Annotated in this window: 192 protein-coding genes, 1 other RNA gene and 3 pseudogenes (2 of these 196 cut by a window edge); 81 read left to right on the top strand and 115 right to left on the bottom strand. The window is 72.8% G+C overall.

What is annotated here, in order from left to right; translation table 11 throughout:
- On the bottom strand, nt 1–710 hold the 5' portion of the coding sequence (locus HD601_RS16085; RefSeq protein ID WP_184823456.1) for a hemolysin family protein. 640 nt of this gene lie to the left of the window's left edge; 710 of the gene's 1,350 nt are visible here — the first part of the coding sequence; its start codon is at nt 708–710; its stop codon lies off the left edge, out of view.
- Between the two features lie 284 nt (nt 711–994).
- On the opposite strand from HD601_RS16085, the gene HD601_RS16080 reads away from it, so the two are divergent.
- Nucleotides 995–2,236: a phosphotransferase gene (locus tag HD601_RS16080; protein ID WP_221441032.1), complete on the top strand. Its 1,242-nt coding sequence runs from the start codon at nt 995–997 to the stop codon at nt 2,234–2,236.
- Here HD601_RS16080 and HD601_RS16075 read toward each other — a convergent pair.
- The 7 genes from HD601_RS16075 to HD601_RS16045 all read right to left on the bottom strand — a co-directional run bounded on the left by HD601_RS16075 (nt 2,220) and on the right by HD601_RS16045 (nt 9,272).
- Nucleotides 2,220–2,900 carry a hypothetical protein gene (locus HD601_RS16075; RefSeq protein WP_184823452.1) on the bottom strand — a complete coding sequence of 227 codons (681 nt, stop codon included), beginning with the start codon at nt 2,898–2,900 and terminating at the stop codon, nt 2,220–2,222. The two genes, HD601_RS16080 and HD601_RS16075, sit on opposite strands and share 17 nt — an antisense overlap.
- Nucleotides 2,901–2,997: 97 nt before the next feature.
- Entirely contained in the window at nt 2,998–3,696 is a 699-nt protein-coding gene (locus HD601_RS16070) for a response regulator transcription factor (protein WP_184823450.1), read from the bottom strand.
- The gene (locus tag HD601_RS35795; RefSeq protein ID WP_221441031.1) at nt 3,697–5,145 is read right to left on the bottom strand and encodes a sensor histidine kinase; all 1,449 of its coding nucleotides are present in this window, start codon (nt 5,143–5,145) and stop codon (nt 3,697–3,699) included. It abuts the gene before it with no gap.
- Between the two features lie 29 nt (nt 5,146–5,174).
- On the bottom strand, nt 5,175–5,660 hold the full coding sequence (locus HD601_RS16060) for a hypothetical protein (RefSeq protein WP_184823448.1): 486 nt from the start codon (nt 5,658–5,660) through the stop codon (nt 5,175–5,177).
- A 119-nt stretch (nt 5,661–5,779) separates the two neighbouring features.
- The gene (locus tag HD601_RS16055; protein WP_184823446.1) at nt 5,780–6,661 is read right to left on the bottom strand and encodes a transglutaminase N-terminal domain-containing protein; all 882 of its coding nucleotides are present in this window, start codon (nt 6,659–6,661) and stop codon (nt 5,780–5,782) included.
- Nucleotides 6,658–7,599 (bottom strand): alpha-E domain-containing protein, encoded by a 942-nt coding sequence (locus HD601_RS16050; RefSeq protein ID WP_184823444.1) that lies wholly within the window; start codon nt 7,597–7,599, stop codon nt 6,658–6,660. Before HD601_RS16050 ends, HD601_RS16055 begins: the two co-directional genes overlap by 4 nt.
- On the bottom strand, nt 7,593–9,272 hold the full coding sequence (locus HD601_RS16045; RefSeq protein ID WP_184823442.1) for a circularly permuted type 2 ATP-grasp protein: 1,680 nt from the start codon (nt 9,270–9,272) through the stop codon (nt 7,593–7,595). The genes HD601_RS16050 and HD601_RS16045 overlap by 7 nt, the downstream gene beginning before the upstream one ends.
- Before the next feature lie 245 nt (nt 9,273–9,517).
- On the opposite strand from HD601_RS16045, the gene HD601_RS16040 reads away from it, so the two are divergent.
- Nucleotides 9,518–10,482 (top strand): IS5 family transposase gene (locus HD601_RS16040; protein WP_425503412.1). Its coding sequence is split into 2 segments (ribosomal slippage): nt 9,518–9,919 and nt 9,922–10,482, totalling 963 coding nucleotides; the frame shifts between segments, so codons are not numbered across the junction.
- 206 nt (nt 10,483–10,688) lie between these two features.
- On the opposite strand, the gene HD601_RS16035 is transcribed toward HD601_RS16040, so the two are convergent.
- From HD601_RS16035 to HD601_RS16010, 6 genes are all read right to left on the bottom strand, one after another.
- Nucleotides 10,689–11,957, bottom strand: a complete 1,269-nt coding sequence (locus tag HD601_RS16035) for a Kelch repeat-containing protein (protein WP_184823440.1) — start codon at nt 11,955–11,957, stop codon at nt 10,689–10,691.
- Between the two features lie 23 nt (nt 11,958–11,980).
- Nucleotides 11,981–12,385: a DUF3052 family protein gene (locus HD601_RS16030; RefSeq protein ID WP_184823438.1), complete on the bottom strand. Its 405-nt coding sequence runs from the start codon at nt 12,383–12,385 to the stop codon at nt 11,981–11,983.
- Entirely contained in the window at nt 12,382–13,161 is a 780-nt protein-coding gene (locus HD601_RS35790; protein WP_425503486.1) for a CPBP family intramembrane glutamic endopeptidase, read from the bottom strand. The genes HD601_RS16030 and HD601_RS35790 overlap by 4 nt, the downstream gene beginning before the upstream one ends.
- A gap of 48 nt (nt 13,162–13,209) precedes the next feature.
- Entirely contained in the window at nt 13,210–14,949 is a 1,740-nt protein-coding gene (locus HD601_RS35785; RefSeq protein WP_184823436.1) for an ATP-binding protein, read from the bottom strand.
- A 161-nt stretch (nt 14,950–15,110) separates the two neighbouring features.
- The gene (locus HD601_RS16015; RefSeq protein ID WP_184823435.1) at nt 15,111–15,545 is read right to left on the bottom strand and encodes a hypothetical protein; all 435 of its coding nucleotides are present in this window, start codon (nt 15,543–15,545) and stop codon (nt 15,111–15,113) included.
- 106 nt (nt 15,546–15,651) lie between these two features.
- Nucleotides 15,652–16,974 (bottom strand): hypothetical protein, encoded by a 1,323-nt coding sequence (locus tag HD601_RS16010; RefSeq protein ID WP_184823433.1) that lies wholly within the window; start codon nt 16,972–16,974, stop codon nt 15,652–15,654.
- A gap of 109 nt (nt 16,975–17,083) precedes the next feature.
- On the opposite strand from HD601_RS16010, the gene HD601_RS16005 reads away from it, so the two are divergent.
- A complete protein-coding gene (locus tag HD601_RS16005; protein ID WP_184823431.1) occupies nt 17,084–18,382 on the top strand; it encodes a CehA/McbA family metallohydrolase in 1,299 nt (432 codons plus the stop codon).
- A gap of 2 nt (nt 18,383–18,384) precedes the next feature.
- Here the strand turns inward: HD601_RS16005 and HD601_RS16000 are convergent, their stop codons facing one another.
- The gene (locus HD601_RS16000; RefSeq protein ID WP_184823429.1) at nt 18,385–18,777 is read right to left on the bottom strand and encodes a MerR family transcriptional regulator; all 393 of its coding nucleotides are present in this window, start codon (nt 18,775–18,777) and stop codon (nt 18,385–18,387) included.
- Between the two features lie 50 nt (nt 18,778–18,827).
- On the opposite strand from HD601_RS16000, the gene HD601_RS15995 reads away from it, so the two are divergent.
- Entirely contained in the window at nt 18,828–19,709 is an 882-nt protein-coding gene (locus HD601_RS15995; protein ID WP_184823427.1) for an NAD(P)-dependent oxidoreductase, read from the top strand.
- Here HD601_RS15995 and HD601_RS15990 read toward each other — a convergent pair whose 3' ends face one another.
- The 4 genes from HD601_RS15990 to HD601_RS15975 are packed head-to-tail and all read right to left on the bottom strand — an operon-like array spanning nt 19,710 to nt 23,361.
- Nucleotides 19,710–20,315: a CbiQ family ECF transporter T component gene (locus HD601_RS15990; RefSeq protein WP_221441029.1), complete on the bottom strand. Its 606-nt coding sequence runs from the start codon at nt 20,313–20,315 to the stop codon at nt 19,710–19,712.
- The gene (locus tag HD601_RS15985; RefSeq protein ID WP_184823425.1) at nt 20,312–21,469 is read right to left on the bottom strand and encodes a thiolase family protein; all 1,158 of its coding nucleotides are present in this window, start codon (nt 21,467–21,469) and stop codon (nt 20,312–20,314) included. The genes HD601_RS15990 and HD601_RS15985 overlap by 4 nt, the downstream gene beginning before the upstream one ends.
- Nucleotides 21,466–22,749 carry an AMP-binding protein gene (locus HD601_RS15980; protein WP_184823423.1) on the bottom strand — a complete coding sequence of 428 codons (1,284 nt, stop codon included), beginning with the start codon at nt 22,747–22,749 and terminating at the stop codon, nt 21,466–21,468. The genes HD601_RS15985 and HD601_RS15980 overlap by 4 nt, the downstream gene beginning before the upstream one ends.
- A 12-nt stretch (nt 22,750–22,761) precedes the next feature.
- Complete coding sequence (locus tag HD601_RS15975) at nt 22,762–23,361, bottom strand: biotin transporter BioY (protein WP_184823421.1); 600 nt, start codon at nt 23,359–23,361, stop codon at nt 22,762–22,764.
- 201 nt (nt 23,362–23,562) lie between these two features.
- Here HD601_RS15975 and HD601_RS15970 point away from each other — a divergent pair, with 201 nt between their 5' ends.
- On the top strand, nt 23,563–24,102 hold the full coding sequence (locus HD601_RS15970) for a methylated-DNA--[protein]-cysteine S-methyltransferase (RefSeq protein ID WP_184823419.1): 540 nt from the start codon (nt 23,563–23,565) through the stop codon (nt 24,100–24,102).
- Between the two features lie 8 nt (nt 24,103–24,110).
- Here HD601_RS15970 and HD601_RS15965 read toward each other — a convergent pair whose 3' ends face one another.
- Nucleotides 24,111–24,512, bottom strand: a complete 402-nt coding sequence (locus tag HD601_RS15965; RefSeq protein ID WP_184823417.1) for a PIN domain-containing protein — start codon at nt 24,510–24,512, stop codon at nt 24,111–24,113.
- Entirely contained in the window at nt 24,509–24,805 is a 297-nt protein-coding gene (locus tag HD601_RS15960; RefSeq protein WP_184823416.1) for a type II toxin-antitoxin system Phd/YefM family antitoxin, read from the bottom strand. The genes HD601_RS15965 and HD601_RS15960 overlap by 4 nt, the downstream gene beginning before the upstream one ends.
- Before the next feature lie 55 nt (nt 24,806–24,860).
- On the opposite strand from HD601_RS15960, the gene HD601_RS15955 reads away from it, so the two are divergent.
- Nucleotides 24,861–25,076, top strand: coding sequence for a hypothetical protein (locus HD601_RS15955; protein ID WP_184823415.1), 216 nt, complete (start codon nt 24,861–24,863; stop codon nt 25,074–25,076).
- Between the two features lie 299 nt (nt 25,077–25,375).
- Here the strand turns inward: HD601_RS15955 and HD601_RS15950 are convergent, their stop codons facing one another.
- Complete coding sequence (locus HD601_RS15950) at nt 25,376–26,248, bottom strand: MmyB family transcriptional regulator (protein ID WP_184823414.1); 873 nt, start codon at nt 26,246–26,248, stop codon at nt 25,376–25,378.
- Nucleotides 26,249–26,371: 123 nt separating this feature from the next.
- Here HD601_RS15950 and HD601_RS15945 point away from each other — a divergent pair, with 123 nt between their 5' ends.
- Nucleotides 26,372–26,809 carry a PPOX class F420-dependent oxidoreductase gene (locus HD601_RS15945; RefSeq protein WP_184823413.1) on the top strand — a complete coding sequence of 146 codons (438 nt, stop codon included), beginning with the start codon at nt 26,372–26,374 and terminating at the stop codon, nt 26,807–26,809.
- A gap of 130 nt (nt 26,810–26,939) precedes the next feature.
- On the opposite strand, the gene HD601_RS15940 is transcribed toward HD601_RS15945, so the two are convergent.
- The gene (locus HD601_RS15940; RefSeq protein WP_184823412.1) at nt 26,940–27,434 is read right to left on the bottom strand and encodes a hypothetical protein; all 495 of its coding nucleotides are present in this window, start codon (nt 27,432–27,434) and stop codon (nt 26,940–26,942) included.
- Nucleotides 27,435–27,727: 293 nt separating this feature from the next.
- On the opposite strand from HD601_RS15940, the gene HD601_RS15935 reads away from it, so the two are divergent.
- Nucleotides 27,728–29,839 carry an OmpL47-type beta-barrel domain-containing protein gene (locus HD601_RS15935; protein ID WP_184823411.1) on the top strand — a complete coding sequence of 704 codons (2,112 nt, stop codon included), beginning with the start codon at nt 27,728–27,730 and terminating at the stop codon, nt 29,837–29,839.
- A gap of 208 nt (nt 29,840–30,047) precedes the next feature.
- A complete protein-coding gene (locus HD601_RS15930; RefSeq protein WP_184823410.1) occupies nt 30,048–32,342 on the top strand; it encodes a M6 family metalloprotease domain-containing protein in 2,295 nt (764 codons plus the stop codon).
- 75 nt (nt 32,343–32,417) lie between these two features.
- Here HD601_RS15930 and HD601_RS15925 read toward each other — a convergent pair whose 3' ends face one another.
- From HD601_RS15925 to HD601_RS15895, 7 genes are all read right to left on the bottom strand, one after another.
- Nucleotides 32,418–33,044, bottom strand: coding sequence for a hypothetical protein (locus HD601_RS15925; protein WP_184823408.1), 627 nt, complete (start codon nt 33,042–33,044; stop codon nt 32,418–32,420).
- Between the two features lie 38 nt (nt 33,045–33,082).
- A complete protein-coding gene (locus tag HD601_RS35780) occupies nt 33,083–34,429 on the bottom strand; it encodes a helix-turn-helix domain-containing protein (protein WP_184823406.1) in 1,347 nt (448 codons plus the stop codon).
- A gap of 92 nt (nt 34,430–34,521) precedes the next feature.
- A complete protein-coding gene (locus HD601_RS15915; RefSeq protein WP_184823404.1) occupies nt 34,522–35,061 on the bottom strand; it encodes a redoxin domain-containing protein in 540 nt (179 codons plus the stop codon).
- Between the two features lie 20 nt (nt 35,062–35,081).
- A complete protein-coding gene (locus HD601_RS15910) occupies nt 35,082–35,549 on the bottom strand; it encodes a hypothetical protein (protein WP_184823402.1) in 468 nt (155 codons plus the stop codon).
- 74 nt (nt 35,550–35,623) lie between these two features.
- On the bottom strand, nt 35,624–37,744 hold the full coding sequence (locus HD601_RS15905; protein ID WP_221441028.1) for a metallopeptidase domain-containing protein: 2,121 nt from the start codon (nt 37,742–37,744) through the stop codon (nt 35,624–35,626).
- Nucleotides 37,745–37,878: 134 nt separating this feature from the next.
- Nucleotides 37,879–40,002, bottom strand: coding sequence for a metallopeptidase domain-containing protein (locus HD601_RS15900; RefSeq protein WP_184823401.1), 2,124 nt, complete (start codon nt 40,000–40,002; stop codon nt 37,879–37,881).
- Between the two features lie 240 nt (nt 40,003–40,242).
- A complete protein-coding gene (locus tag HD601_RS15895) occupies nt 40,243–42,324 on the bottom strand; it encodes a M6 family metalloprotease domain-containing protein (protein ID WP_184823399.1) in 2,082 nt (693 codons plus the stop codon).
- A 430-nt stretch (nt 42,325–42,754) separates the two neighbouring features.
- On the opposite strand from HD601_RS15895, the gene HD601_RS15890 reads away from it, so the two are divergent.
- The 13 genes from HD601_RS15890 (at nt 42,755) to HD601_RS15835 (ending at nt 59,240) form a co-directional block, all read left to right on the top strand.
- A complete protein-coding gene (locus HD601_RS15890) occupies nt 42,755–44,446 on the top strand; it encodes an ABC transporter substrate-binding protein (protein WP_221441027.1) in 1,692 nt (563 codons plus the stop codon).
- A gap of 7 nt (nt 44,447–44,453) precedes the next feature.
- Complete coding sequence (locus HD601_RS15885; RefSeq protein WP_184823397.1) at nt 44,454–45,458, top strand: ABC transporter permease subunit; 1,005 nt, start codon at nt 44,454–44,456, stop codon at nt 45,456–45,458.
- On the top strand, nt 45,455–46,393 hold the full coding sequence (locus HD601_RS15880; RefSeq protein ID WP_184823395.1) for an ABC transporter permease: 939 nt from the start codon (nt 45,455–45,457) through the stop codon (nt 46,391–46,393). Before HD601_RS15885 ends, HD601_RS15880 begins: the two co-directional genes overlap by 4 nt.
- A 7-nt stretch (nt 46,394–46,400) precedes the next feature.
- On the top strand, nt 46,401–47,417 hold the full coding sequence (locus tag HD601_RS15875; RefSeq protein ID WP_184823393.1) for an ABC transporter ATP-binding protein: 1,017 nt from the start codon (nt 46,401–46,403) through the stop codon (nt 47,415–47,417).
- Nucleotides 47,414–48,550, top strand: a complete 1,137-nt coding sequence (locus tag HD601_RS15870) for an oligopeptide/dipeptide ABC transporter ATP-binding protein (RefSeq protein ID WP_184823391.1) — start codon at nt 47,414–47,416, stop codon at nt 48,548–48,550. The genes HD601_RS15875 and HD601_RS15870 overlap by 4 nt, the downstream gene beginning before the upstream one ends.
- Entirely contained in the window at nt 48,540–49,694 is a 1,155-nt protein-coding gene (locus HD601_RS15865) for an FAD-dependent oxidoreductase (RefSeq protein WP_184830333.1), read from the top strand. Before HD601_RS15870 ends, HD601_RS15865 begins: the two co-directional genes overlap by 11 nt.
- Nucleotides 49,691–49,975 carry a (2Fe-2S)-binding protein gene (locus HD601_RS33120; protein ID WP_221441026.1) on the top strand — a complete coding sequence of 95 codons (285 nt, stop codon included), beginning with the start codon at nt 49,691–49,693 and terminating at the stop codon, nt 49,973–49,975. The genes HD601_RS15865 and HD601_RS33120 overlap by 4 nt, the downstream gene beginning before the upstream one ends.
- Nucleotides 49,956–51,374: an FAD-dependent oxidoreductase gene (locus HD601_RS35775; protein ID WP_221441025.1), complete on the top strand. Its 1,419-nt coding sequence runs from the start codon at nt 49,956–49,958 to the stop codon at nt 51,372–51,374. Before HD601_RS33120 ends, HD601_RS35775 begins: the two co-directional genes overlap by 20 nt.
- A 117-nt stretch (nt 51,375–51,491) precedes the next feature.
- Nucleotides 51,492–52,928, top strand: a complete 1,437-nt coding sequence (locus HD601_RS15855) for an aldehyde dehydrogenase (NADP(+)) (protein WP_184823387.1) — start codon at nt 51,492–51,494, stop codon at nt 52,926–52,928.
- Nucleotides 52,929–53,005: 77 nt separating this feature from the next.
- Nucleotides 53,006–53,914 (top strand): dihydrodipicolinate synthase family protein, encoded by a 909-nt coding sequence (locus HD601_RS15850; protein ID WP_184823386.1) that lies wholly within the window; start codon nt 53,006–53,008, stop codon nt 53,912–53,914.
- Nucleotides 53,915–53,948: 34 nt separating this feature from the next.
- On the top strand, nt 53,949–54,950 hold the full coding sequence (locus HD601_RS15845; RefSeq protein ID WP_184823384.1) for a proline racemase family protein: 1,002 nt from the start codon (nt 53,949–53,951) through the stop codon (nt 54,948–54,950).
- An 80-nt stretch (nt 54,951–55,030) separates the two neighbouring features.
- Nucleotides 55,031–55,705 carry a GntR family transcriptional regulator gene (locus HD601_RS15840; RefSeq protein ID WP_184823382.1) on the top strand — a complete coding sequence of 225 codons (675 nt, stop codon included), beginning with the start codon at nt 55,031–55,033 and terminating at the stop codon, nt 55,703–55,705.
- 517 nt (nt 55,706–56,222) lie between these two features.
- Nucleotides 56,223–59,240, top strand: coding sequence for a beta-L-arabinofuranosidase domain-containing protein (locus HD601_RS15835; protein ID WP_184823380.1), 3,018 nt, complete (start codon nt 56,223–56,225; stop codon nt 59,238–59,240).
- Nucleotides 59,241–59,324: 84 nt separating this feature from the next.
- Here HD601_RS15835 and HD601_RS15830 read toward each other — a convergent pair whose 3' ends face one another.
- The gene (locus HD601_RS15830; protein ID WP_184823378.1) at nt 59,325–59,954 is read right to left on the bottom strand and encodes a TetR/AcrR family transcriptional regulator; all 630 of its coding nucleotides are present in this window, start codon (nt 59,952–59,954) and stop codon (nt 59,325–59,327) included.
- Between the two features lie 117 nt (nt 59,955–60,071).
- Between HD601_RS15830 and HD601_RS15825 the strand changes: the two genes are divergently transcribed.
- From HD601_RS15825 to HD601_RS15815, 3 genes are read left to right on the top strand one after another with little or no spacing between them, the layout of a single operon-like run.
- Nucleotides 60,072–60,878, top strand: coding sequence for an alpha/beta fold hydrolase (locus HD601_RS15825; RefSeq protein ID WP_184823376.1), 807 nt, complete (start codon nt 60,072–60,074; stop codon nt 60,876–60,878).
- Between the two features lie 2 nt (nt 60,879–60,880).
- Nucleotides 60,881–61,447, top strand: a complete 567-nt coding sequence (locus HD601_RS15820) for a dihydrofolate reductase family protein (protein ID WP_184823374.1) — start codon at nt 60,881–60,883, stop codon at nt 61,445–61,447.
- A 9-nt stretch (nt 61,448–61,456) separates the two neighbouring features.
- Nucleotides 61,457–61,651, top strand: a complete 195-nt coding sequence (locus HD601_RS15815) for a hypothetical protein (RefSeq protein WP_184823372.1) — start codon at nt 61,457–61,459, stop codon at nt 61,649–61,651.
- 47 nt (nt 61,652–61,698) lie between these two features.
- Here the strand turns inward: HD601_RS15815 and HD601_RS15810 are convergent, their stop codons facing one another.
- The 5 genes from HD601_RS15810 to HD601_RS15790 form a co-directional block, all read right to left on the bottom strand.
- Nucleotides 61,699–62,445 carry a nucleotidyltransferase domain-containing protein gene (locus tag HD601_RS15810; protein ID WP_184823370.1) on the bottom strand — a complete coding sequence of 249 codons (747 nt, stop codon included), beginning with the start codon at nt 62,443–62,445 and terminating at the stop codon, nt 61,699–61,701.
- Between the two features lie 16 nt (nt 62,446–62,461).
- Entirely contained in the window at nt 62,462–63,235 is a 774-nt protein-coding gene (locus HD601_RS15805) for an SDR family NAD(P)-dependent oxidoreductase (protein WP_184823368.1), read from the bottom strand.
- Between the two features lie 226 nt (nt 63,236–63,461).
- Nucleotides 63,462–63,923, bottom strand: a complete 462-nt coding sequence (locus HD601_RS15800) for an SMI1/KNR4 family protein (RefSeq protein WP_184823366.1) — start codon at nt 63,921–63,923, stop codon at nt 63,462–63,464.
- Between the two features lie 9 nt (nt 63,924–63,932).
- Nucleotides 63,933–65,300 carry an aminotransferase class V-fold PLP-dependent enzyme gene (locus HD601_RS15795; RefSeq protein WP_184823364.1) on the bottom strand — a complete coding sequence of 456 codons (1,368 nt, stop codon included), beginning with the start codon at nt 65,298–65,300 and terminating at the stop codon, nt 63,933–63,935.
- A 39-nt stretch (nt 65,301–65,339) separates the two neighbouring features.
- Nucleotides 65,340–65,711 (bottom strand): YbhB/YbcL family Raf kinase inhibitor-like protein, encoded by a 372-nt coding sequence (locus HD601_RS15790; RefSeq protein ID WP_221441024.1) that lies wholly within the window; start codon nt 65,709–65,711, stop codon nt 65,340–65,342.
- An 18-nt stretch (nt 65,712–65,729) separates the two neighbouring features.
- On the opposite strand from HD601_RS15790, the gene HD601_RS15785 reads away from it, so the two are divergent.
- Nucleotides 65,730–66,737 carry a hypothetical protein gene (locus HD601_RS15785; RefSeq protein WP_221441023.1) on the top strand — a complete coding sequence of 336 codons (1,008 nt, stop codon included), beginning with the start codon at nt 65,730–65,732 and terminating at the stop codon, nt 66,735–66,737.
- A 29-nt stretch (nt 66,738–66,766) separates the two neighbouring features.
- Here the strand turns inward: HD601_RS15785 and HD601_RS15780 are convergent, their stop codons facing one another.
- Nucleotides 66,767–67,915: an aminotransferase class V-fold PLP-dependent enzyme gene (locus HD601_RS15780; protein ID WP_221441022.1), complete on the bottom strand. Its 1,149-nt coding sequence runs from the start codon at nt 67,913–67,915 to the stop codon at nt 66,767–66,769.
- 27 nt (nt 67,916–67,942) lie between these two features.
- Here HD601_RS15780 and HD601_RS15775 point away from each other — a divergent pair, with 27 nt between their 5' ends.
- Nucleotides 67,943–68,293 carry an L-rhamnose mutarotase gene (locus HD601_RS15775; protein WP_184823358.1) on the top strand — a complete coding sequence of 117 codons (351 nt, stop codon included), beginning with the start codon at nt 67,943–67,945 and terminating at the stop codon, nt 68,291–68,293.
- Between the two features lie 6 nt (nt 68,294–68,299).
- On the opposite strand, the gene HD601_RS15770 is transcribed toward HD601_RS15775, so the two are convergent.
- Both HD601_RS15770 and HD601_RS15765 read right to left on the bottom strand, forming a co-directional pair.
- Nucleotides 68,300–68,977: a GntR family transcriptional regulator gene (locus tag HD601_RS15770; RefSeq protein WP_184823356.1), complete on the bottom strand. Its 678-nt coding sequence runs from the start codon at nt 68,975–68,977 to the stop codon at nt 68,300–68,302.
- Between the two features lie 111 nt (nt 68,978–69,088).
- The gene (locus tag HD601_RS15765) at nt 69,089–69,793 is read right to left on the bottom strand and encodes a GntR family transcriptional regulator (protein WP_184823355.1); all 705 of its coding nucleotides are present in this window, start codon (nt 69,791–69,793) and stop codon (nt 69,089–69,091) included.
- Between the two features lie 152 nt (nt 69,794–69,945).
- Here HD601_RS15765 and HD601_RS15760 point away from each other — a divergent pair, with 152 nt between their 5' ends.
- The 7 genes from HD601_RS15760 to HD601_RS15730 are packed head-to-tail and all read left to right on the top strand — an operon-like array spanning nt 69,946 to nt 79,108.
- Nucleotides 69,946–71,853: a dipeptide ABC transporter ATP-binding protein gene (locus HD601_RS15760; RefSeq protein ID WP_184823353.1), complete on the top strand. Its 1,908-nt coding sequence runs from the start codon at nt 69,946–69,948 to the stop codon at nt 71,851–71,853.
- 10 nt (nt 71,854–71,863) lie between these two features.
- Nucleotides 71,864–73,402 carry an ABC transporter substrate-binding protein gene (locus HD601_RS15755; protein WP_184823350.1) on the top strand — a complete coding sequence of 513 codons (1,539 nt, stop codon included), beginning with the start codon at nt 71,864–71,866 and terminating at the stop codon, nt 73,400–73,402.
- Between the two features lie 7 nt (nt 73,403–73,409).
- A complete protein-coding gene (locus tag HD601_RS15750; protein ID WP_184823348.1) occupies nt 73,410–74,327 on the top strand; it encodes an ABC transporter permease in 918 nt (305 codons plus the stop codon).
- Nucleotides 74,324–75,193: an ABC transporter permease gene (locus HD601_RS15745; RefSeq protein ID WP_184823346.1), complete on the top strand. Its 870-nt coding sequence runs from the start codon at nt 74,324–74,326 to the stop codon at nt 75,191–75,193. The genes HD601_RS15750 and HD601_RS15745 overlap by 4 nt, the downstream gene beginning before the upstream one ends.
- 23 nt (nt 75,194–75,216) lie before the next feature.
- On the top strand, nt 75,217–76,566 hold the full coding sequence (locus HD601_RS15740; protein ID WP_184823344.1) for an amidohydrolase family protein: 1,350 nt from the start codon (nt 75,217–75,219) through the stop codon (nt 76,564–76,566).
- Nucleotides 76,563–77,891: an MmgE/PrpD family protein gene (locus tag HD601_RS15735; protein WP_184823341.1), complete on the top strand. Its 1,329-nt coding sequence runs from the start codon at nt 76,563–76,565 to the stop codon at nt 77,889–77,891. The genes HD601_RS15740 and HD601_RS15735 overlap by 4 nt, the downstream gene beginning before the upstream one ends.
- 59 nt (nt 77,892–77,950) lie before the next feature.
- The gene (locus HD601_RS15730) at nt 77,951–79,108 is read left to right on the top strand and encodes an NAD(P)/FAD-dependent oxidoreductase (RefSeq protein WP_184823339.1); all 1,158 of its coding nucleotides are present in this window, start codon (nt 77,951–77,953) and stop codon (nt 79,106–79,108) included.
- 3 nt (nt 79,109–79,111) lie between these two features.
- Here the strand turns inward: HD601_RS15730 and HD601_RS15725 are convergent, their stop codons facing one another.
- From HD601_RS15725 to HD601_RS34840, 8 genes are all read right to left on the bottom strand, one after another.
- A complete protein-coding gene (locus HD601_RS15725; RefSeq protein ID WP_184823337.1) occupies nt 79,112–79,927 on the bottom strand; it encodes a M23 family metallopeptidase in 816 nt (271 codons plus the stop codon).
- Nucleotides 79,928–79,994: 67 nt separating this feature from the next.
- Complete coding sequence (locus HD601_RS35770) at nt 79,995–81,032, bottom strand: Gfo/Idh/MocA family oxidoreductase (protein ID WP_184823335.1); 1,038 nt, start codon at nt 81,030–81,032, stop codon at nt 79,995–79,997.
- A gap of 57 nt (nt 81,033–81,089) precedes the next feature.
- On the bottom strand, nt 81,090–81,917 hold the full coding sequence (locus HD601_RS15715; RefSeq protein ID WP_184823333.1) for a carbohydrate ABC transporter permease: 828 nt from the start codon (nt 81,915–81,917) through the stop codon (nt 81,090–81,092).
- Nucleotides 81,910–82,872: a carbohydrate ABC transporter permease gene (locus HD601_RS15710; protein WP_184823331.1), complete on the bottom strand. Its 963-nt coding sequence runs from the start codon at nt 82,870–82,872 to the stop codon at nt 81,910–81,912. Before HD601_RS15710 ends, HD601_RS15715 begins: the two co-directional genes overlap by 8 nt.
- Before the next feature lie 9 nt (nt 82,873–82,881).
- Nucleotides 82,882–84,195, bottom strand: a complete 1,314-nt coding sequence (locus tag HD601_RS15705) for an ABC transporter substrate-binding protein (protein ID WP_184823329.1) — start codon at nt 84,193–84,195, stop codon at nt 82,882–82,884.
- Nucleotides 84,196–84,222: 27 nt separating this feature from the next.
- On the bottom strand, nt 84,223–85,401 hold the full coding sequence (locus HD601_RS15700; RefSeq protein WP_184823327.1) for a GntR family transcriptional regulator: 1,179 nt from the start codon (nt 85,399–85,401) through the stop codon (nt 84,223–84,225).
- A 2-nt stretch (nt 85,402–85,403) separates the two neighbouring features.
- On the bottom strand, nt 85,404–86,051 hold the full coding sequence (locus tag HD601_RS15695; protein ID WP_184823325.1) for a hypothetical protein: 648 nt from the start codon (nt 86,049–86,051) through the stop codon (nt 85,404–85,406).
- A gap of 23 nt (nt 86,052–86,074) precedes the next feature.
- Complete coding sequence (locus HD601_RS34840) at nt 86,075–88,480, bottom strand: heparinase II/III domain-containing protein (RefSeq protein ID WP_184823324.1); 2,406 nt, start codon at nt 88,478–88,480, stop codon at nt 86,075–86,077.
- 324 nt (nt 88,481–88,804) lie between these two features.
- On the opposite strand from HD601_RS34840, the gene HD601_RS15685 reads away from it, so the two are divergent.
- The 5 genes from HD601_RS15685 to HD601_RS15665 all read left to right on the top strand — a co-directional run bounded on the left by HD601_RS15685 (nt 88,805) and on the right by HD601_RS15665 (nt 94,756).
- Nucleotides 88,805–89,827, top strand: coding sequence for a LacI family DNA-binding transcriptional regulator (locus HD601_RS15685; protein WP_184823322.1), 1,023 nt, complete (start codon nt 88,805–88,807; stop codon nt 89,825–89,827).
- A 132-nt stretch (nt 89,828–89,959) separates the two neighbouring features.
- Nucleotides 89,960–90,979 (top strand): ABC transporter substrate-binding protein, encoded by a 1,020-nt coding sequence (locus HD601_RS15680; protein WP_184823320.1) that lies wholly within the window; start codon nt 89,960–89,962, stop codon nt 90,977–90,979.
- Nucleotides 90,980–91,098: 119 nt separating this feature from the next.
- Nucleotides 91,099–92,643 carry a sugar ABC transporter ATP-binding protein gene (locus tag HD601_RS15675; RefSeq protein ID WP_184823318.1) on the top strand — a complete coding sequence of 515 codons (1,545 nt, stop codon included), beginning with the start codon at nt 91,099–91,101 and terminating at the stop codon, nt 92,641–92,643.
- Entirely contained in the window at nt 92,640–93,704 is a 1,065-nt protein-coding gene (locus tag HD601_RS15670; protein ID WP_184823316.1) for an ABC transporter permease, read from the top strand. Before HD601_RS15675 ends, HD601_RS15670 begins: the two co-directional genes overlap by 4 nt.
- Nucleotides 93,701–94,756, top strand: coding sequence for an ABC transporter permease (locus tag HD601_RS15665; RefSeq protein WP_184823314.1), 1,056 nt, complete (start codon nt 93,701–93,703; stop codon nt 94,754–94,756). The genes HD601_RS15670 and HD601_RS15665 overlap by 4 nt, the downstream gene beginning before the upstream one ends.
- Nucleotides 94,757–95,086: 330 nt before the next feature.
- Here the strand turns inward: HD601_RS15665 and HD601_RS15660 are convergent, their stop codons facing one another.
- From HD601_RS15660 to HD601_RS15650, 3 genes are read right to left on the bottom strand one after another with little or no spacing between them, the layout of a single operon-like run.
- Nucleotides 95,087–95,734 carry a response regulator gene (locus HD601_RS15660; RefSeq protein ID WP_184829918.1) on the bottom strand — a complete coding sequence of 216 codons (648 nt, stop codon included), beginning with the start codon at nt 95,732–95,734 and terminating at the stop codon, nt 95,087–95,089.
- Nucleotides 95,731–96,933, bottom strand: coding sequence for a histidine kinase (locus HD601_RS35765; protein WP_184823313.1), 1,203 nt, complete (start codon nt 96,931–96,933; stop codon nt 95,731–95,733). The genes HD601_RS15660 and HD601_RS35765 overlap by 4 nt, the downstream gene beginning before the upstream one ends.
- A 32-nt stretch (nt 96,934–96,965) precedes the next feature.
- Entirely contained in the window at nt 96,966–97,406 is a 441-nt protein-coding gene (locus HD601_RS15650) for a hypothetical protein (protein ID WP_184823311.1), read from the bottom strand.
- 207 nt (nt 97,407–97,613) lie between these two features.
- On the opposite strand from HD601_RS15650, the gene HD601_RS15645 reads away from it, so the two are divergent.
- From HD601_RS15645 to HD601_RS15630, 4 genes are all read left to right on the top strand, one after another.
- Entirely contained in the window at nt 97,614–98,363 is a 750-nt protein-coding gene (locus tag HD601_RS15645) for an ABC transporter ATP-binding protein (protein ID WP_221441021.1), read from the top strand.
- Nucleotides 98,360–99,805: an FtsX-like permease family protein gene (locus tag HD601_RS15640; RefSeq protein ID WP_184823308.1), complete on the top strand. Its 1,446-nt coding sequence runs from the start codon at nt 98,360–98,362 to the stop codon at nt 99,803–99,805. The genes HD601_RS15645 and HD601_RS15640 overlap by 4 nt, the downstream gene beginning before the upstream one ends.
- Nucleotides 99,806–99,846: 41 nt before the next feature.
- Nucleotides 99,847–101,883, top strand: coding sequence for a TPM domain-containing protein (locus HD601_RS15635; protein WP_184823305.1), 2,037 nt, complete (start codon nt 99,847–99,849; stop codon nt 101,881–101,883).
- Nucleotides 101,884–101,952: 69 nt separating this feature from the next.
- Nucleotides 101,953–102,690: a PspA/IM30 family protein gene (locus HD601_RS15630; protein WP_184823303.1), complete on the top strand. Its 738-nt coding sequence runs from the start codon at nt 101,953–101,955 to the stop codon at nt 102,688–102,690.
- Between the two features lie 105 nt (nt 102,691–102,795).
- On the opposite strand, the gene HD601_RS15625 is transcribed toward HD601_RS15630, so the two are convergent.
- The 9 genes and pseudogenes from HD601_RS15625 to HD601_RS15590 all read right to left on the bottom strand — a co-directional run bounded on the left by HD601_RS15625 (nt 102,796) and on the right by HD601_RS15590 (nt 110,455).
- Nucleotides 102,796–104,664, bottom strand: coding sequence for a CocE/NonD family hydrolase (locus HD601_RS15625; RefSeq protein ID WP_184823301.1), 1,869 nt, complete (start codon nt 104,662–104,664; stop codon nt 102,796–102,798).
- A 145-nt stretch (nt 104,665–104,809) separates the two neighbouring features.
- Nucleotides 104,810–105,670, bottom strand: coding sequence for a cytochrome c biogenesis CcdA family protein (locus tag HD601_RS15620; protein WP_184823299.1), 861 nt, complete (start codon nt 105,668–105,670; stop codon nt 104,810–104,812).
- Nucleotides 105,671–105,672: 2 nt separating this feature from the next.
- Nucleotides 105,673–106,158 carry a redoxin domain-containing protein gene (locus tag HD601_RS36270; RefSeq protein WP_425503485.1) on the bottom strand — a complete coding sequence of 162 codons (486 nt, stop codon included), beginning with the start codon at nt 106,156–106,158 and terminating at the stop codon, nt 105,673–105,675.
- Nucleotides 106,159–106,167: 9 nt separating this feature from the next.
- A pseudogene (locus HD601_RS36265) lies at nt 106,168–106,977 on the bottom strand (S-methyl-5'-thioadenosine phosphorylase); the annotation flags it as partial.
- Nucleotides 106,974–107,639 (bottom strand): glycosyltransferase, encoded by a 666-nt coding sequence (locus HD601_RS15610; RefSeq protein ID WP_184829916.1) that lies wholly within the window; start codon nt 107,637–107,639, stop codon nt 106,974–106,976. The pseudogene HD601_RS36265 and the gene HD601_RS15610, both read right to left, overlap by 4 nt.
- Entirely contained in the window at nt 107,639–108,229 is a 591-nt protein-coding gene (locus tag HD601_RS15605) for a methyltransferase domain-containing protein (RefSeq protein ID WP_184823295.1), read from the bottom strand. Before HD601_RS15605 ends, HD601_RS15610 begins: the two co-directional genes overlap by 1 nt.
- Nucleotides 108,226–108,657: a hypothetical protein gene (locus HD601_RS15600; protein WP_184823293.1), complete on the bottom strand. Its 432-nt coding sequence runs from the start codon at nt 108,655–108,657 to the stop codon at nt 108,226–108,228. Before HD601_RS15600 ends, HD601_RS15605 begins: the two co-directional genes overlap by 4 nt.
- On the bottom strand, nt 108,654–109,814 hold the full coding sequence (locus tag HD601_RS15595; RefSeq protein ID WP_221441018.1) for a molybdopterin-dependent oxidoreductase: 1,161 nt from the start codon (nt 109,812–109,814) through the stop codon (nt 108,654–108,656). Before HD601_RS15595 ends, HD601_RS15600 begins: the two co-directional genes overlap by 4 nt.
- A complete protein-coding gene (locus HD601_RS15590; RefSeq protein ID WP_184823290.1) occupies nt 109,811–110,455 on the bottom strand; it encodes a DUF2064 domain-containing protein in 645 nt (214 codons plus the stop codon). Before HD601_RS15590 ends, HD601_RS15595 begins: the two co-directional genes overlap by 4 nt.
- Nucleotides 110,456–110,568: 113 nt before the next feature.
- On the opposite strand from HD601_RS15590, the gene HD601_RS15585 reads away from it, so the two are divergent.
- From HD601_RS15585 to HD601_RS15570, 4 genes are read left to right on the top strand one after another with little or no spacing between them, the layout of a single operon-like run.
- Nucleotides 110,569–111,270, top strand: coding sequence for a response regulator transcription factor (locus HD601_RS15585; protein ID WP_184823288.1), 702 nt, complete (start codon nt 110,569–110,571; stop codon nt 111,268–111,270).
- Nucleotides 111,267–112,463: a sensor histidine kinase gene (locus tag HD601_RS15580; protein ID WP_184823286.1), complete on the top strand. Its 1,197-nt coding sequence runs from the start codon at nt 111,267–111,269 to the stop codon at nt 112,461–112,463. The genes HD601_RS15585 and HD601_RS15580 overlap by 4 nt, the downstream gene beginning before the upstream one ends.
- Nucleotides 112,460–113,740: a hypothetical protein gene (locus HD601_RS15575; protein WP_184823284.1), complete on the top strand. Its 1,281-nt coding sequence runs from the start codon at nt 112,460–112,462 to the stop codon at nt 113,738–113,740. Before HD601_RS15580 ends, HD601_RS15575 begins: the two co-directional genes overlap by 4 nt.
- 13 nt (nt 113,741–113,753) lie before the next feature.
- On the top strand, nt 113,754–114,791 hold the full coding sequence (locus HD601_RS15570) for an NAD-dependent epimerase/dehydratase family protein (protein ID WP_184823281.1): 1,038 nt from the start codon (nt 113,754–113,756) through the stop codon (nt 114,789–114,791).
- A 7-nt stretch (nt 114,792–114,798) separates the two neighbouring features.
- Here the strand turns inward: HD601_RS15570 and HD601_RS15565 are convergent, their stop codons facing one another.
- Nucleotides 114,799–117,597 (bottom strand): AAA family ATPase, encoded by a 2,799-nt coding sequence (locus tag HD601_RS15565; protein ID WP_221441017.1) that lies wholly within the window; start codon nt 117,595–117,597, stop codon nt 114,799–114,801.
- Nucleotides 117,598–117,759: 162 nt separating this feature from the next.
- On the opposite strand from HD601_RS15565, the gene HD601_RS15560 reads away from it, so the two are divergent.
- Together HD601_RS15560 and HD601_RS15555 are read left to right on the top strand one after the other, a co-directional pair.
- Entirely contained in the window at nt 117,760–119,511 is a 1,752-nt protein-coding gene (locus HD601_RS15560) for an MOSC domain-containing protein (protein ID WP_184823279.1), read from the top strand.
- A 24-nt stretch (nt 119,512–119,535) separates the two neighbouring features.
- Complete coding sequence (locus tag HD601_RS15555; protein ID WP_184823277.1) at nt 119,536–119,997, top strand: VOC family protein; 462 nt, start codon at nt 119,536–119,538, stop codon at nt 119,995–119,997.
- 22 nt (nt 119,998–120,019) lie between these two features.
- Here the strand turns inward: HD601_RS15555 and HD601_RS15550 are convergent, their stop codons facing one another.
- Nucleotides 120,020–120,589, bottom strand: coding sequence for a CGNR zinc finger domain-containing protein (locus HD601_RS15550; protein ID WP_343076505.1), 570 nt, complete (start codon nt 120,587–120,589; stop codon nt 120,020–120,022).
- A gap of 177 nt (nt 120,590–120,766) precedes the next feature.
- On the opposite strand from HD601_RS15550, the gene HD601_RS15545 reads away from it, so the two are divergent.
- Genes HD601_RS15545 through HD601_RS33115 form a run of 9 tightly spaced genes read left to right on the top strand, consistent with a single transcriptional unit; the run spans nt 120,767 to nt 126,392 of the window.
- A complete protein-coding gene (locus HD601_RS15545; protein WP_184823275.1) occupies nt 120,767–121,642 on the top strand; it encodes a DUF427 domain-containing protein in 876 nt (291 codons plus the stop codon).
- A gap of 31 nt (nt 121,643–121,673) precedes the next feature.
- Complete coding sequence (gene gcvH / locus HD601_RS15540; RefSeq protein ID WP_184823274.1) at nt 121,674–122,069, top strand: glycine cleavage system protein GcvH; 396 nt, start codon at nt 121,674–121,676, stop codon at nt 122,067–122,069.
- Nucleotides 122,070–122,080: 11 nt separating this feature from the next.
- Nucleotides 122,081–122,329: a hypothetical protein gene (locus HD601_RS15535; protein WP_184823273.1), complete on the top strand. Its 249-nt coding sequence runs from the start codon at nt 122,081–122,083 to the stop codon at nt 122,327–122,329.
- Nucleotides 122,326–123,213, top strand: coding sequence for an ATP-binding cassette domain-containing protein (locus HD601_RS15530; RefSeq protein ID WP_184823271.1), 888 nt, complete (start codon nt 122,326–122,328; stop codon nt 123,211–123,213). Before HD601_RS15535 ends, HD601_RS15530 begins: the two co-directional genes overlap by 4 nt.
- Nucleotides 123,213–123,866, top strand: coding sequence for an ABC transporter permease (locus tag HD601_RS15525; protein ID WP_184823269.1), 654 nt, complete (start codon nt 123,213–123,215; stop codon nt 123,864–123,866). The genes HD601_RS15530 and HD601_RS15525 overlap by 1 nt, the downstream gene beginning before the upstream one ends.
- Entirely contained in the window at nt 123,863–124,555 is a 693-nt protein-coding gene (locus tag HD601_RS15520; RefSeq protein WP_184823268.1) for an ABC transporter permease, read from the top strand. The genes HD601_RS15525 and HD601_RS15520 overlap by 4 nt, the downstream gene beginning before the upstream one ends.
- A gap of 6 nt (nt 124,556–124,561) precedes the next feature.
- Nucleotides 124,562–125,491, top strand: a complete 930-nt coding sequence (locus HD601_RS15515) for an ABC transporter substrate-binding protein (RefSeq protein ID WP_184823266.1) — start codon at nt 124,562–124,564, stop codon at nt 125,489–125,491.
- 33 nt (nt 125,492–125,524) lie between these two features.
- Complete coding sequence (locus HD601_RS15510; RefSeq protein WP_221441015.1) at nt 125,525–126,199, top strand: alpha/beta fold hydrolase; 675 nt, start codon at nt 125,525–125,527, stop codon at nt 126,197–126,199.
- 7 nt (nt 126,200–126,206) lie between these two features.
- Complete coding sequence (locus HD601_RS33115) at nt 126,207–126,392, top strand: alpha/beta fold hydrolase (protein ID WP_221441014.1); 186 nt, start codon at nt 126,207–126,209, stop codon at nt 126,390–126,392.
- A gap of 185 nt (nt 126,393–126,577) precedes the next feature.
- Here the strand turns inward: HD601_RS33115 and HD601_RS15505 are convergent, their stop codons facing one another.
- Nucleotides 126,578–127,492, bottom strand: coding sequence for an AraC family transcriptional regulator (locus tag HD601_RS15505; RefSeq protein ID WP_184823264.1), 915 nt, complete (start codon nt 127,490–127,492; stop codon nt 126,578–126,580).
- Nucleotides 127,493–127,568: 76 nt separating this feature from the next.
- On the opposite strand from HD601_RS15505, the gene HD601_RS15500 reads away from it, so the two are divergent.
- Complete coding sequence (locus tag HD601_RS15500) at nt 127,569–128,963, top strand: dihydrolipoyl dehydrogenase family protein (protein WP_184823262.1); 1,395 nt, start codon at nt 127,569–127,571, stop codon at nt 128,961–128,963.
- Here HD601_RS15500 and HD601_RS15495 read toward each other — a convergent pair.
- Genes HD601_RS15495 through HD601_RS15450 form a run of 10 tightly spaced genes read right to left on the bottom strand, consistent with a single transcriptional unit; the run spans nt 128,955 to nt 139,859 of the window.
- Nucleotides 128,955–129,767: a bifunctional allantoicase/(S)-ureidoglycine aminohydrolase gene (locus HD601_RS15495; RefSeq protein ID WP_184823260.1), complete on the bottom strand. Its 813-nt coding sequence runs from the start codon at nt 129,765–129,767 to the stop codon at nt 128,955–128,957. The two genes, HD601_RS15500 and HD601_RS15495, sit on opposite strands and share 9 nt — an antisense overlap.
- Nucleotides 129,764–131,098 (bottom strand): allantoinase AllB, encoded by a 1,335-nt coding sequence (allB, locus tag HD601_RS15490; RefSeq protein ID WP_184823258.1) that lies wholly within the window; start codon nt 131,096–131,098, stop codon nt 129,764–129,766. The genes HD601_RS15495 and allB overlap by 4 nt, the downstream gene beginning before the upstream one ends.
- The gene (uraH, locus tag HD601_RS15485) at nt 131,088–131,390 is read right to left on the bottom strand and encodes a hydroxyisourate hydrolase (protein ID WP_184823256.1); all 303 of its coding nucleotides are present in this window, start codon (nt 131,388–131,390) and stop codon (nt 131,088–131,090) included. Before uraH ends, allB begins: the two co-directional genes overlap by 11 nt.
- Nucleotides 131,387–131,830, bottom strand: coding sequence for a 2-oxo-4-hydroxy-4-carboxy-5-ureidoimidazoline decarboxylase (uraD, locus tag HD601_RS15480; RefSeq protein WP_221441013.1), 444 nt, complete (start codon nt 131,828–131,830; stop codon nt 131,387–131,389). The genes uraH and uraD overlap by 4 nt, the downstream gene beginning before the upstream one ends.
- A gap of 8 nt (nt 131,831–131,838) precedes the next feature.
- Entirely contained in the window at nt 131,839–132,726 is an 888-nt protein-coding gene (gene pucL / locus HD601_RS15475; RefSeq protein WP_184823252.1) for a factor-independent urate hydroxylase, read from the bottom strand.
- A 3-nt stretch (nt 132,727–132,729) separates the two neighbouring features.
- Nucleotides 132,730–133,992, bottom strand: coding sequence for a DUF6986 family protein (locus tag HD601_RS15470; protein ID WP_184823250.1), 1,263 nt, complete (start codon nt 133,990–133,992; stop codon nt 132,730–132,732).
- Nucleotides 133,979–134,800, bottom strand: coding sequence for a xanthine dehydrogenase accessory protein XdhC (gene xdhC / locus HD601_RS15465; protein WP_184823248.1), 822 nt, complete (start codon nt 134,798–134,800; stop codon nt 133,979–133,981). The genes HD601_RS15470 and xdhC overlap by 14 nt, the downstream gene beginning before the upstream one ends.
- A complete protein-coding gene (locus tag HD601_RS15460) occupies nt 134,797–137,097 on the bottom strand; it encodes a xanthine dehydrogenase molybdopterin binding subunit (protein WP_184823246.1) in 2,301 nt (766 codons plus the stop codon). Before HD601_RS15460 ends, xdhC begins: the two co-directional genes overlap by 4 nt.
- Complete coding sequence (locus HD601_RS15455) at nt 137,094–138,524, bottom strand: xanthine dehydrogenase small subunit (RefSeq protein WP_184823244.1); 1,431 nt, start codon at nt 138,522–138,524, stop codon at nt 137,094–137,096. The genes HD601_RS15460 and HD601_RS15455 overlap by 4 nt, the downstream gene beginning before the upstream one ends.
- 27 nt (nt 138,525–138,551) lie before the next feature.
- The gene (locus HD601_RS15450) at nt 138,552–139,859 is read right to left on the bottom strand and encodes a guanine deaminase (protein WP_184823242.1); all 1,308 of its coding nucleotides are present in this window, start codon (nt 139,857–139,859) and stop codon (nt 138,552–138,554) included.
- Nucleotides 139,860–140,105: 246 nt separating this feature from the next.
- On the opposite strand from HD601_RS15450, the gene HD601_RS15445 reads away from it, so the two are divergent.
- A complete protein-coding gene (locus tag HD601_RS15445; protein ID WP_184823240.1) occupies nt 140,106–141,065 on the top strand; it encodes an aldo/keto reductase in 960 nt (319 codons plus the stop codon).
- An 84-nt stretch (nt 141,066–141,149) separates the two neighbouring features.
- Here HD601_RS15445 and HD601_RS33845 read toward each other — a convergent pair whose 3' ends face one another.
- Both HD601_RS33845 and ssrA read right to left on the bottom strand, forming a co-directional pair.
- Nucleotides 141,150–142,490 (bottom strand): Fic family protein, encoded by a 1,341-nt coding sequence (locus HD601_RS33845; protein ID WP_221441012.1) that lies wholly within the window; start codon nt 142,488–142,490, stop codon nt 141,150–141,152.
- Between the two features lie 211 nt (nt 142,491–142,701).
- Nucleotides 142,702–143,072, bottom strand: a transfer-messenger RNA (tmRNA) gene (ssrA, locus tag HD601_RS15435).
- A 219-nt stretch (nt 143,073–143,291) separates the two neighbouring features.
- On the opposite strand from ssrA, the gene HD601_RS15430 reads away from it, so the two are divergent.
- Nucleotides 143,292–145,217 (top strand): acyl-CoA dehydrogenase family protein, encoded by a 1,926-nt coding sequence (locus tag HD601_RS15430; RefSeq protein ID WP_184823238.1) that lies wholly within the window; start codon nt 143,292–143,294, stop codon nt 145,215–145,217.
- On the opposite strand, the gene HD601_RS15425 is transcribed toward HD601_RS15430, so the two are convergent.
- From HD601_RS15425 to prfB, 8 genes are all read right to left on the bottom strand, one after another.
- Nucleotides 145,214–146,593 carry an MFS transporter gene (locus HD601_RS15425; RefSeq protein ID WP_343076504.1) on the bottom strand — a complete coding sequence of 460 codons (1,380 nt, stop codon included), beginning with the start codon at nt 146,591–146,593 and terminating at the stop codon, nt 145,214–145,216. The two genes, HD601_RS15430 and HD601_RS15425, sit on opposite strands and share 4 nt — an antisense overlap.
- Nucleotides 146,590–147,087, bottom strand: a complete 498-nt coding sequence (locus HD601_RS15420) for a tetratricopeptide repeat protein (RefSeq protein WP_184823236.1) — start codon at nt 147,085–147,087, stop codon at nt 146,590–146,592. Before HD601_RS15420 ends, HD601_RS15425 begins: the two co-directional genes overlap by 4 nt.
- Nucleotides 147,088–147,117: 30 nt before the next feature.
- Nucleotides 147,118–148,137 carry a DUF3048 domain-containing protein gene (locus HD601_RS15415; protein WP_184823234.1) on the bottom strand — a complete coding sequence of 340 codons (1,020 nt, stop codon included), beginning with the start codon at nt 148,135–148,137 and terminating at the stop codon, nt 147,118–147,120.
- 8 nt (nt 148,138–148,145) lie between these two features.
- Nucleotides 148,146–148,619 (bottom strand): SsrA-binding protein SmpB, encoded by a 474-nt coding sequence (smpB, locus tag HD601_RS15410; protein WP_184823232.1) that lies wholly within the window; start codon nt 148,617–148,619, stop codon nt 148,146–148,148.
- Nucleotides 148,620–148,661: 42 nt separating this feature from the next.
- Nucleotides 148,662–150,059 (bottom strand): peptidoglycan DD-metalloendopeptidase family protein, encoded by a 1,398-nt coding sequence (locus tag HD601_RS35760; protein ID WP_184823230.1) that lies wholly within the window; start codon nt 150,057–150,059, stop codon nt 148,662–148,664.
- Between the two features lie 388 nt (nt 150,060–150,447).
- Nucleotides 150,448–151,353, bottom strand: coding sequence for a permease-like cell division protein FtsX (gene ftsX, locus HD601_RS15400; protein WP_184823228.1), 906 nt, complete (start codon nt 151,351–151,353; stop codon nt 150,448–150,450).
- Nucleotides 151,354–151,392: 39 nt separating this feature from the next.
- Nucleotides 151,393–152,082, bottom strand: a complete 690-nt coding sequence (gene ftsE / locus HD601_RS15395; RefSeq protein WP_131987948.1) for a cell division ATP-binding protein FtsE — start codon at nt 152,080–152,082, stop codon at nt 151,393–151,395.
- Between the two features lie 148 nt (nt 152,083–152,230).
- On the bottom strand, nt 152,231–153,334 hold the full coding sequence (prfB, locus tag HD601_RS15390; protein ID WP_184829904.1) for a peptide chain release factor 2: 1,104 nt from the start codon (nt 153,332–153,334) through the stop codon (nt 152,231–152,233).
- Nucleotides 153,335–153,552: 218 nt separating this feature from the next.
- Between prfB and HD601_RS15385 the strand changes: the two genes are divergently transcribed.
- From HD601_RS15385 to HD601_RS15370, 4 genes are read left to right on the top strand one after another with little or no spacing between them, the layout of a single operon-like run.
- On the top strand, nt 153,553–154,536 hold the full coding sequence (locus HD601_RS15385) for an NAD(P)-dependent oxidoreductase (protein WP_184823226.1): 984 nt from the start codon (nt 153,553–153,555) through the stop codon (nt 154,534–154,536).
- A 22-nt stretch (nt 154,537–154,558) separates the two neighbouring features.
- The gene (locus tag HD601_RS35755) at nt 154,559–155,770 is read left to right on the top strand and encodes a cytochrome P450 (RefSeq protein WP_221441009.1); all 1,212 of its coding nucleotides are present in this window, start codon (nt 154,559–154,561) and stop codon (nt 155,768–155,770) included.
- Nucleotides 155,767–155,958 carry a ferredoxin gene (locus HD601_RS15375; RefSeq protein ID WP_184823224.1) on the top strand — a complete coding sequence of 64 codons (192 nt, stop codon included), beginning with the start codon at nt 155,767–155,769 and terminating at the stop codon, nt 155,956–155,958. The genes HD601_RS35755 and HD601_RS15375 overlap by 4 nt, the downstream gene beginning before the upstream one ends.
- On the top strand, nt 155,955–157,172 hold the full coding sequence (locus tag HD601_RS15370; protein ID WP_184823223.1) for an NAD(P)/FAD-dependent oxidoreductase: 1,218 nt from the start codon (nt 155,955–155,957) through the stop codon (nt 157,170–157,172). The genes HD601_RS15375 and HD601_RS15370 overlap by 4 nt, the downstream gene beginning before the upstream one ends.
- A gap of 72 nt (nt 157,173–157,244) precedes the next feature.
- On the opposite strand, the gene HD601_RS15365 is transcribed toward HD601_RS15370, so the two are convergent.
- Complete coding sequence (locus HD601_RS15365; RefSeq protein ID WP_184823221.1) at nt 157,245–158,018, bottom strand: TetR/AcrR family transcriptional regulator; 774 nt, start codon at nt 158,016–158,018, stop codon at nt 157,245–157,247.
- Nucleotides 158,019–158,168: 150 nt separating this feature from the next.
- On the opposite strand from HD601_RS15365, the gene HD601_RS15360 reads away from it, so the two are divergent.
- Nucleotides 158,169–160,436 carry an MMPL family transporter gene (locus HD601_RS15360; protein WP_184823219.1) on the top strand — a complete coding sequence of 756 codons (2,268 nt, stop codon included), beginning with the start codon at nt 158,169–158,171 and terminating at the stop codon, nt 160,434–160,436.
- Between the two features lie 233 nt (nt 160,437–160,669).
- On the opposite strand, the gene HD601_RS15355 is transcribed toward HD601_RS15360, so the two are convergent.
- Together HD601_RS15355 and HD601_RS15350 are read right to left on the bottom strand one after the other, a co-directional pair.
- Entirely contained in the window at nt 160,670–165,538 is a 4,869-nt protein-coding gene (locus HD601_RS15355) for an NAD-glutamate dehydrogenase (protein WP_184823217.1), read from the bottom strand.
- Nucleotides 165,539–165,667: 129 nt separating this feature from the next.
- A complete protein-coding gene (locus HD601_RS15350) occupies nt 165,668–166,471 on the bottom strand; it encodes a tryptophan 2,3-dioxygenase family protein (RefSeq protein WP_221441008.1) in 804 nt (267 codons plus the stop codon).
- A 31-nt stretch (nt 166,472–166,502) separates the two neighbouring features.
- On the opposite strand from HD601_RS15350, the gene HD601_RS15345 reads away from it, so the two are divergent.
- Nucleotides 166,503–166,997 carry a DUF2505 domain-containing protein gene (locus HD601_RS15345; RefSeq protein WP_184823213.1) on the top strand — a complete coding sequence of 165 codons (495 nt, stop codon included), beginning with the start codon at nt 166,503–166,505 and terminating at the stop codon, nt 166,995–166,997.
- A 48-nt stretch (nt 166,998–167,045) separates the two neighbouring features.
- Here HD601_RS15345 and HD601_RS15340 read toward each other — a convergent pair whose 3' ends face one another.
- From HD601_RS15340 to HD601_RS15325, 5 genes and pseudogenes are all read right to left on the bottom strand, one after another.
- Nucleotides 167,046–168,137 carry an IS630 family transposase gene (locus HD601_RS15340; RefSeq protein ID WP_184821872.1) on the bottom strand — a complete coding sequence of 364 codons (1,092 nt, stop codon included), beginning with the start codon at nt 168,135–168,137 and terminating at the stop codon, nt 167,046–167,048.
- A 58-nt stretch (nt 168,138–168,195) separates the two neighbouring features.
- Nucleotides 168,196–169,132, bottom strand: a pseudogene (locus tag HD601_RS15335) (IS5 family transposase).
- 70 nt (nt 169,133–169,202) lie between these two features.
- Nucleotides 169,203–169,784 carry a hypothetical protein gene (locus tag HD601_RS15330; protein ID WP_184823211.1) on the bottom strand — a complete coding sequence of 194 codons (582 nt, stop codon included), beginning with the start codon at nt 169,782–169,784 and terminating at the stop codon, nt 169,203–169,205.
- A pseudogene (locus HD601_RS35750) lies at nt 169,774–169,990 on the bottom strand (hypothetical protein); the annotation flags it as partial. The pseudogene HD601_RS35750 and the gene HD601_RS15330, both read right to left, overlap by 11 nt.
- A gap of 5 nt (nt 169,991–169,995) precedes the next feature.
- Entirely contained in the window at nt 169,996–170,979 is a 984-nt protein-coding gene (locus HD601_RS15325) for a patatin-like phospholipase family protein (RefSeq protein ID WP_184823209.1), read from the bottom strand.
- 230 nt (nt 170,980–171,209) lie between these two features.
- Between HD601_RS15325 and HD601_RS15320 the strand changes: the two genes are divergently transcribed.
- Nucleotides 171,210–171,923, top strand: a complete 714-nt coding sequence (locus HD601_RS15320) for an Rv3235 family protein (RefSeq protein WP_184823207.1) — start codon at nt 171,210–171,212, stop codon at nt 171,921–171,923.
- Here HD601_RS15320 and HD601_RS15315 read toward each other — a convergent pair.
- Together HD601_RS15315 and secA are read right to left on the bottom strand one after the other, a co-directional pair.
- The gene (locus HD601_RS15315) at nt 171,884–172,864 is read right to left on the bottom strand and encodes an SGNH/GDSL hydrolase family protein (RefSeq protein ID WP_184823205.1); all 981 of its coding nucleotides are present in this window, start codon (nt 172,862–172,864) and stop codon (nt 171,884–171,886) included. The genes HD601_RS15320 and HD601_RS15315 overlap by 40 nt on opposite strands.
- 197 nt (nt 172,865–173,061) lie before the next feature.
- On the bottom strand, nt 173,062–175,938 hold the full coding sequence (secA, locus tag HD601_RS15310) for a preprotein translocase subunit SecA (RefSeq protein ID WP_184823203.1): 2,877 nt from the start codon (nt 175,936–175,938) through the stop codon (nt 173,062–173,064).
- Nucleotides 175,939–176,087: 149 nt separating this feature from the next.
- On the opposite strand from secA, the gene HD601_RS15305 reads away from it, so the two are divergent.
- Entirely contained in the window at nt 176,088–177,209 is a 1,122-nt protein-coding gene (locus HD601_RS15305; protein ID WP_221441007.1) for a GNAT family N-acetyltransferase, read from the top strand.
- Between the two features lie 781 nt (nt 177,210–177,990).
- On the opposite strand, the gene HD601_RS15300 is transcribed toward HD601_RS15305, so the two are convergent.
- The 6 genes from HD601_RS15300 to mtrA all read right to left on the bottom strand — a co-directional run bounded on the left by HD601_RS15300 (nt 177,991) and on the right by mtrA (nt 185,205).
- On the bottom strand, nt 177,991–179,208 hold the full coding sequence (locus tag HD601_RS15300; RefSeq protein WP_184823199.1) for a winged helix-turn-helix domain-containing protein: 1,218 nt from the start codon (nt 179,206–179,208) through the stop codon (nt 177,991–177,993).
- A 109-nt stretch (nt 179,209–179,317) separates the two neighbouring features.
- Nucleotides 179,318–179,962: a ribosome hibernation-promoting factor, HPF/YfiA family gene (gene hpf, locus HD601_RS35745; protein ID WP_184823197.1), complete on the bottom strand. Its 645-nt coding sequence runs from the start codon at nt 179,960–179,962 to the stop codon at nt 179,318–179,320.
- A 185-nt stretch (nt 179,963–180,147) separates the two neighbouring features.
- Complete coding sequence (locus HD601_RS15290) at nt 180,148–180,891, bottom strand: ComF family protein (RefSeq protein WP_184823195.1); 744 nt, start codon at nt 180,889–180,891, stop codon at nt 180,148–180,150.
- 31 nt (nt 180,892–180,922) lie between these two features.
- Nucleotides 180,923–182,689, bottom strand: a complete 1,767-nt coding sequence (locus HD601_RS15285) for an LpqB family beta-propeller domain-containing protein (protein WP_184823193.1) — start codon at nt 182,687–182,689, stop codon at nt 180,923–180,925.
- Nucleotides 182,682–184,523, bottom strand: coding sequence for an MtrAB system histidine kinase MtrB (mtrB, locus tag HD601_RS15280; protein ID WP_184823192.1), 1,842 nt, complete (start codon nt 184,521–184,523; stop codon nt 182,682–182,684). The genes HD601_RS15285 and mtrB overlap by 8 nt, the downstream gene beginning before the upstream one ends.
- A gap of 4 nt (nt 184,524–184,527) precedes the next feature.
- On the bottom strand, nt 184,528–185,205 hold the full coding sequence (mtrA, locus tag HD601_RS15275; protein ID WP_046769651.1) for an MtrAB system response regulator MtrA: 678 nt from the start codon (nt 185,203–185,205) through the stop codon (nt 184,528–184,530).
- Between the two features lie 193 nt (nt 185,206–185,398).
- On the opposite strand from mtrA, the gene HD601_RS15270 reads away from it, so the two are divergent.
- Genes HD601_RS15270 through HD601_RS15250 form a run of 5 tightly spaced genes read left to right on the top strand, consistent with a single transcriptional unit; the run spans nt 185,399 to nt 191,140 of the window.
- Nucleotides 185,399–186,889, top strand: a complete 1,491-nt coding sequence (locus tag HD601_RS15270) for a DUF7847 domain-containing protein (RefSeq protein WP_184823191.1) — start codon at nt 185,399–185,401, stop codon at nt 186,887–186,889.
- Between the two features lie 5 nt (nt 186,890–186,894).
- On the top strand, nt 186,895–187,578 hold the full coding sequence (locus HD601_RS15265; protein ID WP_184823190.1) for a DUF4129 domain-containing protein: 684 nt from the start codon (nt 186,895–186,897) through the stop codon (nt 187,576–187,578).
- Entirely contained in the window at nt 187,575–188,810 is a 1,236-nt protein-coding gene (locus HD601_RS33820; protein WP_184823189.1) for a DUF4350 domain-containing protein, read from the top strand. The genes HD601_RS15265 and HD601_RS33820 overlap by 4 nt, the downstream gene beginning before the upstream one ends.
- Nucleotides 188,807–189,823: an AAA family ATPase gene (locus tag HD601_RS35740; RefSeq protein WP_184823188.1), complete on the top strand. Its 1,017-nt coding sequence runs from the start codon at nt 188,807–188,809 to the stop codon at nt 189,821–189,823. Before HD601_RS33820 ends, HD601_RS35740 begins: the two co-directional genes overlap by 4 nt.
- Before the next feature lie 21 nt (nt 189,824–189,844).
- Nucleotides 189,845–191,140 carry a DUF58 domain-containing protein gene (locus HD601_RS15250; RefSeq protein ID WP_184823186.1) on the top strand — a complete coding sequence of 432 codons (1,296 nt, stop codon included), beginning with the start codon at nt 189,845–189,847 and terminating at the stop codon, nt 191,138–191,140.
- Nucleotides 191,141–191,158: 18 nt separating this feature from the next.
- On the opposite strand, the gene HD601_RS15245 is transcribed toward HD601_RS15250, so the two are convergent.
- Nucleotides 191,159–192,160 carry a stage II sporulation protein M gene (locus HD601_RS15245; RefSeq protein ID WP_184823185.1) on the bottom strand — a complete coding sequence of 334 codons (1,002 nt, stop codon included), beginning with the start codon at nt 192,158–192,160 and terminating at the stop codon, nt 191,159–191,161.
- Between the two features lie 50 nt (nt 192,161–192,210).
- Here HD601_RS15245 and HD601_RS34835 point away from each other — a divergent pair, with 50 nt between their 5' ends.
- Entirely contained in the window at nt 192,211–193,143 is a 933-nt protein-coding gene (locus HD601_RS34835; protein WP_184823182.1) for an RDD family protein, read from the top strand.
- Nucleotides 193,140–194,018 (top strand): GNAT family N-acetyltransferase, encoded by an 879-nt coding sequence (locus HD601_RS35735; protein ID WP_184823180.1) that lies wholly within the window; start codon nt 193,140–193,142, stop codon nt 194,016–194,018. Before HD601_RS34835 ends, HD601_RS35735 begins: the two co-directional genes overlap by 4 nt.
- A gap of 19 nt (nt 194,019–194,037) precedes the next feature.
- Here HD601_RS35735 and ahcY read toward each other — a convergent pair whose 3' ends face one another.
- From ahcY to HD601_RS15185, 10 genes are all read right to left on the bottom strand, one after another.
- On the bottom strand, nt 194,038–195,474 hold the full coding sequence (gene ahcY / locus HD601_RS15230) for an adenosylhomocysteinase (RefSeq protein ID WP_184823178.1): 1,437 nt from the start codon (nt 195,472–195,474) through the stop codon (nt 194,038–194,040).
- A 165-nt stretch (nt 195,475–195,639) separates the two neighbouring features.
- Nucleotides 195,640–196,590: a cation diffusion facilitator family transporter gene (locus HD601_RS15225; protein ID WP_184823176.1), complete on the bottom strand. Its 951-nt coding sequence runs from the start codon at nt 196,588–196,590 to the stop codon at nt 195,640–195,642.
- Nucleotides 196,591–196,633: 43 nt separating this feature from the next.
- Nucleotides 196,634–197,797 carry a mannose-6-phosphate isomerase, class I gene (gene manA / locus HD601_RS15220; RefSeq protein ID WP_221441006.1) on the bottom strand — a complete coding sequence of 388 codons (1,164 nt, stop codon included), beginning with the start codon at nt 197,795–197,797 and terminating at the stop codon, nt 196,634–196,636.
- A gap of 187 nt (nt 197,798–197,984) precedes the next feature.
- The gene (locus tag HD601_RS35730; protein WP_184823174.1) at nt 197,985–199,001 is read right to left on the bottom strand and encodes an SIS domain-containing protein; all 1,017 of its coding nucleotides are present in this window, start codon (nt 198,999–199,001) and stop codon (nt 197,985–197,987) included.
- Between the two features lie 22 nt (nt 199,002–199,023).
- Nucleotides 199,024–199,194, bottom strand: coding sequence for a Trm112 family protein (locus HD601_RS15210; RefSeq protein WP_184823172.1), 171 nt, complete (start codon nt 199,192–199,194; stop codon nt 199,024–199,026).
- A complete protein-coding gene (locus HD601_RS15205; RefSeq protein WP_184823170.1) occupies nt 199,191–200,576 on the bottom strand; it encodes a phosphomannomutase/phosphoglucomutase in 1,386 nt (461 codons plus the stop codon). Before HD601_RS15205 ends, HD601_RS15210 begins: the two co-directional genes overlap by 4 nt.
- A gap of 737 nt (nt 200,577–201,313) precedes the next feature.
- Nucleotides 201,314–213,577 carry a right-handed parallel beta-helix repeat-containing protein gene (locus HD601_RS15200; protein WP_184823168.1) on the bottom strand — a complete coding sequence of 4,088 codons (12,264 nt, stop codon included), beginning with the start codon at nt 213,575–213,577 and terminating at the stop codon, nt 201,314–201,316.
- A gap of 303 nt (nt 213,578–213,880) precedes the next feature.
- Nucleotides 213,881–214,543, bottom strand: a complete 663-nt coding sequence (locus HD601_RS15195) for a response regulator (protein ID WP_184823166.1) — start codon at nt 214,541–214,543, stop codon at nt 213,881–213,883.
- On the bottom strand, nt 214,540–216,054 hold the full coding sequence (locus HD601_RS35725; protein WP_184823164.1) for an ATP-binding protein: 1,515 nt from the start codon (nt 216,052–216,054) through the stop codon (nt 214,540–214,542). The genes HD601_RS15195 and HD601_RS35725 overlap by 4 nt, the downstream gene beginning before the upstream one ends.
- A 184-nt stretch (nt 216,055–216,238) precedes the next feature.
- The gene (locus HD601_RS15185) at nt 216,239–216,601 is read right to left on the bottom strand and encodes a DUF3499 family protein (protein WP_184823163.1); all 363 of its coding nucleotides are present in this window, start codon (nt 216,599–216,601) and stop codon (nt 216,239–216,241) included.
- Nucleotides 216,602–216,670: 69 nt separating this feature from the next.
- Here HD601_RS15185 and HD601_RS15180 point away from each other — a divergent pair, with 69 nt between their 5' ends.
- Complete coding sequence (locus HD601_RS15180; RefSeq protein WP_184823161.1) at nt 216,671–217,132, top strand: metallopeptidase family protein; 462 nt, start codon at nt 216,671–216,673, stop codon at nt 217,130–217,132.
- Nucleotides 217,133–217,357: 225 nt separating this feature from the next.
- Here the strand turns inward: HD601_RS15180 and HD601_RS15175 are convergent, their stop codons facing one another.
- The 3 genes from HD601_RS15175 to HD601_RS15165 all read right to left on the bottom strand — a co-directional run bounded on the left by HD601_RS15175 (nt 217,358) and on the right by HD601_RS15165 (nt 223,469).
- Nucleotides 217,358–218,893 (bottom strand): DUF5719 family protein, encoded by a 1,536-nt coding sequence (locus HD601_RS15175; protein WP_184823159.1) that lies wholly within the window; start codon nt 218,891–218,893, stop codon nt 217,358–217,360.
- Nucleotides 218,890–222,978 (bottom strand): glycosyltransferase, encoded by a 4,089-nt coding sequence (locus HD601_RS15170; RefSeq protein WP_184823157.1) that lies wholly within the window; start codon nt 222,976–222,978, stop codon nt 218,890–218,892. The genes HD601_RS15175 and HD601_RS15170 overlap by 4 nt, the downstream gene beginning before the upstream one ends.
- 221 nt (nt 222,979–223,199) lie before the next feature.
- Nucleotides 223,200–223,469: a WhiB family transcriptional regulator gene (locus HD601_RS15165; RefSeq protein WP_053208237.1), complete on the bottom strand. Its 270-nt coding sequence runs from the start codon at nt 223,467–223,469 to the stop codon at nt 223,200–223,202.
- 405 nt (nt 223,470–223,874) lie between these two features.
- On the opposite strand from HD601_RS15165, the gene cofD reads away from it, so the two are divergent.
- Entirely contained in the window at nt 223,875–224,852 is a 978-nt protein-coding gene (gene cofD / locus HD601_RS15160) for a 2-phospho-L-lactate transferase (protein WP_184829898.1), read from the top strand.
- A complete protein-coding gene (locus tag HD601_RS15155) occupies nt 224,849–226,069 on the top strand; it encodes a coenzyme F420-0:L-glutamate ligase (protein WP_184823155.1) in 1,221 nt (406 codons plus the stop codon). The genes cofD and HD601_RS15155 overlap by 4 nt, the downstream gene beginning before the upstream one ends.
- 330 nt (nt 226,070–226,399) lie before the next feature.
- Here HD601_RS15155 and HD601_RS15150 read toward each other — a convergent pair whose 3' ends face one another.
- Entirely contained in the window at nt 226,400–227,308 is a 909-nt protein-coding gene (locus HD601_RS15150; protein ID WP_184823153.1) for a DNA-3-methyladenine glycosylase family protein, read from the bottom strand.
- A 45-nt stretch (nt 227,309–227,353) separates the two neighbouring features.
- Here HD601_RS15150 and HD601_RS15145 point away from each other — a divergent pair, with 45 nt between their 5' ends.
- Nucleotides 227,354–228,184 (top strand): hypothetical protein, encoded by an 831-nt coding sequence (locus tag HD601_RS15145; RefSeq protein WP_221441004.1) that lies wholly within the window; start codon nt 227,354–227,356, stop codon nt 228,182–228,184.
- Nucleotides 228,185–228,250: 66 nt separating this feature from the next.
- On the top strand, nt 228,251–229,021 hold the full coding sequence (locus HD601_RS15140) for a TIGR03089 family protein (protein WP_425503484.1): 771 nt from the start codon (nt 228,251–228,253) through the stop codon (nt 229,019–229,021).
- A gap of 34 nt (nt 229,022–229,055) precedes the next feature.
- Here the strand turns inward: HD601_RS15140 and HD601_RS15135 are convergent, their stop codons facing one another.
- On the bottom strand, nt 229,056–229,832 hold the full coding sequence (locus HD601_RS15135) for a hypothetical protein (protein WP_184823149.1): 777 nt from the start codon (nt 229,830–229,832) through the stop codon (nt 229,056–229,058).
- Nucleotides 229,833–229,959: 127 nt separating this feature from the next.
- Nucleotides 229,960–230,686, bottom strand: partial view of a substrate-binding domain-containing protein gene (locus HD601_RS35720; RefSeq protein ID WP_184823147.1) — the 3' portion only. 275 nt of this gene lie beyond the right edge of the window; only the last 727 of its 1,002 coding nucleotides appear in the window; the start codon falls outside the window, past its right edge; the stop codon is at nt 229,960–229,962.

Genomic DNA, 230,686 nt, shown 5'->3' with positions numbered 1-230,686 from the left:
GCCGCGGTGTCCTCGGAGCTGACGCTCCGGACGTCGGGCCGCGGCACCATGGCCTCGCCGGCGGTGTGCTCGGAGAAGCTCAGCGCGCGGCCGAGGATGCCGGAGAGCTGCGACGACAGCGAGCCGCCCGCCTCGGACTCGCCGATGACGTGGCCCAGCTCCTCGAGCGTGGCGCCGTGGTGCAGCTCCTCGACCGGCTCGATGCCTACCCGGCGCAGCAGCCAGGCGGCGGAGTTGTCGAACAGCCGCACCACCGGGCCGCTGAACGCGAGGTAGACGTGCGTCGACGGCGCCAGCAGCACGGCCAGCCGCTCGGGCGTGGCCAGGGCGAGGTTCTTCGGGAACAGCTCGCCGAGAACCATCTGGATGATGGTCGCCAGCGCGAAGCCGACGGCGACCGAGACGCCCGGCACCGCACTCTCAGGCAGCCCGACGGCGTCCAGGATCGGCCTGATGACCTGTGAGAACGCCGGTTCGGCGATGAGGCCGACGATGAGACCGGTGACGGTGATGCCGACCTGCGCGGCCGACAGCATGAAGGACAGGCGCTCCATGACCCGGATGGCCGAGGCGGCCCGCTTGTCGCCGGCGCCGGCCCGACGGGCGAGCTCGACCCGGTCGGCGGAGACGTAGGCGAACTCCTGCGCGACGAAATAGGCGGTCCCGAACGTCAGGACGAAGACCGCGAGAATCGCCACCGCGGCGGTCATCGGCCGGCTCCCGGCCCGGCGTCACGGTGGCGGCGAGATGGGCGTACGCGACTTGACGCGTCCGTCGGCACGGCGGACACAGCTCCCTTCGGGGTGGGGCACGCGCCGATGGACGCGGCCCCGATACGAACGTGAAGCACCAGCTTAGCGGCGGGTGGGTGACAACGCGCGGCGGCGGTCGGGCCGTTCTGCTCGGGCGGCGTGTCGCGGTGGCGCCGGCGCGGATGAGAACGGTCTCATCCGCGCCTCATCGGCGGCTCATCGCTCTGGGGAAGCGTGGCGGCGTGCCCGGACCGACTGCCGACCCCGACCTCGCGCTCCTCACCGGCCCCTCCGTCCCCGACATCCTCGGCGCCGCGCTGACCCCGGCCGGCGGGACGCTGCGCGGCTGGTCGCTGCGCGACGTCGACCACCGTCCCGGCGACCGCACGACGGCGTCCTACGTGGTCCGCGTCGCGTGGGCCGACGAGGAACGCGAGGAGACGTTCGCGGCGACGGTGTCCCGCCGGCGCCCCGAGGACGGGCTCGTCGTCACCGACGGCGACCGCTTCATCCAGGTGTGGCGCTTCCCGTTCGACCCCGAGCTGCCGGGCCTCGCGGCCGCCTGCTTCCCGTCGTCCGTCGCCGACGTGCTGCGCGGACTGGGCCTGCCGCCCGACGGCGTCCAGCTGCGGGTGGTCTCGTACCGGCCGCGCAAGCGCGCCGTCGTCGAGGTCGTCACCGAGCGCCAGCGGCTGTTCATCAAGATCCTCCGCCCGACGCAGGTCCGCGACGTCGACAGCCGCCACCGCGTGCTGACGGCGGCCGGCGTAGCCGTGCCGCGCAGCCTCGGCTGGAGCGACGACGGCATCATCGTGCTCGCGCCGCTGCGCGGGACACCACTGCGGACGGCCCTGGAGTCCGGCACGACGGCGCTGCACGACCCCGCCGAGCTGGTGACCCTGCTGGACCGGCTGCCGCCCGAGCTGGCGGAGCTGCCCCGGCGGCGGCCGTGGTCGGCGCACGCGGAGCACTACGCGGGGGTCGTCGCCGCGGCGGCGCCGTCGCTCGGGGTCAGGGCGCGGGCCCTGGCCGGCGACATCGCCGCCGAGCTCGCGCGTTACGAGGGCTCCGGCGACGAGCCCACGCACGGTGACTTCTACGACGCCCAGCTCTTGGTCGAGCACGGCGCCGTCAGCGGGCTCCTCGACATCGACACCATGGGCCCGGGCCGGCGCGCCGACGACCTCGGCTGCCTGCTCGCGCACCTCTCCGTCCTCGCCACCGGCGGCTTCCCCGCGGCCGCGGGGGCGCACGCCGCGCTGACCGACTGGCTGCCCGTCCTGGACCGCCGCGTCGACCCGGCCGAGCTACGGCTGCGAGCCGCCGGCGTCGCGTTGTCGCTGGCTACCGGGCCCTACCGAGCCCAGGACCCGGGCTGGGAGAAGGCCACCACCGACCGCGTCGACCTGGTCGAACGCTGGCTCGAGGCCGCCGCCTCGGCCGGCGCCGGGCGCGCTGAGAGCCCTCTCATCCGGCTCTCCTGATGGATTCACGAGGCTTGGCGAATCTAGAGGAGTCAGCACGACGCCGGGAGGTCCCGGCGTCTGGTTCCCAGGAGGAAACGATGAAGCTCCAGAAGAAGACGTGGCTCGCAGTCGGGACGATGGCGGCACTGGGCATCGGCGTCGGCACCGCCGTGGCCGCTCCCGTCCTCAACGGGGCGCAGTCGCCGGCCGGAGTGGTCGACGCGCCGTCGGACTCCTCGAAGCCGGCCCCGGCCGACTCCGCCAACTCGGCTCGGTCGGCGGTCTCCGCCAACTCGGCGGACTCGGCCAGCTCCCCGGCCGGCGGCCCGGCCTCGGCGAACTCCCCCGCGAGCCCGGCCTCGGCCACCACCGCGGCGTCGCCGGCGACCGCGAGCTCACCCGCCAGCCCGGCCAGCCCCGTGACCGCCGCCAGCCCGGCGAGCCCGGCCTCGGCCAACTCGACGAACAGCGCCAGCTCCCCCGCCGAGCCGGCTCCGGCGCCCGCGCCGGCCGCCCCCGCCCCGGCCGACTCCGGCAACTCGGCGAGCTCGGGCAACTCCGCGAACTCCCCGGCCGCCCCCGCCTCTGCGGCTAGCGCTGTCAGCCCCGCCAGCCCCGCGTCGGCCGCCAGCGCCACCAGCGCCTCGTCGGGCGGCAGCGCCTCGTCCGCCGACTGACGCAAGGACCGCTCCGTCCCCACCCCGAGACCGGTGGGCGCTCCCCCTCCCCCCAGGAGCGCCCGCCGGTCTCTTTGCGCACCCGGACGGGGGCCGCCGGCCTCAGGGGGCGGCGGTGGGGGCGACGTCGTCGGCGGTGTCCGGGCCGACGAGGCGGTAGCCGATGCCGCGCACCGTCATGAACCTCTCGTTGCCGAGCTTGCGCCGCAGGTAGCGGACGTAGACGTCGACGACGTTGGAGCCGGGGTCGAAGTCGTAGCCCCAGACCCGGCTCAGCAGCTGCTCGCGGCTGAGCACCTGGCCGGGGTGGCGCAGGAACGTCTCGGCGAGGGAGAACTCGCGCGCCGACAGCTCCACCGTCCGCCCGTCGACCGTGGCCCGCCGGGTGCGCAGGTCCAGCGAGAGCCCGCCGTGGTGCAGGACCATGGCCTCCGGCGCGCGGTCCTCGCGCAGCCGCAGCCGGATCCGGGCGAGCAACTCCTCGAACCGGAACGGCTTGGCCATGTAGTCGTCGGCGCCGCCCTCGAGCCCGGCGACGGTGTCGGTGATGGAGTCGCGCGCGGTCAGGATGATCACCGGCAGCTCGTTGCGGGCCTCGCGCAGCTGCCGCAGGACCGAGAACCCGTCGATGATCGGCAGCCCGATGTCGAGGATGACGAGGTCGAACCCGCCGGTCATGGCGTAGTCGAAGGCGCCGCGGCCGTCGCCGACCACCGTCGGCGTCATGCCCGCCGCGCGCAACCCCTTCTCGATGAACGCCGCGATGCGGGGTTCGTCTTCGGCGATCAGGATCCTGCTCATCTACGCCTCCTCCTCCACGAGTTCGTCCTCGGTCACCTCGGAGCCGACCAGCGGCAGCGCGATGGTGAACACCGCGCCGGCGCCGGGCCGGCTGTCGACGGTGACGGTGCCGCGGTGCGCCTCGGCGATCGCGCTGACGATGGCCAGGCCCAGCCCGGAGCCCTCGATGCCGCGGCCGACGTCGGCGCGGGCGAACCGGTCGAAGATCCGCTCGAGGTCGTCGGCAGCGATGCCGATGCCGGTGTCGCGAACCCAGAGACGCACCTCGCTGCCGGCGATCTGGCAGCCGACGGCGATGGTGTCGCCGGGCTCGGTGAACTTCACCGCGTTGGCGATCAGTTGCAGCAGCGCCTGGGTGATCCGCTGCGGGTCGAGGTCGACGGTCGCCGACACCCGGGCGTCGACCCGCCACTGCCGGTCGTCGAGGGCGCGCGCCTTGTCGAGCACCTCGTCGACCAGCCGGTCGAGCTCGACGGGGCGCGGCCGGACGAAGTCGGGCCGCTTGGCCTTCGCCAGCATGACGAGGTCGTCGACCATGCGGTGCATGCGGTCGAGCTCGTCGAGGACCAGGGCGCGGACCTCCTCGACGTCGGCGGGGTCGCCGGACTCCATGAGCTCGAGGTGGCCGCGGATGATCGTGATCGGGGTGCGCATCTCGTGGCCGGCGTCGTCGAGGGCGTCGCGCTGCCCGGCGAAGGCGACCTCGAGCCGATCGAGCATGTCGTTGAACGTGCGTGCAAGCGCGGAGATGTCGTCGGTGCCGGTGACGGCGATGCGCCCGGACAGGTCGGTGTCGCTGATCTGCTGGGCGGTGTCGCGCAGCAGGCGGATGGGCCGCAGCAGCCGTCCGGCAACGAGCCAGCCGACGGCGCCGACCATGGCCAGCGACGCCACGGCCACGATCGCGAACGTCTGGTACGCGTCGACGACCTCGGCCTGTTCCATCTCGCGCGCGTAGGCGATGACGTAGAGGCCCTGCCGATCGTCGGCGGGGACGGTGACCGGCACCGTCACGTAGCGCAGCTGGCCGAGCGTGTCGGTCTCGACCGAGCGCGGCCGCACCCGGGTGGTGCCGCCCTGGTCGGCGACGAGCGCCACGAACTCGGGGTCCTCCTCGAGCCGGACGTTGACGCCGCTGGCGGGCGCCCACGCGATGTCGCCGTCGACGAACGCGAGCAGCCCTTCGTCGCGGTCCGGCACGTTGCGCTCCAGGACGACCTCGAGGAAGCGGTCGACGGTGGTGAAGTCGCCACCGGTGTCGGGGTCGATGCCGTCCTCGGCGAACTCTCGCAGCTCGTCGACCTCCTGCGCGAGGTTGTCGTCGATGCGCGCGTCGACCCGCTCGCGCTGCACGAGGAACGACGTCACGCCGGCCACCAGCATGCCGATGGCGGCGACGCCCAGGACCGCGGCGAGCACACGGGTGCGCACCGCCACCCGTACGCGCACACCGCCGGCCGCATCGTCACGACCCTGACTCAGTCGTCATCATCCCCGTCGTCACCGGCCGCGTCGTCGTCGTCATCGTCATCGTCATCGGATTCGCCGACGTCGTCGGCGTCGTCATCGCCGTCGTCGTCACCACCGGGATCGGGGCGGACCGCGGGAGGCGGGTCGACCTGCTGCCCGCCGTCACCGCCGCCGGTTCCTCCGCCGTCACCGCCACCGTTGTCCTCCGGCGGCGGAGGGGGTGGCGGAGGCGGCGGGGCCACCGTCGGCGTGGGTGTGGGGGTCGGGGTGGGAGTCGGCGTGGGCGTGGGGGTGGGCGACGGCGTCCAGTCCGGGTCGCGCGACGGCTCGTCGTCGTCCGGGGTGGCGCCCACACCGGGCCCGACGTCGACGGGGTCGCCGAAGTCGTCGCCGACCGACGGCGCGGCCAGCAACGAGCCCACGCCGAAGATCCCGGCGGCCACGACCGCCAGGGCAGAGACGGTGAGGGTGGCCGCCGACTTCATGCTCAGCATCGTCGGCACCGCGGGCGAGAGAACGATGAGATCCAGATGAGAGGTCTCTCATCTTCTCCGAGTCCCGCCCCCTCCGGCACTCTGGGGTTCATCCACGGGAGTCTGCCACCGTCCGGGCCTCAGCGCAGCCGCGTCACCTCGACCGTCACGCCCAGGGACGTGCTGTCGCCGCCGTTGTAGATGCCGCGCAGCGGGGTGACGTCGTCGTAGTCGCGGCCGCGGGCGACCACGATGTGCCCGGGACCGGGGACGCCGTCGTTGGTCGGGTCGTAGGCCCGCCACCCGCCCGCCCACCACTCCACCCAGGCGTGGCTCTCGCCCGTCACCGTCTCGCCGACCGCGGCGTCGGTGCGCGGGTGCAGGTAGCCGGAGACGTAGCGGGCCGGGACGCCGGCCGCCCGCAGCAGCGCGATGGTGACGTGCGCGAAGTCCTGGCAGACGCCCCGGCCCTCGCCGAGCGCCTGGACGGCGTTCGTGTGCACGCTGGTGGAGCCGCTGACGTAGGCGAGGCGCTGGTGCGTCCAGCCGGCCGCGAGCCGCGCGCCGTCGTCGGGCGTCGGGGCGGCCCGGACCTGCGCCGCGACCGCCAGCAGCTCGTCGTCGGGCGTGGTGCGGCGGGTCTGCGTGAGGTACTCGCCCAGCTCGTCGCGAGTGTCGGGGTCGTCCAGCACGGACCACTCCGCCGCCGGCTCCGCGTCGCCGGCCGGCGCCGTCTCGACCACGCAGCTGGCCGCCACCGTCAGCTCGGAGTGCGCGGCGTGCACGTCGAAGGCCGTGACGACGGAGCCGAAGTAGTCGACGTAGCGGTACAGGGAGGCCGCCGGGCTGACCTCGACAGTCGCGTCGAGCACGCGCTGGCGGGGATCGCTGCGCGGCGTGACGCGGGCCTCGTTGTACGAGGAGAAGACCGGACCGGCGTACCGGTAGCCGCTGTGGTGCTTCACCGACAGCAGCCAGCCGCCGCCGGCCGGGTCGGCCGCGCCGGAAGCGCCCGCCGTCACAGCGCCACCTCCTCGGCCCACCGGACCAGCAGCGACTTGCCGAAGTAGCGGCTGGTGACCTCGTCGGACGTACGCGAGGTGAGCCGCAGCAGCGACTCGATGAGGCTCGGGAGGTCGTCGAGCAGCTCCGCCGACGACCGGAACTCCAGCGCCAGCCGCATGCGCCCCAGCGCACGCCGGGCGCCGTCGGCCACCCCGAGCCGGTCGTCGAGGCCGGGGTCGAGCTCGCGCAGCAGCGACTCGGCGGTGGCCAGCGAGAACGCGACCGACCGCGGCGAGAGCTGGTCGCGCAGCAGGAACTCCGCGACGTTGGCCGGCGACACCGCGCCCTGGTAGACGCGGACGAAGGTGTCGTGACCGCCGACGCTGCGCAGCAGCCCCGCCAGCACCGACGGCCGGCCCTCGGCCAGCGCCGGGGTCGACAGCATGCGCGCGGCCATGTCGATGCGCTCGAGCGCCACCCCGAGCGACAGGAAGCGCCAGCCGTCGTCGCGCACCATGGTCGTCGAGATGAGCCCGGTGGTCATGGCCGTGCGCTCGCGGACGTAGTGGCAGAACACCTGCGGTCCGAGCACGACAGCGGCCATGCGACGCTCGGCGAGGCCGTGCCAGGTGACGTTGAGCGCCTCCCACAGCTCGCTGGAGAGGATCTCGCGGGCGCCGCGGGCGTTCTCGCGCGCCGCGGTGAGGGCGGCGGTGATGGACGCCGGTGACGTCGCGTCGAAGGCCAGCATGTCGACCACCGACGACGGGGTGACGGCGCCGTCGCCGTGGTCGACGCCCATGGCCCCGAGCAGGGTGCGCAGCTGCCGCTCCTGGTCTGTGCCGGGCTCGTCCTGGATGCGGGTCAGGTGGACATCGAGGACGCGCGCCTTGGCGTCGGCGCGCTCGAGGTAGCGGCCGATCCAGTACAGCGACTCGGCGATGCGGCTCAGCATGCGTCCCTCCCCTGCCTCCGGAGCTGCTGCTGCTGTTGTTGCTGCTCGCGGGGCGGCTCGGAAGGGCCGAGGTCGGGCGGGACCGCCAGCGGACGCCGTCCGTCGACGTGGTCGCCGAGGCCGGGCGCGCCGGCCCCCGCGGGGAGGTCGGCCTCGGGCTCGGTGAGGTCGGAGCCGGCCAGGACGGCACTGCTCTCACCCGGGGCGACGGTGTCGGCTTCGGCTGCCGCGGTGGGCGCGGCCGGCGACGCCAGCACCCAGGTGTCCTTGGAGCCGCCGCCCTGGCTGGAGTTGACGATCAAGCTGCCCTCGGGGAGGGCGACCCGGGTCAGGCCGCCCGGCAGCACCCACACCTCGCGGCCGTCGTTGACGGCGAACGGGCGCAGGTCGACGTGGCGGGGTGCGAGCTGGTCGCCGATGAGCGTCGGCACCGTCGACAACCGGACCGGGCGCTGCGCCACGTAGCCGCGCGGATTCGCCTCGACCGCCTCGCGCAGCGTCGCCAGCTCGTCGTCCGTCGCCTGCGGGCCGATGACGATGCCCTTGCCGCCGGAGCCGTCGACCGGCTTGAGCACGAGGTCGCCGAGGTTGGACAGCACCTGGGCGATGTTCTCGGCGGTGTCGAGGCGCCAGGTCTCGACGTTGCGCAGCACCGGCTCCTCGCTGAGGTAGTAGCGGATGAGGTCGGGCACGTAGGTGTAGATGAGCTTGTCGTCGGCCACCCCGTTGCCGACGGCGTTCGCCAGCGTCACGTTGCCGGCCCGGGCCGCGTTGAGCAGGCCGGGGCTGCCGACCATGGAGTCGGCGCGGAACTGGACGGGGTCGAGGAACTCGTCGTCGACCCGCCGGTAGATGACGTCGACCCGCTGGTGCCCGCGGGTGGTGCGGATGCGCACCTCGTTGCCGACGACGGAGAGGTCGCGGCCCTCGACCAGCTGCACGCCCATCTGCCGGGCCAGCAGCGTGTGCTCGGAGTAGGCGGCGTTGTAGACGCCCGGCGTCAGCACGACGATGGTCGGGTCCTCGGCGCCGGGCGGGGCGGCCGCACGCAGCGCCGCCAGCAGCCGGGCCGGATAGCCCGCGACCGGGCGCACCAGGTGCCCGCCGAACAGCTCCGGCAGCACCCGCGCCAGCGCCCGGCGGTTCTCGACGACGTAGGACACCCCGGACGGCGTGCGCAGGTTGTCCTCGAGGACGCGGAACTCGCCCTCCTCGTCGCGCACGAGGTCGATGCCGGACACGTGCACCCGGACCCCGTTGGGCGGGCGGATGCCGAACGCCTGACGGTGGAAGTGTTCGGACGACACGACCATCTGACGGGGCACGACGCCGTCGCGGAACACCAGCCCGGACCCGTACACGTCGTCGAGGAACGCCTCGAGCGCCCGGACCCGCTGCGCGACGCCGCGCTCGACCACGTCCCACTCGGCCGCGGTGATGATGCGCGGGACGATGTCCAGCGGGAACGGCCGCTCGACGCCCTCGTGGTCGAACGTGATGCCCTGGTCGCGGAAGACGGTGGCGAGGAACGCCGCCAGGCTCGACAGCACCTCGGGGCCGGCCGCCGTCAGCGCCTCGTGCATGCCGCCGTACGTGGGCCGCGGCGTCCCGTCAGGGGTGTAGACCTCGTCCCATGCCGCCCCGAATCGGTAGCCGGCGAGCATGTCGGTCATACCAGGCGAGCGTAGGACCGCTCTGTGACGGGGACAAGTCACCCAGGTAACCGGTTCTGGGCCGCCCACCGCGTCGCGTCGTGGTCGGGTCGAGGAGTCTGGCGGCGGACACGCGGCAACTTCGATGGCGGCGACCGTCTTCAATACCGCCAGCCGTCTTCTGAGGCCGCGTGGGCGCGCGGAGGACGGTTTTCGCTAGGGCGTGTCTAGTGGATCTTGTTGGTTGGTCTCGGTAGAACGGGTTTGTGCTTGATCGACATGACCTGACCGATGTGGAGTGGGCTGGTCTGGAGCCGTTGTTGCCGGATCGGAGTCCGCGCCGGGGCGGTCGTTGGGTGGATCACCGCATGGTGATCAACGGGGTGCTGTGGCGGACCCGGACCGGCGCCCCGTGGCGCGATCTGCCGCCGGACTACGGGACGTGGCAGACCGTGTATGCGCGGCATCGCCGCTGGTCAGCCGATGGTACGTGGGAACGGATCGTCGCTGGGTTGCAGGCCGGGAGCGACACCGACGACGCCGGGCGGTGGGTGGTGGCGATGGACTCGACGGTGGTCCGCGCCCACCAGCATGCCGCGGGCGCGCGGCATGAACCGCCCAAGGATGTGCCTGCCGAGCGGCTGGGGGTCGCCCTGGGCGACCAGCCGGCCCGGACGGGGGGGCGGCATCGAATGACAAGAAGCCGCCGCTGCGGGAAGGGTTGGGTCGTTCTCGCGGCGGATTGACCACGAAGCTTCACCTGATCGCTGATCGCCGCTGCCGTCCGTTGGCGCGGGTGACCACCGCCGGGAACCGCAACGATTCGCTGGCCTTCGAACCGCTCATCACCCGATTGTCGATCCGCCGCCGCGGCGGCGGGCGGGCACGCACCCGGCCCAGCCAGCTGCTGGCCGACAAGGCCTACTCCACCGGGCCCATCCGCGCGTGGCTGCGCAAACACCACATCACCGCGGTCATCCCGACCCCCAGCAGCCAGCAGCGTGGACGCCGCAACCGCGGCCGCAACGGCGGCCGGCCCCCGAACTTCGACCCCGCCGCCTACCGCGACCGCAACACCGTCGAGCGCACGATCAACAAGCTGCGCGGCTACCGCGCCGTGGCCATGCGCACCGACAAACGCGACTTCGTCTACCGCGGAACCATCGACGTCGCCAGCATCAGAATCTGGCTCCGCGACCACCAACGACAAGATCCGCCAGACACGCCCTAGTGAAGACGGCTGGCGCTAGTGAAGTCGGCCCGTTGCCCCGGCGGCGGTCCGCGATGTGAAAAGAGCCGGCGATTTCTGGGCCGCCCACCATGACGGCCCGGGCATCACGAGGCCCGCAGCCCTCGTGCGGCACGGGATTTCGTGGTGAACGTGATCATCTCGGCCCGGGCGGACCGCGACGAATACGGCGAGGCGTGCCGACCTCACTACCCCGGCGGTGCGGGCACGGTCCAGATCCAGCCGTCGGCGATCAACTCGCCGTCGCCCATCGACTCGGGGTCCTCGAGCCAGCCGGGCCAGCGCGAGCCGCCCCACAGCATCACCTGACCGCCGGCACTCGTGTCGATGAACGCGGCCGACTGGCCCTGGACGTGCTCGTCGTCCGGGCTGTCCGGCACGCGGCTCCAGGTCAGCGTCGGGACGTCGAGGGCCCAGGCGCCGGACACGATGGTGCGTTCGCCGGTGAGGTTGCCCACCGGGATCATGAACCCGTCCAGCGGGTCACGAGGCGCCCGCTCGGGCAGCGTCGACCAGGTGCCGGTGGCGGGGTCGAGGATGCCGCCGTACGGGATGCCGCGACCCCAGTTGTTCACCTCGCCGCCGTCGGACGACTCCTCCAGCGCGCTGACCAGCAGGTCGCCGACGCGACTGAAGCCGTACCCGCTGACGACGTCGCCGTCGGGGAGCTCGGTCCAGGTGCCGGCCGCGAGGTCGAGCGTCGCCGCGTGGACGACCGGCGGGTCGACGCCGGGGTTCGGGACCAAGTCGCTGGCCAGCAGGACGGCGCCGCCGTCGGTGCCGATGAGCCGGCGGTCGTACGACGGGCCGAGCGGGTCGGCCGGCAGCTCGGCCCAGGTGTCCGCGGCGGCGTCGTAGACGAGGTCGGCCGGCAGCGGGTCGAGCGGCTCCAGCGTCCCGCCCGTGTAGTCCTCGTGCGAGCCGCGGTAGGCGACGATGCGGTCGCCGGCGACCGTCAGGTAGCGCCACTCGCTCTCGTCGGGCGGGGTGAGCTCGGCCCAGGTGTCCGCAGCCGCGTCGTAGGACTGGAACGTCGTCGACGTCCGGCCGCCTTCCAGGTTGAAGATCACGGTCGACACGTAGACGGTGTCGCCCACCACCACCGACGTGTCGACGCCCCCGCCGACCGGCTCCGGTGCGTCGGCGATGGGCGTCCAGCTGTCGGCCGCGGGATCATAGGCCGCTCCGTCGTGTAACGGGGGCGGCGGCGCGACGCAGTCGGCGTTCGGCGGGCACGGCGGGCCGTCGCTCCCGCCCATGACGAGGATGCGGTCGCCGACGGTGACCGTCAGCGGCGCCTCGCGCGGGCTCAGCGGCGACTCCGCGACCGGCCGCCAGCTGCCGCCGTCGTTCCCCGTGGGCGAGCCGCCCGCTCCCGGACCGGCCGCCGTCTCACCACAACCCGCCGCCAGCAGGGCCACCCCCGCCGCGGCCACCCACCGTGCCCGTGGCTTCATGCAGGTTGGACGCGGTGACGGCGTCAGCGGTTCTGCTTGCGGATCACCAGCTTCAGCCCCGACCACACGGCGTCGATCGCCGCCACCTTCACGTCGACGAGGCCGCGCGGGAGCGCCACCTCGCGGACGCAGTCCTCCGTCAGGTCGGTCGGCACCTTACTGGCCCGCTTCGGCCAGGCGACCCAGACGGCGCCGTCGCGCTCGATGCGGTCGTGGTGGCCCGGCAGGTCGCGATCGAGCGTCGCGCGGTCGCGGGTGAACGCGAGCACGACGTCGTACGTGCCCGGCCCCGCGCGGTGGTCGACGCTCACGCCGTCGGGCAGGCCCTCGAGCTCGAAGCCGCCAGGAGCCCCGTCGAGCAGCACCCGGTGCCCCGCCTTGACGCCGAGCTTGCGCACCAACGGCGTGCCGGAGTACCCCGTTGTCACGGCAGGCCGAGCTCGTCGGCGAACAGGTCGTAGCCGACGAACGAGACGATGTCGAGGATCGAGTGCGCGATGACCAGCGGCATCACCCGTTTCGTGCGGTGGTAGAAGTAGGCGAACACCACGCCCATGAGCATGTTGCCGATGGCCATGCCGTAGCCCTGGTACAGGTGGTACGAGCCGCGCAGCACCGCGCTGGTCGCGATGATCGCCGGCAGCTCCCAGCCGAGCTGCTTCAGCCGCGTCATCAGGAACCCGACGACGATGACCTCCTCGACCACCGCGTTCTGCACCGCCGACAGCACCAGCACGGGCACCGTCCACCAGTAGGCGTTCAGGGTGCTCGCCTGGATCGAGACGTTCATGTCCAGCGCGTGGCCGAGGAAGTAGATGCCCAGCCCTGGCAGCCCGATGACGATCGACAGACCCACACCGAACAGCAGGTCGCGCCGCGGCTGCGCGAGGTCGAACCCGATGCGCTTCACCGCCGACCGGCCCGGCCCCGACAGCAGGTACAGCGCCAGCACCACCGGCACCAGCGCGAACGCGAACGACAGCACCTGATAGGTGAGGTCGAGATACTCGCGCACACTCCGCGACGCGTTCAGCGTCGCCGTCTGCTCGCTCAGCCGCTCGGGCCGGGTCAGCCGCGCGATCAGGCTGACGACGGCGTAGACGGCGGACTGGCCGAGCGACAGCCCGAGGACGATCCAGATCTCGGCGGTCAACCTCCGCCGCGACGTCGTCTCGACACCGGCGGCGGGCAGGTCCTGGGTCACCACCGTTCGAGCGTAGCGGCGTTCCCTGAGGGTGGCCTTAACGCCCGGTCAGGTGCTCACGGGACGGTAGAAGAACCCCCGGCCGCTCCGGTTCGCTCGGCTCGGCTCCAGGAGACCCTGCCGCTCGAGCTCCGTCAGCAACTTCCCCGCCGAGTTCTGCGCTACGCCGGCGAGATCGGAGACCTCGGTCGACGAGACTCGTCCGCGGGCACGCGCCCACTCCAGGATCATGCGCTGTCGCGCCTCGCCATGGCGATAGCCCAGCCGGTAGTCCATCCACACGAGTACATGGTCGGACAGCCGCCAGGCCGTCGGCTCGCCGGTCGGCACGCCTGCTACTTCGGTCACGATGCCCTCGAGAAATACCGCCTCGGACAGCCTGCCGATGGCGGCCCGCGCCTCCGCTTCCCCGCGCTGGATCACCGGTGCAGCCCGCGCCGCATCGATCCAGCCATGGCGGCACAGGTGATCCAGCATCAACAGGAGGTCGACGTCACGTGTCAGCGTCTTCGGTGTGATGTCGGCCAGGAGTTCGATCCAGGATGCGTCAGGCGGACCGCCCAAGAGAACCGTCCGGACGTATGGACCGGGCAACTCGGAGATGTCCGGCCGCTCGTGCCCCAGGGCAAGCATGGCCGCGACCATCCGATCGACGCCGATGCCCTCGCGCTCCGCCAGCCGGAGCGATGCGGCAGCCTCAGCCAACGCTCGATACCTGGGCGCGGACGGGTGGGTGATGATGTTCTGCGGTGTGATGCCGGCGATGAAGCCGCCGGGCGAGGTGACCGTGAGCGTGTCGCCGACATGCTCGATCACGACCGGCGCGTCCGTGGACCAGTCGCGGTGGATCACCCCGTTCACGATCGCCTCGCGGACGGCGGACTGCGGCAGTCTGCGGACCTGGCCGCGGACGAGCCCCTCGGAGATCTGTACGACTGCGTTCGCCGCCGCAGCTGCTGTTTCGACCTCGGCCAGCTGGGAGAGCAGTGACCCGTCCCTGCGCACGCGGATCGTGCTGTCGCCGCCGGGGTGGTCGCGTCGCATGTAGTCGAGCGCCGGAGCGCCCGTCGTGACGAAGAGTAGCGCGCCGGCGTTGGTCAGCCGGCCGTCACCGTCGACGACGTTGAGCCGGCGCAGCAGGTCGTTGTCCGTGGCGCCACCGAGGTCGGCCGCGGCCGGGTCGCTGCCCGCTTGGCCGAGAAAGCGGCGGGCAATCTCGACGGCACTGGCGTGGACGTCCTCGAGCCGGAAGCCCGATGGCTGCGCCGACCAGTCGAGCCCGCCTCGATGCAGCCGGCCGGCCATCCACGTGGCCGCGTCGACCTCGACACAGTGGTCGGCGACCCGCCAATGGATCCGGCCGTTCGAGCGGATCGGTTCGACCGCCTCCGGCGGCAGAAGCACGAGGATGCGAGTTCCATCGAGATCTCCGACCCGGATGTCGACGGTCAGGCGCCGCTCGCTGATCTGGAAGATGCGGTGCCGCAGCCACTCCTCGTTCAGCGCCGTGCCGATGCGCCGGCCATCGTCGGCGACGCCCAGGATGATGGCGCCGGCGCCAGGGGTGTTCGCGACACACGCCAGTTCGCCGACGAGGTACCGCGCGGCCGCCTCGTTCTCCGTCGCACCTGGAAGAACAACGCCGGTGGAGTCACGACGGCCCGGCTCCTCCTTCACATCGACGTTGAGCAGCTCGATGTCGCGAGGTGCCCTTCCGGCCGCGAGTCCGTTGAGCACCCGCTGCAATTGTGCTTCGACGGGGTCCGGACCCAGAAAGTGGAACGACACGGGCTCTCCTACGCCGCTGGTTACATTTTCTTGGAAGAAAGTGTAACCAGAGCCGGGACGACGGTGCGTTGGTTCCACTTTCGTGCGCGCAGGCATGGACCGGCCCCGGCGCGGGCTCACACGCGCCGGGGCCGGGGCTCGGGTCTCGGGGAACGACGGGGTCAGCGGCGGGCCCGGCGGAGCCCGGCCCATTCGAAGGCGCCGAGGAGGGCGACGACACCGGCCTGCAGCAGTATCCACGCCGTCCCGGCGGTGGTCGGGTCGAACCAGCCGGCCGCGGCGACGACCACGCTGTCGACCGCCCAGACGAAGTTGAGGACGATGATCGCGCCCACCCACAGCGCCGGCGCCTCCCGCCGCGTCGAGATGGCGACGATCAGCGCGCCGGCCGCGACCATGAACGCGCCCACCGGGTAGATCAGCGACGTGGGCAGCCCCAGCTCGTCACCGATCCAGCCGGCCGCGAGGACGTACGCGAGCCCGATCAAGACGTTGGCGACGCCGTCGAGCTCGAGGGTCCAGCGCAGCAGCGGCGTCTCGCGGATCCGGGCGACGGCGGGGGTGCGGGTGGCGGTGTCGAAGCGGTTCGAGGCCATGGTGACCTGCTCCTTCGTGACGTCGATCGATGTCGTTCGGACACCACGACCATCACGCCCGCACCACTGCCAAACCCAGACCGGGCACTGCCAAGTACTGCCAGTTTCAGTCCACGCGCGCCCGCAGATCGCGCGCCACCACTCGGGCCGCCGCGTTCTGCCAGTTGTAGAGGGTCCGCTCCGGCACGTAGCGGCGCAGCCAGTCGAACGCCCGCCGCGAGACGTCGTCGAGGCCGCTGAGGTCGGGCTGGCGGCGGTACGGGCGGATCCCGGCGACGTACGGGAAGTACAAGGCGTTGAAGTACCGCCACTCCTCGCTCGTCCCGAACTCGGCCTCGCGCGGTCGCAGCCGCTCGATGCTCTCGAGCAGCAGCGCCTTCAGCTCGGTCGCGCGGTCCAGGGCATGCCCCTCGCGACCGGCCAGCCGGGCGTCGACGGCGGGCAGCGCGAGCAGGGGGCTGGACACCAGCTTGCCGAGGTCGCCGTAGTTGCGCAGCGCGTCGCGGACGAGCCGAGTGAACGCGTCGTCGTCCAGGGCGGCCAGGCTCGCCCCCTCGTCGCGACGGGGCAGCGCGTCGGTCGCGTCGCGCAGCTCCGCCCGCGAGGACCTCAGGTCCGGCGTCCCCGCGAAGGCGACGCGGTCGAGCAGCGCCTGGATCGAGCTGGCCAGGGTCACGACGGCGATGGCGGCGGCCACGACGCCGAACGCGAGCGCCCGCAATGCCGCTCTGTCGCCGTCGTCCACCGCCAGCGACACCAGCCCGACCTGCCCGCCGAACACCACGGCCGCCAGCCCGGCCCCGACGGCGGACCGGCGCAGGTCCGCGCCGAGCGCCTCGCCCGCCTCGAGCGCGTTCGTCACGGCGACCACGACGCCGAGCACGAGGAGGTCGATCCCGACGGAGGCCAGGACGACGCCGTCGGGCAGCCATCCGAACGGCACCAGCACGGCCACCGCGCCGAGTCCGAACAACAGCGTCGCCAGCAGCACCACGCCCTGCCGCAGCCCCACCGGGCCGCGGGTCATCGACCGCCACACGAGCACCAGCGCCGCCGCCAGCGGCAGCAGCACGAGCGCCGCCGTCAGCGGCTCCCACCATCCGCCGACGACGGCGGCGGCCACCAGCTCCGCGACCCCGAGCGGCAGGACGGTCCAGCGCCAGACGCGGTCGGCGGGCGCGCGGTAGGGGTCCTCGGGGGGCAGCAGCGCGATCAGCACGCCGGCCCAGATCAGCGCCGGCAGCCCGGCCAGCACATAGCCGACGGCGTCGACCACCGTGCCGTCGAAGACACTCAGCGCGAGCGCCAGCGCGTACGACACCAGACCCAGCCCGGCGCGCGACATCGCGGCGTCGGACGGGTCGCGCCCGGCCAGGTACAGCCCCAGCCACCAGGCGACGGAGAACGCCGCGACCGCCAACACCAGCACGACAGGAGGCTAGCGGCTTGCGGATACGGTGAAGGCAGGCCCGGGTGTTCGGCCGCCGTACATCCGGGCTTCCCCTGCAGGTGCCGACGAAGGGTGTGTGATCGGGTACATGTGCGACGCGGACCACGAGCACGGTGACGACGAGGGCCTGACCCGCCGCGACGTGCTCGCCGGAGCGGCCGGCGGCCTCATCCTCGCCGCCACGCCCGGCAGCAGCGCCGCCGCGGCGACCACCCGCACCACGGAGGGCGGCACCGGCGCCGGCCGCGTCTCCCGCATCACCAGGGGCCGCACCCTCGTCCACGCCGACCTGCACAACCACACGCTGCTCTCCGACGGTGCCGGCGACCCCGCGCTCGCCTACGAGTCCATGCGCATGGCCGGCCTCGACGTCGCCGCGCTGACCGACCACGCGACGCTGTCCGACGGCGTCCTCAGCATCCTCGACGCGCTGCTGCCCGACGGCGTCAACCAGATCACCGGGCTGAGCCGGCGCGGCTGGCGGCAGACCCGCGACCTGGCTGACGCAGCGAACGACCCCGGTGTGTTCACGGCGATCCGCGGCTTCGAGTGGACGAACCCGCTGCTCGGTCACATCAACGTCTGGTTCACCGACGCCTACACCGACGTGCTCGATGCGACGCTCATGGGCGGCTTCTACCGCTGGCTCACCCGCGAGGACGGCCTCTTCGGCCTCGGCGACGGCGGCGCCGACGGCCTGGCCGGGTTCAACCACCCGGGCCGCGAACCGGGCCGGTTCAACGACTTCAGGTACGAGGCCAAGGCGCACGACCAGCTGGTCAGCCTCGAGATGTTCAACCGCTTCGACGACTACCTCTTCGAGGGGTGGGCCGACGGCGTCAGCTCACCGTTGGTCACGTGCCTGAACGCCGGCTGGCGGCCGGGGCTGTCCGGCGTCACCGACGAGCACGGCACCGACTGGGGCTACCCCGAGGGCAAGGGCCGCACCGGCATGTGGGTCACCGAGAACACCCGCGAGGCGGTCCGCCGGGCCATGACCGAGCGCCGGTTCTTCGCCACCCGGGTCTCCGGCCTGCGCCTCGACGCCACGGCCGACAACGTGCCCATGGGCGGCTCGATCCGGCGCCGCGCCGGCGACATCCGCTTCGCCGTCGACCTCGACCGGGGTGCCGAGTGGGACGGCCGGCGGCTGGACCTGCAGGTGCTGCGGCCCGGCGACGGCGTCCCCGTGGTCGCCGACGTCATCGAGGCCGCGGCCGGCCGGGTCACCCGGTTCTCGGTCCCCTTGGACGCCGACGACGGCGACTGGGTGGTGCTGCGGGTGTCCGACCCCACGCAGCCCAACGCCGCGCCCGGCCCCGACGGCCACCCCTGCAACGACTTCGGGATCGCGTACACCAGCCCCTGGTGGCTCGACCCGGTCTGAACTCAGGCCGGTACGGCTTCGAACGGCGGGTAGCTCTCGCCGCCCTGGCGTTCGGCCGCGTCGATGTAGCCGGCCAGCGCGCCGCGCGAGCGGGCCAGTCGGTCGAGCTGGTCGTCCAGGCGCCGCAACCGGGCCCGCATCGCCGTCAGCAGCTCGGGACAGCCCAGCAGCTCCGGGGCTTCGCCGACCGCACAGGGCAGCAGGTAGGCGATGTCCTCGGAGGACAGTCCGGCACCCAGCAGGTGCCGGATCTGCCGCACCCGCAGCACGGCACTCTCGTCGTACTCGCGGTAGCCGTTCGCGCCACGCTCGGCCGGCAACAGGCCCTGGGACTCGTAGTAGCGCAGCTGATGGGCGTTGACGCCCGTGCGACGACTCAGTTCACCGATCCGCATGGCGACCCTCTCTTGACCTTCACACCGGTATCAACGTTGACGATGCCGTCATGACAACAACCGACACGCCCGTGAGCGTCCTCGGGCTCGGCCTCATGGGCCAGGCTCTCGCCGCCGCGTTCCTGCGGGCCGGCCACCCCACCACCGTCTGGAACCGGACCGCCGCCAAGGCCGGCGACCTGGTGGCCGACGGCGCCCGCTTGGCACCGTCCGCCGGCGCCGCGATCGCGGCCGGCCCACTGACGATCGTCTGCGTCACCGACTACCCGGCCGTGCGCGAGCTGCTCGGCGCGAGCGACGTCGAGCTGAGCGGCCGGACGGTGATCAACCTGACCTCGGGCGACTCGGCGCAGGCCCGCGAGACCGCGCACTGGGCCGAGAAGCGCGGCGCCCGCTACCTCGACGGCGCGATCATGGCGGTCCCGCCGGCCATCGGGACGGCCGACGCGCTGATCCTGCACAGCGGGCCGCGGGCAGACTTCGAGGCGCACGAGGCGACGCTTGCCGCGCTCGGCACCGTCACCCACCTCGGCGAGGACCACGGGCTGGCGTCGCTGTACGACGTCGCCGGCCTCGCGATGATGTGGAGCGTCCTGAACGCCTGGCTCCAGGGCACCGCCATGCTCAGGACCGCCGGGGTCGACGCCGTCACCTATGCGCCGTTCGCCCGGCAGCTGGCCATGGGCGTCGCCGACTGGCTGCCCGGATACGCCGAGCAGGTCGACGCCGGCTCCTTCCCGGCCGAGGTGTCGGCGCTCGAGACCGACGCCCGGGCGATGACCCACCTGATCGAGGAGGCCGAGGCGCTGGGGGTCAACGCTGAGCTGCCGCGGTTGTTCAAGGTCATGGCCGACCGCGCGATCGCCGCCGGCCACGGCGGCGAGCAGTACCCCGTCCTGATCGAGGAGTTCAGCAGGCCCGGCAAGGAATGATCAGTCGTCGAGGCCGCGGGCCTGCAGGGCCTCTCCCATCGCGTCGGCGTGCCGCAGCACGCCGACGACGAGGGGGACGGCGAACGCGCGGACGCTGCGCTCGCGGCCCCGGGCCCAGCGGGCCTCGCGGATCCGCCCGGCGATCCCGGCGACCACCGCGACGCTGCGCAGCGCCAGCGACATCAGCAGCGACACCCGCGCCGGGTCGACGCCGAAGCGGCGGAACGGCTGCAGCCCGCGTTCCAGCGCCGCCATGAGGTCCGTCGTCCGGGTGGTCAGCGTGACCAGGGCGGCCAGCGCGACGGCGAGCACCAGCCGCGCCGTCAGCGTCACCGCGGTCGGCAGGTCGGCGATGATCAGCTGGATCACGATCAGCACGACCACCAGCCAGCGCAACGGCCGCAGCTGCCCCCACGCCGCCCGCCACCCCACCCCGGCCAGCACGTACAGCGCGGTGACGGCCACCGCCGCCACACCCACCGCGACCGGCGTCCGGGCGAACACCAGGGCCGTGCAGCCCACCGCGAGCAACGCCAGCTTCAGCCCCGCCGACGCCCGGTGCACCGGCGAGGCCCCGGGCACATAGGCGCCGGTCAGCAGCGTCACCGCACCACCTCGAAGAGCCCGGCCACGCCCATGCCGCCGCCGATCGCCGCGGTCGCCAGGCCGAGCGTCCCGGCCGGAGCGCCGCCGCGGACCAGCCGGCCGAACAGCCGCACGACGACGACGGCGCCCGACGCACCCCACGGGTGGCCGAGCGCCAGCGCTCCCCCGTCGGCGCACACCAGCTCCGCGTGCTTGCCGAGCGGGTCCAGCCCGAGCGCGTCGGTGACGGCGAGCACCTGGCCGGCGAACGCCTCGACGATCTCGACGGCGGCCACGTCGGTCAGCCGCACGCCCGCCGCCGCCAGCACGCGCCGCGCCGCCGGGACCGGACCCCACCCGGGCAGCCGCGGATCGCAGCCGACGACGGCGCCGGCCACCAGCTTCAGCCCCGGCCGGCCGGCCCGCAGGTCCTCGCCGACCATGGCCACGACGGCGGCACCGTCGCTGTTCGCGCACGAGTTGCCCGCGGTGACCGTCCCGCGCGGCACGAACGCCGCGGGCATCCGGGCGAGCACGGCGGGGTCGAGCCGCCGCGGCCGGTCGTCGCGGTCCAGCCCGCCGACCGGCACGAGCTCGTCGTCGAACCGGCCGGCGTCGCGCGCGAGCAGCGCCTTCGCGTGGCTGGCGGCGGCGTAGTCGTCCTGCCGGCCGCGGGTGACGCCGCGGGCGCGGGCCAGGTCCTCGGCGGCGACGCCCATGTCCGGGTCGCCGAACTCGGGCGGGGTGAACGGGGCGCGGGCGTACGGGCCGGTGCTGCCGCCGTCGGGCGCCACCCGGTGCGAGCGCTGCGGCGCCGTCGACGCGCTCTCGGCCCCGCCGGCCAGCACGAGCCGCGCGTCGCCGGCCCGGATCGACTGCCCGGCCTGCAGGATCGCCGCCAGCCCGCTGCCGCACTGCCGGTCGACGGTGACGCCGGGCACGGTGACATCGAGCCCGGCGGCCAGCGCCGCGACCCGGGCGATGTTGCCGCCCGGGCCCAGGCAGTTGCCGAGGACGACGTCGTCGACGCCACGCATGGCGGTGAGCGGCCAGACGTCGTCGACGACCGCCGCCAGCACCGGCGCGGCCAGCTTCTCGACGGTGACCTCGCGCAGCGCCCGCCCGGCGGTCCCGATGGGCGTGCGCCGCGCCGCGACGACGACGGGTGCGTTCATGGCAGCGGCCGGGTCGGGAGCGCGCCGTCCACGACGCCCGTGGCGATCAGCGCGCGGGCCGGCTTGCCGGCGGACGTCCGGGGCAGCTCGTCGACGGCGAGCCAGCGTCGCGGCCGCTGCGCCGGAGCCAGCCGGTGGCGGGCGACGGCCTCCAGCGTGGCGCGGGTGACCTCGGAACCCTGCACGACGGCGGCGACGACCTCGCCCAGGCCCGCGTGCGGCAGCCCGATGACGACGACACCGTCGACCCCCGGCACCGTGGTCAGCACGGCCTCGACGTCCTCGGGCACGACGGTGGCGCCTCCGGTCAGGACGGCGCCGTCGCCGCGGCCGCGCAGGACGAGCGGGCCCTCGCCGTCGGTGGACGCGAGGTCGCCCACCGTGGCCCAGCCGTCGTCGTCGCGGCGCAAGGGGCCGCCGTCGCCCAGGTACCCGTGGGCGAGCCAGGGCGAGCGCACCCACACCTCGCCCGCCCGCAGCTCGATCTCGACCCCGTCGAACGGCCGCAGCCCGGTCCCGTCGGGATCGACGGCGACGAAGGACAGCTCCGTCGCGCCGTAGTAGGCGACCACGCCGACCCCCGAAGCGGCGGCCCGGTCGCGCAGTGCCGTCCCCAGCGCGGCACCACCGACCATCGCCGTCCGCAACCGTCCGCGGCCGCCCGCCGCCTCGAGCACCGTCGCCAGCCGGTGCGGCACCAGATGCGCGACGTCGGCCGACGGCGCCGCCGCCCGCAGCGCCGGGACCGACCAGTCGCCCGTCAGCAGCACCGTCGCGCCGGCGGCCAGCGCGTGCGCCGCCCCGAACGCCGTCAGCGACCACGACAGCGACCCCGGCACCAGGACGGTGTCGTCCGCGCTGATCCACGTGAGCCGGTCGGTCGCGGCGAACGAACCCGTCCACGACGACCGCGACCGCACGACGACGCGCGGCCGGCCCGTGCTGCCGGACGTGAAGCCGGCCCAGGCCAGGTCGTGCGCGGCCGCGGCGTCCACCGTCGCCGGCAGCGCACCGAGCATCGCCCTCCGATGCTCGGGTCGCCACGCCGGGTCGCAGACCAGCGGCACCGCGCCAGCACCGTCGGCGGCCAGTAGTCCCGTGAGCAGGTCGAGCGGATCGTCGCCGGTCAGCGGGACCAGCGCGCCGGGCTTGACGTCCGGGCGCGCCGCCTCGGCGCCCGCCGCCAGCTGCGCGTACGTGCGCACCGCGTCGCCGCACCGGACGGCGACGCGGTGCGGGTGATCGGCCGCATGTGCCATGACCTCGCGGAAGACAGGCATCGATGCAGAATCTCAGGCCCGGTCGGCGCGATCTTCGGCGCGGTCCAGCCGGGCGGCCGGCGCCGCGTCGGGATAGGCCCGCTGGGCCCCGGCCGCGACAAGGCCGGCGAACACCGCCTTCGCCGCGTCGCCGGGGATGAACGTCAGCGCCTGCACGAAGGTGGCACCGAGCGACGTCCCCTGGACCGCCGCCTGGACCGGGATGCCGATGGCCAGGGTCGTGGCCGCGCCCGCCACCGTCCCGACCAGCACCCAGTGCACGCCCGGCCGGCGCCCGGACCGCTCCACGATCAGCCCGACCACGAACGCCGACACCACGAATCCGATGAGGTAGCCCACCGACGGACCCGCGAAGACGCCGAGCCCGCCCCGTCCGCCGGCCAGCAACGGCAACCCCGCCGCGACCAGCGCGAGGAACAGCAGCTGTGACAGCGCACCCCGCCTCGAGCCGAGGATCGCGCCGGCCAGCAGCGGGCCCATCGACTGCAGTGTGACCGGCACCGCGTTGCCGAAGAGGTTGAAGCCTCCCGGCAACCCCAGCACCGCGGTCAGTGCGGCGAACGCGGCGATCCGCGCGAGATCCGCGGCCGGCAGCCGCGACCTTCCTGCCATCGAGCTCTCCTCTGGACGTGCGTCCGCCGCGGGGGCCCGCGGCGGTGTGCCTCCACAATGACCGACACACGGCGTCTGGACATAGTCGGCAATTCGCACCAGTGCCGCGGCGGCGGGTTGGTGGGCCCCCACAACGCGTTGCCGAAGCGCACCGAGTTCGGGTGGGCGACCTTGTCGGGGGTGGACGGCAGAATGGGGTGGATGAGTGAGGACGTGGCGGTCGGCGGGCTCGACACCCCGGTCGGCCGCATCACTGTGGCCGTTACGCAGGACGGCCTGGCGGCGGTCGGCTGGGGCCGGCGGCTCGACTCCGGCCGCCTTCCCGTCGTCGACGACGGCGTCCGGCTCGCGCCCGTGCTGGGTCAGCTCGCCGAGTACTTCGCGGGCACGCGGCGCGACTTCGACGTGCCGATCGACTGGCGCCACGTCACCGGCTCGGCGTCCGGGGTTGTCCTGCGCACGCTGCACCAGTCGGTCGGCTTCGGGTCGTCGGTCACCTACGGCGAGCTGGCGACGCTCAGCGGCACGGGCGTTCCCGCGCGGGCCATCGGCGGCATCATGGGCGCCAACCCCATCCCCATCGTCGTGCCGTGCCACCGCGTCCTGGCCAGCGACGGACTCGGCGGCTACAGCGGCGGCTCGGGCGGCAACGGACTCGAGGTCAAGCGCTGGCTGCTGACGCTGGAGGGCGTACTGCCGCCCACGTTCGACTGGAGCCCCGCCGGGCTGGCGGGCGCATGACCTGACGCTCACGCGCCGGGCTTCAACACCGTCATTCCCGCATCGACCGCCGCGGCGGCCAGCCGGTCGTCGTAGGTCACGAGCGCGTCGAGGTCGGCATCGAGAACACGAGCCGTCGCCAGATGGATGGCATCGAGCGATCGCAGCATGCGATCCGGCTCGTCCATCGCCCGTTCGACGATGTCGTCGTCGATGGCGATGAAATCGAACGCCGTCAGCAGGTCGCGCGCATCAGGAAGAGCCGCCGGCAAGGCACGAGCGACCGCGCGCACCACCTCGACGCGGAGCAGCGCCGAACTCACCCAGGAGGCCGACGCGTTGGCGTCGTAGAAGCCGGCGAACGCCGCCGAGTGTTCCTCGTCCGCCAGAAGCTTCAATGCGGCCGAGGTGTCGAGGTAGAAGACGCTCACCAGCGCTCTTCGTCACGCAGATCGGCAAGGGCGTCACCCAGCCGATTCGTGCCGTCGCCGGGCCGCATCCGCGGGCGATACCCTGGACGCTCGGCGGGGCGAACCCGGCCGGACTCGATCAGCTCGGCCAGGACCGGACCGGGAGAACGGTCCTCTACAGGAATGATCCGGGCGATGAGCCGGCCCCGCTCGGTGACGTCGATGGTCTCACCTCGACGGACCCGCGCCAGCACGTCACCGGTGCTATGACGCAGCTCCCGCAGACCCACTGCGTGGTCCCGAGCAGTCACCATGCAACCAAATGTATCACACAAATGTGTTCACATTCGGGGCCCGTACCGTAGTGGCATGAGTGACCCGCTGGCCGAGGACCCGTTCGACTACCAGGTCACGAAGTCCGGCCTGGTCCGCATCAGCCGCGCCGGCCGGGTCGTCGTCACCGTCGCCGGCCGCGACGCCGATCGGCTGGCCACCGCGCTCGAGCTGGCCGCCGACGAGCGCGCGGCCCAGCTCCTCCTGGCCAAGGCGACCGGCAACTATCGGCGCGGCAACGAACGCCACTGAAGCTCCCCGTCCGTCCATGCCCCCCCGAACGTGTGAGCTTGCTGCAGCGACTGTGTGGCATCACTGTCGCCAGGACGACAGCAATGCCACCCGGATGTCGCAGCAGACTCACACCGTTCCGGACCGACTCCAGCAGAACGTCGCAGATGCTCCGGCGCTCGCCCCCGTCACACCGCCTCATCCCGCCCGCCGCCCGTCCCCGCACCGCGCGCCACCCCACGCGCACGCCGTCCAACGTTGATCTTGGAGATCGCCCGGCAACGGCACACGTTCGCCACGATCAACTTCCGGGCGGGCGGTCAGCCGGCGACGGCGTGCAGCGAACCCGGGCGCAGGCCGGTCAGCCGGTCCAGCGCCCCGGAGGTCGCCTCGTCGCCGGGCAGATAGACGAGGATCCGCTGGTGGTCGCCGTCGGAGAGGTCGAGGGTCTCGAACGCCAGCCGCAGCTCACCGGCCTCGGGGTGCACCACGCGCTCGACCCCCGCCCGCACGCCGACGCCCGCCGCCACCGTCGTCGCCGGCGCCGTCCAGCGGGAGGCGAACGCGGCCCCGGCGAGCACCGTCAGCTCGTCGGCCAGCGCGGCGAGGTGCTGGTCGTCGGGGCCGGAGTCGAGCTTGAGGTTCGCCACCAGCGCGTCGGCCACCAGGTGCCACTCGGGGTAGGTGGCGCGTGCGCGGGGGTCGGTGAAGTGGTAGCGGACCAGGTTCGGCGCGTCGCCGGCGAGCAGCCCCAGCGGCTCGGCGAGCAGCTCGTATCCCGTCGTCCATGCCAGCGCGTCGCCGAGGCGGTTGACCAGCACGGCCGGCGCCGGTTCGAGCCGCGACAGCAACGCTCGCACCGTCGGGCGGACGGCGGTGGCCGGCGGCGACTCGATGGCCGGGCAGTAGAAGTCGCCGCTGGTGGTCTTGGCGAGGTTGCGCAGCAGCACCCGTTCGGTCGCGGACAGCTGCAGAGCCTCGGCGAGCGCGGCGAGCACCTGGGCGGACGGGTGCCGGTCGCGGCCCTGCTCGAGGCGGGTGAGGTAGTCGACGCTGACGCCGGCGAGGGTGGCGAGCTCGGCGCGGCGCAGCCCGGGCGCGCGGCGCCGCGGGCCGGCGGGGAGCCCCACCTCGGCCGGGGTGATGGCATCGCGCCGCGAGCGCAGGAACGCGCCGAGCTCGTTGTCGCTCACCCTGCCCAGGCTACCGCCGTATCCGCGACGAGCACGTGGATCGCGCGATCGAGGGTGGCCCCGGCAGGGCTGGCATCAGCGCGGCCTACCCTCGCGAGACCGGCGTCGACCAGCATCGATGCCATGTCGAACATCTTCACCGAGGCCGAGCTCGCGTATCTGGCCAGCCAGTCGCTCGCCCGGCTGGCCACCGTCGGGCCGGATGGTGCGCCGCACATCGCGCCGGTCGGCGTCTTCTACGACCCCGAGGCCGACGCCGTCGTCGTAGCCGGTCACGCGGGCACGAACTTCGGCGCCAGCCGCAAGTTCCACGACGCCCGGGCGCACCCGGAGGTCGCCTACGTCGTCGACGACCTCGCCGGGGTCGATCCCTGGGAGCCGCGCGGCATCGAGATCCGCGGCACGGCCGAGACGTTCGCCGCGGGCGGCGAGGAGCTCGGCGCCCGGATCACCGGCGTCATGCCGTTCGACACCGCGTGGATCCGGATCCGCGCCCGCCGTGTCCTGGCGTGGGGCATCGACACCGGATCGTTCGACCTGCGCGCCCGCACCGTCGCCTGACCGTGCGCTCAGGACGGCGCCGCGGGGTCCGCTCGCTGGTCACGGACTCCGCGGCGCCTGTCGGCCGGCCGATGCCGGGCGGCCGGCCGATGCCGGCCCGACGGCCGGCCCGTGCCGGGCGGCTACGAGATCAGAGCCGCCGGCACTGGTCTTCCTTGTTGCCCTGCACGACGTTGCGGCTGCCGGTCGGCGCGGGCACGTTGGACTTGCACTGCAGGTTGCCGTCGATGCGGTTCGACGAGATGGTCTGCTTACCGCGGTTGGTGAACGACTGCACGTCGCCCTTGACGCTGTTCGACGTGACGGTGGCCGTCTTGCCCTGCTCGAGCTGGACGCTGCCGCCGACGGTCGACTTGGTCAGCGTGACGTGCTTGTGGTTCTCGGCCTGGACGTTGCCGTTGACGCGCACGCTGGTGGCGACCAGCGTCGCGTTGCGCTCGACCTTGATGGTCCCCTTGACGCGGGTGCCCTCGAGCGTGCAGGTGGCGTTGCTCGGGACCCGCAGGTTGTCGACGGTGACCGCGCCGATGGTGCCGCGGCAGGTGCGCTCCTCGGCCTGGGCGGGGACCGCGCCGAGCAGCGTGGCACACAGTGCGGCCGCGATGACGAGAGCGGTGCGCTTCATGGGCTGTTCCCTTCGCAGTAGGCCGGCCGGCGGCCGACTCTCTGCGATTCACGGTCCCGGACCCGTACACAGGACTGGGTGAGGTGGGAGTGAGACTGCTCTCATCGACCGGCCCGAACCCCAGCTAGGACAGATGTCGGCCGGGCAGCGCGGGGTTTCAGACACATGCCCGGTGACCATTCATCCCGGTTTCCCTATGTTCGGGCGTCATCACGTCCAGTCATGCCGGATGGCACGACTTTGCCCGGACGTGTCCTTCGCTCGTTCCCGCGGCGACAAGGAGACCAGACCCCATGACACGACGCCTGAGACTGGGCGCGGCGCTCGGCACCCTCGCGGTGGCCGGCTACGCGTTCCTGGCCCCGCCCGCACAGGCCGGGCCGTCCGATCAGTCCGACGCCGAGGTCGACGTCACCGTCGGCTTCACCGGACACGTCAACCTGGCCGGCCCCGGCCTCATCCCGGTGACGGTGCACGGCTCCCCGGCCGTCGACGCCGCCGACATCGACCCCGCCAGCGTCACCGTCGGCGACGGCGTCACGCCCGCCCGGACCGAGGCCGGCGTGGTGATCAGCCACGTGGCCGACGCCGACGGCGACGGCGCCGACGACCTCACCGTGCACGTCGACAAGCAGGCGCTGGCCGCCGAGGGCGACCTGAGCGCCGCGACCACCGCCCTCGAGGTGTCGGCCGACACCGACGGCGGCACGATCGACGGGGCCGGCGAGGTCCTGCCGGAGGTCAGCCTGGAGATCAAGTTCACCGAGGACTACCGGGTCCGCGGCGCCAGCGAGGCGACGCTGCGCAGCGCCGCCGGCGAGAACCTGGACGCCGTCCGCGACGTCCTCGACCGGCACGATGTGAGCGCTCTCATTCCGTTCGTCGAGGCCGCCGATCTGCCCGAGCTAGCCGCCGCCACCAGCCTCGCGCAGGCCCGCTCGGCCGCGCCGGTGCCGGACCTCGCCTCCTGGTACACGGTGATGCTGCCGGCCGGGACCGACGCCGACGCCGTCCTGGCGGAGCTGTCGGCGCTGCCCGAGGTCGTCTACGCCTACCCGTCGCCGGAGCCGGCCCCGCCGCCCGCCGAGCCGACGCCCGACTTCAGCCCGCTGCAGGGCTACCTGCGCCCGGTCGACACCCACAACGGCATCAACATCGAGGAGGTCCGCAAGGACCCGCGGGTCCGCGGCGCCGGCATCAAGGTCATCGACCTCGAGTACGACTGGAACCCGTTCCACGAGGACCTGCAGCTGGACGACTCCAGCGACGTCGGCCAGGGCCGGTTCGTCCCCTACACCGGCTTCGGCGACGACCACGGCACCGCGGTCTTCGGCGAGATCATGGCCAAGGACAACGGCTACGGCGTCACCGGCGGCGTGCCGGACGTCGAGATGTACGGCATCTCGCCGAGCGAGCTGCTGCCCAACGGCAGCATGCCGTGGCGGCCGGGCCCGGCGCTGGCGTTCCTCGCCACCATCAAGGACGAGAACGGCCAGCCGTTCGTCCAGCCCGGTGACGCGCTGATCCTCGAGCAGCAGACCTCCAGCCCGCTGGGCGGCAGCCGGTACGCGCCGCTGGAGTGGATCCCGGCGGTCTTCGAGGCCAACCAGGTGCTGACGGCCATGGGCGCCAACGTGGTGCTCACCGGCGGCAACGGCAACACGAACACCGACGACCCGATGTACGTGCGCAACGGGATCAAGTGGTTCGACCCGGCCGTGCAGCACTCCGGCTCGATCTTCGCCGGCGCCGGCGCCAGTGGTCTGCGCCCGGCCAACCCGGCACGGTCGCGGCTGAGCTTCTCGAACTACGGGCAGCGCTTCGACCTGCACGCCTGGGGCCAGGACATCTACACCACGGGCTACTGCAACGTGTTCTGCGCCGAGCTGGGCAACGACCCCAACCGGGCGTACTCGCGCTCGTTCAGCGGCACCTCCGGCGCCGGCCCGATCGTCACCAACGCGGTCGTCGCCGTGCAGTCCTACGTGAAGTCGGTCGGCCTGGGCCCGTGGACGACGGCGCAGATCAACGACCTGCTGCGGGCCACCGGTACGCCGCAGACCACCAACACGCACGAGAACATCGGCCCGCTGCCGAACGTGCAGGCGGCGCTGGCCTCCATCGAGGTCGACGCGCCCACGACGGAGCACGACCTGAACCAGCGTCCGGACCGTGACGGCCAGTACACCAACCCGACGGTGACGCTGGCGGCCGACGACTCGTGGGGCTCCGGCGTGGCGAAGACGGAGTACCGGATCGACGGCGGCGCCTGGACGACGTACACGGCGCCGTTCCGGATCCGCGCCTACGGCGAGCACACCGTCGAGTTCCGCTCGGTGGACGCCAACGGCAACACCGAGGAAACGGACGTGTTCACGCTGTTCAACCGCGGCCGGAACGACTGATCCGGCGCTATCGACAGATGTCCAAGTAAAGCGGCAGATGTCCATGCACCTGTCCGGTGACCGTGGGCCTTCACCCGGCCTACGGTCACCGGACCGGCCGCATGTCTGCGGCCTGGCGTCGAATCTTGGGAGGGCATCAGTGACGGCGAGTACAGAACGGCGGCCCGCGAGTCGCGGGAGGGCCTGGCGGGCGAGAGCGATCGTCGGCGTGGCCGCGATCGGCCTCTCGGCATCGGCGGGGGTCGTGTCGGCCAACGCCGAGAACGGTGTGGCCGAGGACGCCGGCACCGGCCCCATCGTCCCGGTGGACCAGCAGGTCTGGGAGGACCAGGCCGAGATGACCTGGGACGACTACACGCAGGTCCGCCCGGACGCGTGGAACCAGGACACCACCAGCCAGGGCTCGGAGAGCCAGTACCACACCGCGATCATCCTGCTCGACTACGTGGACCAGCCGTTCCTGATCACCCAGGCGGCGCAGTCGCACGCGTTCGGCAACCCGCTTCCCGGCTGGGAGCCGGTGATGCTGGAAGACGTCAACCAGTGGTTCTACGACTATTACGCGGTGCCGAACGAGTTCAACCAGGGCCAGACGCTGCACGGCTACTGGATGGAGACCAGCCACGGCCGCATCGGCGTCACCGTCGACGTCTTCGGGCCGTACACCCTGCCGGGGAAGCTGCACGAGTACGGCGCGCAGTCCAATGCCCCGGTCACCGGGCCGAACTCGATCTGCCCGGCCGGCGACACCTGTAACAAGGACGTCCGGCGTGACGGCGGCGCGCTCTGGCGGGCCGACATCGGCTGCGAGGGCACCGGCCTGTGCGGCTTCGACAACGGCTTCTACGTGACGGCCGGCCACGACGAGACGTCGACCTGGCAGGAGTTCGGCGAGATGATGTTCCGCACCCCCGCGGACGTCACGCCCGAGTTCGGCCCGCCCGGCGCCACTGAGGGCCCCGTCCTCAACGCGGCTGGCAACCCGATCCCCAACGCCGTCCCCACCCGCTACGTGCCGTGGAGCTCGTGGGCGGCCGCCGCCAACCACTGGCCGAACGCCGGTGGCGGCACCTCGACCCAGGCGGAGAACTCCGGCCTCAGCGTCTTCGCGCACGAGTTCAGCCACCTGCGCGGCCTGCCGGACAACTACAACAACCCGTTCGACCCGGGCAGCGGCCGAGCCGGCACCGCCTACTGGGAGATGATGAGCCGCGGCTCGTTCAACGGCCCCGGCGGTACGCACAACCGCTGGCAGGTCCCGAACGCCGGCGGCTCGGCGCTCGGCCCGCACCACACGCTGTACTTCAAGACCACCGGCCAGGGCCGCCTCGGTGTCGTCAAGGCGGACGAGTTCACCAGCGTCACGAGCGCCGCCATCGCCCAGCAGGGTGTGCTCACCATGCCGATCAAGGGCCGCGAGTACGTGCCCGACGGCGACATGGTCGGCCTGAACATCCAGCTGTCCCAGCCGTTCGTCCAGGGCGCCTGCCAGGCCCGTACGAACGACCCGTTCTTCTGCACCCCGGTCACGACGGCCTGGAACCAGTTCAACGTCGAGGTCGTCGAGCGGGTCGGCAACGACTCGTTCGTCGCCGGCCACGGTGTGCTCATCGGCCAGGCCCGCAACAGCGGCTCGCCGCGCGCGTGGCTGGTCGACGCCAACCCGAACGACATCGGCCGGATCGATTTCTACCGGCCGGGCAACGCGACCGAGGCCGGTGGCGAGCCGGTCCCCGTGGTGAAGGGTGACCCGCGCCAGCTCGACGACGCGACGTTCCACGCCGGCACCGCGTCCGGCAGCGACGACGAGTACCTCGACGCCCCGAACAAGCTGCACTTCTACATCCTGGACACCTACCGGGACGACGAGGGCGAGCTGTTCTACGACGTCGCGGTGCGGCACACCGAGGCGACCGACACGTACGAGCGGGGCGCCGACCTCGGCGACGCCGCGACCTACGCCGTCGGCGACTCGACCGCGCTGGTCAACCTGCCGCTGACCAACACGGGCACGGCCGGCACGGGCATCTACGGCTCGGACGTGTACCGGATCTCCTCCTCCGTCGAGGGCGAGGGCTGGGACGTGACCCTGCCGTACGAGGTCAAGGCGGCCGCGGCCGGCGACAGCGTGCCGGTCTGGGCGTACGCCACCGCGGGCGAGGGCGCGTCGGACACCGCGACGCTGACCCTCACGGCGACCAGCGAGTCCGACCCGAGCGCCACCTACTCGGTCGAGGTCGAGCTGTCCGCCGACTCCGTCGAGGCCGGCTACGACAACGCCCGTGCACTGCTCGCGGACTACCGGGCCGACGGCTTCCTGACCCAGGGTGAGCACCAGCGGCTGAAGGCGCAGCTGGACATCGCCGACCGGGCCAGCGGCCGTGGCGCGGAGCGGGCTCTCGAGCGGTTCGCCACGATGTCCGAGGACGTCGCCGACACGGGTGCCCGCACCCTGGTCAGCGCCGCCCTGGCGTCGCTGGCGGCGGACCTGCCGACCGACTGACCGTCCCACCCCACCCCCACCGGCCACCGGGTGCCGCCGTCCGCAGCGGCGGCCCCGGTGGCCGGTTCTTTGCGCTCAACGCTCGGCCAGGGACACCCGGATGCGGTGCTGCTGCACGTTCGCCACGACGACGCTCGCCAGCGCCAGCGCCGCCGCGACGAACACGGCCGCGGGCGGCGCGTCCGGCCACACCGCGGCGAACAGCACCGACGCCCCCGCCACGCCGGCCATCAGCAGCGCCACCTGCCGCAGCGAGACGACGTAGGCGCGCACAGCGGCCGCCCCGTATGCCCGGACCGCATGCCGCACGATGACCCGGCGGCCGTGCTCGGCCTCGGCCGCGGACAGCACACTGAAGATCGCGAACAGGACGAACCACTGCGGCGCCAGCCACGCGTCGCCCATGCCGATGACGGCGAACATGCCGGCCAGCGCGAGGAACACCAGCACCAGGCTGACCGTGCCGACGAGGTCGACGCGGCGCAGGTAGTACCGCGAGCCGAACAGCACCGCCAGGTACTCGAGGACGGCCGCCGCCACGCCGGTCAGCCACAGCAGCAGCCCCGCCCACGACAGCAGCGCGTCCCACGGCCCGTCGATCAGCGCCGGCAGCGCCGTCGCGGCGGCGGCCAGCGAGATGCCCGCGATGACGGTCAGCAGCAGCTGGTAGTCGTGGGTCCCGCTGTCCGGCCCGTCGCGCATGCGCACACTCTGCCAGGAATGCGCAGCGGCGCAGAGGGTCAGCGCGAGGCGACCGCCGGGAAGGGGGTGACGTTGTCGGTGCCGGTGGCATCCGCGGGAGCGGCGGCCCCGGTGTCGGCGACACCGCCCTGGCGCGGGGCGTACTGGCCGGTCATGCGCGCCACCTTGAGCGACAGGTGCAGGGCGAGCCGCTCGGCGCCGCTCTTGAGGTTGGTGTGCGCGAGCTGCTCGAGCCGCTGCAGCCGGTAGTAGAGCGAGGTCCGGTGCAGGTTGAGCCGCTCGGCGGTGAGCTGCGCGTTGCCCGCGACATCCAGATAGGTCTCGAGGGTCTCGAGCAGCGGCAGCGCGTCGGGGTCGTCGAGCAGGTTGCCGAGGCCGGGGTGGACCGTGGGCACCTCCTCGCCCAGGGACGCGAGCTTGACCACGATCTGGTGGATGCCCAGCCGGGACCAGTGCACGAGGTCGCCGAGGCCGGGCAGCAGCCGGGCGGCGTCGGCGGACATGCGCGCCTCGCGGAAGGAGGCGTAGCCGTCCTCGAGTGCGTCGCGGCGGCTGCCGACGCCGACGACGAGGGCGGCGTCGGTGCCGGTGGACAGCATGGCCGTGCGGGTGAGGTCGACCAGCGCCTCGATCCGCTCGTCGACGTACATGTCGTGCTCACCCGCGCTGGACAGCAGCAGCACGGCGTGGTCGCGGTTGATGAGGTCGAGCGCCTGGCCACGACGGACCGTGCGGCGGAAGTCGGCGACGCCCTGGGCGAGCGCGTCCTCGATGTCGAGGGCGCCGGAGCGCCGCGGCACCCCCTGCAGCACCACGGCGACGACACCGTCGTGCGCGGGCATGTACCCGGCCTCGATGAGGCTGCGCGCCGCCTGGCTGCTCATGGGCGAGCTGCTCAGCAGCATGTGCATGGTGTCGGCGAGACGGGCCGACGAGAACAGGCTCGCCACGCTCTCGCGGTGCAGCCACTCGCCCAGCTCGGCCGCCCCCTGCATGCAGGCGTCGAGGTCGGCGTCGGTCATGCTGCCGTCGGGGTCGACGAACCAGAGGTGGCCGAGCAGCTTGCCGCGGTGCAGGACGGGGACGCAGACTCGGGCCAGCATGTGCAGGTCCGGGTTGGCCGGCAGCCGCAGCGGCCGGCGCAGGTTCGGCAGAGCGAACTTCTTCAGCCAGCCACGCACCTCGGCGGACGCGTGCCGGCGCAGGATCGAGTCCTCGCGCACCTCGTCGATGGGCCCGTCGTGCGAGCTGAACGCGAGCAGCCGCATGAAGCGGTCCTCGAGAACGGCGGGACGGCCGACACGCTGCGCCAGGCTCTCCAGGATCTGCTGCATCGAGAGTTCCATGGTCGCCTCCGCTGCCGTGCTGGGGGGAGAGTGGCTCACGGGTGAAGAAACAGTAACATATCACATGTTACTTACGTAAACCTGGCGTATCATGACGATGACGGCGAACTCGGACGATCAGCGCTCCCGGCTCAGCCGGCGGCCTCGACGACGAAGTCGGTCAGCTGGGTGCCGAGGTCCTCGACGCCGCCGGGCCAGCCGCGGACCAGCTGTCCGCCACGGGCGACCAGCGCCACGAGGGGTGGCTCGTCGACGCCGTAGCGCCGGAAGATCTCGCCGTCGGGGTCGAGCCCGACCGGATAGGTGATGTCGTGCTCGCGCATGTACTCGGCGGCGTCCTCGGGGCTGCTGGTGCTGCCGACGCCGACGAACAGGATCGCGTCCTGGTACTCCTTGCTCAGCTCGGTGATCTCGGCCTGCTGCTGCGAGCACAGCTCGCAGAACGACTCGAAGAAGACGAGCACGACCGGCCGGTCGGCCCACTGCTCGGCGAGGTCGAGCGTGGAGTCGTCGAGCAGCTCGAGCTCGAACGGTGGCGCCGGCGGCGCGTCGGACGGTGCGTCGATGAACGTCACGTCGCTCGGCACGTCGCCGGGCAGGGCGAACGACACCGACGCGGGGTCGTCCGAACCCGAGCACCCGGCCAGCGCCGCGCCCATCACGAGCGCCACGACCGCTCCCACAACACGCCTCACGAGATCAACACCTCTCCGATCAGTCCTGCGTCGTCGCTCGGCTCGATGGTCACCTCGAAGCCGTCGCCCACCACGAACGTCTGGCCGTCGGCCGAGGACAAGCCCTCGACGTCGACGTCCATGACGCACATCGTCGGCTGCCGCATGCCCTCGCGGAAGCTGACGTCCATCATCTTCTCGGCGACGCCACTGGGCAGCTCGCCGCGTGCCACCTCGACGCCCTCGCCGTCCTGGACGGTGAAGCTCGCCTCGGCATGGACGGAGCGGAACGCACCCGCCCCGTTGCACGGCTCGCCGAGCCGGCGCAGGTTGCCGTCCGGGATCTCCACCCTGATGACGCCGGTCTCCTCCGAGCCGGACGTGCTGGCGTCGCCAGAGTCCGATCCGGAGCAGCCGGCCAGCACCGCCGGCACCATGACGCCGACGGCGACGGCGAGCGCCGCCCGGCCACGCACTCTACGCACGGAACACGTCCTTTCCCGGGGAGCCCGGACACCGGCGCGCGTCACTCGCGCCGGCGTCCGGGACCCACTGGTGATCAACGGCGCGGGTTGGTGTCCTTGACCGCGACCGTGCAGGTGACGGACTGGGTGGCCGTCGGGTCACTCTCGGACGTCGCGGTGAGCGTGACCGTGGTCTCGCGCGCCGCCGGCGTCTCGCGGGTGACGTAGACCGGAACCTCGACGGTGTCGCCAGCCCGCGCCGTGGTGAGAGCGTTGTCCAGCTGCGCCGTCCAGCCCTTGGCGCTGGACTCTACCGACAACCGGTACACGTCGTTGTCGAGCTTGCCGGCGACGTCGGTCGGGTGACCGGTCGTCGTCGCCGCACCCTCGCCGGTGTTGGTCAGCGGGAAGGTGCACTGGGCCGCCTGGCTGGTCCGGATGCCGGAGACGTCGCCGTCACCCAGCTCGACCCCGCGCTCCTGGTCGCCGTCACCGTCGAGCGAGCGCACCGCGAGGTCGTAGGACAGCACGCCCTCGTCGTCGCGCTGCATGTCGATGACGTAGAAGTGCAGCCGGTTCGCCTCGTCGACGTACTCGTACTCCGAGCCGGAGTTGGTGCCGGCGTGGAAGAGGGCGTCGTTGAGCTGCCGGTGGTCGGCGATGCTCGCCATGACGGGGGTGCCGTCCGGCTTGTAGAAGTCGACCAGCCCGATGTCCTCGGGGTTGGCGTCGATGGTCCAGTTGAAGCAGCTGTAGCCACAGGTGTTCGAGCCGCGCGGCTTGTTCTTCGCGATCATCACGCCGCTGTCGGGCGTGAACGAGTCGAAGCCCATGCGGTCGATGACCTCGACGGTGTAGTCGTCCCAGCCCGTGGTGCCGTTGGCCAGCCGGTCGGTGTGGCAGAACGGGTCGGCGTTGGCGTCACAGTCCGGAGTCCGGTCCGGGATGCCCGCTCCGTCGAGCTGGATCCTGACGCCCGAGGTTCCGTCCGCGCCCGCGTCGACGGCGCGCGCCGTGACCCGGTCGACGTAGACGCCGGTGTTCGCCAGGTTCTCCCGGCTGAGCTCGACCAGGTTGTCGGCGATGCCGGCCAGGATCTTGTTGCGGACCATCAGACCGGCGGGCGACCAGCCACCCATGTTCGGCGGCACGACCCAGCGCATGTGGTGACCACCGGGACCGTTGAACGACCCGCGGTCCATCATGTCCCACGGCGCGGAACCCACCCGGTGGAACGGCGACGGCGGGCTCTGCCGGTCCGAGAACGGGTTGTTGTTGTTGTCGCCGATGCTGAAGAAGAAGTGCCCCATCTCGTGCGTGATGGTGCCCGAGCTCTCCGCCTGGCGGATGGAGGCGCTGCCCCAGCGCTGCGAGGACGCGAGCCACGAGGTCCACTCGACGTAGCGTGTGGGCGCCCAATTCGGCATCGAGTTGTCGGGGTCGAGCCAGGCCGGCGGGCCCCACTCCTCGGGCACGTCCTCCTTGGTCTGGAACATCATCTCGCCGAACTCCTGCCAGACCGAGGTCTGGTCGTAGCCGGCGTAGACGCGAAGGACGACGTCGTAGCCACAGCGGCTGCCCACGCAGGGCGTGCCCTGCTGGGCGAGGTCGGCACGCCACAGGTTGTCGGCGTCGCCCTCGACATTGCCGTTGCAGGTGTAGCCCTCGGGACAGTGCTCGCCCGGCGCGTTGCGGATCCAGCTCTCGTTGAGGCCGTACTCGAACTGGTTGCGCGGCAGCGTGTACGGGCCGAACGTGTCCATCTCGTTGACGCCGAGGCGGCCGCGGCTCTGCTCCATCCAGTACTCGTGGATGGTGCGGCCGTGGTTGTACTCGTTCGGCTCCATGTAGTAGTCGCGGTAGAACTCCGGGACGTCCTCGTGCGCGATCGGGTCGATCTGCGGGTTCCCGAACGGGTCGGAGCCCTTCGGCTGCGTGATGACGAAGGGGATGTCCTTGAAGTCGACCGCCACCAGCGCGATGCGCAGGCCGCGCTCGCTGGGCTTGACGTCGGGGTCGTTCCACTCGGTGCCCGGGATGTCGGTCCAGTCGTCCCAGGTCATGTCGTACTGGTTCTTCCAGTTCTGCGGGTCGATCGGCTCGACGACGAAGTCCGGCGGATCGGCCTGCACCGCGCCCGCGGACAGCCCGAGGACCAGGGCTGAGGCGGCGAACGCGAAGCCGGCGGCGCGAAGTGTGAGGCGAGGTCCGTTCATGAATCTCATGGGCGCTCTCCTTCATTCGGGACTGGCGTCTGACCATGCGGCCGGCTGCAGGCCCCTGCGGGCGGCCCGGGCCCGTCACAATGGACGGGCCCGGGCCGGCCGTCGTGGTCAGGACTGACCGGCGGTCACCGCCGGGGGTTGGTGTCCTTCACGGCCACGGTGCAGGTGATCTGCTGCGTGGCCGCCGGGTCACTCTCAGAGGTCGCGGTGAGGGTGACCGTGGTGTTCCGAGCCGCAACCGGCTCGCGCGTGACGTACACCGGGACCTCGACGGTCTCACCGGCACGAGCGGTGGTGAGCGCGTTGTCGAGCTCGGCGGTCCAGCCCTTGGCGCTGGAGTCGACCGAGAGCCGGTAGACGTCGTTGTCGAGCTTGTCGCTGACGTCCGTCGGGTGCCCGGCGGTGGTCGCCGCCGTCTCACCGGTGTTGGTCAGCGGGAACGTGCACTGCGCGGCCTGGCTGGTGCGGATGCCGGTGACGTCGGCCTCGCCCAGCTCGACCCCACGGTCCTGTGCGCCGTCGCCGTCCAGCGAGCGCACGGCCAGCGTGTAGGTCAGCACGCCGTCCTCGTCGCGGTCGAGGTCGATGACGTAGAAGTGCAGGCGGTTGTACTCGTCGACGTACTCGTACTCGGAACCGGAGTTCAGCCCGGCCTTGAACGCGGCGTCGTTGAGCTGCCGGTGGTCGGCGATGCTCGCCATGACGGGGGTGCCGTCCGGCTTGTAGAAGTCGACCAGCCCGATGTCCTGCGGGTTGGCGTCGATGACCCAGTTGAAGCAACTGTAGCCACAGGTGTTGGAGCCACGGGGCTTGTTCTTGGCGATGATGACGCCGGTGTCGGGGTTGAACGAGTCGAAGCCCATGCGGTCGATGACCTCGAGCGTGTAGTCGTCCCAGCCCGTGGTGCCGTTGGCCAGCCGGTCGGTGTGGCAGAACGGGTCGGCGTTTGCGTCACAGTCGGGCGTGCGGTCCGGGATGCCCGCGCCGTCCAGCCGCACGCGGACGCCCGACGTCCCCTCGTCGCCGGGGTCGACGGCGCGCGCCGTCACCTCGTCGACGAAGACACCCGTGGTGGCCAGGTTCTCGCGGCTGATCTCGACCAGGTTGTCGGCGATGCCGGCGACCATCTTGTTGCGGACCATGAGGCCCGACGGCGACCAGCCGCCCATGTTCGGCGGCACGACCCAGCGCATGTGGTGACCGCCGGGGCCGTTGAACGAGCCGCGGTCCATCATGTCCCACGGCGCCGAGCCGACGCGGTGGAACGGCGACGGCGGGTTGGCCCGGTTCGAGAACGGGTTGTTGTTGTTGTCGCCGATGCTGAAGAAGAAGTGCCCCATCTCGTGCGTGATGGTGCCCGAGCTCTCCGCCTGGCGGATCGATGAGAGGCCCCACTGCTGGGCCGCGGCCCGCCACGAGGTCCACTCGACGTAGCGCGTGGGCGCCCAGTTCGGCATCTCGTTGTTCGGGTCGACCGAGGCGGGCGGGCCCCACTCGTCGGGGATGTCCTCCTTGGTGTTGAACATCATCTCGCCGTACTCCTGCCAGATGCTGGTCTCGTCGTAGCCGGCGTAGACCCGCAGGATGACGTCGTAGCCGCACCGGTTGTCGGGGCACGGGATGCCCTTGGCGGCCAGGTCGGCCTTCCAGACGGTGTCGACGTCGCGGTCGAGGTTCCCGTTGCAGGTGAAGCCCTCGGGACAGGCGGAGTTCTGGCCCCACTCGTTCAGGCCGTACTCGAACAGGTTGCGCGGCACCTGGTAGGCGCCGAAGACGTCCATCTCACTGACGCCGAGGCGGCCGCGGCTCTGCTCCATCCAGTACTCCTGGATGGTGCGGCCGTGGTTGTACTCGTTCGGGACCATGTAGAAGTCGTGGTAGAACTGCGGCACCTCGTCCCGCGAAATCGGGTCGATCTGCGGGTTGCCGAACAGGTCGGTCTGCTTCTCCTGCGTCATGACGAACGGCTGGTCCGGGAAGTCCACCGCCACCAGCGCGATGCGCAGGCCGCGCACGCTCGGCACGGCGTCGGGGTCGTTCCACTCGGTGCCCGGGATGTCGGTCCAGTCGTCCCAGGTCATGTCGTACTGGTTCTTCCAGTTCTGCGGGTCGATCGGCTGGACCTCGAAGTCCGGCGGCGCCGCCTGACCGGCACCCGCCACGCCGACGACGAGCGTCGTGACCGCGGCCGCGGCGAGTCCCAGCCGCCACCGCCTCGCGACGCTCGTCCAGTTGAGACTCACACGCATGCGCTCTCCTCACGTACCGCCCGGGTCCGAGCTGCGGCTCGGTGGTGAATAAAATACGACATTGCACATAACTCGTCACTCCCCCGGCGTTTCGGGACAGTGACCGCACGCCACGGCGAACCGGGCGGGGCGGCGGGGCCGTCCCGCCCGGCGGCCGGGCGCGCTGCGGATGATGCGTCCGGCCGTGCGTGGCCGCACCCCGTGCCCCCTCAGCTGCGGCTCAGGGGGCCGGGGCGTCGATCAGCGGCGGACCGTCGTCGACGAGACGTCGACCACGCAGGTCGCCGTCGCCGTCTTCGACGGGTCGCTCTCGGAGGTGGCGGTCAGGGTGACCGTGGCCTCCCGCACCGCGCCCGGAGTGCGGGTGACGTAGACGGGCACCTCGACCGTGTCGCCGAACCCGCTCGTCGCGAGCTCGTTGTACAGCTCGGCGTTCCAGCCGGTGCCCGCCGAGCTCACCGACAGCCGGTAGACGTCGGCCGCCACGCGGTCGGTGACGTCGCTCGGGTGCGCGGCGGGGTCGACGGGCGCCGCCTCGCCGGTGTTCTCCAGCGGGAACGTGCAGGTCGCCGCCTTGCCCGGGGTGTGCCGGCTCGGCTCCCCCGACTCGAGGGCGACGCCGCGCTGGTGCGGGCCGTCGCCGTCGAGCGAGCGGACGGCGACGGTGTACGTGCGCACGCCGTCCTCGTCGTACTCGACGTCGATGACGTAGAAGTGCAGCCGGTTGTCCTCGTCGACCCACTCGTAGTCGGTGCCCGAGTGCGTGCCGGCGTTGAACGTGGCGTCGTTGACCTGGCGCGGGTCACCGGTGACGACCATGCGCGGGGTGCCGTCGGGCTGGTAGAAGTCGACCATCCCGATGTCCTCGGGGTTGGAGTCGATCAGCCACGAGAAGCAGGTCGCCGTGCCGCAGGTGCTGCCGGTGGTCTTGTTCTTGTAGATCAGCACGCCGTTGCCTGGGGTGTAGGAGTCGACGCCGAGCTGCTGGACCACCTCGAGGGTGAAGTTGCGGTAGTTCGCCTGGCCCATGCACTCCGGCCCGCCCGTCGACGGGTGGCACGACGGCGTGCGGTCCAGCGGGGTGGCGCCGTCGAAGGTGACCCGCACGCCCAGCAGCTCGTCGCCGTTCACGCCGGCCGCCCGGGCCCGCACCTTCGCCACCACGAGCCCGGAGGACGCCAGCCCGGTACGGCTGAGGTCCACGATGTCGTCGGTGTCGATGAGATCGAGCTCGAGCTTGTTGCGGATGCTGTGGTGCGGCCCGACGGTGGAGCCGCCGTCGGCCGGGACCTTCCAGCGGGTATGCATGCCGGTGGGCCCGTTCCACGAGCCCTGGCTCATCATGTCCCACTGGCCGGTGAACGTGCGCTGCGCCGGTACCGCGAACGCGCCGTTGTAGTTGTCGCCGAGACCCAGGATGTGGGTGAACTCGTGCGCGAAGCCGGCGGTGCCGGACGACTCCGACATGTTGCCGCTGCCGCCGCCGGCACTGGCCCAGGTGAACGAGCCGGCCGCCCACGAGGTCCACGGGATGTAGCGGGTGGGCATCCAGTTCGTCATGACGCCCTCGGGGTCGAACTCGGCCGGCGGGCCGAACTCGTCCGGCACGTCCTCGGGCGAGTCGAACATCATCTCGCCGAACACCTGCCAGGCGGTCGACTCGTCGAGGCCGGCGCCCATGTAGAAGATCAGGTCGTACTGGCTGCGGATGTCCGCCGGCACGTTCGCCTCGTAGAGAGCGCGCGCGTCGCGGGTGTAGTTGCCGTTGCAGGTGAACGACGGCGGGCAGCTCGCGGCGTTGCCGTAGGGCGAGTTGCCGTACTCGAAGTGGTTGCGCGGCATCCGGAACGGGCCGAAGGAGTCGACGTCGACGCCGTACTGGCCGTAGGAGTCCTCCATCCAGTACGAGTTCAGCGTCTGGCCGTGGTTGAGGTCGCTCGGCGTGTTCAGCAGGTCGGCGTAGAACTGCGGGACATCCTCGCGGGGGACGTCGCCGACCCCGATCGGCGTGCCGAAGATGGTCGAGCCCTCCGGCTGGCTGATCTGGAAGTCCATGTTCGGGTAGTCGACCATGACCAAGGCGGCCCGCCAGGTGTCCTTGGTGGGCACGTTGGCCGGGTCGGTCCAGTCGACGCCCGGCACCGGGACGAAGTCGTCCCAGGTGAGGTCGTACTGGTTGTCCCAGTCCTGCGGGTCGATCGGCACGATCGGCGGGGCAGCGGAAGGGGCGGCGGGGCCGTCCCCCTGGGCGCCGGCCAGCTGGGGAAAGAGTGCCGGAATGAGCAGCGCGGACGCGGCCACGGCGATCAGCTGCGCTCGCACCCGGGGATTGCGTCGCGACGGAGACACAGATCCTCCTCGGAAAAGGGGTGCGCGGAAAGCGTCGCCGGACGGCGACGCCGGGATGCGGTGAGTCTGTGCCGGTTCGGGCGAAACGAGAGTAATATTGTACTGTCACCGGTCACGTGGAACAAGCGTGCCGAGGCTACAGCCCTCCACAAGAGCCAGTCGAGACCGGGCGCCAATCCGGACAAAATGGGGGGTTTGCACCGCGTTACGATTAGGACACAGTAGTGCAATAGCACATCGCACTGGGTCCGCCATGATGGTAAATGTGTGCTCTGTGGTGCCGCGGGACGCGCGTGCCGGTCGCTCTCCTGAGGGTGCCACAGGCGTAACGAACGTCCCGACGCCAGATCCGCGAGCCGGCCGCCCCCCTCGGCTCTGTCGCATGTCGAACCAAGGAGGACCAATGCGTGTGCACCGCAAGGCAGGGCGACTCGTCGCCCTCACCGCCGCCGCAGGGCTGCTCGTCGCAGCCTGTGGCGGCGACGACGCTGGCGAATCGGGTGAGTCCGGCACCGGCGGGAGCGAAGACGGCGGCGGCGACCCGAAGACCTTCATCTTCGGCTCGTCCGAGGACCCCAAGACCCTCGATGCCTCCTACGTCTCGGACGGCGAGTCCCTGCGGGTCATCTACCAGGTCTACGAGACCCTCGTCGCCCTCGAGCCCGGCACCACCAACGTGGTTCCCGGCCTGGCCGAGGACTGGGAGATCAGCCCCGACGGCCTCACCTACACGTTCAACCTGCGCCAGGGCGTGACGTTCCACGACGGCGAGCCGTTCAACGCCGAGGCGGTCTGCTTCAACTTCGACCGCTGGTACAACTTCACCGGCCCGCAGCAGAGCGGCGACGTCAGCTACTACTGGCAGACGGTGTTCGGCGGCTTCGCCACGGCCGACCTCGAGTCCTCGCCGGCCACCAGCCGTTACGGCTCGTGCGAGGCGACCGACGAGTTCACCGCCACGCTGAACCTCACCGAGCCGTCGTCGGCGCTGCTGGCCGGCCTGGTGCTGCCGCCGTTCTCGATCGCCAGCCCGAAGGCCATCGAAGAGGGCGGCACCGACATCGAGCAGGCGGGCGACTCGCTCTCCTACACCGGTGGCTTCGGCAGCGAGGTCGTCGCCGGCACCGGCCCGTTCAAGTTCGTCAGCTGGGAGCGCGGCGAGAGCCTGACGCTCGAGCGCAACGACGACTACTGGGGCGACGCTCCGGCGCTCGACGAGATCATCTTCCGGCCGATCCCCGACGCCACCGCTCGCCTCCAGGCGCTGCAGGCCGGTGAGATCGACGCCTACGAGGGTGTCAACGCCGCCGACATCGGCGCCATCGAGGGCAACGGCGACCAGGTCGTCGAGCGCCCGGCGTTCAACGTCGGCTACGTCGGCTTCAACAACAAGCTGCCGATCTTCCAGAACGAGAAGATCCGCCAGGCCATCTCGCACGCGCTGAACCGGCAGGGTCTGCTCGACGCCGCGTACCCCGAGGGTGCCCAGGTCGCCAACCAGTTCCTCCCGCCGGAGCAGTGGGGCTACAACGACAGCATCGAGGGCTACGAGTACGACCCCGAGCTGGCCAAGCAGCTCATCGCCGACTCGGGCGAGACCGACCTGACGCTCGAGTTCTGGTACCCCGCCGACGTGTCCCGGCCGTACATGCCGGACCCCCAGGCCGTGTACGAGTCCTTTGCCGCCGATCTGCAGGCCGTGGGCTTCACGATCGTCCCGAAGACGGTCCCGTGGACCCCGGATTACCTGCAGAACATCCAGGGCGACGGCCTCGGCCAGCTGTTCCTGCTCGGCTGGACCGGCGACTACGCCGACCCGGACAACTTCGTCGGCACGTTCTTCCGCCAGGACCGGCCGGAGTTCGGTTTCACCGACCCGACCATCCAGGGGCTGCTGAACGAGGCGCTGGCCGAGACCGACCAGGCGGCGCGCGAGGCCCTCTACCAGGAGGCCAACCAGGCGATCTACGACTACATCCCGGGCGTTCCGTTCGTGCACAACCAGCCGCTGCTCGCGGTGGCCGGTCGCGTCACGGGCTACACCCCGTCGCCGGTGAGCCTCGAGGACTTCGACCTCATCGACATCGAGGGCTGATACACACGTGCTGAGATTCATCGTCCGGCGGCTCGCGCTGCTCGTCCCGATCCTGCTGGGCCTGTCGGTCCTGCTCTTCGCCTGGGTTCGGGCACTTCCCGGCGGCCCCGCCTACGCCCTGCTGGGTGAACGCGCAACGCCGGAAGCCGTCGCGGCGATCGAATCGCAGCTCGGCCTGGACCGCCCGCTCTGGGAGCAGTACTTCCAGTTCCTGGGGCGGGCGGTCAGGCTCGACTTCGGCGCGTCGCTCCAGACCGGTCAGCCGGTCATCGAGGAGATGCTGCGCCGCTTCCCGGCAACCATCGAGCTGGCCGTCGCGGCGTTGCTGATCGCCGTCAGCGTCGGGATACCGCTCGGGTACCTGGCGGCGCGGCGGTACGGCACCTGGGTCGACAACCTCGCGGTGTCGGGGTCGCTGCTCGGCGTGACGATCCCGATCTTCTTCCTCGCGTACATCCTCAAGTACATCTTCGCGGTCGAGCTGGGCTGGCTGCCGACGGCCGGCCGGTCCGACCCACGGGCCCGGGCCGACCATCCCACCGGCTTCTACGTGCTGGACGGGATCGTCACCGGCAACCTGGACGCCAGCTGGGACGCCATCCAGCACCTGATCCTGCCGGCGCTGGCGCTCGCGTCCATCCCGCTCGCCGTGATCGTCCGCATCACCAGGGCGTCGGTCCTCAACGTCGTCAACGAGGACTACGTGCGCACCGCCGAGGCCAAGGGGCTGCTGCCGGGCACCATCACCCGGCGGCACGTCCTGAAGAACGCCATGCTGCCGGTGACGACGGTCATCGGCTTGCAGCTGGGTGTCCTGCTGGCCGGCGCGGTGCTCACCGAGACCGTGTTCGCGTTCGCCGGCGTCGGCAAGTTCATGGCCGACGGCATCGTGCAACGCGACTTCCCGACCATTCAGGGGTTCATCCTGGTCATCGCCGTCATCTATGTCGTCGTCAACATGATCGTCGACCTGGCCTACGGGTTGCTCGATCCGCGGGTGAGGGTCTCATGAGCGTGAACGAGGTGGTCGCCGGCGAGCCCGGCGGCCCGGCGCCGGCCGCGACGGAGTCCGTCTCGGCCCGGCCCCCGCGCAGCCTGGGCCGCGAGGCCGTCCGCCGGCTGTTCCGGAACCCCATGGCCATCGTCGGCATGGTCCTGATCGGCATCTTCGTGCTGGTCGCCATCTTCGCGCCGCTGATCGCGCCGTACTCGCCCACGGACAACTCCTGGCTCGACCAGGTCCGTCCGGGCCAGTACCCCGGCCCGTCGGCCGAGCACTGGCTCGGCATCGACCCGCTCGGCCGCGACGTGTTCTCGCGCATCATCTACGGCGCCCGGCAGTCGCTGCTCATCGGCGTCGTCTCGCTGACTCTGGGCGCCGCGGCCGGCATCGCGCTGGGCGTGCTCGCCGGTGCGTTCGGCGGCTGGGTCGACACCCTCGTCATGCGCTTCGTCGACATCATGCTGTCGGTGCCCGGCCTACTGTTCGCCATCGCCGTCGCCGCCATGCTCGGCCAGAGCCTCACCTCGGTCATGATCGCCATCGCGGTCGTGAACGTACCGATCTTCGCCCGGCTGCTGCGCGGCGAGATGCTCGGGCAGCGCGGCGCCGACTACGTGCTGGCCGCCCGCTCGCTGGGCATCTCGCGCTCGGCCATCGTCTTCCGGCACGTGCTGCCGAACTCGTTCACCCCGGTCCTGGTCCAGGGCACGCTGACCCTGGCGCTGGCCATCGTCGAGGCCGCCGGCCTGGCGTTCCTCGGTCTGTCCGGCAGCGACCCGTCGGCGCCGGAATGGGGCCGCATGCTCACCGACGCCCAGGACACCCTGACGTCGGCGCCCATGCTGGCGGTCTACCCCGGCCTGGCCATCGTCCTCGCCGCGCTCGGCTTCACCCTGGTGGGCGAGTCGCTGCGCGAGGCCCTCGACCCGAAGTTCCGGCGGTGACGACTCCATGAGCCTGCTCGAAGTACGCGACCTCTCGGTCACGTTCACCCGCTCCGGCCAGGACCCGGTGCGCGCGGTCGACGGCGTGACCTTCGACGTCGACGCCGGCCAGTCCGTCGGCATCGTCGGCGAGTCCGGGTCCGGCAAGTCGGTCACGTCGCTGGCCGTCATGGGCCTGCTGCCGTCCCGCGGTGTGAAGGTGGGCGGCACCGTCACCCTCGACGGCAACGAGCTGACCGACATGGACCAGCGCGCGCTGCGCGACGTCCGCGGCCGCGACGTCGCCATGATCTTCCAGGACCCCATGACGTCGCTGAATCCGGTGGTCACCATCGGGAAGCAGCTCGTCGAGGTCCTCACTCGCCACGCCGGGCTGGCCAAGGGCGAGGCGAAGGCCGAGGCGGAGCAGCTGCTGCGCCGCGTCGGCATCCCCGACCCCGTCCGCCGGCTCGGCGAGTACCCGCACCAGCTCTCCGGCGGCATGCGCCAGCGCGTCATGATCGCCATCGCGATCGCCTGCCGGCCGAAGCTGCTCATCGCCGACGAGCCGACGACGGCCCTCGACGTCACCATCCAGGCGCAGATCCTCGACCTGCTGCGCAACCTCGTCGCCGAGAGCGGCTGCGGGATGATCATGATCACGCACGACCTCGGCGTCGTCGCCGGGCTCTGCGACAACGTCCACGTCATGTACTCGGGGCGCATCGTCGAGTCCGCCGGCACGAAGGACCTGTTCGGCCGGCCGTCGCACCCGTACACCGACGGCCTGCTGCAGTCGATCCCGCGCATCGACGACGCCGACCCGGCCGACCTGCTGCACACCATCCCCGGCTCCGCGCGCGACACCGTGCCGTGGGACCGTGGGTGTGCCTTCCAGCCGCGCTGCGAGCGGGCGGTCGACGAGTGCCTGGCCGGGCCGCCGCCGGTGGCCGAGCTCGGCACACCGATCGTGCCGCACCCGGTCCGCTGCGTCCGGCCGGTCGGCGAGGACGTGATCGTGCACGAAGGGAACGTGGCCCGGTGAGCCTGCTCGAAGTCCGCGACCTCAAGGTCCACTTCCCCATCAAGTCCGGGACGCTGTTCCAGCGCACCGTGGGCGCGGTCAAGGCCGTCGACGGCGTCGACCTCGACGTCGAGGCCGGCACGACGTTCGGCCTGGTCGGCGAGTCCGGCTGCGGCAAGTCGACGCTCGGCCGCGCGATCATGCGCCTCACCGAGCCGACCAGTGGCTCGGTGACCCTCGACGGCCAGGACATCCTGGCGCTCGGCGAGCGGAAGATGCGCGCCGTCCGCCGCCAGTTCCAGATGGTCTTCCAGGACCCCATGGCCAGCCTCGACCCTCGGCAGAGCGTGGAGTCGCTGCTCACCGAGCCGCTGCGCGCGCACAAGGTCCCCGGCGGCTCGGCCGGCCACGCCAAGCGCATCCGCGAGCTGCTCGACGTCGTCGGGCTGCCGGAGTCGGTGGTCAACCGGTACCCGCACGAGTTCTCCGGCGGGCAGCGGCAGCGCCTCGGCATCGCCCGCGCGCTGGTGCTGAACCCGGCGCTGATCATCGCCGACGAGCCGGTCTCCGCCCTCGACGTCTCCATCCAGGCGCAGGTCATCAACCTGCTCAAGGAGCTGCAGGAGCGGTTCTCTCTGACGTACGTGGTCATCGCGCACGACCTCGCCGTCGTCCGGCACATCAGCAAGACGGTCGCCGTCATGTACCTCGGCGGCATCGTCGAGCAGGCGCCGGCCGCCGACCTCTACCGTCAGCCGCTGCACCCGTACACCCGGGCGCTGATGAGCGCGGTGCCGGTGCCGGACCCGAACGTCGAGGAGACGCGCAGCCGGATCCTGCTGCAGGGCGACCTGCCGTCGCCGGCGAACCCGCCCACGGGCTGCCGGTTCCACACCCGGTGCCCCTGGAAGCAGGCCACGAAGTGCGATACCGACCGGCCGGCGCTGCGTGAGCTGCCAGTGGTCGGCGTCACCGGCCACAAGGTGGCCTGTCACTATGCCGAGGAGATCCTGGCCGGCACGATCACGCCGCACGAGGTCCGGCCCGAGGACGTCGAGCTGGTCCCGGCGGGCGAGGGACCCGGCAGCATCGAGGCGACGGAGGCACACGTCGCGGGCGGGCTCACCCCCGGAGGACCGCCAGGTGCCCACTGACGCCGCCGACGTCGTCGTGATCGGCGCCGGCGTCGTCGGCGCCGCCACCGCGTGGTACGCCACGCGAGCCGGGCTGGCCGTCACCGTCGTCGACCGCGGCTCCGTGGCCGGCGGCACCACCGGGGCCGGCGAGGGCAACATCCTGGTCTCGGACAAACCGCCGGGCGCGGAGCTCGACCTCGCCCGGCTGTCGTCGGGCCTCTGGCGCGAGCTGGGCCACGAGGTCGGCGGCTTCGAGTACGACCCCAAGGGCGGCCTGGTCGTGGCGTCGACGCCGGCCGGGTTCTCCGCGCTCAGTGACCTGGCGGCCGAGCAGAGCGCGGCGGGCGTCGAGACCGTCGTCGTCCCGGCCGCCGAGCTGGCCGAGCACGAGCCGCACCTGACGCCGTCGCTGGCCGGCGGCGTCCTCTATCCCGAGGACGCGCAGGTCCAGCCCATGCTCGCGGCCGCCCGGCTGCTTCGCTCGGCTCGGGCCAAGGGTGCGCAGGTGCGCACCGGCGTCGAGGTCACCGGCTTCCTGCGCGACGGCGACCGCGTGACGGGCGTGCGCACCTCGGCCGGCGACCTGCCCGCGGGCGCCGTCGTCAACGCCGCCGGCACCTGGGGCGGCGAGGTCGCCGCGCTGGCCGGCGTCGAGGTGCCGGTACTCCCCCGCCGCGGCTTCATCCTGGTCACCGAGCCGCTGCCGCGTATCGTCCGGCACAAGGTCTACGCCGCCGAGTACGTCTCCGACGTCGCCAGCAGCGACGCCGCCCTGCAGACCTCGCCGGTCGTCGAGGGCACGGAGTCCGGCACCATCCTCATCGGCGCCAGCCGAGAACGGGTCGGCTACGACCGGACCCTGTCGGTGCCGGTGCTGCGCGCGCTGGCCGCCCAGGCCGTCGCGCTGTTCCCCGTCCTGGCCGGCGTGCAGGTGATCCGCACCTACCGCGGCTTCCGGCCGTACTGCCCCGACCACCTGCCGGTCATCGGGGCAGACCCGCGGGCGCCCGGCCTCTACCACGCGTGCGGGCACGAGGGCGCCGGCATCGGCCTGGCCGCCGCCACCGGACGGCTGATCGCGCAACTCATCGGGGGCGATCAGCCGGATCTCGACGTCGCGCCGTACCGGCCGGAGCGGTTCGAGGGTGGGGTCGCCGCATGAGCGAGGACGTGGAGTTCGAGTTCGAGTTCGACGGCCGGGCCGTCGCGTTCAGCGACGGGCAGAGCGTTGGGGCGGCGCTGGTCGCGTCCGGCGTGCGGTCATGGCGGACCACGCGCCGCGAGGGCCGGCCGCGCGGCGTCTTCTGCGGCATCGGCATCTGCTTCGACTGCCTGGTCGTCGTCGACGACGTCCCCAACCAGCGCGCCTGCCTCGTCCCGGCAGCCGCCGACATGGTCGTGCGCACGCAGGAGGGAGACGGCCGTGGCCACCTCGCCGTATGACGTCGCCGTCGTGGGCGCCGGACCCGCCGGACTGGCCGCGGCGGGGGCCGCGCTGGCCCGCGGGGCACGCGTCGCGCTGATCGACGCCGGGCGCCAGCCCGGCGGCCAGTACTGGCGGCACCGGCCCGGCGATCTGGGAGCGGTCGCCGACCTCCACCACGACCTGGGCACCTTTCGTGCGCTGGTCGCCGGTGTGGCCGGTGCCGTCAGGTACTTCGGCCACCACGTCTGGAACGTCTCAGGCGCCGTGGCCGACGGCTTCACCGTGCGCTCCGTGGCCGGTGACGTCGAGCACGAGGTAGCCGCCAGGAGCCTGGTGCTCGCCCCCGGCGCGTACGACCGGCAGGTCCCGTTCCGCAGCTGGGACCTGCCGGGCGTCTACACCGCCGGGGGCGCCCAGGCCCTGCTCAAGGGGAGCGAGGTCGTGGTCGGCCGGCGCGTGGTCGTCGGCGGCACCGGGCCGTTCCTGCTGCCGGTGGCGGCCGGGCTGGCCGCACGCGGCGCCCGGGTCGTCGGTGTCTACGAGGCCAACGGCCCGCTGGGCTGGGCCCGGCACACGGGCGCCGTCCTGCCGGTCGCGACCAAGCTGACCGAGGGCGCCGGATACGCGGCGGCGCTGGCCCGGCACCGGGTGCCCTTCCGGGCCCGCCGGGCCATCGTCGCCGCCCACGGTGACGGTGTGCTGGAGGCGGTCACCGTCGCCCGGCTCGACGCCGAGTGGCGCATCGTCCCCGGGACCGAGCGCGTCGTCGAGTGCGACGCCGCCGCCGTCGGCTGGGGATTCACGCCGCAGCTCGAGCTGCCGCTGGCGCTGGGCGTCGGCACGCGGGTCGACGCCGACGGCTCGCTCGTCGTCGACGTCGACGAGCACCAGCGGACGTCCGTGCCCGGCGTGTTCGTGGCCGGCGAGGCCTGTGGCGTGGGCGGCGCTGCGCTGTCCGTCGCCGAGGGCGAGATCGCCGGGGCGGCCGCCGCGGTGACCGCTGCCGGAGGCACCCCCGCCCCGGCCCGGTCGCGCCTGCGCCGCCGTCGCCGGGCGCTGCGCCGGTTCGCGACGGCCATGCACACGGTGCACCCGGTGCGCGACGGCTGGCAGACCTGGCTGAGCGACGACACCCTCGTGTGCCGCTGCGAGGAGGTGACGGCGGGCGAGGTGCGGGCCACGGTCGAGGACCTCGGCGCCACCGACGCCAGGACGGCCAAGTTGTTGAGTCGGGCCGGCATGGGATGGTGTCAAGGGCGGGTGTGCGGGTACGCGTCCGCATGCCTCACCGCGTCGGCCCGTGGATCAGCATCCGTGTCGGCGCGCGAGCTACAGGAGGTGAGCGAACGACCGATCGCGGCACCGATCACACTCGGCCGGTTGGCGGGCGACGCCGGTCACATCGGACAACAGTGACATTTCACATGTCACTAAGATATTCTGCAGGAAGCACTCGACGACGACGTCCAGCGCGACGGACCGGGCGATCTCGTCGACGACCCACCCCCGCATCGGACCCTGGAAGGCTCATGCATGTCTGACGTCGATCACGCCGTCGGTGCGGCGGCGGAGGCCGCCGTGCCGTTCGAGCACGCCGGCCGCGACCGCCGGGCCGCGGGCCTCGACGCCGTCGCCGACGCGCTCGAGGACGACCGCGACGCCATCGTCTCCACCGCCGACGCCGAGACCGGGCTGGGCACCACCCGCCTGAACGGCGAGCTCACCCGCACCACGTACCAGCTGCGGCTGTTCGGCGAGGTGCTGCGCGAGGGCTCGTACGTCGAGGCGACCATCGACCACGCCAGCGACACCCCCATGGGGCCCAAGCCCGACCTGCGCCGCATGCTCGTGCCCGTCGGCGTCGTGGGCGTTTTCGGCGCCAGCAACTTCCCGCTCGCGTTCAGCGTGCCCGGCGGCGACACCGCGTCGGCCCTCGCGGCCGGCTGCCCCACCGTCGTCAAGGCGCACCCGTCGCACCCCGAGACCAGCCGGCGTACGTTCGCCGCCATGCGAGCCGGGCTGGCCGAGGCGAAGCTGCCCGAACACGCCCTCGGCCTCATCGAGGGCCTCGAGGCCGGCGCCGAGCTCGTCCGCCACCCCGACGTCCGCGCGGTCGGCTTCACCGGCTCCACGCGCGGCGGCCGGGCCCTGGCCGACATCGCCGCCGCGCGGCCGCGGCCCATCCCGTTCTACGGCGAGCTCGGCAGCCTGAACCCGCTGGTCGTGACGCCCGAGGTGGCCGCCGGCCGGGCCGAGGAGTTCGCGGCCGGCTACGTCGGCTCCATCACCATGGGCGTCGGGCAGTTCTGCACCAAGCCCGGCCTGCTGTTCGCGCCCGCGGGCAGCGACGGCGACGAGCTGCGCGCCCAGCTGAGCAGCAAGGTCGCCGAGGTGCCGGCCGGACGCATGCTCAACGACGGCATCCGCGACGCGTTCCAGAGCGAGATCGAGCGCCGGCGCGCCGACTCGCGACTGCGCACCCTCGGCGACGGGCAGGGCGACGACCCCGCCCTCGGCCGGCCGGTGCTGTTCGCCGTCGACGCCGCCGACCTCGACGCCGGGCTGCTCGAAGAGACCTTCGGCCCGGCCGCCCTGGTCATCGAGTACCGCGACACCGAGGAGCTGCTGGGCGCGCTCGACCGCCTCGACGGCCAGCTGACCGCCACCGTCCACGCGGGCGACGGCGAGACCGAGCTGGTCGACCGCCTCCACGCGGTGCTGCGCCAGCACGCCGGCCGGCTGCTCTTCGGCGGCTTCCCCACCGGCGTGGCCGTCACCTGGGCCATGCAGCACGGCGGGCCGTACCCGTCGGCGACCCTCAGCGCGCACACCTCCGTCGGGCCGACCTCGATCCGGCGGTGGCTGCGACCGGTCTCGTACCAGAACGCACCCGAACACGTTCTTCCCGAGGAGCTTCGCGATGTCGATCCCGGCATTCCGCGGCGAGTGGACGGCATTCTGCAGACCTGACATTCCGCTCTTTGTCCCGATTGTCCCGTCCTTCACACATGAGTGAAATGTTATATAGTATAGAAATGGAGCCTCACATGAACGGTCGTGAAAAGCCTTGGCACGGCGTTCTGGTTGCCACCCCCACGTTCTTCCGTGACGACCTGTCGGTCGACTTCGACCGGTACGCCGACCACGTGCGCTGGCTCGCCGACGGCGGGTGCCACGGCGTCTGCGTCAACGGCTCGCTCGGCGAGTACCAGGTCCTGACCGCCGAAGAGCGGGCCAAGATGGTCGAGGTCGCGGTCGAGGCGGCACCCGAGGGCTTCACCGTCATGGCCGGCGTCGGCGCGTACGGCGCCCGCGAGTCGCGCCAGTGGGCCGAGCAGGCCGGCGAGGCCGGCGCCGAGGTCGTCCTCGCGCTGCCGCCGAACTCCTACCGCGCCGACGAGCGCTCGGTCGTCGACCACTACCGCGAGGTCGCCAAGGCCGGCCTGCCGGTGTCGGCGTACAACAACCCCATCGACACCAAGGTCGACCTCACCCCGGCGCTGCTGGCCGAGCTCTACAACGAGGGCCTCATCGTCGGCGTCAAGGAGTTCACCGGCGAGTCGCGGCGCTCCTACGAGATCAACGAGCTCGCTCCCGGCCTCGACGTCCTCATCGGCACCGACGACTCCGTCGTCGAGGTCGGCCTGGCCGGCGCCAAGGGCTGGATCTCCGGCTTCACCAGCGTCTTCCCGCGCGAGAGCGTGCGGCTGTACGAAGCCACCCTGGCGCACGACCTCGACACCGCGCTGCCGCTGTACCGCACGCTGCACCCGCTGCTGCGCTGGGACTTCCACACCGAGTTCGTCCAGGCCATCAAGCTGTCCATGGACGTTCTCGACCTCGGCGGCGGCCCCATCCGGCAGCCGCGGCAGCCCATGCTCCCCGAGAGCGCGGCCATCGTGCGCGACCTCACCCTGCGCATCGCTGCCGAGTTCTCCACGGCGAACGTCGCCTGAGAGCCTGAGAGCCGGACCACCGAGGAGTTCGCCGATGCGATCCAAGCGGATCTTCCACACCGTGGAATCGCACACCGAGGGTATGCCGACGCGCGTCGTCACGGGTGGCGTCGGCACCCTCCCCGGCGCCACCATGGAAGAGCGGCGCCAGTGGTTCATCGAGCACTCCGACCACCTGCGCCGGCTGCTGATGTTCGAGCCGCGCGGGCACTCCGCCATGAGCGGTGCGATCCTGCAGCCTCCCACGCGGCCCGACGCCGACTGGGGGGTCCTCTACATCGAGGTGTCCGGGTGCCTGCCGATGTGCGGGCACGGCACCATCGGGGTGGCGACGGTGCTGGTCGAGACCGGCATGGTCGAGGTCACCGAGCCCGTCACCACCATCCGGCTTGACGTCCCGGCCGGGCTGGTGGTCTGCGACGTCGCCGTCCGCGACGGCGTCGCCGAGTCGGTGACCATCCGCAACGTCCCGTCCTACACCGACCGGCTGGACGCGAAGGTCGAGGTCCCCGGCTGGGGCACCGTCACGTACGACCTCGCCTACGGCGGCAACTTCTACGCGATCCTCGACGCCGGCCAGCTGGACCTGCGCGTCGACGTCGCGCAGAAGGACCGGTTGCTCGAGGCCGGGCTGGCGATCATGGACGCCATCAACGAGCACGACGCACCGGTGCACCCGGAGAACCCGGACATCAACGTCTGTCACCACGTCCAGCTGGTCGACCCCGGCTCGGACGCCGTCCGGTCGCGACACGCCATGGCCATCCATCCCGGCTGGTTCGACCGGTCACCGTGCGGCACGGGCACCTCGGCCCGCATGGCCCAGCTCTTCACCCGCGGTGAACTCGCGCTCGACACCGATTTCGTCAACGAGTCGCTGATCGGCAGCCGATTCGTCGGACGGCTGGTCGGCGAGTCGAACGTGGGAACCCATCCCGCGGTGATACCTACAGTCACCGGGCGCGCCTGGGTGACGGGAACGGCACAGTACTTCCTCGACCCGACGGACCCCTTTCCCGAGGGCTTTCTCCTTTAGGGTTGAAGAGGTGGGATATCACGCACGAACGCGACGTCGCAGTGGCGCTCGGCCGCCGTGCTGCACCGGAAGGACCACAGATGGCTGAACTGCGGCAGTTGGCTCTGCCGTCATTCGCACGGCGGATGAGCGTCAGAGAAGAGGTTGCCGACGCGTTGCGTGGCGCCATCGTGTCCGGCGAGATGAAGCCCGGGGAGCTCTACTCCGCCCCCGGGCTCGCCGAGCGCTTCGGCATCTCCGCCACCCCGGTGCGCGAGGCGATGCTCGACCTCGTCAAGCAGGGGCTGGTCGAGGTCGTCCGCAACAAGGGCTTCAAGGTCACCGACATGTCGGAGACCGACCTCGACCAGATCACCCAGATCCGCGAGCTGCTCGAGCCGCCCATCGCGGCCCAGGCGGTCGCGTCGATCACCGAGCAGGAGCTCACGCACCTGCGCAACCTGGCGGCGGCCATCGTCGACGCCGCGGCCGACGGCGACCTCATCAGTTACATCGGCGCCGACCGCGAGTTCCACGTCCGGTTGCTCTCGGCCAGCGGCAACCAGCGGCTCGTCCGCATCGTCGAGGAGCTGCGCGCGCAGACCCGTCTCTACGGTCTCTCGTCGCTCGCCTCCTCGGGCCGGCTGGTCGCCAGCGCTCGTGAGCACCTGCAGATGTGCGAGTTCATCGAGGCCGGCGAGGCGCAGAAGCTGCAAGATCTCATGCGCACCCACATCGGCCACATTCGCCGTGAATGGGCCGGCCGCGAGGACTGACTCCACGTGGCAGGTCGGTGAGAGCGCTCTCACCGAACCCTTATCGAGGACTCAGATGCCGGCGGAATGCTGGTGTCAGCGCCGGGGGTGACACGACTCCCCCCAGCGTCGGGTGCCCCCCGGGCACGAGGTCCGACATCGCCGGCCGAGCCCCCCTCCGCCGCGCGGGTCGGACCTCGTGGCGTTTAGGAACCAGTGTGCGGGCCGGAGGATGTGGAGCCGGCGTCAAGAGCGCACGCGGCATGCTTCACCGCCGCGAAGCGGAGCCGGCGCAGCATCCTCCGGCCCGCACACGCGGACTGGCCTCGCAACCCTTGACGCCCGATTCGCGCGGTCAGTACCATGCCACATTCCACCTTGTTGTTACCGCTAACAGCACGGTACCACGGCGCGCGGATCGTCGCCCCGGATCGGCGGCTTGCGTGCGTCCCGAACCAGCCCGGGCGCGGCACCGAGCGCACGGAACACCCCGTCGCGCCCCGTCGGAAACCGCTCCTCCTCGGACAAGGAGAACCACATGAAGAAGGACCTCTCCCGGCGCTCCGTCCTGCGCCTGGGGGCCCTGGCGGCCGCAGCCCCCGCGGTCGGCACCATGGCGGCCGGCACTGCCGGCGCCGCAACCGGCGGTGCCGCAGCGGCCGCCGGCGCGGCGGCCGGCCCCCTCGAGACCAGCCTGCCCAGCCTCCCCGTGGCAGACAGCTGGCAGGTGCGGCCGTTCACCCTGAGCCAGGTGACCCTGGGCGACAGCGTCTTCAAGGAGAAGCGGAACCGGCTGCTCAACTACGCGCGGGAGTACGGCCCCAGCGTGGTCAGCGGCGTGCGCGACGACCAGCGCGGTCCCGACCGCATGCTGCGCAGCTTCCGCGTGACGGCCGGACTGGACCACAAGGGCGTCAACCCGATCGGCAGCTGGGAGTCCCCTGACGGCAACCTCCGCGGCCACTTCAGCGGGCACTTCCTGACGCTGCTCGCGCAGTCGTGGGCGTCGACGGGCGAGCAGATCTTCAAGGACAAGCTCGACTACATGGTCAACGGGCTCGGCGAGTGCCAGGACGCGTTCGCCGCCCAGGCCGCCCTGCCCACGCCGCGCGTGGCCGGCCGCAGCGGCACCGCGATCCGCTTCTCCGGCACGCCGAACGGGCACATCACCGGCGACGCCGACTTCATCAAGCTGCCGGCCGGGATCGTCGCCGGGCTGACCGACTTCACCGTCGCCGCCTGGGTCAACCTGGCCGTCCGCGACGACAATGCGCGGCTGTTCGACTTCGGCCACCCCGGCGATGCCGCCTCGGACACGCTGTCGCGGATGTACCTGTCCGTGCACAACGGCAGCGGCCCGCGGTTCGGCATCACCACCAGCGGCTCGGCCGGCGAGCAGCGCATCGAGGCGACGACGGCGCTGACGGCGGGTCAGTGGGCGCACGTCGCGATCGTGAAGTCCGGCGGCACCGGCACCATCTACGTCAACGGCGTCGCGGCCGGGACCGGCTCGCTGGGCCTGTCGCCGTCGGACCTGGGCAGCACCCCCGACAACTGGATCGGCCGGGCGCAGTACCCGCAGGTCAACATCAAGTTCCTCAACGGCCTGGTCGACGACTTCCAGATCTTCTCGCGGGGGCTCAGCGGCGAGGAGATCACCGCCGTCGTCGCCGACGCCGCGTCCGCGGGCAGCGACTCGCGCGTGGCCTGGTACCGCTTCGACGAGGCTCCGGGCCCGACGATCACCGACTCGTCCGGCAACGGCCGGCACGGCGAGTTCTTCGGCGCGACCGACGGCCGCCGGCACCCCGGCTTCCTGTCGGCCTACACCGAGGCGCAGTTCATCCGGCTCGAGGAGTTCACCACCTACAGCGGCACCGGCATCTGGGCGCCGTACTACACCCTGCACAAGATCATGCGGGGGCTCATCGACGCGCACCACCTGACCGGCAACGAGCGCGCGCTCGAGATCGTCAAGAAGATGGGCGACTGGGTTCACAGCCGCCTCTCGAAGGTCTCGCGCGACCGCCTCAACCGCATGTGGTCGCTGCACATCGCCGGTGAGTACGGCGGCTCGAACGAGAACCTGGCCCACCTCGCGGCCATCGAGACCGACCCGGAGCGCTCGGCCCACTACCTCGTCGCCGCGAAGGCGTTCGACAACCGGCGCACCGTCCTGCCGGCCGCCATCGAGGACCGCGACGTCCTGACCGGCATCCACGTCAACCAGCACGTGCCGCAGTTCACCGGCTACCTGCGCATCTACGAGCAGGACACCGCGGCCAACGCCGAGTACTACACCGCGGCGCAGAACTTCTGGAACATGATCATCCCGCAGCGGATGTTCAGCCACGGCTCGGCCGGCGGCCAGTACGGCGCCGCCCCCGGCCGCCCGGCGAACACCAACCCGGAGCTGTTCCAGCCGCGCGGCGACATCTCCGAGTCGCTGCACTACCAGAGCGCCACCTCGGGCTCGTCGAGCGGCGGCGGTGAGACCTGCTCGACGTACAACCTGCTCAAGCTGACCCGCAACCTGTACTTCCACAACCCCGACCCGGCGTTCATGGACTACTACGAGCGCGGCCTCACCAACCACATCCTGGGCTCGCGCCGCGACAACGACAGCGCCAGCGACCCGCAGGTGACGTACTTCCTGCCGGCGCACCCCGGCGCCACCCGCGGCTTCGGCAACAACGGCACCTGCTGCGGCGGCACCGGCATGGAGAACCACACCAAGTACCAGGAGACCATCTACGCGCAGTCGGCGGACGGGTCGACGCTGTACGTGAACCTGTACATCGCCTCCACCCTGACCTGGGCGGAGAAGGGGTTCACCGTCACCCAGGTGACCGACTTCCCGCGGCAGGAGTCGACGTCGATCACCGTCAGCGGGAGCGGCGCGCTGAAGGTGCGGCTGCGGGTGCCGTTCTGGGCGACGCGCGGCTTCACCATCAAGGTCAACGGCGCCGCCGTGGCCGGCACGCCGGAGCCGGGCTCGTACTTCGACCTGGACCGCACCTGGTCGCCGGGCGACCGCATCGACATCGCGATGCCGTTCAGCCTGCGCACCGAGCGCGCGCTGGACGACCCGCAGGTCGAGAGCATCTTCCACGGCCCGGTGGTGCTGCCGGCACTCAACACCCAGCGGACCTGGCGCAACTTCACCTTCTACCCGCAGCTCAAGCTCGACGGCGACCTCACCGCCGCCGTCGCGCACCTGGAGGAGCCGAACTTCTTCAGCACGCACGGCCACACGCTGCGGCCGCTGTACATCGGCATCAACGAGGCGCACCACGTGTACTACAAGCGGGTGGAGCCGAAGGTCGTGTTCGGCGCGATCGACTCCGGCGTCTCGAACGAGGCCCGGGACGACGACGGCGACAGCTTCCTGGACAAGGTCTGGGCGGCCGCGCCGTTCAAGGGCCACGGCGAGTTCGTCGCCCGCGTCGAGGCGGTCGCGTCGGACTTCCAGGCGGCCGGCCTGTTCACCCGCCGCGAGCGGCAGAACGTGATCGTCGCGGCGTCCAAGGCGCAGTCCGAGCTCCGGGTGGAGTGACGGCGCGCGCATGATCCGGCGGAGGTGCGCCGGCCCGGGACCGCAGCCCGGGCCGGGGCACCTCCGTCTTTCGTTCGTGCGGCCCTACCGGCCGTAGGCGGCCAGGAAGACGTCGGCGGCGCTGTCGGCGAGCTGCTCCAGCTCTTCCGGGGGTGTCACCGCGGCGGACCCGGCGAACATCATCCGGTTCATCGGCTTGTACATGACGAGGCCGGCCAGATGGTAGGCGGCCAGCGTCGGGTCCGGCAGCTCGCGCAGCAGCCCGCGGCCGGCCATGCGCTCGAGCGCCTCGCCCAGCACCACCAGGGAGGGATGGAAGGCACGCTCCCACCAGGTGCCCGACACGTCGGGGAACCGGTCCGCCTCGGCGATGACCAGGCGGCGCAGCTGGAGCACGTCGGGCACGCTGAGGCTCTGCAGCAGCTGGCGGCCGACGTCGCGCAGGGCCGGCAGCGGGTCGGTGGCGTCGTCCAGCGTCGCGTAGACCCGGGCGAGCTGGTCGCCCAGCATCGTCGTCCGGCCGACGATGATCTCGGCGAAGAGATGCTCCTTGTCGGCGAACTGCTTGTAGACCGTCTGCTTCGACACCGCGGCCTTGGCGGCCACCTGGTCCATGCTGGCCCCGAGGTAGCCGTGCTGCAGGAACACCTCGGCCGCCGCCTCGATGATGGCGCGCCGCTTGCGCGCGGTGCGGCCCTCTTCTATGTGCTGCATGACCACCGGTCCTCCTCGGTCGGTGCCGACAGAGTACTAGACAGTTCCGTACTCGCGTGAGTACTGTACCGTCTAGTTCCAGTCGGACGGGCACTCATCAGATCGGGGAGCACAGACATGAGCACGGTCATCTCCAAGGACGGCACCACCATCGCCTTCGACGCCGTCGGCACCGGCCGGACGCTGATCATGATCGACGGCGCCACCGGCTACCCCGCCATCAACCCTCTGAACGCCGAGACCGCGAAGCTGCTGTCGGACGGGTTCCGCACCTACACCTACGACCGTCGCGGGCGCGGCAACAGCACCGACACCGCTCCGTACGCGATCGAGCGCGAGATCGAGGACCTCGCCGCGCTGGTCGAGGACGCCGGCGGCGGCCCGGCCGTCCTCTTCGGCTGGTCCTCCGGCGGCGTGCTGGCGCTGGACGCGGCCGCGTCCGGGCTGTTGCCGGTCAGTCACGTCGCGGTCTTCGAGCCGCCGTTCGTGGTCGACGACGTCCGCCCGCCGCTCCCGGCGGACTACGTCGAACGGCTCGACGCCGCCAACGCCGCGGGCGACCCGGGCGAGGCGGTCGCGATCTTCATGGTCGAGGCGGCCGGCGGCACGCCCGAGATGGTCGAGGGCCTGAAGCAGAGCGACTTCTGGCCGGTCATGCTGGGCATCGCGCCGACCATCGCCTACGACGGCCGCATCATGGGCACGACGATGTCCGGCAACCCGCTGCCGGCTGACCGGTGGGCCTCGATCGACATCCCCGTGCTGACCATGTACGGCCTCGACACCTGGCCCGCGCTGAAGCCGGGCGCGCCGGCGCTGGCCGAGCTGCTGCCGACGGCGACGCTGAAGCCGGTACCGGGCGAGAACCACGCCACCACCCCCGAGGTGCTGGCGCCGGCGCTGCGCGACTTCGTGGAGGCCTGACCGTGGGCCGCATCGTCATCACCGAGTTCATCAGCCTCGACGGCGTCGTCCAAGCGCCCGGCGGCGAGGACTTCAAGTATCAGAACTGGAGCTTCGACTTCGACAGCGGCGACGAGGGCGAGCAGTTCAAGGTCGACGAGGCGCTCGCCGGCGAGGCCCTGCTGCTCGGCCGCGTGACCTATGACGGCTTCGCCTCCGCGTGGCCGCAGGAGGGTGGCGTGCTGGCCGACAAGCTGAACACCATGCGCAAGTACGTCGTGTCCAGCACCCTGACCGACCCGACGTGGGCCAATACGCAGGTCATCAGCGGCGATGTCGCCACCGAGGTGGCGAGGCTCAAGGACGAGGTCGACGGCGAGCTGCAGGTCGCCGGCAGCATCCGGCTGGCGCAGGAGCTGCTCGAGCACGACCTCGTCGACGAGCTGCACCTCATGACGTACCCGGTGCTGCTCGGCTACGGCCGCCGCCTGTTCGGCGAGACCACCGACCGGACGCGCTGGCGGCTCACCGAGTCGCGGACCGTCGGCGAGGGCGTCCTGATCACGCTCTTCGAGCGCGACCGCGCCTAGGCTGGAGTCATGACGGACGACCCGGTCGGCGTGGTGACCCGCTGGGAGGACGCTGGCGGCGAGTGGCGCGTGGTCGCCCGCACGGCCGGCTCGGCCACCGTCGCCCTCTGCCGCTGCGACGGCGGCGAGGAGGTCGACCGCTTCACCTCCGCCGACCCGGCACTGCTCGCCTTCCTCACCACCCGCCCCGACGGCACGGCCTAGCTCGCCGACGTGCCGGGCAGCAGCCCCGACGCCCCATGGTTCTGGGGTCAGCGCGCGGCGGTCAGGGTGCGGAGGGGCGGCGCCAGCCGGGCGGCCAGCTCGGGGTCGACGTGGGCGGCCTCGGTGAGGAGGGCCTCGGTCGCCGCCGCGAACGCGCGCCGCAGCGTCGGGTCGTCGAGCGAGCCGGTCAGCGTCGACAGCAGCGGCTCGAGCACCGCCGGCGGCAGCCGGTCGACGCCGCGACCCTGGTAGGCGGGCAGGTCGTGACGCAGGCAGGCCAGCGCCACCACCTGCTCGCGCAGCCCGTCGATCATGTGGACGGCCTGCCAGCCACGACCGCGCTCGATGCTCGACCGGGCGTGCAGGGCGTACAGCCAGCCCATGCCGACCAGTCCGACGGCGTCCGGCGGCAGGGCGAAGGGCAGCGGGCGAGCGGTCCCGAACAGCAGCCGGAACGTCGGGGCGATGGCGCCGAACTCCGCGGCCGGCGCGAACGCGATGTCGACCTGCAACGAGCTGGCCAGCAGGAACACCCGGTACACCGTGCCACCGCGCGGGACGTCGAGGTGCGCGACGGCGCCGTGGGCGTCGTACATCGCCGCCGTCCAGTCCGCCATCACCGCGGCCTGGTCGGCACCCTCGGCCAGGCCGAACGCGAGGTCGATGTCGGACCAGCGGTCCTCGGCGCCGGCCGCGGCGGATCCGGTCAGGGCGGCGCCGTCGATGCGGTCGTCGGCGCGGGCGGCGGCGATCAGGGCGTCACGCAACGCCGTCCGCTCCTCCTGGGTGAACACGAGGAGAGAGCCTAGGTCAGCCGAACACCCAGCCGCCGTCGACGGTGAGCACCTGGCCGGTGACGAAGGCGCTCTCGTCGCTCGCGAGGTAGACGAACGTGCCGGTGAGGTCGTCGGCGCTCCCCCGGCGCTTGAGTGACTGCACGGCCGCGATCTGCGCGAACACGGCGTCGGCGTCGGGGTCGAGCTCCTGCTCGTGCTCGGTGCGGATGGCGCCGGGCATGACGGCGTTGACGCGGACGCCGTCAGGCCCGGCCTCGCGCGCCAGCGCCCGGGTGAGCCCGATGATGCCGGCCTTGCTGGCGGTGTAGTGCAGCGCGCCGGCCTGCCCGGTGCGGGCCATGACGCTGCTGACGGTGATGATCGAGCCGCGGCCTCCGGCGACGAGGTCGGGGTAGGCGGCCCGGGCGAGCAGCCAGCTCGCGCGCAGGTTGACGGCGAACACGCGGTCCCAGTCGGCGACGGTGATGTCGCGCCACGGCGTGCGGGCCGACAGCGCGGCGTTCGCGACGACGACGTCGAGCGGGCCGAGGTGGGCGCGGGTGCCGGCCACGAGGTCGTCGACGGCGTCGGGGTCGGCGAGGTCCGCGGACAGCGCGACGGCCTTGGTGCCGGAAGCGCGCAGCTCGGTCGCGAGGTCCTCCGCGAGCGCCGCCATGGCCGGAACCGGCTCGTGCGCGAGCGCGACGGAGGCGCCCTCGGCGGCGAACGCCCGGGCCACGGCCGCGCCGATGCCGCGGGAGGCCCCGGTGACCAGTGCCACCCGCCCGGCCAGCCGGCCCTCGTCCATGCCTCGCGCTCCGTTTCAGCAGACGCAACAGTCGGTTCGAATTGTCCGCAGCACGACTATCCGGTGTCAACCGGAACCGGCCGCTAGTGTGTCGCCATGGGGTCCGGGTCGGCCGCCCTGCCATGGCCCCCCGACCCTCGTCGATCATGGAGAAGAATGGCTTCCCCGTGACCGGCAACACCCATTTCTCCGTGATCAACAGCCGGCGTGCCCCAGGCAGATATCCCTAGCGCAGCGTGCGGTCGGTCAGCAGTGTCGCCGCATCGGACGCGACCCGCCGCCACGCTCCGTCCGACCAGCTCAGGGTGCCGGTGTGCACCCAGACGACCGGATGATCGGCTGCTGTGCCGTCGGCCGCGCCGCGGGTGTCGAGGCACCAGGCGCCCCCGCCGCCGTCGAGCGCGATCGGGACGGCGGCGGGCATGTAGCTGTCGAACGCGTAGCCCTCGTAGTGCGCCGGCATTGCGGTGCCGAGCCAGCCGAACTCCACCTCGGCGCCGTCGACCGTGCGAGCACACGACGTGACGCCGTCGGCCAGCAAGGCGGCGAGGGCGGGCGGCAGCGGGAACGGCCCGCCGCGGCCGAGCATCCGCCCCAGCTCGCGCTCGACGGCCTCGAGCTGCTCGGCCGGGACCGCGGCCCCGCTGCTGACGACGTCGAAGCCGGCCGTCCAGGGTCGCTCGCTCATGCCACCACGCTAACGGGCCAGTCCGGCGACCGCCTCGACCGCGGCGTCGACCTGCTCGGGTGTCGTGACGATGCTGGCGCCGAACCGCACGTACGGCTCGGGGTACGGCGTCACGGTGGCGACGATGCGCTGGTCACGCAGGCGATCGACGACCTCGGACGGGTCCTGGCCGGCCACCTCGGCGCAGACCAGCCCGGCGGACAGCTCGGGGTCGTGTGGCGTGACCAGCCGGACGCCACCGATCTCGGCGAGGCCGTCCTTGAGCCTGGTCGCCAGCTCCCGGGTGCGGGTGGCGACCCGGTCCGGGCCGATGTCGCGATGGAACGCGAACGCCTCGGCGACGGCCCAGCGGTGCTCGAACGCCTGGTAGCCGCCGGGGGTGTTGCCGACGCCGAACGGGCTCGGCACGTCGCCGCCGGTGAGCCAGTTGACGAAGCTGGGCGCGGTGAACGACGGGATGATCGGCGCGACTCCGGCGCCGGTGGCCGCCGCCGCCCAGACGATGCCGGTGCCGCGCGGCCCGAAGAGCCACTTGTGGGTGCCCGACACGAACACGTCGCAGCCCAGGTCGCCGGGCATCGCCGCGTCGGCGCCCAGGCCGTGGACGGCGTCGAGCACCACGATCGCGCGGTCCTCCTCGGCCCGCCCGCGGTTGGCGTCTGCGACGGCGTCGGCGATCGCGCGCACCGGGAGCTTCACGCCGGTGCGCGAGTGCACCCACGTCAGCGCGACGACCCGGGTCTGCGGGCGGATCGCCGCGGCGACCCGGCCGGTCATCTCGTCTGCGCCGGCGGTGGCGGGGTCGTCGTAGAGCGGGACCTGCTCGACCTCGGCTCCGGTGCGGGCGGCGGTCAGGCGCAACGCCTCATGGGTGGCGTAGAAGTCGTGCGTGGTGGTGAGCACGTGGTCGCCGGGACTCAGCGCGAGCCCGTGGTAGACCAGGCCGAGGCCCATGGTCGTGCTGTCGGTCAGCGCCAGCTCGGCCGGGTTGACCCCGAGGTGGCCGGCCGCCGCGGCGCGTGCCTCCTCGTCGCGGGCGACCTCGCCGGCGACCGCCGCGGCGGGGTCGGCGTCGAGCGCCTCGCGCCACCGCTCGATCGCCGCCCGCACCGGCGCCGGGTGGCTGGCCAGCACGTAGGCGGCGAAATGGGCGAGCTCGGGGTCGAGGGCGAACTGAGCGCGGACGGCGTCCCAGTCGCCAGGGTCGAACTCGGGCGCCGCCCCGCTCTCGCCAGCCGGTTCGCCAGCCGGTTCGCCGGCCGGCTCGTCGGCCGGCTCGTCGCCCGACGAGCACCCGGCGAGCAGTGCCGGGCTGCCGGCGACCAGCAGCGCGCCGCCGGCCAGCACTGTCCTGCGGTTCACCTGCGTCTCCGCCATGGCGCGACGTTACTCGCCGGGCGGGACGCGCGGGAGGGGTCAGCGCTGGTAGCGCCCGACCAGCGTGCCGCGGGCGAGCATCGCCCGGTCGACGGCGCGGTACACGTCGCCGACGGAGGGACCGGCGGGCAGCTCGGGCGGCCCCGGCAGCGCGTACACGCGGAAGACGTACCGGTGCGGGCCGTGACCCGGCGGCGGCGCCGGGCCGCCCCACCCGTCCTCGCCGAAGCCGTTGGGCCACTCCCGCCCGCCGGTCGGGCGGCCGTGCACGGGCACGCCGGCACTGTGCGGGTCGATCCCGGTGACGAGCCAGTGCAGGAAGTGGCCGCTCGGCGCGTCCGGATCCTCGCAGAGCAACAGCAGCTCGGTCGCCTCCGGCGGGACGCCGACCCACTCCAGCGACGGCGACACGTTCTCACCGTCGTGCGCATGACGAGCGGGGATGAACGCCCCGTCCTCGAATCGGTGCTGCGCAGTTCGATCTCGGCCATGGGTCTCCCCTACCCGCACGGCTCCGCCCGACACTCGCCCGACCCTGTCAGTACCCCTACCTACTCTCGATCCATGCCCTCCAGCTCCCACGAAGGTCTCGTCGAGTTGTTCCGCCACCGGCCCACGTTGGCGGCGGAGCTGCTGGCCGAGCCCTTCGACGTCGAGCTGCCTCCATACGAGCAGATCCGCATCGAGTCTGGCGATCTCGGCGACCTGGTGCCGACGGAGTACCGGGCCGACCTCGTCATCGCGCTGCGCGACGACAACGACAAGGCCGTGCTCGCCATCGTGGTCGAAGCTCAGCTCGCGATCGACCGGGGCAAGGAGTGGAGCTGGCCGGTCTATCTCGCCACTCTGCGGGCCCGGCTCAAGTGCCCGACCGTCCTGCTGGTGGTGTGCACCCATCCCTCTGTGGCCCGTTGGGGCATCACCCCGATCGCCATGGGACAGCCCGGCTGGGTGCTCACGCCGCTGGTGCTGAGTCCGGGCCTCGTGCCCACCATCACCGACCCCGACGAGGCCGCTCGCACCCCTGAGCTGACGATCCTCTCGGCCTTGGCGCACGGCGGCGGGCCGCACGGATCCGCCGTGCTCAAAGCACTGATCAGCGCCTTCGAGAAACTCGATGAGCCCTTCGCCACCCTGTATTCTGACGTTGTGCACAGGTCGCTGCCCCAGGCAGCGCGGCACCTGATGGAGGCCATCATGACCACCACGAGTTACGAGTACCAGAGCCCATTCGTTCGCCGCTTCGTCATGCAGGGTCGAGCCGAAGGCGAGGCCAGGGGCGAGGCCAGGGCTCTCCTCACCGTGCTCGCCGCTCGCGGCCTCGAGGTCAGCGAGAATGCCCGCGCTCGGATCGACGGCTGCGACGACGCCGATCAGCTCAACCTGTGGATCAGCCGGGCGGCGACCGCCGACTCCGTCGACGACGTCTTCGTCTGAGCCCGTTCGCGACACGTCGAGGGGCGCCGTCAGAGCAGGGCGGGAAGGCGGGCGGCCAGCAGCTCGAAGTCGTGGGCCGAGGTGTAGGCGTGCGCCGACAGGCGCAGGAAGGACCGCCCGCCGAACATCGCGACGTTGACCTCCGCCCGCGCGTCCCGGGCGATGCGCACCCGTAAGGCCTCCTCGGCCGCCTTGTCCTCGACGCGGACGAACGACGGCAGCTCGACCAGGCGCATGGTGGGCGCAGGGTCCGCCAGGTCCGGCACCGCGCCGCCGATCGCCTTCGCCACCAGTGCCGCCCCGTCCGCGACCAGGCCGGACACGGCCGACCGCACGGCCGGCCAGCCCAGCTCGTCGAGCACCGACAGCGACGACGGCGCCGCCAGCCAGGGCACGTAGTCGGCGGTCGCCTGCCAGTCGAAGCGGCCGGGGAGGTCGGCGTGCTCGGACCACGAGACGACCGGCGGCATCGTCGCCGCCCGCCACTCCCGGGCGACGACCAGACCGGCGCTCCCTCGCGGCGCGCACGACCACTTGTGCAGGTTGCCGGTCCAGAAGTCCGCACCGGCCGGGACGGGTGAGTCGAGCAGGCCGGGTCCGTGCGCCCCGTCGACGATCACCGGCACGCCCGCGGCCCGGCAGGCCGCCACCAGCCGGTCCACCGGGAACACCGTCGCCGTCGACGAGGTGATCTGGTCGACCAGCGCCACCGCCACCCCACGAGGAGCCGACACCGCCGACGACACCGCGGCGACCACCTCGTCCGCCGACGCCGACAGCACGACCGGCACCTCCACGACCGTCGCGCCGCGGAGCCGGGCGAACCGCTCCGCCGCGAACCGGACGGCGCCGTAGCAGTGGTCGGTCACGAGGATCCGGTCCCCCGGCCGCAGCGGCACCGTCTCCAGCGCCACCGTCACGCCGGTGCTCGCGTTCGGGACCAGCGCGAACCCGTCCTCGTCGGCGCCGAGCGACCGGGCCAGCGACGAGCGAGCAGCCGCCACCCGTTCGGGCAGCGAACGGAACCAGGCCGGCGGGTTCGCCTCGCCCTCCGCCCGCAGCCGGGCCGCCAGCTCCTGCACCCGGCGGGGCACCGCGCCCCACGAGCCGTGGTTGAGGTGGAGCACGTCCGGGTCGAGGGTCCAGAGGTCGGGCCGGGGCTGCCACGCGGAGGTCACTGCCACATCCTCGGGCATACTGACCCGATGCGCGTGGCCCTGCACTCCGTGTTGCGACCAGGGACGGAGCTCGACTACGACCGCGAGCACGAGCGGATCCCGGCCGACCTGGTCGCGTCGTTCGCCCGGGTCGGGATCCACGAGTGGACCATCTGGCGGGCCGGCGACCGCCTGTTCCACCTGGTCGAGTGCGACGACTTCGACGCGGCCATGCGCGGCCTCGACGGCGACCCGGCGAACGAGCGCTGGCAGGCGAGCATCAACCGCTTCGTCGACCACTTCATCGCCGACGGGAACAGCGACGACGGCGACGGCTCGCCCGCCGCGTTGCCCGAGGTGTGGGACCTCACCCGCCAGAAGCGCACCGCCACGACCTGACCACGGTCAGGGCTCGGTGAAGGCCGCCAGCACGGTGTCCTGGACGTCGGTGAGATGCAGGCGCATCGCCGCCTCCGCCCGCGCGGGATCGGCCGCGGCCACCGCCGCGTGGAGATCGACGTGCTGGCGGGCGCAGGCGACGGAGGCGTCGGCCGACGGCGAGTCGCGCCGGCGCAGGATCCAGGCGAGGTCGACGGCGTCCTCGACGAGCAGGCCTAGCCGGGCGTTGCCGGCGAGGTCGGCCATGAGGAGATGGAACTCGCGGTCGAGCTCCCAGAAGCCCTCGTGGTCGTCGCTCTCGGCGCGGGCGACCGATCGGCGGGCGAGGTCCTCGAGGCCGGCCAGCTCGGGCACGGACAGCGCACGCTCCGCGACCAGCCGCGCGGCCTCGCACTCGACGGCGATGCGCACCTCGTAGGACTCGCGCAGCGCGCCACGTGACGGCACGACGACCCGGCTGCCGCGCCGCGGGTCGGGCTCGATGAGGCCGATGTGGGTCAGCCGGAGCAGCGCCTCGCGGACCGGCGTCTTGCTCACCGACAGCTGGGCCGACAGCGCCGCCTCGGTGACCGGCGCGCCCGGCGCCAGGTCGCGGCCGATGATCGCGGCGCGGATCGAGGTGTACACGATGTCGGTGACGCTCTCGCGCCGGTGCTCCAGCGGACTCAGCGTGCCGTCGCTCAAACGCCCTCCCGGTTCGCCGCGGTGTCGGCCACATCGTAGATGATCTCGCCCTCAACTGAGCCCGAGCGCACCCGATATATGAGATATCGAACCCCAAATTTGGGCGGCGGATCACGGCTGCACGGCCGGCTCGCCGCTCCCCGCGGCCTGGGCGTCGTGGCTGTCGAGGATGGACTCGAGCACGGTGGCCAGGTGCTCGCGCATGAGCTGCGCGGCGCGCGTGGCTGCGCGGTCGGCGATGGCGGAGACGATGGCCACGTGCTGCCGTCCGCACAGTTCCGAGGTGTCGGGAACGGGCAGGTCACGGGCTCGCAGGGCGGCCACGAGGTCGATCGACTCGGACACCAGGGTGGCCAGCCGCTCGTTGCCCGAGCACCGGGCGATGGTGCGGTGCAGGCCGGGGTTGACCCGCCGGAACTGGGTGCCGTCGTGGTCGACCGCCGCGGCCAGCGACTCCTGCGCGAGCCGCTGCATGGTGGCGAGATCGGTGTCGGTGCGGCGCTCGCCGGCCAGCCGCACCGCCTGGGCCTCGAGAGCGGCCCTGACCTGGTAACCCTCGATGAGGAGCCGGCGCGACGGCGCCACCACGCGCACCCCCCGCGACTCCGCGGGCTCGACCAGGCCGACGTGCGCGAGCTTGACCAGCGCCTCGCGCACGGGCGTCTTGCTGACGCCCAGCCCGGAGGAGATCTGGTTCTCGGTGATGCGGGCGCCGGGCGCGATGCGCCGCGACACGATCGCCTCGCGGACGTTCTCGTAGACCTTGTCGGTGAGCGTCTGGGCATCCAGGACGATCGGCTCGAACAACGTCGTCATCCTCCTCGGTCGCGCCGCCGGAGCGCACCAGTGTAGGCAGCGGGTCCGCACGGCCCTGATCTTCGTCGCTCAGACTAGCACTTGACCGCATCCGGTACCCCATATACGGTCGGTCACCACGCGACGACCGAATCCCCTTGGAGGTGTCCACGGTGGTGGCGAGGGCACAGACGACGCCGGCCGCAGGCGTCCTCGGAGACGCCGCGCCGAACGACCCGCTCGCGGCCGCGCCACTGCTGCGCGTGCGCGGCCTCACGGTGCGCATTCCGGCACCGGACACCACGCTCGCACCGGTGACGGACCTCTCCTTCGATCTCGCCCCGGGCGAGATCCTCGGCCTGGTCGGCGAGAGCGGCTCGGGCAAGTCGCTGAGCTCGCTCGCTCTGACCGGCCTCGGCCCGGCCACGGCCCGCATCAGCGGCTCGGTCGAGTTCCGCGGCCGCGACCTGCTGTCGCTGCCGAGGCACGAGCTCCAGGCGGTGCGCGGCAGCGACATCGGCTACGTGTTCCAGGACCCGCAGGCCGCACTGAACCCGCTGATGACCTGCGGCCGGCAGATCGTCGAGGCCATCCGCCGGCACCGCGCCACCCCGAAGGCGGCCGCCCACCGGCGCGCCGTCGAGCTGCTCGACGCCGTCGGCATCCGGCAGGCGCGGGAAGTCGCCGGGAAGTACCCGCACGAGCTCTCCGGCGGCATGCGCCAGCGCGTGATGATCGCGATCGCACTGTCCTGCGACCCCAGCGTCATCGTCGCCGACGAACCCACGACGGCGCTGGACGTCATCGTCGAGGCGCAGGTGGTCGGCCTGCTCCAGCGCCTGCGCGAGCAGACCGGCGCGGCCATCCTGTTCATCAGCCACGACCTGGACCTGGTGGCGGGGCTGGCCGACCGGATCCTGGTGATGTACGGCGGCCGGGCCATGGAGGCCGCACCCGGCCGCGACCTCGTCCGCGCCCCCCGCCATCCCTACACCCAGGGCCTGATCGGCTCGGTGCCGGACCTCTTCGGCCCGCGGCTGGAGCGCTTCGGCGGCATCGACGGCGTTCCGCCCAACCCGGCACAGCTGCCGCCGGGCTGCCCGTTCGCGCCGCGCTGCGTCCACGCCACGGGTGAGTGCGACGTCATGCCGGCCCGCGACGAGGTGACCCCGCTGCACAGCGTCGCCTGCTGGCACCACGCCGGCCTCGCGGCCCGGCCGCCGGCCCCGGCACTGGCGCGGGGGGACGATGACCTTCCGGCTGCCGAGCCGACGAGGTCCGCAGGCGCCGACGAGGCGGTGCCGCACCTCGAGGTCAGCGGCCTCGAGGTCCGCTTCGGCGGCGGCCGGCGACTCACCCGGCGGGTCGCGGGGACGGTGGCGGTCGACGGCGTCGGCTTCCGGCTCGCGCGCGGCGAGGTCCTCGGCGTCGTCGGCGAGTCCGGTTCGGGCAAGACCTCGCTGGCCCGGGCCGTCACGGGCCTCGTCTCGCCGTCGGCCGGCACCATCCGGTACGACGGCGCACAGATCTACCCGCCGGAGCGCGGACGCTACCGCCCGCCGCGCTCGGTCCAGATGGTGTTCCAGGACCCGTACGCCTCGCTGAACCCGCGGATGCGGGTGTCGGACCTGGTGGCGGAGTCGTTCGACATCCGCGAGCCCGGTCTCGCGGCGGCGGTGCGCGACGAGCGCGTCGTCGGACTGCTCGACCGCGTAGGCATCGACCCGCGATTCCGCGACCGCTACCCGCACCAGTTCTCCGGCGGCCAGCGCCAGCGCATCGCCATCGCGCGGGCGCTGGCGGCGCAGCCGGACCTGCTCGTGTGCGACGAGGCGGTGTCGTCTTTGGACGTCTCGATCCGCGCGCAGGTGCTCAACGTCCTGCTCGCCGAGCGCGAGCGCACCGGGCTGTCGATCCTCTTCATCGCGCACGACCTCAGCGTGGTCCGGCACCTCGCCGACACCGTCATCGTCATGAACCAGGGCTCGATCGTCGAGGCCGGCCCGGCCGACGACCTCATCTTCGCCCCTCGCGAGCCGTACACGCGCGACCTCGTCGCCGCGTCCGCTCACTCAGCCTAGGGAGACTCCCATGTCCAGATCGGTCATCGCCCTCGCCGGCGCCGCGCTGGCGCTCGCCCTCACGGCCTGCGTCGCCGACTCCGCCGACTCCGGCGGAACCGCGCCCGACGGCGGCTGCGGCGACGGCACCACGCTGCGGGTGAACCTGCCGGAGGAGCCGTCGAGCCTCGACGGCAACTACGACACCCTGGTGATCTCGGCCCAGATCAACCAGAACCTCTACGACGGCCTGTTCCTGTTCGACGACGACCTGCAGGTGCAGCCGAACCTCGCCACCGGCTACGAGCAGGTCGACGACGTCACCTACGAGATCGCGCTGCGCGAGGACGTGACGTTCCACGACGGCAGCCCGTTCACCTCCGCCGACGTCGTCAACACGCTCCAGCGCATCGCCGACGACGCGGACCTCGCCTCGAAGCAGCGCACATATGTCAACAACGTCGCGTCGGTCGAGGCGGACGGCGACCACGCCGTCGTGTTCACGCTCGCCGCGCCCGACGCCAGCTTCATCAGGACCCTCGCGTCGGTGCTGTTCATCACGCCGAAGTCGGTCATCGACGACGTCGGCGCGGCCGAGTTCGCGGCGTCGCCGGTGGGCACCGGCCCGTTCGAGTTCGTCGAGTGGGTCAAGGGCGACCACCTGACCATGCAGGCCAACTGCGACTACTGGCAGGGCGCGCCGAAGGTGAGCCGGATCGAGTGGCGGTTCATCAGCGAGCCGGCCACCGCCGTGGCGGCGCTGCAGAGCGGCGAGCTCGACCTCGCCCCGTTCGTCAACGAGGACCTGGCCGCCCAGTTCGAGAACAGCGCGGACTTCGAGGTCGCCGAGGTCTCCGGCATCCGGAACATGTTCGTCTCGATCAACACGCTCGAGGGCCCGATGTCCGACGTGCGGGTGCGGCAGGCGCTGAACTACGCCATCGACAAGGAGGGCATCACCGAGGACCTGCTCGGCGGCGCCGGCATCCCCGGCGGCCAGCCCGCCAACCCGGCGGTCTTCGGGTTCAACGAGGACGTCGAGGCGTACCCGCACGACCCGGACCGGGCCCGGCAGCTGCTGGCCGACGCCGGCTACGCCGACGGCCTGGAGCTGGTGTTCTACAACCACCGTCCCGCGCAGGAGCTGGTGTGGCAGGCGATCGGCGAGCAGCTCGAGGCCGTCGGCGTCTCCGTCGAGCTGCGCACCGACGAGAACTACTTCACCGGGCCGTTCCTGGAGGGCGAGATGCCGCCCAACGGCATGCTCATCCAGGGCTGCTCGAACCAGCTGCTCGACGCCGACTACTGCCTCGGCCTGGCCTACGACTCGGAACGGCGCGGCCTCTACTACAACACGCCGGCCACCGACGACCTGATCCACGCGGCCCGGGCGGAGTCCGACGAGACCGCACGGCAGGCGATCTACGACGAGCTCATGCTGCTGCTGCACGACGAGGCGCCGGTGCTCTACCTGTACGCGAACATCGATCTGTACGCGATGACCTCGGACCTGAACTTCACCCCACGCAGTGACCAGAAGATCTGGCTCTGGGACGTGGACAAGGGCTGAGGACCGCATGACCCGCATCGCGACCCGCCTGTGGCACACGCTGTTCGTGCTGCTCGGGCTCACCGTGGTCACCTTCGGACTGCTCAATCTGGCCGGCGATCCGGCGGCGGTGCTCGCGTCGCCGGACGCCACGCCGGAGGAGATCGACGAGTTCCGGCGCGAGCAGGGGTTCGACCGGCCGCTGGTCGAGCAGTACCTCAGCTGGCTCTGGCGTGCCGTGCAGGGCGACCTCGGCTACTCCTACCGGCACGGCGGCCCCGCGCTGCAGGTCGTGCTGGAGAGCCTGCCCGCGACGGTCGTCCTGGTGCTCAGCTCACTGCTCGTGGCGCTGCTGATCGCCGTGCCCATCGGCATCCTCGCGGCGCTGCGACGCGGCTCGCGGCTGGACCGGTTCGTGATCTCGCTGTCGGTGTTCACGCAGTCGCTGCCGACGTTCCTGCTCGGCATCGTGATGATCCTCGTCTTCGCCGTCACGCTGCGGTGGCTGCCGTCCTCGGGCGGCGGCGACGTGCGCTACCTGGTGATGCCGGCGATCGCGCTGGCCGCGCACCAGATCGGCACCTACGCCCGGATCCTGCGCTCGAGCATGGTCGATGTCCTCGACTCCGAGTTCGTGCGGACGGCGCGGGCGAAGGGCCTGAGCGAGTGGGCCGTCGTCGTCGTGCACGCGCTGAAGAACGCCTCGCTGCCGTTCATCACCGTCGTCGGCCTGCAGGTGGGCGAACTGTTCGGCGGCACCGTCATCGTCGAGACGGTCTTCTCCTATCCCGGCGTCAACCGGCAGGCGGTGCAATCGATCATGGGGCAGGACATGCCCGTCGTCCTGGCCTACATCCTGGTCGTCGGCGTGCTGGTGTCGCTCACCAACCTGCTGGTCGAGGCGCTGTACGGCGTCCTCGACGCACGGACGAAGGAGCGCGCATGACCGCGGTCATGGTGCCGGCCGAGCGCCTCCCCCGGCGCCGGCGGCCGATCGGGCTCTACCTGTCCGTCGCCGGGCTCACCGCGATCGTGCTGGTGGCGGTCTTCGCCCCGGCGCTGGCGCCGCACAGCCCGACGGCGCAGTCGCTCGAGAACCGGCTGCTGCCGCCGGTGTTCCTCGACGGCGGCAGCTGGACGCACCCGCTGGGCACCGACGAGGTCGGCCGCGACCTGCTGAGCCGCATCGTCTACGGCGCGCGCGTGTCGATCCTCGTCGGTGTGCTCGCCGTCGCTGTGCGCATGGTCGTCGGCGTGACGATCGGCCTGGTCGCCGGCTACTACGGCGGCCCGGTCCGCACCTTCTTCCTGCGCCTCGGCGACATCCAGATGGCGCTGCCGAGCCTCATCCTGGCACTGGGCATCATCGCCGCCATCGGCCCCGGCTTCACCAACGTCGTGCTGGTGCTCGGCATCACGGGCTGGATTCTCTACGCCCGGCTCGTGGTCAGCCAGGTGGTGCTGATCCGCGGCCTCGACTACGTGAACAGCGCCCAGCTGCTGGGGGCGAGCAACCGCCGCGTCATCTGGCGGCACGTGCTGCCCAACGTCATGCCGACGGTGATCGTCTACGCCAGCCTCGACGTCGGGATGATGATGTACACCGAGGCGTCGCTGTCGTTCATCGGGCTGGGGGTCCAGCCGCCGACGCCGTCGTGGGGCGGCATGACGTCGTCCGGCCAGGCGCTGCTCGCCACCCACTGGTGGGTCTCCACACTCCCGGGTGCCGCGCTGCTGGTGACCCTGATCCTGATCAACATCCTCGGTGAGCAGGTCCGCGACCGGCTCGACCCGAAGCTCAAGGTCCGCTGAACAACGACGAGTGGGGTTGACGCATGTTCATTCTCAAGAACGGCCGGTTAGTCGTGGGCGACGGGCGCACGCCGGCGTTCACCGGGTCCCTGGTCATCGACGGCGACCGCATCGCCGCCGCGGGGCCCGACGACTACACCGGCGGCCTGGACGACACCGTCGTCGACCTCGGCGGGCGGCTGGTGCTCCCGGGCGCCCTCGACTGCCACGCGCACGCCGTCGCGCCCGGGCCGCGGTTCGCCAGCGGCACGCCGGGGGTGTCGCTGCCCGAGGTGATGGGCAACCTGCGCCGGCACCTGAGCCAGGGGCACACCACCGTCGTCGACCTCGACGGCTTCAAGCTTCCCGCCGAGACCACGCAGGTCACCGGGCAGCCGGTGCGGGTCGCGAGCAGCACCGTCCACTTCGAGCCGATGTTCCAGGCCGCCGACGCCGCCGACGGGAGCGGGCTGACGGCGGCGCACCGCGACATGACGGCCGCCGCGATGGCCGACGCGGGCGCCGTCGTCATCGGCGAGGTCGGCGCCGGCATGACGCTGGGCGGCGGCGGGCAGGACTACCTGTACATCCCGGCCGCCGTCGAGAAGGCGACCGGCACCCGGCTCACCCCGGCCCAGTCGAAGGCGCTCAAGTACGCGGTGCTCGGGCGGCACATCCGGCCGGGCGCGCCGGACACCGGGGCGGTGCGGCGGCTGCTGACGGAGTACGGCCTCGCGGAGCGGCTGCCGGTGGCCGACGCCGTCGCGCTGATCGAGGACTCCGTGCTGCCCTCGTTCCAGACCGCGCTCGACGGGCTCGTGCGCTCGGCCGACCTCGCCGTCGACCTCGGCATCCCCACGCTGGTGCACAACTCGGCCCCGTCGGACGAGGCGGCCCGGACCGCGGCGAAGGTGGCCGGGCCGCTGTTCATCGGCGGGCACACCAACCACGGCACCTTCAGCGCCGACGAGGCCGTGGCGAGCGCGCGGTACATCCGCGAGCAGGGCGGGCACGTCGAGCTGGACACCTTCGACGCGTGGGGACGACGCGAGCTGCACGCGGCGCCGGAGCACCTGATCGCGCTGGTCCAGGAGGGACTGGTCGACGTCATCGCCACCGACTACGCCTCCGGCCACTGGGACGGCGTCTTCTCGGCGGTCGAGGCTATCGTGGGCGTCGGACTGGCCTCGCTCGAGGCGGCCGTCGCCATGGTGTCCGGCAACGTCGCCCGGGCACTGCCCCGGCTGGGCGACCGCGGGCTGCTGCGCCCGGGCCGGCTGGCCGACGTGGTGGTGACGTCGCCGCGGCACCCGTCGGACATCGAGCTGGTGATCGTCGGCGGCGAGGTGGTCCTCGCCGCCGAGGGCTCCGGCCTTCGGGAGCCGGCCCGATGATGACGGCGACGGCCACGGCCACGGCCACGGCGGAGCTGACCGGGCGGGTGCACGCGCTCGCCGCCGAGTGCCCGCCGGCCGCCCTCGACCACGCCGCGCGCTGCGTCCTGGACCACCTGGGCTGCGCGCTGGCCGGGCACGGGCTGTCGTACGCCCGCCCGCACTTCGCCGCGATGGCGGCGCTCGGGACGGACCCGGAGGCCACCTGCGCCGACGGCGTGCGGCGGCCCGCGTTCGTGGCCGCCTACCTGAACGCGGCGTCGGCCAACGCGCTGGACTACGACGACACGCTGCAAGGACATCCCGGCGCCCCGATCATCGCGGCCGCGCTGGCCGCCGCCGAGCGGGCCGGAGCCGACGTCGGGACCCTGCTGACCGCCGTGGTGGCGGGCTACGAGGCGCACTGGCTGCTCAGCCGGGCCGGCGCTCCATCGCCCGAGCGTGCGGCCCACGTGCGCGGGGTGGCGGCGTGGGACGCGATGTCGGCCGGGGTCGCCGCAGCGGTGGCCGGCGGCGCCGATCGCGACCGGCTGGACCGCGTCGTCGGCCTGGCCGCCACCCAGTCGCTCGTCCCCTTCGTCGGCCAGTGGTACCGGCGGCCGATGCCGACGGTGAAGAACAACCACGGGTGGGTCGCCGCGGCCGGACTGCTGGCGGCCGACCTGGAACGGGCCGGCGCCGGCGGGCTGACGGCGCCGCTCGACGGGCCCGAGGGGTTCTGGGCGATGGCCGGCTCGGACCGGTGGGACTGGGCGGGAGTCGACGCGGACGGCGGGCCGGCGATCCTGCGCGCCGGGTTCAAGCGCTACCCCGCCTGCTGGCGCCTGCAGCAGTACCTGACCGTGGCGGACGCGCTGCTGCGCGACGGTGCCGGGCGCGAACCCACCCACATCGAGGTGAGCGGGCCCGCGGGCCTGCGCAAGTTCGCCGAGCCGCACGTCCGCGGACCCGCCGACGTGGCGTTCAGCCTGCCCACCCTGGTCGCATTGCTGGTCCTGGGCGTCGAACCCGGCCCCGCGTGGGTCGCCGACCGGGCGGTCGCCGGCACTCGGGCCGTCCTGGGCCGGGTCGAGGTCCGGCTCGCCCACGAGCGCGCCGTCGCCGTCACGTTCGCCGACGGGCACCGCGTCGTCGCGGTCGTCCCCGAGGACGACTACGCCCGCCCGCGCGACTGGGGCCTGGACGAGGAGGAGGCCGAGGCCAAGTTCGCCCGGCTCGCCGCGCCCGTCGTCGGCGCCGCCGCGGCCGAGGGCCTGCGCGCCGCGCTGCTCGACCCCGAGCCCGGCCGGCCGGTCCGGTCCGTCACCGAGCACCTGTGGAGATGAGCACGATCGCGGGCCTCGTCCGTGAGGCCGGCGCAGTCGCAGAGAGAGGGAACCGATCCATGAAGGTCATCGTCGTCGGAGCCGGCGTGCTCGGCGCGTCCGCGGCCTACCAGCTCGCCAAGCGCGGCTGCGAGGTGGAGGTGTTCGACCGCGGGGCGCCGGGGACCGAGGCCAGCGCAGCGAGCCTGGCCTGGCTGAACTCCTGCAGCAAGGAGCTGCGCCCGTACCACGACCTCAACGTGATCTCGATGGCCGAGCACCGCGCGGTAGCCCGGGAGCTCGGCACGGAGGACTGGCTGCACGCCAGCGGGAACATCGAGGTCGCGGGCGACGACACCGCGGCGGCCAAGCTGCGGGCCAAGCTCGACCGGCTGCACGGCTACGGCTACGCGGCGATCGAGCTGGACCCGGCCGACCTGCCCCGCTACGACCCCGTGATCCGGGTGCACGACGACTACCGCCTCGCCGCCTACTACCCGGCCGAGAGCTGGGCCGACCTGCCGCTGCTCATCCACGAGCTGCTGCGGGCGGCCACCGCGCGCGGCGCCGTCGTGCGCCCGCACACCCCAGTGGAGCGGCTGCTGGTCGAGTCCGGCGCCGTGACGGGCGTGGTCCTCGACGACGGCGCCCGGGTGCGCGCCGACGTCGTCCTGGTCGCCGCCGGCAGCCGCATCGGCCCGCTGATGAGCGAGGTCGGCGTCACGGTCTCGACCTCCGGCGCCCCCGGCGTCACCGTCGTCACCTCCCCCGGCACGTCCGCCCTCTCGGTGCTGCTGCACCTGCCGGGCCTCACGGTCCGCCCCGACACCGGCGGCCGGATCGCCGTCCGGTCCTCCCGCGGCGACGGCGCCGTCGACACCGAGTCGTGGACCCTGCCGGACGAGGCCCTGACCGACCTGCTGCGGCGGGCGGCCCACGCCGTCGCCGACGTCGACCCCGCCGGCACCCGCGGCGAGCGGGTGAGCATCGCCGTCCGCCCGTACCCGTTCGACGGGCTGCCCGTGGTCGGTCCCTGGGACGGCGTGCCCGGGCTCTACGTGATGACCATGCACAGCGGCGCCACGCTGAGCGCCGTCACGGCCCGGCTGGCCGCCGAAGAGATCGTCTCCGGCACCGCGCCGGCGCTGCTCACCGGGTTCCGGCCGGAACGGGTCATCGCTGCGGGCGAGAAGAGCGCCCACGTCTTCGACCCGCACGCCGTCGAGAGCGAGGTCTGACGCTCAGGTCCGCGCCGTCCCCACCGGCGTGAGCGTGACCCCGTTGGGCGGGACGCCGTCCTGCTCGACGCCGTCGTCGTCCTGGTAGCGCCAGCTGAACCGCAGCCCGCGCGCCAGGGCGATGTCGGGGCCGTCCATGAGCTGGAAGTGCAGGTGCGGCTCGGACGAGTTGCCCGAGTTGCCGCACTCGGCCACCTGCTCGCCGGCGGCGATCCGGTCGCCTGCCGCCACCCGGACCGAGCCGCGGCGGGCGTGCGCGAGCACCGCGTGCACCCCGTCGCCGAGGTCGAGCACCACGTGGTTGCCGAGCAGGTGGCGCGGCCGGCCGAGCGAGCGGACGAACCCCTCGAGCAGCAGGTACAGCAGTCCGGGCAGCGAGGTGCGCGTGAGGTGGTCGCGGTGCCCGTCGCGGACGGCGACCACCCGCGCGTCCGCCGGCGCGAGCAACGGCGCGCCGAACGCCGGGTACGCCGCCGGCCGGCGGGCGATCGGCCACACCCAGACCGGGTCCGGCGCCGGCCGCGAGACCAGGTCGATGGCGTAGGTCTGCGCGAGCGCGTGGGTGTGGCTGGGCACCTTCGTCGCGGGGCTGTTGTGCGCGGTCCAGGACCCGGTCAGCGGCAGCCCGACGGCGACGGCGTCCGGCTCGCCCTCGCGCGGCGGGCGCTGCGCCTGCGTCGTCACGAACCGCGCCACGAGCCCGAACAGCAGCAGCCCCACTCCGGCGTACCAGAGCGGCCCGATGCCCCAGCGGTTGACGAGGACGGCGACCGCGCCCGCGGCGAACGCGGGCCCATGGACCAGGGTCAGGAAGCGCATACCTCGAACGTAACCAGCCCTCGAGCTGCTCATTCATGAATCGGTGAATGATCCGGCATGACGGATGTCAGGCGGCCTCCGAGGCGAGCGGCGCGATGCGGACCAGCTCGGTCCGGGCGGCCGACTGGTACATGGCGGTCGCGGTGGCGACGACCGAGCGGCCGTAGGCGCCGTCGACGGCCGGGGGGCGCTGGGACCGGCAGGCGTCCACGAAGTCGGCGAGCTGGTCGCGGAACGCGGCCTCGATGTCGTCGTCCTCGGGCCGCACGACCAGCGTGCCGTCGCCGGAACCGGAACCGGCGCGGAAGACCGACAGGCCGGTGTCCCGCGAGAGCCGAAGGGCGCCGTCGTCGCCGACGATCTCGGTCTGGTCGTGGAACGGCAGGCCGGTGCCGGTGACGGAGATGGCGGCGGCCAGGCCGTTCGCCAGCTCGAGCAGCCCGACCGCCTCGGTCTCGACGGCCACCCCCGGCTTCGACGAGACCCGGGCGACGACGCGTTCGGCGGGGGCGCCGCCGAGCCAGTGGATCTTGTCGATGCTGTGCGCGCCGACGTTCATGAGGATCCCGCCGCCGGCCAGCTCCGGGTCGAAGAACCAGCCGGGCCGCGCGTCGGGCGCGTAGTGCGCGGTGCGCCGCTCGGCGATGACGGCCGGCCGGCCGATGTCCCCCGCGCCCAGCAGCCGACGGGCTTCGCGAACGGTCGGCAGGTGGTGCAGCACGTGCCCGACGCCGAGCTGGACCCGGTGCTCGCGGCAGGCCGCGATCATCAGCTCGCAGTCGGCCACCGTCGTCGCCATCGGCTTCTCGACCAGCACGTGGACGCCCGCTGCGGCGGCGTCCACGGTGATGGGGGCGTGCAGCGCGTGCGGCGCGGTGACGATCACGCCGTCGGGCCGGACGGCGTCGAGCATGCGGTGGTGGTCGGCGAACCACGCCGTGTCGTGCCGGGCGGCCAGCTCCCGCGCCGCGTCGGCGCGGACGTCGCAGACGCCGGCGACGGTCACGCCGGGCAGCGCGGCCGCGGCCGCCGCATGGGTCTCGGCGATGCTGCCGGCGCCGACGATGCCGAGCCGGAACGGCCGGCCACCTGGTGTGCTGTTCACGGAGCGGGTTCCTCGTGCTTCCTGTCGATGCGAATGGACGACGGCGGCAGCCGCGGCTCAGCCCTTGAGCCCGGACGACACCACGCCGCGGATGAAGTAGCGCTGTGCGGCGACGAAGATGATCAGCATCGGCACCAGGCTGAGCAGGGCCGCCGCGGCCACGATCTGCTCGTTGCCCATGTACTGGCCCTGCAGGCTGATCACGCCGATGGGCAGGGTGAACTTCTCCTCGCTGGTCAGGTAAATGGTCGGCTCCAGCACCGCACCCCACGACGCCATGAACGTGAAGACTCCGAGGGTCGCCAGCTGTGGACGAACCAGCGGCAGCTGGGTGCGCCAGAACGCCCGCCACGGGTTGGCGCCGTCGACGGTGGCGGCCTCCAGCAGCTCGCGCGGGATGGTGAGGAACGCCTGGCGCATGAGGAAGATCCCGAACGCCGTGCCCAGCGAGTACGGCAGGATCAGCGGCGCGTGCGTGTCCAGCCAGCCGAGCTGCCGGTACAGCACGAAGCTCGGCACGATGGTGATGACCGTCGGCAGCGCCATGGTGCCCAGCGCCACCGCGAGCAGCGCCTGCCGCCCGGGCAGCCGCAGCCGGGCCAGCGCGAAGCCGACCATCGAGCTGGTCAGCAGGCAGCCGACGACGGACAGCCCAGCCACCACGAAGCTGTTCATGGCGAAGCGCCAGAACAGTGGCTCGCGCTGCAGCACCTCGCCGTAGTTGGCCCACTCGACGGGGTTCGGCAGCCACTGCGGCGGCACGGAGATGTACTGCTCGAACGTCTTCAGCGAGTTGGCGACGGTGACCAGGAACGGCACCGCCATGACCGCCGCGCCGAGCAGCAGGAACAGGACGGGCACGACCTTGCGGCGAGACTCAGTCATAGTGCACCCACCGTCGTTGCAGCCACAGCTGCGCCAGGGTCAGCAGCAGGATCAGCAGGCACAGCACCCACGCGATCGCCGACGCGTAGCCCATGTGGAAGAACTGGAAGCCCTGCCGGAACAGGTAGAGGACGGTCAGCTCGCTGGCGCCGTTCGGGCCGCCCTCGGTCATGACGTAGACCTGCTCGAACGCCTGCAGGGTGGTGATCGTGCTGAGGATGACCACCAGGAATGTGGTCCCCGAGACGCCCGGCATCGTCACGTGCCGCAGCCGCTGCCAGCCGTTGGCGCCGTCGACCTGCGCGGCCTCGTAGCGCTCCGGCGGGATCGCCTGCAGCCCGGCCAGGAAGATCACCATCATGTAGCCGACGCCCTTCCACACCGCGACCGCGGCCAGGGTGGGGATGACGAGCGCGGAGTCCTGCAGCCACTTCTGCGCCGGCAGCCCGAACACGTCGAGGATCGCGTTGGCCGCGCCGAACGTCGGGTTGAACAGCGAGTCGGCGACGAACGCGACCACCACCCACGACGAGATGACGGGGATGAAGTAGAGCGCCCGGATGAAGCCCATGCCGCGCAGCGTCCGGTTCAGCGCCACCGCCAGCAGCAGCGCCAGCACCGTCTGCGCCGGCACGTACAGGATCGCGAAGTAGGCCGTGTGCCCGAGCGAGGCCCAGAACGCGTCGTCGTGCAGCAGCCGCTCGAAGTTCTCCAGCCCGATGAACGACGGCGAGCGCACCAGGTCGTAGTCGGTCAGCGCCAGGTAGAGCGACGCCGCGATCGGCCAGGCCAGCAGCGCGACGATGTGCAGCAGGTACGGCGAGGCGAACAGCAGGCCCCAACCGAAGTCGTGCCGGCGTCGCCGCCGCGCGGAGCCGGCCCGCCGTGGCGACGGTGGCGACGGCGCGCGGTCCTCACGCCGTCCCGGCCGCACGTCGAGGTCGACGGGGGTCATGGCCGTCACCTAGCCCGCCGCGTCGAAGCGGTCGATCGCCTCCTGGGCCCGTTCCTGGGCCGCGCGGACGCCGTCGTCGACGGACACCTCGTGGGTGAGGATCCGGGTGAACTCCTCGTTGATCGCGGTGGTGTACTCCTCCCAGACGGGGTTGACGCCCAGGTCCGACGCCTCGGCGAGTGCGTCGACGAAGACCTCCCGGTTGGCGGGGTTGCCGTCCTTCTCGAGGAACTCCGGCGACGCGGCCAGCCCGGCGTCGATCGGGATCGCCTCGTTGCCCTGCAGCAGCTGAACCTGGACGTCGGCGCTGCTGTACCACTGGATCCACTCCCAGGCGGCGTCCGCCTGCTCGTCGTCCGCCTCGGCGTTGACGACCCACGAGTTGACGATGCCCACCTCACCGCGCGAACCGCCCGGGCCCGTCGGCAGCGGCGCGACGTCGAAGTCGATGCCGGCGGCGTTGGCCGGGTTGGAGCGGGCGTAGATGCCGAAGATCATGGCGACCTTGCCCTGGGGGAACAGGTTGTGCGGGCCGCCCAGCGCCTCGGTCATGGTCGGGTCGGGCGCGAACGCGGAGCCGTAGATGGCGTCGTCCATCCACTCCAGCGCGGCCTTGGTGGCGTCGTCGTCGACGGCGACGGTGCTGTTGCCGTCCGTGACGACCTCGCTGCCGAACGCCCGGCTGATGACCCACCAGCTCTCGGTGAAGCCGCTGGAGAACGCCCGGAAGCCCCACTGGTCGGCCTGGCCGTCGCCGTTGGTGTCCTTCGTCAGCTCCTTCGCGGCGGCCGCGAGGTCGTCGTAGGTCCAGTCCTCCGTCGGGTACTCGACGCCGGCCTCGTCGAACATCGCCTTGTTGTAGTAGAGCGCCGGCGTCTGCGCGCCCTGCGGGAAGCCGTAGAGCCTGCCGTCGGGGTCGCGGACGAGGTCGAGGCCGAGCGTGGCGGCCTCGAGCTCCTCGTCGACGCGGTCGGTGAGGTCGGCGAGCGCGCCGCGGGCGGCGTACTGCGGCACGAACACGCCGTCGGACAGCCACACGTCGGGCGCGTCGCCGCCGGCCACCTGCGTGCTCAGCCGCTGGAAGAACTCCGCGTACGGCGCCACCTCCAGCTCGACCTGCACGCCGGTCTCCTCCTCGAAGGCCGCGACGTGCTCCTCGAGCTGCTTCTCGAAGTCGCTGCCGGACGCGGCGTAGGCGCCGAGCCGCAGGGTCGTGGCGCCGCCGGTGGTGCCGTCGCCGCTGTCCGGTCCGGAGCAGGCGGTCAGGCCGGCGGCCATGACGCCCGCGGTGCAGAGCACCAGCAGGCGGGTGGTCCTGGTCATGGGAATCCTCCAGAGATGTGGGGTGGGTCAGCCGGTCGCGACGGCGTCGGCCGCGGCCGGCGACGACGCGGCCCGGGCGCCGCACGACTCACGGACGGTCAGGGTCGGCTGGAGCTGGATCTGGATCGGCGGTGCGGCCGGGCCGTCGGCGATCCGGCGCAGCAGGGCCGCCGCGGCCAGCCGGCCGATCTCGGTCTTCGGCGGGTTCACGGCGGTGAGCGGGATCTCGGCGACGTCGGCGACCTCGTCGTCGTGGCTGATCACGGCGACGTCCGCCGGCACCGTCAGGCCCGCCGCCCGCAGGTGCCCGAGCAGCGCGGCGGCCTCGCGGTCGCCGTGGGCCAGCACGCCGTCGATCCGGTTCTCGGCGCAGGCGCGGGCGTACGCGGCGAGGTCGCCGGCCGCCCACGTCGCGCGCCGCACGACCGCGCCGGGGACCGCCTCGAGCCCGAGGTCGGCGACGGCGGCGGCGAAGCCCTCGGCGACGGCCTCGCTCGTGGCGGTGCGGACCGGGCCGAGGTGCCCGAGGCGCGTCCGCCCGAGCGACGCCAGGTGCCGCACGGCCGCGTACGCGCCGCCCAGGATGTTGGAGCAGACGTACTCGGTGGCGTCGTCGGGCGCGGGGGCGGCCAGCCGCCGTTCCATCAGCACGACCGGCACGCCGAGGCCGCGCAGCTCGGCCAGGTAGGCGGCCGGGTCGGCCACCTCGAACAGCGTCGGCACCACGAGCAGGCCGTCGACGCCGGCCTCGACCAGCCGCCGGGCCTCGGCCAGCTCCAGCTCGGGGTCGTAGTCGGAGCAGGCCAGCATCATCCGCAGGTCGGCGGCGGCGAGCTCGCGGCCGGCGCCGTCGATGACCGGCGGGTAGTAGTACGCGCTGCTGGGCACCACGACGCCGACCCGGCCGATGCGGGCCCGCGCGCTCCCGTCCAGGAAGCGCCCGGTGGAGCGGCCGGGCCCGGGCACGGCCTCGACGAACGTGCCCGACCCCTGCCGCCGGCGGACCAGGCCCTCGTCGACCAGCACCGCGATGGCCCGGCGCACGGTGTTGACCCCGACGTCGTAGGTGGTCGCGAGCTCGGGCTCGGTGGGCAGCCGCGCGCCGAGCGCCCACCGGCCGTCGGTGATGCCGCGTCGCAGCCGGGCCGCGAGCTCCCTGGACTTGGCGCCGCGGGGCACCATGCCCAGTCCGCCGTGCTCGTTCATGCTCACTCCGCGTAGTAGGGCACCCGGACGACCTGGCCGCCGGGCGTGAGGAACCGGAACCAGCCCGACGGGGTCGCCGGCAGGGCTGACGACGGCGCGACCGTGGCCGGGCCGTGGAACTGGATCCGCCCATCGCCGTGGATCCGCAGCATGCGCTGGGTCCCGGCCTTGAGCTGCAGGTACGTCCCCGACGTGCCGTTGGGCGCGTCGATGAAGATGCCCTGCGCCGCGGTGCCGGCCGTGCCGAGGCTGATCGACACCGCCGCGGCGTCGCCGTCGGACCCGTCCGACTGGCCGACGTGCGCGATCTTGATCGTCCCGGTGTCCAGCTCGCGGCCGCTGACCTGCATGGCCGAGAACGCCGGGTTGTCCGAGGTGACGTTGAGCGCCGAGTTCCGGCCCGTGGTCGCCTTGCAGACGCAGGACAGCGCGTGCGTGTCGGCCGTCGCGCCGGGCTTCTGGTAGAACGAGCCGCCCTGGCCGTCGGCGTTGACCCGCAGCCCGATCTCGTCCGGCCCGGAGTCGATGACCTGCGCCTCCGCCCGGGCGGGGGTGGCGGTGCCGACGACGGTGACCGCCGCGGCGGCGCCGGCGGCCGCGATCAGTCCGCGGCGGCTCCGCCCGGTCGTGGTGGTGTCGGTCGGTTCCATGACGTTCCTCCTCGTCGAGGTGATCAGGGCTGGGCGACGGTCATCGCCAGGTCGCCGCCGTGGTCGACGGTCAGCTCGACCCGGCCGGTGGTCGCCGTGAACGGCACCGGTTCTCCGTCGAGGCGCACCTCGGTGACCCGGCCGGCGCCGGTGCCGAGGGTCAGGTCGGTGGTGCGGGCGACGTCGACCCGGCCGGTGATGACGCCGTCGTCGAAGCTCAGCACCAGGTCGACCGGACGGTTCGCCAGCAGCAGCGGGGTCCGGCCCGCGAACAGCTGCCGGCCCTGTTCGACCAGGTAGGACCGCGGCGCGTCGATCCCGGAGACGACGGCGTGGGTGGCGTCGGTGCGCACGCCGGCCAGCCGGACCGGCCGGTCGCCGGGCGCGGTGACGACGACGTCGTCGCGGCCGGGCAGGGCGATGGTCGTGGCGCGGGCGGCGCCCTCGGTGACGTGCCCGATCGACGGGGCCGCCTCGGCGTCGGTGCGCGGGTACAGGACCGCCGTGTAGCCGGTGTCCTCGGCCTGCGTCTGGGCGCGCAGGTAGGCGTGGCGCCTGCAGCTGCCGGGGTCGTAGTTCATCGGGCCGGTGGCCTCGGCGACGGTCAGCGGCGCGCCCGCCGTGATGTCGACGACCAGCTCGACCGCCTCGCCGGCCTCGTTGCGCGTGCGCCACACGGCCGACCCGGCGCCGTCCTGCGTGAGCGTGCCCGTGGCCAGGTCGCCGAAGTGCAGCCGCCAGTCGTAGGCGTGCGGCTCGTCCGCGGCGAGGTCGTCGAGCACCACCACGTACTCGTCGCCGACCGTCATCGTGCGCCGGGTGATGTCCGTGCCGCTGGCGCCGTAGGTCATCCGCGTGCGCAGGTAGTCGAGGCCGGCGGTGTCGACGACGCGGTCGAACCGGGCCGGGTCCGTGGCCTCGACGTACGACGACACCTGCCGCGGGCCGGCGCCGTCGACCAGCACCAGGTTGTGCGCGTCGGCCGAGCGCACCCAGTAGTGCTCCGAGCCCGGGCAGTTGCGCCCGTCGCCGGGGTCGACGGCGAGGTAAGCACCCTTCGCGAACAGCGAGAACGCGGTCTGGTCCGGCTGCTCGTGCGCCGACAGCGACGGCACGTGCTCGGCGTTCTGGAACACGTAGAGGTCGTCCGGGCCCCAGCCGCCCCGGAGCATGCCATAGCCGGCGTCCTCGAGCACGCGGGTCGGGCTGCCCGCGGGCGGCGCGGCCGTCACCTCGAGGTCGGGCCGGTAGAACGCCAGCGCGTACCACTGGTCGCCGGCCGGCGTCGGGCGGCCGAGCACCGGGTCCTCCTGGCGCTGCCAGGCCCAGGTCAGCCACGGCTTCTCCGGGTACTGCCCGGCCACCCAGTGGCCGAACCCGCCGCTGTACGCGGCCGGCTTCCAGCCCGTGTCGACGGTGGGCGGGTCGCCGTCGGGCATGATCATCAGCGCCTCGCTCTCGAACACCCCCGCCACGACGGGGTCGGCGAACGCGTCGCGGCCGGTCGCCCGCTGCTCGGCCACGAAGAACGGGATCAGCAGCCGGAAGCTGTCCTGGTAGTAGGCCTGCCCCTCCTTGTAGACCCCGTCGGGCGAGATCATCTGGTGCAGGTACTGCGTGACGTCGCGGCCGGTGTCGCCGAACAGGTCGTCCCAGGCGTACGCGGCCCAGGCGTCGCCCTCGTCGGTGCCGGCCAGCACGTGGCCGACGATGCCCAGGCCGGCGACGTTGCGCAGCCGGTAGTTGATGATGTTGCGGATCGCCTCGGCGCCTCCGTAGGGCGGGGCGACCTGCGAGTCGTGGATCAGCCGGCCGCCGCGCAGCAGGTCCTGGCGGATGACCTCCTCGTCGGCCGCCGAGAGCACGCCGCTGCCCGAGATCCAGTCCCAGCTGAGCGCCGTCTGCGCCAGCATCTGCGGCCAGCGCCAGCCGTAGTCGCCCCAGATCGGCTTCGCGCACGGCGCGGCGGTCACGTCCGGATGCCACTGCGGCGCCGTGCCGACACCGAGGTGGATCTCGCGCGCCTTCCGCGCATACGTGACGTCCTCGGTGACCAGATAGGCGAACGCGAGATCGGCGATGTCATAACGCAGGTCGCGTTCACAGGTCTGCGCCACGACCTTCGTCAGTGCGAGGTCCGCACGCCGCTCGATCTCCGTCCACCACACCAGGCCGGGGCCGGACTCCGTCTTCGCCCGGATGGCCGGGAGGTCCTCGGGACCGAACAGCACCGAGGGCCCGGCCGGGCCGGCCGCCGTCGAAGCGGTCGCCGTCGTCGCCGCCGTTGTCACAGCCGTCGCGGCTGGTCCTGGGGCCGGAGCGGAGGCCGCCCCTCCCGCCGTCCACCCGGCGAGCATGGTCATCACCAGCGCGGAGCCGGCGGCCAGCACCGCCGCGCGTCTCCGTCCTTCCCGCAGTCCGAGATGCATGGTGCGCCCTTCCGAAGTCCGTGATGGGGACGTCCGTCGCGAAGCCTGTCGTGAGGGAAGGAATTCATTCCCCATTTGTCCATCTATGCGACGTATCGCGTGTTGATGTGCCAATCAACAGCATGATTCACACCCTGTCAATGGACATAAATGGGAATGAATCGACCGGCCGGCGCGGACTGGCGCGGCCCCGCCGCGACGCCCCGGGATTGTCGGGGGCGCTATGTTCCCGGTAACGTCACGGCGCCGAGACGTAGGATCATTCCGGCGTCGGCCGGGGTTCCGGCACCGTTGCCGCCGTCATGAGTTCGCGTGGGAGGAAAGATGAGCGCCGGGAGTTCGGAGGACAAGCCGAACCTGCGGTCCATCGCGTCCCTCGCCGGCGTCTCGCACATGACGGTGTCGCGCGTCCTGAACGGGCACCCCAACATCCGCCCGGCCACCCGCGAGAAGGTCCTGCGGGTCGTCGAGGAGCTGAACTACCAGCGCAACAGCGCCGCCCGCGCGCTCGCCACCCGCAAGTCGCGCCGCATCGGCGTCATCGTCGACCGGCCGGTCGAGATCGGCCCCGACAGCACGCTGCGCGCCGTCGAGCACGCCGCCCGCGAGGCCGGCTACTCCGTCGCGTCGGTCGCCGCCTCCCCCGACGACGACGGCGTCATGCCGCGCGAGGCCATGGACTACCTGACCGCGCACGGCATCGACGCGCTGTGCGTCATCGCGCCGCGCGCCTCGTCGGTCGACGTCCTGCGCGAGCTCACCGAGGGCATCCCGACGCTCATCGTCAAGGCCGACGACGACGCCAACTTCCTCACGGCGTCGGTCGACCAGCGGCTCGGCGCCACGCTCGCCGTCCAGCACCTCATCGACCTCGGGCACCGCGAGATCGTGCACGTGGCCGGCCCGCTCGACTGGCTCGACGCCCGGGCTCGTGAACGGGGCTGGCACGCCCGGCTGAAGCGGGCCGGGCTGCACATCCCGCCGGCCTTCGTCGGCAACTGGTCCGCCGACTCGGGGTACGACTTCGCCGTCGCCTTCGACGAGCTGCCGCCGTTCACGGCCATCTTCGCCGCGAACGACCAGATGGCGCTCGGCATCCTGCACGGCTTCCGCGAACGCGGCATCCGGGTCCCCGAGGACGTCAGCCTCGTCGGCTTCGACGACCTCTCGGTCTCGCGGCACTTCCTGCCGACCCTGACGACCGTGCGCCAGGACTTCCACGCCCTCGGAACGCTCGCCGTCGAGATCCTGGTGGCCGCGCTCGAGGGTGACAGCGCCGAACGGCGTTCACGGATTGCACCGGAGCTCATCATCCGCGAGTCCACCGCCAGCCCTCGCGCGATGTAGCTGTGAACAGTACAATTTCACATCTTGCGTGCCCTTCTTGTTCCCGGTAACATCTCCGCCGTTCTCCCGACATGTCCTATGTCGGCACTCACGAAACCACGCCGGAAGGCACGGGTCTCAAGGAGGAGATCGATGCGCAGCATCCCACGAGTCGCACGGGCCTTCGCGGTCACCGGGGCTCTCGCCCTCGCTCTGGCAGCGTGCGGCGGAGGCGACGACGACACCGCGAGCGGTGACGGCGGCAGCAACGAGGGCGATGGCGGCGGCGACGAGATCGTCACCGTCGGCTTCGTCGCGGTCGGCCCCGAGGGCGGCTGGCGCCAGGCCAACGAGGCGAACGTGCAGGACACGTTCACCGAGGAGGCCGGCTTCGAGCTGAAGTACGCGCCCGCCACCAACCTCGACCAGCGCTCGCAGATCGACGCGTTCACGTCGTTCGTCGACGAGGGCGTCGACGTCATCCTGCTCTCGGCGACCGAGGGCGCGGGCTGGGAAGACTCCCTGCGCCGGGCCCAGGAGGCCGAGATCCCGGTGATCCTCGTCGACCGGGGCATCGAGCCGGACGACACCAGCCTGTACGTCACCCGGATCGCGCCGGACAACTACGAGGTCAGCACCGCTGTGGCCGACTGGGCCGTCTCCGCGTTCCCGGACGGGGGCAACTACTTCGTGCTCGAGGGCCCGGCGGGTGTCTCCGTCGTCAACGAGCGCAACAAGGGCTGGGACGACACCGTCGGTTCGGTCTCGAACCTGGTGAAGGTCGGCGCACAGACCGCGAACTGGTCGACCGAAGAGGCCAAGAGCGTCTTCGAGACCGTTCTGCGGGCCAACAACAACGACATCCAGCTCGTGTTCGCACAGAACGACGAGATGGGCCTCGGCGCCGCCATCGCGGTCGAGGAGGCCGGCCTGACGCCGGGTGTCGACGTCCAGATCGCCACGATCGACGGCACGAAGCCGGCGCTGGAGGCGCTGTCCGAGGGCCGCCTGAGCTTCGTCGCCGAGTACAACCCGCTGTTCGGCGAGACCCTGCTCGAGGTCGTGGACAAGGTCCTCAACGGCGAAGAGGTCGAGCCGTACATCATCGTCCCGAGCGAGACGTTCGACTCGCCCGAGGCGGCGACGGCCGCTCTGCCGGACCGCAAGTACTGATCCGCAGCCGAGGCGGGGTCCCGGCACCACCGGGGCCCCGCATCGGCGCACCCGCACCACCGTCACACCCGCACCACCGTCCGTCCGTACCGATTCGCACCACGATGGGGGCCGCGTCAATGACCGGAGCGCCACCGATCGTCGAGATGAAGGACATCTCGATCTCGTTCCCCGGGGTCAAGGCCCTCGACGAGGTCGACTTCCGGCTGTTCCCCGGTGAGGTGCACACCCTCATGGGCGAGAACGGCGCCGGCAAGTCGACCCTGATCAAGGCGCTGACGGGGGTCTACAAGATCGACTCCGGCGAGATCCTGGTCAGTGGTGAGGAGCGCCGGTTCGGCGGTACCGCCGACGCCCAGGCCGCCGGGATCGCCACCGTGTACCAAGAGGTCAACCTCTGCGCCAACCTGTCGATCGGCGAGAACGTCATGCTGGGCCACGAGGTCCGCGGCGCGCTCGGCATCAACTGGAAGGCGACGCACCGCGCGGCCGCCGAGGTGCTGTCGACCCTCGGCCTCGAGCACCTGGACCTGCGCCGCCCGCTCTCCACGCTGTCGCTGGCCGTCCAGCAGCTCGTCGCCATCAGCCGCGCGATGATCACCAAGCCGAAGGTGCTGATCCTCGACGAGCCGACGTCCAGCCTCGACGCGAACGAGGTCGCCAACCTCTTCACCGTCATCCGGCGGCTGCGCGGCCAGGGTGTGGCGATCCTCTTCGTCACCCACTTCCTCGACCAGGTCTACGCGATCAGCGACCGCATCACGGTGCTGCGCAACGGCGCGTTCGTCGGCGAGTACCCGACCCGCGAGCTCGACCGCACCACGCTGATCTCGAAGATGATCGGCAAGGACTTCGCGACCCTGCGCTCGCTGGGCAGCGAGCGGCAGTCGCACCACTACGAGCCCCGCGGCGAGCCGCTGCTCAAGGCCGAGAACCTCGGCCGCAAGGGGTCGACGGAGCCGACGGACCTCGAGCTGCACCAGGGTGAGGTGCTGGGCCTGGCCGGCCTGCTCGGCTCCGGCCGGACGGAGCTCGCCCGGCTGCTGTACGGGGCGGACAAGCCCGACAGCGGCACGATCTGGCTGCGCGGCAAGAAGACCGACATCCACACCCCGACGTCGGCGCTGGGCCACCGCCTCGCGTTCTCCAGCGAGAACCGCCGCGACGAGGGCATCATCCGCGACCTCACCGTCCGCGAGAACCTCGTGCTCGCCGTGCAGGCCAAGCGCGGCTGGTTCCGTCCGCTCTCGCGCAAGGAGCAGGACACGCTGACCCGCAAGTACCTGACCGAGCTCAACGTGCGCCCGGCCGACCCGGAGCGCCCGATCAAGTTCCTGTCCGGCGGCAACCAGCAGAAGGTGCTGCTCGGCCGGTGGCTGGCCACCGAGCCGGACCTGCTGATCCTGGACGAGCCCACGCGCGGCATCGACGTCGGAGCGAAGGCGGAGATCCAGGCCGCCGTCGCCGAGCTGGCCGCCAAGGGCGTGGCGGTCGTGTTCATCTCCTCGGAGCTCGAGGAGGTCGTCCGCCTGAGCGACCGCATCATCGTGATGAAGGACCACCGCAAGCTCGCCGAACTCGAGAACGGCCCCCATGTGACGGCGGAGACCATCGTCGCCGTCATCGCCGACGAGGGCGACGACGAGGAAGGTGACTCGGAATGACCGACATGGCCTCGCGGATCGCCGGCAAGCGAGGGGCGATCGTACGCAACCAGGCCTTCTGGGGTGTCGTCGCCATCGTGGTGCTGCTGGCGATCAACCTCATCGCCGACCCGGGCTACCTCTCGATCGGGTACAGCGACGGGCGCCTGTCCGGCAACCTCATCGACATCCTGCGCGCCGCCGCGCCGATCCTGATGATCGCCGTCGGCATGTGTCTCGTGGTCGCCACCGGGGGCATCGACCTCTCGGTCGGCTCGATCATGGTGGTCGCCGGCGCGGTGACGATGGAGCTGTTGAGCAGCATGAACACCCCGGACTCCCTCGGGAACGCCGCGCTGACGATCGCCCTCGCGCTGGGCATCGCCACGGCGCTGGGGGCGGTGAACGGCATCCTGGTGTCCGTCGTCGGCCTGCAGCCGTTCATCAGCACGCTGGTGATGATGCTGGCCGGCCGCGGCATCGCCAAGGTCATCACCGGCGGCCAGAACACCACCGCCGACAACGAGCAGGTCGAGTGGCTGGCCAACGGGTACATCCTCGGCCTGCCGGTCGTCTTCCTGCTCTCCGTCGTCATCGTCGTGCTGGTGCTGATGCTGGTGCGCCGCAGCGCGCTCGGGCTCATGCTCGAGGCGATCGGCATGGACTCCCGGGCCAGCCGCCTGGCCGGCGTGAAGCGGCGGAACCTGCAGCTGACGGTGTACTCGGTGAGCGGCCTGCTGGCCGGCATCGCCGGCGTGTTCGCGACCGCCAGCGTCATGACGGTGGACGTCTCGCGCACCGGCTACCAGCTGGAGCTCGACGCGATCCTCGCCGTCGTCATCGGCGGGACGTCGCTGGCCGGCGGCAAGTTCTCGATCGGCGGTGCCGTCATCGGCGGCCTGCTGATCGCAACGCTGGACAAGACGGTGGTGTTCCTGGGCATCCCGGCCTCGGCCACGCCCGCCTTCAAGGCGATCGTCATCGTCGCGCTCTGCCTGCTGCAGTCCGAGCGCGTCCGCTCGCTGTTCCGACAACGCCGTGCCCTGCGGGCCCAGTCGCAGAAGGAGGCCGTCCCGGCATGACCGTCACCACTCGACCGCCGACCGGTTCCGCTCCCGGACCGGCCCCGTCCCGTCCGTCGATCTCGGACCGGCTGGGCGCCCGGCTCTCCGCGCTGCCCACCGTCGCCGCGCTGCTCATCTTCGTCGGGATGATCATCTACGGCGAGGCCGCCTACGGCCGCATCGTGCAGTTCAACACGCTGTCGAACCTGCTGGTCAATAACGCGCACCTGATCATCCTGGCCGTCGCGCTCACGTTCGTGATCCTCACCGGCGGCATCGACCTGTCCGTCGGCGCGATCATCGCCTTCAGCAGCGTCGCGGGCGTCATGCTGGCCAACGCCGGCTGGCACCCGGTGGCCGCCGTGCTGGTCATGGTGCTGATCGGCTCGGCACTGGGGCTGGTCTCCGGGGTGCTGATCCAGTACTTCGGGGTCCAACCCTTCATCGCCACACTGGCGACGATGTTCCTCGCGCGCGGGCTTGCGTCCATGCTGAGCACCGTCCCGGAGCGGCTCGCCGACGACTCCGCGATCCGCGAGCTGGCGACCCAGATCAAGATCGTCGACGGCGACAAGGTGAACGACCTCGTCATCACCCCGGGCGTCATCGCCTCGATCGTGATCGTGGCCATCGCCTTCATCGTCCTGCACCGGACCCGCTTCGGCCGCACCGTCTACGCCATCGGCGGCTCCGAGCAGTCGGCGACGCTGATGGGTCTGCCGGTCACCGTCACCAAGCTGGGCATCTACGTCATCAGCGGCACCCTGGCCGGCGTGGCCGCCGTCGTCTACACCTCGCGGCTGGGCAGCGCCCAGAACATCACCGGCATCGGCTGGGAGCTCGACGCCATCGCCGCGGTGGTCATCGGCGGCACGCTCCTCACCGGCGGGACGGGGTTCGTCCTCGGCTCCGTGGTGGGGGCGCTGGTGCTCGGCCTGATGAACGTCCTCATCACCCGCGACGGCGGCATCCGCCCGGAGATGACGACGATCATCACCGGCGGCATCCTGCTGGTGTTCGTCATCCTGCAGCGCCTCGTCGCCGCCCGGCGACGACAAGAACAGACGTAGCGTCACTCATCAGACGAAGCGGCCGGCCGGGGCGACCCGACCGGCCGCTTCGCCGTTGGAGGAGGCGCCGAGCCTCGCCGCCAGAGCTCGAGGTGACCACCGAGCAGCCGCTCGCGGACGTCGCCCGTGATCACCCAGGATCAGTGGTGCCCTGACCCCACCGATCCTGGACAGTTTCCTCGCGCGCTGGGGTCGCGGGCGCGCCACCGTGCCGAGGACGGCGCCGGCGGCGGCGCGAGGAACGTCGGCGGCACCGTCGGTGATGATGTCGGTGTAGGAGAACCGCAGGGTCTCCCCCGCCTCGAACGTCAGCTCGCCCGCTTCAGCGCGTCAGGAGCCGGCGCCGTCGAGCCAGGCGAGCACGGCCAGCACCCGGCGGTTGTCGTCGGGTGCCTGCGGCAGGTCGAGCTTGGTGAAGATGCTGTTGATGTGCTTGGTGACCGCACCCTCGGAGACGTGCAGGCGGGCGCTGATGGCGGCGTTGGAGCGGCCCTGCGCCATGAGCGTCAGCACCTCGCGCTCGCGGTCGGTGAGCCGGTCGACGGGGTCCGGGCGGTTGGTGAGCAGGCCGGCGACGACCTCGGGGTCGAGGACGGTGCCGCCCGCGGCCACCTGCCGCACGGCGCCGAGGAAACCGTCGACGTCGGCGACCCGGTCCTTGAGGAGGTAGCCGATGGAGCCCTGGCCGTCGGCGAGGAGGTCGCGGGCGTAGATCGCCTCGACGTGCTGGCTGAGGACCAGCACGGGCAGCGCGGGCCGGGACGCGCGGGCCATGGTGGCCGCCGTCAGTCCTTCGGTGGTGAAGGTGGGCGGGAGCCGGACGTCGAGGATCGCGACGTCGAAGTCGTCCTTGGCCAGCGCGGCGGCCAGCGTCGCCGCGTCCTGGACCGCGTCGACGACCTCGATGCCGTCGGACTCGAGGATGCGGGTGAGCCCGACGCGCAGCAGCGCCTGGTCCTCGGCGATCAGGGCTTTCAGCCGTTCCACGGCACCTCCAGGGTCACGGTGGTCGGGCCACCCGCGGGACTCGACACGGCCACCGTCCCGTCGAACGCGGCCAGCCGGCGGGCGATGCCGGACAGCCCGGAGCCGCGCGGGTCGGCGCCGCCGCGGCCGTCGTCGCCGACGACCAGGCGGACCCGCGCGGGCATGGTGTCGCCGGTGACCCACAGGCGGGCGGCGCCGGCGTGCTTGACGGCGTTGGCCAGGCACTCGGCGACGGCGAAGTAGAGGGCGGACTCGACCGGCGCGGGCAGGTGCTCCGGGATCCGGAGCGTCACCGTCACCGGACCCGGCAACGCGAGCGCGAGGGCCTCGACGGCGCCGGTCAGCCCGCGATCGGCCAGCGCGGGCGGGTGGATGCCGCGAACCACGGAGCGCAGGTCCTCGAGCGCGGAGACGGTGCCCTCGCGCGCCTCGCGCAGCAGCTCGGTGGCGGCCTCGGGGTCGGTCCTCATGAGCCGTTCGGCCAGGCCGACGTTCATGGCGACCGCGGCGATGCGGGCCTGGGCGCCGTCGTGCAGGTCGCGCTCGATGCGGCGCACCTCGGCGGCGGAGTGGTCGATCAGCTCGGCGCGGGTCTTCTCGACCTCGGCGACCCGCTCGGTCAGCCGCCGGGTCATCGAGTGGCCGAGGATCGCGGCGTCGGCGAGCGCCCGCACCCGGACCAGCCACGGCGTGCCCACCCACCAGAGCACCAGCATCGGCACGGCCAGGACGGTCAGCACCGACCACACCGGCCCGCCGTCGGTGAGCAGCAGCGTCCCGTACGTCGGCAACGCCGTCAGCAGCCCGACGGGGAGCAGCGAGAGCGCCAGCCCGCCCGTGCCGGCGAACCCCAGCAGCGCGAGGTCGCGCCAGCCCGCGGGGTCGCGCAGCCAGGCCGTGATCAGCCGCACCGGCGACGGACGCGCGCCACCGGCGTCGACGGAGCGCGCCGGGAGGTCGACGTCCAGCACGCCCTCGGCGAGGGTGCGCAGCACCCCGACCACCGTCGCCGTCCCGTACAGGACGATCAGCGCGATCCACAGCCCGATGCCGATGACGCTGAGCGGGACCGCGACGATCGCGAGGATCAGCAGGATCCAGGCGGGGACGGCGAGCGCAGCGGTCCCGGTGGCGACGCCGGTCAGGCGCAGCCGCTCGCGGACCGTCGGGCCGTCGATCGCTCGGTCCACGTGCTGCTCGCCTCCCCGGTACGCCGTCGGCACTACGCGATCGCGCCGGTGCGGCCGCGGCCCGGCACTCGATGGTAGGACTCGTTGACCCACCACAGCGCCGCGACGACACCCGCGCCGCCCACCGACGAGTACAGCCACCACGGCACGTCCAGCCCGCCGGTGCCCACGCCGATCGCCAGCCAGACGACGATCTGCACCGCCGTCATGACGATCCAGACCACCGACGCGACCCGCAGCGCCGTCGTCACACCCCACGGCGGGACGCCCGCACCGAGGCCCTCCAGCGTGAGGTAGAGGTCGTTGCGGGTGACGGCCTCGTCGACCGCGGCACTGCGCGAGCGCCGCTCGTCCTCCGCCAGTCCCGAGCCGCCCTGCCCGGCCAGGACGGCCAGCGCGCGGGCCCTGTCCTCGGCGCTCGCGGGCACCGTGTCCGGCCAGAGGAGCCGCCGCAGCAGACCGTTGAGTTCCATCGTGTTCTCCCTCGTCGATTCGGTGGTTCGTTCGATGGCTTCGACGCTACGGAGCGGCGGCCTCGGGCTCGATCCGGTTGTCTCCCGAGCCGGGGTGGACTTTCCTCCACCCCAGCTCGGGAGACAGCTTCATCGCCCCTGACCTGCGGCGATCCGTAGCGTCGTGGCCATCGGAACCACGAATGGACGGAGATCACGATGGATGCCATGGCCGTGCAGGTACGCCGGCTCGTCCGGGTCTACGGGGACCACCAGCTGGGCGTGCGCGCCCTCGACGGCGTCGACCTCGGGTTCGCCCGCGGGTCCTTCACCGCGGTGATGGGGCCCTCCGGGTCGGGCAAGTCGACGCTGCTGTCGTGCGTCGCGGGCCTGGACCGCCCGACCGAGGGCGAGATCCTGGTCGACGGCGAGAACGTCACCTTCTGGAACGAGGAAGCCCGCACCCAGCTGCGGCGCGAGCGCATCGGCTTCGTCTTCCAGAGCTTCCACCTCATGCCGTACCTGACGGCGGCGCAGAACGTCGCGCTGCCGCTGCGGCTGGCCGGGCGCAAGGCTGACCCTCGCCTGGTGCGGACGTTGCTGGAGCACGTCGGCCTGGCCGAGCGGGCCGGGCACCTGCCCGCCGAGCTCTCCGGCGGCCAGCAGCAGCGGGTCGCCATCGCGCGGGCGTTCGTCACCTCGCCGGCCGTCGTGCTCGCCGACGAGCCGACCGGCGCGCTGGACTCCGCCACCGCGAAGGACATCCTGCGGCTGCTGCGGGGCGCCGCCAGCGACCTCGGCCAGACGATCGTCATGGTGACGCACGACCCGGTCGCGGCCTCGTACGCCGACCGCGTCGTCTTCCTCGTCGACGGCCGGATCGCCGGGCAGATGGAGCACCCCACCGTCGACGCCGTGGCGGGCCAGTTGGCCCACCTCGACCAGCTCGTCGCGACCGGCGCGGCGGTGACCCGATGAGCGCGGCGAGGACGGCGGAACGTCCCAGCAAGCGGGCCCGCAACGCGGCCGTCGGGCTGACGCCGTCGGCCCCCGGTGCCGGGAAGAGGTCGCGGGTACCCGACGACGGCCGCCTGGGCCGGGTGGGCTGGCTGGCGCGGCCGTCGCTGCGGCACCGGCCAACGGCGTTCCTGGCCGGCGCGCTGACGGTGTTCCTGAGCACCGCCGTCGTCGGCCCGTTCGCCGCGATGATCGAGACCGCGCTGCACAGCGGCGGCGAGGACCGGCTGGCACTGCTCATCATGGGCGGCGTGGTCGGCGGCTGGGGCCTGGTGATCGTGCTGTTCTCGCTGGCGTCGGCCGTGGGGATCACCGTGCGGCAGCGCACCGAGGAGGTCGTGCTGCTGCGCACCATCGGCGCGGCAGGGAGCCAGGTGCGGGCGCTGGTGCGCGGCGAGACGCTGGTCATGGCGGCGGTGGCCGCCGCGCTGGGCGCCGTCCCAGCCTGGTTCGGCGCCCGCGCGCTGCTCGACGCGCTCCGCTCCGGCGGACTGGTCAGCGGCGATGTGCGCTTCCGCGGCGGCGGGCTCGCCCTGCTCGCGACCGTCGTCGCGATCGTTCTCGTGGCCCGCCTGGCCGCCGCGGTCGCCGTCGCCCGGGCCAGCCGGGCCCCGGTGCGCGAGGCGCGGGCCGCTCAGGCGCTCGCGACCCCGCTGCCGCGCTGGCGGCGGCTGGTCGCCGCGGCCCTCGTGCTGTACGGCGTCGGGTTCGGCGTCGTGACGATGACCGTCACCGGCCGCTCCGACGAGCCGTACGACGCCATGATGACCGCCGGCAACGCCTGCCTGCTGGTCAGCATCGGGCTGGCGGTGGTGGCGCCGCGGCTGCTGCAGCGCTTCGCCGTCGTGCTGCACCGGCGCTTCGGCCGCGGCGCCGCCAGCGAGCTCGCGCTGTCGAACGCGGCACGCCGCTCGCACCTCCTGAGCGCCACGCTGGCACCGGTGATCGTGCTGGCCGGCAGCTCGATCGGGACCCTCATGCTGGTCGACGTCGACGTGCGGTCCATGGCCGCGGCCGGCGGGGCGGACCGGGTGACGAACCTGCTCAACGTCGTGGTCGTCGTGATGATCTCGCTGTTCGCCGCGATCATGGTCATCAACGCGTGGGTGGCCGTGGTGGCCGACCGCCGGGCCGAGCTGCGGCGGTTGTGGCTGGTCGGGGCGGCGCCGAGCACCGTACGCCGGTCCGTCGTCGTCGAGGGGCTGGTGACCGGCGTCCTGGGCGCCGGGCTGGGCATCGCGGCCGCGGCGACCACCGTCGTGCCGTTCTCGTGGGCCCGCGGTGAAGGCCTGGTGCCCGACGGCGGCCTCTGGCTGGTCCCGGCCCTCGCGGCCGCCGCTGTCGCCGTCGCCGTCCTGTCCGCGACGGCCGCCGCCCGGCGGGTGCGGTTCCAATCCGCCTGATTCGATTGTGCAACCCCCACCCACCAGGCAGGATGACAGTCGTGAATGCCACGCGTTGGCGGGGTGGGGGCGTAACGCTCTTCGTGGTCGCGTTCACCGCACTCCTCGCCGCGGCACCGGCCCAGGCCGAGCCGCCCTTCAACGTTCCGGGAATGATCACGGACCGGGCCGGTGCCCTGTCCGGCGCCGACGAGTCCCGCATCCAAGACTCCTTCGACCGGCTGACCGACGAGTCCGGCCTGCAGATGTTCGTCGTCTACGTCGACAGCTTCGACGGCGTCGACGGCCAGGACTGGGCGAACGAGACGGCGTCGATCTCCGGGCTCGGCACCGACGACATCCTGCTCGCCGTCGCTCTGCGGGACCGGTCCTTCGCGATCTCCGTCGACGACGGGCTGAACCTGACCGACGAGCAGCTCGACGACGTCCGGCAGAACGACATCCGCCCGGAGCTGAGCGACGAGGACTGGGCCGGCGCCGCCATCGCCGGCGCCGACGGGTACCGCGAGGCCGCCACCGGCTCCGGCGGCGGCTCGGCCACCCCGTGGGTGGTCGGCGGCATCGCGGTGGTCGGCGCGGGAGCCGCGGGCTGGTGGGTGCTGCGCCGTCGTCGGCAGGGCGGTGTCGCCGTCGGGCCGGACGGGCAGCCGCTCGACGAGCTGGCCGGGCTGTCGCTCGACGATCTCGACAAGCGGGCCAGTGCCGCGCTGGTCGAGATCGACGACGCGCTCAAGACCTCCGAGCAGGAGCTCGGGTTCGCCCAGGCGCAGTTCGGCACCGAGGCGACGACGGAGTTCAGCGCGCTGCTGGAACAGGCGAAGCAGCAGGTCGCCCAGGCGTTCACGCTGCGCCAGCGCCTCGACGACTCCGAGCCCGAGACCGAGCAGCAGGCCCGGGCCATGACCCGGCAGATCATCGTGACCTGCGGCGAGGTCAGCGACGCCCTCGACGCTCAGGCGGCGGCGTTCGACGAGCTGCGCGACCTGCACGCCCGCGTCCCCGAGGTGCTCGACGAGACCGCCCAGCGCGCCGCCGAGGTCGAGCAGCGGGTCGCGACGGCGCGCACCCAGCTCGAGCAGCTCGCGCTGTCCTACCCGCCGGCCGCTCTGGCGTCGGTGAGCGGCAACCCTGACCAGGCCGCCCGGTTGCTGACGGCGGCCCGCGAGGCGGTCGCGGCCGGTCAGGCCTCACTGCAGGGCGACGACCGGTCCGCCGCCGTCGTCCAGGCCCGGGCGGCCGAGGACGCCGTCGGCCAGGCGGCCAAGCTGCTCGACGCCGTCGCCGGGGCCAAGGACGAGCTCGAGACCGCCGGCCAGCGCATCGGCACGGCCATCGAGTCGGTGTCGCTCGACATCGCCGACGCCGCCCGGCTGGCGCCGTCGGACCCCGCCATCACCGCCGCGAGCGCGACGGCGCAGCAGGCGGTGACCGCGGGACGCGGCACCGCCGGCGGGCAGGGCGACCCGCTGGCCGCACTGCGGCAGCTGGCCGAGGCCGAGACCGCGCTGGACGACCTGCTCGCCCCGGTGCGGGCGGCCGCCGAAGAGGCCGAGCGCGCCCGGATCGCCCTGCAGGAGACCCTCGGCCGTGTGACGTCGCAGGTCAGCGCCGTCAACGACTTCATCGAGACGCGGCGCGGCGCCGTCGGCACCGAGGCCCGGACCCGCCTCTCCGAGGCGGCGCGGCACCTCGCGCAGAGCCAGTCGCTCGCGCCGTCGGACCCCGCTGCCGCCCTCGACGCCGTCCGCCGCGCCGACGAGCTGTCGCGGCAGGCCCAGCAGCTGGCCGAGCGGGACGTCCAGGAGTGGGAGCGCCAGCAGAACGCCGCACGCGGCGGCGGGGGCGGCGACCTCACCTCGATGATCCTCGGCGGCATCCTCATCAACCAGATGGGCCGCGGCGGCGGGATGTTCGGCGGCGGTGGTGGCGGTTTCGGCGGCGGTGGCAGCTTCGGCGGGGGTGGCCGCTCGGGCGGCGGCTTCGGCGGCGGCGGGTCCCGCGGTGGCGGCGGCCGGTCGCCGGGCAGTTTCGGCGGGGGCGGCACCCGTGGCCGCCGGGGAGGCGGTGGGCGCTTCTGACCCTGCACGATCCACCACGACAATCCGATTCGCGGCTCCACGGGGGGCCAGGAGCGAAGGGCGATACCCATGGCTGAGAAGCAATCGATCCTCGGACGCATCTCGCAGCTGGCGAAGGCCAACATCAACTCGCTGCTCGACCGCGCCGAAGACCCTGAGACGATGCTCGACCAGATGGTCCGGGACTACACCGACAACATCGCCGAGGCCGAGCAGGCCGTCGCGCAGACCATCGGCAACCTGCGGCTGGCCGAGCAGGACCACGCCGAGGACGTCCGGGCGGCCGCCGACTGGGGCAACAAGGCACTCGCCGCCTCGCAGCGGGCCGACCAGCTCCGGACGACCGGCAACACCGTCGACGCCGACAAGTTCGACAACCTCGCCAAGGTCGCCATCGGCAAGCAGATGAGCTTCGAGAGCGAGGCCAGGACGGCCGAGCCCATGATCACGTCGCAGCGCGAGGTGGTCGAGAAGCTCAAGGCCGGCCTGGCCGGCATGAAGGACAAGCTCGCCGACCTCAAGAACAAGCGCGACGAGCTGGTGGCGCGGGCCAAGAGCGCCCAGGCGCAGGCCCAGGTCCAGGACGCGGTGCAGTCCATCGACATTTTCGACCCGACGAGCGAGGTCTCCCGCTTCGAGGAGAAGGTGCGGCGCGAGGAGGCCAAGGTCGCCGGCGCCGCCGAACTCGCCGCCTCGTCCATCGACATGCAGTTCGAGGAACTCGAGGACGCCTCGGCCAACATCGAGATCGAGGCCCGGCTGGCCGAGCTCAAGGGCGCCGGCCAGGCGCCGGCCATCGGCAGCTGACGCCTGGGCGGTCACTCATCCCGATGGGGGTGCGTTTGGTGGTGCCATAGCACCACCAAACGCACCCCCATCGTCGTCACATGGGTCCGGCCGCTTCGGCCGTTGCTAGTCGAGAGCGGCCCGCAGCGCGGACGGCCCGCCCACGACGGGGAGTTCGATGCGGCTGCCCAGGAGGTCGATCTCGATCGGGTTGCCGGTGCTCGGGTGCCGGTTGGACACCAGGCCGGTCTCCGGGCCGGCGATCACGACGCCGATGCGGTGGCCCGCCTCGAACACGTAGTCGTGGTGCTGCAGGTCGAACCGCAGCCGGTAGCTCGTGCCGGGTTCGAGCGCGTCGACGCCGGCCTGGAAGGCCGGGTAGGACCAGCCGCGCGACACCACCTCGTACGGGGCGACGTGGGTGCGCGGGCCGACGTCGGCGTAGCAGCCGGTGTCGGCGGCGTTGCCCGCGCCGAAGCAGGTCTGCGTCGTCAGGTTGATGAGCCCGCCGTCGTTGGTGTGCTGCAGTCGTTCGGCCTCGCCGTAGTCGACCAGGAGCACGGTGAGCGTCGCGTTGGGTCCGGCGAAGGTCGCGTCGACGGTCACCGACGCCTCGCCGCTGATCCGCACCGGCTCGGACAGCACGGGGCTCTGGTAGACCAGGCGGCGGGGGTCGGCGGTGGTCGGGGCGGCCGCCATCTGGGTGACGCTGCGTCGGGTCTCGGTGAAGGTGGCGGTGCGGTCGCGGACGGAGTTGCGCGGGTCCGGCTGCAGCGTCCCCTGCGGCGGGTCGCCGGCGTCGCGCGGGTTGCCGAACCACAGCGGCGCGGACGAGCCGACCGGCCAGTCGTCGTGGGTGGTCCACTCGCCGGGGCCGCGCTGGATGTCGACCATGGGCTCGTCCATGATCCCGTTGTCGATCCCCTGCAGCCAGTGGTCCATCCAGCGGTGCAGGGTGCTGACCCACTCCGTCCGCCGGAAGTCGAACGGCTCCTCGTGGGCGGTCTGCGACAGCCACATCTTGCGCGGCACGTCGTTCGCCTCGAGAGCCTCCCACCAGCGACCGAAGTTGACCGGCGGCACGGTGTAGTCGTTCATCGCGCTGACGACGAAGACGCTGGCCTCGACATCGGCGGCGTCCTTGACGAAGTTGCGCGTCTGCCAGAAGTCGGTGCTCGGGTCCGGATCGACCTCCTCCGCGGCCAGCTCGGCCCGGACGGTGTCGCACTCCTGGGCCATCGCGGGGTTGTCGCTGTGCCGGTCGTGCCACAGCGTCGGCGTGCCGCCGTGGCGCGCGCCGTTGGCCCAGAAGTCGGTGTGCCAGTCGCTCAGCGCGACCAGCGGCACGATCGTGGCCAGCCCTTCGGTGCCGCGGGAGGCGACGGCGTTGGGCACCGTGCCGTCCCACGACTTCCCGATCATGCCGGCCTTGCTGTTCGACCAGTCGGCGCTGACCGCGTCGCCGTCCAGGTCGACGGCGTGACCTTGGCCGGCCAGCCACTCGACGACGGCCGCGAGGCCCTCGGTCTCCGCCGGGCCGCCGACGTCGGCACACCCCGTCGAGGCGCGGCTGCCGGTCAGGTCGACCAGCGCGACGGCGTAGCCACGTGGCACGAAGTAGTTGTCGTAATAGCGCGGGAAGAAGTCGAGCGGCGCCCCGGGCGGCGGCTTGATCTCGCCGTGCCGGTTGTTGCTGAAGTCGTTCCAGCCCGCGAAGTACGGGCTGGTGTGGATGATCGTCGGCACCTTCAGGTCACCGTCGGAGGCGGCCGGGCGGATGATGTCGACGTAGATCATGTCCGGCTCGCCGCTGTCCTGGCTGCTCACCGGCGACTGGACGCGGACCACCTCACGAACGGCGTCGTCGTAGGAAAACACCGGCTGGGTCACCCCGTCCTCGACCACGATCCGGTCGGGCTCCTCCGGCTGCGCGGTCGCCTGCACCGTCGCCGTCGGGGCGAGCAGCGCGAGCGCCGTCAGCACCCCGAGCCCCACCGATCGACGCGACGGTCTCCGGCCCGTGACCCACATCGCTACTCCTCTCGACTGCCCCAGTGCAGTTCCGGACTGCAGAGCGCCACGGTAGGCAACGGCGACCGCATGCGTCACCGCGCAAGTGTCGGGAGGCGGGACCGGAGCGTCAGACACCCGTCGAGTGGCGGGCCCGGTGGCGCCGGCTCACCGCCAACAGGAGTCCCGCGCCCACGACGGCGGCAGCGACGACCGTGAGCCGGCCCGGCCCGGCGTCGAGCACCCAGCCGCTGACGGTCCCCTGCACCGCCAGCGCGGCGTCGATGACGGGGTCGCCCGGGTCGCCGCCCCCGTTCACCCGCAGCTCGTAGGAACCGTAGTAGGCGACGTACGCACCGGCGAGGACGAGCAGCGCCCCGCTCGCCCGCGACACGTACGGCAGCAGCCCGCGGGTCCGGCGCACGAGCGAGTCGCCGCCCAACGCGACGGCGACGGCCAGGACGCCGACCACGAGGCCCATCCCCACGGCGTACGCGACGAAGGCGGCCAGCCCGCCGGCCACGCCCGACGAGCGGAAGGTCGACGTGGCCATCGCGAGGAAGGGCGCGACGGTGCACGAGAGGCTGGCGACGGCGTAGGCGACGCCGTAGCCGGCCATCGACCACACCGAGGACGCCGGCGCGGCCCCGGCGATGCGCGGCGCCCGGACCGGCAGCTCGCGGCCCGCGAGCAGCCAGCCGCCGAGCCCGATCAGCGCGACCCCGATGACCACGGTGGCCCAGGGCAGGAGTCGCTCGACGGACACCGCCGCCGGGACCACGACCAGGCCGAACGCGCCGAACACGGCCACGAAGCCGGCCGTCATCGCCGCCGTCATGACCCCGGCCCGGCGCAGCGCGACGGCAGCGCCCGGCGGCCCGCCCTGCGCCACCAGCAACGTGAGGTAGGTCGGCAGCAGCGCGAAACCGCACGGGTTCAGCGCCGCCACCGACCCCAGCAGCAGCGCGAACTCCACCGGCACCCCGCCCATGCTCAGCCCGCCGCCAGCCGCTCGACCGCGGCCACGATCTCGTCCTCGTCGAGCGGCCCGCGCAGCACCTCGACGGTGCCGTCGGCCGACACGAGCCCGAGGTCGTACTGCTGTGTCACCTCGAACCTGCTGTAGACCTCGCCCTCGCGGTCGTCGAGGTGCACGATGCCCTCGACGCCGCCGTCGCTGACGAACTCCTCGATGGCCGCGAGATCGCCGGACAGTCCGGCCACGCCGACGAAGGTCACCCGGTCCTCGTACCGCGACGCGAGGTCGGCGACGAGGGGCGCCTCGCGCCGGCACACCGGGCACCAGGGCGCCCAGAACCACAGCACGGCGGGCCGCCCCGCCAGGCTCGCCCCCTCGAACGTGCCGCCGCCGACGGTGGGAGCCGTGAAGTCCAGCTCCTCGGGCACGACGACCGTCGCCACCGGCGACGGAGACGGCGACGACGGTGCGGCCGACGACGGTGCGGCCGACGGCGTCATCGTCGCCGACGGCGGGGCAGCGGACGACGGCGCCGCCTCCGGCTCGTCCTCCTCCGCCGCACCGCACCCGGCCAGCAGGACGACGGCGGCGAACAGCAGGCTGCGCACCCGCTGGATGTGGGATCGGAACACCTCGAAGACCTCTTCCTGGCCGACCGGCGCGACGTCGGGGTCGCCGTCGAGGCCGGTGTCGTAGTCGGTGACGAGCGCGAGGCCGCCGAAGTCCAGCCCGGCCTCGCGGGCGAGCGCCGCCTCGGGGTACTGGGTCATGTTGACGACGTGCCAGCCGGCCTGGCGGTGCCATGCCGACTCCGCGCGGGTGGAGAACCGCGGCCCGTTGATGACGACGACGGTGCCGCCGTCGTGCACCGTCGCGCCGGTGGCCCGGCCGGCCTCCAGCAGCGCCCGCCGGACCCGCGGAGTGTAGGGATCGGCGAGCGAGACGTGCCGCGGGCCGTCGTCGAAGCGGTCGTGGAACGTGTCGGCGCGGCCCCAGGTGCGATCGACGAGCTGGTCGACGACGACCAGGTCGCCGGGCCCGATCTCGGGGCGCAGCGACCCGGCCGCGAACGGCGCCAGCAGGGTGTGCACGCCGACCTGGCGCATGGCGTCGACGTTGGCCCGGTAGTTCACCCGGTGCGGCGGCAGCTCGTGACGGAGTCCGTGCCGGGGCAGGAACGCGACGCCGACGCCGTCGACGTCGGCCACCGTCAGTGGTGCCGACGGCGGCCCCCACGCGGTCCGCACCGGCACCGTCTCGGCGTCGTCCAGGAGGGTGTAGAGCCCGGACCCGCCGAAGATCCCGATCTCTGGTGTCATCGTGATTCCTCCCGGATCAGGCGGCGGGTCTCGGCGAGCTGCCGCCGCATGTCGAGCACCGCGCGGGCGGTGCCGCCCACGGTGCCGGTGACCTTGCTCCGCCCGGTGCGCGGCCGGTACGGCACCGGCCGCTCGGCGATCCGCCAGCCGGCGCGGCCCGCGCGCAGCACCATCTCCAGCGGCCAGCCCGAGCGCCGGTCCACCAGGCCCAGGGCGAGCAGAGCGGTCCGTCGCGCCGCACGCATCGGGCCGATGTCGCTGACGCGCGCACCGGTGTATGCGGCCACCCGGGCGGCGAGGTAGCGGTTGGCCACCCGGACGTGCGGCGGCATGGCGCGCCCGCGCCGGGCCCCGAGCACCAGGTCCGCCTCGTACGCGGCGACCGGATCGGCCACCAGCGGCAGGTCCCGGGGGTCCAGGGAGGCGTCGCAGTCCATGAAGCACACCACGTCCGAGGCCGCGGCCGTCAGTCCCGCGAAGCAGGCGGCGCCGAAGCCGCGCCGCCCCTCGGCGACGACGGTGGCGCCCGCCGCGGCGGCCACCTCCGCCGAGCCGTCGGTGGAGCCGTTGTCGACGACGATGGGGCGGTAGCCGGCGGGCATCCGGCCTAGCACCCACGGGATGGCCTCGCCCTCGTCCAGCACCGGCAGCACGACGTCGATCATGCGACCGGCCGCCTCAGCCGGGCGAACCAGCGTCCGGCCGTCACGTGCCAGCCGGCCACGCACAGGCCCGCGGCCGTCGCGACCCGGACCAGGTCGTCGGCGGCCACCCGCGCCCAGGGGAACCAGCCACTGATCTCGTCGTCGCGTTCCAGCCGGGCCTCGCCGGTCCAGGAGCCCGCGCCGGGAGGCGCCGCCTCGACCACCGCCCGCCCGTCGCCGGCGAGCAGCCGGGCGACCCGGCGCAGCAGCGCCACGGGAGCGCCGCCGATGCCGACGTTGCCGTCGAGGAGCAGCACGCTCTGCCAGCGCCCCTCGCCGGGCAGCGGGTCGAACACGGAGTGGCGCAGCACCGCGGCGCCGCGGGCGCGAGCCTGGTCGACGGCGTGCGCGGAGGCGTCGACGCCGAGGGCGGGGACGCCGAGCTCCGCCAGCGCCACCAGCAGCCGGCCGGGCCCGCAGCCGAGGTCGAGGACCGGCCCGCGCAGCGACGCCAGCAGCGCCCGCTCCGCGGCGGTCGCGGGTGCGGCCCACTCGGCCAGGGCGAGCGGCAGCGCCCAGCCGTCGCGACCGCGCATCAGCACCGTCATCGGGGCGCCCTCCCCCGCCGCCGTCGCGCGACGACGGCGGCGCCCACCGCCAGCCAGACCACCGCGAGCGTCAGCAGCAGATTTCGGCCGTAGTCCAGCGGCAGCGCGCTCGGCACCGACGGCGACCGGCCCCAGCCGCGGACCACCGGCCAGAACAGCAGCGTCAGCAGCGCGCTCAGGGCGAGGCCGAGCCGCACCGGCAGCCGCGCGGCGACGGGCAACCACCGGGTGGCCAGCGCGGCCACGATCAGCGCGGGCGCCACCAGCGCGTCGTGCGCGACGCCCGATCCGGCCAGCCAGACGACCAGGTCGGCCGGGCGGGTGTCGGCGCGGTCCCCCCACGCGCCGGCCAGCCCGTAGCCGGCGATCCCGGCGCCCGCGACCAGGCAGCTCCAGAAGAAGGGGCCCGACGGCGACCGCTGCGTCATGCGCGACTCACCACCAGCTCGTGCACCCACTTCGTCTGCAGGACGCCGGCGCGGTTCGGCGCGATCAGCCGGCACGGGAAGCCGTGGTCGAGGTCGAGCCGCTCGCCGTTCAGCGCGACGGCCAGCATCGTGTCGAGGTCGCGGACCTGCAGGTGGTTCAGCTCCGACGCCCGGTACCGGCCACTGGCCTGCAACGACTCCACCCGCACGGTGACGCCGTCGTCGATCTCGAGGCCCGCGGCCGCCAGCAGGTCGGCGACCGGCACGCCGCGCCACCGGGCCGACGCGCTCCAGCCCTCGACGCAGGCGATCGGCAGCTCGGCCTCGCGGCGCGCCATCCGGTCGAGCTCCCCCGCGGTGAGCTCGACCGGCCGGTTCACGGCGCCGGTGACCCGCAGCCGGAACGACGGGTCGCCCGCGGCGTCGACGACACCGGCCTGGACGGCGCTGCGGTTCACCGGCACGCCCTGCGACCCGATGTCGGGCCGGCGCTGGGCGAACAGTGTCAGCGGCCGCAGCGGCGCCACCGTCTGGCCCGCGGTCGTGACGGTGACGACTCCGGCCGCGACGGCGACCGCTCCGAGGAAGCCGCGCCGCCCGAGCGTGCCCGGGGCCGCGGCGGCCACCGGATGACCGGGCCTGGTGAGCGCCGCTCGCGCGATCGCCGCCTTCGCGCCCACGTGCGCGACCAGGGCGCCGACGGTGATCCAGGCGACCCAGTAGTGGGCGGCCGGGAAGTAGAACCCCCACGGGTACCAGCGCGACACGTTCGCCACCCCGGAGAAGAGCAGGAACACCGCGCCACAGACCAGCGGCACGAGCATCAGCCGCTCGAGCGCGTGCGCGACCCCGGTCACCGGCGGCCAGCGGAACAGCCGCGGGTACACCGACCACAGCTTCGCCAGCAGCAGCGGCACGGTGGCGAACCCCGTCGCGACGTGCAGGCCCTGCGTCACCCGGTACAGCGAGGCGGGCCGCGGCGGGATGGGCAGCCAGCCCACCGGGTGCTGCTGCAGGTGCGAGTACAGACCGGTCAGGAAGCAGACCAGGAAGCAGACGCCGAGCGCGATGCCCAGGATCGCCGCGGTCCGGGCGTCGTGCACCGGCCGGCGCAGCGCGTCGTCACGGGCCTCCTCCAGCGCACGCGGCGGCCTCACCGCGGTTCCGCCCCCGCCAGCAGCGACCGCACCACGGCGGCGGTCCGCGAGTCCGGAGCGGCGGCGGCGACGGCGACCGCGTCGGCCGCCGTGTCGAGGTCGCGCAGCACCGGCAGCGTCGTGACCGTCAGGCCCAGCGAGCGCAGCCGCTCGGCCTGACGGACTCCGGTGTGCGCCGTGCTCATGGGCACGCCGTCGAAGACACCGCGCCACCACCGCCGCAGCCCGAGGGCCCACCAGCCGCCGTCCTCGGCCGGCCCCAGCAGCGCCGTGCGGGCGCCCCCGCCGACGAGCCGGGCCAGGGCCTCGTCCAGCAACGACGGCGTGACCTGCGGCGTGTCCATCCCGATCTGCACGCCGGGACCACCGGCGTGCCGCCAGGCCGCCGCGAGCCGGGCACCGAGCGGGCCACGCACCTGAGGGACCACCTCGAAACCGGCCGGGAGCCACGGACCGGGCCGGCCGTCGAGGGCGACGATGCGCCGCTCGGCGCCACAACGGGCGACGGCGTCCAGGGTGTCGGCGAGGGCCGCCTCGGCGACCCGAGCCGCCTCGGCCGGGTCCAGCGGCGGGCAGAGCCGGGTCTTGACGCGGCCGGGGACCGGCTCCTTCGCGACCACGAGCACGTGGGTGGAGTTCACGCACTCGACCGTAGGTTCGACCGGCTGTCATGATTCTTACAAACGGCGAAACTCTGCCGCCGTACCCGTCCGACCTGGGGCGAAGCGGTCACCGGCGGTGGCATGGTGGAGCCATGGATCCCGGACCGGGCCAGCGCGTGCTGGTGGTGGACGACGACCCGGCGCTGTCCGAGGTGGTCGGCCGGTACCTGCGCCGCGACGGCTTCGAGGTCGACTACGCCGCCGACGGCACCACCGGCCTGGCGAAGGCCCTCGACACCCTGCCCGACCTCATCGTGCTCGACCTCATGCTGCCCGGCCTCGACGGCCTCGAGGTCTGCCGCCGGCTGCGCCTCGTCGCGCCCATCCCCGTCGTCATGCTCACCGCGCTCGGCGAGGAGAACGACCGCATCGCCGGCCTCGAGATCGGCGCCGACGACTACGTCACCAAACCGTTCTCGCCCCGCGAGCTGTCCGCCCGGGTCAAGGCCGTCCTGCGGCGCGCGGCGGCCGGCGCCGTCACGCCGTCGACCGCGGCACGGGGGCTGACCGGCGCCGGCTGCGAGGTCGACCTGGTCGCCCACCAGGTGCGCCGCAACGGCGACCTCGTCGCCCTCACGACCAAGGAGTTCGATCTGCTCGTGCACTTCATGACGAATCCCGGCCGGGCGTACCGGCGCGAGGAACTGCTCGAGGCGGTGTGGGGCTGGCGCTTCGGCGACACCTCCACCGTGACCGTCCACCTGCGGCGGCTGCGCGAGAAGATCGAGGACGACGCGTCCGCGCCGCAGCACCTGCTCACCGTCCGCGGCGTCGGCTACCGGTTCGAGCCATGACCCGGCAGGTCACCACCGTCTCCGTCCTGGCCACGGGCCTGGTCGCCGCCGGCGTCATCGCCGTCGCGGGCGGCATCCCGGCGCGCGACCTCGTGGTCCTGGTGGCGGTGACGGCGCTCGCCTCGGGGGTGGCGGTCCTGGCCGGCGCCACCGTGCTGCGCCGGTTCCGCGGCCGGCCCGTGCGCGCCCAGGCGCTCGTGGTCGCGGTCTCGTCGCTGCTGGTGACGGTGGCCGGCGTCGTCGCCGCGGCGCTGGCGATGTTCATCTCGACCCACGACCTCGTCGCGCTGTTCATCGTCGTCGCGGTGGCGACGGCGATGGCCGTCGGAGCGGCGCTGCAGCTCGGCGAGGACATCGGTACCGCCACGTTGCAGGTCGGGCACCTCGCCCGCACCATGGTCGACGGCGGCGACGGGCCGGCGAGCGTCACCGGTCCGGGCGAGCTGGCCGTGCTCGCGGCGGAGCTCGCCGACGTCTCCCGCCGGCTGGACGAGTCGCGACGGCGCGAGCGGGCGCTGGAGGCGTCGCGGCGCGAGCTGATCGCCTGGGTGTCGCACGACCTGCGCAGCCCGCTGGCGACGATCCGGGCCATGGCCGAGGCGCTCGACGACGAGGTCGCCGACGACACCGCGACCGTTCAGCGCTACCACCGGCAGATCCGCGGCGACGCCGAGCGGCTCACCGTCCTGGTCGACGACCTCTTCGAGCTGTCCCGGATCAACAGCGGCACCGTCCGGCTCGGCCCGGAGCTGGTCTCCATCGCCGACGCCGTCGCCGAGTCGCTGGCCGGTGCCGCCTCGCACGCCTCGGTCAAGGGGGTGGAGCTGGTCGAGGAGCTCGACGACCTGCCGGCGGCGGAGGTGTCGGCGCGCGAGTTCTCCCGCGCGTTGAACAACCTGCTCGACAACGCGATCCGGCACACCCCCGCGGGCGGGCGGGTCGTCGTGCGCTCGGGCCACGACGACGGCGGCGCCCTGCTGCAGGTCATCGACGAGTGCGGCGGCATCCCGGAACCCGACCTGGACCGGGTGTTCGACGTCGCCTTCCGCGGCGACGCGGCGCGGGGCCGTGACGCGGGTGGCGGCGGGCTCGGCCTGGCGATCGCCCGCGGGCTGGTCGAGGCGCACGCCGGCACGGTCGAGGTGGCCAACCACGAGCGGGGCTGCCGGTTCACGGTCCGGCTCCCGGCGTGACGTCGCTCGCCGAACGGTCCGCCTCGACGCATCGCACGGTCCACCGCGCCACGCTGGTGGCGCTGGCCGGCTGGGTGCTGGTGCTGGTCGTGGCCCGGGTCTGGGGCCTGTCCCGGCCCGACCAGGCGGACCTGCATCTGGACGCGATCCCGTTCTACGGCCGCTGGGACCTGGTGCTCACCTGGCGGCTGGCCGCGCCGGTGGCGGTGGGCGCGGCGGCCGTGCTGGTGCTGCCGGTGGTGGCGGCGCGGCTGTCGTGGCGGCGGGTGCTGGGCGCCGTGGCGCTGACGGCGATCGGCTGGAGTCTGGCGCTGGCCGCGGTCGACGGCGCCGGCGGGTTCGGCGACATCGGCCGCGAGTACGGCGCGCACACCGGGCTGGTCGACGAGCGCGGCGGTCCGGCCGCGTTCCTGCGCACCTACGTCGAGCACCAGGACGCCGTCCCCGTCCACCTGCAGGCGCACCCGCCCGGTCTCGTCCTGACGCTGTGGGCGTCGGCCCGGCTCGGGCTGTCCGGGTCGTGGTGGGAGACGGCCCTGGCCATGGCGGGCGTCGCGGCGGCGGCGGTCGCGGCGCTGGCGATCGCGCGCGACGTGGTGTCCGAACGGTTCGCCCGCGCCGCCGCGCCGTTCGTCGTCCTGGCGCCGGCGGCGGTCTGGCACACCAACGCCGACGTGATCTTCGGCGGGCTCGCGCTCACCGGCGTCGCGCTCGTGGTCGTCGCCCGCCGTTGGCCGGCGGCCGCCGCGGGCGGTGCCGTGTTCGGGCTGTCGCTGCTGTTCAGCTATGGTCTCGCGCTGCTCGCCGTCCCGATCGCCGCAGTGACCCTGTGGCGGCGCCGCCCGGCCCTGCTGGCCGTCGCCGCCGCCGCGGGCGCCGTCGTCGTCGCCCTGCCCCTGCTCTGGGGGTTCTGGTGGTTCGACGGTCTCGCCGCCACCCGCGTGCAGTACTACGCGGGCATCGGCGCGGACCGGCCGTACGAGTACTTCCTGCTGGCGAACCTGGCGGTGTTCGCGCTGGCGGTCGGTCCGGCGACGGCGGCCGGGCTGGCCCGGCTGCGGGGCCGGCGGGCCTGGCTCGTCGTCGGCTCGGGGCTGGCGACGGTGCTGCTCGCCGACCTGTCCGGGCTGTCGTCGGCCGAGACCGAGCGGATCTGGCAGCCGTTCATGCCGCTGGTGCTGCTCGCGGGCGCCGCCCTGGCCCCGTCGCGGCGCTGGCTCGCGCTGCAGGTCGCGGTCGCCGTCGTGCTGCAGACCGCCCTGCGCTCCCCCTGGTGAGAACGGAGACGTCATGAAGGTGCTGGTGACCGGCGGCGCCGGGTTCATCGGGGGGCACGTCGTCGACCAGCTGGTCGGCGACGGGGCCGAGGTCGTCGTCCTCGACTCGCTCGTCGCGCACAGCGAGCCTCCGTCGCACCTGCCGGACGCTGTCGACCTGCGGGTCGCCGACCTGCGCGACCCCGACGCCGTCGCCCACGCCTCCGGTGACGTCGACGCCGTCTGCCACCAGGCCGCCCGGGTCGGCCTCGGGGTCGACCTCGACGACGTCGCCGACTACGTGTCCGACAACGACCTCGGCACCGCGGTACTGCTGCGCGCGCTGTGGCGGCGCCGCTTCACCGGCAGGCTCGTCGTCGCGTCGTCCATGGTCGTCTACGGCGAGGGCCGCTACCGCTGCCCGGCGCACGGCGTGGTGACGCCGGGTCCGCGGTCCGGCGCCGACCTCGACGCGGGCCGGTTCGAGCCGCCCTGCCCGCGGTGCGGCGCAGCCCTGTCCTGGGACCGCGTGACCGAGGACGCCGCGCCGGACCCACGCAACGTCTACGCCGCGACGAAGCTGCACACCGAGCAGCTGGCCTTCGTGTACGGCCGCGAGACCGGCGCACCGGTCTGCGCCCTGCGCTACCACAACGTGTACGGCCCGCGGATGCCGCGCGACACCCCCTACGCCGGCGTGGCCAGCATCTTCCGCAGCGCACTGGCCGCCGGCGCGGCTCCGCGCGTCTTCGAGGACGGCGGCCAGGTGCGCGACTTCGTCCACGCCGGCGACGTCGCCCGGGCCAACGTCCTGGCGCTCGGGTCGGCGTGGACCGGCCCGGTGAACGTCGCCAGCGGCGAGCCGCACACGATCCTCGAGATGGCGACGGCGCTGTGCGCGGCGTTCGGGCCGGACGCACCGGCGCCGGTCGTCACCGGCGAGTACCGCCTCGGCGACGTCCGCCACGTCGTCGCCTCACCCGAACGCGCCGCCGAGGTGCTCGGCTTCGAGGCCCGCACCTCCTTCGTGGCCGGCATGGCCGAGTTCGCCCACGCCCCGCTCCGGAGGTGAGGCGCTCTCAACGACTGTCGACCGGCGGGTCGCTCGGGAGGACACGATCGAGCTGGCTGCGTGACGTGACATCCAGCTTGGCGAAGACCTTGCGCAGGTGGTACTGCACGGTGTGCGGGCTGAGGAACAACCGGGTGCCGATCTCGGGGTTCGAGAGGCCGTCACGCGCGAGAACGGCGATCTGCGTCTCCTGGGCCGTCAGGTCCTCAGGCCGTTCGGCGACAGTGCGTTTGCGGGCACTCACGCCGGTCGCCAGCAGCTCGCGCCACGCCCGCTCGGCGAACGCGGTCGCGCCCATGGACTCGAACAGGTCGTGGGCGCGGCGCAGCTGCTCGCGAGCCTCGCGGCGGCGGCGTTCGCGGCGCAGCCACTCTCCGTACAGCAGGTGCGCACGGGCGAGGTCGACGCGCAGGCGGGTGCGTCCGAATCGGGCGACGGCCTCGCGGTACAGCCGCTCCGCCGCCTCGCCCGTGCTCAGGAGCGCCTGCGCTCTCGCCTGGGTTCCCAGGCTCCAGTCCGTCCGAGTGGCGTCGGCCATCTCAGCGAGCTGTGCACATGCGCCGGACGCGACCGCGGTCGTCCCGCATCGGGCCGCCGCCTCGATCAGCTCGGGCAGCACCCAGTTCAGGCCGGCGAGGTCCTCGTCGTACGCGGTGGCGCGCAGGCCGGCCGCCAGCGCCTCGTCGAACCGGCCGAGGCCGTTGTACAGCAGCGCCTCGGCCCAGCCGGTGAAGACCAGGCCGATGCCCTCGCCGCGTCGGGTCGCGTCGTCGATGGTGGCGGCGACCAGATCGGCAGCCTCAGCTGTGTCGCCACGCAACGCGGCCAGTCCCATCGCGCCGTAGGGCGCGATGCCGCTCCCGGTCGCCTCCTTGACCGCCTCGAGTTCGTCCGTCAGCGCCGCCGCGCCGGTCAGGTCACCGGCCAGCAGCAGCGCCGGGGCCCGTGCGGTGATCGCGAGCGGGAGCTCGCCGAGCGCTCCGGTCCCGCGTACGAGGTCGAGGTAGCGGGCGGAGAGCAGCTCCCACTGCTCGTCGTCCCAGAGCCGCACGGCGGTGATGTTCGCCAGGTACATGAGTCGCAGCTGCTCGCCGGCGGTCAGGTCGGTGGGGAATCCCGCCAGGGCCCGGCGCAGGGCGGGGACCCCGGCCGCGTACCCCGTGTGCAGGCCGGCCGCCGTGCCCTCGAGCAGGAGGTCGGGAACGCGTGACGGGTGCTGAGGTCTCGGCGCCGCGCCGGCTGCCCGGGCGACCTCGAGGACGCTGCCGCCGGAGCCGGCCAAGCGGCCGGCGAAGATCGCCGCGAGCAGGGCGTCCGTGTAGGTCGCGCGCGCCCGCCCGGTGTCGATGGGCTCCAGCCGTCGGGCCGCCGTCACCAGCAGTGCCGGGGCATCGCCGCCGCGACTGGTGACGAAGGCGAGCTGCGCGCGCAGCAGGTCGACGGTGGCCTGCTGGCCGTCGTCGAGCCGGCCCGACTCGGCCATCGTCAGCAGGTCGCGCACGTCATCGACGGCGCCCGCGTTGATCAGCGCCTGTGCTGCGGCGAGCGCCCGTCCGGCCCGCCGCTTCGGCGACTGTGTCAGCAGCGCCGACTGCTTCAAGAAGGCGCCTTCCGCGGCGAAGCCGCCGCGTGCCTGGGCGCGGCCGGCCGATCGCTCCAGCTCGGCGGCGACGTCCTCGTCCGGCCCGGGGGCCGCCTGTGCCCGATGCCATGCCCGCCGGTCCGGGTCGACGTGCTCGTCGGTGGCGTCGGCCAGGGCGCCGTGCGCGGCGCGTCGGTCCTCCGGGCTCGCCGACCGGTAGACCGCGGACCGTGCGAGCGGATGGCGGAACCGCACCCGGGTACCGAACTCCGCGACGCCGGCGTCGCCCGCCGCGGCCGCGGCCCCCGGCCCGATGCCGAGCCGTCCGGCCGCCCGGCACACCAACGCGGGGTCGCCGGTCGGGTCGGCAGCCGCCACGACGAGCAGCTGGCGGATCCGCCCCGGAAGCGCCTCGACCCGCCGCCGGAATGTCTCCTCGAGGCCACCCTCCGACGCCACCGCGCCCGGCAAGCCGTAGCCGCCGGCCACCTCGCCCACGGTCAGGCCACGCGGCAGCTCGAGCAGCGCCAGCGGGTTGCCCCGCGTCTCGGCCACGATCTGGTCGCACACGTGCTCGTCGATCGGCCCGGCGAGCGCTCCCTCGAGCAGCGCGCGGGCATCGTCGTCCGGCAGCCCGGCGAGCGGCAGGGCAGGCAGCCGGTCCAGGTCGCGGCTGAGGACCCGCGCGGCGAAGACGAGGCCGACCGACTCCGCGCCGAGCCTCCGGGCGACGAACGCCAGGACCTGCGCGGAGGCGTGATCGAGCCACTGCTCGTCGTCGACCAGGCACACCAGCGGGCGTTCCTGCGCAACCTCCGACAGCAGCCCGAGGACGGCCAGCCCGACGAGGAAGCGATCCGGCGCCGGGCCGGTTCGCAGGCCGAACACGGTCCGCAGTGCATCGGCCTGCGGCTGTGGCAGGTGTTCAAGACGGTCGAGCAGTGGTCCGCACAACTGGTGCAGGCCGGCGAAGGCCAGCTCCATCTCGGACTGGACGCCGGCGCCGCGCACCACTCGGCAGCCCGGCGCGTGCGCGGCCAGGTGGTCCAGCAGCGCGGTCTTGCCCACGCCCGCCTCGCCGTGGATCACCAGCGCCCGGCTCTCGCCGGCGTGCGTGACGGCCGCCACCAGCTGGTCGAGCAGCTCGCGTTCGGCGTGACGACCGGTCAGGCCCACGGAGTGCCGCCAGACGGGGAGCCCCCCGCGCTTCCGGTCAGCGTTCACGGACGTCCGCACCTCCTCGCCCTACCCATGGCGACTACCCAGTGGGGGATTCGATCGCGGCGCCGTCGCGACAGGCTGTTCATGAGTCGTGAACGGAGCGGGATGACATCGTTCGACCCAGCGGAACCGGGGCGCCACCTGTGGGCGTCCCGCAGGGCAGCCATGACCCGGAGCGCCGGCGCCACGCTGCTCTCGGTGAACGTCGGCCTGCCGCGCCGGGTGGCGTGGAACGGGACGACGGTGTTCACGGGCATCTTCAAGGTGCCGGTGCCGGGCCCGCGGAAGGTGCGCCGGCTCAACATCGACGGCGACGGCCAGGGTGATCTGGGCGGTCACGGCGGCGAGCAGCGGGCGGTGCTGGTCTACCAGCGCGACTCCTACGACCACTGGGCCCGGCACTTCGGCCGCGACGACCTCACGCCCGGCTCGTTCGGCGAGAACTTCACCGTCGACGGGCTGGCGGACGACGAGGTGTGCATCGGCGACCGCTACCGCATCGGCACGGCGGAGTTCGAGGTCACCCAGCCCCGGGTCACCTGCTTCCGGGTCGGCATGCGTCTCGGTGAGCCGCAGCTGCCGGCGCTGCTGGTCGGCCACCGCCGGCCGGGCTTCTACCTCCGGGTGATCACCGAGGGCGAGGTCGGCGCCGGCGACCCGATCGTCAGGACCCGCACCGGCCGTCACCGCCTCACCGTCGCCGCCACCGACGCGCTGCTCTACCTCCCGGGCCGCGACGCGGACACGCTGCGCAAGGCCGTCGACATCCCGGCGCTGAGCCCCGGCTGGCAGCAGTCGTTCCGAGACCTGCTGACCGGCGACCTGTCGACCGCGACCACCCTCGGACCGACCATCGGGACGGAGCCGGCGTGGGACGGGTTCCGCGCGATGACCGTCGCGCGGGTGGTCCGCGAGACACCGACCGTGTCGTCGTTCCACCTGCGCGCCGACGGTGACGGCGCCGAACCCGCGCTGCCGGGCCAGTACCTCACTCTGCGGCTGCGCGACCGGGCCGAGGATGCGGCGACGATCCGAAGCTACTCGATCTCCGCACAGCCGAGCGCCGGCACGTATCGCATCACGGTCCGGCGCGACGAACGCGGCCGGGGCAGCAGGTTCCTCCACGACAACGTGCGGGCCGGGAGCAGCGTGGACGTCGCGGCGCCCCGGGGCGAGTTCGTGCTGCGGCAGAGCGGCGAGCCCGTCGTCCTGGCGTCCGCCGGCGTCGGCGCGACGCCCCTGATGGCCATGCTCCACGAACTCGCCGACGGCGGCAGCACCGGACCGGTGTGGTGGGTCCACGTCGCGCGCGGACCCGAGGACCACCTCTTCGCCGCGGAGGCCGGCGACCTGCTCGACCGGCTGCCCGGCGCACGCCGAGTGACCTTCTACACGCGGTCGACGGCGGTTCCGGCCACTGGGACGACGCTGCACGGCCGGCCGGACGGTGAACGGCTCGCGTTGCTGGGCCTGCCGGCCACGGCCCGCGCCTACCTCTGCGGACCGGGCAGCTTCGTCGCCGACCTCACCACCACGCTCGTCCGCCTCGGACTGGCGCCGGACCGCATCCACTCGGAGTTGTTCGGCGCCCTGGCGCCCATCAACCCCGGCGTCGTCGACCGGCCGGTCGAGGCGCCGCACCAGCCCGCCGAGCCCGGCACCGGACCCGCCGTCACCTTCGCCCGCAGCGGCCTCACCACGCGCTGGCGCGACGGTGACCGCTCGCTGCTCGACCTCGCCGAGGCGTGCGCCATCCCGACCCGCTGGTCCTGCCGCACCGGGGTCTGTCACACCTGCGCCACCCCCGTCATCTCCGGTACCCCCACCTACGGTCCCGAACCGCTCGAACCACCGCCACCCGGCCAGGTCCTGCTCTGCTGCGCCCAGCCGGTCGACGACCTCGTCGTCGACGCCTGACCTCCCTCTGCCGAAGGAGCCCCGATGCAGTACCGGATCGAAGTGATCACCCTCGCGGTCGCCGACGCCGACGCCGCACTGACCTTCTACCGCGACGTGCTCGGCTTCGACCTCGACGTCGACTGGTCCCCGTCGCCGGGATTCCGCGTCGTCCAGCTCACGCCGCCCGGCTCCCCCGCGTCGATCCAGTTCGGCGTCGGCCTCACCGACGCCGCGACCGGGTCGGCCCGGGAGAACTATCTGGTCGTCACCGACGTCGAGACCGCCCACGTGGAACTGACCCGTCGCGGCGCTACGCCAGGCCCCGTCGAGCACAAGGCCGACCGCGCGAACTGGGCCGGCCGCTACCGGCCCGGCACCGACCCGGACCGCACCGACTACGCGAGCTCCTTCACCCTGACCGACCCCGACGGGAACACCTGGCGGGTGCAGGAGCGCGGCCACCGGACGGTGACCCATGCGCCCGCCGACGAGTCCGCGCGGTAGCCGGGACCGGTGCACGGCGCCCTCAGGCCTGCGGGTCCGCATGACGGCGGCGCTGGTGGCGGGCGACGCGGGCACGGTTGCCGCAGATGTTCGCGGTGCACCAGACCCGCCGCGCGTTCTCGGCCACGAAGATCATGGAACAGGTGTCGTTCGCGCAGTACCGCAGCCGGCCGCCACGGTCGGCGTCGGCCACCAGCGCGATCGCCTCGCGGGCGATGACGGCCAGCCGCGGGTTGCCGCCGTGCTCGACGTGCCAGCGTGTCTCGGCACGCGCGCCGTCGGGCCCGACCTCGAGGCGCAAGCTGCTCGGCACCGAGCCGGCGAAGGAGTTGAGGTCCTCGACCGCCGACGGCGACGGCGCCCGCCCGGCGATGCGGGCCTCGAACGCCTCGCGGACGGCGGCGCGCAGACGACGGGCGGCGACGGGGTCCGGCTGCGGCGCCGCGGGAAGCCGCGCCGCCTGCAGGCCCCACCATGCTCCGGCGTGCTCCTCGAGCAGGTCGACCGCCGGGCTCACGGCCAGCATGACGGTGTCGGCGAAGTCGACGGCCACCGAGGGCTCGCCGCCCATCGGGAACCCGGCCGCCTGCACGTCCTTCAAGCTCGGACTAATGCTCATCATCCACTCCCAACCGTTACTGAGGTGACCCTAGCCGGACCTACATCCGCACGCAAGTAGGTGAGCCACAGACCTTGCTAATGCATAGTTAGCTCTGTTAGACATTAGCCATCCGGCATCGCCGCCGGACCGAGCGAAAGGAACCGACCCATGGGACTCAGCTGGCAGCAGGGCCCACTCGCCACCCGAGGCGTGGGCACCTTCCTCACCGACGCACCCCTGCCCGAGCGGCTGCTCTTCGCCGAGCCGCTGCGCCGGCGGATGCGCGTGCGGTTCCAGGGCGAGTGGATCGCCGACAGCGAGGACGTCGTCCTCCTGCACGAGCCGGGCCACTACCCTGTCGCGTACTTCCCGCTCACGGACATCCGCTCCGACGCGCTGCAGCACACGGACCGCGTCACGAACCACCGCGAGCTCGGAGCCACGGCCTGGTTCACCGTCACCGCCGGTGGCGAGCATGCCGAACGGGCCGCCTGGCAGCACGTCGAGCTGCCCGGCCACGCCGACGTCCTGGCCGGGCGGGTGGCGTTCGCCTGGCGGCAGATGGACGCGTTCTACGAGGAGGACGAGCGGATTCTCGGCCACGCCGCCGACGCCTACCACCGCATCGACGTCCGGCGCACGTCACGGCACCTGGTCGTCGAGCACGGCGACACCGTCATCGCCGACACCCATGCGCCGGTCGTGCTCTACGAGTCCGGCTTCGCCCCGCGCTGGTACGTCACCCGCGATGACATCGTCCTCGACCGGCTGACGCCGCTCGAGGGCCAGACGTTCTGCCCGTACAAGGGCCTGGCCAGCTACTACGCCGTCGACGGCGTCGAGCGCGCCGCCTGGTCGTACGAGAACGCCTTCACCGAGGTCGGCCGCGTCGACACCCTGATCTCGTTCGAGCCCGACCTGGTCGAGGTCTATCTCGACGGCGTCCGCCAGCAGCTCGCTCCGGGCCAGCTGGTCACCGCGCACGGGCTCGACCGCGGCCTCGACCCGGACGAGGTCGCCGACCGAACCCCCTCCGCCCGCTAGTCCCGACCACGCTCACGAAGGGCAGCCGGTCATGGCCGACGTTCCAGCAGACCTGCGCTACCTCGAGGACCACCACTGGGTCACCGCGGTCGGACCCGCCACCGTCCGCATGGGGGTCACCGACTTCGCTCAGGAGTCCCTGGGCGACGTCGTCGAGATCGACCTGCCGGCGCCGGGCACGGGCACGACCGTCGGGCACGCCGTCGGCGAGATCGAATCGACCAAGAGCGTCAACGACCTCGTCGCGCCCGTCACCGGGACGGTGTCGGCCGTCAACACGGCGGTGTCCGATCGGCCCGAGCTGATCAACGCCGACCCCTACGGCGAGGGATGGCTCATCGAGATCGACACCGACCCGGAGTCCCTGCCCGGGCAGCTCGGCCGTCTGCTGAGCGCCGGCGACTACGCGCGCTTCACCGGCCAGTGAGGAGTCCCGCCATGACCAGCACCGCACCCGCCACCACGCCCACGCCCGCCGCCGGAGGTCCCCGCGTCCGCCGCCCGGGCCGCCTGTTCCGGACCGCCGTGCACCGCCTCACCTCGTTCGTCCTCCCGCCCGGCGGCACGCTCGCGCAGACGCTCACCGGTCCCCCGGCGGAGCGCCCGAACGCCGAGCAGCCCGCTTTGCGGCTGCACCTGAACGCGCCCATGCTCGACGTGCGCCCGCTCGGGCGGTGGCTTCCGTGATCGAGTTCATCGACGTCACCAAGTCCTACGACGGCGACGCGCCCGCCGTCGAGAACGTGAGTCTGCGCCTGCCGGCGCGGAGCATCACCGTCCTCGTCGGCTCGAGCGGCAGTGGGAAGACCACCCTCCTGCGGATGGTCAACCGCATGGTCGACCCGACCTCCGGGCGCGTCGAGATCGACGGCGAGGACGTCGCCGCCCGGCCGCCGGTCGCGCTGCGCCGCGGCATCGGCTACGTGCCGCAGCACTCCGGCCTCCTGCCGCACCGCCGCGTGATCGACAACATCGCGACGGTGCCGCTGCTGAACGGCGAACCGAAGGCTGCCGCCCACCGGCGCGCGAGCGAACTCATGGACGTCGTGGGCCTGGACGCGTCGCTCGCCGGCCGCTACCCGGCGCAGCTCTCCGGCGGCCAGCAGCAGCGCGTGGCGGTGGCGCGTGCCCTCGCGGGCGACCCGAACATCCTGCTGATGGACGAGCCCTTCGGAGCCGTCGACCCCATCGTCCGCGCCGAGTTGCAGCAGGAGACACTGCGCCTGCAGCACGAGTTGCGCAAGACCATCGTGTTCGTCACCCACGACATCGACGAGGCGTTCCTGCTCGGCGACGAGGTGGTGATCCTGCGCCGCGGAGGACGAGTCGCCCAGCGCGGCACGCCGGCGGACATCCTGGCCGACCCTGTCGACGCGTTCGTCGCCGCGTTCATCGGCAGCGACCGCGGCAGACGGCGGCTCACCATCAGCTCGCGCCGTCCGACCACCGGCGCGGACCGCGTCGTGGTCGACGCCGGCGGCTACCCCGTGGGAGTCATCGCCGCGCCGGCCGGGCAGTTGGCGGCCGGTGATCCGACGCCCCGGTCACGCGGCACCAGGATGGCCGGCTGATGTCCTGGCTGCTGGACAACCGGGCCCTCGTCCTCGACCTCACGCTCGAGCACGCGCGGCTCAGCGCCGTGCCGATCGTCGTCGCGTTGCTGGCCTCGATCCCGCTGGGGTGGCTCGCGCACCGCGTGCGGGTCGCCCGGCTGATCGTGCTGTCGTCGTTCAACCTCGTGTTCACGATCCCCTCCCTGGCGCTGTTCGTGCTGCTGCCGCTGTTGCTGGGCACCCGCATCCTCGATGACCTCAACGTCATGGTCGCGCTGTCGCTCTACGCCATCGCGATGATGCTGCGCGGCGCCGTCGACGGGTTCGACCACGTCTCGCCGGCCGTCCGGCGCTCGGCCACGGCCATGGGCTACTCACGCGCCGGCCTGTTCTGGACGGTGCAACTGCCGCTGGCCGGGCCCGTGCTGCTCGCGACCCTGCGGGTGGTGTCGGTCGGCACCGTCAGCCTGCTGAGCGTCGCCGCGCTGATCGGCAAGGGCGGACTCGGCTACCTGTTCACCAACGGCTTCCAGCGCGACCACCCGGCCGAGATCGTGGTGGGGATCGTCTTCGTCCTGCTCGTCGCGCTGGCCTTCGACCTGGTCCTGGTGCTCGCCGGACGAGCGTTGCTGCCGTGGGCCCGGCTGCCGAAGGAGGCGGGCGCACGATGACCTACGTCCTCGACGCCGTCCGCTACATCGTCGAGCCCCAGAACTGGGCCGGGCCCGACGGCATCGGCCTGCGGCTGGCACAGCACGCCCTGTACGTCGCGATCAGCGTCGCCGTCGCCGCAGTCGTCGCGGTGCCGCTCGGCGTCCTCATCGGCCACACGGGGCGCGGCCGGACCCTCGTCGTGGCGGTCACCGGTGCCGCCCGGGCGCTGCCCACCTTCGGCCTGCTGCTCTTCGTGGTCCTGCTGTCCGGGCTGCATCTCGCGCCCGTCATCGCGGTGCTGGTGATCCTGGCGGTCCCGCCGATCCTCGCCGCGACCTACGCCGGCGTCGGCGCCGTCGACCACGCCGCCGTCGACGGCGCCCGAGCGACCGGCTTCAGCGAGTGGCAGATCGCGCGACAGGTCGAGATCCCGTTGGCGCTGCCGCTGATCGTGGGCGGCGTCCGCTCGGCGACCCTGCAGACCATCGCCACGGCCACGATCGCCGGCTACGTCGCCCAGGGAGCGCTCGGCCGGTACCTGATCGAGGGACTCGCCCGCCACGAGTACGCCACCGCCGTCGTCGGGGCGCTGCTCGTCGGCGGCCTCGCGCTCGTCGCCGACGCCGGCCTCGCCGTCGTCCAAGCCGTCGCCGCCCCGAGTGGTGGCCGCCTCGCCCCTGGCACCCCTCTCCCGGAAGGAACGTGATCGGCGATGACACGCGTCCCTCGCCTCACCGCATCGCTGGTGGCCCTCGGGCTCGGCCTGGTCGCGGCCGGCTGCGCCGGCAACGACCCGCTCGCGGCCGGCGAGCCCGGCGAGGTCGACACGACCCTCACCATAGGCTCGCAGGGCTTCGCCGAGAGCGACATCCTGGCCTACGTCTACGGACTGGTGCTCGCCGATCACGGCTACGAGGTCGACTACCAGCTCGGCATCGGCGCACGCGAGATCTTCATCCCCGCCCTGCGCGACGGGTCCATCGACCTCATCGCGGACTACTCCGGCAACCTGCTGCGCGCCGCCGACCCCGACGCCACCGCCTCGACACCGGAGGACGTGAGCGCCGCGCTCCCCCAGGCCCTCGAGCCGCTCGGGCTCGCGGTGCTCGACGTGGCCCCGGCCGAGGACGCCGACGCCCTCGTCGTCACGGCCGAGTTCGCCGAACGCCATGGCCTGACGTCGATCGGGGACCTGGCGCCGATCGCCGGCGAGCTCACCATCGGGTCGAACACCGAGTTCGAGACCCGCTCGTACGGCCGGCCCGGCCTCGCCGACGTCTACGGCGTCGAGGGCTGGACGTTCCTGCCCATCGACGACTTCGGCGGACCGGCCACGCTCGACGCCCTGCGCACCGGGCGGATCCAGGTGGCCGACATCTTCACCACCAACCCCGCCCTCCAGGACGGCGACCTCGTCGTCCTCGACGACCCGGAACGACTCATCGCAGCGCAGAACATCGTCCCGCTCCTCAGCGAGGCGCTGCTGACCGACGACCTCGCGGGCGTCCTGAACCCGGTCTCCGCGCAGCTCACCACGGCCGACCTGACGGCGCTCAACGCCGTCGCCGCCGGCCCGGACAAGCCGTCGCCCGAGCACATCGCCCGCGACTGGCTGGTCGAGAACGACCTGCTCGAGCACTGAGCATCGGCACCAACCGCACGGAAAGGCACTCCCATGGTCTCCGTCCATCACCGCTACCAGAACATCGACGGCCGCCGGCTCTTCTACCGCGAGGCCGGACCCGCCGACGCGCCCACCGTCGTGCTGCTCCACGGCTTTCCCACCAGCTCGTTCATGTTCCGCGGCCTCATTCCCCTGCTGGCCGACCGGTACCACGTCGTCGCACCGGACCACCTCGGGTTCGGGCTGTCCGACGCACCGGGCGCGGACGAGTTCGGCTACACCTTCGACGCCCTGACCGACCTCACCGACGGGCTGCTCGACTCGATCGGCGTCGAGCGGTACGCGATGTACGTGCAGGACTACGGCGCGCCGATCGGCTGGCGGCTCGCGCTGCGGCACCCCGACCGGATCACGGCGATCATCAGCCAGAACGGCAACGCCTACGACGCCGGCTTCGTCGACGAGTTCTGGAAGCCGGTCTGGGCGTTCCACGCCGACCAGAACGACAGCACCGAACAGGCCATGCGCGGCGCCCTGACGCTCGATGCCACGAGATGGCAGTACCTCGAGGGTGTGCCCGACGAGTCGCTGGTCGACCCCGAGGCCCTGGCACCACGACTACTCGCTGCTGTCCCGTCCCGGGAACGACAGGGTCCAGCTCGCCCTCTTCCTCGACTACCGCACCAATCCCCCGCTCTACCCGGCAGTCCACAGCTACTTCCGTGAGTCACAGGTGCCGCTGCTCGCGGTGTGGGGCAAGGGCGATGAGATCTTCGCTCCTGCCGGTGCCACCGCCTTCCGCGACGACCTGCCCGACGCGCAGGTGCGGCTCATCGAGGGTGGCCATTTCCTCCTCGAGAGCGCCCTGGACGAGTCGGCCGGCATCATCCGGGCCTTTCTCGATGCGCACCTGCGCTGACGGCAAGGGAGTGTCTGACGGATCGACGCACCCTTCCTACCCGTTCGTGATCAGACGTCTTGATGGATGGTGGCCAGCTGTTGTCGATCATGGAGAAGTGCGGCTTCCGCGGCCCTCGAAACCCGCTCTTCTCCATGATCAACCGGGATCCGGGGCCGCGGACCCATTGATCCGTCAGACACGCCTTAGAGCTGTTGGGCGCGCCGGAAGCGGGCCGGGGTGACGCCCATGGCGGCCCGGAACGCCCGGGTGAAGGCGGACTCGGACCGGTAGCCGACCCGCATGGCCACAGCCGCCACCGTCAGGCCCGTGGAGTCGAGCAGGTCCGCGGCCGCCATGAGCCGCGCCTGCGTCAGGAACGCGCCGACGGTCATGCCGGTGCCGCGCGCGAACCGGCGCAGGAACGTCGCCCGAGACATCGCCGCCTCGCGGCTCAGCCGCTCGATGGACCAGTCGGCGGCGGGCTCGGCCAGGATCCGCTCGACGGCGGCCGCGACGGGTCCGTCTCCGGCCGCGGTCCAGAGCGTCGCGTCGGTGCTGGAGCTCCGCGCCGTCCGCAGCACCATGGCGAGGAGCGCCGTGCACAACCCCGAGAGGAAGGCCGCGGTGCCGGCACCCTCGCGCTGCGCCTCGCCGCGCATCAGCGCGCTCAGCATGTGCAGGACCTCGGCGCTCTCGGCCGACTGCCCGAAGGACACCTTGACCGGGTCGGGCAGGCTGCGGAACAGCAGGGCCCCGGCGCCGGCGCCGAACCGGTAGTGGCCGCAGAACAGGTCGATGACGCCGTCGCCGCCGGTGCTGCTGCGGGTCGTGACGAACGCGTCGCCGCCGGTCTCGGCCGTCCCCCGCAGCGGCTCCGGCCCGGGCGTGATGACGCGGTGCGGCGACCCGCTCGGGATGACGACGACGTCGCCCGGTCCGAGCTCGAGGACCACCGAGCCGACCTGGAGCCGGCAGGTGCCCTCGAGCAGGACGTGGAACGGCGCGCGCTGCTCGCCGTGCGCGGCGACGTCCATGCGCGTGGACGCGCCCAGCAGGCAGTGCTTGTCGAGGCTCGCCTCGAGCCGCGCCTGGCGGAGGAGATGGCTGACAGCATCCATGGGAGTGAGACTCTTGGGCTGGTTTCTGACACGGAGGAGCCTGTCCGTATCAACCCTAGCGCCGCACGCTGGAACCATGACCACCACGACCACCATCACCGCCGACGTCCTCGTCGTCGGCTTCGGCAAGGGCGGGAAGACCGCCGCGCACGCGCTCACCGACGCCGGGCGACGCGTCGTCCTCGTCGAGCAGTCCGAGAACATGTACGGCGGCACCTGCCCCAACGTCGGCTGCGTGCCAACCAAGATGCTGGTGCACTACTCGAACGCGAAGCGGCTCGAGGACGACGCGCAGGAGTTCTTCGCCGGCTCCGTCGCCGGGGTCCGCGCGCTGACCAGCGCCTTCCGGCGCGGCAACTTCGAGGCACTGGACGGCAAGGACACCGCGACCGTCATCACCGGCACCGCCCGGTTCGTCGATCCGCACACCGTCGCCGTCGGCGAGGGAGACGACGCCATCACCGTCACGGCGCAGACCGTGCTGATCAACACCGGCTCGGAGCCGATGGTCCCCGCGATCCCGGGCCTGGCCGAGAGCCCGCACCGGGTCAGCAGCACCGACCTCATCCAGCAGGACCGGCTGCCCGAGCGGCTGGTGGTCATCGGCGGTGGGTACCTCGGTCTGGAGTTCGCCTCGATCTACCGGCACTTCGGCGCCCAGGTGACCGTCCTGGAGTCCGCCGACCGCCTGCTCGGGCGCGAGGACGAGGACGTCGCCCAGGTCGTGACGGACATCCTGCAGGGCGACGGCATCCAGATCGTCACCGGCGCGACCGTCGTCGCCGTCCGCGACGAGGGCGCCGCCACCACCGTCGTCTACGAGAAGCACGGCCAGACCCTCAGCGTCGAGGCCGACGCCGTGCTGCCCGCCACCGGCCGCCGGCCCGCGACCGCGGGGCTGAACCTCGAGGCCGCCGGCGTGCACACCACCCCGCGCGGCGCCATCGAGGTCGACGAGCACCTGCGCACCAGCCAGTCGCACGTCTTCGCCCTCGGCGACGTCAACGGCGGACCGCAGTTCACCTACATCTCCCTCGACGACGCACGCATCGTGCTCGACCAGCTGCTCGGCGAGGGGAAGCGGTCGACGGCGGACCGGGTCGCCGTCCCCCGCACGCTGTTCATGAGCCCGCCGCTGGCCACCGTCGGACTCACCGAGACCCAGGCACGCGAGCAGGGCCGGAACATCGTCGTGTCGCGCGAGAACGTCGCCGACATCGTCGCGATGCCGCGCGCCTACACCGTCGAGGAGACCCGCGGCGTCATGAAGTTCGTCGTCGACGCCGACACCGACCTCGTGCTGGGCGCCGCGCTGCTCTCCATCGACGCGCAGGAGATCGTCAACACCGTCGCCCTCGCCATGCGCCACGACGTGACGGCGACGGAGCTGCGCACCTCGATCTACACCCACCCGAGCTCGACTGAGGCGCTCAACGAGGTCTTCGACAAGGTCGTCCGCTCGTCAGAGTGAGACGTGCCGGTTGACGTCCTTGTAGAGGAGATAGCGGAACGGCCCGGGCCCACCGGCGTAACAGGCCTGTGGGCAGAAGGCGCGCAGCCACATGAAGTCGCCGGCCTCGACCTCGACCCAGTCCTCGTTGAGCAGGTAGACCGCCTTGCCCTCCAGGACGTAGAGGCCGTGTTCCATCACGTGCGTCTCCGGGAACGGGATCGAGGCGCCGGGCCGGAAGTTCACGATGTTGACGTGCATGTCGTGGCGCAGGTCGGCGACGTCCACGAAGCGGGTCGTCGACCACGCGCCGCCGGTTCCGGGCATGTCGGCGGGGGTGACGTCCTGCTCGCGGGTCACGAAGGCGGGCGGAACGTCGAGGCCGTCGACGCGTTGGTAGGCCTTGCGGATCCAGTGGAACGTCGCGGTCGCCGACGTCTCGTTCGCGAGGGTCCAGCGGGTGCCGGGCGGAAGGAAGGCGTACGAGCCCGGCCGCAGCACGTGCGCGACGCCGTCGACGGTGAGGGTGGGCGACCCGTCGACCACGAACAGGACGCCCTCCGCCTCCGGGTCGGGCTCGGGGTGTTCGGAGCCGCCCCCGGACGACACCTCGACGACGTACTGGCTGAACGTCTCGGCGAAGCCCGACAGCGGCCTGGCCAGCACCCACAGCCGTGTGTTCGCCCACCCGGGCAGGAAGGATGCGGTGATGTCGCTGAGCGTGCGGGCCGGGATGACGGCGTACGCCTCGGTGAACCTCGCGCGGTCCGTGGTCAGGGCGGTCTGCGGCGGCAGTCCGCCGCGCGGCACGTAGTAGTCGTTCATCGCTCCCCCCTTCGAAGCAGCGTCCCGGCCGGCGCGTCACCGACGGGCCGGCCGCGCAGCCACGTCTCGCGGACCACCCCCGACAGCCGGCGCCCGGCGTAGGCCGAGACCGGGTTGCGGTGGTGCAGCGTCGCGACGTCGACGACGAACTCCTCGTCGGGCGCGAACCGCACGAGGTCCGCGTCGGCACCTGCCTCGATGCGGCCCTTGTGGCGCAGGCCGATCCGGTCCGCCGGCGCGGTGGCCATCCACCGCACCACGTCGGCCGGCGAGTGGCCCCGGGCCCGGGCGGCCGTCCACACCGCGGGCAGCCCGAGCTGGACCGACGCGATCCCGCCCCACGCCGCGCCGAAGTCGCCGCCGCCGCGCGCCTTGAGCTCCGCGGTGCATGGCGAGTGGTCGGAGACGACGAAGTCGAGGTCACCCGCGGCCAGCGCGGCCCAGAGCGCCCCACGATTGGCGGCGCCGCGGATCGGCGGGCAGCACTTGAGCTCGGTGGCGCCGTCGGCGATGTGCTCGGCGTCGAAGGTCAGGTAGTGCGGGCACGTCTCGACGCTCACGTCGACGCCGGCCGCGCGGGCGTCGCGCAGGGCCGGCACCGCCCCGGCAGCGCTGAGGTGGACGATGTGGGCGCGGGCGCCCGTGGCACGGGCCTGGGCGATGACCAGGTCGATGGCGGCCTTCTCGGCCTCCTCGGGGCGGGAGGCGAGGAAGCCGGCGTAGTGGACGCCGTCGAGCGCGGTCTCGTCGAGCAGCCGGCCGTCCTCGGCGTGGACGATCATCAGCGCACCCAGGCCGGCGCAGTCGCGCATCGCCGGCGCGAACTCCTCGGGCTCGAGGTGACCGAACTCGTCGACCCCTGAGTCGAGCAGGAAGCACTTGAAGCCGAACACCCCGGCACGGTGCAGCGGCTCCAGATCGGGCCGGTTGCCCGGCACGGCGCCGCCCCAGAAGCCCACGTCGACCCAGACCCGTCCCTCGGCCGTGCGCCGCTTGAGCTCCAGGGCGTCGACGGTGGTGGTGGGCGGGACGGAGTTCAGCGGCATGTCGACGATCGTGGTGACGCCGCCCGCGGCGGCCGCACGGGTCGCCGTCGCGAACCCCTCCCACTCGGACCGGCCCGGCTCGTTGACGTGCACGTGGGTGTCGACCAGGCCGGGCAGCAGCACCTCGTCGTCCTCGAGCGTGACCGTCCGGGCGGCCGGTGGCGCGTCGTCGTAGGCCGTGACGACGGCGATCCGCCCGCCCGCGATGCCCACGGCGGCGGGCGCCTCGGCGCCGTCGACGACGGCCCGCCGGGCGCGGACGACGAGGTCGAGGTCAGCTGCCACGGTAGGTCGTGTAGCCGTAGGGGCTGAGCAGCAGCGGCACGTGGTAGTGCGCGTCGGCGTCGGCCACGGTAAAGACGACGACCACCTCCGGGTAGAAGGGGGTCGCCGTGGCGAAGCGCAGCACGTAGTCGCCGGGGTCCAGCCGGTCCGGGCCGAGCGCGGCGACGCGGCCGTCGGCGTTCGTCACCCCGTCGCCGAGCGGGTCGCCGGCACGGGTCTCGAGCGTGACCCGGAGGCCCGCGGCCGGCCGCCCGGAGGCGGTGTCGAGGACATGGGTGGACAGGGTGCTCACAACGACGCCTCCAGTCGCAGCAGTGCGATCTCGCGCAGGTTGCCGACGGCCTCGGCCCGCTCGGCGACGTCGTCGTTGCGCAGCCTCCGGTCGAGCTCGCCGAGGATCTCCTCGGCGTCGCGGCCGGCCGCCCGGATCAGGAACACCCGGCCGAACCGCTCCTCGTACGCCGCGTTCCCGGCGGCCAGGCGCTCGGCGGTGTCACCGGCGGCCGGGTCGACGCCGGCCTGCTCGCGCCGCGACCGCTCGCCGCCGCGCTCGCCGATCCGCGGGTGGGACGCCAGCGCCTGATCGAGCTCCTCGTCGGTGAGCTCACGGGCGGCAGCATCGGCGGCGCGCAGCAGCGCCGGCCGGTCGGCGTACGGCTGGCCGGCCAGCACGTCGTCGGCCCAGCGCGGCACGGACAGGCAGCCGAGCAGCGTGTCTCGCGTCGTCGTCACGCCGGTCATCAGCAGAATCCCGGGACGGCCAGCCAGGCGTCGTCGGCGGGTGGAGCGTCGTCGCGGGTCACCTGCGCCTCAATCAGCCCGTACGGCCGGTCCGCGGCGACGAACACCTCGCCGTCGTTGCTGAGCCCGTCGACCTGGAAGTCACTGAAGTCGACCAGGAAGTGGTGCACGTTGGGTGCGGAGAACCTGATCTCGGCGAGCCCCGGCTGCGCGTCGAGCACGGCGCTCCCCATGGCGTACAGCATCTCCTGCAGGGCGCGCGTGTAGGTGCCGGCGAAGGTCCGCAGCAGTGTCGCGGTCACGGCCTCGTGCGAGGCGTTCCAGTCGACGCCGTCCACGGACGCGTGCCGCCACCGCGCCACCAGGGAGGTGGCGAGGACGCGGTCGTCGGTCTCGGGCAGCGTCGTGAACTCGTCCTTCAGGAAGCCCTTGAACTCGGAGTCCGTCGAGTTGAGCAGCACGAGGTCCGTGATGCCCGACACCACGTGCGTGCCGTCGTGCCCGACGGTCACCACGGCCGTGCGGACGCTGCCGCCGCGGCGGACGAACGAGTGGTCGCCGATGCGGTCCCAGCCGTACTCCTCGACCCGGACCTGCGCCGTCTCGGCGGCGGGACACGCCTCGAGCAGCCTGGCGCCCAGCGCGAGCGCGTAGTCCTCGGGCGAGCCGACGCCGTGCAGCTTCGCGTAGGCGAACGCGGTGTTCTTCTGCGTGTCCGTCGGCAGCACCGCGGTCTGGTCGCCGGTGACGTGCGCCGCGGCGAAGTCGCCCCGCAGTGACGTCGACACGTTCAGGTCGCGGATCTCGTGCCGCGGCGTGTCCCGGACGACGCGGACGACGCGGCACTCCGCCTTGCCGTACTGGTTGGCTCCGAGCGTGTGGGCCATCGGCTACTCCTGGAATCTCGGGTCGGCCTGTCTCGGGTCGGCCAGCGCGTGGAGGTCGGCCGTCCCGAGGCCCGTGCCGTCGGCGACCTCGGCCTCGTCGACGGCGCCGCAGTCGACAGCGCGCAGCAGGAACGCCGCCAGCGCCCGGGCGGTCGCCGGCTCGTCGGCGATGCCGCTCATGGTGTGGCGCGTGTAGTCCGCCAGCCGGGCCGTCGCGCGGCTCAGCCCCTGCCGGTAGAAGGCGTAGGTCGCGGCGTACCTCGTCGGCAGCTGCCCCGGGTGCAGGTCCCAGCCCTGGTAGAAGCCACGCTCCAGCGAGCGGCGGACCAGGCGGTGGTGGGCGGCCCAGGCCGCGGCGACGTCGGCGGCGCCGCCGACCGGCAGCACGTTGGTGGAGCCGTCGGACAGGCGCACGCCGGTGCCGGCAGCGGCGACCTGCATGACCAGCTTCGCGTGGTCGGCCACCGGATGCTCCAGCGACTGCTGCTCGGCGGCGATCCCACAGAAGGCCGAGTAGTCGTAGGTGCCGTAGTGCAGCCCCGTCAGCCGGCTCCCGGCGGCCTGGACCATGCGCGCGACCAGTGCGGTCCCGTCGGGCCCGAGGATCGACTGCGGCGTCTCGATCTGCACCTCGAACCGCAGCGCACCCCGTCCGAGACCCAGCCCGGTCTCGAGCACGTCGCAGGCATGGACCATCGCCTCGACCTGGTCGACGCTCGTCACCTTGGGCAGGGTGACGACCCAGTGGCCGAGGTCCGCACCGGCCGCGGCCAGCGTGGCGACGTACGACGTGAGCGTCCTGATGCTCCGCGCCCGAGTGAGCGCTTCGAGACTCTTGATCCGGATGCCGCCGAACGGCGCCGCCTCGCCCTTCTCGCCGCTCTCGACGAGCGCCGTGGCGGAGCGGACGACGTCGGCGTCCTCGTCGGTGTCGGACCTGCCGACGTACCCGTCCTCGAAGTCGACGCGCAGGTCCTCGACCGGTTCGGCGGCGAGCTTGGCCCGCACGCGCGCCACCAGGTCGGGGTCGCCGACGATCGCCGCGAACCGGACCGCGTGCTCGTCCAGCAGGTCCAGGGCCGCGGCGCCGTAGGCCGGGACGAGCCCGGCGGTGTGGCGGTCGGCCGGGACGTACACCGTGTGGACGGGCTGGCGCCCCGGCCGCTCCCCGGGATACGCCCTGGCCAGCGCCGCGTCCGCCGCCGCCAGCCGCGCGTCGAGGTCACCGAGCAGTGACGCCGCCAGGCCCGCCTCACCCTCCGGCATGGGCGTTCTCCCGATCGATCGAGGCCAGCAGCGCGGCCGCCGCCGACACCGCGATGGCGGCCGGGTCCTTGCTGGCGGACAGCCCCGGGAGCCCGATGGGCGTCTGCACCCGGTCCACGACGCCGACGGGCAGCGACTCGAGCAGCCGCGACCGGAACCGGGTCCATTTCGCCGACGACCCGATGAGCCCGATCGCGCCGAGGTGGTCGCAGCGCAGCGCGGCATCGACGATCGCGTAGTCCTCGGCGTGGTCGTGCGTCAGCACCAGCACGCGGGCGCCGGGCGGCAGCTCGGCCAGGACCAGTTCGGGGATCACCGGGATGTGGTGGACGTGCACGTTCGCGACCGCGTCGGCCAGCGGGGCGAGGGCGACGTCGGACAGCGACTCCTCGCGCGAGTCGACCAGGTGCAACTCGAGGTCGTGCCGGGCCAGGATCCGGGCCAGCTCCAGGCCGACGTGGCCCACCCCGAAGATCGCGACGGCGGGCACGACGGGCAGCGGCTCCAGCAGCACCGTCACCTCACCGCCGCAGCACTGGACGCCGTGCTGCCCGGGCGCCTTGTCCGACAGGCTCACCGTGTAGGTCTCGGGCACGACGGCGCCGGCCGACAGTTGCGTCCGCGCTCGGGTGACGGCGTCGGCCTCCAGGTTGCCGCCGCCGATGGACGCCCAGGTCGAGGTCGCCGAGACGACCATCTTGGCGCCGGCCTCCCTCGGCGCGTGCCCGCGCACGTCGGTGAGAGTCACCAGCACCCCGCGCTGTCGCGCGGCCCGCAGCGCCGTCACCCCCGCGATCCACGTCGTCATGACGCACCCCTGGCGGCGGTGAGTGCCCAGTAGACCGCCTCCGGCGTGGCCGGCGAGGCGAGCTCGACCGAGAACCCGGCCGGCCCGAACGCCCCGCACGCGTCGCGCAACGCCTCGCGCACGCTGAGCGCCAGCATCAGCGGCGGCTCGCCCACCGCCTTCGACCCGTAGACGACGCCGTCCTCGTGCGCATGGTCCAGGAGGACGACGTGGAACTGCTCGGGGAGCTCGGAGAACGACGGCAGCTTGTAGGTCGAGGCCGCCTGCGTGGTGAGCCGGCCGCGGCCCGGCCCGTCGGACTCGTCCCAGCGCAGGTCCTCGAGGGTCAGCCAGCCGGCGCCCTGCACGAAGCCGCCCTCGATCTGCCCGAGGTCGACCAGCGGCGACAGGCTGTCGCCGACGTCGTGGACGATGTCGACCCGCCGCGTGGTGTACGCGCCGGTGAACCCGTCGACCTCGACCTCGGTCACCGCGGCGCCGTAGGCGAAGTACTTGAACGGGTGACCGGTCATCGTCGCGGCGTCCCAGCTCAGCCCCTCGGTCTTGTAGAAGCCGGCCGCCCAGAGCTGGACCCGCTCGCGATAGGCCGCAGCGACCAGTTCCTCCCACGACGGCTCGCCCAACGCCTCGCGGACCGGTGCCAGCCGGGCCAGGATCTGCTCGCAGGCGTCCTTGACGGCGCCGCCGTTGAGGTCGGCGCTCGCGGACGCCGCAGTGGCGGACGTGTTGGGCACCTTGTCGGTGCGCGTCGGCGCCAGCCGGACCCTGGCCAGCGGGACCCGCAACGCCGTCGCCGCCACCTGCAGCATCTTGGTGTGCAGGCCCTGGCCCATCTCGGTGCCGCCGTGGGTGACCAGCACCGAGCCGTCCTTGTAGACGTGCACCAGAGCGCCGCCCTGGTTGAACGCCGTCAGGTTGAACGAGATTCCGAACTTCACCGGCGTGACGGCGATGCCGCGCTTGCGGTGGGGCTCACGTGCGTTCCACCCGTCGATCTCTGCGCGCCGGGCCGCCAGCGACGAGGTGCGGGTGACCTGCTCCCAGGCCGCCACCAGCCGCCCCGGGTGCCGGACCGGCTGGCCGTACGGCGTGGTCTGTCCCTCGACGTAGAAGTTGCGGCGTCGCAGCTCGGCGGGGTCGATCCCCAGCGCGGGCGCACACCGTCCGATGACGTCCTCGATCACGAGCATCCCCTGCGGCCCGCCGAAGCCGCGGAACGCCGTCTGCGAGGTCTTGTGGGTCCGCGCGATCCGCCCGTGCACGGTGATGTCGGGGATCCAGTACGCGTTGTCGACGTGGCACAGCGCCCGCGACAGCACCGGCTCGGACAGGTCGAGGCTCCACCCGCCGTCGGACGTGAGCGTCGCCTCGAGCCCCGTGAACAGCCCGTCGGCGTCGAACCCGGCCCTCCACGTCGCGTGGAAGCCGTGCCGCTTGCCGGTCATCGTCATGTCCTGCGCACGAGTCAGCCGCACCCGCACGGGCCGGCCGGTGAGCGTCGCGCCCAGTGCCGCCACGGCGGCCAGCCCGTGCGGCTGCATCTCCTTGCCGCCGAAGCCGCCGCCCATGCGCAGGCACTGCACCGTGACGGCGTGGCTCGGCACGCCGAGCACGTGCGCGACGATCTCCTGCGTCTCGGTCGGATGCTGGGTGCTCGACTGGACGAAGACCTGGCCGTTCTCGTCGACCAGCGCCAGCGAGCAGTGCGTCTCGAGGTAGAAGTGCTCCTGCCCCGCGAACGACGTCACGCCCTCGAAGACGCGGGCCGCTCGCGCCAGCCCGGCCGCGGAGTCGCCGCGGGCGAGGGTCGGGCGCGCGCCCTGGAAGCTCTCCGCCCCGATCGCCTCCTCGACGGTGAGCAGTGCGGGCAGCTCGGCGTAGGTCACCGCGACCGCCGCGGCACCCCGTCGTGCGGCCTCGAGGGACTCGCCGAGCACCCAGCACACCGCGTGGCCGTGGTACATGACCTCGGACGGGAACAGCGGCTCGTCGTGCTTGACGCCGGCGTCGTTGGTGCCGGGGACGTCCGCGGCGGTGAGCACGCGGACGACGCCGGGCACGTCGTACGCGGCGGCGACGTCGAGGCTCGTGATGATCGCGTGCGCGTGCGGCGCCTGCACCGGGTGCGCGTGCAGCACGTGGCTGGTGCGGCCGACCAGGTCGTCGGTGTAGAGCGCCTGGCCGGTGACGTGCAGGGCCGCGCTCTCGTGGTGCAGCGGCGTCCCGACGACGGCGTCGTCCGGCCGCCGGCTGAGCGGGCTGTGTGGGCTGCCCACGGGGCGGGCGATGGTCGTCATGGCGTCGCCTCCGCGTACAGCTTGCGCAGCGACTGACCGAGCATCGCCGACCGGTACGCCGCGCTGGCCCGCTGGTCCGAGATCGGCGTCCCCTCGGCCGCCAGCACCGCCGCGGCCGCGTCGACGGTCTCGGCCGACCACGGGCGCCCTTCCAGCGCCGCCTCGGTCGCGAGCGCCCTGATCGGTGTCGCGGCCACTCCGCCGAGCCCGATCCGCGCCCGCCGGACCACGCCGTCGGCGAGGTCGAGGGCGTACCCGACCGCCACCGAGGAGATGTCGTCGAAAGGCCGTTTGGCGATCTTGTGGAACGCCGTCAGCGCACTCACCGGCCGGGGCACGACGACCTCGGTGATCAGCTCGTCCGGACGGCGCCGCGACTGCCGGTAGCCGGTGAAGTATTCCGCCAGCGGCAGCGTCCGCGTCCCCTCGGCCGAGGCCAGCACCACGGCGGCGTCCAGGGCGAGCAGCGCGGGCGGTCCGTCGCCGATCGGCGAGCCGGTGCCGAGATTGCCGCCGAGCGTGGCGCTGTTGCGGATCAGCCTGCTACCGAACTGCGCGGTCATCGCGGTGACCAGCGGGAGCCGCCCGGCCAGACGCCGCTCGATCTCCGTCAGGGTCAGCGCCGCGCCGAGGCGCACCTCGGCATCGGTCACCGAGAAGCCCCGCAGCTCCGGCAGCCGGTCGACCGCGATCAGCAGCCCGGCACGACGGCCGCGCAGGTTCACCTCGACGCCCCAGTCCGTGCTGCCCGCGACGATCACGGCGTCCGCGTGATCGCGCAGCAGGCGAAGCGCCTCGGTCAGGCTCGCGGGCCGGAGGTAGGCCGCCTCGTCGGCCTCGAGACTCGTGGCCGCCGCCGACGGCGCGGGCGTCGCACGCCGTTGCCCGATGAGGTCGTCGGACGCCGGGAAGCCGAGCGCGAAGGCGGCGTCCTTGATCGGCCGGTAGCCCGTGCAGCGGCACAGGTTGCCACTGATCGCATGCAGGTCGAAGCCGTTCGCGCCGTGGTACCGGTCGTGCGGACCGCCGTTGCCCGCCGGCGACCGGTCGGCCCGGTAGTACTCCGCCCCCATGGAGCAGACGAAGCCGGGGGTGCAGTACCCGCACTGCGAGCCGCCGCGCACCGCCATCTCGTGCTGGACGGGGTGCAGCGCATCCGGCGTACCGAGGCCTTCGGAGGTGACGACCTCCTGGCCGTCCAGCGCCGCCGCGGGCGGCAGACAGGAGTTGATCGCCGTCCACTCGGCGGTCCCCGAGCCGTCGGCGGCGGGCCGGGCGACCATCACCGCACAGGCGCCGCACTCGCCCTCGGCGCACCCCTCCTTGGCGCCGGTCAACCCGCAGGCGCGGAGGAAGTCGAGGGCGTTGGTGTGTGGCGCGACACCGGTCAGGTCACGCGGCCGGCCGTTGACCACGATCTCGGCCATGCGGTACCTCCCAGACGTCTCGTTCCATCATTGGCCGGTGGCTCCTTGCGGGTCAACGAGCCGCACGGCGTCGCCGTCGATCCACACCCCGGCGACATCGGCCGCGGTGCCGAGGGTGAAGGTCTTGCCCAGCGCGTCGTCCGGGTCGCTCGCGTGGCGCAGCGCCACGTCGTAGGTCGAGCCCGGTGCCGGCCGGAGCCAGACCGCGTCGAACCGCTGCCCGACGGAGAGGTGACCCACCTCGGGCAGGTCGAGGGCGGCGGCGCCGGCCGAGGTCGCCAGGTGCAGCAGGTGGGCGGGCGAGAGCGCGTACCCGGCCGCGCCGAGCTGTCGCTGCGTGAAATAGGCCTGCAGGCCCTCCTTCAGCAGCGAGAAGCCCGAGCCCGCCCCGACGTCGGACCCCAGGGCCACCCGGACGCCGTGGTCGACATGCCGGGCCAGCGGGAAGAGCCCGCTCCCCAGCGCGGCGTTGCTCGTCGGGCAGTGCGCGATCGACGCGTTTCGCGCGGCCAGCGTCTCGAGCTCGTCGTCACCCGGGTGGACGTCGTGCGCGAGCACGCTGCGCGGGCCGAGGAGTCCGTGCCGGTCGTAGGTGGCGACGTAGGTGCTCAGGTGGAACAGCCGCGTCACCTGCTCGATCTCCTCGAGGTTCTCGTTGACGTGCGACGTGAACGACGCCCCGGGGACGTCGTCGAGCACCGCCGCGCAGGCCGCGAGGAGCCGGTCGCTGCAGGACAGCGAGAAGCGCGGCGTGACCGCGTACCGGGCTCGGCCGGTGCCGTGCCACCGTCGGGCGAGCCCGGTGCTCTCCTCGTACGCCTTCTCCGACGAGCTGAGCAGCTCCGCCGGCAGGTTGCGGTCGCTGACGACGAGCCCGCTGGTCACGCGCAGCCCGACCGTCGCCGCCGACTCGAAGAGCGCGTCGACCGCGGCCGAGAAGTGCGACCCGAAGACCATCGCGCTGGTGGTGCCCGCCGTCACGAGGCCGGAGACGAAGTCCGTCGCCACCTGGGCGGCGTACCCAGTGTCGGCGAGGCGCCCCTCCTCCGGCAGCGCACAGTGCTCGAGCCAGTCCAGCAACGGCATGCCGATCCTGCCGATGACCCGCACCTGCGGGAAGTGGACGTGCGTGTCGACGAACCCGGGCAGCAGCAGCCCGCCGTCCAGCGCGACGACGTCCTCGTCCGGGTGCGCGCGGCGCAACTCGCCGAACGGGCCTCGCGCCACGATCACACCGTCGCGCACCAGCAGCCCCTCGTCCTGGGACGAGCGCAGTCTCCCTCCGGCGAACGGGTCGTCAGGGGTGTCGAGCACCACACCACGAAACATCGTCATACGTCACCCACTTGCACTTTCACGGTCGATGCCGAGGCGCCATCGTCGCGCGGATCGGAGATCGTCTCAGCATGCGGGCACGACAACAGAGTAGTCGCCAATTGGTCGTGACATGACGAAGCCGTTGTTCAGGATGTGGGCCGGCACGTTCACGGTAGGTACGCCGCCGGGTTCCGGGGTGGCCCTGACGGACCCAGGGACACGTCCTCCCTGTTACCGGCCCGATCGAGCGGGTGTCATGGAGCCATGGATGACACGAGCACGACACTGACGGCGCCCGCGGTGGCGCTGGGCACGTGGGCCTGGGGAGACAGCGGCGAGGCCGGCGACGGCTGGTTCGGCAGCCGGCTGTCCGCATCGGGCCTGCGCGAGGTCGTCGAGAAGGCGCAGTCCAACGGCTTCACCACCTGGGACACCGCCGTGGTCTACGGCATGGGCCGCTCGGAGACGGTCCTCGCCCAGGCGCTGCAGGGCTACGACCGCGGCGAGTACCAGCTGTCCACGAAGTTCACCCCGCAGATCGCGGGCGACGGCGACGACCCGGTCGCGGACATGCTGGAGCAGAGCCTCGACCGCCTGGGCACGGACTACGTCGACCTGTACTGGATCCACAACCCCGCCGACGTGGCGCGATGGACGCCGCTGCTGATCCCGCTGCTGAAGAACGGCACGATCAGGCACGTCGGCGTCTCGAACCACAACCTCGAGGAGATCGCCCTCGCCGACCAGATCCTCGGCGAGGCCGGCTTCCGGGTGCAGGCGGTCCAGAACCACTACAGCCTGCTGTACCGGGGCTCTGAGCGCGCGGGCATCCTCGACCACTGCCGCGAGAACGACGTGCGGTTCTTCTCCTACATGGTCCTCGAACAAGGAGCGCTCACCGGCACGTACGGCCCGGACCACCCCCTGCCCGCAGGCAGCACCCGGGCGGGCGCGTACAACGCCATCCTCCCCCAACTGCAGGCGCTGACCGCGGCGATGGCCGCGATCGGCGCGGACCGGAGCGCGACCGCCGCCGACATCGCCACCGCCTGGGCCATCGCCAAGGGCACCATCCCGATCATCGGGGTCACCAAGCCGGGTCACGTCGACGGCCTGAGCAGGGTCCGCGGCATCGAGCTCGCCGACGACGAGATCGCGGAGCTGGAGGCGCTGGCCGATGCCGCGGACGTCGACACCCGCGGCGGCTGGGAACGCGAGATGTAGCGGCTGGCCGGGTTTCGGCCGTGACATGACGAAGCGGCTGGTCACGGCGCGCGCTGGCGCGGACAGCTCGGCACGAGCGATGACCTAGCGGAGATTCGACCATCTGGCTTGGTCCCGGCGGACAAGATCAGCGACGACCTGGCGCTGGATGTCGCGCCATACCGGGTCGCTGGTCGTCTGACGTGCGACTCGGTCTCCAAGATCTTCGAGCTCGTCGATGATCGCGCCAGCACACCAGACCTGCTTGCGCTTGCGGCTCGTGAGCGGGCGGAGGATGTCGGCCTCAGCCAACTTCTCGATCGCGCTGTAGACCGATGAGGTCGCGCCGCCGATGAGGTCTTCCATCTCTTCGGTCGTGAAGAACGGCACGCTCGGCAGATGGTCGAGTATCTTGCGTGCCGCGCTACCTGATCGCGGCGCCTTGCCCGCCCTCTCGGCGTACATGGCCGACCATTGCTCCGGCAGTTCGGAGAGGCGCCGGGCCGAGGTCTCGGACTCGCGTGCGGACGTGCGCGTCGCGCGAGCAAACGCCCGGATGATCGGACCCCCGTCGCCTTGTCGGTAGGCGGTCAGGACCTCGAAGTACGTGTCCTTCTTCGCTACGAGGGCAGACGCGATCGGGACGACGACGCGAGATGTCACCCCGCGGCGGCGCAGGATCGTGTTGACGAGGGCGCGCCCGATACGACCGTTGCCATCGGTGAACGGGTGGATCGACTCGAACTGGGCATGGGCGACCGCGGCTTGGGCGAGCACGGGTACGTCATCCCGATTGGCGAACTCGAGCAGGTCTGTCATGTACGCCTCGACCGTTTCGGCCGGCGGCGGTACGTAGAGGGTGTTGCGTGGTGCGTAGTCCGAGCCACCGATCCAGTTCTGCATGTCTCGCAGCCGTCCGGCATGGCTTGCTTCGTAGGGGTCGTCGGCCATCAGGATCCGGTGGGCCGTCAGGATGTTTTCGAGAGTGACTGAACCGTGGCCGTCGACAGAGGCGATGAGGCTGTCGAGCGCGTTGGCTGAGGCGACCATCGATGTGGCCGACGCGTTGGACCTCGTCCCGTGTGAGGCGCGGGCGAAGTCCTCCATCGACGCTTCGACCTGCTCGATTTTCGATGATGCCACCGACTCTGCTCGCAACAGCAGCACGGACAGGGCGGTCAGATGCTCCCCGTGGAAGGTGTCGAGACGCGTGATCGCTGTCAGTGCCTCGTCGACCTGGGTCGCGACGAAGGATGGCAGTTCGGGAGCGAAGTCACTGATCCTCGGCGGGAGGCTGACGGTGACCTCGCGCAGCATACGATCCTCGCGACTCCCGCCCTTCTGTGACTGCCGCCATGGCACGACCCGCTCGTCGTGTGCCTCGATCCGAACGTCGAGGCGGATCTCCGGTCGGTCCGCGGTCGGTTGGCGCTCACCTTCACTCACGCTTCCTCCAACCCGGAATCGGCCTGCAGCTATTCTGACTTAGCAACTCTAAGTCAGAATAGTATGGAGTGCATTCCGGCTGGGGTGCGGCGCCGGGCGAGGGCAGCACCCAACGCCGCGCACAGTCCGCATCGACATTGTGGTCTCGGCCGTGACACGACGAAGCGGCTGGTCAGAATCGCTTCTGACCAGCCGCTTCGGCTGTTGAACGCAGTGGAGCTGCCGGGAATCGAACCCGGGTCCTCCGACGCTTCTCCAGGGCTTCTCCGGGCGCAGCCTGCTATGCCTCTACTCGGCTCCGGTGATCACACAGGCAAGTTCACCGTGACGAGCCCAGCCACGTAAGTGTCCCTACCGGTCCCGTGACCGTACCGGTTGGTGAGTCCCCTTGATGATGCCGAACACCGGGGCGGAGACACACCCGGGTCGACAGACTTCCTACTCTGCCTCAGGCGGCGAGAGCGAAGTCAGTGCGCTTAGCGTTGGCACTTGTAACGTTTGCCGCGAGCGTTAACGAGTTAACGCGGCCTCCTCGGCCCGCTTCCCCTGGTTCGACGAACAGAGTCGAAACCGCTCAGCCCCTCTGGAGTTGTCAATCCCCCGGGCGAACCCGAAGGTCCACCAAGGTTACCTGTTTCAACGCCACACAGGCGAGTGAGATTCCCCCGGGCAGAGCGGGCCAGGCGCGCGCGAGCGCAACGAACAGTACAAACAGTTTGTACTACAAACAGTTTGTGCCTCGCAGCCCGCCGCTACTTGCGGGTAACATTGGGTACGACGCCACCGACGAAGGAGGCGCGCATGAGCAGCAGCCAGACCCGCACCCAGCATGTCGACGAGCGCGAGGCGAGGCGGGTCGCCGAGGCCGCCCGCGAGACGCGGTGGGAGAAGCCGTCGTTCGCGAAGGAGCTGTATCTCGGCCGGTTCCGGCTCGATCTCATCCATCCGCATCCGTCGCAGTCGGCCGAGGACGAGGCCGCGACGACGGCGTTCCTGGCCCGGTTGCGCAGCGTGTGCGAGGAGCTCGACGGCGCCGTCATCGAGCGCGAGGCGCGCATTCCCGACGAGTACGTGAAGGCCATGGCACGGGCCGGGGTGTTCGGCATGAAGATCCCGCGCGAGTACGGCGGCGCGGGGCTGACGCAGGTCGGCTACAACCGCGCGCTCATGCTGCTGGGCGGCGTGCATCCGTCCATCGGCGCGCTGGTGTCGGCGCACCAGTCCATCGGCGTGCCGGAGCCGGTGAAGCTGTTCGGCACCGAGGACCAGAAGCGCGCCTTCCTCCCCCGCTGCGCGGCCGGCGCCATCAGCGCGTTCCTGCTCACCGAGCCCGACGTCGGGTCCGACCCGGCCCGGCTGGCCGCGGAAGCCGTTCCGGTCGACGGCGGGCGGTTCTACGAGCTCAGTGGCACCAAGCTGTGGACCACCAACGGTATCATCGCGGAGCTGCTGGTCGTCATGGCCCGGGTGCCCGCGCACGACGGCGGCAAGGGCGGCGTGACGGCGTTCGTCGTCGAGGCCGACTCGCCCGGCATCACCGTCGAGCACCGCAACGCGTTCATGGGACTCAAGGGCATCGAGAACGGCGTCACCCGCCTCGACCGCGTCCGGGTCCCGGCGGCCGACCGCATCGGGCGTGAGGGCGAGGGCCTGAAGATCGCCCTGACCACGCTCAACACCGGCCGGCTGTCCATCCCGGCGCTGTGCACGGCGGCCTCGAAGTGGTGCCTGAAGATCGCTCGCGAGTGGTCGGCGGAGCGGGTCCAGTGGGGCCGCCCGGTCGGCCGGCACGCCGCCGTCGCGCACAAGCTGTCCTACATCGCGGCGACGGCATTCGCGCAGGAAGCCGTCCTCGACCTGTCGGCGCACCTGGCCGACGAGGGCCGGCGCGACATCCGCATCGAGGCGGCGCTGGCGAAGCTGTGGTGCAGCGAGACGGCGTGGCAGGTCGCCGACGAGCTGGTGCAGATCCGCGGCGGCCGTGGCTACGAGACCGCCGAGTCGCTGCGAGCGCGCGGCGAGCGCGCCGTGCCCGCGGAACAGATCCTGCGCGACCTGCGCATCAACCGTATCTTCGAGGGCTCGACGGAGATCATGCACCTGCTGATCGCCCGCGAGGCCGTCGACGCCCACCTGCAGGCTGCCGGCGACATCGTCGACCCCGAGGTGGCGCTGACCGGCAAGGCGAAGGCCGCCGTCAAGGCCACCGGCTTCTACGCCAAGTGGCTGCCGCAGCTCGTCACCGGCGCCGGGCAGCTGCCCACGTCGTACCAGGAGTTCGGCCCCTTGGCGCCGCACCTGCGCTACGCCGAGCGGGCGTCGCGGCGGCTGGCCCGCTCGACGTTCTACGGCATGGCCCGCTGGCAGGGCGGCCTCGAGAAGAAGCAGGGCTTCCTCGCCCGCGTCGTCGACATCGGCGCCGAGCTGTTCGCCATCGCGGCCTGCTGCGTCCGCGCCCGCATGCTCGCCGAGCAGGGCCAGCCCGGCGCCGGCAGGCTCGCCGACGCGTTCGCGCGGCAGTCCCGCGTGCGCATCGAGCGGCTCTTCGACGCGCTGTGGCACAACACCGACGGCTCCGACGAGGCGCTCGCGAAGGCCGTGCTGGCCGGCGAGCACACCTGGTTCGAGGCCGACGTGCTGGACCAGAGCGAGGGCACCGGCCCCTGGATCGCCCCGTCCACGCCGTCCGGAGAGCCCGCTGAGAACCTCGCCCGCCGCGCTCTCTAGGCCCGGCCGGGGCGCCGAAGCGTCAGGGCGGCGACGACGGTGACCGCCATCGCCGCGGCTCCGAGCCAGGCCGCCGCCGCGTACCCACTCTCCGCGGGGAAAGCCGCGCCCGCCGGGGTGTGGGCGGCCAGTGTCAGCCCGCCCAACGCGCTGCCGATCGCGAAGCCGACGCTGCGCACGACCTGGGTGACGCTCATCGCGCTGGAGGTCTCGCCGGTCGGCGTGACGGCGAGGATCACGGCCGGCATCGCCGCGGAGAACACGCCGACGCCCAGCCCGAGCAGACCCATGACGGCGAACGCCAGCCACAGCGCGTCGCGGGTCAGCGCGAACACCACGAGCGCCACCAGCACGGCAGTCGCCCCGGCGGCCAGCAGCGACGACGGCGCCAGCCGCCGCTGCAGCGCCGGCACCACCCGGCCGCCGGCGAACCCCAGCGCTGAGAACGGCACCAGCACCAGGCCCGCGACGAACACGCCGACACCGAACCCGTAGCCCGCTGACGACGGCGTCTGCACATACCGGGTCACCAGCGTCAGCAGCAGGTACATCCCGATCCCGCCCACCAGCATGACGGCGTTCGCCCCGGCCACCGCGTGATGGCGCAGCAGGGCGAGATCGACCAGCGGGGCCGCCGACCGGCGCTCCCGCGCCACCCACGTGACGAGCAGTCCGGCCGCCACCGCCAGCAACGCGACGCCCACCCACGGGCGCTCCGCCCACACCGTCGTCTGACCGATCGCCAGCAGAAGCGCCAGCAACGCCGCACCCAGCAGAGACGCGCCCAGCACATCGACCGCCGCCGACCGCCCGGCCGGCGCCTGCGGCACGGTCCGCCACGCCGCGGCCAACGCGACCGCCGTGATCAGCAGCCCGAGCCCGTACGCCGCCCGCAGCCCCGCCACCGCCGTCAGCAGCCCGGCCAGCGGGTAGCCGATCCCGATGCCGACGGTGGACGCCACCGACAGCAGCGCAATGGTCGACGCCGACCGCGATGCCGGCAGGTGGTCGCGCGCGACCCCCATCATCAGCGCCGTCAGCCCCAGCCCCACGCCCTGCGCCACCCGCCCGGCCAGCAGCCAGCCGAAGCCGGCCGACGGCGGCAGCACCGTCAGCAGGCTCCCCGCCACGACGACGCCCAGGGTGACCAGGACGACCTGGCGGCGGCGCGGGCCGGTGCCGAGCCGGCCCAGCACCGGCGTGGCGACCGCACCGACCAGCAGCGGCGCCGTGAGCGTCCACTGCGCCGCGGCCAGCGAGACGCCGAAGTCGGCCGCCACCGCGGTGATCAGCGGCGCGCCCAGGCTCCCGACGACGGCGACGACCAGCGCGACGAACAGCAGCGCCGGCACCAGGCGACGCTCCAACGCCGTCAGGCCTCCGGTGAGATCAGCGCCCGGGCGTACGCCGCCATCGAGCGCTGGTAGCGCGGCAGGTGCCGGGCCAGGGCGCCGACGGCGACGGAGACGGCCTCGCGCTCGCGGCCGGTGTCGGTCAGGGCCAGCGCCAGCACGCACCGGACGGCGTCGTCGAGGTGGTCGGAGCCGCGCTCGAGCTCCGCCCGCAGCAGCTCGACGCTCTCCTGCGGCCGGCCGAGGTTGCGTACCGAGCTGGCCAGCTGGATCACCGCGCGGCGACGGCGCTCGCCCGGCAGCTCACCGGTCAGCGCCTCGCGGTAGAGCGGCTCGGCGAGGTCGGGCCGGCCGGTCGAGTCGAACGCGCAGGCCCGCTCGAACGCCGCGACCGGATGTCCGGCCGGCAGCTCGGCCGCCAAGCCGTCGATCAGCGCGACGAAGTCGGCCTCCTCGTGGTCGTCGATCAGCGCCCAGGCCGCGGCGACCCGGCCCTCCCAGTCCTCGTCCATGCTCATCGGGCCACCCTCGCACAGGGGCCCTCGCGCTCAGCGCAGGGTCACCGAGCCGGAGTCGGGGACCAGCTCGATCCACACCCGGCCCGGCGGCACGTGCAGGGGCGCGCCGGTGGCGTCGGTGAGCACGAGTGGCGCCGCAGGTGCGGCCTTCGACCAGGCTCCCTCGACGGCGGTGCCGGCGGTGAGCAGGGTCGCGGCGCCGGAGCCGACGAGGACGGTCTCGGGGACCGGGTTGCCGGCCGGGTCCTCGTAGCCGGCGTCGCGGACGGCGACCCGCAGCACCAGGAGCGTCGCCGGGCCGAAGACGTCGCCGGAGGCCGCGCGGTCGCCGTCGAGCACCCAGAGGCCGTCGTTCCAGGTCCAGCTGGAGGTGCGGGCGCCGGAGAACCGGACGTCCACCCCGGCCACCGGTGCGCCCCCGGACGGCGCCGGACCCCACGGCAGGTACGGCCCCACGGGAACACCGGCACCCGTGGGCAGGCCGGCCAGCGCTTCGGCGGGGTCGAGCATGACGTTGTACGGCGCCGGCCGGTCGTGGTCGCGGGACAGCCCGTTGCCGCCGCCGCTCAGCACGGTGACGCCGGCCTCGTCCAGCGCCTTCAGCACCCGCTGCGCCCCGCCCGACGCGACCAGCAGGCCCCCGGCCGGCAGCGCGATGCCGGCGTCGGTCGTGCGTACCGAGCGCACCGGCCCGGCGACCGGCGGCACGGTCGACTGGAACAGCGCGGCCAGCCGGGTCAGCCCGCCCTCGACCAGTTCCTCGACGACGAGGTCGGCCGACGACAGGCCGAGCTGCGGCTCCGCCCCGCCGGTGTTGTCGATCTTCACCACCAGCGCCGGCCGCGCGATGTCGGCGGCCGACGGCGCGGGCAGCCCGGTGAGCGGCCAGACCGGAGCGGGGGTGGGCGTCGGACTCGGCGTGGCGGTCGCGGACGGCGAAGGAACGGAAGCGGACGGCGACGGCGCCGGCGCAGCGGACCCACCGCCGCAAGCGGCCAGCAGCACCGCGAGGCCGCAGGCTGCCGCCGTCGTGACCCGTCGTCGTCGCACCGGAGCGCTCAGCCGCGCCGCCGGGCGTGCGCCATGGCCCGCTCGGCCTCGCGCTTCGCCTCGCGCTCGGCGATGGTGTGCCGCTTGTCGTAGGCCTTCTTGCCTCGGGCCAGCGCCAGCTCGATCTTCGCGTAGCCGTCCTTGAAGTACAGCGACAACGGCACCAGCGTGAAGCCGGTCTCCTTGGTCTTGCCGATGAGCCGCTTGATCTCGTCCTTGCGCAGCAGCAGCTTGCGCGAGCGCCGCGGCGCGTGGTTGTTCCACGTGCCGAGGTCGTACTCGGGGATGTGCACGTTGCGCAGCCAGACCTCGCCGTCGCGGACGTCGGCGTACCCGTCGACCAGCGACGCCTTGCCCGCGCGCAGCGCCTTGACCTCGGTGCCGGTCAGGACGATGCCCGCTTCGAAGGTGTCGTCGATGTGGTACTCGTGGCGGGCCTTGCGGTTCTGGGCCACCACGGTGCGTCCGCGTTCTCGTGCCATGCCCCAAGGATCGCATTTCCGGGGCCGTCGAGACGACTGCGTTTACCGCCCGAGGTAGTTCATCGGGTTCACGCGGTCGCCGCCGACGTAGAGCATGAAGTGCAGATGGCAGGCCGTCGAGCTGCCGGTCGTGCCGGAGTAGCCGATGACCTCGCCCTGCGACACGCTCTCGCCGTCGCGCACCGCGAACCGGGACAGGTGGCTGTAGGTCGTGACCATGCGCCGGTGGGCGACGGCGACCTGGTTGCCGTAGGCGCCCCGGTAGTAGGCCCACTCGACGGTGCCCGCGGCGGCCGCGCGGATCGGCGTCCCGCAATAGGCGCGGAAGTCGGTGCCGTCGTGCAACTTGTAGACGCCGGTGACCGGGTGGACCCGCATGCCGTAGGGCGAGGTCACGTACGGGTTCGCGGTCGGGAAGGCGAGCGTGACCGCGGACCCGCCGCCGCCGCCACCGCCGCCACCGCCGCCTCCGCCACCACCGGAGCCGCCCCCGCCACCACCGCCGCCGCCGGAGTTCTGGTTCTCCTCGGCCTCCTGCTCGGCCTGCTCCTGCTGCGCCTCGATGGCGGCGATCTCGGCCTCGATGCGGTCCCGCTCGGCCGCGTACTGCGCGGCCTGGGCCTGGTCGCCGGCCTGGGCGGCGACGGCGGCCGTGCGGGCGCCGTCGCGGGTGGCGATGAGCTGGTCGACCTGCGCCTTCGCGGCCGCGGCGGCGTCGCTGGCGGCCTGGGCGGCGTCGCGGGCGGCCTGGGCCTCCTGCTCGCGCCGCTCGGTCTCCTGCAGCGTGTCCGCCGCCTGCTGGCGGGCCACCTCGGCCGCGGCCTCGAGGTCCTCGAGGACGACGCGCTCGTTGGCGAGCTCGGCGCGGTCCTCCTTGAGGTCGGTCATGATGCTGTTCTCGGCGGTCAGCACGGACGTCGACGCCGCGGCGCGCGCGGCCAGCTCGTCCATGCTGTCGGCCTGCATGAGGATGGTGAGGCTGGCGAGATCGGCACCGACACCACGGGTGTAGGCGTCGACGGCGACCTGGCTGATCGAGGCGCGCTTGCCGTCGATGCGCTGGGTGACGTCGTCGATCTTGACGACCTGGTCGGCGACCTTCTTCTCGGCCTCGGCCAGCTTCTCCGCCGCCGCCTCGTCCGCGGCCCGCGCGGCGACGACCTCGCCGCGGGCCACCTCGAGCTGCTGCTCGGCGGCGGCGAGTCCCTGCTGGGCGGTGGCGAGGCCGGCCTGCGCGGCCGGCAACTGCGCCGTCGCCGCCTGGAAGGCCTGCGTGGCGTCGGCGAGGGCCTGGGTGGAGTGGGCGAGCTCGTCCTGGGCGCGCTCGAGCCCCTGCTGCGCCTCCTTGAGCCGCCGCTCGGCGTCGGACGTGGCGACTGCCTGGGTCAGCCCCGTACAGAGCAGCCCGACGGTGACGGCGAGCACGGTGACGCGCCGCACCCACGAAGTCCCACTAGTCACAGCCTTCACAGCGGCCCCCTTCGTACCACTCGTGCATGACCGTAACATCAATCACTCTGGCCGCGAAGGAGGCCACGAGAACTACACGACTGTCATTCGTGCAGGCGAGAGCCGCAAGAGGCCGCAAACCGGGTCAAGAGGGAGTTTCACCCTGATGACTCATCGCGAGCCGGGATCGGGGCCGTGAGGGCCTTGGCACGGCCGCGGCGACCCCTTGGCACGCCGGAAGCGAGCTCGGGCGCCCGAATTATCCCGGTTCGTGGAGCGCTCCAGCGTGCCAAGGCTCGAGGGAGCGCGCACGAACGGCATCGACGTGAGATCTCTGCGAATACTCGCGAACCGGCGCTTGCAGCGCAGGACGGGACGGCTACACGCGCAGGTAGCGGCGCAGCGTGATGAACGACGCCAGCATCGAGATGAAGACGCCGGACAGCAGCAGCCACGGCGTCGCCGACCAGACGTCACTGCTGTCGACCCATGAGGTGAACTGCAGGTTCGGCGCGATGAACCGGCCGACGACGAACTCGACCCCGCCGAACAGCGCGATGACGCCGAACAGCGACCCCAGCAGGCCGGCGATGGCGGCCTCGAGGATGAACGGGAGCTGGATGTAGAAGTTCGACGCGCCGACCAGACGCATGATGCCGGTCTCGCGGCGGCGGTTGAACGCGGCCAGCCGGATGGTGTTGCCGATGAGCAGGACGGCCGCCACGATCTGGATGCCCGTGATGACGAACGCGGCCAGCTGGAAGCCGGAGAGCGTCCGGAACAGCGGCTCGAGCAGCTGGCGCTGGTCGGTGACCTCTTGCACGCCCGCCAGGCCGGAGACGGCCGAGACGACGCCGTCGTACTCCTCGGGGTCCTGCAGGGCGACGCGGAACGACTCCGGCAGCTGGTCCGGCGTGATGATGCCGCCGATGTCGGAGTCGTCGAACTGCTCGCTGAACCGCTCGAACGCCTGCTCCTGGTTCTCGTAGAAGACCTCGTCGACCTCGGGGTGCGACTCGAGCGTCTGCCGGATGGCGTCGCGCTGCGCGTCGGTGACGGCGCCGTCGGCGCACCCGGCCCCCGTCGAGAACTCGTTGCACATGAACACCGAGATCTCGATGCGGTCGTACCAGTAGCCCTTGGTGGTGTCGGCCTGCGACCGGACCAGGAGCCCGGCGCCCAGCATGGCGATGGAGATCGCGACCACGATGACCAGTGCGATGGTCATCGTCAGGTTGCGGCGCAGGCCGGTGGCGATCTCGGACAGGACGTACTGGAAGCGCATGGTTTCTTCCGGGTCGAGGGGTACGGGGTGAGGGCGGCGTCAGCGGGTGTAGCCGTAGACGCCGCGCGACTGGTCGCGGACCAGCTTGCCGTGCTCGAGCTCGATGACGCGCTTGCGCATCTGGTCGACGATGGACTGGTCGTGGGTGGCCATGACCACCGTGGTGCCCGTGCGGTTGATGCGGTCGAGCAGCTTCATGATGCCGACGCTGGTGCCGGGGTCGAGGTTTCCGGTCGGCTCGTCGGCGAGCAGGATCAGCGGGCGGTTGACGAACGCGCGGGCGACGGCGACACGCTGCTGCTCGCCACCGGAGAGCTGGTCGGGCATGCGGTCCTCCTTGCCGTCGAGCCCCACGAGCTCGAGGACGGCGGGGACGTCGCGGTTGATCTGCCGGCGCGGCTTGCCGATGACCTGCAGCGCGAACGCGATGTTCTCGAACACCGTCTTGTTCGGCAGCAGCCGGAAGTCCTGGAACACCGTGCCGATGCGGCGGCGCAGGTGCGGGACCTTCCAGTTGGACAGGCGGTGGAGGTCCTTGCCGGCGACCCGGATGCGGCCCGCCGTCGGCTTCTCCTCACGCAGCGTGAGTCGCAGGAATGTCGACTTGCCGGACCCGGACGGCCCGACGAGGAAGACGAACTCGCCCTTCTCGATCTCGAGGGACAGACTGTCCAGCGCCGCCTGGTTCTGCGTCGGATACAGCTTGCTGACGTTGTCGAAAAGGATCACGATGCCTCGCCGATCTGGATGTGAGACGCTCCCGCGATGGCCCTGACCGCCTGAAGCTCGTCTGTGAGTGTACGTCCGGTGGTCACCGCACGCTGGGAGAACCAACGCGGCGTGGCGCCGCGAAGGTTCCCGTGCCCGGAACTCGCGCTCACTGCGACTCGGCCTGCTCCTGCTGCTTGCGCCAGCGGATGCCGGCCTCGAGGAAGTCGTCGATCTGCCCGTCGAACACGGTGGTGGGGTTGCCGACCTCGTGCTCGGTACGCAGGTCCTTGACCATCTGGTACGGGTGCAGGACGTAGGAGCGCATCTGGTCGCCCCAGGACGCCTTGACGTCGCCGGCCATCTCCTTCTTCTGCGCCTGCTCCTGCTCGCGCTGCAGGAGGAGCAGGCGGGACTGCAGGACGCGCATGGCGGCGGCACGGTTCTGGATCTGCGACTTCTCGTTCTGCATCGACACCACCAGGCCGGTCGGCAGGTGGGTGATGCGCACGGCGGAGTCGGTGGTGTTGACGCTCTGCCCGCCGGGACCGGACGACCGGAACACGTCGATGCGGATGTCGTTCTCAGGGATCTCGACGTGGTCGGTGGTCTCGATGAGCGGGATGACCTCGACCGCCGCGAACGACGTCTGCCGGCGGCCCTGGTTGTCGAACGGCGAGATGCGCACCAGCCGGTGCGTGCCCGCCTCGACCGACAGCGTGCCGTACGCGAACGGCGCCTTGACCTCGAAGGTCGCGGACTTGAGGCCGGCCTCTTCGGCGTAGGAGGTGTCGAGGACCTCGGTCTTGTAGCCGTGCCGCTCGGCCCAGCGCAGGTACATGCGCAGCAGCATCTCGGCGAAGTCCGCGGCGTCGACGCCGCCGGCGCCGGAGCGGATGGTGACGACGGCCTCGCGCTCGTCGTACTCGCCGGAGAGCAGCGTGCGGATCTCGAGGTCGGAGAGCACCCGCCGGACGTCGTCGATCTCGCGCTCGGCCTCGGCCAGGGCGTCGGCATCGCCCTCGTCGCGGCCCAGCTCGACCATGACCGGGAGGTCGTCGATGCGCTGGCGCAGGTCGGTGACCTTGCGCAGCTCGGCCTGCAGATAGGAGAGCTGGCTCGTGACCTGCTGCGCCTGCTCGACGTCGTCCCACAGGTCCGGCGCGGCCGCGTGGGCCTCGAGGTCGGTGATGCGCTCGCGCATCTTGTCCGGCTCGAGGACCTTCTCGATGCTGGCCAGGGTCTGCGAGAGTTCCGAGATCTCGGCGTCCATGTCACGTGCTGCCACGTCGCACAAGGGTACGCGCTGCCGCGCGCATTCCAGGAACGACGACGTCCCGGCACGCCAGCGTCGCCTGAGATCAGGCAACACCGCACGGCGTTCCATGTCGCGATTCACGTCCGACACGTCTCTTGACGTGTGTCGGGGCCGACACTAGGTTGCCGTCATGAAACGGCATGCCATGCTGTTGCGAGGGTGGTGCGCCCGACGTGGGTGATCGAGCGGAGATCGCGATCTGGGCGGCCGCCTCGCCGTTCCTGCCCCACGCGCTGGGCACCATCGACCAGGCCGGCGTGCCGTCCGTGGTCCTGCCCGACGAGCCCGACGGCGCCGCCCTCGCCACCGCGGCCGGCGCGGCCGCCCTGGTCGTCGGCGGGGCGGACGTCACACGCGAGCTGCTCTCGTCGCTGCCCGGCCTCGGGCTGGTCGTCCGGGCGGGCGTCGGCGTCGACCGCATCGACCTCGTCGCCGCGACCGACCTGGGCATCGTGGTCACCAACGTCGCCGACTACGCGACCCACGAGGTGGCCGATCACGCCGTCCTGCTCATGCTGGCCGCGACCCGCCGGCTCGGGCACTTCCAGGCGGCGGGCCGCGACGGCGCCGACTGGCTCGCCGTCGAGCGCCCACCGGTCCTGCGGCTGCACGGAAGCCGCCTCGGCGTCGTCGGCCTCGGCCGCATCGGCTCGGCGACGGCGCTGCGCGCGCGGGCGCTGGGCATGGAGGTCGTGGCACACGACCCGTTCGTCGGCCCCGACGCCTTCGACCAGGCCGGCGCCGTGGCCGTCGCGTTCGACGAGCTGCTGGCCACGAGCGACGTCGTCAGCCTGCACACGCCGCTGACGGCGGACACCCGCCACCTCCTCGGCCGGGCCGCGTTCGCGCGGATGCGCCGGAACCCCGTCGTGGTCAACACCGCGCGCGGCGGCCTCGTCGACACCGCCGCCCTGGTCGAGGCGCTCGACGGCGGCATCGTCCGGGCCGCGGGGCTGGACGTCCTGGAGGGTGAGCCCGACGTGTCCCGGCACGCCGCGCTGCTGGACCGCACCGACGTCGTCGTCACCCCGCACGTCGCCTGGTACTCGCAGGGCTCCGAGGAGCAGCTGGGCACGACGGCGGCCCGGATCGCCCTCGACTTCGTTCGGCGCGGCGTCCGCCCGCCCGCCCTGAACCCGGCCGTGACCCCGTCGTGAACCCGACCCGTGAGGTGACATCGTGACCCAGACCGAGCCCCTCCCCGCGTTCCCGATGGCGCGGCCGTCGCCGTTCGACCCGCCCGAGGGCTACGCCATCGTCCGCGACCAGGGCGGGCTGGCCCGCGTCCGGCTCTTCGACGGCCGGACCGCCTGGCTGGTCACCGGCTACGACGAGGTCCGCTCGCTACTGTCGGACCCGCGGATCAGCGCCGACCGCAGCCACCCCGGGTTCCCGTTCCCGACCGCCGGCCGCGAGGCGCTGGAGCGGTCCGGGCGCACGTTCATCACCATGGACCCACCCGAGCACGGGCGGCTGCGCCGGGTGTTCACCCGCTACTTCGCGGTCAAGCGCGTCGAGGCGTTCCGGCCGATGGTCCAGGGCATCGTCGACGAGCTGGTCGACGACCTCCTGGCCACGCCGCCGCCCGTCGACCTCGTCCCGGCGCTGGCGCTCGAGGTGCCCGCACGCACGATCTGCCGCGTGCTGGGGATGCCGCTCGAGGACCGCCACCACGTCCAGGCCCTCGACCACCGGCGCAACACCCTCACGACCTCGCCCGAGGACGTCCTGCGCGCGACGGAGGAGATGCTCGCCTACGCCGACGCGCTGATCGAGCGCAAGCGGCGCGAGCCCGCCGACGACCTCGTCAGCGCGCTGGTGGCCGACCAGCTCGACGCCGGCGCCGTCAGCCGCGAGGAGCTGATCGCGGCCGTCCGGCTGCTCATCACCGCCGCCCACGAGACCACCGCCAACATGATCGCGCTCAGCATCGCGACCCTGCTGCGCCACCCGGACCAGCTGCGCGAGCTGCAGCGCGACCCGTCGTTGATCCCCGACACCGTCGAGGAGCTGCTGCGCTACATCAGCATCTTCCACATCTCGCCGACGCGGGTCGCCGTCGAGCGCATCGAGATCGGCGGGCACGTCATCGAGCCCGGCGACGGCGTCATCACGGCGGTCGCCGGGGCCAACCGCGACGACACCGCGTTCCCCGACGCCGCCCGGTTCGACCCGCACCGCGAGGCCCGCCACCACGTCGCCTTCGGCTACGGCGTGCACCAGTGCCTGGGGCAGCCGCTGGCGCGGGTCGAGCTGCAGACGGTGCTCGAGACGGTGTTCCGGCGCATCCCGTCGCTGCGGCTCGCCACGGACGACGGGTCGCTGGCGATCAAGGAGTACGCGTTCCTGAGCCTGGCCTCGCTGCCGGTGACCTGGGAGGAGCAGTCGTGAGGATCCTCGTCGAGATCGACCGCTGCGTCGGCGGCGGGCAGTGCGTCATGGCCGCGCCGGACGTGTTCGACCAGGACGACGACGGTCTCGCCGTCCTGCTCGACGACGATCCCCCGGCCGACCAGGCCGACGACGTGCGGCTCGCCGCCCGGCTCTGCCCGGCCCGCGCCATCACGGTGGACGGTTGACGCCGCCGCGGCGCATCGTCGTCGTGGGCGCGTCCGCGGCCGGGCTGACGGCGGCGGAGTCGCTGCGTGCCGACGGGTTCGACGGCGAGCTCACCGTCGTCGGCTCCGAGCCGCACCTCGCCTACGACCGGCCGCCGCTGTCGAAGCAGCTGCTCGCCGGCGCGTGGGCGGCGGACCGGCTGGAGCTGCTGCCCCGCGACCGGTACGACGACCTCTCCATCGGCTGCCGCCTGGGCGCGGCGGCGACGGCACTGGACGTCGCCGGGCGGACGGTGCGGGTGGGCGGCTCCGACGGCGACGGCGACGGCGTTGACGGCGTCGAGCTGGGCTTCGACCGGCTGCTCATCGCCACCGGCGTCCGCCCGCGCACCTGGCCGGGCACGGACGGGCTGCGCGGTGTGCACGTGCTGCGCACGCTCGACGACACCGTCGCGTTCAAGGCGGCCGCCCACGACGCCGGGCGCGTCGTCGTCATCGGGGCCGGGTTCCTGGGCGCGGAGGCCGCGGCGACGCTGCGCGGACTCGGCATCGACGTGACGCTCGTGGACCCGTCGCCGGCGCCGATGCTGCGCCAAGTCGGCCCCGTCGTCGCGGGGCTGCTCGCCGACCTGCACGCCGAGCACGGCGTCGACCTGCGGCTGGGCCGATCGGTGGCGGCCATCGAGCGTGACGGCGACCGGGTCACCGGGGTGCGGCTGGACGACGGCGCGCGGTTCGCGACGACCTGTGTGCTGGTGGCGATCGGCACGACCCCGGCGACCGAGTGGCTCGCGGGCAGCGGGCTCGATCTCGCCGACGGCGTCGGCTGCGACGCGTGGTGCCGGGCCGCGCCGGGCGTCTTCGCCGCCGGCGACGTCGCCCGCTGGTTCCACCGCGGCCGCGGCGCCAGCCTGCGGGTCGAGCACCGCACCAACGCGACCGAGCAGGCCATGGCCGCGGCCCGGGCCATGCTGGACCCGGGCGATCCGTACGAGCCGGTGCCCTACGTCTGGAGCGACCAGTACGACACCAAGCTCCAGACCTACGGCGAGACGACGGCGACCGACCGGTTCGCGGTGATCAGCGGCTCGATCGACGAGCGCCGCTTCGTCGCCCTCTACGGCCGCGCCGAGCGGGTCGTCGGCGCGCTCGGCTGGCGGTCGCCGCGAGAGCTGCTGCGCGCCCGCGCCCTGGTGGCCGACGGCGTCCCCTGGAGCGAGGCTGTCGCCGCCTGATCGCGAAGATCACGAGGGAGTTCTCCCCGCTATAGCGGGAACGAGTCCCTCCCGACGCCACCGGCCGAGGCGTCAGGACGGGCCGGTGATCGGCTCGGGGAGGCCGGCGACCTTAGCGACGAGGCGGATGCTCGACTCGAAGACGGCGTCGCGCAGTTCGATCGGGAGCCACTCGAGGTGGCCGTAGGCCTCGAGGCTGGCGAAGCCGTGCATGCTCGACCAGCAGTGCAGCATGGCCTGGAAGGTCTCCGGCGGCACCGGCGGGCCGTCGATGGGCAGCTGTTCCTTCGGCTCGTGGTGCTCGGCCAGCAGCCGGGCGATGGTGCCGTCGTCGCCGAGCATGGGCTTGCGCAGGACACCGGCTTGGGCGGCCTCGTAGAACAGCGACTTGAGCTGCGCCATCGCGCGGCGGGCAGCCTCCGTCGTGGGGCCCTCCTCGGGCGCGTGGTAGCCGGGGACGGGCGGGCCGAGGATCAGCGCGAACCGCTGCGGCTCCTCGCGCGCCCAGCGGCGGTAGGACTGCGCGACGGCGGTGAAGCGGCCGCCGGGGTCGTCGAGGGGGACCTGGTCGCGGGCGGCGGCGACGGCGGTGCCGAGGTCGTCGTAGGCGTCGACGATGAGCGCGGTGAGCAGCTCGTCGCGGTCGGCGAAGTAGCGGTACAGCGCGGGCGCCGTCATGCCCATGAGCCGCGCGATGTCGGAGAACCGGAAGTCCGTGGTGCCTTGCTCGCGCATGAGGCCCATCGCGGTCTGCTTGATCTCCTCGATGGTCGCGGCGCGGGCGCGCTCGCGGCGCGACGGCGGCCGCTCCGGCCCACTGCCGGCCTCGTTCACCGGATCCACCATCCGTGCCACCTCCTCGTGACGCCCGTAGGCCGAAATGCGTGAAGCATCGTCACAGACGTGAACCCTCTTGACAAGTTTCGCCGCCTCGTGTTTGTTATGAAGCATAACAGTTCTAACGCTACGTCACGTAACGCTCGAGGGGCAGAACCGATGACCCAGTCCACCACCGACGACGAGCGGCCGGCTGCCGCTCCCCCACGACCTGGCGTGCTCGGCCGGCTGGCCGGCGTCTCCTACCGCCGCCGCGGCCGCGTGGTCGCCGCCTGGGTGGTCGCCATCGCGGCCGCGTTCGGGCTCTCGGCGGCCTTCGCCGGCGAGTTCACCGCCGACTACTCCGCACCCGGCTCGGACTCGCGGCAGGCGCAGGACCTGCTCGAGGAGCGCTTCCCCGCGCAGTCCGGCGACACCATCGACGTCGTCGTCCGCGCCGACGGCGCCGTCACCGACCCCGAGGTCCAGGCCGATGTCACCGCGCTGCTCGACGAGCTGCGCACCCAGCCGCACGTCGTCGCCGTCGACGACCCGTACACCACGCCCGGCGGCATCGCGCAGAGCGGCGACATCCTCGTCGCCACCGTGAACCTCGACGTCGTCCTGCCCGACGACATGCCGGTCGAGGAGACCGAGGAGCTCCTGGCCATGGCCGACGCGGCCGAGCGGCCGGGTCTCGAGATCGCGCTCGGCGGGCAGACCGTCGCGCTGGCCGAGCAGGGCGAGATCGGCTCCGAGGCCATCGGCATGGCCGCCGCCGCGGTGATCCTGCTCATCACGTTCGGCTCGGTGGTCGCGGCCGGACTGCCGCTGATCGTCGCGGTCGCCGGGCTCGCGCTCAGCGGCGCGCTCACCGGCATCGTCGCCGCCCTCGTCGACGTGCCGGACTGGTCGACGGCGCTGGCCACGATGATGGGCATCGCGCTGGGCATCGACTACGTCCTGCTCATGGTCACGCGATTCCGCGAGTGGCGGGCCGCCGGACTGGCCCCGGAGCGGGCCACCGTCGCGACGCTCGACACCGCCGGCCGCGCCGTCATGGTCGCCGGCAGCACCGTCATGGTGAGCATGCTCGGCCTGTTCGCCATGGGCCTGTCGTTCATGCAGGGCGCAGCGCTCGTCACCATCGTCGCCGTCCTCATCGTCATGGCCGCGGCCGCGACGCTGTTCCCGGCGCTGCTCGGGTTCTGGGGCGGCTGGGTCGACCGGCTGCGCCTTCCGCTCGGCCGCCGCGGCCGGACGGTGCAGCTGGCCGCCGGCGGGCACGTCGAGCCGTCGCGCACCTGGCTGCGCTGGGGCACGCTGGTCGACCGGCACAGCATCGTCGCGACGGTGGTGGGTGTCGGCCTGCTGCTGGCCCTCGCCGCGCCGTTCCTGGGCGTCCGGTTCGGCTTCCCCGACGCCGGCAACAGCCCCGAGGACCGCACCTCGCGACAGGCCTACGACCTGCTGTCCGACGGCTTCGGCCCGGGCGCCAACGGCCCGCTGCTGCTCGTCGCCGACCTCGACGACCCGAGCGACGAGGCGGCGCTGCCGGCGCTGGCCGAGTCGGTGACGGGGACCGCCGGTGTCGCGGCCGTCATGCCCCCGGTCGTCAACGAGGCCCGCGACGCCGCGCTGCTCACCGTCCTGCCCACCACCGGCCCGCAGGACGGCACCACCGAGGACCTGGTGCACACCCTGCGCGACGACGTCCTTCCCGACGCCGGCGTCGAGGTGCACGTCGGCGGCGTGACGGCGACCGCCATCGACTCCACCGAGAACACGGCCGAGCGGCTGCCGCTGCTGATCGGCGGCGTCGTGATCCTCTCGATGGTGCTGCTGCTGGTGTCGTTCCGCAGCATCGTCATCCCGATCACGGCCGCGCTGATGAACCTGCTCTCCGTCGCCGCCGCGTACGGCGTGGTCGCGCTGGTGCTCGAGGGCGGGTGGGCCGGGCGACTGGTCGGCATCGACACCGAGACGCCGATGCCGGCGTTCATCCCGGTGCTGGTGTTCGCGGTGCTCTTCGGCCTGTCGATGGACTACGAGGTGTTCCTCATCAGCCGAATGCGCGAGGCCTGGACCCGCACGGGCGACAACGCCCGGGCGATCGTCGAAGGGCTGGCCGGCACCGGGCGCGTCATCACCGCCGCGGCGGCGATCATGGTGGCGGTGTTCGCGGCGTTCATCCCGAGCCCCGAGGTGTTCCTCAAGGTCATCGGCGTCGGCATGGCCGCGGCGATCCTCGTCGACGCCACCGTGGTGCGGATGCTGCTGGTGCCCGCCGTCATGCACCTGCTCGGCCGGGCGAACTGGTGGCTGCCGTCCTGGCTCGAGCGCCGGCTTCCCCAGCTGCACGTCGAGGGCCGGCCGGAGCTCTACCTCCCCGACGCCGACGGCGACACCCGCGGCGCCGGCGAGCCGGAGCTCACCACCGCGAGGTAGTGCCAACGATGGCGGGTGGTTTGGTGGCGCCATAGCCCCACCAAACCACCCGCCATCACCGTCGACGCGCGTTGTCGGTACCCGCCCGTAGGGTGGGCACCCTCCCAACCGGGCGGGGACCACACCCACCCCAAGCCGACGTCGCCCACGCAACCCGGGCTCACCAGGTGGAGGGGCGGGAGGATGCGGAGCCGGCTCCGCATCCTCCCGCCCGTCCACCGGAACCCGGAACCCTAGGTCGCGTCGGAGCGGAGCAGACCGCGGACGGCGCGCAGGCCGACCGACAGCCGGGAGAGGTCGAAGCTGTCGCCCTCGACGATCTCGCGCAGCATGTCCTGCGCCCGGGCGACGACGACCTCGTCCTGCGCGGCCCAGGCCTCGACCCGGTCCTGCGGCGACGACTCCTCGTCGGTGTGCTGGATGACCTGCGCCGTCAGCGCCGCCTGCACCGCGTGGAGGTCGTCGCGCAGGGCCGCTCGGGCCATGGTCTGCCAGCGGTCGAGCCGCGGCAGCGAGATGATCCGCTCGAGCAGCCGGCCCAGCTCGAGGAACGCGCCCAGGGTGAAGTGCACCCGGGCCACCTCGAGCAGGTCGGTGCCGGTGGCGAGTGAGTTCTCGACCATGCCGAGCCCGGCGTAGGCCGGCGGCAGGACGGCGACCCGCACCGCGAGCGGCTCCGGCACGCCCTCGGCCGTCAGCGCCTCGAGCCGCTCGTGGTACAGGTCGAGCTCGCGGCCGACCAGGACGTCGGGCAGCGCCACCAGCAGCCGGGCGATGGGCTCCTCGAAGAACCCGATCTGCCAGGCGATGTCGATGGGTGGGCGGCGGTTGACGCAGAGCCACCGCGTCGCCCGTTCGGTGATGGTCCGCCCCTCGAGGCGCATGCGGGTCTGGACGTCGAACGCCACGACGTTGTCGAGCTCTTTCACCGCGGCCATGAGCTCGGGGATCTGGAACACGACGCCGCCGATGGTGTGCGCCCGCGCGAGGTCCTCGACCGTGCCGCCCGTCTCCATGCCCAGGCGGTATGCGAACGTCGTGCCGGCGGTGTTCACCAGCTCGTTGACCACGACGTTGGTGATGATCTCGCGGCGCAGCGGGTGCTCGTCGATGACGTCGCCGTAGCGGTCGCGCAGCGCGCTGGGGAAGTACGCGTGCAGCGCGGCGCCGAGGTACGGGTCGTCGGGCATGCCGCCGGCCAGCAGCTCTTCGTACATGAGGTTCTTGGTGTACGCGAGCAGGACCGACAGCTCCGGGCCGGTGAGGCCGCGGCCGGCGTTCATGCGCTCGGCCAGCTGGCGGTCCGTGGGCAGCGCCTCGAGGTTGCGGTCGAGCTTGCCCTGGCTCTCGAGCTTGGACAGGAACGACCGGTGCACGTGCGCCAGGTTCGACGACTGGAAGGTGGCGCTGGCCAGCGCGATGTTCTGCCCGTAGTTGTTGGCGAGGACGAGGTCGCCGATCTCTTCGGTCATGGCGGCCAGCAGCTCGTTGCGCTGCTTGTCGGTGAGGTCACCGGCCCGCACGACGCCGTCGAGCAGGATCTTGATGTTGACCTCGTGGTCGGAGGTGTCGACGCCGGCGGAGTTGTCGATGGCGTCGGTATTGACCTTGCCGCCGGCCAGGGCGAACTCGACCCGGCCGCGCTGGGTCAGGCCGAGGTTGCCGCCCTCGCCGACCACCAGCGCCCGCAGGTCGGCGCCGTCGACGCGGATGGCGTCGTTGGCCTTGTCGCCGACCTCGGCGTGCGACTCCGTGGATGCCTTGACGTAGGTGCCGATGCCGCCGTTCCACAGCAGGTCGACGGGAGCGGCCAGGATGGCGTGCATCAGCTCGGGCGGCGTCATGGTCTCGGCCGCCGGGTCGATACCCAGCACCTCCTTGACCTGCGCCGTCAACGTGATCGTCTTGGCCGTGCGCGGGTACACGCCACCACCGTCGCTGATCAGCTTGGGCTCGTAGTCGTTCCAGCTGGACCGCGGCAGGTCGAACAGGCGACGGCGTTCGGCGTAGGACTCCGCGGCGTCGGGGCTCGGGTCGAGGAAGATGTGCCGGTGGTCGAACGCGGCCACCAGCCGGATGTGCTCGGACAGCAGCATGCCGTTGCCGAACACGTCGCCGGACATGTCGCCGACGCCGACCACGGTGAAGTCCTCGGTCTGGGTGTCGCGGCCGAGCTGGCGGAAGTGCCGCTTCACCGACTCCCAGGCGCCGCGGGCGGTGATGCCCATGGCCTTGTGGTCGTAGCCGGCCGACCCGCCCGACGCGAACGCGTCGCCGAGCCAGAACCCGTACTCCTTGGACACCTCGTTGGCGATGTCGGAGAACGCGGCGGTGCCCTTGTCGGCCGCGACCACCAGGTAGGGGTCGTCGCCGTCGTGGCGGACCACCTGCGGCGGCGCGACGACGCTGCGGTCGGCCGCGCGGTTGTCGGTGATGTCGAGCATGGCCCGGATGAACGTCTTGTAGCACTCGATGCCCTCGGCCAGCCACGCCTCGCGGTCGACGGCGGGATCGGGCAGCAGCTTGCCGACGAAGCCGCCCTTGGCGCCGACCGGCACGATGACGGAGTTCTTCACGGCCTGTGCCTTGACCAGGCCCAGGATCTCGGTGCGGAAGTCCTCGCGGCGGTCGGACCACCGCAGCCCGCCGCGGGCGACGGCGCCGAAGCGCAGGTGCACGCCCTCGACCCGGGGCGAGTAGACCCAGATCTCGTACATCGGCTTCGGGTCGGGCAGCTCCGGCAGCGACCGTGAGTCGAGCTTGAAGCTGGTGACGGTCTGCGGCCCCGCGACGGTGGTGCGGTAGTAGCTGGTCCGCAGCGTGGCGTTCACCAGCCGCAGGAACGAGCGCAGGATGCGGTCCTGGTCGAGGCTGGCGACCTGGTCGAGGGCCTCCTCGATGCGCACCGTCAGCTGCTTCGCGGCGTCGGCGCGGGTGCTGGGGTCGTCGCCGTGCCGCTCGGGGTCGAAGCGGGTCTCGAACAGGTCGACGAGCATGCGCGCGACGTCGACGTGCCCGGACAGCGCCTCCTCGAGGTAGTTCTGGCTGAACGTGGTGCCGGTCTGACGCAGGTACTTGGCGTACGCGCGCAGGATGGACGCCTGCCGCCACGACAGCCCGGCCTGCGGCACCAGCGCGTTGAACCCGTCGCTCTCGGCGTCGCCCCGCCAGACCGCGGCGAACGCGTCCTGGAACAGCACCTTGAGGCGGTCGGCGTCGGTGGCGCGCAGCCCGCGGTAGCGCAGGCCGAAGTCGTAGATGTACGCCGTCGACTCGCCGTCGGGCCCGCGCCGGATGATCTCGTACGGGCGCTCGTCGACCACCTCGACGCCCATGCGCGACAGGATGGGCAGTACCTGCGTGAGCGAGATGGGCGTGCCGGTGCGGTAGATCTTGAAGCGGCGGTCGCTGGCCAGTCCGCCGACCGGCTGGTAGAGGTTCATGCCCAGGCCGTCGGCGGCGGGCAGCTCCTCGAGCCGGCGCACGTCGGCCACCGCCGTCCGCGCCGGGAAGTCGGCCTTGTAGCCCTCGGGGAAGCCCTGGCGGTAGCGGCGCAGCAGCTTCGCCGCGCCTTCCTCGCCGACCTGCTCGGCCAACGAGTCCGACAGCTCGTCGGTCCACGACCGGGTGGCGCCGACCAGCTGCTTCTCGAGCGCCGCGACATCGATCTCGGGCAGCCCCTGGTCGCGCTTCATGCGGACCACGAAGTGCAGCCGGGCCAGGGCCGCCTCGCCGACGCGCGCGGTGAAGTCGATGGAGTCGCCGTCGGTGGCGGCCAGCAGGATGCGCTGGATGCGCTCGCGCACGTCGGTGTTGTACCGGTCGCGCGGCAGGTACACGAGGAACGAGAGGTAGCGGCCGTAGTCGTCGCGGCGGATGAACATGCGCAGGTGCCGGCGCTCTTGCAGGTGCACGACGGCGAGCGCGGTGGGCAGCAGTTCCTCGGCCGGGATCTGGAACAGCTCGTCGCGCGGGTAGGTCTCGAGCACCTGCAGGAGGTCCTTGCCGGAGTGCCCGGACGGCGCGAACCCGGCCTGCTCGATGACCTCTTGGACCTTGCGCCGCAGCACCGGGATGCGCAGCACGCTCTCGGTGTAGGCGGCCGACGTGAACAGGCCCAGGAAGCGCCGCTCGCCGACGACCTCGCCGGCGGCGTCGAAGGTCTTGACGCCGACGTAGTCGAGGTAGGCCGGGCGGTGCACCGTCGCCTTCGAGTTGGCCTTGGTCAGGACCAGTAGCTGCTTCTCGCGCGCCTTGGCCCGCACCTCGCGCGGCAGCTTGCCGAACGAGCCGGAGAGGTCCTGGTCCGAGCGCAGGACGCCCAGCCCGGTGCCGGTGACCGCCCGCAGGACGTCCTCGCCGTCGACTTGGTCGAGCTGGTACTCGCGGTAGCCGAGGAACGTGAAGTGGTCGTCGGCCAGCCAGCGCAGCAGCTCGCGGGCCTCGTCGATCTCGGGATCGTTGACCGGCGACGGCGCCTTGCCGAGGTCGTCGGCGATGTCGATGGCGCGCTGGCGCATGCGCGGCCAGTCTTCGACCGCCTCGCGCACGTCGCGGAGCACGTCGCGCAGCAGCCGCTCGATGGCGGCCTGGTCGGCGGGGTCGTCGGTGCGGTCGATCTCGACGTGCATCCACGACTCGACGATGGTGTCGGAGTCGCGGCGGGGGTCGTTCTCGTTGAGGTCGAGGACCTCGACCAGCTCGCCGGTGATGTCGCGGTGGACCACCAGCTGCGGGTGCACCACGAGGCGGATGGCGTGGTCGTGCTCGGCCAGCGCCATGGTGACGGAGTCGACCAGGAACGGCATGTCGTCGATGACGACCTCGACGATGGTGTGCCCGGACGCCCAGCCGTGCTCGTCGATGGTGGGCGTGTAGACGTTGACGACGGCGGTGCCCTGCGGCCTGCTCTGGGCGCTGCGCCGGTGCGAGGCGGCGACCCCGTAGACGTCGACGACGTCGCGGTCGACCAGGTCCTCGGCGGCAACGTGCCGGTAGTACCGGCGGAGGAAGGCCTCGTCCTCGTCGCGACTTCCCCGGTCGCCGACCAGTGCTGCCTTCGCGAGGAGCTCGGACTTGGCTTCGTCGAGCCGATTGCGCATCTTCCACCAACCCCCGGAACGAGACCCCGCACGTCGTTGTACGGAACCTCTCTGAACATTAGTAGCTCGCCGCCGCGCCCGCTTCCCGGGCCTCGCACTCCTTGATCATTCATTGCGTTCGCCAATGACTCAGAGCCAGGAGCGCAGCTCCCAGAGCAGCGGGTAGAACCGGAGGTCGAGGCGGCTGCGCAGGTACGAGGCGCCCGACGAGCCGCCGGTGCCGGTCTTCGTGCCGATCATGCGCTCGACCATGGTGACGTGCCGCGCCCGCCAGCCGGCGCTCAGCTCGTCGTGCGTCATCAGCGCCTCGGCCAGCTCCCACACGTCGCCGAAGCCGCCGCGGTCATGGGCGGCGATGCGCAACGACGCGCTGATGTCCGCGTCGGTGCCGGCGGGGAGGTCGTGGGCGCGCAGGACGGCGACGAAGGCGTCCCACAGCGTGGGCTCCTCGAGACGGCGGCGCAGCCGTTCCTCCTCGGCCGGCGTCAGCGCGCGGAACCGGCGCAGGAACGCCGCGTCCTTCGCCCCGGAGACGAACTCCAGCTCGCGGAACTGCACGGACTGGAAGCCGCTCGCGGGCGCCAGCCGGGCCCGGAACTGCAGGAAGTCCTGCGGCGTCATGGTCTCGAGGACGCCGACCTGCTCGATGAGGATCCGCTCGATCTCGTGGACCCGGTTCAGCAGGTGCCGGGCCCACCACAGGCGGTCGTCGAACATCGCCTGCCGCGCGGCCTCGACCTCGTGCAGCAGTTGCTTGAACCACAGCTCGTAGACCTGGTGGATCGTGATGAACAGCAGCTCGTCGTGAGCATCGGTCTCGAGGCGCTGCTGGTCGAGCAGCTCCGCGAGACGCAGGTAGGTGCCGTAGGTGAGCCGGGCACCGTCCTCGCCGAAGTGTGCCGAGGGAGGGCTGATCTCGTGGTCGGGTGTCACCTCGTCAGCGTATGGGTCAGGATGTGGAGCCATGGACCTGAACAGCGAGCTGCGTTTCGACGCCGACCCCGCGACGGTGTTCGCGATGCTGACCGACGAGGCCTACATCGCGAAGAAGACCACCGCGGCCAAGGCCCTGCGCCACGAGATCACCGTTCGCCGCGACGGCGACGGCGCCACCATCGACCTGCTGCGCGTCATGCCGCCGGACGTGCCGGACTTCGTGCGCCGGTTCGTCGGCGACACCATCGACATCCGGCAGAAGGACGTGTGGAAGCCGGCCAACGGCGACGGGTCGCGTGACGGCACCATCGCGCTGGAGATGTCCGGGGCGCCGGTCAAGGCCACCGGCACCATGCGCCTCGCGGCCAACGGCGGGTCGACCGTGCTGACCATCAAGGCCCTGCTGAAGGCGTCGGTGCCGCTGGTGGGCGGCAGGATCGAGCAGGCCCTGCACCAGGGCCTCACCGAGGCGGCGAAGATCGAGGAGCGGGTCGGCCGCGACTGGCTGGCCGGCAACCGCTGACGGCGTCATTCTGGCGGTGACGGCGACCCGGTCGCCGTCACCGCTGCGCTAGTCTCCTGAGTCAGGAATTCTGTTCAGATATGTGGCGAGTTGTTCGAGGATCTCGTCGGCGGTCTTGACCCAGATGTAGGGACGCGGGTCGGTGTTCCAGGTGGCGATCCAGTCGCGGATGTCTTTCTCGAGGGCCTGGACGGACTTGTGCACGCCGCGGCGCAGTTGCTTGTTGGTCAGTTCGGCGAACCAGCGCTCGACGAGGTTGAGCCAGGACGACCCGGTGGGCGTGAAGTGCAGGTGGAACCGTGGATGGGCCAGCAGCCAGTTCTTGATCGCGGGAGTCTTGTGCGTGGCGTAGTTGTCCAGCACGAGGTGCACGTCGAGGTCATCGGGGACCTGCTTGTTGAGCGTGGCCAGGAACTTCTTGAACTCCTCGGCGCGGTGACGGCGGTGCAGAGAACCGATGACCTTGCCGGTGGCGACCTCCAGTGCGGCGAACAGCGTCGTGGTGCCGGCGCGCACGTAGTCATGGGTCACGCGCTCGGGCACCCCGGGCATCATCGGCAGGACCGGCTGAGAGCGGTCCAGGGCCTGGATCTGGGACTTCTCGTCCACACAGAACACCAACGCCCGCTCGGGCGGGTCCAGGTAGAGCCCGACCACGTCGTGGACCTTGTCGACGAAGAACGGGTCGGTGGACAGCTTGAACCCCTCAACGCGGTGCGGGGCCAGGCCGAACGCCCGCCACACCCTTGAGACCGTCGACTGCGACATGCCCGTCTGCGACGCCATCGCCCTGGTCGACCAGTGCGTGGCGTTCTTCGGCTTCGTCTCCAGCGTCCGGGCCACCAGCGCGGCGACCTGCTCATCGGTCACCGACCGCGGGCCACCCGAGCGGGGCATGTCGCCCAGCCCAGCGATCCGATGCTCCACGAACCGCCTGCGCCACCGCCCCACCGCATGCGGTGTCGAACCCACCACCGCGGCCACGTCCTTGTTCGACGCACCCGCCGCGGACTCCAGAATGATCCGGCACCGCAGCGCCCACGACTGCGGCGTCGACCCCCTGCGAACCCACCCCTCCAGGGCCGCGCGCTCGCCGTCGGTCAGCACCAGCTCAGCCTTCGGCCGTCCAGTTCTCGCCATACCAGCCAGCCTATACATCTGAATAGAATTCCTGACTCAGGAGACTAGGGCGTGTCTCTTAAGTCGCCAGCCAGATGGTGATGGCGCGTAGGACGACGCCTCCGCGGTAGTTGACGGCGTGTTTGTCGTAGCGGGTGGCGATGCCGCGCCATTGCTTGTGGGTGTTGAAGGAACGCTCGATGACGTTGCGGCGCTTGTAGGCGACGGGGTCGAAGTTGGGTGGGCGGCCGCCGGCTGTGCCGCGGCGTTTGCGGTGGCCGATCTCGTCGGCGCGCTGCGGGATCACGGCCTTGATGCCACGAGCGCGCAGCAGTGCTCGTGTGGCTCGGGAGGAATAGGCCTTGTCACCCAGGAGGGCGAGCGGGCGGGTGCGTGGTCGACCGGGCCCCAGGCGCCGGACCGCGAGCTGGGCCAGCAGCGGCTTGAGCATCGTGGAATCACCGGCCTGGCCGGCTGTCACCGCGATGACCAGTGGCCGGCCACGGCCGTCGACGAGCTGGTGGATCTTGGTCGACAACCCGCCGCGGGACCGGCCGATCGCGTGATCGAGCGGTTCGGCGAGCCCGAAGATGTAACTCGACTCAGCCCCCTGTGCGGGCCGCGGCGCGCGCCGCGCGCGCCGCCCGGGAGTCCCCGGCCGGATGCTCGAGTCTGCCGGCGTTGGTGGCGTGCTGGTGGGCACGGTTGATGGTGGCGTCCACGCTGACCATCCAGTCGATGTCCCCGACCGCGTCGGCCTCGGCCAGCAGCCGGGCATGGATCTTGTCCCAGGTGCCATCGACGGAGAAGCGGTTGTGTCGCTTCCATGCTGTCTGCCACGGCCCGAACGCGGCCGGCAGGTCACGCCACGCGATCCCGGTGCGGAACCGGTAGATCACGCCCTCGACCACCTGCCGGTGGTCGCGGAAGGGCCGCGACCTCACCCCGTCGGTCGAGGGCATCAACGCCGCGATCCGCTCCCATTGAGCGTCGGTGAGGACTCGCTCGCGAGACATGCCAACAGCAAATCAGCCGTACACGCCCGGACTTAGGAGACACGCCCTAGCGGCGCTGGGCCGGACCGCTTCAACGGCCGGGGACGCCGCCGTCCAGGGCGCGGAGGGCGACGTTGCGCTCGGCCGCGCCCGCCCGCCGTCCGGGCTGCCGCGGCGCGGGGGCCTCGGCGGCCGGCGCCGGCGTGGCGTCGGTGGACTCGCGCTCGAGCAGCGCCTCGGCCAGCTCGGCCGGGCCAGTGACCGCCATGGCCAGCGCGCGGCCGAGGTCGTCGCGGTCGAGCGGCTCCTCGGCGGTGCGGCGCAGGCGGTCGGAGAGGTCGATGACCTTGTCGGCGGTGCCCAGGGTGGCGCGGGCGGCCATGAGGTGACCCCGCTGCAGCGGCCGGCCGGCGATCATGAGGGCCAGCGCCTCGGCGGTGTCGCTCCAGTCCGAGGCCGGCGCCTGCTCGCCGATGAGGCCCGCCACGCCGGCCATGACGCGGTCGGAGGCGGCGACGAGGCGCTCAGCGGTCTCGCTGTCGCTGTCGAGGGAAGCCAGCCGCAGTGCTACCGCGGTGACCAGTGCGCCGTCGGCGGGACTCCGGCGGGGCTGGGACAGCAACCGCACCGCTCGTGCGACGTACGGCCTGGTCGACAGCCGGTCATCCATCACGCTTGACACCTCGTGTTCTCGTCTCTCGGCTCAACCCATGTGCGGGTTCGGTCCACCGTAGAAGATTGTGCACCGAACCCGCCTGATCATTCGTCCCAGTGGCCCGACTTCCACCGAATGGCTGCCGTGCTACGACCGCTCCGGTGGGTTTCGTCCTCGGAGTAGAAGCTACCGGCAGCGAAGCGTAGCGCCTCTGTGGTAGTTGCGACAGTCAGCCGGCGTCGGCCCAGGAGCGGCCGTGGGCGAGGGCGGCCGCCGACGTGCGCAGCGAGGTCTCGAGGACGTCGAGCCGGCGGCCGGTGTCCATGACGTTGGCGCCGATGGCCGCGAGGTCCTCGGGGCCTGGGCCCAGGACGGTGACGTCGGTGCCCTGGTCCCGCAGCTTCCCGGCCTCGTGCAGGCAGCGCCGGGTGCAGCGACGGCGCCAGCGCCGCTCGAGCCGGGGCAGGAGCGCCCGCGGATGATCCAGCTCGAACGAGACCATGGGCGCGACGACGTAGACCTCGTCGAGGCCGAGCCCGCCCAGCAGGTCGACCGAGGTGGCCGAGCAGGTGCCGCCGTCGACGTAGCGGTGGCCGCCGACGACCACGGGCGCGAACCAGCCGGGGATGGCGCACGACGCCATGACCGCCTGCGGCAGCGACACCTGAGGCTCTCCCGGCCGGCCGAACGGGACCCGCCGGCCGGTCTCGTAGTCCATGGCGACGATCCAGACGCCGGAGTGCGGCGACCAGCCGGCGCTCGGGCCCGTGACGGCGTCGACGAGCTCGCCGACGCCGTCGAGCGAGCCCCGGCCGACCGGCATGAGCGCCGACAGCACGGCGGTGGGCGGCATGCGACGCAGCCGGCGGACGTTGTGGCGCACCATGGCCGTCGAGCCGACCCCGAAGCGGGGCAGCTGCGGCCGCGACCCGCCGGTGGCGGTGTCGTAGTCCCAGACGTGGTCGGCGAGCGGCCCCTCGATGACGCGACCGAGCTGGTGGTCGCGCAGCTGTCCGGCGTCGACGCCGGCACCGAGCAGAGCCGCGAGCACCGAGCCCGCGGACGTTCCCAGGATGTAGTCGAAGGACCGAAGATCGGCGCCGGTCGACTCCTCGATGGCACTGAGGGCGCCGACCATCCACGCCGCGCCCAGAACGCCACCGCCGCCGAGCACCAGGCCCCGCCGCGGTCCCCCCTGACGAATGGCCTCCATCTATTGATTCTGCTGTAACACGCCGATTCGTGCCACGCATCGACGCCTTGCTGTGACCGCGGGCCGGTTGCCCGGTTGCTGGCCCGGACCGTCGTCCACGGCGCTCCGGAGGTTGCCCGACTTGCCCGGACGGCGCCGGACCTGCCCGACTCCGCCGGGCCGTTGACCTCGCCGCCGACTGCCGGTTTCGATCCTGGTGACCCCAGAGACACCCGCGCACAGGAGGCCCGATGACCACCACCCAGGCGCCGCGCCAGCAGAGCACCGGCCGGGCCCGCCGGCTGCCGCTCCCGGTCACCGAGCCGCCCTTCGACGACGAGCTCGGCATCGTGCCCGGCGCGTGGCGGCCGCTCGTGCCGGCCGGGCAGGCGATGCTGCCGTTCGGGCCCGACGGCGGGCCGGACGCCGGGTTCGGCGCGGCGCCGGTCCCCGTCGTCCTGGGCGACGAGGTGGTCGCCGACAGCCTCTGGCTGCGCCACACCGACCAGCGTGCCGCCACGCCCGCCGTCACGCTCGCCGCCGGGCCGGCCGTTCCCGAGCCCCGGCGCGGCGAGGACGGGTTGCCCGACCCGCGCCGCTGGATCGCCCGGCTGGCGCTGTCGGCGCTCGAGTGCCTGCACGGACGCCGCTCGCTGCAGCAGCTGGTCCGCTGGACCGACGAGCCCGTGTACCGGGCGCTGGCCCGTCGCGCCGCCGACCAGGAGGGCACGCCGGCCGAGCGGCCCCGGATCCGCGCTCTGCGGGTGTGCCGGCTCACCGACACGGTCGCCGAGGCGAGCGTGGTGGTGCAGGTGGGCCGGGCGACGCGGGCCGTGGCCGTCCGCCTGCGGGCGGACGACGGCCGGTGGCTGTGCACGGCCTTCGACATCGTCGACCCCGGCCCGCCGCCGCGCCGCGGCCGCCGTCAGCGGGCGGCCCAGGCCTCCTCGAACGCCACCGCGTAGCCGACCTGCCCGTTCACCGTCGGATGGAAGGAGTCGCGCACGAACTCCGACGCCACCTCCCACCGCTGCTCGGCGGTGGTGGTGGTCGCCGACGTCGGCTCCGACCCGGCGGCCCAGGAGATCTTCAGCCCGTACAGCCAGTCGCCGGGCTCGTTGCCACACGCCTCGTGCCCGTCGAAGACCGAGGCCACCTCGTCCGACGCGGACTCGACCCCGGCCTCGGCCGCCGCGGCGTCGATGACGTCGTTGAGCAGCACGCCCAGCCGGCGGATCATCTGCCGTTCCGAGTTCGACAGCAGACCGGTCAGGGCGTCGCAGTCGCTGCGGACCGCCGGGTCGGGCACGAGCATCGGATAGCCGCCGACGATGACCTCGTCGCCCGGCGCCGCCGCCTGGACGGAGTCGTAGAGCTGGACCAGCGGCTGGTGCAGGCTGCTGATCAGGGCCGTCAGCTCGGCCTCGCGGCGCGTGCACGAGAAGAACGAGACCAGGCAGTTGACCAGCTCGTCGGCGAAGCCGGCGTCGTTGCCGCCCACCGTCACCGTGATGAGCCGGTCCCCCGCCCCGGGGATGCCGGCCAGCTGCTGCACCTGCTGCGCGACCTCGGGGATCGCCGCGCCCGAGCAGGCGAGCAGCGTCCGGTCGGTGACGGCGCTGCCGAAGATCAGGTTGTTCCAGGCCTGCGGGGTGCGGTCGCAGTCGTCGAGGTAGCCGCCGGCGCCCAGGCCGGACGAGTACGAGTCGCCGAGCGTGATGACGGCCGACGGCGCGTCGACGGCGACGGCAGCGGCCGCGGGGTCCGCCGTCGAGGGCGCTTCGGCCGCGTCCGCCGTCGCGCCGAGGGCTGCCCCCACCAGCAGGACGGCCGCCACGCACAGCGTGACGGCCGTTCGGGTGAGGGATCGGGGTCGTTCCTGGTGGCTGGTCGAGGTCAGAGTCATGTGCGCTGCGCGGCCGGATCGCGGCCGCTCCTCCCATCCGCCGTTCCGGGGAATGTGACACCCGGCATCACCAGACGTCACAATGGACGATAGCGGACGGATGCCATATGCGGGACAGCTTCGGTGAACAAAGATCGACGGGTGCCCGAGGTGCCGTGGCACCGCCGGACACCCGTCGACGGACGAGCGTGCCGAGATCAGCCGGCCGGCTGCTCGGAGTCCTGCGAGGCGTGCCGCGGGTCGCCGTGGCAGCGCTTGAACTTCTTCCCCGAGCCGCACGGGCACAGCGCGTTGCGCGACACGTTGCTGAAGTCGAGGTCGCCCTCGTCGGCACCGGCCGCGTGCGAGCCGCGCTCGCCGTTGGCGCCGGACGCCACGACCGCGCCGCCGGCCGCGGCACCCGCGGCCGGACGGGCCGCCGGGCGCACCTGCTCGACCCGCCGCTGCACCGCAGCGTCGCCGTCGACCGTCGGCGCGGTGTACTGCAGCTGCTGCGGGCGCTGGAAGCCGCCCAGGCCCTTGGCCTGCACCACGGGGGCGCCGGGGGCGGTGGGCGTGGTGGCGCCGTCGCCCGGGGCCTGCACCTGGACCTCGAGGTTGAAGACCAGACCGACCGACTCTTCCTTGATGGCGTCCATCATGGCCACGAAGAGGTCGAAGCCCTCGCGCTGGTACTCGACCAGCGGCTGCTTCTGGGCGAACGCCCGCAGGCCGATGCCCTCGCGCAAGTAGTCCATCTCGTACAGGTGCTCGCGCCACTTGCGGTCGAGGACCGTGAGCAGCACCCGGCGCTCGAGCTCGCGCATGACGTCGGTGCCCAGCGACTCCTCGCGCTTCGCGAGCGCGGCGTGCGCGTCCTCGGTCAGCCGCTCGCCGAGCCCGGCCGGGGTCAGCGCGTTGCGGCCGCCGGCCTCCTGCTCGACCTCGTCGACCGTGACGCCGACCGGGTACAGCGTCTTGAGCGCCGTCCACAGCTGGTCGAGGTCCCAGTGCTCGGGGTAATTGCCGGCAGTGGCGCCCTGGACGTAGGCCCCGACGGCGTCGTCGAGCATGCCGGTGACCTGCTCGTGCAGGTCCTCGCCGTGCAGCACCCGAGCGCGCTCGTCGTAGATGACCATGCGCTGGCGGTTGAGGACGTCGTCGTACTTGAGGACGTCCTTGCGCATCTCGAAGTTCTGCGCCTCGCGCTGCGTCTGGGCGCTCTTGACGGCGTTGCTGACGCGCTTGTGCGAGATGGGGACGTCGTCGGGCTGGTTGAACGTCCGCATGATCATCTCGACCCACTCGCTCTTGAACAACCGCATGAGGTCGTCCTGCAGCGAGAGGTAGAAGCGCGACTCACCGGGGTCGCCCTGGCGGCCGGAACGACCGCGCAGCTGGTTGTCGATACGGCGGGACTCGTGCCGCTCGGTGCCGAGGACGTACAGCCCGCCGAGGTCGCGGACCTCCTCGCGCTCGGCCGACACCTGCGCGTCGAGCTTCTCGAGGATCGCGATCTCGGCCGCGTTGTACTCCTCGGCGTTCTCGACGGGGTCGAGGCCGCGCTGCTTGAGCTCGGCCTGCGCCATGAACTCGTGGTTGCCGCCGAGCATGATGTCGGTACCGCGACCGGCCATGTTGGTGGCGACGGTGACGGCGCCCTTGCGGCCGGCCTGCGCGACGATGGCGGCCTCGCGCTCGTGCTGCTTGGCGTTGAGGACCTCGTGCGGGACGCCGCGCTTGCGCAGCAGCTGCGACAGCCGCTCGGACTTCTCGACGCTGGTGGTGCCGACGAGGACCGGCTGGCCCTTCTGGTGCCGCTCGACGAGGTCCTCGACGACGGCGTCGAACTTGGCCTCCTCGGTGCGGTAGATCTCGTCGTCCTGGTCGAGGCGCGCCAGCGGGCGGTTCGGCGGGATGGGCACGACGCCGAGGGTGTAGATCTTGTCGAACTCGGCGGCCTCGGTCATGGCCGTACCGGTCATGCCGGAGAGCTTGTCGTAGAGGCGGAAGAAGTTCTGCAGGGTGATGGTCGCCAGGGTCTGGTTCTCCTGCTTGATCTCCACCCCTTCCTTCGCCTCGATGGCCTGGTGCATGCCCTCGTTGTAGCGGCGCCCGCCGAGGATGCGGCCGGTGTGCTCGTCGACGATGAGCACCTCGCCGTCCTTGACGACGTACTCCTTGTCGCGCCGGTACAGCTCCTTGGCCTTGATGGAGTTGTTGAGGTACTGGATCAGCGGGGTGTTGGCGCTCTCATAGAGGTTGTCGATGCCCAGCCAGTCCTCGACCCGCTCGATGCCGGGCTCGAGCACGCCGACCGTGCGCTTCTTCTCGTCGACCTCGTAGTCGGTCTCGCGGCGCAGCCGCTGCGCGACCTTGGAGAACTCGGTGTACCAGCGCGTCGGCTGGTCGGCCGGGCCGGAGATGATGAGCGGCGTGCGGGCCTCGTCGATGAGGATGGAGTCGACCTCGTCGACGATGGCGAAGTGGTGGCCGCGCTGCACCTGGTCCTCGACCCGCTGCGCCATGTTGTCGCGCAGGTAGTCGAAGCCGAACTCATTGTTGGTGCCGTACGTGATGTCGGCGCCGTAGGCCTCGCGGCGCTGGGCCGGCGTGAGGCCGTTGAGGATGACCCCGACCTCGAGCCCGAGGAAGCGGTGGATGCGGCCCATCCACTCCGCGTGGTAGCGGGCGAGGTAGTCGTTGACGGTGACGACGTGGACGCCGTTGCCCGTGAGCGCGTTGAGGTACGACGGCAGCGTCGCGACCAGGGTCTTGCCCTCACCGGTCTTCATCTCGGCGATGTTGCCGAGGTGCAGCGCCGCGCCGCCCATGACCTGGACGTCGTAGGGCCGCTGGCCGATGACCCGCTTGGCCGCCTCTCGGACCGTCGCGAACGCCTCGGGCAGGAGGTCGTCGACGTGCTCGCCGTCGGCCAGCCGCTTGCGGAACTCCTCGGTCAGGCCGCGCAGGTCGTCGTCGGACATCGAGACGAAGTCGTCCTCGATGCTGTTGACCTGTTTGACGATGGCCTCGAGACGCTTGACGATCTTGCCCTCACCGGCACGGAGGATCTTGTCGAGCAGAACAGGCACGCGGGTCAACTCCTATGCAGCGGGCTTGGGCGGCAGTGCGCGCCCGGTGGCTCCATGAGGTACAGAGGCTCCGATGACCCATGGTACGTCGGGTCACGGAAAAGATAACGACTCGACCTCGACGCGCGGCAGCGGGCAGGATGCTGGGCGTGCAACCGTTCGAGCTCCGTGGCGACCGCCTGCTGCTCGCGGTGCCCGTGGCCTCCGACATCGACCGCATCGCCGAGCTGTGCCAGGACCCCGAGATCCAGCGCTGGACCACGCTGCCGTCGCCCTACACGCACGAGCACGCCAAGAGTTTCGTCGAGGACGTCGTGCGCTCCGGCTGGGAGACCGAGAAGGACCTCGTGTGGGCCATCCGCTCGCCCGAGGACCGGGTCGTGCTCGGCATGATCGGCCTGCACTCGCTGGGCGACGGCGCCGCCGAGATCGGCTTCTGGGCCGGCCCCGAGGTGCGCGGACGGCGGCTGGTGTCGCGGGCGGCGCGGCTGGTCTGCGAGTACGCGTTCGCCGACATCGGCCTGGGGTTGACGCACGTGCGCTGGCGGGCCTCCGTCGGCAACTGGGCGTCGCGGCGGGTCGCGTGGGCGTGCGGGTTCCGCATGGAGGGCAAGGTCCGCGGCGGCATCGCGCAGCGCGGCGTGCGCCGCGACACCTGGGTGGCGACGCTGGGGGCCGGCGAGCCCATGCGGCCGGTGTCGCCCTGGCTCGACGTGCCGACGGTGCGTGGCTCGCGGGTGGTGCTGCGCCGGTTCCACGAGTCCGACGCCGCCGCCGTCGTCGAGGCCTGCAACGACCCCGTCACACAGCACTGGCTGGGCGGGCTGCCGTCGCCGTACACCCACGAGATCGCCCGGGCCTACATCCGCGACCGCGAGGAGGAGGCGGCCGCCGGGCGGGGTGTCCACTGGGCGGCGGCGCTGCCGTCGGGCGGGCCGGCGGTGGGCTCGTTCTCGCTCATGGGCCTGCAGTCGCACGACGGCGGCGGCGAGATCGGCTACTGGGTGCACCCGGCGGCGCGTGGGCACGGGGTGGCGACGGAGGCCGTGGGGCTCATGGTGCGGCACGCCTTCGCGGCGACGTCGGCCGGCGGGCTGGGCCTGCGGCGGCTGGTCATCGCCCACGTCACCGGCAACGAGGCGTCGCGCACGGTCATCGAGCGGGCCGGGTTCCGCCCCTACGGCGTCGAGCGGGCCGGCGAGCGGATCCGCGGCGGCGTGGTGCTCGACCTGCACTGGTACGACCTGCTGCTCGACGACCCCCGCCCCTGACGCTCGGCCGGGGTGATGAGGTTCTGCCGGGGTGATGAGGTCGGCTCCCTGTCCCCCTGCTGCCCAGTCTCTTAGCCGCGCACCTGCGCCTCAAGTCCGTGCGCGCTGTGGTTGCTTCTCCGCTGTGGTGGGGGCGCGTGGACTTGACCCGCACGCACGCGGCCAAGAACCTGGCAGCTATCAGGGGGACGGGGAGACCCTGGGCACGCCTCGCCCAGGCGTGCCCGTTTCGTCCCGCTTTGGTGGGCTGTGGATAGCGATGATCATCAAGGATCGCGTACATCACCAGGATTACCCGAGCCTCGACACGATTGCAGACCTCGTGATGGGCGGGTAATCGTGGTGGGCGGCCCAGAAACGCCGGCAAATCCCACATCGCGGACGGCTGCGAGGCGTCAGGCGGGAGTTCTCCCCGCCATAGCGGGAACAAGTCCCTCCCGACACCACCACAGCCGCGACTTCACCCACCAGAACCGACTTCACTAGCGCAAACCGTCTTCCGCGGGCCCGCCGAAGCTCAGAAGATGGTTCGCGCTAGTGAAGTCGGCTGGCGCTAGTGAAGTCGGCCGACGCACGCGGCACCCGTCGCCAGACTCCCCCCGTCCCCCTGATAGCTGCCAGGTTCTTGGCCGCGGGGACCCGGGTCAAGTCGAAGCCCCCCAACCACAGCAGCGACCCCACCACAGAGGGCGCCGACTTGAGGCGGGTCCCCGCGGCTAAGACACTGGCCAGCAGGGGGACGGGGGAACCCCACGCAACCACACGAACCCCGAAGCCCCCGTCAGGCGGCGGCGCGGAGGAGGGCGTCCTGGAGCGGCGCCGCGAGGTCGCCGCGGCCGGTGACCGTGACGCCGGAGAGGTCGAGCCAGCCCGCCATGGACACCAGATCGTCGGCCAGCTCCTCGGCGGTGTCGGCCGGCGAGCCGGGCTCGGCCCACGCCGACTGCACCAGCAGGACGCCGGCCTGCCGGTCGGCCTTGAGGTCGACCCGCGCCACGAGCTCGTCGCCGAGGAGGAAGGGCAGCACGTAGTAGCCGTGCACCCGCTTGGCCGGCGGGACGTAGATCTCGAGCCGGTAGCGGAAGCCGAACAGCGCCTCGGTGCGGGCGCGCTCCCAGATGAGGGAGTCGAACGGGCTGAGCAGCGCCCGGGCGTCAACCCGGCGCGGCACCCGGGCGTCGGCGTGGAGGTAAGCGGGGCGCTTCCAGCCCTCGACGGTGACGGGCAGCAGCTCGCCGGCCTCGACCAGCTGCGCGACCGCCAGTTTGGCGCCGTCGACGGAGAGTCGGAAGTAGTCGCGCAGGCACTGCTCGGACCCGACGCCGTGGGCGCGGGCGGCGATGCGGACCAGCTCGCGGTGCGACTCCTCCTCGGACGGCGTGGGCACGGCGAGGACCTGGCGCGGCAGGACGCGCTCGGGGATGTCGTAGAGCCGCGCGAACGAGCCGTTGCGGCCGGCCGAGGTGACCCGGCCGGACCAGAACAGGTACTCGAGCGCCGTCTTGACGTCGGACCAGTTCCAGCCCCAGTCGGTCTTCTCTCGCGGGGCGTCGTGCTCGATCTCGCCCGCGGTGACCGGGCCGAGCCGCTCGACCTCTTCGAGCACCCAGGCGACGAAGTCGGGCTTCTCCTGCGCGAGCCGGCGGATGCCGCCCCAGGCCAGCTGGTCGGCCCGGGCCATGCGCTGGCGCAGGTAGGGCTGGGTGCGCACCGGCACCATGGACGCCTCGTGCGCCCAGTACTCGAACAGCATGCGCGGCGCCTTGTTGACGGCGCGGTCGACCTCGGCGCGCGGGTACGGGCCGAGCCGGCTGAAGAACGGCAGGTAGTGCGAGCGGGACAGGACGTTGACGGAGTCGATCTGCACCACGCCGACGCGGTCGACGACGCGGCGCACGGCCCGCCGGTCGGGCACCGCCGGGCGAGCGTCGGCGAACCCCTGCGCCGCCAGCGCCACCCGCCGGGCCGCGGCGATGGACAGCTTCTCTCGTCGACCCATCCCGCGAAGCTACCAGCGCCCACCGACAGCCTCCGGCCGAGCGACGACCGCCCCGGACGCGCATCGGCACGCCCTCGGCGAGGGCGTGCCGATGCTCAGCGGGCGAGGGTCAGACGTCGAGCCGGATGACGCCGTAGTCGTAGCCGCGGCGCCGGTAGACGACGCTGGGCATCTTGGACTCGGCGTCGACGAACAGGTAGAAGTCGTGCCCGACGAGCTCCATCTCGTAGAGCGCCTGGTCGAGGGTCATGGGCTCGGCGCGGTGGGTCTTCTCGCGCACGACCATGGGCCCGGAGTCCGGCACGGCGTAGCCGTCGAAGGCGTCGTACTGGTCGGGACGGTCCTCGACGGCGGTGGCCGAGACGGCCGGTGCCGGCTGCGTGGGAATGGGCGCGACGCGGTCGAGGCCGGCGGTGGCCGCGGCCACCGAGATGGGGGTACGGCTGCCGCGGTGGACGCGGCGGCGGTCGGCGGCCTTGCGCAGCCGGCCGATGAGCTTGTCGGTGGCGAGGTCGAGCGCGGCGTACCGGTCGGCCGCCGCGGCCTCGGCCCGGATGACGGGGCCCTTGGAGTGGAGGGTCAGTTCGACCCGTTCGGACTGGTCGGTCTGCCGTGGGTTGGCCTCGGCCGTGATCTCGACGTCGACGCGGATGACCTTGTGAGCGATCTTGTCGAGTTTGGCGAGCTTCTCCGCGACGTGGTTGCGGAACCGCTCCGGCACGGTCGTGTGACGGCCCTTGATGACGATATCCACTCGAAACCTCCCGGTCGTGTGGCTTCAGACGGGGCAAGCGACACCCATGCGCTCGCGTGACCGGGAATGCACCCGGCCCTCCCCGCACGTTCAGGGATCAGCAATGGGTGCCATGCACAAACGTTAGCCGTTAGTCGCCCTCAGTACACGTGGATCGTCGCGATTCGTGCTAGTCGCGACCGACCTCACACCACGGCCACCACCACCGCCCCGCACGGCCGCACCCCCGCCTCGGCCAGCGCCCGCGCGCCCTCGCGCAGCGTGGCCCCGGTGGTCACGATGTCGTCGACGATGACCACGCAGCCGGCATCGACGACGCGGGCCGCCGAGCGCCGGCAGCCCAGCGATCCGCGCAGGTTGCGCTCGCGCGCCCGCCGGTCGAGCCCGGCCTGGTCGGCGACCCGGCGGCGGTGCCGCAGCGCGGGCGCGACGGCACCGCCCTGACCGGACCGGCGCAGCGTGGCGGCGGCCCGGCGGGCCGAGCGCAGGACGGGGTCGTGGCCGCGCCGGCGCACGGTCCGGCGCGCCGACGGGACCGGCACCAGCACCGCCGGGCGGTCGCCGTGGGCCGGGTGGCCGCAGCCGCCCGGAGCCGCCAGCAACGCCGTCACCGCGACCGCCAGCGCGTCGCCCAGCGGGACCGCCAGCGGAAGCCGTCCGTGCTCCTTGTGCTCGAGGATGGCCGCCCGGACGGGGCCCGCGTAGGCCGCCGCGCCCGCGAGCGGGAGGTCGGGCCGCCCGGGCACCGTCAGCACCCGGGTGGCGGGTCCGATGAGGGCGGCCCAGCACGCGGCGCACAGCAGGCCGGGATGCTCGCCGCAGCCGGCGCAGGCGCTGCCCAGCGCGAGGTCGGCGGCGGCCGGAGCCAGCCCCGCCACCACCCGCCGCAGCCGCATCACCGCCCGCCGGAGCACACCGAAGATGATCATGCACCCATCATGCCGCCGGGCACCGACAGGGTCAGCCCGGATAGGCGGGGCTGCGCGCAGGGCCGAGATCGATCCAGGTGTTGCTGGAGCGCTGCAGGTGCAGCTCGCCGTCGCCGGACTCGAGGACCACCGGCAGCCCCGGCGAGCCGGCCACCCGCACGCCGTCCTCGACCCGCAGGCCGCGCGGCACGATCTCCTGCCCCGACAGGGTGGCGAGGTACGGCTGGGCCGTCGGCGTCTCGGCCCCCGCGGCCTGCGACTCGGCGAGGACGACGACGGCGTCGGCGGCGCTCCACGACGGGCTGGAGGAGCTCCAGGCCACGTCCGTGGCCCGGGCGGAGGCCGGGCCGATGCGCCGCGGCTGCACGATGCTGACGGTGCCGGCGTCGGGGTCGCGGATGACGTTGGCGACCTGCGCGACCTCGTCGGCCACCAGGGCGACCCGGGCGCCGTCGGGCGAGACCGCCAGCCGCGTGATGTCGCCCCCGGCCAGCTCCTGGTCGAGCTCGACCTCGAGCGGCTGCCCGTCGGGCTGGGTCACGACGAGGCCGGGGCCCTGGACGCCGTGGTCGACGGCCCAGACGAGGCCGGTGCGGTCCCACGACAGCGAGGCGAGGTCGACGCCCTGGAACAGGGTCTCGAGCTGCTCCTCCTCGCCGAACGAGGCGGCCTGCACCTGCGTGCCCGTGCCACCGTCGCCGGTGATGACGACCGCCCGGTGGCCGCCGAGGTTGACCGCGACCTCGCGGATGCCGGGCAGGTCGCCGAGCGGCCCGGCCACCGGCGTCAGCTCGCCGTCGGCCACCCTCACCACGCCGGCGTCGCCGACGGCGAACAGCGGCGTGTCGGACTTCAGCACGGCGGGGTCGTAGCCGTTGAGCTGCGGGTCGCGGGGCGTCAGCGGCTCGTCCTGCGCCAGCGGCGCGCCGGAGGTGACCTGCACCTCGACGGCCTCGACCTCGGGCAGTGCGCCGAGGGTCCAGATGAGCTGCGCGGCCATGCGCTCGCGCTCTTCGGGCCCGGCCAGCGCCACCTGGGCGCTCAGGTCGACGGTGGCGACCCCGTTGCGGACGGGGACGGAGTCGATGCCGAGCTCGGCGTCCTCGGGGAACGCCGTGACGACGGCGGGCGCGAGCCAGTCGGTCGGGCCGGCCAGCACCTTGCGGGCCAGCAGCGTCGCCGTCGCGTCGTTGGCCGTCCGCGGCAGGTACACCACGTCGGGCACCAGCACCTCGAAGCGCGGGTCGAAGAAGAACACGTTGCGCGGCTGGTACTCGCGGTCGAAGCTGAAGTCGTCGATGAGGATGCCCGGGTCGGGGTTCGCGATGCGCCACTCGCCGTCCTCCTGCACCAGCTGCAGGTCCGACGACCGCTCCCGGTCGGCGTCGTCGGGGAGCTCGCGGAACGAGCCGTCACCGGCGACCTCGCCGCGCACCGTCATGGTCACGTGGACGACGTCGGCGCCGACCAGATCGGCGTCCGGCCGGTTCTCGTAGAACACCGTGACACCGGCGGACGGGTCCCACTGCCGGGCCGCCTCCTCGGTGAGGAACTCGCGCGCGGTCTCGTAGCCCGGCTGGTACGAGGCCATGGCGTCGATGAACCCGTCGACGATCTGGACCGGCGTCATACCCGGCTCGGGCGGCGCCTCGGAGACCTCGATGAACCGGCGCTGCTCCTCGAGCGGCTCGACGGCGCCCTCGTCGTTGATCGGGCCGGACGTCGGGATCTCGGCGCATCCGGCGGCGACGGCGGCCGCGGCCAGCAGGGCGGCGGCGAGGGCCGCGCGGCTACGCACGGCGGCTCGCCTCCTCGGCCGGCGCCTGCTGCGGTGCGGGGGCGGGCGCCGACGGCTGCGGTGCGGGCGCCGACGCGGCGGACGTCACCGGCGACGGCGACGCGGCGCCGTCGGAATCGGCCGGCTCCGCGGTGACGATGCGGCGGTACGGCGCGCCGATGGCGCTGGGGTCGCCGAGGCCGCCGTCGCCGACGTCGCCGGGCACCAGGGCCAGCGGCGCGGAGCGCAGGTCGTCGCCGGCCACCCGCGGCAGCGTGAGCCGGAACTGCGAGCCGTCGCCGGGCTCGCCCCATGCCTGCAGCCAACCGCCGTGCAGGCGCGCATCCTCCATGGCGATGGAGAGGCCGAGGCCGGTGCCGCCGGTGGTCCGGGCGCGGGCCGGGTCGGCGCGCCAGAACCGGTGGAAGACCAGCGACGACTCCCCCGGCTTCAGGCCGACTCCGTGGTCGCGCACGGTAATGGCGACGGCGTGGTCGTCGGCGGCCACCGCGACGCGCACCTCGCGGCCCTCGCCGTGCTCGACGGCGTTGACGACCAGGTTGCGCACGATGCGCTCGATGCGGCGGGCGTCGACCTCGGCCATGGCCGGCTCGACCGGCACGTCGACGACCAGCTCGCTGCCCTTCTCGACGGCCAGCGGCGTGGTGGCGTCGACGACCTTGTGGACGATGTCGCGGACGTCATGGCGCTCGGCGTTGAGGGCGGCGGCGCCGGCGTCGAACCGGCTGATCTCGAGCAGGTCGGTGAGCAGCGCCTCGAACCGGTCCAGCTGGGCCTGGAGCAGCTCGACGGAGCGGTCGACGACGGGGTCGAAGTCGCCCCGCGACTCGTACAGGACGTCGGCGGCCATGCGCACCGTCGTCAGCGGCGTGCGCAGCTCGTGCGAGACGTCGGAGACGAACCGCTGCTGCATGCGCGACAGCTCTTCCAGCTGCCCGATCTGGTGCTGCAGGCTGGCCGCCATCTGGTTGAAGCTCATGGCCAGGCGGGCGAGGTCGTCGCGCCCGCGCACCGCCATGCGCTCGGCCAGGTTGCCGGCCGAGAACCGCTCGGCGATGCGGGCGGCCAGCCGCACCGGCGTCACCACCTGGCGCGCGACCAGCCAGGCCAGCGCGCACAGCAGGACGACCAGCAGCACGCCGGCCGTGGCCAGCGCCGTCAGGACGAGGTCGATGGTCTGCTGCTGCTCGGTGAGCGGGAACAGGTAGTAAAGCTCGTAGGTGCCGCCGAACGGGTCGATGATGCGGCCGCCGACCGCCAGGCCCGGCACGTCCGGCGCGTCGGGGTAGTGGATCGACGTGTAGGTGCTGAAGACCCGGTCCTCGTCGCGGACCCGCTCGCGCAGCGCGGGCGGCACGCTGTCGGCGTTGGCGCCGGACCGGTAGGTCTGCCCGCCCTCGGCGCTGAGCACGATGATCTCGTACAACGGCTGGCTGGCCGCGGATGTGCTGCCGCCGGCCGCGAGCGTCTCGGCGATCTGTACGAGCACGCGCCTCAGCTCACCGGACGCGCCGTCGGTGGTCGCCAGCTGGCGCTGCGCATTGTCGATGCCTGCGGCGGCGTCGGCGACCGCGGCGTCGGCGTGCGCCGACAGCAGGCCGTCGGTGATCTGCCGCGACAGCGTCACGCCCAGCAAGGACACCACGACGACCGACAGCGCCAGCGTCGCGGTGATGACCCGCAGCTGGATCGAGCGCCGCCACGCCCCCCGGACCAGCTGCCAGGGTCGCATGGCCCACTGGGCCAGCCGTGGCAGCAGCCGCGACAGCGTGTCGGCGCCGGCCGCGCCCGCCGCTGCCGCCCTGTCGGCGTCGCCGACCACGGGACCGATCATCGGCTCACCCAGGGCCGGCCTTGTACCCCACACCACGGACGGTCACGACGATCTCGGGTCGTTCGGGGTCGTGCTCGATCTTGGAGCGCAGGCGCTGGACATGGACGTTGACCAGGCGGGTGTCGGTGGCGTGGCGGTAGCCCCACACCTTCTCGAGCAGCTCCTCGCGGGTGAACACCTGCCATGGCCGGCGGGCCAGGCAGGCGAGCAGGTCGAACTCGAGCGGCGTCAGCGAGATGGGCTGGCCGTCGCGCTTGACCGAGTGGCCGGCCACGTCGATGACGACGTCGCCGACCTGCAGCGTCTCGGGCTTGGGGTCGTCGGTGCGGCGCAGGCGGGCGCGCACGCGCGCCACCAGCTCCTTCGGCTTGAACGGCTTGACGACGTAGTCGTCGGCGCCGGACTCGAGACCCACGACGATGTCGACGGTGTCGCTCTTGGCGGTCAGCATGACGATGGGCACGCCGGACTCGGCGCGGATCTCCTTGCACACGTCGATGCCGTCGCGGCCGGGCAGCATGAGGTCGAGCAGCACGAGGTCCGGCTTGAACTCGCGGAACGCCGGCAGCACGTCGTCGCCCCGCGTGATGATCGCGTGCTCGTAGCCTTCCCCGCGCAGCACGATCCCCAGCATCTCCGCCAACGCGGTGTCGTCGTCGACGATGAGCACACGTCCCTTCATGTCCATATGGTGACACCGAGAAGGCCCGAAAATGAAAAAGTCGCTCATCGGGACGCCTGAAGGGCGCGCCGGTGGCAGGTCGGGGCGCTGTCCTGGGGGCATGACAGGATTGAACCGGGACTTGCGCCGGGGGGCGTAGGAGCATGCGCCGCGACGGCCGCGAACGGCCGGCCGGCGCGGAGAAGGGAGCCCGATGTCCGGGAACGCGGGGTCGCCCCCGCCGGACGACGACGCCGCGCGCGGAAGCGACGCGGCCGGCGCCGGCGACGACGCGAGCGCGCCCGCTCCGCCGCCGTACCCGGGCTGGTCGCCGCAGCAGCCGGGCTGGCCGCCGCAGCAGCCGAGCCAGGGTGCGCCCGGCCAGGCCGGCGCGCCCGGCCAGGGCTACGGCCCCGCCCAGGGCGCGCAGCAACCCGGCTGGACGGCGGGCGGCTGGGACCCGGGCGGTGGCGGCAACCAATCTCCGGGTCCGCAGGGCGGCTGGGACCGTCCCGGCGAGACCGGCTACACAGGCCCCGCGGGCGGCCAGGGCTACGGGCAGGGGTACGGACCGGGCTACGGCCAAGCACCTGGCCAGGGACCCGGCTACGGGCCCGGCTACCCGCCGGGCTACGGCCAGGGACCGGGCTACGGCCAGGGTCCCGGACCCGGCCAGTACGGCGCCTGGTCGTCGGGCCCCGGCCGCGGCTGGCAGGCGCCGGACGTCAAGCCGGGCGTCATCCCGCTGCGCCCGCTGGGGGTCACCGAGATCCTCGACGGCGCCATCACGACCATCCGGCGCAACCTCGCGGCCATGCTGGGGCTGTCCGCCGTCGTCGCGGCCGGCACGCAGATCCTCTCGTCGGCGGTGCTGGCCTGGATCTTCGGCGAGGCCATCACCGAGCCCGACCTCGGCATGTCCGACACCGAGGCGATCGAGTCGCTGGCGCGCGGCATCCCAGCGGCGCTCCTCGGCTGGCTGGTCACGCTCATCGCCACCGTGTTCCTCACCGGTGTGCTGACGGTCGTGGTGGGGCAGGCGGTGCTCGGGCGCGACCTCTCCATCGGCCAGGCCTGGCGCGAGTCGAAGGGCCGGCTGCTGCGGCTGCTCGGGCTCACGCTGACCTACACGCTCATCTGGTTCAGCCCGGCGGTCGTCGTCCTGCTGCTGGCGCTCGTCCTGGGGCTCGGCGTCGGGGGCGGGGCCGCGGCGGCGTTCGTCGGCCTGGCCGCCCTCGCGGCCGTCCCGGTCACCGTCTGGCTGTACGTCCGCTACGCGCTGTCGACGCCGGCGCTCATGCTCGAGACCACCACGGCCGACGGCGCGGCGCGCCCGGTCCGCGTCTTCGAGTCGCTGCGCCGCTCGGCCACGCTGGTGCGCACGTCGTGGTGGCGGGTGTTCGCGATCCTGCTGCTCATCATGGTCATCGTGTTCCTCATCGGGCAGGTCGTGGCGGTGCCGTTCGGCGTGCCGACCATGCTGGGCACCAACGCCTCGGACGACCCCGTCACCTGGTACGTCCTCAACACGCTGGCCGGCATGATCGCGGCGACCATCACGGCGCCGTTCTCGGCGGCGGCGACGGCGCTGCTCTACATCGACCGGCGCATCCGGCGCGAGGGCCTCGACATCGACCTCGCCCGCGCCGCCGGTGTCGACCTGCACGGCCGCGGCGGTCCCGGAGCGCCCCCGGGCTCGCCGTGATCTGGATGTCGGTGCCGGTCGACCTCGGCCGCGACGAGGCGCGCGATCTCGCCCGCCAGGAGCTCTCGAGGCCGTCCTACGAGCGCGACACCCCGGTCCTCACACGGGTGCTGCGCTGGATCGCCGACCAGGTCGAGCGCATCCTCGACGCCGCCACCGGCACGCTGTCCAGCCGGGCCGGGCTGGCCGTCATCGTGGTCATCGCGGTCGCCTTCGCGGCCGTCGTGATCCTGCGGGCCGGTCCGCTGGCCCGCCGCGCCGCCGAGCGCTCCGGCGCCGTCCTGCCCGACCGCCCGCGCAGCGCCTCCGAGTACCGCGGGGCCGCCGACGACGCCGCTGCCCGCGGCGACTGGTCCACCGCCGTCGTCGAGCGGTTCCGGGCCGTCGTCGCCGGCCTCGAGGAGCGCGGCGTGCTCGACCCGCGGCCCGGGCGCACGGCCGACGAGGCGGCCCGCGAGGCGAGCGCCGTCCTCGGCGAGATCTCACTCCCCGACGGCGTCACCACCGGTCACGCGGGTGGCGGCGGCATGGCCGTCGGCGCCCGGTTGTTCGACGGGGTCCGCTACGGCGCCGCGACGGCCACGCAGGACGACGACCGGCTGCTGCGCTCGCTGGACCAGGCGGTCGAGGCCGCCCGGCCGCGACGCGACCAGCACATCAACGGCACCGTGCTGGCGGTGCCGCGGTGAGCTCGACCGCCACGGCCGCCGTCGCGCCGCCGGAGTCCCGGCCGCTCGACCCCACCGGCGCCGACCACTGGCGGCGCTGGCGCAAGCCGCTCGCCGTCGTCGTGCTGCTGCTGATCACCGCCGTGATCCTGGGCCTCGTGCAGAGCCGCACCAGCCGCGGTTTCCTCGACCCCGAGGGCGTCGACAACGCCGGCGCGCGGGCGCTGGCCCGGCTGCTCACCGATCAGGGTGTCGACGTCACGCCGGTCCGGACCAACGACGAGGCCGCGACGGCCGCCGGCCCCGGCGACACCGTCCTCGTCACCGTCCCCGACCTGCTGACCACCGCGCAGGTCGACCGCCTCGTCGACACCGGCGCCCGGCTGGTGCTGGTCGCGGCGCGGGTGCGGGTGCCCGACTACGCGCCCGGGCTGTCCGCCTCGCTGGTCGGCGAGCCGCGCTCCGTCGACCCGGGTTGCGATCTCGCGGCTGCCGAGCGGGCCGGGTCGGCCCGGCTGGGCGGCCTCGGCTACGACGGCGACGTCAGCCGCTCCGAGGGCGCCACCTGCTACGTCGTCGACGGCGAGCCCGCGCTGGCCGTCACGGCCACTGAGAGCGGTAGTCCCGTGGTGCTGCTGGGCTCGGCCGACCCGCTGACCAACGAGTACCTCGACGAGGACGGCAACGCCGCGCTGGCACTGGGCCTGCTCGGCGAGACGGAGCGGCTGGTCTGGTACCGGCCGCTGCCCGAGGGCACCCCCGAGGCGCCGGCCGCCTTCACCGACCAGCTGCCCGGCTGGGTCGACGCCGCGGTCTGGCAGCTCGCCGTCGCCGCGCTGCTGGCGGCGCTCTGGCGGGCCCGGCGGCTGGGCCGGCTGGTCACGGAGCCGCTGCCGGTCGTCGTCCGGGCCAGCGAGACCACCGAGGGCCGGGCCCGGCTGTACCGCCGCGGCCGGTCCCGCGCGCACGCCGCGTCGCTGCTGCGGGCCGCCGCCATCCGCCGGCTGGCCGCCACGGCGCATCTCCCCAACGTCGGCGGGCAGAAAGCTGCCGCCGTCGACACCCTGGTCACCACCCTTGCCGGGCGCACCGGCCGCCCGGCCGCGGAGATCGCCGCCCTGCTGGCCGGCCCGCCGCCTGCCGACGACGCCGCCCTGGTGCGGCTCGCCGACGACCTCGACGCCCTGGAGAATGCCGATGTCCCGCGGGCCACCGGCAGCTCGCCCACCGGAAAGGATCCCCGTCCATCGTGACCGACGCGTCCACCGAGCAGACCCCACCGCCGCCCGCCCCCGCGCCCGGCGGCAACCCCGGCGGCGACGAGGCGCGGGCCGCGCTCACCACCGTCCGCCAAGAGGTCGCGAAGGCCGTCGTGGGCCAGGACGCCGTGGTGAGCGGCCTGGTCATCGCGCTGCTCTGCCGCGGCCACGTGCTGCTCGAGGGCGTGCCCGGCGTCGCGAAGACCCTGCTGGTCCGTGCGCTCGCGGCGACCCTGCACGTCGAGACCAAGCGGGTGCAGTTCACGCCCGACCTCATGCCCGGCGACATCACCGGCTCGCTGGTCTACGACGCGCGGACGGCGGAGTTCTCCTTCGTCGAAGGGCCGGTCTTCACCAACCTGCTGCTCGCCGACGAGATCAACCGCACGCCACCGAAGACCCAGGCCGCGCTGCTCGAGGCCATGGAGGAGCGGCAGGTCTCCGTCGACGGCGAGCCGCGGCCGCTGCCCGACCCGTTCGTCGTCGCCGCCACCCAGAACCCGGTCGAGTACGAGGGCACCTACCCGCTGCCCGAGGCGCAGCTCGACCGGTTCCTGCTCAAGCTCACCGTCACCGTCGCCGAGCGCGACGACGAGATCGCCGTCCTGCGCCGCCACGCCGAGGGGTTCGACCCGCGCGACCTCGCCGCGGCCGGGCTCCGAGCGGTCGCCTCGCCGGCCGACCTCGCCGCCGCACGCGACGCCGTCGCCGCCGTCCGGGTCGAGCCCGACGTGCTCGGCTACATCGTCGACGTCTGCCGGGCCACCCGCCTGTCGCCGTCGGTGCAGCTGGGCGTCTCGCCGCGCGGGTCGACGGCGCTGCTCAAGACGGCGCGGGCGTGGGCATGGCTGTCCGGGCGCGGGTTCGTCACGCCCGACGACGTCAAGGCGCTGGCCCGGCCGACGCTGCGGCATCGGCTGTCGCTGCGGCCGGAGGCCGAGATGGAGGGCGTGACAGCCGACTCCGTGCTCGAGACGGTGCTGGCGACCGTGCCGGTGCCCCGTTGACGCGTCCATGGTGCTGAGCTGATGGTGCTGACGGGGCGGGCCGCGGTGCTGGCGGCCATCGGCGCGGTGGTCGTCGCGGCCGCCGTGCCGACGACGGCGGGCGTGCTGGCGGTGACGGGCGTGGTCGTGGCGCTGGCGCTGGTCGACGTCGCGCTGGCCGGCTCACCGCGGTCGCTGCTGCTGTCGCGCTCCGGTGACCGCACGGCCCGGCTCGGCACGACGGCGACGGTGCGGCTGAGCGTGCGCAACGACGGCCGGCGCCGGGTCCGCGGCCTGCTGCGCGACGCCTGGCCGCCGTCGGCGGGGAGTGCGGCCGATCGCATCGCCGTCGACGTTCCCGCAGGCGAGCGCCGTCTGGTCGACACGGTCCTGCAGCCGACGAGGCGTGGTGACCGCACCGCCGACCGCGTGACGGTGCGCAGCATCGGCCCGCTCGGGCTGGCCGGGCGGCAGGGCTCGCACGCCGTCCCGTGGACCGTCCGGGTGCTGCCGCCGTTCCACGCCCGCCGGCACCTGCCGTCGCGACTGGCCCGGCTGCGCGAGATCGACGGCCGGTCCGCCGTGCGGGTGCGCGGCCAGGGGACGGAGTTCGACTCCCTGCGCGAGTACGTGCGCGGCGACGACGTCCGGTCCATCGACTGGCGCGCGACCGCCCGGCGCGGCGGGGTCGTCGTGCGGACCTGGCGGCCCGAGCGCGATCGGCACGTGCTGATCGTCCTCGACACCGGCCGCACGTCCGCCGGCCGGGTCGGCGACGAGCCCCGGCTGGACGCCGCCATCGACACCGCGCTGCTGCTCGGCGCTCTGGCCGCCCGGGCCGGCGACCGCGTCGACCTGCTCGCCTTCGACCGGCAGGTCCGCGCCGACGTCGCCCGGCTGGGTGCGACGGACGTGCTGGGACGCATGGTCGGCACGCTGGCCGGGCTGGAGCCGGAGCTGCTCGAGACCGACTACCGGCAGCTCACGTCCGAGGTCCTGGCCCGCGCGCGGCAGCACGCGCTGGTGGTCGTCGTGACGGGGCTCGACTCCGGCGCCGTCGAGCTCGGGCTGCTGCCGGTGATCGGGCGGCTGACGCGCAAGCACACGGTGGTGGTGGCGTCGGTGGCCGACCCGCGGCTGGCGGCGCTGGCGGCCGGGCGGGGCGACTCCGACGCCGTCTACGCCGCGGCCGCCGCCGAGCACGACCGGCTGGCCCGCGCCCAGCTCGCCGAGCTGCTGACCCGCCGCGGCGCCCACGTCGTCGACCAGCCGCCCGCCGACCTGCCGCCCGCCGTCGCCGATGCCTACCTGGAGCTGAAGGCCACCGGCCGTCTCTAGCCGGCTCGTCGCGGGCGGTCAGCCGGCGACGGGGAGCGTGTCGGCGCGGGCCGAGCGGTCGATGTCGCCGACCTCGCCCGCCAGCACCGCACGCCGTCCGTACACCCAGACGTAGGCGATGAAGAGCGCCTCGGCGAGCACCCCGATGGCGATGCGCGCCCACGTCGGCAGCCCCGACGGCGTCACGAACGCCTCGATGACGCCCGAGACCAACAGCACGCAGGCCAGCCCGAGCGCCATGCCGAGGGTCGCCCGGCCGGTCTCGGCCAGCGCCTCGGCGCGGCTGCGCGGGCCGGGGTCGACCACCGTCCAGCCCAGCCGCAGGCCCGCCCCGGCCGCGACGAACACCGCCGTCAGCTCCAGCAGGCCGTGCGGGGTGATGAGGCCGAAGAAGACGTCCAGCCGGCCGGCCGCGGCCATGAGGCCCGCCGACGCCGCGACGTTGACGGCGTTCATCCACAGCACGTAGACGACCGGGATGCCCAGGAAGACGCCGAGCGCGAGGCAGGCCGCCGCCACCCAGGCGTTGTTCACCCACACGCGCGCCGCGAACGACCCGGCCGGGTTCTCGGAGTAGTAGTCCTCGAAGTCGTGCTCGACCAGCTGGCGGATCTCTTCGGGCGCGCCGATGGACGCCTGCACGCTGGGGTTGGCCGCGACCCACCAGCCGATGGCGACGGACACGACGGCGAACGCCAGCGCCGCGCCGAGCCACCAGCGCCGGTTGAGGTAGACGGCGGCCGGGAAGCCCACCGTCAGGAACCGGACGACGTCGCGCCAGCCGGGGTCGTGCGCACCCGCGATGGCCGTACGGGCCCGGGCGACCAGAGCGGACAGCCGGCCCAGCACGACGGGGTCGGGCGCGGCCGAGCGCAGCGTCGACAGGTGCGTCGAGGCGGCGCGGTACAGCGCGACCAGCTCGTCGGCCTCGGGCCCGGTGAGCCGGCCGCTGCGCCGGGCCAGCCGGTCGAGGCGGTCCCACTCGTCGCGGTGGGCGGCGACGAACGCGTCGAGATCCACCTGCGTTCTCCCCTTCCGTCGTCCGCGCCGCTGTGAGGCAGACTATCCGGGTGAGCGACCTGGTGACCGGCGAGGCCGTCCCCCTCGAGCTGCGGCTGGCGAAGCTGCCCTCGCGCGCCCTCGGCCTGCTGCTCGACGCCGCGATCCTGATGGTCCTCGGGTTCGGGCTGCTGCTGCTGTTCAGCCAGGTCGCGCCGGGCGTCGACGAGGCGCTGGCAGCCGCCCTGGTCATCGCCGGGACGGTGTTCCTGCTGGTGGCCGTGCCCACGGCGGTCGAGACACTGACCCGCGGCAAGTCGGCCGGCAAGGCCGCCACCGGGCTGCGCGTGGTCCGCGACGACGGCGGCCCGATCCGGTTCCGGCACGCCCTGGTCCGCGCGCTGGCCGGGGTGTTCGCCGACTTCGTCCTGACGCTCGGCGTCGGCGCCATGGTCTGCTCGCTGCTGAACTCGCGCGACAAGCGCATCGGCGACATCCTCGCCGGCACCGTCGTCATCCGCGAGCGCATCCCGTCGACGACGGCGGCGCCTCCGGTCCTCGACCCGCGGCTGGCGCCCTGGGCCGCCACGCTGGAGCTGTCGCGGCTGCCCGACCAGCTCGCCATGGCCGCCCGGTCGCTGCTGGCCCGCGCGCCGCAGCTGGCGCCCGAGGTCCGCACCCGGCTCGCCACCGACCTCGCCACCGAGGTCGCCGCCGTCGTCAGCCCGCCGCCCCCGCCCGGCACCCCGCCGTGGGCCTACCTCGCCGCCGTCCTGGCCGAGCGCCGCCGCCGCGACGCAATGCGCTATGCCGGGCCCGCCGGACCGCCACCCAGCCCGTACGGCCCGCCGTTCGCGGGGCCGCCCTACGCAGGGCCGCCACCGGGCCCGTACGGTCCGCCGCAGGCCTACGGCGGTCCCCCGCCGCCGTCCGCGCCGCCGTCCGCGCCGCCGGAGCCCACGAGCCCGGCCCGCAACGACGGCGGCTTCGCCCCGCCGTCGTGACCGGCTACAAGCGCGTCGACGGGACCGGGCCGGACCAGGCGGCCGCGATGCAGGAGCTCGCCGCCCGGCTGTGGAGCTGGTCGAGCCGCTGGCACCCCGGCGAGCTGGCCTGGTTCTGGGCCGAGCACGGCGGGCCGGAGCCGTCCGGGCGGCTCGCGCACTGGACGCGCGACGGCCGGGTCGTCGCCTGGGCGTGGACCCGGAACGAGCGGTTGGACCTGCAGGTCGACCCGGACCATCTGGACCTGATCCCGCGGCTGCTCGACTGGGCCGCGGACGACAGCCGGGCGGTCACCCTGCTGGACGCCGAGACGGCGCTGCTCGAGGCGCTGGGCGCCCACGGGTACGAGCGGCACGACGAGGGACCGTTCTTCGCCCACCTGCGCCGCTCCCTCGGCGACCTCCCGGGCTCGCCGCCGCTGCCGGACGGCTACACGCTGCGCGCCGTCGACGGCAGCCCGGCCGACGCCGAGGTCAGGGCCGAGGCGCACCGGAACGCGTTCTCGGTGCGGCGCCGGCCGGTGACGATGACCGGCGACGACTACCGCGCGGTCATGCGGGCGCCGTCGTACCGCCCCGCCCTGGACCAGCTGGTCCTGGCGCCCGACGGTAGCCCGGCCGCCGCCGCTCTGGCCTGGCTGGACGAGCGCAGCGGCGTCGCCGTGCTGGAGCCGGTCGGGACCGCGCCGGGACACCGCCGGCGCGGACTGGCCGCGGCCGCCGCCCACGCCGCGCTGCGGGCCGCCCGGGACCTCGGTGGGCGCGGCGCCCGGGTCTGCGCCCGCGGCGACGACGACGCACCGGCCGCACGCGCGGCGTACGAGGCGCTCGGCTTCCGGGTCTACGCCCGGAACGTGCGCCTCGTCCGCCGCTGACCGGCCGCAGCTGACGCCGTCAGTACCGGTAGTGCTCGCTCTTGTACGGGCCCTGGACCGGAATGCCCAGGTAGGACGCCTGCGACTCGGTCAGCTCGGTCAGCTTCACGCCCAGGGCGTCGAGGTGCAGCCGGGCCACCGTCTCGTCGAGGTGCTTGGGCAGCGTGTAGACGCCGAGCGGGTAGTCGGCCGTCTTGGCGAACAGCTCGATCTGCGCCAGCACCTGGTTGGTGAACGAGTTCGACATGACGAACGACGGGTGGCCGGTGGCGTTGCCGAGGTTCAGCAGCCGGCCCTCGGACAGCACGATGACGGTGTGGCCGTCGGGGAACGCCCACTCGTGCACCTGCGGCTTGATCTCCGTGCGCACGATGCCGTCGACGGCGGCCAGCCCGGCCATGTCGATCTCGTTGTCGAAGTGGCCGATGTTGCCGACGATGGCCTGGTGCTTGGCGCGCGCCAGGTGGTCGACGGTGATGACGTCCTTGTTGCCGGTGGCGGTGACGATGATGTCGGCCCGCTCGACGGCGTCGTCCAGCGTGGTGACCTCGTAGCCGTCCATGGCCGCCTGCAGCGCGCAGATGGGGTCGATCTCGGTGACGACGACGCGGGCGCCCTGGCCGCGCAGCGACTCGGCGCACCCCTTGCCGACGTCGCCGTAGCCGCAGACCACGGCCACCTTGCCGCCGATGAGCACGTCGGTGGCGCGGTTGATGCCGTCGACCAGCGAGTGACGGCAGCCGTACTTGTTGTCGAACTTGCTCTTGGTGACGGAGTCGTTGACGTTGATGCCCGGGAAGAGCAGGGCGCCGTCGCGCATCATCTCGTACAGACGGTGCACGCCGGTGGTGGTCTCCTCGGTCACGCCCTTGATCTCCTGGGCCATGGCCGTCCAGCGGCTCTCGCTCTGGGTGAGCGACTGCTTCAGCAGCCCCAGCACGACCCGCCACTCCTCGGGGTCGTCGGCGGCGGGGTCGGGGACGGCGCCGGCCTTCTCGTACTCGACACCCTTGTGGACGAGCAGCGTGGCGTCGCCGCCGTCGTCGAGGATCATGTTGGGGCCGGCCTCACCGGGCCAGGTGAGCGCCTGCTCGGTGCACCACCAGTACTCCTCGAGCGTCTCGCCCTTCCAGGCGAAGACCGGCACGCCCGCGGGGGCGTCGACGGTGCCCTCGGGGCCGACGGCGATGGCGGCGGCCGCGTGGTCCTGGGTCGAGAAGATGTTGCACGACGCCCAGCGGACGTCGGCGCCGAGCGCGACCAGCGTCTCGATGAGCACCGCGGTCTGGACGGTCATGTGCAGCGAGCCGGTGATGCGGGCGCCGGTGAGCGGCTTGCTCTGGCCGTACTGGGCGCGCATGGCCATGAGGCCGGGCATCTCGTGCTCGGCCAGCCGGATCTCGCGACGGCCGAAGTCGGCGAGCGAGAGGTCGGCGACCTTGAAGTCGACGGACATGGAACGGTTCCTCCCCAGAGGATGGCTGATGGGTCGGACGAGGGCGCGACGACGCGGCCCGGCGATGTCCGACCCGGCGCGACCCATCTGGGTCCGCGGCATCACCTGCGCCGGCATGTTTCCGGAGGCGAGTCTACCCCCGGATGATGATCAGCGGACCCTACCTCATGGCGTCGGCGACGGCGTGCGGTCGATGTCGGGCTCGAGGAAGATGTGCGTCGCCTCGGGGAGGGCGGCGCGGATGCGGGCCTCGGCGGCGTCGATGGCGGCCGCGATCTGGTCGCCGGTCTGGTCGGACCGGACCGCGAGCTTCGCGGCGACCAGCAGCTCCTCCGGGCCGGTGTACAGGGTGCGCAGGTGGATGACGCGGCCGATGTCTTCGCCGTCGGTGGCGGCGGCGATGATCTTCTGGACGTTCTCCTGGGCCGCGCCCTCGCCGATGAGCAGGCTGGACATCTCGATGGCCAGGATGACGGCGATGACCACCAGCAGCAGGCCGATGGCGGCCGTGCCGGCGACGTCCCAGTAGGCGTTGTCGGTGATCAGGGCCATGCCGACGCCGATGAGGGCGAACACGAGGCCGAGCAGGGCGCCGATGTCCTCGAGCAGGATGACCGGCAGCTCCGGCGACTTGGCGCGACGCACGAACTGGACCCACGACTTGCCGGCGCGGACGCGGTCGGACTCGACGACGGCGGTGCGCAGCGAGAACGACTCCATGACGATCGCGGCGACGAGGACGACGATCGGCACCCACCACCAGGAGCCCTCGAGCAGCTCGTTCGGGTGCCCGTCCCGCGTCTCTTCGTACTTGTGGAACGCCTCGTACAGCGCGAACAGGCCACCGACGCTGAACAGCACGATCGCGACGATGAACGCGAACACGTAGCGCACCCGGCCGTAGCCGAACGGGTGCTCGGGCGTCGCCTTGCGCTGGGCGCGCCGGCCGCCGACCAGCAGCAGCACCTGGTTGCCGGCGTCGGCGACGGAGTGCACCGCCTCGGCCAGCATGGACGACGCCCCGGTCAGTGCGAACGCGATGAACTTGGTGATCGCGATGCCGGTGTTCGCCAGCAGGGCCGCGACGACCGCCTTGGTCCCACCTTCAGTGGCCATGGTTCAGGGGTTTCCTTCGCTCCAGTGCGTGCGTGGTCGAGGACTATCGTGCCTGGTCGAGCGCCGTGGTCAGGGTGAACGCCACGCCGTCGCCGGTGAGTGCGGCGCCGGTGTCGGACGCGGGCACGAACGCCGCCCGCCCGCGCGCCAGCTCGACGCCGTCGACCGACGCCGATCCCTCGGTGACGAGGACGAGGCACGGCCCGGGCACGACGACCCCGGCGCTGCCGAGCAGCACGCGCGCCAGCCGCAGCTCGTCGACACCCGGGACGGGGTACAGCTCGATGCCCGGGTCGGTCACGACGGGCGGGACCGGCACCTCGCCGCGCGGCTCGTAGCGCAGGATCCGCAGCACCTCGGCGGCGTCGACGTGCTTGGGCGTCAGCCCCGCGCGCAGCGTGTTGTCGGAGCTGGCCTGCGGCTCGACGGCGACGCCGGACAGGTAGGCGTGCGGGACGCCGGCCGGCACGAACACCGCCTCGCCGGGTTCGAGCACGTGGTGGTGCAGCAGCAGGGCGAGCAGCAGCCCGCGGTCGTGCGGGTAGGCCTGGGCGAGCCGGTGCACCAGCGCGAACCGGGGGTCCTGCCGCCGCGCCGACGCCTCGCCCGTCAGCACCGTCACGATCTCGGCGGCCGCGTCGTCGTCGAGGGTCAGCCAGCGGCGCACCAGCCGCTCGAGTCCGTCGTCGTCGCGCAGTACGGTGGCGGCACCGACGAGGTCGGGATGCTCGCTCTGTTCGAGGGTGGCGGCGATGTCAGTGGGGTCGTCGAACCCGACCAGCGCCTCGAACGGGGTCAGCGCGACCGCCATCTCGGGCTTGTGGTTGCGGTCGTGGTACGAGCGGCGCGGGTCGTCGAGCGCGACGCCGGCGGCGTCCTCGGCCGCGTACCCCTCGACGGCCTGCTCGATGGTCGGGTGCACCTGGATCGAGAGCGGCCGGTCGACCGCGAGGATCTTCAGCAGGAACGGCAGCCGCGGCCCGAACCGGTCGACGACGGCGGCACCGAGCGTCGCGCCGGGGTCGGCCTGGATCAGCGCCGACAGCGGCCGGCCGTCCGCCGACACCGTCGACGGCGAGCCCGGGTGCGCGCCGACCCACAGCTCCGCCTCGGGCTCCCCCGACGGGGGCCGGCCCAGCAGTTCGGGGATGACGGTGGGCGAGCCCCACGCGTAGGAACGCACGGGGTTGTCCAGAAGCACGGCCACGAGCCGAGAGCCTAGTTGACGACCATGAGATCGGCGCCCGTCAGCACCCACCGCACCGGTCGACCCTGACCACCCGAGTTGATCATGGAGAAGGTCGGGTCTCCAGCCGCCCCAGAGCCGACCTTCGCCATGATCAACTCGGGGTGCGGTGCGGTGGCGGTCGGGCGGAGGCGTGCCCGGCGCTGAGTCAGGCGGGGCGGCCGAGGCCGAGGGCCAGGTAGGCCGCCGCGTAGCGGCCGGTGGCGAGCAACGCCGCGAACCGGCCGATGTCGGGTCCCTCGACGGCGCGGACCTCCTGGACCCGGACCGAGCCGTTCGAGGCGGCCTCGTCGAGGCGGGCCCGGCCGGCGACCGCGGCGGGGGGGTCGGCGCCGTCGTCGAGGATGACGAGGGCGGGCCGCTGCGACGCCGAGCCGCCGTCCTCGAACGGGTCGGCGAACAGGTCCGGCTCCGGGGCGCCCTCGAGGATCGGGACGAGCTGGTCGGCCTCGCCGGACAGCGCGGGCCTGCCGCTGGCCGAGCGCAGCGCCTCGGCGACCCGCCGGGCGGCGCGGGCGGCGAGCACCGAGCCGCCCCAGACCACGGGGACGTCGTCGGCGATGGCGAGGGCCAGCTCCTTGGCCGGGTTCGTGTCGGCGGGCGCGTTCGGGCCGCACCGCTCGGCGACGTCGTCGAGGGCGGCGGCGACGGGCTCGGCCGCGACCTCGGGGCCGAGCCCCATGACGTGCAGGGCGCGCAGGACGGGGACGGCGAGCGCCGTCGGGTCGGCGCTGCCGGCGGGGAGGAACGTCGTGCCGCGGCCGGCCGCCGCCTGGTGCATGGGCGAGCCCTCGGGCGCGGCGACCAGCAGGGCGCAGCCGCGGCGGCGCGCCTCGGCGACGGCGGAGATCTCGTCCTCGCCGTGCCCGGACCGGCACACCACGACCACGAGGTCGAGCGGGCCGGCCCAGCCGGGCAGCCCCCGGTGCGGCCAGGCGACGAACGGCACCGGGCAGACCGGCTCGAGCACGGCCCGGAACAGCCGGCCGTCGGCACCACCGGCGACGACGGCGCGCGGCCGGTCCCCCGCGCTCAGCGAGGCGAGCGCGTCGGCCGAGGCGACGTCGGCGAGGCGGACCTGGGCGCCCCAGCCGGCGATCTCGCGCAGGACCGGGTCGATGACGCTCAACGCGTTGGGGTCGTCGAGCGAGCCGTCGAAGAACACTGGGGGCTACTCCAAGAGAGGATCAGGAACGTGTGCGGGCCTGGTCGGCCAGCAGCACGGGGATGTCGTCGCGCACCGGGTAGGCCAGCGGGCAGCCCGTGCAGAGCAGCTCGCCGGCGTCGTCGTCGGGCTCCAGCGGACTGTGGCAGACCGGGCAGGCGATGACCTGCAGCAGCGTCGGATCGAGCCTCACGCGGCCCCCTCCCCCGGCCCGCGGACCACCCGCAGGACGTCGTCGCGCACCCGTTCCATGACGGCGCGGTCCGCGCCCTCGACGTTGAGCCGCAGCAGCGGCTCGGTGTTGGACGGGCGCAGGTTGAACCACCACATGGGCGTTCCGGTGAACTCGACGGTGAGGCCGTCGAGGTGGTCGGTGACGACGTCGGCGGCCTTGCCGAACGCCTCCTCGACCCGCGCGGTGACGGCGGCGGCGTCGTCGACCGTGCTGTTGATCTCGCCCGACGCGACGTAGCGCTCGTACGGGTCGAGCAACTGCGACAGCGGCCGGCCGGAGTCGTCGGCGCCCAGCGCGGCCAGCGTGTGCAGCGCCGCGAGCATGCCGGAGTCGGCGCGCCAGAAGTCGCGGAAGTAGAAGTGCCCGGAGTGCTCGCCGCCGAACACGGCGCCGGTCTCGGCCATGGTCTGCTTGATCAGCGAGTGGCCGACGCGGGTGCGCACCGGGGTGCCGCCGTGCTCGGCGATGATCTCGGGCACGGCCTTCGAGGTGATGAGGTTGTGCACCACGGGCTCGCCGGGCGCGCGGAGCAGCTCGCGGACGGCGATCAGCGCGGTCAGCGCCGACGGCGACACCGCCTCGCCCCGCTCGTCGACGACGAAGCAGCGGTCGGCGTCGCCGTCGAAGGCCAGACCGAGGTCGGCGCCGTGCTCGCGGACGGCCGCCTGCACGTCGACGAGGTTGGCGGGGTCGATCGGGTTCGCCTCGTGGTTCGGGAACGTGCCGTCGAGCTCGAAGTACAGCGGGATCACCGTGAGGCCGGGCCGGTCCAGCACGGCGGGGACGGTGTGCCCCGCCATGCCGTTGCCGGCGTCGACGACGACGGTGAGCGGGCGGCCGCCGGTCACGTCGACCAGGGAGTGCAGGTGGGCCGCGTAGTCGCCGAGCGTGTCGCGCTGCCCGATGCGCCCGCGCGCCGCGACGGGCGAGTCGACGCCGTCGTCGATGAGAGCCCTGATCTCGGCGAGGCCGGTGTCGTAGCCCACCGGCGCGGCCCCGGCCCGGCACAGCTTGATGCCGTTGTACTGCGCGGGGTTGTGGCTGGCGGTGAACATGGCGCCCGGCAGGCCGAGCGCGCCGCTGGCGTAGTAGAGCTGGTCGGTGCTCGTGAGCCCCGCCATGACGACGTCGACGCCGGCCGAGGTGACCCCGTCGGCGAACGCGGCCGACAGCTGCGGCGAGGTGGGGCGCATGTCGTGCCCGACGACCATCGCGCCGCTGCCCCCGGCGAGCACGTGCGCGGCCGCCCAGCCGATGGCCCGGGCGGTGTCGTCGTCGAGCTGCTCCGGGACCACGCCACGGATGTCGTAGGCCTTGAGGATCGGGGCGAGGTCACGCACGGGCCGACCTTACCCTGCCCGGGTGGCCGCACGGTGAGGTTCGCTGGTGGCCGGGGTTTTGAGGTTCTGCCGGGGAGACCCTGGGCACGCCTCGCCCCTTCGCGTGCCCGTTTCGTCCCGCTTTGGTGGGCTGTGGATGGCGATGATCATCAAGGATCGCGTACATCACCAGGCTTTCCCCCACACCCATGGGCCTGCAGACCTCGTGAAGCGGGGACAAGCCTGATGGGCGGCCCGGAAAACGCCCCGGAATCCCACCTCGCGGACCGCCGCAGGGCCAACGCGCCGTCTTCAATAGCGCGAGCCGACTTCAATAGCGCCAGCCGTCTTCTGCGCCCCCACCGGAACTCAGAAGACGGCTGGCGCTATTGAAGACGACCGCCGCCATCGAAGACGACCGCAGCCAGGAACGAACCACCCACCCCGTCGCCAGACTCCCCCGTCCCCCTGATAGCTGCCCGTTCTTAGGCCCCGGACGTGCGGGTCGAGCGGACCCCACGCGCGCAGCGCCCACCGGTCCGCTTGAGGCGCGCGTTCGGGGCCAAGAGAATGGGCAGCAGGGGGACGGGGGAACCCGGCGCAACCACATGGCACCCGCACAAAGGCGACTCCCGCCTCGCCGGGCTGGGGGCCCTGGCGAGGCGGGAGTCGTTACCCACCCGGACACGAGGTCGAGGATGAGGGATGGCGGTCACGGCGAGGGGGCGCCGTGACCGCCCTTTCCCCGGGGGAGGTGCTCAGCTCGATGCCCCGAAGGTGACCACGAGCTGCGGGGTGTTCTCTCCCTTCTCCCGGCTGTGGAAGGACTGCTCGGGGCCGGCGCTGGCGCCCTCGGTGGCGTCGCGGACGACGAAGCCGTGGTTGGAGCCCGGCGCGTACATGGCCAGGACCTGCTCCGTGACCGTCCACGTCCGCCAGCCGCCGCCGGACGGCGCTGTCGCTGCCGTCCCCGTGGTGGCCGGCTGATTGCCCCAGTTCACGCCCATCTCCGTCCACGAGGCCGTCGCCCGGAGCGCTTGCAGGGTGCGCCCGGAGACCGAGGAATCGGAGTACATGCGCAGCGTCGCCCCGATGACCTCGCAGCCGGACGGCGGGGCCGGGAGGGCGAACCGGACCGTCGCTCGGACGTTCTGGTTCGACGACTTCGACATCACCTTGAGCACGGAGTCGTCGCCCTTGTTGGTCGACGGGCTGCCCTGCTCGAACCAGGCGTCGGCGCTGGCCGGGACGGTGACCGGGTTGCCGCAGTTGATCGGCACGGTCCAGGTCGACGTCGCCGGTGTCGCGTCCACGTTGCCGGCCGCGTCGATGGCGCGGACGGCGAACGTGTGCTGCGAGCCGACCACCAGGCCCTGGTAGGTCTTCGGCGAGGAGCACGCGGAGTACGCGCCGCCGTCGATCGAGCACTCGAACGAGGTGCCCTGCTCGTCCGCGATGAACTCGAACGACGGGGTGCTCGCCGCGCCCGGCCCGGAGGTGATGGTCGTCTGCGGCGCCGTGGTGTCCGGTTCCGGCGCCGGTCCGATGGTCAGCACGAGCTGCGGCCGGTTGCTGCCGCTCTCGCGGCTGCGGAACTGCTGCTCGTGGTCGTTGTTCTCAGACGCGTCGCGGATCAGGAACCCGTGCTCCGCGTTCGCCGTGTACATCGCGTTGACCTGCTGTGTCACCGTCCAGGTCCGCCAGCCCGAGCCGGAGGACGTCGTCGCCGGGGTGCCGGTGGTCGCCGGCTGGTTGCCCCACGTGACGGCGTTCTCGGTCCACGGGGCCGCGACCCGGATGGCCTGCAGCGTCCGCCCGCTCCGCGACGACGAGGCGTTGAGGCGCAGCGTCGCGGACGACACCGCGCACCCCTCGGCCAGGTCGGGCAGGTCGAACCGGACGAGTGCCCGCAGGTTGGAGCCGCTCTTCGACATCACCTTGAGGGTGGAGTCGGTGCCCTTGTTGCTGGACGAGCTGCCCTGGTCGATCCAGGAGTCGGCGACCGCGTCGAGCGTGACGGTCTGCGCGGTGCAGACCGGCGGCTCGGCGACCGTCCACGTCCGGGAGGCCGGCGTCGGGTCGGTGTTGCCGGCCGCGTCGGTCCCGCGCACCAGGAACGTGTGCTCGCCCGGCGTCAGGTCCGTGTAGACCTTCGGCGAGGTGCACGCGCCCCAGGCGCCGCCGTCGATGAGGCACTCGAACGTCGTGCCGCCCTCGTCGGCGGAGAACTCGAACGCCGCCGTCGTGGTGGTCACGGAGCCCGTCGGGCCCTCACCGATCGTCGTCTGCGGCGCGGTGGTGTCGGTCGGCGTGACCGTCCAGTTGCTCACCACCGGGCTGCCGTCGGGGTTGCCGGCGAGGTCGACGGCGCGCACGGCGAACGTGTGCGCTCCGGCGGCCAGTCCGGTCAGCTCCACCGGCGAGGTGCAGCCGGCGAACGGTGCGCTGTCCAGCGAGCACTGGAAGGTGCCCGGCTCGTTGGAGCTGAACGCGAACGCCGCGGTCGTCGCGCTGGTGCTGGCCGGCGGCGGTGCCGAGGTCAGCATCGTCTGCGGCGGCATGGCCGGCGTGACCGTCCACTCGTGCTCGGTCCAGTCCGGCTGGACGTTGCCGTTCGCGTCCGTCGCCTGCACCGCGAACAGGTGCGGGCCGACGCTCAGGCCGGTGTACTCCGCCGGCGACGTGCACGGCTCCTCCACCCCGTCGAGGAAGCAGACGAACGTGGAGCCGGGCTCGTCCGAGGTGAACACGAACGTGGCCGACGTCATCTCGGTCGAGACCTCCGGACCGGACGTGATCTCCGCCTCCGGCGGGCCGTCAACCTCCCACACGTACGTGTCGGGGGTGGCGTCCGCGTTGCCGTGGACGTCGACGGCGCGAACGGCCAGCTCGTGCTCGCCCTCGGCCACGCCCTCGAGCAGGTGCGGCGTCGGGCAGTCGCTCCAGGACCCGCCGTCGAGCGCGCACTGGAAGCCCGCGCCCGGGTCCGGCGACGAGAACGTGAACGTCGCGTCGACGGCGGTGGAGACGGCCGGCGGGCCGCTCTCGATGACGGTGTCCGGCGCCGTGGTGTCGGCCGGCGCGTCGACGGTCCAGGAGAACTCCTCCGGCGACTCGTCCACGAAGCCCTCCGGGCTGACCGCGGCGACCTGGAACATGTGGTCGCCACCGCCGAGACCGGTGTAGTCGTGCGGCGAGGTGCAGGGCAGGAACGGACCGTCGTTGAGCGCACAGGTGAAGGTCGACCCCGGCACGTTGGACTCGAACGTGAAGCTCACGTCCGCGCCCGACGGGTCGGCCGGCGTGGTCAGCAGCGCCGTCTCCGGCGGGCCTATCACGGTCCACTCGGCGGTCGCGACCGCACCCACGTTGCCGGACATGTCGACCGCGCGCATCTGGAGCTCGTGCGGCCCGACCAGCATGCCCTGGACCTCGTAGGGGCTCTCGCAGGGCTCGAACTCAGCCCCGTCGACGCTGCACTCGAACGTCGCGAACGGGTCGTTCGCGCTCAACGTGAACAGCACGTCCGGCAGCGGCGTGGAGGCCGGCGGCGTGGTCAGGATGGTGACCGCCGGTGCCACGGAGTCGCCGCCGTAGGTGAACGGCAGGCTCGCCGGTGTCGGGTCGATGTTGTCCTCCGCGTCGACGGCCCGCACGTAGAACACGTGCGCACCGGGCTCGAGCGGCTCCGGAGCCTCCGGGTTCGGGTACGTCCACGGGCTCGTGCACTCCGAGAACGCGGCCTCCTCGGCGCTGTCCATGCTGCACTCGAACAGCAGGCCCGCGGGGGTCGTGACGTTGTCGGTGCCCGTGAAGGTGAACGTGGCCGCGCCGGTCGGGTCCGCCGGGCCGCCCTGGATGACGGCGTTCGGCGGGACGGTGTCCAGGCTCGGGATCACGGTCCACTCGTACTCGGTGGACTCCAGCTGGCTGGCGCCCTCCGGGTCGGTGGCGAACACGCGGAAGACGTGCTCACCCACGCTCAGGCCGGTGTACGTCATCGGCGACGTGCACGGCGCGAACGGTGCGAAGTCGAGCGAGCAGTCGAACGTGGAGTCGGCGACGTTGGCCTCGAACTCGAACGTGGCCGTCGTCTCCTCCGTCTCTCCGCCGTTGGGCGGTTCGTTGCCCTGACCCGGCTCGAACGCCGGCCCGTCGGTGATCGACGCGATGACGCCGGTGATCGTCCACGTGTACTCGGCCGGGGTGAGGTCCGTCAGGCCCTCGGCGTCCGTCGCGCGGACCCGGAAGGTGTGCGGACCGACCTCGGTCTCGTCGAACTCGTGCTCGACCGCGAAGAAGCACGGCGTGAACTCGGCGTCGTCGATGGCGCACTCGAACGTCACGTCGGGCTCGTTCGAGGTGAAGGTGAACAGCGCCTCGAACAGCGGCGTCTCGGCCGGCGGCTTCAGGTTGATCTGGGTGTCCGGCGCGACGCCCGGAGGCAGCGGCACGTAGTCCCATTCGAACTCCGCCGGCGAGGCGTCGACCAGCTCGTTCTCGTCGACCGCGCGCACCTCGAACTTGTGCGGACCCGGGCTCAGGTTGCTGTACTCCTGCGGGTTCTCACAGTCCTGCCACGCGTTCTCGTCGCTGCTGTCCAGACGGCACTGGAACTCGAGGTTGCCCAGCGGGGTGATGTCGTCGGTGCCGATGAACGTGAACAGCGCGTTGCGGCTGCTGCTCGGGTCGGACGGCTTGTCGACGATCTCGGTGTCGGGCGCACCCGGCGCGGGGCCGATGATGCACACGATATTGAAGCACTGGGCCGGCTCGGCGTTGCCCGAGGCGTGGTTCTGACCGCCGTCGACGGTGTCCTCGTGCGCGTAGATGCCCCAGCCGTCGTTGCTGTTGACGATGTTGGCGGTGACGGTGTGCCCGGCGTCGTTCACCAGGATGCCGCCGCTGCCGTTGTTGCTGGCGTTGTTGGACTCGATCAGGTTGCCCTGACCGGACGGCGCCTGGCCGGACACGTAGATGCCCTCGCCGTTGTTGCCGCCGGCCGTGTTGGACCGGATCACGTTGTCGAACGACTCGCTCTCGACCGAGATGCCGCTGTCGGTCGTGCCGCTGGCGTTGTTGCCCTGCAGCAGGTTGTTGCTCGACTGGATCAGCGAGATGCCGCCGGAGTTGAACCGCACGTCGTTGGCGCGCAGCTCACTGTCGTTGGCACTGTCCAGGGCGATGCCGGTGGCGCCGGCCGAGCCGACGGCGTTGGCGATGAAGTCGTTGCCGTTCGACTCCATGACGCTGATGCCGTAGGACCCGCTGACGGTCGACGAGTTGCCCTGCAGGACGTTGTCGTTCGACCCGGCCTCCAGCGAGATGCCGGTGCTGCTGGTCGCCGACAGCTGGTTGTTCAGCAGGGTGTTGCCGGTGGCGCCCAGGAGCGCGAGGGCGGACTCGCTGGAGCCCGTGACGAGGTTGCCCTCGACGCGGTTCCCGCTGACGCCGTCGAGCCGGATGCCGTCGCCCGGGTTCAGGCTGAGCTGGTTGTTCAGCACGACGGCGCCGGTGGTGCCGCCGGACAGGACGATGCCGGCCGTGTTCTCGTTGACCGTGCTGGTCCGGACGGTGTTGCCGCCGTCCGTGCTGTCGAGGCCGATGCCGGCGTCCTGGTTTGCGGTGGCCATGATCGAGGCGACGACGTTGTTCGCGACCCCGTCACCGAGTTGGACCCCGAAGTCGAAGTCCGTCACGGAGCCGTTGACGATCGCGACGCTGTCGAAGCCGGAGTTCCGCACGCCGGCTCCCTGGCCGGACCCCTCGAGCAGGTGCCCGCCGAGGTCCAGCGTGATGCCCGCGGCGCCGATGATCAGGCCGTCGCCGCCACAGCCGGTCAGGTCGTTCGTGACCAGCGTGCTCGTCGTGATGGTCTGGCCGCAGCTCACGGCCGCGGGCACCGGTGCGGCGCCGACGGTCCAGTCGTACTCGGCCGGCGTGGCGTCGATGTTGCCCTCACCGTCGATGGCCCGCACCAGCAGCGTGTGCGCGCCGACCGAGAGGCCGGTGTACGTGGCCGGCGAGGTGCAGTTCACGAACGGCAGCGCGTCGAGCTTGCACTGGAACGTCACGCCCTCCTCGTTGGAGGAGAAGGTGAACGACGCCGTGGTGCTGACGGTCATCGCGTCCGGACCGCTGTCGATGGTCGTCTCCGGAGCGACGCCCGGCGGGGGCGCCTCGACGGTCCAGGCGTGCTGGGCCGGCGTCTCGTCCACGTTGCCCGTCCAGTCCGTGGCACGGACGTCGACCACGTGCTCGCCGATGCCCAGGCCGGTGTACGTGACGGGGTTGGTGCACGGTGCCCAGGCGCCGCCGTCCAGCCGGCACTCGAAGGTCACGGTCGTGGCGTTGTCGCTGCCGGTGAACGTGATGGTCGCCGAGGTGCTGGTGGTCGGGTCGCTGGGGCCGGAGATGATCGACGTGTCCGGTGCGACCTGGTCGGTCGGCAGCGGCGGGCCGCCGTCGCAGTCGACGTTGAAGCACTGGATCACGCGCTGCGTCACCGGGTCGATGCCGCCGCCGACGTTGCCGAAGGCGCGGTTGCCGCCGCCGTCGACGTTGATGCCGGCGACGCTGCCGGTGGCCGCGTAGATGCCCCAGCCGCCGTTGTTGTTCGCGACGTTGCCGCCGATCATGTGGCCGACGTCGTTGACGGCGATGCCGTCCGCCGCGTTGCTGTTGGCGGTGTTGCCCTGGATCAGCGTGCCGGAGCCGGGCGGCGCGAACGAGTTGACGGCGATGCCCTCGCCGTCGTTGGCGATCGCGACGTTGCCCAGCAGGACGTTGCTCAGGGACTCGTCGCCCACCTCGATGCCGACGCCGGAGTTGTCGCTGGCGTTGTTGGCCTCGACGTGGTTGCCGCTGGAGCCGCTGAGCGCGATGCCGCCGGTGTTGTAGCGGACGTCGTTGTCCTGGATCAGCGACCCCGTGGCGGTCTCGAGCTCGATGCCGACGTCACCGTTGGTCGTCGCGGCGTTGCCGACGATCTCGGTGCCGTTGGACTCGAGGACGACGACGCCGGCCTCGCTCTCGGAGAGCGTGTTGCCCTCGATGCGGTTGCCGTGCGAGCCCAGCTGGACGAGCATCGCGGCGTCGGAGCTCGTGTTGACCTCGTTCTCGAGGAATACGTTGGTGCTCGAGCCGTCCAGCTGCACGCCGGCGTTGCTGGTGCCGTTGATCTGGTTGTTCGCGAACGTGTTGCCGCTGGAGTTGAGCAGGTAGACGCCCTGCTCGGTGCTCCCGCTGATGATGTTGGCGGTGACCGACGCGTCCTGCGTGCCGGCCTGCAGGAAGACACCGATCGCGTTGCCCGCGATCTCGTTGTTGCGGATCGTGTTGCCGTTGGTGCCGTCGTCGGCGTTGGTCAGCTGGACCGCGGCGGTGATGGTCGACTGCAGCGTCAGCCCGTCGATGATGTTCATCGCGACGCCCGAGTTCAGCGAGGCGCCGAAGTCGAACTCCTGGACGATGCCGTTGCGGACCGTGACGGAGTCGAACCCGTCGTTGCGGATGCCGGTGCCCATGCCGACGCCGTCGATGATCCGGCCGTCGAGGTCGACGGTGATCCCGTGAGCGCCGATGACCAGGCCGTCGCCACCGCAGTCGGTCAGGTCGTTGTCGACCAGCGTGCTCTGCGTGAGCACCTGGCCACAGGTGACCGTCGTGACGACCGGGGCCGCGGTGACCGTCCACAGGTAGCTGGCGGGCGACTCGTCCACGTTGCCGGCCGGGTCGGTCGCGCGGACCTGCAGCTCGTGCTGGCCGACCGTGAGACCGGTGTGCTCGGCCGGCGAGGTGCACGCCGCCCAGGCTCCGGTGTCGAGCTTGCACTCGAAGGTCGAGACCAACTCGTTGGACGAGAAGGTGAACGTCGCCGTCGTGTCCACCGTGGTCACGTCGGGTCCGGAGTCGATGGTCGTCTCCGGGTCCGTCGTGTCGTCCGGCGGGGTCACGATCGTCCAGGTGTGGACGGCCGGGGTCGCGTCGGTGTTGCCCGCGACGTCGCTGGCGCGCACCTCGAAGGTGTGCTCGCCGAGGCTGAGCCCGGTGTACTCGGCCGGCGAGGTGCAGGCCGCCCAGGCGCCGCCGTCGAGCCGGCACTCGTAGGTGAGGAACGGACCGGGCGTGGCGTTGTCGGAGCCGCGGAAGACGAACGTGGCGTCCGGCGACGTCGACGGGTCCTCCGGCGCCTCGGCGATGGTCGTGTTCGGCGCGAGGTCGTCGTCGCCCGGCGGGGCCGGGACCACGGTCCAGGTGACCTTGGCCGGGGTCAGGTCGACGTTGTCGTACGGGTCGATCGCCCGCACCTCGAACACGTGCTCACCCGAGAGCAGGAACGGGTAGATCTGCGGGCTGGAGCACTCGACCCAGTTGTCGACGTCCGGCGGCTGCGGCGGCTCGCCCGGCTCGGGAACCGGCGGCGGCGGGTCCGGCGGCGCGTCCAGCCGGCACTCGAACCGCAGGGCGGTCGCGGGCGCGAGGTTGTCGCTGCCCGTGAACGTGAACTCCTGCGGGGAGAGCGAGCTGGAGCCGTTGGCCGGCTGCGTCAGGACCTGCGTGTCCGGCGCGGTGAGGTCCGGCGGCAGCACCGGCGGGGCCGTGCCGGGCGCACAGACGACGCCCTCGCACTGCTCCGGCTCGGCGTTCCCGCTGGCCAGGTTGCCGCCACCGTCGACCGTCAGCTCGTCGGCGCTGATGCCCCAGGCGAGGTTGTTGTACGCCTCGTTGGCCGTGACCTCGTGGCCGCCACCCTCGACGGAGATGCCGTCGGAGAGGTTGCCGGTGGCCTCGTTGTCCTCGATGACGTTGCCGCCGATCGGGACCTCGTTGGGGTCGAGCAGCTCCGCCGTCACCGAGATGCCGGCACCGCCGCCGTGATTGGCGATGTTGCCGCTGATGACGTTGCGGTGGGCGGACTCCACCCCGATGCCCTCGGCGCCGGTGTGGCTGACCTCGTTGCCCGTGACCTGGTTGTCGTGCGAGCCGACCACCAGGATGCCGCCCGGGTTGAACCGCGCGTCGTTGCCGCTGACCTCGCTGTAGTGCGAGTTCGACAGCGTGATGCCGGCGCCGCCGGACAGGTGCAGCACGTTGTCCGTGACGACGGCGACGTCGGAGTCGTCGACCGACACCGAGGAGTCGCTGCTGCGCGTGGACGTGTTGCCGTCGACGACGTTGCGGTGCGAGCCCTCGTGGATCGCGATCGCGGCGTCCCCGGTGTCGGAGATGACGTTGCCGGAGACGACGTTGTCGCTGGAGCTCTCGAGGTAGACGCCGCCGTCGCTGTCGAGCAGCGGGTCGTGCGTGAGCCCGCTGACGGTGTTGCCCTCGATGCGGTTGTACCCGGAGTCGAACAGGTAGACCTGCCGGCCCAGGTTGCCGCCGAACGCGTTCCCTTCGATGAGGGCGCCCTCGGTGCCGAACACCGCGGCCACGCCGTCGCCGTTGAGGTTCATCGTGTTGTCGTGGACGTGCACGCCGTAGCGGCCGTCGTCGGCGTCGTGCAACTCCACGCCGGCGATGAGGTTGTTCTTCAGCGTCAGGTCGTGCACGGAGCCGTGCTCGCCGCCGCCGAGGATCCGCACGCCGTAGCCGAACCACTCGATGGAGCCGTTGCGGACGTGGACGTTGGCGTGACCGGCGTTGCGGACACCGGCGTAGAGGCCCTCCTCCTGGCCCGGGTCCACGACCAGGCCGCTCTTCAGCGTGTGCCCGTTGAGGTCGAGGATCAGGTTCGGAGCACCGATCACCAGGCCCTCGCCCATACAGGTGAGGTCGTTGTCGATGCGGGTGCTCTCGGTGATGACCTGGCCACAGGTCACCGTCTCGGCCGAGCCCGGCTCGGCCGGCGCCGGAGGCTCGGGCGTGCCGACCTCCTGGAACCGCAGCACCAGCTGCGGCGGCGTCGGCGGCTCGAGGACGGCCTCGCTGCTGATGAACGAGCTCTCCGCACCGGTGAGGTCGCCCTCGGCGGAGTCGCGGATCACCCAGCCGTGGTTGGCCGAGGCGCCGTCGAGCATCGACTGCACCTGAGCCGTCATGGCCCACTCGCGGTAGCCGGCGCCCGACGTGGTCGTGACGGCGGCGCCGGTGGTGCCCGGCTGGTTGTTCCAGGTCAGCTGCGACTCGTCCCACGCGGCGTCGGTGGCGACGGCCTCGAGCGTGCGCCCGGCCTCGCCGTCGCCGTGCAGGCGCAACGTCGCCCGCTCCAGGACACAGTCGTCCGGGACGTCGGGCAGCGGGAAGCGCACGTACGACCGGGCGTTCTGGTCCGGCTCGTTGGACCGCACGACCAGTTCCTCGGACGCGCCGAAGTTGTCCAGGGGCTCGCCCTGCTCGACGTGGGTGTCGGCCGCCGCGGTCACGATGATGTTGGCCGCGGTGCAGCTGGTCGGCTCGGTCACCGTCCACGTGTGCGTGGCCGGCGTCGGGTCCATGTTGCCCTCGCCGTCGATGGCGCGGACCTGGACGGTGTGCTCACCCGGCGTCAGGTTCGAGAAGACGGCGGGGTTGAAGCACTCGAGCCACGCGTCGGGGTCGACGGTGTCGATGCGGCACTCGAACTCCAGGAACTGCGCCGCGGTGCGGTCGTCGGTGCCGGTGAAGGTGAACGCCGCGGTGTTGCGGTCGCTCGGGTCCGGCGGGGTCTCCTGGAAGACGGTGTTCGGTGCGGTGCCGTCGGGCTGCAGCTCGAAGGCGTGCGAGTCAGGGGACTGGTCGACGTTGCCCGCACGGTCGATCGCGCGCACCTCGAACAGGAACACGCCGTCCTCGACCAGCTCGACCTGCCACGGGTTCGGGCAGCCGACGAACATCTCCTCGGGGTCCAGCGGCTCGGTCGGGTCCGGCGGCTCCGGGGGCTCGCCCGGCTCGAACTCGAGCAGGCGGCACTCGTAGAGCAGCTCGTCGGTCGGCGTGACGTCGTCGATGCCGGTGAACGTGAAGACGGACGTGTTCTCGGTGTCCTGGATCGGGCCCGAGACGTACGCGGTGTCCGGCGGGTTGGCGTCGGCCGCGGCGAACGGGCCCTCGTACTCGAAGGCGCCGCTGTCGCACTTGTTGTCATCGGGGTCGGCCTGGTTGCCCTGCGGGCGCGAGACGCCGCGCTGGTCCACCGTCGGGCACGGCTCGACGCCGCCGTCGATGGCGAAGCTGTCCTCGCGCAGCGCCATCGTCATGGTCGGCCCGCCGTTGTCGGCGATGGCGTCGAGGCTCGCGGTCCCCGCGTTCTGGCGGTCGCGCAGGCCACGGAAGTAGCAGGTGTCGCCGGAGTCGATGTTGCCGCCCTCGGACCCGATGGCGAAGTTGCAGTTCGGGCCGATCAGGTTGTCCGAGATGATCGTGTTGCGGAAGATCACGCTCTGGCTGGGCTCGATCGGGAAGTTCGGCACCGTGACCTCGCCACCGACGCCACTGGCCACGGGGGCGCTGTTGTGGGCGATGGTGGTGCTGGACACGTGCACCGCGGCGTCGGCGTCGATGTACAGACCGCCGCCTCGCACCTGGGCGAGGTTGCCGGAGATGGTGACGTTCTCGTAGTTCGCCTCGGCGTCGCCCAGGCCGTAGATGCCGCCGCCCAGGCCGGTGTCGTCGGAGAACCGGGCGATGGCGCGATTGTCCCAGAACGTCGACGCCTCGATCCGCAGCGCGCCGTCGGCCTCGTTGGCCAGGCCACCACCGTTCTCGGCGGTGTTCGCACGGACCATGGTCTCGGAGATGGTGAAGTCGCCGCTGCCGTCGCTGAGGATGCCGCCGCCGTCGAGCTCGGCCTCGTTGCCCATGATCGTCAGGCCGGTGACCGTGACGCGCGCCGCGGCGTTCAGCAGACCGCCGCCGGCCTCCGCGTGGTTGCCGGTCAGGTCGGAGTCGGCGATGTTCACCGAGCCGTTGTTCTCGAGCGCGATGCCACCACCGGCGGTGCCGGCCGAGTTCTCGGTGAAGGTCGACGCCTCGACGACGACCGGGCCGCTGCCGCCGGCGAACAGACCGCCGCCGGAGCCCTCGGCCACGCCCTCGACCTCGACGCCCGCCTCGTTGCCGGTGAACGCGACGTCCTCGATGCTCACCGGGCGCTCGACGCCGGTGAAGACACCGCCGCCGTCGCCGACCGCCGTGTTGGCCTCGACGGTGCCGCCGCGGATCGACAGGCTCGCCTTCGACCCCGCGACCACGCCGCCGCCGTCGCCGTCGGTCGCGTGGTTGTCGGTGATCGTGGTGTTCGTCAGGTTGAGCGCGCCCTCGTGGTCGACCATGACGCCGCCGCCGGACATGGCGGAGTTGCCGTCGACGGTGACGCCGCTCATGTTCAGGCGGCTCGGCACGCCGGTGAGGCTCGGCTCGCCGGCCCCGAACACGCCACCGCCGTTGTGCGCGGTGTTGCCGGTGACGGCGCCGCCGGTGATGGTGACAGTGCCGGTCAGCGCGAAGATGCCGCCGCCGTCGCCGATCGCCTCGCTGTCGGTGACGTTGACGCCGTTGAGCCGGATGTTGCCGCCGGACGCGGTGTAGAGGGCACCGCCCTCCTCGGAGGCGAAGCCCTCGCGCAGGCTCAGGCCGGAGAGCGTCACCGCCCCGGCCGTCTCCTGGATCTCCAGCACCCGGTCGAGTGCCGTCTGCTCCGCGGGCGCCCCGTCCGGCGCCTCGCCGCCGTCGATCACGGTCGCCGCGGCGCCGGCACCGTTGACGGTGACCGGCGCGGTGATGTCGAGGTCGCCGGTGTCGGCGCCGTTGTCGCCGCCCGGCGCGATGGCCAGCTCGAACGTGCCGGCGGGCACCTGGATGACATCCGGTGCCGTCGACGCGTTCGACTCCTGGATCGCGGCGCGCAGCGTACATTCGCCGGCGCCGGTGAGACACATGCCGTCGCCCACCTCGGCGTCGGTCGCGTCAGTCGTACTCGTCACGACGAAGGTCTCGCCGGCGAGCGCGGATGGCGCCGTCAGCGCCATGATGCCCGCCACCGTGCCGAGCGCCGCGAGTAACGCGACGACGGCACGTAATCGGCCGCGCGTCACGCGCATGCCGAGCAGAGTCCGCCCCTTGGACATGAAAATCCCGCCCCCCTGTGGAGGCCCCCCACGGGTCACTCCACATGCCCCACCTGGATATCGACGGTGCCAGCTTTCCGTGAGGGCATGAGACGTCTGTAAGGCAATGGTGAGAGCTTCTTTATGAGGTTTTACCGGCTTGAAATGCGATCTGTTACGCGATTTCCGCAGGCCTTGGCGGGCTGTATCAAGTGCTTCGCCCGGATTGTCCAGTCGCGTTCATGAGCGCCGGTATGGCGTCGGACGGCGTTCATCAAGACGCCGCTCATCGAAATCTCAAGCAGGGCGCAGGCGATAGCCGACGCCGCGGACGGTCTCGATGACGTCGGCGCCGAGCTTCTTGCGCAGCGCGTTGACGTAGACGTTCACGACGTTGGTGCCGGGGTCGACGGCGTAGCCCCAGACCTGCGAGAGCAACTGCTCGCGCCCCAGCACCTGGTCGGGATGGCGCAGGAACGCCTCCAGCAGGGCGAACTCGCGGCTGGTGAGCTCGACGGCGCGGCCGTGCACCCAGGCGCGCCGGCTGCGCAGGTCCAGCTGGATGCCGCCGGCCGACACCGTCGCCCGGCTGGTGCCGCCCGACGACGTGCGCAGCCGGCTGCGGACCCGGGCGAGCAGCTCCTCGAAGTGGAAGGGCTTGCGCATGTAGTCGTCGGCGCCGCTCTCGAGGCAGGTCGCCGCGTCGCGCTCGGACAGCCCCGTCAGCACGACCACGGGGACGGTGTGCCCCGCCGACCGGATCTCGCGCAGCACCCGCAGGCCGTCGCGGTCGGGCAGGCCGAGGTCGAGCACGACCAGGTCGTACGCCCCGGACATGCCGAGCTGGCGCGCCGTCAGGCCGTCGTCGGCGATCTCGGTGGCGTAGCCGTGCAGGCGCAGGCCCTTCTGCACGAACGCGCTGATGAGCGGGTCGTCCTCGACGATCAGGATGCTCGTCACGGGAGGTCACCGGGCAGCGGCACGACGATGGTGAACGTGGACCCCCGGCCGGGCGCGCTGACGAGGTCGACCCGGCCGCCGTGCGCCTGGGCGATGAGGGCGACGATCGCCAGCCCCAGCCCGGCGCCCTGGTAAGCGCGCCGCGAGTCCGCGCCGCGGGCGAACCGCTCGAAGACGCGCTCGCGGTCGGCCTCGGCGATGCCGGTGCCGGTGTCGCGCACCCAGAGCCGCCACTCGTGGTCGGTGCGCGAGCTGCCGACGGCGACGACCTGGTCACTGCGGGTGTGGTTGACGGCGTTGTGCGCGAGGTTGAGCACGGCCTCGGTGAGCCGGTGCCGGTCGACCAGGACGGTGCCCTCGCCGACGCCGTCGAGCAGCCAGGTGCGCGAGCCCAGAGCGCCGGCCTTCGCCAGCAGCTCGACGGTGAGGTCGCCGAGGTCGACGGGCGCCGGCCGGACGAAGTCGGGCTGGTCAGCGTCGGCCAGCACCTGCAGGTCGTCGACGATGCGGCCGATGCGGTTCAGCTCGTCGAGCACCAGCGCCACCGTCGCCCGCTGGTCGGCGGGGTCGTCGGTGAGCAGCTCGAGGTGACCGCGGCAGATGGTGAGCGGGTCGCGCAGCTCGTGGCTGGCGTCCTGGACGAAGATGCGCTGGCTGCGGAACGCCGACTCGAGGCGGTCGAGCATGGCGTTGAACGCGTGCGCCATCTCGACCGCCTCGCCGCTGCCGCGGGTGCGGATGCGGCCGGTGAGGTCGGACTCGGAGATGGTGTGCGCGGTCCGGGTCAGGGCGCGCAGCGGCGCGAGCACGCGGCCGGCCAGCGGCCACATGACCAGCCCAGCGAGCAGCAGCATGCCCAGCGCGATGTACAGGCTGTACTCGCGGACGTCGGCAATGTCCTCGAGGTCGCGCCGCGGCAGGTGCGCGACGACGAACGCGCCGGACTCGCCGCCGAACTCGATGGGCTCGACGCGGTAGCGCATCTCGCCGCGCTCGGTGTCGATGCGCCCGATGGTGTGATCGTCCTGGGAGGCGAGCGAGCGCCACTGGTCGATGACATGGCGCGGCACGTCGCCCGACGGCAGCCGGCCCACCGCCGTCTGGTGCACGCGGCCGCCGACGAACGCGACCATGCCCTCGCCGCTGCTCGGGACGTTGCGGGCGAAGTAGACGTCGAAGAGGGCCGACAACGACGTGAACGGCTCGCCCGTCGTGGGGTCGCGGCCGTCGTTCATCATGCGCTCGAGCTCGAGGACCTCCTGCAGCTCGGCCCGCTGGATGCGCTGGTCCAGCCGGATGATCAGCACCTCGCTCAGCACCAGGCTGGTGACCACGGCCGAGGTCGAGAGCAGCACGACATAGGAGGTGATGAGGCGGCTGCGCAGGCTCCGGGCGCCGGCGAACCAGCGGGCCAGCCGGCTCCGGGCCGGCAGACGTTCGGGCGTGCCGACGGCGTCCGCACCGGACGTCCCGTCCGACCGCGGCGGAGACCAGGTCGTCTCGACGCGCACATTGCCCCCTTGCCGTCGCTGCGGCAACGGCGCGCCGGACGAGGTCTCCCCTGCGGACCACCCCGCGCCCGGCTGGGGAGCAGCGTACGCCCTGCGCCATTTCCGATCAACGCGATGGCGAATAGTCGAAATGTACGAAAGGTGAACGCCAAATGAACTGACGGTGAACCGGGTGGCGCCGGAATCAGGCGTCGGGGTCGGGCAGCGCTCGCAGGTGACCGCGTCGGGTGCCGCTGCTCTCGCCGGCCATGGGCGGGGCGGGAGCGGGCTCGGGGCGGCGGCCGGCCTCGCGGACGGCGTCGGCGAGGGCCAGCAGGTCGTCGTTGCTGGGACCCAGCGCGGCGGGGTCCGGAGCCAGCCGGATGACCTCCCAGCCGCGGGGCGCCACGAGCCGCTCGGAGTGCTCGGAGCAGAGGTCGTAGCTGTGCGGCTCGGCATAGGTGGCGAGCGGGCCCAGCACGGCCGTGGAGTCGGCATAGACGTAGGTCAGCGTCGCCACCGCGGTCCGCGGACAGGCTGATCGAGAACAGCGACGCATCGGACTCACAGAGGAAGGCTAGCGTCTGAGCGGTGCCGCTCGGGCACGGCACGCCAAACACCGGCTAGTCTGCCGAGGATGAGCCGTCGTCAGCCCGGTCCCGAGACCCCGCCCGGGGTGACCCTGCCGCGTATCCGCCGTGACCGGCACGGGCGCGGCATGCGCGGCCCGCTGGCCCCGGCCGGCTCGCCGCTGTCGGTCTCGCGGGCGCAGCGCTTCGACGACCTCGTCATCGGCGCCGTCGAGCGGCTGGACCGGCGCTGGCAGGACCAGCTCGCCAAGGTCGAGTTCGCCGTCGAGGACGTCCCCGCCCTCGACGAATGGGACCGCAGCTGGGTCCCGCTGGCGCGCGCCTACGCCGGCACCGGCGCGCTCCCGGCCCGCGTGGTCGTCTTCCGGCGCCCGGTCGAGACGCGCGCCACCGACCCCGCCAAGCTCCGCGCCCTCGTCGGCGACGTCGTCACCGAGCAGGTGGCCGAGCTGTTCGGCGTCGAGCCCGAGGAGATCGACCCCGCCTACGGCGGCCGCGACCTCCCCTGAACCACGACGACCCCGTCGGCGCCCGCGATGTGGGATTCGCGGCGGCATCTGGGCCGCCCACCACGATTACCCGAGCCTCAACACGCCTGCAATCGTGTCGAGGCTCGGGTAATCCTCGTGATGTACGCGATCGTTGATGATCATCGCTGTCCACAGCCCCGGCGGACCGCATGCACACGGCGAGGCGTCCCCAGGGTCTCCCCGTCCCACCACCCCGGCAGAACCTCAGGGGGACTCGGCCGGCTCCGGGACGTCGGGGAGCTCGCCGACCACCTCGGGGACGTCGACCTCGACCGTCGGCGACACCAGGGGCAGCAGGTCGAGCAGTGAGCCGTCGTCGTCGGTGGCGGCGGTGAGGCGGGCGGCGACCACGGAGCCGGGCGACTCCGGGACCACGATGACCGTCGCGTTCGCGGCGTCGCCCTGGGCGGTCATGGCCACCGGAACGGTCGCGCCGGCGGGGATCTCGAGCGGTTCCTCGGCGGCGACGGTGCCGTCGGCGGCCAGCGTCTGGACGGTGACCCGGGAGGTCGTCGTGACGGCGGAGCTGAGCAGCAGCGCGCTGGCGAACCCGGACGCCGCCCGGCTGAGCAGCGCCGGCGTCGGTCCCGTCAGGGGTTCGCTGGCGGTCGTGTAGGCGACGTCCGGCAGGCCGTCCTCGGGCGCCTGCACCACCCGCACCGACGCCGTGATGGGCTCGTCGCTCTCGAGCCGGATGCCGGCGGGATCGGCGCCGCTGTCCAGCGGGATGTCGGTGACAGTGCCGGCCGTGACGGTGAGGACGTCCTGGTCGACCGGGCTGAACGCCCCATCGGGCCCGAGGACCTGCAGCGACACGATGGCGTCGGTGGTGCCGGGCGCGACGATGCGCAGGCTGCGCTGCCCCGACCCGGGGATGCCGGGGATGACGAGGTCGCGGCGCGGCGCGACGGCCGCCGGGACGTAGGTCATGCCCTGCGGCGTGATCTCCGACGTCTCGCGCAGCTCGAGCGCGGCCGAGATGCGGCCCTGGCTCGAGCGCACGTGCACGGCGGTGGTCACCGACCCGGCCGCGAGCGCGTCGAGCAGCAGGATCCGCTGGCTGCGGGCGGGCACGCCGAGGTCCTGGGTGCCGGGCGCGTCGATGGGCCCGGCCTCGTCCCACAGCTCGATGTCGACGACGGCGGGCACGTCGGTCGGGTTGGCCAGGACCAGCCGGCCGCGGCGGCCGACCTCGCCCGACGCGCCGACGAACCAGTGCTCGCGCCGGGGCGCCGTGCACGTGGCGGAGCTGATGCCGCGGAGGTCGGCCTCCTGCGTGATCAGCGTCTGCTCTGCCGCGAGACCCGGCGCCAGGGCGCCCTGGCCGGTGACGGCGAACGAGGTGCCGGCGCCGGTCTCGACCGACGTGATGCTCGGAATGCCGCGCTCGGTGAGGCTGAGCAGCGGCTCCGGCGGCTCGGCCGGCTCCGTCGGCTCGGCCGTCGCCTCGGGGTCCTCGGGATCCGGCGGCAGCGCGAGCGCCTGGACGGTGATGGGCGGCTGCTCCGCACCGGTGGCCTCGGGGACGTCGACGCCGGGCAGCGCCAGCACGCCGAGCTCCGCGATGCCGACGTCCTCGCCGTCGACATACGGGCACACCAGCGTCGACCGGACGACCGGCTCGCGGACCTCCGGGTGGTCGTCGACGACGGAGTCGGGCGGCCCGATGAGCGTCGCCCCGCCGACCACGACGGCCACTCCGGCGCCGACCGCCAGGCCGGCCCATCGTGCGCTGATCACTGCTCGTCCTCCTGCCGCCGGGACTTCGCCCGCTTGCCAGCACCGCGACTGCCCGCCGCGCGCTTGCCGGGCGTGCGCCGGGACCGGCCGCCCGCGGCGTCGTCAGTTCCGGCGCCGGACGACTCCTCGGCCGCGCGGCCGGCCCGGCGGCCCTTGTAGGCGTCGGTCAGCGAGGCCCGCGGCGCGTCGTCGTCGGCTCCGGCGCGGGCGAACGGGTCCCAGTCGCCGACGGCGTGCGGTGCGGGTTCGCCGGGGGCCGACGGCGTGGGCTCGGCCGGGAGCAAGGGCTCGGCCGGCTCCGCCGGGGCACGTCCGGTCCGCTTGCGCGGGGTCCGCGCACGCGGCGTGGGCGCCGGTTCCGGCTGCGGCTCGGCGAACGCGGGATCGGTCAGCGGGTCGCCGGGCGTCCACTGCTGGGTGGCCTCGACGGGGCTGCGCTCGGCGGGCGGGCGCTCGGCGGGCGGGCGCTCGGCGGGCGGGCGCTCGGACGGCCGCTCGGCCGGGATGCGCTCGCCGCCGGGCAGCCACGGCAGACCGGCATCGGCGACGGGGGCCGGGTCCGGCGCCGCCGGTCGCGCCTGCGGGGACGGCGACGGGGCCGGCTCCGGGCGCGGCGTCGGCTCCGGGGGCGGGGTCGGCTCCGGTCGCGGCGACGGCGACGGCTCGCGCCGGCGCGGCTTGCGCTCCGCGGGCTCGGCCGCCGGCTCACCCCGTCGGGACCCCCGCCGTCGGCTCGATCGGGCCGCCACCGGGGCGGCCTCGCCGGCACCCGCGCCGACACCGACCGGCTCGAGCGGCGGCCGCGGCGCGGCGTCGTCCTCGGGCTCGAGGTCGGCGGCGTCGTCGACGGCGCCGCGCTCGCGCCGGATGCCGGGCAGCGCCAGGACGACGGCGACGACGACCGCGCCGAGCTGGAACCAGAGCCAGAACGCGCGCCGGTTGCCCTCGTACTCGACGACCAGGTCGCCGGCCTGCGGGCCCAGCTCGAACGCCTGCGCCCAGCCGGCGTACGTCGTGGGCTGGAGCTCGGTGCCGTTCAGCGTGGCCGTCCAGCCGGGGTCGGCCAGCTCGGACAGCACGACGAGGCGGTTCTCGGCGCCCTCGGGCACCGGGCCGGCGGCGTCGATCTCGTCGCTCGGGACGGTGACGACCTCGGAGTCGCCGGCGGCCAGCGGCGCGATCTCGGCGCCGTCGGCGGGCGGCTCGGTGATCCACACCCGGGCCACGGGCTGGTCGATCTGCCACATCGCGGCGCCTTCGGGGGCGCTGCTGCGGACCAGGCCGGGCACGGTGTCGAGGGTGTCGGCGAGATCGGGGTCGTACGGGCGCGGCATGTAGAGGTAGCGCACCGCGAACTCCGCGAGCCGGGCGCCGTCGGCCCCGCCACGGCCGGAGACGACGTCGGCGACCACCTGGTCGAGCGGGCCGTACTCCTCGGGCGGCGGACTGGTCTCGGCGTCGCCGAGCCGGGGGCCGGACTCGCGAAGCAGCGCGTAGGTGATGCGGCCGTCGTCGGTGCGGCTGAGCACCAGGGTACGCACCCGCTCGGCACGGGCGGCCTCGTCGGCGACGTAGGCGGGCAGGATCTGCGCGTCGCGGCGCTCGATCGGGTCGCCCGCGCCGCGCGCCACCCACCAGCCGGCCGCGACGATCGGGGCCAGCCCGGCCGCGGCGGCGACGATGACGGCGAGCGGCTGCCGCCAGCCGAAGCTGGCGTGCGAGAGCCGTTCGCGGGCGCCCTCGGCACCGACGGCCGTGGCGAGCAGCAGGCCGCCGGCCACGACCACCGTCGCGAACCCCGGCCAGCCGGCGACCGGCGTCTCGAGCGTGGGGCCGCTGACGGCGATGCGTGAGAGCACGATGCCCGCGACCAGGGCGACGCCGACCACCGTCCAGGCGGCCGCGATGGCCAGCCGGCGCACCGGGCGGAACATGGAGAACCAGGCGGCGACCAGGATGCCGGCGCCCAGCCAGATCGGGGCGCTGCCGGGGCCGCCGGGGTTCTGCAGCAGCACCGACCACGGCGCGAGCTCGGGGTCGGAGAGGTCCGGCCCGGGCACGCCGGCCTCGGTGACCAGCAGCATCGGGTTGCTGAACAGGCTGCCGGTCCACGGGATCAGCACGACCGGCGTGACGGCCAGCATGACGCCCAGCCGCAGCAGCGCGCGGCGGTCGCGGAACACCGTCCCTGCCGCGATGCCCGCGAGGACCAGCGCGATGATCCAGGCCAGTGGCACGAACGCCGAGACCATGGCCAGCAGCAGGCCGGCGCTCCACGCGGCCCGGCCGGGACCCGGCCGGCCCGGCGAGCCGAGCGTGCGCATGACCGCGAGCGCCAGCAGCGGCGTCAGCACGGCGGCGACGGCGGTGCCCAGCCGGCCGGCGGCGATGGCGCCCGTCGTCGCGGGCAGCAGCGCGTACGTGGCGGAGACCCAGACCCGCAGCAGCTTGGACCCGACCAGCCGCCGGACCAGCAGGTACATCGTCAGGCCGGCCAGCGGCACGGACCCGATGAGCAGGAGGTCGACGGTGAGCGAGGCGTTGCGCACCACCGTCGCGACGATGGCGACGATGCCGAGGTACGGCGGCGACGCCGACGCACTGCCCAGCCCGCCGCCGTGCCACGACTCGGTGTAGACCTGCCAGAGGTCGCCGGCGCCGCCCGGTGCGGGCAGCAGCGCGCCGCCGAACAGCCGGCCCGACCCGATCAGGCCGCGGACCGTGACCAGCGTCACCACGATGAGCGCGGCGGTCATCAGCACGGCCGGGTGCAGCAGGAAGCGCAGGATCCAGGTGTCGTCGCCGGGCGGCGTGTCCTCGTCGTCGCCGTCGGAACTGGCAGCGCGGCGGCCGCCGGTGACGTCGTGCCCGGCGCCGCTGCTGGAACCGGTGATCATGCCGAGGACGTTCTCTCCCGCGTGCCGCAGCTGCTGGCCGCGCGGAGGGAACAGCGAGCGCAGCTGCGACGGCGACTTGCGGCGGGTCTGCCGGCGCCGAGCCCGCGCCCGGATGAGCACGTCGGGCCGGCCGATGACCGCCAGCAGCGCCACGAGCTCCTCGAACGCCAGGGCCGGCTGCTTGCCGACGAGGAACGTCAGCGACCGGCCGAGGCTCATGAAGAGCACGCGGAGCAGCACGAACAGCAGCGAGCGCGCCGGCGTGTTGGCCAGCAGGACGTAGATGGCGTTGCGGCGGTCGGCCAGGTGCGGCCGGTCGCGGGTGGCGCCGAGCCGCCGGCGGCCGTGCGCGGCGGCCTCGGCGTGGTAGACGACGGCCTCGGGGCAGACGACGACGGGGTGGCCGGCCTCGTTGGCGCGCCAGCCGAGGTCGACGTCGTCGCGGAAGATGGTGAGCCACGGGTCGAAGCCGCCCAGCTCGTCCCACACGTCGCGGCGGATCAGCATGCCCGCGCTGCCGACCGCCAGCACGTTCTTCGTGGTGTCGTGCTGGCCCTGGTCGTACTCGCGGCGGTCCAGGCCGGTGTGACGGCGGCCGCCACCGGTCACCGTCAGGCCGATCTCGAGCAGCTGCCGGCCCTCGCGCCAGTCGAGCACCTTCGGCCCGATGATGCCGGCGTCGGGACGGCGGACGGCGGCCTCGAGCAGCCGCGCCAGCGCGTCGGGCGCCGGGGCGCTGTCGTCGTGCAGCACCCAGATCCAGCGGGTCTGGTCCGACCGCCGCAGTCCGCCGGTGCCCATCATGGCCTGCGCCATCTGGTCGCCGGCCGCGACGCCGGCGGCGACGGCCGCGCCGAACCCCGTCGAGCGCGGCATGGACACGACGGAGGGCGCGCCGAGGGTGGAGGTCAGGATCTGCTCGGTCTCGTCGCGGCTGCCGGTGTCGACGGCGACGATGCGATCGGGCATACGGCGCAGCGCCGCGACCGCCTCGAGCGTGCGGTGGACGAAGCGGCTGCCGTCGTGGGCGACGAGCACGGCCGTGACGTCATGGGTGAGCAGTGCCGTGGGGTCGACCGGCTCCGGTTCGCCGATGTCGCTGGCGAACGCGTCAAGTGCGGCGTCGGCGCCGATGCCAGGGTCGGAATAGACGCTGGGTGTCGTGCTGCCGTTGTCGATTGCGGTCAAGGGGTCCGGTGCCATGCCTCGTCGTCGTTCCAGCGGTTCGGTCTGCGAGCACACGGAACTGTCGGAGACTGGCGTCAGACCTCGCGGTCGGCCGCCACCTCACTTGGCGGTCCCGGCCGAAGCATGCCTCGGCCGGGCAACCCCGTGCGCCGACCGCCAACCTTACGCGCTGAACCTGAGAACGACAGAGTTCAGCTACTCGGCGACCGGCCGGACGATCGTCAGACAGCCCGTTTCTTGAGCTTCCGCCGCTCCCGCTCGGACAGTCCGCCCCAGATGCCGAAACGCTCGTCGTGCGCCAGCGCGTACTCCAGGCATTCCGCCTGGACCTCGCATCCGGTGCAGACCCGCTTCGCCTCACGGGTGGACCCGCCCTTCTCAGGGAAGAACGCCTCCGGATCAGTCTGGGCGCACAGCGCCCGCTCTTGCCAACTCATCTCTTCGGCTTCGCCCCAGAGCAGGTCTACCTGGTCCCCGTCCCACTCGGTCATGGCTCGCCTCCTTCGACCTGGTTCTCCGGCTCGAAGCCGGCCCCCGTAGCGCTCCTGCGGTGGTCGAGGCCGCAGAAACACTGAACGACACGTTCGAAATTACATGAGTGCAATACGTGCGCGTCAAGCGGAACCGTGCTAAAGATCTCCGTTCGTTTGCCGGCGCCCCGGTTCCCCGTTGCGCCCCGACCCGTCCCTGACGCGTCCTGAGGACGGTCCGGGGCGGTTCGAGCCGGGAGCTTAGGCGCTCCCGGCGGTGGCACGCCAGACGGCCGAATACCCGATTCGGACCACTCCAAGCGAGCCATCCCTGTGACGTCCGGGCCGGTCGTTCTGGTTCCGTGCGTCTCGGTGACCGGGCGCGGCGGGGCCCCGCGGGTGGCACCGGGTACGGTCGGGGCTGTGCTGAGGATCACCGCACTGGCCGGCGGTATCGGGGGCTCCAGGTTCCTTCGGGGGCTCCTGCGGGCCGCGCCGGACGCCCAGGTCACCGTCATCGGGAACACCGCCGACGACATCACGCTGCACGGCCTGCACGTGAGCCCCGACCTCGACACCGTCATGTACACGCTGGGCGGTGGCATCGAGGAGTCGCAGGGGTGGGGCCGCACGGGCGAGACGTTCGCCGTCGCGTCCGAGCTCGCCGAGTACGGCGCCGAGGCGCAGTGGTTCACGCTCGGCGACCGCGACCTCGCGACGCACCTCATCCGCACCCGCATGCTGGCCGCCGGATACCCGCTGTCGGCGGTGACGGAGGCGCTGTGCGACCGGTGGCAGCCCGGGGTGCGGCTGCTGCCGATGACCGACGACCGGGTCGAGACGCACGTCGTGGTCGCCTCGGCGTCCGGGTCCGAGGACGACGGCGCTTCGGAGCGGGCGATCCACTTCCAGGAGTGGTGGGTCCGGCTGCACGCCGAGGTTCCGGCCCGGCGCATCGTGCTGGTCGGGGCCGACCAGGCCAAGCCGGCGCCGGGTGTGCTGGACGCGCTGGCTTCGGCCGATGTCATCGTGCTGCCGCCGTCGAACCCGGTGGTGAGCATCGGCCCGATCCTTGCGGTGGCCGGGGTGCGCGACGCCGTCCGGGCTGCGACTGCCCCCGTCGTGGGCCTCTCACCGATCATCGGCGGTTCACCGGTTCGCGGCATGGCCGACGCCGCGCTGCAGGCGATCGGAGTGCCGACGACGGCGGCCGGCGTGGCCGAGCTGTTCGCGGATCTGCTCGACGGCTGGCTGGTCGACACCGTCGACGCCGATGCCGTGCCCGTCGTCGAGGCGGCCGGCGTGCGCTGCGCCGCCGTCCCGCTCTGGATGACCGACGTCGACGCCGCGGCCGCCATGGCCCGCGCGGCGCTCGACCTCGCCGAGGAGGTGCGGGCTCGGTGAGCACGCGGTACGAGGCCTTCGGGCTGCCCGGCATCCCCGAGGTCCGGCCGGGCGACGACCTCGTCGACGTCCTGGCGACGGCGCTCGAGTCGGCCCCGCCGGGCGACGCCCTGCGCGACGGCGACATCGTCGTCGTCACCAGCAAGATCGTGAGCAAGGCCGAGGGTCGCATCGTGTCAGGCCTCGACCGCGACGCCGCCATCGACGCCGAGGCGGTCCGGACCATCTCGGAGTGGACCACGCCGCGCGGCCGCACCCGCATCGTCGAGACCCGCCACGGCTTCGTCATGGCCGCCGCCGGCGTCGACGCCTCGAACGTCGAGCTCGGCTCGATCGTGCTGCTGCCCGTCGACCCCGACGGCTCGGCACGACGGCTGCGCGACGGGCTGGCCTCGCGGTTCGGCGTGCGGGTCGGTGTGGTGGTGACGGACACCGCCGGGCGCGTGTGGCGCAACGGGGTCACGGACTTCGCGGTGGGATCGGCGGGGGTTCGTTCGGTGGACGATCTCCGCGGGAGCGTCGATCCCTACGGCAACGACCTGGGCGTGACGGTGGTGGCGCTGGCCGACGAGCTGGCGGCGGCGTCGGAGCTGGTCCGCGCGAAGCTCTCGGGGGTCCCGGTCGCGGTGGTGCGTGGACTGCCGCACCTGCTGCTCGAACCCGGTGAGGACGACGGCGGCATCTCGGCTCTCATCCGGCCGAGCGCCGAGGACCGGTTCCGCCTCGGGACCCCCGAGGCCATGCGCTCGGCCGTCCTGGCCCGGCGGACGGCGTCGTCCTTCACGCCGTCGCCGGTCGACGGCGCGGTCGTGCGGCAGGCCGTGGCGGCCGCGTTCTCGGCCCCCTGGCCCATCGACACACCGCCCTGGCGGTTCGTGCTCCTCGAGTCCGACGCGGCCCGGCGACGGCTGGCGGGCGCGCTGGACGGGGCCGGGCTGCTGGCGACGGCGCCTTACGTCGTCGTCCCCTGCCTGGTCGACGGGTCCGACGCGCTGCTGGGGTTGGGTGCGGCGGTCGAGAACCTGCTCATCGCGCTGGGAGCCGAAGGACTGGCGTCGGCCTGGCTGTTCCCCGACCCGGCGCTGTCCGCGGCGACGGCGGAGCTTGACCTGCCCGCGGGCTGGACCCCGATCGGGGCGGTCGCCATTGGGCACGCCGCCGAACCCGCCGCTGATCATCCGCCGGTGGACGTGGCCACGGTGACCGTCACGCTGTGAGGTTCTGCCGGGTTTGTGGGGTTGGCCGGGGGTGACGAGGTCCTGGTCTCCCGTCACGTCCTTGTCCCACGTCACGTATGCGGGCCCGTTTCGGGCGTTTCGCGTGACGGCAGACCACGACGTGACAGCAGACCAGCACGCCAGACCGCGACTTCACTACGCAGAGCCGACTTCACCGGCCAGAACCGACTTCTGCGCCCCCACGCGAGGTCAGAGGACGACTCTCGCTAGTGAAGTCGCCTGGCGTCAGTGAAGACGGTCCAGCCATCGAGGACCCAGCAGGCCGGCGACCACCCGCCCGTCGCCAGACTCCCCCGTCCCCCACGAACCTCACATGCCCCGGTAGTCGCGCACCGGCGCCCGAGGCCCCCGACGCGGCGGGGTCGCCCCGGCTCGGAGCAACAGCACGCACGCCCGATGCCGGTGCCCGCGATAGGGCTCCAGCAGCTCCAGCATCAGTTCATCCGAACCCCGCCGCGACCCCGTCAGCGCATAGGCCACCGCGTGCGGCAGCCCGTAGTCGCCCACGGACACCGCATCAGCGTCGCCGAACACGCGCTGCCGGACCTCGGCGGAGGTCCACACGCCGATGCCCGGAATGGCCCGCAGCCGCCGATCGGCCTCGGCCGAGCCCAGGCCGACCGTAGCCTCCAACTGCGCCACATGCCGCCCCGCGGTGACGATGGTGCGCGAGCGCTGTGGGCCGACGCCGGCCTGGTGATAGTCCCAGGACGGGATCTTCGCCCACAGGTCGGCCGGCGGGATCACGCGCATGCGCGCCGGAGTCGGGCCCGGCGCGGGCTCGCCGAACTTGCGCAGCAGCCGCATCCAGCCGCGGTAGGCCTCGGTGCCGGTGACCTTCTGCTCGAGGATGGCCGCGACCAGTGCCTCCATGACCAGCCCGGTGCGGCCGATGACCGTGCCGGGGAACCGGTGGAACGCCTCGGCGAGCACGGGGTGCTCCGGCGCGAAGCCCGCCACGTCGTCCTCGGCGCCGAGCCACCGCGGGACGGCGTCGAGAGCGGCCGCCGCACCGGGGCCCCACGCCGTCGCCGTCACCTCGCCGCCGGCGGCCCGCGCGATGCACACGGTGGCGGGGTCGCCGCCGGGACGGCAGGTGCGCCAGACCCGTCCGCGCGCGTCGATCTGGAACGCCGGGTCGGACGGCCCGCGCTGGTGCACGGAGAGCGTCGCCAGGACGTCGACCGGGCCCCGCGGCCGCCACGTCCTCTCCAACACCCATCCAGTCAAGCACGACCCTCCGACACCCTGAATACTCGTCCCGTGGGGGTTCCCGACGCCGCGGAGCGCGTGGCCGCCGTACGCGACGACGTCGGGGCGCGGCTCGCGCTGGCGACGCAGTTCTACGCGCGGCGGCCGGGCATCCGCGCGTACGGGCGGGCGCAGCTGGCGTTCATGCGCTGGCAGGCGCGGCGCGGCGTGCTGGGACCGTCGGGCAGCCCGTGGTGGCGCGCCGTCAACGAGGGCCTGCTGCGTGACGGGTGGGAGGCGGCGGCGCTGCTCGACTCCGGCGACGCGGACGACACGCCCCGTGACTGCAGCCCCGCCGTCGAGCAGTGGCTGCGGTTCCTCGCGAACCCGTCGCCGCGCCGGTGGTACCGCGCCCACAACAGCAGCATCGTCGCCGGCTACGTCGAGCACCGGGGGCTGGCGGCGGACGAACACGAGGTCGAGCGGTTCTTCATGGACGTCGCGCTGCTGCGGGTGTTCTTCGCGCACGGCCTGGTCGCGGCGCCCCGGACGGCGCTCGGGCCGCTCTGGCCGGCGGCGGCGGTGCTGGGCGATCCCCGTCGCCGCGGGACCGGCTGGTTCCTGTCGCTGCGCAACATCCTGCCCGACTGGTACCCGCTGGACGGCCTGACGATCGACGAGGTGCTGCGGGCCGAGAACGGCTTCGGCCGGCTGGTCGACTACGGGGTGATCGTGCCGCGGCTGCAGCGGCTCTACGACTTCGCGGCCGCCGAGCTGCGCGACCCGCGGATCAGCGGCTTCCTGTCCGGCGGTGCCCCGAGCTACGCCTGGCCGGCCGAGCACCCGCAGGTGTGGCGCCCGGTCGGCAGCGCCGTCCAGCTGGTCGGGCGGCTCACTCGCTAGACGCCCGCTGGCCTGCGGTTTCGGCGCCGCCCCGTTGTCTGAGCGCGACGCCGTCGTCACCGTAGGCTGGGGCGCATGAGTGAGACCCCGGCAGAACTGCTGCGCACCGAAGTCCGCCGCGACGGCGCGCGGCCGTTCCTCACGTTCTACGACGACGCCACCGGCGAGCGCGTCGAGCTGTCCGCCATCACCTTCGACAACTGGGTCGCCAAGACCGCGGGCTTCCTCACCGCCGGCCTCGACGCCGAGGCCGGCGACCGCGTCGCGCTGCGGCTCCCCGCCCACTGGCAGGCCCTCGCCTGGGCGGCCGCGTGCTGGTCCGTGGGCGCCTGCGTCGTGCTCCCGGGCGACGACGGCGACGACGGCGGCAGCGAGGGTCCCGACGGGGTCCGGGTGGCGGTCGCCGGGCCCGACGCCGTCGAGGCGGCCGCGGGCAGCGCCCCCGAGGTCGTGGGACTGGCGCTGCGCCCGCTCGGCGGCCGGTTCACCACGCCGCTGCCGCCCGGCGTCACCGACTACGCCGTCGAGGTGCCCGGCTACCCCGACCGGTTCGTGCCTCTGACCCCGCCCGACGACGCCGAGCCGGCGCTCGAGCAGGCCGGCACCGTCCACACGCTCGGCGGCCTGGTCGACCGCGCCCGGCAGCGGGCCGAGCAGCTCGGCGCCGGTCCGGGCGCCCGCCTGCTGGTCGCCACCGACGACCTCGGCACCGCCCTGATCGACGCCCTGCTGGTGCCTCTGGTCGTCGGCGGCTCGGCGGTGCTGGTGCGGCACGAGGACCCGGCCGGCCGCGCCCGCCGCGTCGACGCCGAGCGGGTGACGGCGGCCGTCGCTTAGACGACCACCGCCACCCGTCCCCGCCGACCGGGGATCAGTCGGTCGCGGCCCCGCCCTGACGCAGCGACTCCGCCTGCGCCCGGGCGGACTCCGCGGCCGCCTCGGCGTCCGCCCGCACCTGGCGCCGCATCGCCGCCGGAATGGGCTGGACGTCGTCGCAGTACAGCGTGCCCTCGACCACGAGGTCGCCGCTGACGTACAGCGATCCGTCGACCCGCACCACCCCTTGGGCGAGCAGGGCGTCGCCGTCGCCCAGGTTGACGGCGACGACCGCCGGCGCGGAGGCGTGCTCTGTCGAGACGACGATGCCGGGCCTGCCGATGGTGTGGGCGGAGATGGCGCCGCCCTCGTCGGACTGGCCGGACCCGGAGTGGAACGCGCTGACGGCGAACTTGCCGGAGCCCGACGTCCGGGCCGACACGCCGGTGTTGACCCCGCCACTGGCCGCGACCGCGGAGCCGGGGCCCTCGTACTCGGAGTAGTTGGCCGCCGACAGCCCGGAGGAGTCCGCACGGTGGGTGCCGGCAGCGATGCCGTTGCCGAGCCGGCCGGTGACCAGCGCGCCGGCGCCGTAGCCATCGTTGCTGATGACGACGGTGGGCGGGTTGGACGCCGAGCGGATCCGTGTCGATCCGGCACCGGAGGTGTTGTCGCGACCGAGGATGACCGGGTTGCCGGTGGCGGCCTCGGCGGGCGCGGCCGCGACGACCGCGGCGCCTGCGACGCCGGCGGCGACCGCGGCGCCGCCACGCAGGAGGCTGCGGCGGCTTCGGGCCTCGGGTTCGGGGGTGGACTCGATGGATGTGGACATGGCGACTCCCCTGCAGAATGTGCCCGCTGGTGTCTGACGACCGGGGCGTTGGCCACGCCCCTGCCTGGACCACGCACGAGGCGCCGGGAAGGTTGCTCGGCGCCAATGCACGCATGAGCCGGCTCGGTCAGCCCGCGGCCGGCCCCGTCGTCGAGCGCGGCATGAGGGTGAGCGGCAGCAGCTGACTCTCGATCGGGGTGCCGGGCGCGGCGAGCATGCGGCGCAGCGTCCGCAGCGCCAGCCGGCCGGACTCCTCGAACGGGTGCCGGACGGTGGTGAGGCCCAGCGTCTCGGCTACCGGGTCGTCGTCGAAGCCGGCGACCGACATCGAGCCCGGCACCTCGACACCGCGGCGGCGCAGCTCGGCCAGCGCCCCGAGCGCCACCAGGTCGCGGCAGCCCACGACCGCCGTCACCCGTGAGCGCAGCTCGGAGTCGGCGAACAGCCGTCCGACGGCCGCGGCACCGGCCGACGTGCCGCGCGGGACGGTGATCTCGACGACGCCGTCGTCGCCCAGCACGGAGCGCAGCCCGGCGAGCCGGAGCACGGGCGGTGACTGGAACGGGTAGGTCTCGACCTCGTTGAGGAACGCGACCGTGCGGTGCCCGAGCCCGGCCAGGTGCTCGGCGACCAGCCGGCCGCCCTCGTGGTCGTCGACGGAGATGTCCGGCAGCCCCGGGTAGCGGGTGTCGAGCAGCACCGTCGGGAGCCGCTGCCGCAGCCGCTCGCCGATCTTCTCGTCCAGCGGCACGCCGAGGTTGAGCAGCCCGTCGACGTGCCCGCGCACCGGGATGCTGGCCAGCACCGGCGACGTCGACACGGCGATGTCCGCGCAGTCGCTGACCACCAGCTGC

Source organism: Jiangella mangrovi (genome assembly GCF_014204975.1).
Taxonomy (GTDB): domain Bacteria; phylum Actinomycetota; class Actinomycetes; order Jiangellales; family Jiangellaceae; genus Jiangella; species Jiangella mangrovi.
The sequence above is the reverse complement of the archived record's forward strand: the minus strand, read 5'-3'. Positions and strand labels throughout refer to the sequence as shown.

Excerpts from the sequence above, each read along its gene's own strand:
- HD601_RS15925 (WP_184823408.1), bottom strand. The coding sequence starts at position 33,044 with ATGCGCGACGGGCCGGACAGCGGGACCCACGACTACCAGCTGCTGCTG.
- HD601_RS15325 (WP_184823209.1), bottom strand. The coding sequence starts at position 170,979 with ATGGAGGCCATTCGTCAGGGGGGACCGCGGCGGGGCCTGGTGCTCGGC.
- HD601_RS15420 (WP_184823236.1), bottom strand. The coding sequence starts at position 147,087 with ATGAGCATGGACGAGGACTGGGAGGGCCGGGTCGCCGCGGCCTGGGCG.
- HD601_RS15430 (WP_184823238.1), top strand. The coding sequence starts at position 143,292 with ATGAGCAGCAGCCAGACCCGCACCCAGCATGTCGACGAGCGCGAGGCG.
- HD601_RS15505 (WP_184823264.1), bottom strand. The coding sequence starts at position 127,492 with ATGGATGCTGTCAGCCATCTCCTCCGCCAGGCGCGGCTCGAGGCGAGC.
- smpB (WP_184823232.1), bottom strand. The coding sequence starts at position 148,619 with ATGGCACGAGAACGCGGACGCACCGTGGTGGCCCAGAACCGCAAGGCC.
- HD601_RS15355 (WP_184823217.1), bottom strand. The coding sequence starts at position 165,538 with ATGCGCAATCGGCTCGACGAAGCCAAGTCCGAGCTCCTCGCGAAGGCA.
- HD601_RS15890 (WP_221441027.1), top strand. The coding sequence starts at position 42,755 with ATGCGTGTGCACCGCAAGGCAGGGCGACTCGTCGCCCTCACCGCCGCC.
- mtrB (WP_184823192.1), bottom strand. The coding sequence starts at position 184,523 with ATGATCGGTCCCGTGGTCGGCGACGCCGACAGGGCGGCAGCGGCGGGC.
- HD601_RS15815 (WP_184823372.1), top strand. The coding sequence starts at position 61,457 with ATGACGGACGACCCGGTCGGCGTGGTGACCCGCTGGGAGGACGCTGGC.
- HD601_RS15730 (WP_184823339.1), top strand. The coding sequence starts at position 77,951 with ATGAAGGTCATCGTCGTCGGAGCCGGCGTGCTCGGCGCGTCCGCGGCC.
- HD601_RS16015 (WP_184823435.1), bottom strand. The coding sequence starts at position 15,545 with ATGGCCTCGAACCGCTTCGACACCGCCACCCGCACCCCCGCCGTCGCC.
- HD601_RS16050 (WP_184823444.1), bottom strand. The coding sequence starts at position 7,599 with ATGCTGAGCCGCATCGCCGAGTCGCTGTACTGGATCGGCCGCTACCTC.
- HD601_RS15710 (WP_184823331.1), bottom strand. The coding sequence starts at position 82,872 with ATGACCCCCGTCGACCTCGACGTGCGGCCGGGACGGCGTGAGGACCGC.
- HD601_RS15455 (WP_184823244.1), bottom strand. The coding sequence starts at position 138,524 with ATGGCCGAGATCGTGGTCAACGGCCGGCCGCGTGACCTGACCGGTGTC.
- HD601_RS15975 (WP_184823421.1), bottom strand. The coding sequence starts at position 23,361 with ATGGCAGGAAGGTCGCGGCTGCCGGCCGCGGATCTCGCGCGGATCGCC.
- HD601_RS15515 (WP_184823266.1), top strand. The coding sequence starts at position 124,562 with ATGACACGCGTCCCTCGCCTCACCGCATCGCTGGTGGCCCTCGGGCTC.
- HD601_RS15935 (WP_184823411.1), top strand. The coding sequence starts at position 27,728 with ATGACACGACGCCTGAGACTGGGCGCGGCGCTCGGCACCCTCGCGGTG.
- HD601_RS15825 (WP_184823376.1), top strand. The coding sequence starts at position 60,072 with ATGAGCACGGTCATCTCCAAGGACGGCACCACCATCGCCTTCGACGCC.
- HD601_RS15555 (WP_184823277.1), top strand. The coding sequence starts at position 119,536 with ATGCAGTACCGGATCGAAGTGATCACCCTCGCGGTCGCCGACGCCGAC.
- HD601_RS15580 (WP_184823286.1), top strand. The coding sequence starts at position 111,267 with ATGACCCGGCAGGTCACCACCGTCTCCGTCCTGGCCACGGGCCTGGTC.
- HD601_RS33120 (WP_221441026.1), top strand. The coding sequence starts at position 49,691 with ATGAGCGAGGACGTGGAGTTCGAGTTCGAGTTCGACGGCCGGGCCGTC.
- HD601_RS15460 (WP_184823246.1), bottom strand. The coding sequence starts at position 137,097 with ATGACGACCATCGCCCGCCCCGTGGGCAGCCCACACAGCCCGCTCAGC.
- HD601_RS15700 (WP_184823327.1), bottom strand. The coding sequence starts at position 85,401 with ATGAACGAGCACGGCGGACTGGGCATGGTGCCCCGCGGCGCCAAGTCC.
- HD601_RS15180 (WP_184823161.1), top strand. The coding sequence starts at position 216,671 with ATGAGCCGTCGTCAGCCCGGTCCCGAGACCCCGCCCGGGGTGACCCTG.
- HD601_RS15650 (WP_184823311.1), bottom strand. The coding sequence starts at position 97,406 with ATGGAACTCAACGGTCTGCTGCGGCGGCTCCTCTGGCCGGACACGGTG.
- ftsX (WP_184823228.1), bottom strand. The coding sequence starts at position 151,353 with ATGCGCTTCCAGTACGTCCTGTCCGAGATCGCCACCGGCCTGCGCCGC.
- HD601_RS15270 (WP_184823191.1), top strand. The coding sequence starts at position 185,399 with ATGTCCGGGAACGCGGGGTCGCCCCCGCCGGACGACGACGCCGCGCGC.
- HD601_RS15665 (WP_184823314.1), top strand. The coding sequence starts at position 93,701 with ATGACCGTCACCACTCGACCGCCGACCGGTTCCGCTCCCGGACCGGCC.
- HD601_RS16000 (WP_184823429.1), bottom strand. The coding sequence starts at position 18,777 with ATGCGGATCGGTGAACTGAGTCGTCGCACGGGCGTCAACGCCCATCAG.
- HD601_RS15840 (WP_184823382.1), top strand. The coding sequence starts at position 55,031 with ATGGCTGAACTGCGGCAGTTGGCTCTGCCGTCATTCGCACGGCGGATG.
- HD601_RS15705 (WP_184823329.1), bottom strand. The coding sequence starts at position 84,195 with ATGACCAGGACCACCCGCCTGCTGGTGCTCTGCACCGCGGGCGTCATG.
- HD601_RS15850 (WP_184823386.1), top strand. The coding sequence starts at position 53,006 with ATGAACGGTCGTGAAAAGCCTTGGCACGGCGTTCTGGTTGCCACCCCC.
- HD601_RS15755 (WP_184823350.1), top strand. The coding sequence starts at position 71,864 with ATGTCCAGATCGGTCATCGCCCTCGCCGGCGCCGCGCTGGCGCTCGCC.
- HD601_RS15685 (WP_184823322.1), top strand. The coding sequence starts at position 88,805 with ATGAGCGCCGGGAGTTCGGAGGACAAGCCGAACCTGCGGTCCATCGCG.
- HD601_RS15560 (WP_184823279.1), top strand. The coding sequence starts at position 117,760 with ATGACCCGGAGCGCCGGCGCCACGCTGCTCTCGGTGAACGTCGGCCTG.
- HD601_RS15290 (WP_184823195.1), bottom strand. The coding sequence starts at position 180,891 with ATGATCATCTTCGGTGTGCTCCGGCGGGCGGTGATGCGGCTGCGGCGG.
- HD601_RS15745 (WP_184823346.1), top strand. The coding sequence starts at position 74,324 with ATGACCGCGGTCATGGTGCCGGCCGAGCGCCTCCCCCGGCGCCGGCGG.
- HD601_RS15670 (WP_184823316.1), top strand. The coding sequence starts at position 92,640 with ATGACCGACATGGCCTCGCGGATCGCCGGCAAGCGAGGGGCGATCGTA.
- mtrA (WP_046769651.1), bottom strand. The coding sequence starts at position 185,205 with ATGAAGGGACGTGTGCTCATCGTCGACGACGACACCGCGTTGGCGGAG.
- HD601_RS15250 (WP_184823186.1), top strand. The coding sequence starts at position 189,845 with ATGGTGCTGACGGGGCGGGCCGCGGTGCTGGCGGCCATCGGCGCGGTG.
- HD601_RS34840 (WP_184823324.1), bottom strand. The coding sequence starts at position 88,480 with ATGCATCTCGGACTGCGGGAAGGACGGAGACGCGCGGCGGTGCTGGCC.
- HD601_RS36270 (WP_425503485.1), bottom strand. The coding sequence starts at position 106,158 with ATGACGCCGTCGGCCGCACCGTCGTCGGCCGCACCGTCGTCGCCGTCT.
- HD601_RS15585 (WP_184823288.1), top strand. The coding sequence starts at position 110,569 with ATGGATCCCGGACCGGGCCAGCGCGTGCTGGTGGTGGACGACGACCCG.
- HD601_RS15695 (WP_184823325.1), bottom strand. The coding sequence starts at position 86,051 with ATGGAACCGACCGACACCACCACGACCGGGCGGAGCCGCCGCGGACTG.
- HD601_RS15135 (WP_184823149.1), bottom strand. The coding sequence starts at position 229,832 with ATGTCCACATCCATCGAGTCCACCCCCGAACCCGAGGCCCGAAGCCGC.
- HD601_RS15740 (WP_184823344.1), top strand. The coding sequence starts at position 75,217 with ATGTTCATTCTCAAGAACGGCCGGTTAGTCGTGGGCGACGGGCGCACG.
- HD601_RS15165 (WP_053208237.1), bottom strand. The coding sequence starts at position 223,469 with ATGACCGAGTGGGACGGGGACCAGGTAGACCTGCTCTGGGGCGAAGCC.
- HD601_RS16005 (WP_184823431.1), top strand. The coding sequence starts at position 17,084 with ATGTGCGACGCGGACCACGAGCACGGTGACGACGAGGGCCTGACCCGC.
- HD601_RS15345 (WP_184823213.1), top strand. The coding sequence starts at position 166,503 with ATGGACCTGAACAGCGAGCTGCGTTTCGACGCCGACCCCGCGACGGTG.
- HD601_RS15525 (WP_184823269.1), top strand. The coding sequence starts at position 123,213 with ATGTCCTGGCTGCTGGACAACCGGGCCCTCGTCCTCGACCTCACGCTC.
- HD601_RS15985 (WP_184823425.1), bottom strand. The coding sequence starts at position 21,469 with ATGAACGCACCCGTCGTCGTCGCGGCGCGGCGCACGCCCATCGGGACC.
- HD601_RS15520 (WP_184823268.1), top strand. The coding sequence starts at position 123,863 with ATGACCTACGTCCTCGACGCCGTCCGCTACATCGTCGAGCCCCAGAAC.
- HD601_RS15675 (WP_184823318.1), top strand. The coding sequence starts at position 91,099 with ATGACCGGAGCGCCACCGATCGTCGAGATGAAGGACATCTCGATCTCG.
- HD601_RS15855 (WP_184823387.1), top strand. The coding sequence starts at position 51,492 with ATGTCTGACGTCGATCACGCCGTCGGTGCGGCGGCGGAGGCCGCCGTG.
- HD601_RS15945 (WP_184823413.1), top strand. The coding sequence starts at position 26,372 with ATGTCGAACATCTTCACCGAGGCCGAGCTCGCGTATCTGGCCAGCCAG.
- HD601_RS15620 (WP_184823299.1), bottom strand. The coding sequence starts at position 105,670 with ATGGGCGGGGTGCCGGTGGAGTTCGCGCTGCTGCTGGGGTCGGTGGCG.
- HD601_RS15600 (WP_184823293.1), bottom strand. The coding sequence starts at position 108,657 with ATGACGCAGCGGTCGCCGTCGGGCCCCTTCTTCTGGAGCTGCCTGGTC.
- HD601_RS15750 (WP_184823348.1), top strand. The coding sequence starts at position 73,410 with ATGACCCGCATCGCGACCCGCCTGTGGCACACGCTGTTCGTGCTGCTC.
- HD601_RS15800 (WP_184823366.1), bottom strand. The coding sequence starts at position 63,923 with ATGAGCGAGCGACCCTGGACGGCCGGCTTCGACGTCGTCAGCAGCGGG.
- HD601_RS15680 (WP_184823320.1), top strand. The coding sequence starts at position 89,960 with ATGCGCAGCATCCCACGAGTCGCACGGGCCTTCGCGGTCACCGGGGCT.
- HD601_RS15360 (WP_184823219.1), top strand. The coding sequence starts at position 158,169 with ATGACCCAGTCCACCACCGACGACGAGCGGCCGGCTGCCGCTCCCCCA.
- HD601_RS15735 (WP_184823341.1), top strand. The coding sequence starts at position 76,563 with ATGATGACGGCGACGGCCACGGCCACGGCCACGGCGGAGCTGACCGGG.
- HD601_RS15905 (WP_221441028.1), bottom strand. The coding sequence starts at position 37,744 with ATGAACGGACCTCGCCTCACACTTCGCGCCGCCGGCTTCGCGTTCGCC.
- HD601_RS15645 (WP_221441021.1), top strand. The coding sequence starts at position 97,614 with ATGGCCGTGCAGGTACGCCGGCTCGTCCGGGTCTACGGGGACCACCAG.
- HD601_RS15940 (WP_184823412.1), bottom strand. The coding sequence starts at position 27,434 with ATGAAGCGCACCGCTCTCGTCATCGCGGCCGCACTGTGTGCCACGCTG.
- HD601_RS15470 (WP_184823250.1), bottom strand. The coding sequence starts at position 133,992 with ATGCCGGAGGGTGAGGCGGGCCTGGCGGCGTCACTGCTCGGTGACCTC.
- HD601_RS15605 (WP_184823295.1), bottom strand. The coding sequence starts at position 108,229 with ATGACGGTGCTGATGCGCGGTCGCGACGGCTGGGCGCTGCCGCTCGCC.
- HD601_RS15805 (WP_184823368.1), bottom strand. The coding sequence starts at position 63,235 with ATGGACGAGGGCCGGCTGGCCGGGCGGGTGGCACTGGTCACCGGGGCC.
- HD601_RS15980 (WP_184823423.1), bottom strand. The coding sequence starts at position 22,749 with ATGCCTGTCTTCCGCGAGGTCATGGCACATGCGGCCGATCACCCGCAC.
- HD601_RS15535 (WP_184823273.1), top strand. The coding sequence starts at position 122,081 with ATGACCAGCACCGCACCCGCCACCACGCCCACGCCCGCCGCCGGAGGT.
- HD601_RS15225 (WP_184823176.1), bottom strand. The coding sequence starts at position 196,590 with ATGGCCACTGAAGGTGGGACCAAGGCGGTCGTCGCGGCCCTGCTGGCG.
- HD601_RS16060 (WP_184823448.1), bottom strand. The coding sequence starts at position 5,660 with ATGCTGAGCATGAAGTCGGCGGCCACCCTCACCGTCTCTGCCCTGGCG.
- HD601_RS16035 (WP_184823440.1), bottom strand. The coding sequence starts at position 11,957 with ATGAAGCCACGGGCACGGTGGGTGGCCGCGGCGGGGGTGGCCCTGCTG.
- HD601_RS15500 (WP_184823262.1), top strand. The coding sequence starts at position 127,569 with ATGACCACCACGACCACCATCACCGCCGACGTCCTCGTCGTCGGCTTC.
- HD601_RS15340 (WP_184821872.1), bottom strand. The coding sequence starts at position 168,137 with ATGGCGAGAACTGGACGGCCGAAGGCTGAGCTGGTGCTGACCGACGGC.
- HD601_RS15545 (WP_184823275.1), top strand. The coding sequence starts at position 120,767 with ATGGGACTCAGCTGGCAGCAGGGCCCACTCGCCACCCGAGGCGTGGGC.
- HD601_RS16045 (WP_184823442.1), bottom strand. The coding sequence starts at position 9,272 with ATGACCGACATGCTCGCCGGCTACCGATTCGGGGCGGCATGGGACGAG.
- HD601_RS15875 (WP_184823393.1), top strand. The coding sequence starts at position 46,401 with ATGAGCCTGCTCGAAGTACGCGACCTCTCGGTCACGTTCACCCGCTCC.
- gcvH (WP_184823274.1), top strand. The coding sequence starts at position 121,674 with ATGGCCGACGTTCCAGCAGACCTGCGCTACCTCGAGGACCACCACTGG.
- HD601_RS15300 (WP_184823199.1), bottom strand. The coding sequence starts at position 179,208 with ATGGGTCGACGAGAGAAGCTGTCCATCGCCGCGGCCCGGCGGGTGGCG.
- HD601_RS15835 (WP_184823380.1), top strand. The coding sequence starts at position 56,223 with ATGAAGAAGGACCTCTCCCGGCGCTCCGTCCTGCGCCTGGGGGCCCTG.
- HD601_RS15715 (WP_184823333.1), bottom strand. The coding sequence starts at position 81,917 with ATGACTGAGTCTCGCCGCAAGGTCGTGCCCGTCCTGTTCCTGCTGCTC.
- HD601_RS15900 (WP_184823401.1), bottom strand. The coding sequence starts at position 40,002 with ATGCGTGTGAGTCTCAACTGGACGAGCGTCGCGAGGCGGTGGCGGCTG.
- HD601_RS15640 (WP_184823308.1), top strand. The coding sequence starts at position 98,360 with ATGAGCGCGGCGAGGACGGCGGAACGTCCCAGCAAGCGGGCCCGCAAC.
- HD601_RS15960 (WP_184823416.1), bottom strand. The coding sequence starts at position 24,805 with ATGGTGACTGCTCGGGACCACGCAGTGGGTCTGCGGGAGCTGCGTCAT.
- HD601_RS15320 (WP_184823207.1), top strand. The coding sequence starts at position 171,210 with ATGACCACCACCCAGGCGCCGCGCCAGCAGAGCACCGGCCGGGCCCGC.
- HD601_RS15845 (WP_184823384.1), top strand. The coding sequence starts at position 53,949 with ATGCGATCCAAGCGGATCTTCCACACCGTGGAATCGCACACCGAGGGT.
- HD601_RS15785 (WP_221441023.1), top strand. The coding sequence starts at position 65,730 with ATGACGAGCGGGGATGAACGCCCCGTCCTCGAATCGGTGCTGCGCAGT.
- HD601_RS15775 (WP_184823358.1), top strand. The coding sequence starts at position 67,943 with ATGCGCGTGGCCCTGCACTCCGTGTTGCGACCAGGGACGGAGCTCGAC.
- HD601_RS15830 (WP_184823378.1), bottom strand. The coding sequence starts at position 59,954 with ATGCAGCACATAGAAGAGGGCCGCACCGCGCGCAAGCGGCGCGCCATC.
- HD601_RS15970 (WP_184823419.1), top strand. The coding sequence starts at position 23,563 with ATGAGTGAGGACGTGGCGGTCGGCGGGCTCGACACCCCGGTCGGCCGC.
- HD601_RS15630 (WP_184823303.1), top strand. The coding sequence starts at position 101,953 with ATGGCTGAGAAGCAATCGATCCTCGGACGCATCTCGCAGCTGGCGAAG.
- HD601_RS15450 (WP_184823242.1), bottom strand. The coding sequence starts at position 139,859 with ATGACGATGTTTCGTGGTGTGGTGCTCGACACCCCTGACGACCCGTTC.
- HD601_RS15725 (WP_184823337.1), bottom strand. The coding sequence starts at position 79,927 with ATGCGCTTCCTGACCCTGGTCCATGGGCCCGCGTTCGCCGCGGGCGCG.
- HD601_RS15200 (WP_184823168.1), bottom strand. The coding sequence starts at position 213,577 with ATGCGCGTGACGCGCGGCCGATTACGTGCCGTCGTCGCGTTACTCGCG.
- HD601_RS15570 (WP_184823281.1), top strand. The coding sequence starts at position 113,754 with ATGAAGGTGCTGGTGACCGGCGGCGCCGGGTTCATCGGGGGGCACGTC.
- HD601_RS15365 (WP_184823221.1), bottom strand. The coding sequence starts at position 158,018 with ATGGTGGATCCGGTGAACGAGGCCGGCAGTGGGCCGGAGCGGCCGCCG.
- xdhC (WP_184823248.1), bottom strand. The coding sequence starts at position 134,800 with ATGACGACGTGGATCGCGGGGGTGACGGCGCTGCGGGCCGCGCGACAG.
- HD601_RS15445 (WP_184823240.1), top strand. The coding sequence starts at position 140,106 with ATGGATGACACGAGCACGACACTGACGGCGCCCGCGGTGGCGCTGGGC.
- HD601_RS16070 (WP_184823450.1), bottom strand. The coding sequence starts at position 3,696 with ATGAGCAGGATCCTGATCGCCGAAGACGAACCCCGCATCGCGGCGTTC.
- HD601_RS15510 (WP_221441015.1), top strand. The coding sequence starts at position 125,525 with ATGGTCTCCGTCCATCACCGCTACCAGAACATCGACGGCCGCCGGCTC.
- HD601_RS15495 (WP_184823260.1), bottom strand. The coding sequence starts at position 129,767 with ATGAACGACTACTACGTGCCGCGCGGCGGACTGCCGCCGCAGACCGCC.
- HD601_RS15955 (WP_184823415.1), top strand. The coding sequence starts at position 24,861 with ATGAGTGACCCGCTGGCCGAGGACCCGTTCGACTACCAGGTCACGAAG.
- prfB (WP_184829904.1), bottom strand. The coding sequence starts at position 153,334 with ATGGACGCCGAGATCTCGGAACTCTCGCAGACCCTGGCCAGCATCGAG.
- HD601_RS15880 (WP_184823395.1), top strand. The coding sequence starts at position 45,455 with ATGAGCGTGAACGAGGTGGTCGCCGGCGAGCCCGGCGGCCCGGCGCCG.
- ahcY (WP_184823178.1), bottom strand. The coding sequence starts at position 195,474 with ATGTCCGTCGACTTCAAGGTCGCCGACCTCTCGCTCGCCGACTTCGGC.
- HD601_RS15315 (WP_184823205.1), bottom strand. The coding sequence starts at position 172,864 with ATGACTCTGACCTCGACCAGCCACCAGGAACGACCCCGATCCCTCACC.
- pucL (WP_184823252.1), bottom strand. The coding sequence starts at position 132,726 with ATGGCCCACACGCTCGGAGCCAACCAGTACGGCAAGGCGGAGTGCCGC.
- HD601_RS15265 (WP_184823190.1), top strand. The coding sequence starts at position 186,895 with ATGTCGGTGCCGGTCGACCTCGGCCGCGACGAGGCGCGCGATCTCGCC.
- HD601_RS15995 (WP_184823427.1), top strand. The coding sequence starts at position 18,828 with ATGACAACAACCGACACGCCCGTGAGCGTCCTCGGGCTCGGCCTCATG.
- HD601_RS15795 (WP_184823364.1), bottom strand. The coding sequence starts at position 65,300 with ATGGCGGAGACGCAGGTGAACCGCAGGACAGTGCTGGCCGGCGGCGCG.
- HD601_RS15765 (WP_184823355.1), bottom strand. The coding sequence starts at position 69,793 with ATGACGACGTTGTTCGAGCCGATCGTCCTGGATGCCCAGACGCTCACC.